This window comes from Enterococcus sp. E4-223 (assembly GCF_035727065.1).
Lineage (GTDB): Bacteria > Bacillota > Bacilli > Lactobacillales > Enterococcaceae > Enterococcus_B > Enterococcus_B faecium.
Genome location: NZ_JAPMLH010000001.1, coordinates 1 through 230,686, shown reverse-complemented (window position 1 = coordinate 230,686; position 230,686 = coordinate 1). Strand labels below are relative to the sequence as shown.

Genomic DNA, 230,686 nt, shown 5'->3' with positions numbered 1-230,686 from the left:
GGAGCGTATTTCAAAGGTGGACTAAAACCAACGAATTTTATTGTATCTGATTACGATCGTGCTGCTCCTAAGGGGACTGGTGCAGCAAAAGTCGGCGGAAATTACGCAGCGAGTTTACTTCCAGGAACAGAAGCAAAAGAACTGGATTACTCAGATTGTGTTTATCTTGATCCAGCCACACATACGAAAATCGAAGAAGTAGGTGCAGCAAATTTCTTTGGAATTACAAAAGACGGAAAATTCATCACTCCGCAATCGCCCTCTATCTTACCAAGTATCACGAAATATTCCTTGTTGCAGTTAGCTGAAGAACGACTAGGACTGCAAGCAATTGAAGGAGATATTTTCATTGATGATCTAGATCAATTTGCAGAAGCTGGTGCATGTGGTACAGCGGCTGTTATTTCTCCAATCGGTGGGATTTATCACAATAACAATCTTCATGTATTTTATAGTGAAACGGAAGTAGGACCAGTAACAAAACGGTTGTATGATGAATTGACAGGTATTCAATTTGGAGACATAGAAGCACCAGAAGGCTGGATTGAAGTCGTGGAATAATTTCAAAGTAATGAGTTGAAAAAAACGTAAAAAGAAAAAATCAGGAAGAAACTTTAAAAAGTTTTTTCCTGATTTTTATATGTTTTACTTTAAAGAATGCAACAAAAGTTTATGAAAGATGGACACCTTTGTCAACGTAGATAATATCACCGATGATTCCGCTGGAAAGTGGGCTGATTAAGAAAGCACAAGCATTACCGACTTCTTCGATCGTCACACCTTGCTGATCAGGCGTACGAGATTCAGATAACTGGATCAGTTTTTGATAGTCTTTAACACCTGTGACAGCTAATGTTTTGATTGCCCCAGCTGAGATTCCATTGACCCGAATTCCTTTAGGCGAGAACTCAGCTGCCAAATAACGGATAGCAGCTTCAAGAGAAGCTTTCGCAATACCCATCATGTTATAATTCGGGATTGCGCGTTCTGAACCTAGATAAGTCATGCTAACGATCCCGCTGTTTGGTGCAAGAAACGGTTGTGCGTATTTTGATACAGCAATTAAAGAGTAGCTGCTGATATCTTGAGCTAATTGATAGCCGTCTCTGGAAATATCAGACACATTTCCGGACAATTCTTCTTTGTTGGCGTAAGCAACTGCATGGACAAGGCCGTGGATCTCCCCAGCATATTCACCGATGGCATTCATTGCTTTTTCGATGCTTTCGTCGCTAGAAACATCACATTCTACAGTGAATGCTTCTTCGCCGACCAATTTGACTAATGATTTTTTCATTCGTTCATTTTGGTAAGTATAGATAATTTCTGCCCCTTGTTTCAACATTGCTTCAGCACAACCCCAAGCAATGCTTTTTTTGTTAGCGACGCCCATAATGACGATTTTTTTTCCTTCTAGAAATGACATAATGACTCTCCTTTGTTTCTGATAAAAATTTGATAGTCGTAAAAAAATAGAGAATAATAGCTAAAATAACTTCTTGATTTCTTAATTATTAGTCAAAATGTTTTGATTGTCAAACTATTTTTTCTTAAATTAAAAAAAGATTGCTAAATATTTAGGAATATGATACTTTGATAGTCAAAGTAATGAAAATGGCAATTGCCTGAAAGAAGGAGTTTAATTATGTCTTACGTATTATCTGCTACTGAAGTAATGGAATTGATTCCTAATCGTTATCCTATTTGTTATATTGATTATGTAGATACTTTAGAACCAGGAAAAAAGATCGTTGCGACAAAAAATGTAACAATCAATGAAGATTTTTTCCAAGGTCACTTTTCTGACAATCCAGTGATGCCGGGTGCGTTGATTCTAGAAACACTGGCACAAGCAGGTTCGATACTTATCCTAAAATCAGAAGAGTTTCTAGGAAAAAGAGCTTATATCGGTGGGATCAATAAGGCCAAATTCCGTCAAAAAGTTGTTCCAGGAGATGTGCTGAAATGTCATTTTGAAATCACCAAAATGAAGGGATCAGTCGGTACAGCGTTATCTGCAGCATATGTAGATGATAAAAAAGTCTGTGAGTGCGAGTTCACGTTCATCGTCAACCAAAATGCTTGACTATAAAACCTGATATAGCAAAACAAAAGGAAGCTTACTTGCTTTTTATGTAAAAAGAAGACGCCTGAATCTTAGCATACGTTGTCATCTATGCAGGATTCAGACGTTATTTTTTTATTTTTGTTTTGCTTCTTGCAGTATATTGATTTTATCGATTTTTACTTCTTCTTTTGGTTTGTCTGAACTATCTGTTTCGATATTTGCAATAGCATCCACGACATCCATTCCTTCAATCACTTGGCCGAAGACAGTATAATGGCCATCTAGTGAAGGATAACCGCCGTTTTTATAAGCGTCGATGATTGCTTGAGGATAGTCGTCTTTTAAAAGACCATCATGCATATCATCTGTATTTTGAACGATAAAGAACTGGCTGCCGTTACTGTTAGGATCTTGTGAGCGAGCCATAGATAACGCACCTCTTATATTATAAAGGTGGTTGTTGATCTCTGTTTCAAATCCTTCTCCCCAAATGCTTTCCCCTCCAGTGCCATCGCCTTTAGGATCGCCACCTTGGATCATGAAATCTTTGATGACGCGATGGAAAGTCAGTCCGTTGTAGTAACCGTCTTTTGCATGTGTCATAAAGTTTTCAACCGCTTTTGGTGCATATTCGGGAAATAATTTGATTTTGATTGTGCCTTTATTCGTCACCATTTCGACCAGATCTTCATTTTCGGCGACATCTTTCGTCAATTGTGGTAATTCCAATGCGTTCAAATCGACGCTACTGGCAGTCGTGCTTTCCGCAGTAGATGTACTTTTTGAACTTTCTGTAGACGAACTAGAAGAAGTCGTGTTGTTTGCAGAACAACCAGCAGCAAACAGCAATGCTGCTGCTAAACTAATACTTAAAATAACTTTATTTTTCTTCATAACTGTTCCTTTCCAATTTACTATTTTGTTATCTTTAATGATAACAAAATAGAGGGAAAATACCTACTTAAATTATTGGAATTTATCATTTATTTTAAAAGAAAAAGAAAAGGTGTAGACCATTTACTTTGTGTTTGCTATAATGTAAGTGGATACAAAAACGAAAAGATGCAGGAGGAAATGGTAATATGGGAAAATTAGGAATCTCGATTTATCCAGAACGGTCAACATTTGAAAAGGACAAAGCGTACTTGGATTTAGCTCATAAGTATGGGTATAAACGGGTTTTTACCAGTTTGCTGCAGATCAATGATGATAAAGAAAAAGTTCTTTCAGAATTTAAAGAAGTAGTTGATTACGCGAATAGCCTAGGCATGGAAGTAATGGTTGATATCAATCCAGCGTTATTTGAACAGTTGGAGATTTCTTACGATGACTTATCTTTTTTCCATAAGATGGGTGCTTACGGGGTCCGCTTAGATATCGGATTCACAGGAGCAGAAGAAGCAAAAATGACGCGCAATCCTTTTGGTATCAAAATCGAGATCAATATGAGTTCGGGCACGAATTACGTTGACAACATCATGAGTTATTCGCCAAACACGGATAATTTATTAGGTTCTCATAATTTTTATCCTCATCGATACTCTGGTTTAGGATACGAACACTTTGTTTTTTGTTCAGAAAAATTCAGAAAATATAATTTGAATACGATGGCATTCGTCAATTCGCAATCTGCTGAGTTTGGCCCTTGGCCTACGCAAGATGGCTTGTGCACGCTGGAAGACCACCGAGATCTTGAAATTGCGACACAAGTGAAGCATTTAATCCTTACGGGATTGATTGATGATATTTCTATTGGAAATGCGTACGCAAGTGAAGAAGAATTGAAAGAAATGGCAGAAGCATTTAACGCGGATTATCCAACATTGAAAGTAGATACGGAAGAAGGTATTACAGAAAACGAACGAATCTGCTTGTTTGATAACCTTCATAGTTATCGAGGGGATCGCTCAGAATATATCCTTCGTTCAACGATGACTCGTGTATACTACAAAGATAAAGATTTCCCGCCTCATAATACGCGAGATATGCATCATGGGGATGTACTGATTGACAATGAAGGGTACGGTCAATACAAAGGAGAAACACAAATCGCCTTGAAGGATATGAAAAACGACGGACGTGTCAATGTTGTAGGAAGAATCTCCGATGACGAATTATTCCTCCTTGACTTTTTGAAACCATGGTCAAGCTTTAAATTAATTGAAAATAAAAAATAGATAATTAGTTATTGCAGAAATAATCCGCTAGAAATAGCCAGTTATTTCTGCTTTTTTATTTTGTTTTTTTATAGGTTATAAAAATGAACATTGCATAGTAGAGATTCTTTGATTATACTAATTCAAGGTTATATGAAAAAAGAGAAATGAGATGGATGATTTATGAAACTTTGGATGAAAATCCTTTTAGGCGTCGCTTTAGCTCTGATTGTTGCGTTAGTGTTTGCAGGGAATTATTTTTATAATTATGCTGTTGTGCCTTCTGAGAAAGACTTTTTAGACGAAGATACACCTGGTACAACACAGACATCCAAAGAAACGGATGCACATAAATGGTTTAGTTCAAAAGAAAACCGAAGCGATTGGACCATCACTTCAAAAGACGGTCTGAAATTATCAGCGATTTATCTTCCTGCTGAAACGAAAAGTGAAAAAACAGCTCTTGTGGCTCATGGCTATATGGGAAACGCTGAAACGATGACCAATTACGCAAAGATGTTTCATGATATGGGTTACAATGTCCTTGTTCCTGATGCAAGAGGACATGGAAAAAGCGAAGGGGATTACATTGGATTTGGATGGCCAGAGCGTAAAGACTATGTACAGTGGATAAACAAAGTGCTAGAAAACAATGGAAAATCGCAAGAAATCGTTCTATACGGTGTCAGCATGGGAGCAGCAACAGTTATGATGACTAGCGGAGAAAAACTACCAGATAATGTGAAAGCAATCATTGAAGATTGCGGTTATTCTTCCGTCCATGATGAGCTTGCCTATCAGCTAGACGATATGTTTAGTCTTCCAGCATTTCCGCTTATGCAAGTAACAAGTCTAGTGACAAAAGTCCGTGCTGGCTACTTTTTCGGTGAAGCAAATGCAGTGGAACAATTGAAGAAAAACCAGCGCCCAATGCTCTTTATACATGGAGACGAAGATACATTTGTACCATTTGAAATGTTAGATAAGGTCTATCGTGCAACGAAGGGACCAAAAGAAAAGTATGTTGTAAAAGGAGCCGAGCATGCGGAAGCATACAAGACAGATCCTGAAAAATATCAGCAAGTAGTCCAACAATTTTTAAGCCAATATGTTCATTGAACGAGTTTAAAAGTAGGGGATGAAAAGAAAGAAGCCTTTGACTGGATCCAGTCAAAGGCTTCTTTTATCGATTGATCTATCAAATTACAAGTTAGCGAATTTTTCTAGTAAGCGAATCATTTGGCAAGTAAATCCATACTCATTGTCATACCATGCAACAGTTTTAACAAGTTGGAAATCACCAGCAGTTGTTACTTCTGTTTGCGTTGGGTCAAAGATCGAACCTTGAGTTGTTCCAATGACATCGCTAGAAACGATTTGACGGTCATCATACCCGAATGAAGGATTGTCAACTGTGTGTTTTTTGATTGCTTCGTTTACTTGATCAGCAGTTACTTTTGTTTTCAATACTGAAACCAATTCAGTTAATGAACCATCAACGACTGGAACACGTTGTGCGTGTCCTTGTAATTTTCCTTGTAGCTCAGGGATAACTAAGCCGATTGCTTTCGCAGCACCAGTAGAATGTGGGATAGTATTGTCAGCAGCTGAACGAGCAGCACGCAAATTACCGCCTTTTACAGGTCCATCTAAGAGCATTTGTGTGGAAGTGTAGGCATGAACTGTTGTCATTGTACCAACTTCGATCCCAAATTCATTATTTAAGAAATAAGCCATAGGTGCTAAACAGTTTGTTGTACATGAACCTGCTGAGATGATTTTGTCGTTTTCATCTAATGTATCATCATTGACGTTATAGACGATGGTTTTCATAGCACCAGCTGGGGCAGAAATAACTACTCGTTTGACACCAGCATCTAAATGCGCTTTTGCTTTTTCTTCAGATGTATAAAAACCAGTACATTCTAGTACGATATCTACACCGTTTTCTTTTGCCCAAGGGATTTTGCTTGCGTCGGGTTCTGCATAAACACGAGTTGCTTCGCCATCCACTACGATTGAGTCTTCTGTTGCAGTAACTGTGCCAGGATAAGTACCATGAGTAGAGTCAAATTGCAATAATTGTGCTAACATAGTTGGACTTGTTAAGTCGTTGATTGCTACTACTTCAATATCATCTGAGACTTCTTTGATGCGGCGGAAAGCCAGACGGCCAATACGCCCAAATCCGTTAATACCTACTTTTACTGTCATATCAAAAGTTCCTCCTTTATTAGGTGTGCTGTGAAACGGCATCCTCAATTAATACAATTAATACACTGTTATTCTGCTACGCAAAGAATATTTTGTCAAAAAATTATACTTGGTAGCAGAAAAAAGGTTGGAAACCTTACCAAATGATAAAAAAAGAAGAAGGTAAACAATCTTTTTGCTGAAATGATAGACAAAATCAGATTTCACCGATAAAATAAGTAAGACTTTTGTTTATTGTGGAAATTCAGGCAGTCAAATAAATAAATGAATAATAGGAGGACTTAATTATGTCCATGTTTTTAGATCAAGTAACGATCGATGTGAAAGCTGGCAAGGGCGGAGACGGAATGGTTGCATTTCGTCGCGAAAAATACGTTCCTGACGGCGGACCGGCTGGCGGAGACGGTGGTCGTGGCGGCGATGTCATCTTGATCGTCGATGAAGGGTTACGTACATTGATGGATTTTCGGTTCAATCGCCATTTCAAAGCGCAGCCAGGTGAAAATGGGATGAGTAAAGGGATGCACGGTCGTGGTTCAGAAGATACCTATGTTAAAGTACCACAAGGAACCACTGTCCGAGATGCGGAGACTGGTGCTCTTTTAGGAGATTTAATTGAAAATGGTCAAACACTAGTTGTGGCAAAAGGTGGACGCGGTGGACGAGGGAATATCCGTTTTGCCTCTCCTCGGAATCCTGCACCGGAAATTGCTGAAAACGGTGAACCAGGACAAGAGCGAAAAATCGAACTAGAATTGAAAGTATTGGCAGACGTTGGACTTGTAGGTTTTCCATCTGTCGGGAAATCGACTTTACTATCCGTTATTTCATCTGCTCGTCCAAAAATCGGCGCTTATCATTTCACGACGCTCGTCCCTAATCTAGGAATGGTTACTACAAGTGATGGCAGAAGTTTTGCCGCAGCAGACTTGCCAGGCTTGATTGAAGGAGCTTCGCAAGGTGTTGGGCTGGGTACACAATTCCTTCGTCATATCGAAAGAACACGAGTAATTTTACATGTGATCGATATGAGTGGGATGGAAGGACGAGATCCTTATGAAGACTATCTTGCCATCAACAAAGAATTATCTACTTATAACTTACGCTTGCTAGAGCGTCCGCAAATCATCGTGGCAAACAAAATGGATATGCCGGATGCACAGGAAAATCTAGTGAAATTCAAAGAACAGCTGAACAAGGAAAAAGAAGATGAATTTGCTGATGACATCCCAGTATTTCCAATTTCTGGAGTGACTCGACAAGGATTGGACGCGTTATTGAATGCTACAGCAGATTTGTTAGAAGTAACGCCAGAATTCCCATTGTACGAAGAAGAACTGGAAGAAGAAACTGTACACTATGGATTCAATCCAGAAGGTCCTGAGTTCCAAATCGATCGTGATTCAGATGCAACGTGGATCTTATCTGGTGAGAAGATCGAAAAATTATTCCAAATGACAAATTTCGATCATGATGAAACAGTGATGCGTTTTGCTCGTCAATTACGTGGTATGGGTGTGGATGAAGCTCTTCGGGCACGCGGTGCGAAAGATGGCGACCTTGTACGTATCGGTGAGTTTGAATTTGAATTTGTCGAATAGGCAAGCAAATAAAAACAAATACCAAAAAATATAGATTCAGATTTAAGGGAGGTTGTGACAGAAGTGGTCAGCTTCAAGAACGTCGTTTATTCGGAAAAAGGAGCTGTGATACGACTTTTGTCACAGCCCTATTTTATTGGAAAAAAAGAGTGCTTTTCTTTTCTTATTTTACAATTAAAGGTAAAATAAATAACAAGAAGGTATGAAAGGGGCGTTTTTAATGAGCAAACGAGTAATCATTTTAAATTTTCAAGTAGAAAGCCAGGCATATCAGGCATTTTCAGAAATCAAAAAGTTACATGCTGTTCGTTCGATTAAAGGAGAACAGATGGCAGTTGTCAGCCATGATCCTAATGGGACACATCAATTCAAAATAGAAGATTTTATCGACTTTACCGGTAATAACAAATCTTCTACGGGTGGATTAATCGGAATGTTGGTTGGTGTATTAGGTGGTCCGCTAGGGATTTTATTAGGATGGTTTGCCGGAGGAATGATCGGTGCGACACAAGATGCCAAAGAAATAAAAGATGCCCAGACCGTGTTCGACTTTGTAGGAAATAAAATCGGTGAAGGAGCTACAGGACTGATCTTGATTGCTGATGAAGAGGACAATCGCCCACTGAATCAATTGGTAATGATGGAATTAGGCGGAGAAATTACCCGCTTGGATTATGAAGATGTCGAAAAAGATGTGCATGATGCGAAAGAAGCTGAAAATCATGCGAAAGAAGCTGCACAAAAGACTTGGAAGGACAAACATCCGCAAACTTCCAACGACAATGAAAGTTCTGGATCTTCAAATTAATAAAAAACAGCAGAGGATCTCAAACGGGTTCGCTGCTGTTTTTATAGTAATTTTCAAAGAAAACGCTATCGCTTTAGAACGTTATTTTTAATTTGAACCCATTCTCGACTTACGGTTGATTATCCCTTCTTTTTACCCTAAAATTAAAGAGGAACTTAAAGAAAGTCAGGTAGATTATGGAATTACAATTTTTAGGAACAGGTGCAGGTGTTCCTGCAAAACATAGAAATGTGACAAGTATAGCATTGAAACTTTTAGACGAGCGCAATGAAGTTTGGTTGTTCGACTGTGGCGAAGGCACGCAAATGCAGATTTTGCGAACGACTATTCGTCCGAGAAAAATCGGTAAAATTTTCATTACACATTTACACGGCGATCATATTTTTGGACTTCCCGGGCTCATCAGTAGCCGGTCATTTCAAGGTGGGGATACGCCATTAGAGATTTACGGGCCAAAAGGGATAGAGGAATACATAAAAGTCTCTTTAGGTATTTCGCAAACGCGTTTAAGTTATCCGCTAAAATTCATTGAGCTAAATGAAACAGCCCCGATTTTTACTGATCAGCAATTTTCTGTTTATACAAAAAAACTAAATCATGGGATCGACAGTTTTGGTTATCGTGTGGTTGAACATGATCATAAAGGAGAATTGCAGGTGGATCGTCTAAAAGAATTAGGTATTCCAGCTGGACCACTGTACGGCAAACTGAAGCAAGGTGAAACGATCCAACTAGAAGATGGGCGAACGATCAATGGAAAAGATTTCGTAGGTCCAGATAAAAAAGGACGAATCGTGACTATTTTAGGCGATACGAGAAAAACACATAATTCCGTTGTGCTTGCGGAAAATAGCGATATTCTGGTACATGAAAGCACATTTAATAAAGATGAAGCAAGAATGGCGCACAACTATTTCCATTCCACGACTCATCAAGCTGCTGAAGTTGCAAAAGAAGCGCAGGCAAAACGGCTGCTACTTACTCATATTAGTGCGAGATATTTAGGAAAAGCAGCTTTAGAGCTTGAAAAAGAAGCACAAGAAGTGTTTGAAAACACGACGATCATGAAAGATTTTGATAGCATTGAGATTCCATTTCGCGAGGAGGAAGAGGCATGAATTTAGAAGATAAAGTTGTTTTAGTAACAGGTAGTTCAGGCGGTCTGGGCGCACAAATCTGTTATGAAGCAGCAAAGCAAGGAGCAATCGTTATAAGTTGCGCACGAAGAATGGCATTTGTAGAAGGTGTCAGAGACGAGTGCAGACGCTTGAGCGGCAAAGAGGCTTATGCTTTCAAGGTAGACGTCAGCAATCCTGAAAGCGTGGACGAATTATATGAAAAGGTGATGGAAGAAGTCGGGCGCGTCGATATTCTGGTAAACAATGCGGGTTTTGGGATTTTCGAAGACTTCCTTACATTCGACCTTGGAAAAGCATACGATATGTTTGAAGTCAACATCTTAGGAATGATGGTTTTGACACAAAAATTTGCGATCGATATGGCAGAAAGAAGACAAGGTCATATCATTAATATCGCCTCTATGGCTGGAAAAATGGCAACTGCAAAATCAACGGTTTATTCTGCCACGAAATTTGCAGTCCTTGGCTTCTCCAACGCTTTGCGATTAGAATTGAAACCACTTGGCGTAGCTGTTACGACAGTGAATCCAGGTCCAATCGAGACAGATTTCTTCGATAAGGCTGATCCAAGCGGAAGCTATTTGGAAAAAGTCGGACAAATCGTTTTAGAACCTGCCAAGTTGGCAAAAATGATCGTCCGCAATATGAGACATCCAAAACGGGAAATCAATCAACCGTTTATTTTAGAAGTTGCATCAAAATTTTATACGCTGTTTCCAACGATTGGTGATTATTTAGCCAGCGGAATTTTTAACAAAAAGTAGGTGAAGGAATTGAAAAAGCAAAGCAATGTGATTCTTGGATTTGTTTTAGTTTTGATTATTGTTCTTTTTGCTGTATTGAACAATAAAAATGTTCCTGTAAGTTTTGGCTTCACTTCCTTTTCTGCGCCATTGATCTTAGTGATCATCGGTTCTGCGCTGATTGGTGCACTGATTGTATTTTTGACTGCTTCGGCAACACTATGGCAGCAAAAAAAGCAAATCAAACAGCTGACTCAGGAAATGTCAGAATATCAAACAGAACTTCAAAAGAAAATTGAAGAAGCAAAAGAAGAACAGCAACGCGAGTTTAGAAACGAACGTGCGGAGTTGGAAGCTGCTTATCAGGCGGAGTTACAAGCGAAAACCGCACAAATCAGTCAATTGAAAGCGCCGGAAGAACAAAAAACTCAATCGCCCAAACAAAGCTTCAATTATTTTGACTAATAGGGATATTTCATAAATGGTCGTACAAAAGATCAGGTCCTGCTGAACATCTGTCTAGCGGATCTGATCTGTTTTTATTCTTTCTTTCTGCTTTTTTTTGCTGATTTCCTTTGCTATAATAACTAAGTTAGGAGTGAGAAAGTGAGACAAGCAAATTTTGATTGGAAGTTAAGCGAGACAGAGCCTTCTGAATCCTTTCTCCAAATGATCCGTGAACTGAAATTATCTCCATTTGTCGGTAAGTTACTGTGGCAAAGAGGTTACCATGAGGAAAAGGATATCAACCGATTTTTACATCCAAAGGAACAAGAATTACATGATCCGTATCTGATGCACGATATGGATAAAGCAATCAGCCGAATCCAAGAAGCTGTAATCAGTGGAGAAAAAATCCTCGTTTACGGTGATTATGACGCAGATGGGATCACCAGTGCAACGGTAATGAAAGAAACACTGGAATTACTTGGTGCAGAAGTAGAAGTATTCCTGCCAAATCGATTTGAGCATGGGTATGGACCAAACCAATCGGTATACCAAGAAAAGATCGAAGAAGGAATCCAGTTGATCATCACTGTTGATAACGGGGTAGCAGGAAATGATGCGGTAGCATACGCTCAGCAAGCTGGTGTAGACGTGATCATTACAGATCATCACGAACTACCTGAGAATTTACCAGACGCTTATGCGATTGTTCACCCTCGTCATCCAGCGGGGCACTATCCATTTCCAGATTTGGCAGGAGTCGGAGTAGCATTCAAAGTAGCTTCTGCATTATTGGAAGAACCGCCTGCAGAATTTTTGGATTTAGTAGCGATAGGAACGATCGCCGATTTAGTTTCATTGACTGATGAGAATCGAATCCTTGTTTCATTAGGAATCGATGCCATTCATCATTCAGAACGGATAGGACTTCAGGCGCTATTTGAAGAAAGCGGCATAAAAATGAGGGATGCAGACGAAACAACGATCGGTTTTTCGATTGCTCCCAGACTAAATGCAATCGGTCGGATGGGCGATCCACGTCCTGCCGTCTCGTTACTTGCGACGTTTGATGAAGAGGAAGCATCCGTTCAAGCAAAAAAATTGAATGAGATCAATGAAGAAAGAAAAGCAATCGTAGAGCAGATAACACAAGAAGCATTAGCGATGGTCAATAAGGAGAATCATATCCATCTATTGGTAAACCGAGGATGGCATGAAGGCGTTTTGGGCATTGTTGCTGGGAAAATAATGAATGAAACGGGTAAACCAACGCTTGTCCTTACTTTAAAAGAAGATGGATCAGCTAAAGGATCTGGACGTAGTATTGAAGCCTTGAATCTTTTTGAAATGCTTGACCAGATGCGAGATTTATTTACTTACTTCGGAGGACATCATGCAGCAGTCGGTTTAACGATGCCAAGTGAAAATGTCACTATACTACAGGAGAAGATGAACCAATATATAGTCGATCATCAAATTGACTTGATGAGAGGGCCTGAGTTGAGAATTGATGAAGTATTGCTGCCAAATGAAGTAACAGTAGAGCGAATTGATGAGCTGAAACTATTGGCGCCATTTGGTACGGATAATCCTTTGCCTCAGTTTTTATTTCGACAAGTCCAAGCAGAAAATATCAAAAAAATCGGAGCAAACCAACAGCATCTGAAATTTGTCCTTTCCGATGCATCGAGTCAGCTTGATGCGGTCGCTTTTGGTTTTGGTACTCAAGAAGAAGAACTGCTGAATAATCAGGTAGATGTGGTAGGAAAGCTTTCGATCAATGAATGGAACGGGCGTAAGAAACCGCAGCTGATGGTATCTGATTTTTCTGTGGGTGGTCTGCAAGTATTTGATTGGCGGGCAAAACGTTTCCGTGAACAGAGCCGAACGTCGGAAGGTAGCCTTTATTTAGCATTTGATTCTTCGACGTTGAAATTCGTGCCTGAGATTATCCAGGAAGCTGCGATTGTTTTCGAAGGACTAGATTCTGTAAAGGCAATAATTGAAAAAAGAAAACCGAACTCTCTAGTTGTTATGGATTGTCCAGATGATTTAGCGGATCTGAAAGAAGTTTTTCGGTCTTATTCATTCAATCGTGTTTATCTGATGGGGATTTCGCCTGATGAGGCCTATTTGAATGGGGTAGGCACAAGAGAACAGTACGCAAAATTGTTTAAACTGATCCATTCTCAAGAACGAATTGATATACGTCATAAAATAAAAGCAATAGCTCAATATTTGCGTATCCCTGAAAAATTATTAATTTTTATGATACAGGTGTTTTTTGAATTGAAATTTGTTACAATAGAGAACGGTGTTTTACAAAAAGTCGCTAGCCCAGAAAGTCATCCTTTGACTGAGAGCAGATTATACCAGCGGCGGCTCAATAAAATCAAAGTTGAGGAATTTTTGCTTTTGAGCGATATTCCTACCATAAAGAAATGGTTAACAACCTAGGAGGAAACAAAGAGTGGATTTAAAAGATTATATTGCCAGTATTCCCGACTATCCGTCAAAAGGAATTGTGTTTCGAGATATTTCCCCACTGATGGCAGATGGTGACGCTTATCGGGAAGCTACGAAGCAAATCGTAAATTATGCAAAAGAAAAACGAATTGATATGGTAGTTGGGCCAGAAGCCCGTGGATTCATCGTAGGATGTCCTGTTGCTTATGAGTTAGGAGTCGGTTTTGCCCCAGTCCGCAAAAAAGGGAAGTTACCTCGAGAAACCATCGAAGTGACTTATGGATTAGAATATGGAACAGATACATTGACATTGCATAAGGATGCCATTAAACCAGGTCAACGTGTGCTAATTTGTGACGATTTACTAGCTACTGGAGGAACAATCAAAGCGACGATCGAACTGATCGAACAATTAGGCGGTGTAGTCGTAGGCTGCGCATTTTTGATCGAATTGATGGATCTTCATGGACGCGACAAAATCAAAGGATATGACATCATTACATTAATGGAATATTAAGCAGAAAAAAGAAGCTATTCTTGATGTTATTCTTAAAGAAGCGATTTTAAAGCGACCCTCAAAAGTCAGATTCTCTATCTGACTTTTGAGGGTCGCTATTTTTTTATAAATGGAAACAAGCAAAGACCAGTAGAAGTTTAAAAAATCACTTTTTCCGCAATTTGACTTAATACCGAAAAACTGGCTTTAGAACACCGTTTATTCGAAAAAAGGATGTGACCGATTTTTGTCACACCTCCGTAAAAGTTTAACTTCTTGTCTTTTGAATAATTAGCAGTCAATCCTTATTATGATTGCCTGGATCTGTAGTAGGGCTCATGATAGAAATGATCTTCATGAATTCTGCGCCGCTCAGATTGACGGTACTTCTTTTCATCCCACAACATGAACCACAAAGTAAATAACGGAACAAACACAAGTAAAGCTGGACGTATGCCGAAATTACCAATAATAATACCTAAAAACAAAACAGTTAATACTAAGCCAAGACGTCTCATTGATTTCATGAATTCTCACCTCGTTAATTTATGCGAACAATTGTTCGTATATTTAGTATACGAATATTTGTTCGGTTTGTAAAGAGGGAAGTGATAAAAATTTGAAAGAAGAAGAACCTGGGCGAAAAAAGAGTTTGAGACCATCGTCTCAAACTCTTTTAAAAAAGTTTTCTTTTATTAGTAGCAATTAATAGATATGACTACGATAAAGTCCTACTACTCGTCCTAATATAGATACTTGATCTAAGATGATTGGTTCGAGCAAGTCGTTTTCAGGCTGCAGACGGAAAAAGTTCTTTTCTTTATAGAATCGTTTGCAAGTCGCTTCGTCCTCGGCAGTCATTGCAATGACAATATCGCCATTTTGAGCAGTTTCTTGCTTCCGAACGATCACGTTGTCACCATCCAAGATCCCAGCATTGATCATACTATCTCCACGAATTGTCAGCATAAAGAGACTGCCTTCTTCGGAAGAAAGATTAGGAGGGATTGGAAAGAAGTCTGAAGCATCCTCTACTGCTAAAATGGGTTCTCCAGCTGTTACGACGCCAAGTACTGGAATAGTTGTTGGACGAATCCCAATCTTTTCTAAACCTTGTTTTGTCAACTCGATTGCACGAGGTTTCGTCGGATCTCTTTGGATAAACCCTTTTTTTTCAAGCCGTGCAAGATGACCGTGAACAGTAGAAGTAGAAGAAAGCTGAACAGCTTCCCCGATTTCACGGACAGTCGGCGGGTATCCTTTTTGGGTTACTTGTTCATGGATATATCGTAAGACTTCGATTTGTCTTGATTCAGTTTGTCGGGCCACAAGGTACACCTTCTTTCACTTGATAAATAAATAGTACCATATAAAAAGCGCTAAATCAAACGAATGTTCGTATTTTATTTAGTTTATCTAGTTGTTTTTTTTTCAGTTTTTATATAATATGAAGGAGAGTAAAAGGAGGGCTGAGCATGCTGTCACCTGAAAAAATAGAGCGGATCAATGAACTTGCACGTAAAAAGAAGGAAAATGGTCTCTCAAAAGCCGAAGAACAAGAACAAATCAACTTACGCAAAGAGTATTTGGAAGCTTTTCGTTCCGGTATGCGTCATCATATCGAAGGAATGAAAGTCGTCGATCCTGAGGGCAATGACGTGACCCCGGAAAAATTAAAAGAAATCCAAAAGAAAAAAGGCTTACACAACCGAAATGACAACTTTTAGTAAAAAATACTGAAAAAGATTGCTTTTTCGTGTGACATCTTATAGAATGAAAGTGTAAGAAATAAAGGTAAAAAAAACCTAAATTAATAGGAGGGGTTATTTTGTTTGACAAAATTGACCAACTTGGCGTTAACACAATTCGTACACTAAGTATTGAAGCAGTCCAAAAAGCAAACTCAGGACATCCTGGATTGCCGATGGGCGCAGCACCTATGGCATATGCGTTATGGACAAAACACCTGAAAGTAAATCCAACGACATCAAAAAACTGGGCTGACCGCGACCGTTTCGTTCTTTCGGCAGGACATGGGTCAGCAATGTTGTATAGCTTGCTTCATTTAGCTGGCTATCAAGTGACAATCGATGATTTGAAACAATTCCGTCAATGGGATTCTAAAACACCAGGACATCCTGAAGTACATCATACAGATGGTGTAGAAGCCACTACAGGGCCATTAGGACAAGGGATTGCAATGGCTGTCGGTATGGCAATGGCAGAAGCGCACCTTGCAGCAACGTATAACAAAGAAAACTTTAATGTGATGGATCACTATACGTATGCAATATGCGGTGACGGAGACTTGATGGAAGGGGTATCTCAAGAAGCAAGTTCGATGGCAGGTCATATGAAACTAGGGAAATTGATCGTTTTATACGATTCAAACGATATTTCACTAGACGGTCCAACTTCAAAAGCTTTCACAGAAAACGTTGGTGCTCGCTATGAAGCATATGGCTGGCAACATATCTTAGTGAAAGACGGAAATGACCTAGAAGCAATCTCTAAAGCGATTGAAGAAGCAAAAGCTGAAACAGACAAACCAACATTGATCGAAGTAAAAACAGTCATCGGCTATGGTGCTCCTAAAGAAGGAACATCTGCTGTTCATGGTGCTCCTATTGGTGAAGATGGCATCAAGATGGCTAAAGAAGTTTATGGTTGGGAGTATCCAGATTTCACTGTTCCAGAAGAAGTAGCTGCCCGCTTCCATCAAACGATGATAGAAGAAGGACAAAAAGCTGAAGATGCATGGAATGAAATGTTTGCCAATTATAAAAAAGCTTATCCTGAATTAGCACAACAATTTGAAGATGCTTTTGATGGCAAACTACCAGAAAACTGGGATGCAGAATTGCCAACTTATGAAGTTGGAAGCAGTCAAGCAAGCCGTGTTTCAAGTAAAGAAGTCATCCAAGAATTATCGAAAGCTATACCAAGCTTCTGGGGTGGTTCAGCGGACTTGTCAGGTTCCAATAATACAATGGTGGCTGCAGATAAAGATTTCACTCCTGAACATTATGAAGGACGCAACATCTGGTTCGGTGTCCGCGAATTTGCAATGGCTTCGGCTATGAATGGTATCCAACTTCATGGCGGAACTCGTATCTACGGTGGAACATTCTTTGTCTTTGTCGATTATCTAAGACCAGCAGTTCGTTTAGCAGCAATCCAACATACTCCTGTTGTTTACGTCTTAACACATGACTCGGTTGCTGTCGGAGAAGACGGACCAACGCACGAACCGATTGAACAACTAGCATCTGTTCGCTGCATGCCTGGTGTTCAAGTGATTCGTCCGGCAGACGGAAATGAAACACGTGCTGCTTGGAAAGTAGCGATGGAGACAACAGATGCGCCTACTATCCTTGTATTGAGTCGTCAAAACCTTCCAGTATTGCCTTCTACAAAAGAAGTAGCAGATGAAATGGTGAAAAAAGGCGCGTATGTTCTTTCTCCATCACAAGGAGAAACACCAGAAGGTATTTTGATTGCAACAGGTTCTGAAGTTGATTTGGCTGTGAAAGCTCAAAAAGAATTGGCTGAAAAAGGCAAAGATGTTTCTGTTGTTTCTATGCCAAGCTTTGACCTCTTTGAAAAACAATCTTCTGAATATAAAGAAAGTGTACTGCCTAAATCAGTGAAGAAACGTGTGGCTATCGAAGCTGCTGCATCATTTGGATGGGAACGCTACGTAGGAACAGAGGGCGCAACGATTACAATCGATCATTTCGGTGCATCTGCCCCTGGCACTAAAATTTTAGAAGAATTTGGATTTACAGTAGAAAATGTCGTGAATACGTACAATCAACTAACATAGATCCAAGCAATTGTTTGACTGATAAGAACAGCTGTCTGCAAGTTGGAGACAGCTGTTCTTTATGTGTTAGAAGAATAAATCAATATTACTTTTCGTTTTCGGCTATGTTACATTTAAATGACAAAACAAAGAATTCTTCGGATTAGTTTGTGTTTCTTGAGAATTAAAAGTATAATTTAATTAATTAAGTTTGTTTTAAGAAGAGAACTTTTTATTAAGTTTTTTTATTTTGAGGAGGAATTTGAATGCAAGAGCTGAAGACCCGCAGTGCCCGGCACCATAGACCTAAAAGAAAAATGGTGATCAATAAAAAAGCGATTGCTCCTTTAATTGGAACGAGTCTTTTAGTTGGGCCGATGATGGTTACAGCGGTACCGCAACATGTTTATGCAGATGAACAAGGATCTCAAACAGTCGCTGATCCTCAAGCGTTTATCGATCAAATCGGCTGGTCTGCGTCAGAAGTTGCTGCAAGTAATGACTTGTATGCTTCAGTCATGATCGCTCAAGCGTTGTTGGAAAGTGCATATGGCACTTCCGGATTAGCTAGTGCGCCAAATTATAATCTATTCGGTGTGAAAGGAAGCTATAACGGACAGGTCGTTTATATGGCAACCAAAGAATATGTAAACGGACAATGGGTAACGATGAATGAACCATTCCGAAAATATTCTTCTTATTGGGAATCCTTCCAAGACCATGCGAATGTTCTTCGTTCAACCAGTTTTTCCACGGGCGATTATCATTATGCTGGCGTGTGGAAAAGCAATACAACAAGTTTTTATGATGCAACAGCGTACTTGACAGGTCGTTATGCTACCGATCCAAATTATGGGGCCAAATTGAACTCATTGATTAATACTTATAATTTAACCCGTTTTGATACGCCATCAACAGGTTCGGCTACAACAACCACAATTACAACAACAACGACTACTACGACGACTTCAACGTCATCATCTTCAACAACAGATGTAAATACAAATAATGGTCAGACATATACAGTCGTGTCAGGTGATACGCTATGGGATATTGCACAAAAATTTGGCATGTCTGTTGATGATCTAATGGCGAAAAATGGCATGTCTATGTCCAGTTATTCTTTATTAGTTGGTCAAGAACTAAACGTTTGATTTAGATAAAAAGGCAAAGAAACTACCATATATGGTATATCTTTGTCTTTTTTTTGCTAGTTAAAGACGAATCACTCGCCATAAATGAACAGATTGTATTATGATAAGTAAGAAGAGCAAAGACAAGGAGGAATTGAAGATGACAGCTATCTATAACTCAGTCACCGAATTGATTGGCAAAACGCCAATCGTCAAATTAAATAAAATCGTACCAGAAGATTCAGCAGATGTTTTTGTAAAGCTTGAGTTTTTTAATCCAGGAGGAAGTGTAAAAGATCGTATTGCTTTAAGTATGATAGAAAAAGCAGAACACGATGGTCTACTGAAACCAGGTGATACTATCATTGAACCTACTTCTGGAAATACAGGAATCGGATTGTCGATGGTAGGAGTTGCAAAAGGATATAAAGTAATCATCGTGATGCCTGAGACGATGAGTATCGAAAGACGTTTATTGATGAAAGGGTACGGCGCAGAGTTGATTTTGACTCCTGGTGCGGATGGTATTTCTGGATCAATCAGAGAAGCAGAACGTTTGGCAAAAGAAAACGGCTACTTTTTACCATTACAATTTGAAAATGAAGCAAATCCTCTTGTGCATGAGAAGACGACTGGTCCTGAGATACATCAAGCATTTGGAGTAAATGGCTTGGACGCGTTTGTTGCAGGTATCGGTACAGGAGGAACGATCACTGGCGCTGGCCGAGAATTAAAACGTGTGTATCCGAAAATCGAATTAATCGGGGTAGAACCAGCAGAATCTGCTATTTTAGAAGGGAAAGAAGCGGGACCTCACAAAATCCAAGGAATCGGTACAGGTTTTGTTCCTAAAACACTGGATACTTCTGTGTATGATAAAGTCCTTTCTATTAGTGGAGACGAAGCGATGGAAACAGCTAGAGAAGTTGGGCGAAAAGAAGGGATTTTAGTAGGCATCTCATCTGGCGCTGCAATTGCTGCCGCGCTAAAAGTCGCAAAAGAATTAGGAAAAGGCAAGAAGGTATTAGCTGTGGTTCCCGACAATGGTGAACGTTATTTATCTACAGCCCTTTACCAAGAGATATAAGGCACTTGGTTTTTCTCCAGATAGGTTTATGTAAAAAACTTTTAAAGATGAAAAGAACACACAAAAATTTATGATGAGAAAAATTATTTGAATAGAGACGTAGAATAGTGAACGCGACTGTTTTACGTCTTTTTTCATTAAAATACAATAAAATTGAATTTTCTTTTCATGTTAAGTGGATTTTAAAATGTAAAAATAGTATGATAAGACGAGAATAACAACGTGGGGTGTTTACATGGAAAATAAGTTAGTCGAAGAGGTTATCGAAAAGTTAAAAAAAGAGAACGTTCGAATCACACCTCAACGGTACGCGGTTTTAGAATATTTGATTGAACATCATTCCCATCCAACGGCTGATGAGATTTATAAAGCACTTGAACATCAGTTTCCAAATATGAGTGTTGCGACTGTTTACAATAACCTTCGCTTATTTACTTCGATTGGATTTGTTCAAGAAATGAAGTACGGCGATGCTTCTAGCCGATTTGATTTCAGTTCAAAGCGTCATTATCATGTAATTTGTGAAAACTGCGGTAAGATTGTTGATTTTCATTACCCAGGGCTTGAAGATATAGAAATGGCTGCGAGCAGACTGACTGATTTTGAGATTAATGAACATCGGTTGGAATTGTATGGACTCTGTCCGGATTGTAAAGAGTCAGCAAAAAAGGTGCAAATGTAAAAACAGTTTCTATAAGTGTTATACCTAAAAAAAGCTAGCTGTGTAAAAAAAACGCTAGCTTTTTTATTTTTTTGTCTTTTATTCACAATCTTAGATATCAAAGTGAATATTATCACAATAAGAATCTTGTAGATATTGGGTTCTTATGCTTGAAAAGGAATGAAACTACAAACAAACCTTTGTGAATTCACAAGCATTAAACTGTTGTATCCGTTTTATTTCTGTTATAGTAGTTTTGTCGAAGGACAAAATGTTAATCGGAGGGACCATAAATGAAAGTAGTAGTAATTGGCTGTACTCATGCAGGTACTGCAGCTGTAAAAAGTATTTTAAAAAATCATCCAGAAGCAGAAGTGACAGTATATGAAAGAAATGACAATATTTCTTTCTTATCTTGCGGTATCGCACTTTATGTCGGAGGAGTAGTAAAGGACCCAGCAGGCTTGTTCTACTCAAATCCTGAAGAATTATCTTCATTAGGAGCAACAGTTAAAATGGAACACGATGTAACAGACGTCGATACAGAAAATAAAACAGTAACGGCAAAAGATCTGAAAACAGGAGAAACAGAAACGGTTTCTTATGATAAATTAGTGATGACAACTGGTTCATGGCCTATTATCCCACCGATTAGTGGAATCGATGCGAAAAATGTACTCCTATGCAAAAACTACAATCAAGCAAATGAAATTATTGCACAAGCAAAAGAAGCAAAACGTGTAGTAATTGTTGGTGGTGGATATATCGGTATTGAATTAGTAGAAGCTTTTGTCGAATCTGGAAAACAAGTGACATTGATTGATGGATTAGATCGCATCTTGAATAAATATCTAGATAAACCATTCACAGATATCTTAGAAAAAGAATTGACAGACCGCGGTGTTACTCTTGCGCTAGGCGAAAATGTTACTGAATTTATCACAGATGAAGAAGGAAAAGTGAAACAAGTAGCTACACCAACAGATACATTTGATACAGATATGGTCATTTTATGTGTGGGCTTCCGTCCAAATACAAAACTGATCGAAGGAAAAGTAGATACACTGCCAAACGGGGCAATCAAAGTGAATGAATACATGCAGACAAGTAATCCAGACATTTTTGCAGCTGGAGACTCTGCAGTAGTCAACTACAATCCAAGTGGCACGCAAAACTATATTCCTTTGGCAACAAATGCCGTTCGTCAAGGTTTGCTTGTGGGAAATAACTTGACAGATCATAAAATGGCGTATCGTGGTACTCAAGGAACTTCAGGACTTTACCTATTTGGCTGGACGATCGGTTCGACAGGTGTGACCAAAGAAAGCGCAACTTTGAACGATCTAGAAGTCCAAGCGACTGTATTTGAAGATAATTATCGTCCAGAGTTCATGCCAACTACTGAAAAAGTAATGATGGAGCTAGTCTATGAAAAAGGAACGAATCGTATCGTAGGTGCTCAGTTCATGTCCAAATACGACATTACACAATCAGCAAATACTATGTCTTTAGCTGTTCAAAATAAAATGACTGTAGAAGATCTCGCACTTTCAGATTTCTTCTTCCAACCACATTTTGACCGCCCATGGAATTACTTGAATCTACTTGCACAAGCAGCGCTAGGCGAAATCGAAACTGCACAATAAAGAAAAAGGGTTGTGACACAATTTTGTCACGACCCTCTGTCTTTTTTGTGAAAAGTACAATTAGTTGTCTTTCTTCGAATTTTTTGTCACAATAAGCAGCAAAGATAAAGCTGTTACATAAAAGAACAAGCAGCTTTATTTGATTTTGAAAAGAAAGGTGAGAAAGAAGATGAATAAAGAATATTTTGTCCAACAAGATGCATTTTTAGAAGATTATAAAAGTGCTTCGAAGAAATCAACGATCAATATTGATGAGTTGGCAGATCAAGTACTCTCTCAGTTGAATGAAACGCAAGAGGAATATTACACGATGCCAGCAAAAGACGCCAAAGATAATGTTTCTCATCGTTTTCCTTTCAGTAGACGCATCTACTCAGATGAAAATGACGGCACATTGAATACAGAGTACACATATGAAGGTCAGCCGTATGTGCTAGAAACTGATGGTGATCTTTAAAGACAGTTTTTGAAAAGGCCGCTCATCCTTAAGTGATGACAAAAAATCATCACAATTACCGATGACTGTCTCTTTACTATCTTTTAATCAGAAAAAGGGGTTATGACAAGCTTTGTCAACCCCTTTTTTTCTTGGTTTCAGATTGGGTTTTTCTGCAAAATATTTTTATCTTTGTTGAATAGGAAACAAAAAAACAATATAATGAAAGAAAAAGAAGGTGTAGAAATGGATAAAAGACAACTGCTAATAGAAGAATATCTGGATTTAGCTAATGAGATTATTCATCGTAATAAACCAGAAATGGAAAAAGAATTTGCAGGATTTACTCTAAATGAACTAGAAGTGATTGAACATATCGGGAAAATCCCTGATCCTAACGTGACAAAATTAGCGAATGCTAGTTATATGACTAGAGGAGCCATCAGTAAGCTAACAAAAAAACTGATAGCTAGAGGGATCATAAACACTTATCAAAGCGAAGAGAATAAAAAAGAAATCTATTTTCAATTGACGCCAATCGGACAAAAAATAAGGAATAGACACGAGCAACTCCATCAAAAATGGGTACAGCGAGATGCTACTGTATTTGAAAATATGTCAAAAGAAGAATTTGACACAGTATTTCGTTTTATCGGTCAATACAGAGAATTTATACGAAGTAGCAAATGAAGCTACTATTTTTTATTGTAGTGATAATAGGCAAAAATCATAAGCAAAAATCCGAATACCGTCGGAAGAAATGGTGCTGCAGCATAAAGCTGTCCTGCGATTAGCGGGCCGATGACGCGCGATAGAGATTGTATACTTTGGGTACCGCCCATTACAAGACCTTGCTGGTTATCTGAGACAGAATTGGATAGTTGGCCATTGAATACAGGAGTAAAAATAGAATCACCGAAACCATAACAGATAATCCCAAATAAAAACAAAATCGGCAGCAGAAGAATTCCAGATAATGTGATGAATAGATAGGCGAGGATTTCACTGAACATCCCTATTCTTGTGATCTGCTGTTCTGAAAATTTTTTGAGCAATCGAGGCATAATGAACAATTGCGAGACAGTATCCAAGATTCCAATCAAAGAGAAGCTTAAACCAACCAACCCAGCCTTCCACTGAAAGGCGTCAATCGAAAATTGAGAAAAGATAGATTGAAGAGAGCCAGCTGCCAACCAAACAGCAAAACCTGCTGTCAATAAAGGAATAACGGATGAAATCTTGAATAATTGTTGTAATTGGTGAAAAGGTCTTACATGGGAGAAACTTAAATCTACTGAACGTTTTTTTATTGGAAGGCTTTCTAGCATAAATGTGTAGCCATAAACGGCATTTAAGAAAGTAAAGAGTGCTCCAATAAATATAGGAACAGAATTCCCCAACTCAGCTAATAGACCCCCTATAATAGGACCCAGCGTTGTTCCTATACCGACTAAAGCACCCATCCATCCAAAAACTTTGGTTCTTTCATTAGGTTCCGTGATGTCGGCAAAGTAAGCATATAAGGTGGAGATTTCTCCTGCCGTCAATCCTTCAATGATACGACCAAGGAACAACATCCATATCGAATTTCCTAAACCAAAAAGCAAATATCCGATACTTGATCCTAATAAACTGATAATAAGGATCGGACGACGCCCAAAATGATCACTTAAGCTACCGAGAATGGGGGCAGATAAGAAGGCAGCTAGAGCATAAACAGACATGAGCAAAGTGATATAGAAAGCTTGCTGATGTATGGAGTGAGAATAAGGCAGCGTTAAAAACGGAAGTACAGGACTGACGATAGTAAATCCTAATCCAGTGAATAAGACAGAGACGTATCCAAAAACTTTAGAATGTTTATTTGTGAAACTGTACATGTAAAAACTCCTTTATGCAATAATGTTAACTTGGAAACAAAAATAGTGTATAGTAATTTTGTTTCCTTGTCAACATTCTAAGGAACAGCGAAATCTACTTAATTTATTTATTCCGAAAAGTGAAGATGCGCATCAAAAACATGAACAAACAAAAATCAAGTAGACGACATTGTAAATCTGACCGATCAGTGAAGTAAATAGAAAAGAAACCTGTTCTTGCTTCCCATGTTTTTTTTACGTATACTGTGATTGAGCGGAGGAGAAATCATGTTGAATTTAGAAAATTACTTAAGCGCTGGACAAACAGTTATATCTAATCTTTTACTTAAAAATTACCATAGGATCGGTCTACAATCTGAAGAATTTTTATTTGTTCTACAGTTGCATATGGCACAGCTTGAAGGAGATACTTTCCCTGATTTGCAGATGATTGCTATGGATATGGGAATCAAGCAAGATCAGATTTTTCAAATACTGGATCGTCTCGTAACAAATGGATTTATCAAGATAGAAACGACGATTGTCAACGGTAAAAAAGCAGATCGATATAATCTTTACCCCATCTATGATCTATTAGGTGAGTATTTAAAAACACAAGAAAAAAAATACGAAGAAAAAACACAAGAAAAAGAAATCCAGTCAGTGTATCAATTATTTGAACAAGAATTTGGACGCCCGCTTTCTTCGATCGAGTTCCAGCGAATCGGTCAATGGCTAGAAGAAGACCATTATCAGCCGGAAATTTTGAAGCTAGCACTGCGGGAAGCCGTATTAAATCAGGCTTATAGTTTTAATTACGTTGACCGCATTTTGCTATCGTGGGAAAGAAAAAATCTACGTACAAAACAACAAGTGGAAGAAGACCAAAAACGAAGAAAACAGCAGATTCTTCAAAGAGAAGTAGAACAGTCAGCTCAACAAGAAGAATTGCCGAAAGTCTCACTGAAAAATTGGTTGGAGGAGTAGCGGAATATGTTAAGCAAACAAAAAACAATGGAAGCTCTAGAAACGATGTATGGAATGTTTCCCGAAGCACATGGAGAACTCAAGCACAATAATCCATTTGAGTTATTGATTGCAGTGATCTTAAGTGCCCAGGCGACAGATGTATCAGTGAATAAAGCAACGCCAGATTTGTTTGCCTCTTTTCCGACACCCGATGCGTTAGCAGAAGCTTCAATCGATGAAATCATTCTTAAAATAAAAACGATTGGTTTGTATCGAAATAAAGCAAAAAACATCAAAGCGTGTGCACAGCAGCTGATTGAACGTTTCGATGGGCAAGTGCCAACGTCAAGAGAAGAATTGATGTCTCTTCCTGGTGTAGGCAGAAAGACAGCAAATGTCGTATTGGGGGATGCATTCGGGATACCAGCAATCGCAGTAGATACCCACGTGGAACGTGTCTCAAAACGCCTGAGGATCTGCAAACTAGATGCTACGGTCATGGAAGTAGAAGAAACACTGATGCGGAAAGTACCACAAGAATTATGGGTAAAGACACATCATACACTGATTTTTTTTGGTAGATATCATTGCACGGCAAGAAATCCCAAGTGCGAGGTATGTCCTTTGCTATCAATATGTCAAGATGGGAAAAATCGGATGCGTCTAAAAGAAAAGACGCTAAAAAAGAAACCACGCCTGTAGACGTGGTTTCTTTAATTGCAAATAAATGTATGAATTATCTTGTTATTATGGAGAAAAGCTGTTTCGTTTATCTTTTTTGCATGAAAAAGTAAATGTACATACTCAGTAGCTAGGATGGTAACTTATTACAATTTATTGCGATAAAAATAAATATTGTTATTTTTTCTTGGGGAAATACCCGATGTAGAAAATAATGCCTTCCAATATACCTATAAAATAAGTCCAGTATTCCAAAGGATTATATAAATAAGTGACGTATCTATCTAAAGGTGTAATAAAAATGATAAGTGATAATAAAAAAATACCATTTATAACTAAACATAAACTAATGGATTTGGGCGGTTTCAGGCTCATCAGAAAAATATAGATTCTGGTGAACAACAACCATAAAAAAGTGAGAATCATTGCATGAGAGCTTCTTTCCATAAATTTTCCTTTAAGGGTAGTGCTTAAAAGTACAGAAAAAATAATAAATGCAAGGATAGGAGCAACTAAAGTAAATTTATTTAATAATAAACTAAATTTTTCAGCTTTTTTATTCTTGGAATAACGAGGTATTGTTTTCGATAAAAAAAGATGGTGCAGACAAATTATGATAATTAAGCATACTATCAGATAACTCAAAATGAAGCCTTCTTTCAAAAAATTATTCAAAACCATATATTGTATTTTTTATTTGATAATAACAATGGGATTATTAAGAAGTGGCGCTAAATAAAAGACTAGTGTGTATTTAGCCGATTTAATTATAAACAAGTAAATGGATAAAGTATATGTAATGATAAAAGAAAAATGGATTTTCTAATTTTTAAGCTAAATGTTAGATCACACATGTATATGCTGGATAGTCTTATAAAAAATCATGTAATATAGCTTGGTACATGATTTTTATTTGTAGCTGTTTTTTACATAGACACAAAAAAGAAACCACGCTTGTAGACGTGGTTTCTTTTTTACTATCTGTTTCCAGAAGCTGAGGAGCTGCTGGATGGTGTATGGTCATTTGCAGCATCCGCTCCGCTAGTTGCTGGCTCACTGGAAGAAGCAGGAGGAGCGGATGAAGACGGTGTCGAGCTTTCTTCGGATGAAGAAGAAGGAACCGTTGTTGAAGACGCTGGCTCGCTTGTTTCTGCTGTCGTGCTTTCTTTTGAGGACTCAGCTGTTGATTCGCTTTGACTAGTAGAGCTAGAGCTTTGAGTCGTTGTCTCTGTTGTTGAGCTTCCAGGAGTCTGGATATAGCTGGAAGATGGAATAGTTGTTGATGGTGTAATTGCATTCGATCTAGCTGTATATTGATCTTTGTAGTACAGTTCACCGCCCACACGAATTAATCCGCTTGGCATCTCCCAGTCTGTATTTGTCACGTTAGCTGAAACATACTGCATAAGCTCGCGATAAACATCAGAGGCTACGTGTGACGATTCTGAAGTGACAGGTGTCATTTTTTTATTGTAACCTGTCCACACGGAAATCGAATAATTTGGCGTATAGCCCGCAAATAAGATATCTGGATACACCCCAGAAGAAATACCAAGTTTTGCATACTCGTCATCTGTGTAATTGGATGTTCCGGTCTTACCGGCTTGATATAACCCAGCGATTTGCGCATTCGTACCAGTACCTTCAGTGATCGTATCTTTTAAAATGTCTGTGATCATATAAGCTGTTTCTGGAGACATGGCTGTTTTTCCATCTGGCTCATAAGTTTCTTCTGTTCCGTCTTGGAAGACGATTTTATTAACATATTGAGGTTTGTAATAAGTCCCTCCATTGGCGAAAGCCGCATAGGCTGCTGCCATTTTTAAGGAAGAAGCTCCGTATTTTGTCCCATCTTGTTCTTCCGTATTACTAGAGATCGCATTCGATTGATGGATCGTACTGTATTCGATCCCAAGATTTTTTAAGAAAGAAGCCACTTTATCTGAACCGACTTCATTGAATAATTTGACTGCTGGAACATTACGGGATAAGTAAAGTGCTTGGCGTAAAGTAATGGTGCCCATATATTGATTATCCCAGTTTCCTACAGGAGTCGAAGTCCCTTCATAGTTATACGGTGCGTCAGTAATAGTTTTTCCAGTAGAATATTTCAAATATTCAAAAGCTGGTCCGTAATCTGTGACAGGTTTCATCGTAGAACCAAAATCACGGGAAGTATTCACTGCTAAGTTGTTGCCTAAAGTTACATCTTCTGCGATGTGACGTCCGCCAATCTGGGCTTTTACTTTCCCGGTATTGGTGTCGATAAGGGTGGAGGCAACTTGCATCTCGTCGTCTGGGTAAGAGACATACTGATCCGTGTTGACGATATCATATAGTTTCTTTTGGGCGTCCAGATCCAAATTCGTATAAATCTCTAAACCGTCTGTGTAGACATTCTTATCTGTTTTTTCTTGTACTTCATTGATGACTTCTTTGACATAATTATCGACGATCTTAGTATTGTCATCGGATTGAGTTAGTTCTTGCAGACCATCCGTTACCGGTACATTAACAGCTTGATCATATTCTGTTTGAGAGATTTTTTCGTTTTGAAGCATCGTATACAAAACAGTATCTCGTCTTTTCTTCGCCTGATCTGGATAAACATAAGGATCATAGGCAGAAGGGGCTTGAGGCATCCCAGCAAGCAATGCTGTTTGCGGTAAAGAAAGTTCTGATAATTTCTTGCCAAAGTACATCTCAGAAGCTGTCTCCATCCCGTACAAGCCGTTTGACATATACACTTTATTTACGTAGTAGGTCAAGATCTCTTGTTTCGATTTTTTTTGTTCCAATCTTACAGCCATCCACGCTTCTTGGGCCTTGCGTTTCAGGGTCTGATCCTCGGCACTGGTGGAGAAAAAGGACAGTTTGATCAATTGCTGTGTCAAAGTACTTCCGCCTTGCAGTCCGCCAGAGGTAAAGTTAGAGAGGGCAGAACCGATGATCCGAATAGGGTCAACCCCGATGTGTTTATAAAAACGGCGATCTTCTACCGACACGATCGCATCTTCTAATGTTTTCGGTAATTCATTCGCAGAAATTTTTTCACGCTTTTCTGCGCCTAAATCTTCGAATAGTTCGCCATCTTGTGTATATAGTTTGGAAGATACGGTAGCGTCTAATTTTTTATCCGTCAATTCGGGCGCATCTTTTGCGTAATACCAGAAAAGTCCTATACCTGCTAAAAAGAGGATACAGAAAAATGAGAGTATTCCTAAAAGGATCTTGATAAATAATCCTTTTTTATGTGTTCCAGAGGACTTTCCAGAACCTTTGCCAGAATTCTTCTTCACACTCTTTTTAGGAGTAGGCTGTTTCTGTCGTCTAGAGCTTCTAGTTTGTTCATTTGCCATTCTTGCTTTCTCCTTCAATAGATAATGTTGATAAATAGAAGTCAACCGCGTCCAAATAAGGAATCCGCGGAGAAATACCAGTTTTGATCTCTATTCCTAGTTCTTCGATCAAAGATAAAGGTAGTGATTTGCGTCCTTTTTCCTTTTGGGCGTCCCAGTAAGCAATCAAATGAACACTATTCAAATAAAAACAGCGCTTCAAAGACGAAAACCATAACAAGACAAAGCAGACCCCATTTTGTTCGAGGCATGCTTTCATATGTTCGATTTGATGGGCATGGAAGTTTTTAAAGGGAAAAGATGTTTTGTTCTTGGTTTCTTTTGCTTCAAAGTCCAAGTAAAAGCCTCGATAGACGCCATTATAGTCTGTAGTTGAGGCTTGGGTAAAGTAGGCTTCCTTGATCACAGCAGCACTTCTCTTAGGATAGTCTACTTTCACGATTTGGATAGGGGTAGGCTTTTTATGGATAACCGCCAACCCGCGGGAAAGATAATATTTATTACTTTCATTGATTGCTTCTTCAAAGCGCATCCCCCGATTGCCGAATTCAGTGATCTGATTTCTTTTTTCTTGAATTTTTTCGACGGGAGAGGCATTCTTATAATAAGGTTGGCCATTTGGATAGCGCAATACCATCTTTAATCACACTCCTAGGCCACATTATAGCAAAAAAGCGGATAGAAAGAAAAGGAATCTGAGATGGATAAGTCAAAAGTAATCTATGTGTCTGGGTATCGAAGTTTCGAACTCGGTGTTTTTAAAGAAAATGATCCTAAAATCCAAGTTGTTAAAAATGTTTTAAAAAAAGAACTCCATCAGTTAGCAGAAGAAGGGCTGGAATGGGTACTCGTTAGTGGAAATCTAGGCGTCGAACTATGGGCTGTGCAAATAGTAGCGGAATTGAAAGAAGAATATCCGGAACTATCCCTTGGTATTTTGTATCCTTTTGCTGATTTTGGTAATAACTGGAATGAAGGGAACCAAGAAAAAAAACAATTAGCAGAACAATTAGCAGATTATGTCGAAGCTGTTAGCCATCAACCCTATCAATCACCTAGTCAGTTAAAGAATCACACTCGTTTTATACTTGAACATACAGTGGGCTGTTTGCTGATCTATGATGAAGAATTCCCTGGAAAAACGAAGTATTTTTTTGAAGATGCACAGAATTACCAAGCAGATCATCCCTACGAAATTCGGCTGATCAGTATGGACGATCTTCAAAATTTTAGTGAATAATCGATATTGTGTTTGATTTATCAACTTTTTTCCTATACAATGAAAAAGGTAGAAATGTTATTACGTAAATGAAAACTAGAGGTGTAAATATGGCGAATTTGGTTTATAGTCCTAAAGACATTTTACAACAAGAATTCAAAACAAAAATGCGCGGCTATGATCCCGTTGAAGTTGATGAATTCTTAGACAATATCATCAAAGATTATGAAACTTACAGCAAAGAACTCCTTGCTTTACAAGAAGAAAACGATCGATTGAGTGCAAAAGTAGCTCAATTATCTAAAACTCAAGGAGCAGCTCAAACACGCGTGCAACAAACAGAGGCACCAAAGAGCGCAGCAGTGACCAATTTTGATATCTTAAAACGCTTGTCAAATCTTGAACGTGAAGTATTTGGTAAAAAGCTTGATCAACAAGCAAGTGCAGTCAAACCAGCACAACCTAATCCAAATAACTACACAAATGCAGACACAAGCTTAGATGACAATGAAAAAACACGTCAATTTTAATTTTTGATTAATGAATTTGCGGTTTTCGGGTAATCGCGGTCTGACTTGATCAGGCTGAGGAAAGTCCATGCTCGCACAGGCTGTGATGCCTGTAGTGTTCGTGCTTAGCGAAACCATAAGCTAAGGTACTCTTTGGAGTAACGGCAGGAAAACAAGCTAAGGCTTCGGCTATGCTTAAGTATCCTTGAAAGTGCCACAGTGACGAAGCGGCTGGGGAAACCCATCCGGTGGAACGCGGTAAACCCCTCGAGCGAGCAACCCAAACAATGGTAGGGGCGCTTTTTGTCTGGAAGAAGAACAGGACAAAAAGGCAGTATAACTGCAGATAGATGGTTACCGCTTTGTTTTTTCTCCCTGGAAAAGCAAAGTACAGAACATGGCTTATAGAAAACCGCAAACATCAGGGAATTAGGTCGTGACAAAAGTAATGCGTTATAAGAAACAAGAAAAACATTTGAAAGCTATTTTTCAATACTTCAGATGAGTCGTTCTTATTACAAAACAAACTTTTGTATCACCGGTTATTCGGAATTTGAGTAAAAGTGTGGGGTAGGACTGATGTCCCACCTCCTTTTTTTATAAATAAGGAGATTGTGTATGGAAAAAAACAGGAAGTTCAACCTCGTCGCAACTGCGGCAAGCGGGCTAGAAGCACTGGTTGGTAAAGAATTAAGAGATCTTGGAATCGAATGCCAAGTTGAGAACGGACGTGCACGTTTTGAAGGAACAATGGAAACGATCGCTACAGCTAATTTATGGTTACGTACAGCAGATCGAGTAAAAATCGTGGTTGGGGAATTCGATGCGTATACGTTTGATGAATTGTTTGAAAACGTAAAAGCATTGCCTTGGGAAGATTTTCTTCCACTAGATGCAGCTTTTCCTGTAGCTGGAAAATCGATCAAGTCGAAACTATATAGCACACCTGATTGCCAAGCGATCACAAAAAAAGCAATCGTTGAACGTCTCCGTACCTATTATCACCGTCCAGCTTCTGTACCACTGACGGAAACTGGCGCACATTTTCAGTTGGAAGTAGCTTTGCTGAAAGACCATGTGATGGTAACTCTGGATACGACAGGACCAAGTTTATTCAAACGTGGTTATCGCTTAGAAAAAGGTGGAGCACCATTGAAAGAAAACATGGCAGCAGCACTTGTTATGTTGACAAATTGGCGAAAAGACCGTCCATTTTATGATCCTGTATGTGGTTCAGGTACGCTTTGTATTGAAGCAGCCTTAATAGGCCATAATATCGCACCAGGATTCAATCGTGAGTTTGCTTGCGAATCTTGGGATTGGTTCAGTCAAGAAATCATGGAAAATGTTCGATCAGCAGCCGAAGAAAAAGCAGATTATGATATTGAATTAGATATTACTGGTTCAGATATCAATGGACGGATGATTGAAATTGCCAAAGCCAATGCAGAAGAAATCGGATTAGGCTCTTCGATTACCTTTAAGCAACAAGCAGTCAAAGACTTCAAAACGGATAAAGAATACGGGGTCATCGTGGCTAACCCGCCTTACGGGGAACGTCTAGGAGAAGAAGAAACCGTTCGAAAATTATATAAAGAAATGGGCGATGTGTTCCGTCCATTAAAAACATGGAGTAAATATATCTTGACTAGCGACTTAGCGTTTGAGGAATTTTACGGACAAAAAGCAACCAAAAAAAGAAAATTGTACAATGGTGCATTGCGTACGGATCTATTCCAGTATTGGGGAACTCGTCCGCCTAGAAAAAAAGAGAAAGACGAATAATCTTACTAATTGATTCATTCAATTGGATGTTTGGAGGAATAGGGAATGAAAGAAAAAGAGTTTTTACAAGAAGTAAAAGAAATCAATCTTCTACAACAAGCTTTAGGAATCCTCGATTGGGATACACAAACAGGTATGCCTGAAAAAGCTAGTGCATACCGAAGTGAAGTAGACAGCTATCTTTACAGCATTTATTTTTCAAAAAAAATCGGTCCAAAAATCAAAGAAGCCATTCGCTATTTTTCTGAACATCCGGAAGAATTGTCGGAAGTTGGAACTGCCGTTTTTGCCAAAGTAAAAGAAGAGTATGATTTGGAACATCGCGTACCGGAAGATCTTATGAGAAAATATACAGCTGCCGTTTCTTCAGCACACGGACAATGGCAAAAAGCTAGAGAAACACAACAATTTTCTGATTTTCAACACGCATTGAATCAAAATATTGAATTAACAAAACAGTTGATACCTTACTGGAGAAAAGATGAAAAGACGAATTATGATGTTTTGCTGAATCAATACGAACCCGGGATGACTGTCGAAATCCTTGATAAGGTATTTGATCAGCTTAAAGAAGGAATTCTTTCGATCCGCCGTACGCTCCAAGAAAAAGGGACTGAACCTGAAACAGACTTTTTAAATCGGAGAATGACGAAAAAACAACAGAAGAGATTTGTAGTGAAAGTAATTGAACAACTTGGTTATGATTTTAGTCGTGGTCGTTTAGATGACACTGTCCACCCATTTATGACTGGAATTAATCCGAATGATGCACGAATCACGACACGATGGAACGAAACAGATTTCAAAATGGCTGTTTTTGGAGTGATCCACGAGGCTGGTCATGGTATGTATGAACAAGACATCGATGATAAATATGCGTATACACCGGTTTATGAAGGTACATCAATGGGTATCCATGAATCACAATCGTTGTTTAACGAGATCATTATTGGAAGTAGTCGCAGCTTCTGGAAAAAGCAATATCCTTTCTTTCAAGAATGTGCAGAAGGAACATTCGATGATATTCCTTTTGACAAATTTTATCGTTCATTGAACCATACAAAATCAAGTTTGGTTCGTATCGAGGCAGACAGTTTGACTTACCCTCTCCATATCATTATTCGTTATGAAATCGAAAAAATGATTTTCAATGAAGGGGTAGATGTTGCTGAACTACCTGAAATATGGAATCAAAAATATGAAGAGTATCTGGGAATACGACCAACAAATGATGTGGAAGGCATCCTACAAGACGTTCATTGGTCAGGTGCAAGCTTTGGTTATTTTCCCTCTTATGCATTAGGGTACATGTATGCGGCACAATTACTTCATTCTTTGCAGCAAGAAATAGATGTGGAAAATGTTCTAGCGTTAGACGATTATTCTCCAATCAAAAACTGGATGTCAGAGCATATCCATCAATATGGTGCATCTAGAAAACCAAATCAATTAATCATGGATGCAACACATGAACCGCTTAATCCGCAATACCTGATCGACTATATGAAAGACCTGTATTTTAATTTATATCAGGTAAAATAAAATACAATTTACAAAGATAGCTGAAATTCATCTAATCTATAGATGTTTTCAGCTATTTACTTAAGAAAGAAGTGGAACGAATGGATAAATTACAAGTGATCGCTGATTATAGTATGGACCAATTAGCGCATGATCAAACAGGACATGGGAGCGATCATACCAAAAGAGTTGTCAAGTTAGCTGAAAAAATTTTGGAGACGGAACCGCAGGCAGACCGCTTTGTGACGCTTGCAGCAGCTTACCTACATGATACGATTGATGATAAAGTCGTTAAAAATGAGAACGAGGCAAAGCAACAGCTTCGTGTATTCCTTCGCTCTTTGCCAATAGTAGAGGAACAGATCTCGATGATTTTTTCCATTATCGAAAATATGTCCTTTTCTAAAAATCTCTCTGAAGCGGCCGAACTATCTCTGGAAGGTAAGATCGTTCAAGACGCTGATCGTATCGAAGCATTAGGAGCAATCGGCATTTTGCGTACTGCTTATTTCGGCGGTGGACATGGGCACCCGATTTTTGATCCTGAACTGTATCCGCAAACATTCAAGGACAAAGAAAATTACCGAAAAGGCACGACAGTGATCAATCATTTTTATGAAAAACTGTTCTTGCTGTCTGATAAAATGAATACTGATTACGGATATGAAGAAGCCAAACGAAGAGAAACCTTCATGCGTGAATTCTTAGAAGAATTTTTTCTGGAATGGTCTATTGACGATGAAAATTTTACTCCAGACAATTGGATCAAAAATAACAAAAAATGATGGAGGTTGTGACAGAAGTGGTCAGCTCCAAGATATTTCGGATCATTTTCCGTAAAAGTTACTTCTGGAACACTGTTTACCAAGAGGTCGTGAGCCTGCCGTTCAGCTCCGAGTCACAAGGAACAATTTCAAAAAATAGCTTCTCGTGTTTGATGAATATTGTAACTTGTGATTCGGAATTGGCAGGAGAACACCGTTTATTCGGAAGAATAGGACTGTGACAAGACTTTTGTCACAGTCCTTTTTTCGAATTCAACAAGTAAAACTTTTAAGAAATATTCAGAGAGTAAAATTAAAAATTGCTGATAAACGAAGATGGAAATTTTATGTATTTTTATTGGTCTATGCAATAAATAAATTAAATATTCAGAATACAATTGATTTTAACGAAAGGGCTTCTATCAATGGTTGTGTTGTATTTATCTGCCCAGGTAGAGTAAAATAGATCATTATCTAAAAGGTAATTGTTCATACTATATAAGTCATTTGAAAGTAAAAAGATACTGTAAATAAAAAATGTGGTTAAATAATTCTCATAATCAGTGTAAGCGTTATCAAAAATATGGCATACTTGCTTTGTAGATGAATGACACGATATATGTTTGGTATGTTCTGCAAGACAGATGAATATGGAGGTGGAGACAATGTCTTCCAAAGAACTAACAATGTATTTAGAGAAAGAATTGGATCAACTGAAAGAAAAGGGGTTATACAATACGATCGACATACTAGAAAGTGAAAATGGTGCTTGTATCATCGTAGACGGAAAAAAGATGATCAATCTAGCATCCAACAATTATCTTGGATTTGCCAATCGCGAAGAATTGAAAAAAGCATGTATTGAAGCAACCGAAACTTATGGTGTAGGAGCAGGAGCAGTCCGAACGATCAATGGTTCGCTGAAAATCCATCAGCAATTAGAAGAAAAAATCGCAGAATTCAAAGGGACAGAAGCAGCAATCGCCTTTCAATCTGGATTCAACTGCAATATGGGCGCTATCTCTGCAGTAATGACAAAAGAAGATGCTATCTTATCGGATGAATTAAACCATGCATCTATTATTGACGGTTGCCGCTTATCCGGAGCAAAAATCATCCGAATTAAACATCAAGATATGAAAGACCTTGAGAAAAAAGCAAAGGAAGCGATAGAAAGTAAGAAATATAAAAAAATCATGTATATCACAGATGGTGTTTTCTCCATGGATGGAGACATTGCACGATTGCCGGAAATTATTCCGATTGTTGAAAAATATGGACTGATCACCTGCGTTGATGATGCGCACGGCTCAGGCGTAACTGGAAAAGGTGCAGGAACCGTCAAGCATTTTGGATTAAGCGACAAAATCGATATGCAAATGGGCACGTTATCGAAAGCTATAGGTGTTGTTGGGGGTTATGTAGCTGGATCGAAAACACTAATCGACTGGTTGAAAGCTAGAAGTCGGCCATTCCTATTTTCTACTTCGCTAACTCCAGGTGCAGCTGCAGCTGCATTGGCTTCGATTACTTTGATGCAAGAACATCCGGAACTTGTCGAAAAAGTTTGGGAAAATGCTAATTATTTTAAAGAAGAATTGAAAAAAGTAGGCTATAACATCGGTATGTCTGAAACACCTATTACTCCAGTCATTTTGGGAGACGAAAAAGTGACTCAGACTTTCTCTAAGAAGCTGATCGAACATGGGATTTATGCTAAACCAATCGTTTATCCAACTGTGCCTCTTGGGACAGGCAGGATCAGAAATATGCCGACTGCGGAACATACGAGGGAAATGCTTGATGAAGCAGTAGCAGTTTATCAAAAAATAGGAAAAGAAATGGAAATTATTTAACTAAGTTTAGTTTTTTCGTCTATTTAAAATTAGAGAACATGTTCACGCATATATTGTTAATCATCTGAAGATAGTAGTAAAAAAGATCAGGGAGGATCATCATGAAAAAAGTATTGGTGACAGGATGTTTAGGACAAATTGGTTCAGAGTTGATCACACGACTACGTCAAGAACTAGGCAGTGAAAATGTCATTGCGACAGATATACGCATGCCTGAAGTCATTGAGAAAAACGATATCTTTGAGATCCTAGATGTAATGGATTACGAAAAAATGCGCAGCATAGCAGAACAATATCAAGTGGACACATTGATTCATTTGGCTGCTCTTTTGTCAGCTGTTGCAGAAGCAAAACCACAATTAGCCTGGGATTTGAACGTGACTGGGCTGGTCAATGCATTGGAAGTCGCTAGAGAATTCCAGCTGAAACTTTTTACGCCAAGTTCAATCGGCGCGTTTGGTCCAAATACTCCAAAAGATCATACCCCACAAGATACTCTTCAGCGTCCTACAACCATGTATGGGGTAACGAAGGTAGCTGGAGAACTACTATGTGATTATTATTATGTGAAATATGGCGTAGATACTCGTGGTGTCCGTTTCCCTGGATTGATTTCTTATGCAACCTTGCCAGGAGGCGGTACGACAGACTACGCAGTCGATATTTATTATTCAGCAATCAAAGAAGGAAAGTACACTAGTTTCATTGATCAAGGTACATCAATGGATATGATGTATATGCCAGATGCGATCGATGCCATTATAAAACTCATGAATGCAGATCCTGATCGATTGGTTCATCGAAATGCCTTCAATATATCGGCGATGACTTTTGACCCGGAAGAGATCAAAGCATCTATTCAAAAAATCATACCAGATTTTGAAATGGATTATGATGTGGATCCTGTACGTCAGTCAATAGCAGAATCTTGGCCAAATTCACTAGATGTTTCTTGTGCGCAAGAGGAATGGGGCTTTTCGCCGAAATACGACTTAGATGCGATGACAAAGGATATGTTGGAAAAACTGAAAGAAAAATTGGTAGAGACGGTATAAAACAAGAACCACATCCAAAAAGTTTTTTATACTTTTGGGATTGGCTATGGTATGAAAGGGGACAAGGGATGGAAGAATATCAAGCCACGCCAGTAAAAGAAGTAAAAATAGAAAATGAATTAAAACGTACGATGGGATTTTTTACTGCTTTATCGACTGTTATGGGCACAGTGATCGGTGCAGGGGTATTTTTTAAAGCCGCAAGCGTAGCAGAAGTTACAGGATCCGCCAGTTTGCATATGTTTTCTTGGTTTCTCGGTGGTATGATTTCTGTCTGTGCAGGACTAACAGGAGCTGAACTGGCAGCTGCTATTCCAGAAACAGGAGGGATGATTAAATATATCGAACGGATTTACGGAAATACAGCAGCATTTTTTATTGGGCTGGGCGCAAGTCGTGATTTATTTTCCAGTAAATGTAGCAGCCTTGTCGATCATTTTCGGTACACAGTTCGTCAATCTATTTGGTCTTTCCCAGTCAATGATTGTTCCCGTAGCTGTTACAGCTGCTGTATCGATCCTGCTGATCAATTTTTTAGGTTCTAAAGCTGGAGGGGCTTTTCAGTCGATTACGCTTGTCTGCAAGCTTATCCCTTTGTTTGTGATCGTCATTTTCGGTTTGTTCCGACAAGAAGGAGTAGACTTCCAACTGTTTCCGATCCAAGCAGGAGAAAATCTTTCATTTTTCTCAGCCTTGGGAGCGGGCTTGCTAGCAACGATGTTCGCATACGACGGTTGGATACACGTAGGAAATATTTCGGGAGAATTGAAAAAGCCGGCGAAAGATTTGCCAAAAGCAATTTCTTTAGGAATCATCGGAATCATGATCGTTTATTTATTAGTAAATGCGGTGTTCTTAAGAACCGCATCTATCGACGGAGTCGCAGGAAACAGCAATGCGGCAAGTGACGTTGCAAAAATGATTTTTGGCGGCTTCGGTGGAAGACTGGTCACAGTTGGTATCTTGATTTCTGTTTATGGAACCATCAATGGCTATACCCTTACTGGAATGCGTCTCCCTTATGTTATGGCAAAAGAAAACAACCTGCCTTTTAACAAGCTCTTTGCTAAACTTCATGATAAAACTAAAGTTCCTGTAGCCGCAGGTATCTTAGAGCTAGTCATCGCTATTGGCATGATGATGATCGGTGGTTTTGATACACTAACGGATATGCTGATCTTTGTCATTTGGATTTTTTATACGATGGTCTTTGTTGGTGTCATTCTTCTTCGTAAAAAAGAACCTGATTTGTTTCGACCATACAAAGTTCCAATGTATCCGTTTATTCCACTAGTAGCAATCATTGGAGGGACTTTTATCGTATCAAGCACGCTTATCACTCAGACCTTTTTAGCTTCGATGGGGATAGTATTGACACTTGCCGGTATCCCGATTTATCTCTATTTAAAACGTAGATAGCTAAAACATTCGAATTTTATTAGAACTGCACTCTCTGCCAAATAAAATATTTTATTTAAATGAGGAGTACGTGGAAGAAATGTCAAAAGTACTCGTTAATTTTGATCACGTAAATGTCGTTTTGTCTACAATGAAATAGCAAAGTAAAAGACAGAAATCGGGCTCAACCGATTTCTGCCTTTTACTTTGATTTGCGTAACTGAACTATTCGGCGTACGCCGCGATAAATATTTAATAAAACCAAGCAACCAGAAATGAAAATGGGAAGCCAAATCAGATAGACAGGGTAGCCAAGCACTTTAGACAAAGCTTGTGGAGAAATTTTATCCATTTCAAGAAGTGCTTGCTGCCAAGTCTGAAGATTGAAGACTAGCATGAAACCCGAAATAATCAGGAGAATAAATCCTAAATAATGAATTGTAGTTCTTTTTCTTACATAAGCGATCGTAGCATAAAGGAACAGTAAAAAAATAGGTACGCCAAAAACAAAGTACATATTCAGCATCTCGACACCCCCTTTGTGTTTATCTTACTTTACTTTGAAAGAAATGAGAAATAATAGCCTCGTTACTTGCTTGAAACAGCAAAGGACTGCTAAGATAAGAGAGATACAAAGAATCAAGGAGGAGTCATATGGCAAGTTATATCGAACCGATTCGTTTTGCGCTGATTGTTTTTCCATTTTTAGCCTTAGCGATCTCATCTGTTTTTTTTATTTATGAATATCGAAAGTATGGAACATTTCTAGTAACAAGGGCAGTTATTTTGTATTCTTTCGTTTTTTATTTATTGTGTGCGTATTTTTTGGTGATCTTACCACTTCCGGCAAAGGAGACGGTTGCCCAAATGACAGGGCCAAAGATGGAGCTGCATTTATTTGCTTCATGGCAACATTTCAGAGACAACACGGTATTGGTCTTGTCTGAACCTAGTACCTACCTGCCGGCAATGAAGCAGAGTGTATTTTTGGAACCAGCTTTTAATGTTTTATTACTCATACCATTTGGCATTTATTTAAGATATTATTTCCGGCTTTCTTTTATGAAAACGATGATTGCTAGTTTCTGCCTTTCTCTATTTTTTGAATTGACGCAGCTAAGTGGACTTTATTTTATCTACCCAAGACCATACCGCTTATTTGATGTGAATGATTTAGTGACAAATACATTGGGTGGAATCATTGGTTTTGTCGTTATGCCGTTATTTACATTTATGCTTCCTACAAGAAGACGAATGGATGAACTTTCTTATGAAAAAGGAAAGACTGTCTCATTGACTCGACGCTTGGTCGCTTATTTGATCGACTGGACATTTTTATCTCTTATTAATTTGGTAGCGGCGATTTTCTTTAAACTTGCGTTCGATTCAGGGACAGTTACTTCTCATATCTGGTGGCTTTTATTAGAAGTAGGGGTATACTTTATGATTGTACCGTTTATAACCAATGGATGGACACTTGGCAAAAAAATTGTGCGTATCCGTTTGGTGGAAGAAGACCGCGAACGAATTTCTTTAAAAGCATTGATGATCCGCTACGGGTATCTGTACTTTCTTTTTTATGGTTTAAGCTGGTTGGGGCAGTTGCTTCAGCAAATCATGAATTCGACAACGAATACGGTGTTGCAGATGAGTGCAGTATTCATTTCTCTCGGTGTCTTGTTACTGCAAGGTATTTTTATTTTAAATATCTTGCTATCATTTTTGAGAAAAAAACGGATTCTGTTTTATGAAAAAGCTAGTCACACATATACTGTTAGCACGATTGGCCAAACAAAGGATGATGATTCTCGAAATTAGCTGAGCAAAAACGCTTTGTCTGTGTTATAATGCCAAAGTCGTGATAATTTAAAGAGAAGAGGTGCACGAATGAATAATTTTGATATATTCCGCTTCAAACCGTTTATCAATGAAGCGTTAACCGCAAAGGGCTTCAAACAGCCCACAGAGGTCCAGGAACGTTTGATTCCTTTAATTGCAAAAGGAAAAAATATCATTGGGCAATCTCAAACTGGTACAGGAAAAACACATACGTTTTTGTTGCCTTTGTTTGAAAAAATCAATGCAGAAAAAGAGGAAGTACAAGTTGTTATTACAGCTCCAAGTAGGGAACTAGCTGCACAGATCTATGAAGCAGCTACACAAATCGCTAAATTTTCTACACCGGAGATCCGTGTCTCGAATTTTGTCGGCGGTACAGACAAACAGCGTCAATTAAATCGTCTGCATCACCAACAGCCACAGGTTGTAGTAGGCACGCCTGGTAGAATATTAGACATGATGAATGAACAAGCGCTGAAGATTCACACCGCATTTGCATTTGTTGTCGATGAAGCGGATATGACATTGGATATGGGTTTTTTAAATGAAGTAGACCAAATTGCAAGTCGATTACCAGAAAAGCTGCAGTTTTTAGTTTTTTCTGCCACTATTCCAGAAAAACTTCGTCCATTCTTACGAAAATACATGGAAAATCCAATCATTGAAGAAATCAAACCAAAAGCAGTTATTTCTGAAGACATTGAAAATTGGCTGATTTCAACAAAAGGTAAAGATGAAAATCAAATGATTTATCAACTGCTGACAATTGGTCATCCTTATTTAGCAATCGTATTTGCCAATACAAAACAGCATGTGGATGAAATTGCCGATTACTTGAAAAACCAAGGCTTGAAAGTAGCAAAGATTCATGGAGACATCACCCCAAGAGAGAGAAAACGAGTGATGCGACAAGTACAGAATCTGGAGTATCAATATGTTGTAGCGACTGATTTAGCTGCTAGAGGGATCGATATCGAAGGTGTTTCTCATGTTATCAATGCAGAAATTCCAGAAGATCTAGACTTCTTTATCCATCGTGTCGGACGTACTGGACGTAATGGCTTAAAAGGAACGGCCATTACGTTATATTCGCCAAATGATGAGCAAGCCATTGATGCGATAGAAAAATTGGGCGTCTCATTTGAACCAAAAGAAATCAAAAACGGGGAAATCGTCAAAACATACGATCGTAATAGACGTGCCAAACGAGAAAAATCAAAAGATGTATTAGATCCCACGCTGATTGGTCTTGTGAAGAAGAAAAAGAAAAAGATCAAGCCTGGTTATAAGAAAAAAATCGATTGGGCAATTGCAGAAAAAAACAAAAAAGAACGCAAAATCGAACGCAGACAGCAAAGCCGTACTGCTCGTAAAAATAAGAAAAATTCACATAAATAAAAAACAAGAGGTTGTGACAAAAGGCGTGTCACAATCTCTTGTTTTTAAGCTAGACTTTTTTCCATTCCGATACAAAGTACTTCATCTTCAATAAAAGGTTCTGTGCAAGTATGATACCCTTGTTTTTCATAAAAATCTACAGCCGTCATTTCAGCTACTACATAACTAGTCTGACAACCTTCTGAAACCGCCCGTTTTTCAGCAGCTTCAAGCAACTGACCGCCTAACCCTTTTCCTCGGTATTCTTTTGCTACGCAAAATCGTTCCGGCTTGAAGCAAGTAGGTGTTTTCTTTTCATAACGCAAAGTAGCTACTGGTCTTTTTTGATCAAGAAATAGATAATAGGTTTGTTGCGGGATATCTTTTCCGTCGAATTCTAGTTCTGCAGGAATCCCTTGTTCTAATACAAAAACTTGATATCTCAAAAAGCAGCTAGCTGCGCGTATCCATTCATCCGCTCCAACTATTTTTTTCATCATATTCCTCCTTGTCATGAATAGCAGAGATGTATTGATTCCTTTATTCTTATCGTACCAAAAATCGTGGAATATGACCAAAAGGAAATGAAAATAAAAATTGAGATATTGACAGTGATCAATAGAATGCGTATACTAATTAAGTACGAAAAGGATATGATTTGTTTTTTAAGACTCACAGAAAATTCTTTCTTGGCTGAAAAAAGAATAGTCACTAATCAAATTGCTCCCTTTTTCTATTTTGGTAGAAATACCGACGCAGCTCAGCGTTATCGAGTTTAAGAGGTAATGATTACACATCATTGCAATCAAGGTGGTACCGCGAGTTTTCGTCCTTGGCTGTGATGGTGTTTTTTTGTATTTAATTTATAGAAAGCAGGTAATGATATGAAACAATTAAGTAGTGCACAAGTTCGACAAATGTTTCTTGATTTCTTCCAATCTAAAGGACATACGATTGAACCTAGTGCGTCTTTGATCCCCGTGAACGATCCAACCTTATTGTGGATCAACTCTGGTGTTGCAACATTGAAAAAATATTTTGATGGTTCAGTTGTGCCAGAAAATCCAAGAATCACAAATGCCCAAAAATCTATTCGAACAAATGATATCGAAAATGTCGGTAAAACAGCACGTCACCATACGATGTTTGAGATGCTGGGTAATTTTTCGATTGGTGACTATTTCAAAAATGAAGCCATCCACTGGGCATGGGAATTTTTGACTGATCCAAAATGGATGGCATTCGATCCAGAAAAACTTTATATAACAGTTTATCCAAAAGATACAGAAGCAAAACGCATCTGGCATGAAGAAGTTGGCCTGCCACTAGATCACATTATTGATGTAGAAGACAACTTCTGGGATATCGGTGCAGGCCCATGTGGTCCGGATACGGAAATTTTCTATGACCGTGGAGAAGCTTATAACGATTTAGCAGAAGATGATCCTGAAAACTATCCAGGAGGAGAAAATGAACGTTATTTAGAAATCTGGAACTTAGTATTTTCAGAATTCAACCATAAGCCTGATAACACATTTGAACCACTTCCTCATAAAAACATTGATACGGGGATGGGATTGGAACGCATGGTCTCAATCGTTCAAGATGCGCCAACGAACTTTGAGACAGACTTGTTTATGCCTATTATCCACGCCGTAGAAAAGCTAAGCAAACAAGTAAAATATGGTGAAAACCCAGTAACAGATATTTCTTACAAAGTAATCGCAGATCATATTCGCGCCCTTTCATTTGCTATTGGCGACGGTGCATTGCCATCGAATGAAGGGAGAGGGTATGTCTTACGCCGTTTGCTTCGTCGTGCTGTCATGCATGGGAAAAAATTAGGTATTGAACAAGCATTCTTATATCGTTTAGTCCCTGTTGTTGGGGAAATCATGGTAAGTTATTATCCTGAAGTACTTCAACAAAAAGAATTTATTGAAAAAGTTATCCGTACAGAAGAAGAACGTTTCAATGAAACAATCAATGAAGGTTTGGAAATCTTAAATCAAGTGATCCAAGAAGTAAAAAACGAAAACGGGACGACTCTAGCAGGAAAAGACATCTTCAAACTATACGACACATATGGCTTCCCAGTAGAATTAACGGAAGAGGTGGCAGAAGATGAAGGACTGAAAGTTGATCATGCTGGTTTTGAAAAAGAAATGGATGCACAACGCGAACGTGCTCGCTCTGCCCGCAGTACTGAAAAATCAATGGGGGTACAATCTGCTTTATTGACAGATATCAAAGTAGAAAGTAAATTCATTGGATACACAGAACAAGAATCAGATAGTCAATTATTGGTCATCGTTAAAGGTGAGTCTCTTTTGAATGAAGTCGCAGAAGGTGAAGCTCAAATGATCTTTGATCAAACACCTTTCTATGCAGAAATGGGTGGGCAAGTAGCGGATCAAGGATGGATCATGAATGAAGTAGGCGAAATCGTAGCAGTTGTTACAGATGTTCAAAAAGCGCCTAATGGTCAATTTATGCATACCGTAGAAGTAAAAGCACCAATGAGCGAAGGACAAACCTATCATCTATTGATTGATCAATCGATGCGCAATCGGATCATCAAAAACCATACAGCAACCCATCTACTGCACAAGGCATTGAAAGAAGTACTTGGCGAGCATGCAAATCAAGCTGGTTCTTTAGTCGCTCCTGGACATTTACGATTCGACTTTACCCACTTTGGTCAAATCACTTCAGATGAATTAGCTGAAATGGAAAGAATCGTCAACGAAAAAATCTGGGAAGCTATCCCAGTTGAAACAATTGAAACAGATATCGATACAGCCAAAAACATGGGTGCGATGGCTTTGTTTGGTGAAAAATACGGACATGACGTTCGAGTAGTAAATATCGGCGGCTGGTCAATCGAACTGTGCGGAGGCACACATGTAGCAAATACAGAAAACATCGGAATCTTCAAAATCGTTTCTGAATCAGGAATTGGTGCAGGCGTGCGACGAATCGAGGCTGTAACAAGTAAAGAAGCGTACGAACTACTTGAAGAAGAAGAAAAACAACTAAAACAAGTAGCAACAATTGTTAAATCACCTCAATTGAAGGAAGTTGTTTCAAAAGCGGAACAATTGCAACAGCAAGTAAGAGAGCTACAAAAGGAAAATGAACAATTAGCTAGCAAGTTAGCGAATCAACAAGCTGGTGATGTATTCAAAGATCCAGAAACGATCAATGGAAAAACAATCATTGCAGCACAAGTAAAAGTGAAAGATATGAATCAGCTGCGTCAATTAGCTGACCAATGGAAACAAAAAAATATTTCAGATATTCTTGTTTTAGCAAACGAACAAGAAGGAAAAGTCAGTCTGCTAGCAGCAATGACGAAAGAATCAAATGAAGCTGGACTAAAAGCTGGCGACTTGATTAAAGCAATCGCACCGAAAGTAGGCGGTGGCGGTGGTGGACGTCCAGACATGGCACAAGCTGGCGGGAAAAATCCTGCTGGTATTCCAGATGCACTTAAAGCTGCGAAAGAATGGGTTGCGCAACAATAGGGCGTTTACGTTTGACAGAAAAACAAAAGTTCAAACATTGAACGAAACATGATTATGGGGGCGAAGACAAACAAGTCTTGCCCTCATACTTTTTTCAATTGGCTGGCGCATCTAATCAAATGGTCGGATTCGGATGGTCTTTAGTTGACGAAAGTGACAGAAATTTTTACGATTAGTATAAATAAAAAGGGGTGAAAAAATGAATAGTAGAAATAAGACCTTTCGACTAGTCTTACGTGCGATCTTGTTAGCAATCATCATCGTACAAGCGATGGTTCCTTGGCTGGGGTTTATTCCATTAGGATTCATTAGTTTAACAATTATCCATATCACAGTAATTATTGCTGCAGTAGTATTAGGCCCAAAAGATGGCATGGTGATTGGCTTGTTTTGGGGAATCGCTACAATTGTTCGTGCCTATGCCATGCCAACAACGCCATTTGATACATTAGTGTTCACGAATCCGATTATCTCGGTAGTTCCCAGAGTACTTGTTGGCTTAGTAGCAGGCTTGGTTTTCCACTGGATTTATCAAAAAAATAAATCAATAACGATCAGCTCAGCCTTTGCAGGGATACTGGGTTCATTGGTCAATACAGTCTTAGTGTTAGGATTCATGGGATTATTTTATACAGGTGCAACGGCAGATGCCTATGGTGTAGATTCTGCTCTTTTATTTAAAACCTTAGCAGGGGTTGCAGCAATCAATGGGATACCAGAAGCAATAGGTGCGGGAATCATAACACCATTACTAGCAAAAGCGTTATTTGCAGCAACACCGTTGAAACCAGAATAATGACCATCTTTTAATAGTAATAGGACGCACGATAGATAGAAAAAGGAAGAGAGGAGAGGAAAACAATCGTCCTCTCCATCTTTTTACCTGAGCAACAAGCAAACTAGAAGGGGTAAAAAACTTGGCTAAGAAACAAGAAGAAAAAAAGAAACAAATACCGCAACAGCGGACAAAAAAAGGAGTACTAGCGGGTATCTTAGGATTGGTTACGAATCTGATCTTGTTTGTCTCTAAGCTAATGATCGGGCTTTTTTCAGGAAGTGTCTCCATTATGGCTGATGCAGTGAACAGTCTATCAGATACTGCTTCATCCATATTGACTTTGATCGGATTTAAAATTGCTGCAAAGCCAGCAGATCAGGAACATCCTTATGGACACGAACGCTTCGAATATATCAGTGGGTTATTTGTTTCGATCATCATTACTTATGTAGGATTTCAATTTTTAGAGTCTTCTGCTGAAAAAATCATCCATCCAGAAAATGTCTCTTTAACACCCATCGTCTTTTTTGTCCTAATCATTTCCATCTTTTTGAAATTTGCACAAGGCAAAATGTATCAGGTTATTGCGCAATCCATTGATTCTGAAACATTGAGAGCTACAGCAACAGATAGTTATAATGATGTCTTTACTACACTGGCTGTATTGCTTTCAGCAGCAATCGAATGGGTAACTGGATGGCGTATCGATGGATATATAGGTTTTGCTTTAGCATTATATATCCTTTATAGTGGATTGACGATGCTTCGAAATTTTGTATACGAACTATTAGGAAGTCGCCCAACGCCAGCAGAGATTGAAGAAATGGAAGAGCATTTAAATGCTTGCGATGATATACTTGGCTATCATGATTTATTGGTGCATAACTATGGACCCAATAAACGCTTTGCATCAGTCCACATCGAAGTAGATGAATCAATGAATTTGAATGTGGCTCATAAGATTATTGATCTGATAGAAAAAGACTTTAAAAAGTCTTTGGATGTGGAACTTGTCTGTCACTTGGATCCAATGCCTGTTGATAACGAAAAATACTATAATATCTTGCGGCAGTTAAAGCAAATTCTTCTTGAAACAGGTACAGGGCTTAATATTCATGATTTTAGAGTAATTCATCAAGGAAAAACGCTGCAATTTGATGTAGTGGTCCCTGAGAAATTCCAGTTTGATGATACAGAACTAGAAAGAATCTTACGTAGTCAAATAGAAGAAAAAATTGGAGATTACCAATTGGAAATTACGTTTGATCACAATTATCTTTTATATTAAATGAGAAACTATAAAAAGACTCCTTAAAGTTTTTGATTTAAAGAGTCTTTTTTTCTTTTAATTGTTTATAGAGAGCCTGACGTGCAAGATTATCTGCTCCTTTATTTTTGTTTTCGGGCAACCATTGCAGGATCAATAAAGAAAATTCGGATAGAAGTTCTTGGATTCTTTGAAGGTAGGGAAGGAAGAGCTCGTTCTTCGTTGCGTTTTTGTCGACCGTAGAAACTAGTGTTTTGCTGTCTGAAAAACAGAAAATCGTTTCATTCTGTAAGTCGTTTTTCTTTAGAAATTCTAAAGTTTTTAAAAAGACTTCGAACTCTGCTTGATGGTTTGTCCCTATAGAAAGCGGGATAGATAGCTGTTCTTGTTTACCTTGATAGACAATCAAGATTCCGCCTCCACTAGGACCAGGGTTGCCTTTTGTAGAGGCATCAATGTATACTTTTAACATAAAAAGAGATTCTCCTTTTTGTTCAAACTAATGTTATGGTAAGATTATATCATTACTGAATCGGTGAGAGGTTAGAGAATGAAAAAAAATATTCGATGGCAGCCTGAACTGGCACATACGATCATCTATTGGTCATTGACCTTGATCATTCTGTTTTTTAGTCTGATTCTTTCTTTAGAAAACACAGGTCCTTATTGGAAAAGCAATTTTGTTTTAGGTATTTTTCTTGTTTTTCTATTTCTAGGTTTGCGGCGTTCTTTTATTTTAAAATCAAACTCTGTGATCATACGTTATGCTGCTTTTTGGAAAGACCGAGAAATATCTGTCGGACAGATTCGATCTTTGACGCCAACTAATACTGGGGTGCAAATGATATTGCAAGATGAGAAAGCCCCATCTGTTTTCATGATGCGAAAAAAAGATCAAGTAGTCCTTTTTGATCATTTTGAAAAAAACGGACCCAAATCAGAATCAATTCCTTATCCTTATACGAAAAAAAGAAAAAGCTAATTTTAAAAATCAGAACCTAAAAAAACGAATTTTTACAGGGAAAGAAAAGAGTGAGACGTACGGTTCATCCCGTTTAGCGTCTCACTCTATTTGTTTATCTATTCATGCATACTAGTATCGGTAGTCTGAACGTTGCCTTTCTTGACATGGGCAGCTTGTGTTCCTCGATTCCCTTCGATGATCTCAAATTCGACCACTTGATTTTCTTCCAAAGTTTTGAATCCCTCTTCTTCAATCGCAGTAAAATGTACAAAAATTTCTTCTGTGTCATCATAACTGATAAAGCCGTATCCTTTTTTGTTGTCAAACCATTTTACAATTCCTGTGGTCAAAGCACTCACGACCTTTCTAAAGTCTGATCATAGCCTTCATTATAAAGAGTATTTATAAGTACGTCAAATAAATTAAAAACCTGTAATTTTATGTTTTTTTTCTGAATAAAAAAAGGTATAATTGGCATATCTTAACAAAGAAGATATTTTGTTGAATAAAGTTCGTGAAAAGGGGTAATCAAATGAAGAATGATCTGCAAATTTCACAAGAAACAGAGCTAGAACCGATTGTTGAAGTGGCTAGTAAATTAGATCTTAAGGAAGACGATTTGGAACTGTATGGGAAATATAAGGCGAAAATCAATTTTTCTGGAATCAATCGATCAAAGGATAACGCTGAGGGGCATTTGATCTTAGTTACTTCCATCAATCCAACACCAGCTGGCGAAGGAAAGTCAACGATCACTGTAGGGTTAGGAGACGCGCTCAATAAAATCAATAAAAAATCTGTTATTGCATTGCGAGAACCCTCACTTGGTCCTGTGATGGGAATCAAAGGCGGTGCTGCAGGCGGAGGATATGCACAGGTATTGCCTATGGAAGATATCAACTTGCATTTTACTGGTGACATGCATGCTATCACAACAGCTAATAATGCATTATCTGCTCTTTTAGATAATCATATTCATCAAGGAAATGAATTGAACATCGATGCCCGCCGAGTGATTTGGAAACGGGTAGTCGATCTCAATGATCGTGAACTGCGTAAAGTAATTGTTGGCTTGGGTGGGCCAATCCAAGGTGTCCCAAGAGAAGATGGATTTGATATCACAGTTGCCAGCGAAATCATGGCTATCTTGTGTCTTGCGGCAGACCTTGAAGATTTAAAGGCTCGTCTTGCAAGGATCGTTGTCGGCTATACATTTGACCGTCAGCCTGTGACTGCTGGAGACTTGAAAGCAGAAGGCGCTCTGGCATTACTGCTGAAAGATGCAATCAAGCCGAATCTTGTACAAACAATTTACGGAACACCAGCTTTTGTCCACGGGGGACCGTTTGCCAATATCGCTCATGGCTGCAATAGTATTTTAGCTACCAAGACAGCATTGAGATTAGCAGATTACGTTGTCACAGAGGCAGGATTTGGTGCAGATCTTGGCGGAGAGAAATTTTTAGATATCAAAGTACCTAACTTGAAAAAAGCGCCGGATGCTGTGGTGATTGTCGCCACTGTCCGTGCATTGAAAATGCATGGCGGAATGAAAAAAGATGAACTTAAAAATGAGAATCTTGATGCTTTGAAAGTAGGTTTTGCAAATTTAAAGCGCCATATACGTAATATGGAACAATATCAGCTACCTGTGATCGTCGCAATCAATGAATTCGTAACAGATACAGACAATGAACTCACACTGTTGGAGCACTTGTGTGAAAATCAGGGGATTCTTGCCAAGAGAGCGAGTGTATGGGCAGATGGAGCAGAAGGCGGCGTTGATTTAGCAAAAGCTGTAGTACGATTGATTGATAGAAAAGAAGCTAATTACAAGCCATTATACCGCCTAGAAGAAACGATACAAGAAAAGACAGAAACAATCGTCAAGAAAATTTACGGAGGAAATGGTGTTGTTTTCAGCAAAAAAGCGCAAAAACAAATAGAAGAGTTTACGAAGAATGGATGGGACAAACTGCCGATTTGTATGGCGAAAACACAATATTCATTCTCTGATGATCCTTCATTGCTAGGCGCACCTGAAGATTTCACTATCACCATACGTGAGATCATCCCAAAATTAGGGGCAGGATTTTTAGTAGCCTTAACTGGGGATGTTATGACGATGCCTGGTTTGCCTAAAAAACCTGCTGCATTGAATATGGACGTGACAAACGACGGAGAAGTGTTGGGATTGTTTTAAGCTTGATTATTCTACCGTATACTAAATAACTTTCATTAAACATAAGAGGAGCTGTATTTTGACTACAGCTTCTTTTTTTAGACGATAGGGAATTAATTTTGTTTACACTAGGATCATTCTTTTTCTTTATTGTATTTTGAGCTATACTAAAGCATAATAGGAGGGTATGATGAAAACGACATTTATAAGAAAAACCGGTTTTTACGGTATGGGTAGCTCGATTCAGATAAGAATCAACAATGAAAAACGCAGTGTTCTCAGTCATGAACAAAAGATAACGCTTGATCTGGAAGTGCCCTTTACGATGCAGGTCACCTTTTATTGGCTAAAAAGCCCCGTTTATACAGTGAAAGAAGCAAAGCCTGCTTATGTGATCACAATGAATTACTTGATTCTTCAAATCTATCCGTTTTTATTTTTAGCAACTGGATTGGGAGCCGTTTTCCTACAAAATTTATTTTTCAGTTTTTTTGCAGTTATTGTGTTGATTGCGTTCTTTTTCTATATAAAAAACCGGGCATATTTGATCAAGGAGGAAAATTATGGCAAACTCTGATCTTTTTTTAATCAGTTTCAATCGAATCGAAAAATGGATGAGAGACGAGATGGGAAATGCACGAAATATGGGATTTACCGAACTTGTCAGACGCCTAGCTCAAAGAAAACAATTAATGATCAGAAAATACGAAGATGATCTTTTACAGCTTGCTCAGTTAAGGAATGCGATCGTCCATGATCGGATCGCAGTCGATTTTGTCATTGCAGAGCCAAATGATTGGACAGTCAAGCGAATCCAGCTGATCGAACAAGAACTGATTCAGCCTGAAACCGTGCTGCCTCGATTTGCAAAACGTGTAACAGGTTTTGAACAAGATCTTCCGTTACTTGAACTGTTAAAGATAGTAGCAGAAAAAAGGTATTCACAATTTCCGTTATACAATAAAGGAAAATTTGTAGCATTGATTACTTTACGTAATATCGGGTTTTGGCTAGCAAAAGAAAGCCAAAAAGGTCCGGTTGATTTAACAAATAAACGAGCGTTGGATTTGATTATCCAAAACGGAAAGTACACAAATTATCATTTTGTTCCAGCTAAAACACATATTTACGAGGTTGAAGCGATGTTTCGTGAGCAAGGGACTTTGGAAGCCGTACTTATCACTAAAGATGGGAATCCCGATGGTAATCTGCTCGGGATCGTACGACCTCGTGATATTTATAAACAAATAGAAAAGGATTGATTTTTTGTTAATTATTTATTGGATATTCAGCGCTTTGCTAGTAGGAGTGGATCAGTTGGTCAAATGGTGGATCACTGATAATCTAGCGCTTGGAGAGACGAAAAATCTTATACCAGCTATTTTGTCACTGAATCATATTCGAAACACTGGAGCCGCATGGAGTATGCTAGAAGGGAAGATGTGGTTCTTTACTATAGTGACACTCATTGCAGTCGTTGTGATTCTCACATTGATGATTAAAAATCGTGAAAAAGGTAATCGCTGGTTCATGATTGGATTGAGTTTGATTCTAGCTGGTGCGATTGGCAATTTTATCGACCGTATTCGTCTTGGCTATGTAGTAGATATGTTCCAGACAGATTTTATGAGCTTTCCGATTTTTAACGTAGCAGATGTGACACTTGTATGTGGAGTGATTTGTATATTAATTTATATTATTTTAGATGAAAAGGATCAAAGAAAAAAATGACAGAACTTAAAACGACGATTCACCATGAATCTGGTAGGATCGATAAAGTATTGACTAATTTATTCACCGATTACAGTCGTTCGCAAATTCAGCTGTGGCTGAAAAATGGAGCGGTTTCTGTCAATGGACAGCCAGTCAAAGCAAATTACAAAGTAAAACAAGGAGACGAGATTACTGTCTTGATCCCCGAACCAGAAACATTAGATGTGGGCCCAGAAAATATCCCGTTGACGATCGTTTACGAAGATGAAGATGTAGCGGTGATAAACAAACCTCAAGGAATGGTCGTTCATCCTTCAGCAGGTCATACGCATGGCACAATGGTCAATGCGCTGATGTACCATATCAAGGATCTTTCTACGATCAACGGCGTTATTCGTCCAGGTATTGTTCACCGAATCGACAAAGATACTTCCGGACTGCTAATGGTTGCCAAAAATGACCAGGCACACGAATCATTAGCTCAGCAATTAAAAGATAAGACCTCTTTGCGCAAATACGTTGCTTTAGTCCATGGAGAGATTCCTCACGAAAAAGGAACCATCAATGCGCCAATCGGCCGTTCGAAGGAAAACCGGAAAATGCAGGCGATAAGAGAAGATGGGAAGCCGGCTGTCACACATTTTACTGTATTGGAACGTTTCGAAGGATTTACTCTGGTTGAATTAAAACTAGAAACCGGAAGAACACACCAGATCCGTGTGCATATGAAGTATATCGGTTATCCGTTAGCTGGAGATCCAGTATACGGACCGAAGAAAACTTTGAAAGGCAATGGTCAGTTTCTCCATGCGCAAATGTTAGGTTTTACGCACCCGACTACAAACGAAAAGATGATCTTTGAAGCACCTCTTCCAGAAGTTTTTGAAAAAACTTTAGAAAAATTAAGAAAAAACATTGCATTTTAATTTAGATAACGGTATAGTAATTAACAACGAAAGCATAAAACTTAATAGAATTCCTTTAAGTTTAGTCCCGTGAGGCTAAGAAGGGTGGGAGCAAGGATACGTATGGTGCGCCATAAGTAGATTGCTCATTGACATAGTATAGCTATCAGTGTATCAGTATACGCTCAGTCTAAACATTCCTCCTGTCCTCTTAGGGCAGGAGTTTTTTTATGCAAAAAAGTAGGGGGAATGAAAATGCAAGCAAAAGAAGTAGTAGATCAGGTAACCATGAAGCGAGCATTGACTCGAATTACTTATGAGATTATCGAGAGAAACCATAGTATCCAAGATATCGTATTGGTAGGTATCAAAACACGAGGAATCTACATTGCATCAAGAATTGCCGAACGCCTGAAGCAGCTAGAAGATATCGATATTCCTGTAGGAGAACTGGATATCACTTTATACCGAGATGACAAAAAAGAAAATCCAGAAGAACCGGAACTTCATTCTTCTGACATCCCAGTTTCCTTAGAAGGAAAAGAAGTTATTTTGATTGATGATGTTTTGTATACAGGACGAACGATTCGAGCAGCAATGGACGCAGTAATGGATTTTGGTAGACCAAGAAAAATTTCATTAGCAGTCCTGGTCGATCGTGGGCATCGAGAATTGCCAATCCGTGCAGATTATGTTGGGAAGAACATTCCAACATCTCGGGCGGAAGAGATTTTAGTAGAGATGCAAGAGCTTGATGGACAAGATCGCATCATGATTTTGAAAGAGGAAGATTAGAGGAGAGAGAAACATGTCGGAGAAAAAAGGATTTCATAATGATGACGTGGTGTTAGATATCCACGATCGCCCAACCCCAGGACATTGGGTAGGATTAAGTTTACAACACTTGTTCACGATGTTCGGAGCAACCGTGTTAGTCCCCATCTTAGTAGGTATCGATCCAGGTATCGCGCTAGTCAGTTCAGGACTAGGTACATTGGTGTACTTATTTACTACTAAAGGAAAGATACCTGCGTACTTAGGAAGCAGCTTCGCTTTCATTGCAGCGATGCAGCTTTTGATGAAAACAGATGGTTATCCAGCGATTGCACAAGGAGCAGTCACAACTGGATTAGTCTACTTGATTGTTGCGCTGATCATCAAAAAGATCGGTTCAGCATGGCTGGATAAAATCTTGCCTCCAATCGTCGTCGGTCCAGTCATCATGGTTATCGGGTTGGGACTTGCGGCAAATGCAGCAACAAATGCTATGTATAATCAGGGCACGTATGATTTCAAGTATATTGCTGTAGCACTGATCACATTAGGATTGACCATTTTCTTCAACATGTGGCTAAGAGGTTTTCTCGGATTGATTCCGATTTTACTAGGTATCATTAGCGGATACATCGTAGCCTTGCTGTTTGGAATCGTGGATACTAAGCCAATCGTAGACGCTGCCTGGTTTGCTGTTCCTAACTTTGAGATTCCCTTTGTACAATATGAACCAAAACTATATCTTGGAGCAATCACAACAATGGCACCCATCGCTTTTGTGACGATGACAGAGCATATCGGCCATCTTATGGTATTGAATAAACTAACTAAACGTAATTTCTTTGAAGAACCGGGTCTTCATAAGACGTTGACAGGTGATGGGTTAGCACAAATCGTGGCAGCCTTTGTCGGAGGTCCTCCTGTAACAAGTTACGGTGAAAACATTGGTGTTCTGGCTATCACACGTGTCCATAGCGTGTTTGTGATCGGTGGAGCTGCAGTATTTGCAGTCATTTTAGGATTCGTAGGAAAATTAAGCGCTTTGATTTTAAGTATCCCTGGACCAGTCATCTCAGGAATCAGTTTTATCTTATTTGGAGTAATTGCGGCAAGTGGAATGAAGATTTTAATCGAGAACAAAATCGATTTTGATAAAAAGAAAAATCTGTTGATTGCTTCAGTTATCTTAGTAGTAGGAATTGGCGGACTCGTCTTTGAAGTAGGCACATTTACATTGTCGGCAATGGCATTAGCAACTGTACTTGGCATCATTTTAAATCTTATCTTACCAGAAACTTCACGAAGCGAAGAAAACTAAGGAGGAAACATTATGATCATCAAATCAGAACGTATCAGCTTAAAGCATTTATTGACCGTTGAGGCACTTACTGATCAAGAAGTTATGGGCTTGATCCGCAGAGGGCAGGAATTCAAGCAAGGTGCTAATTGGACTCCGCAAAAGCGCCAGTACTTTGCTACAAACCTCTTTTTCGAAAATAGTACTCGCACACATAAAAGCTTCGATGTAGCGGAGAAAAAACTAGGGCTAGAAGTGATTGAATTTGAAGCAAGCACAAGCTCTGTCCAAAAAGGGGAAACACTATACGATACAGTACTGACGATGTCAGCATTAGGCGTAGACGTAGCGGTTATCCGTCATGGTGATGAGAACTATTATGATGAACTGATACAAAGTAAAACAATCCAGTGTTCGATTATCAATGGAGGAGACGGAAGCGGACAGCATCCAACCCAATGCTTGCTTGATTTGATGACCATTTACGAAGAATTTGGTCATTTTGAAGGTCTGAAAGTTGCCATCGTAGGTGATATCACTCACTCTCGCGTAGCTAAATCCAATATGCAGATGTTAAAACGTCTAGGCGCACAAGTATTTTTCTCAGGTCCTAGAGAATGGTACGACGATGAATTCGAAGTGTACGGACATTATATGCCATTGGATGAACTACTAGATCAAGTTGATGTCATGATGATGCTTCGGGTGCAACACGAACGCCATGATGGAAAAGAAAGTTTCTCAAAAGAAGGCTACCATCAGGAACATGGGTTAACAGTTGAGCGTGCGAAGAAGTTGCAAAAACATGCAATCATTATGCACCCAGCACCAGTTAACCGCGATGTAGAATTAGCTGATTCATTAGTGGAAGGATTACAGTCGCGGATCGTTCAGCAAATGAGCAATGGAGTATTCGTCAGAATGGCAATCTTAGAAGCAGTGCTAAATGGAAAAGCGTAATTATAGGAGGATGAAAAAATGAAAACACTCATTAAAAACGGTCAGATCAATACACGAAAAAATATGACGACACCAGCAGAAATTTGGATAGAAGATGGGCGAATCAAAGCAATCGGTACAGGATTCTCAGAAGCCGAATTTGATGAAGTGTTTGATGCAAAGGGACAATTGATCACACCTGGTTTAGTGGACGTCCATGTTCATTTGAGAGAGCCAGGATTTACATACAAGGAGACGATCGAAGCTGGGACTCGCTCAGCTGCTCGTGGTGGTTTCACTACTGTATGCGCGATGCCGAATTTAAATCCTGTACCTGATACGGCAGAAAAGCTGAGACAAGTATATGACATCATTAGAAAAGATGCAGTTGTGAAGGTATTGCAGTATGCGCCAATCACAGAAAATCTGCGAAGTGAGAAATTAGTTGATCAAGAAGCACTGATTGAAGAAGGTGCTTTTGCTTTCACAAATGACGGTGTAGGTGTCCAAACAGCTGGGACGATGTATCTGGCTATGAAAGAAGCTGCAAAAAACAATAAAGCCCTAGTAGCCCATACAGAAGATGAATCTTTATTATTTGGCGGCGTTATGCACGCTGGCAAGAAGGCAGAAGAACTTGGTCTTCCCGGGATCTTAAGCGTAACCGAGTCTTCTCAAATTGCTAGAGATCTGTTGCTAGCTGAAGCAACTGGTGTTCATTACCATGTTTGCCATGTTTCTACTAAAGAAAGTGTCCGTGTAATCAGAGACGCAAAAAAAGCAGGAATCCACGTAACAGCAGAAGTTTCACCCCATCATCTTATTTTGATCGACGAAGATATTCCCGAAGATTTCGGCTTTTGGAAAATGAACCCGCCGCTAAGAGGACGGGAGGATAGAGAAGCTTTGATCGAAGGCTTGCTTGACGGTACGATCGATTGCATCGCTACAGATCATGCCCCCCATGGATTAGAAGAAAAAAGCCAAAGTTTCATGAAATCACCATTTGGTATCGTAGGAAGCGAAACAGCGTTTCAACTGATCTATACTCATTTTGTAGAAACTGGTCGATTCACGTTGGAACAAGTGATCAATTGGTTGGCAGTTAAACCGGCTGAGATTTTTGGTTTGAATGCAGGAACGCTAACGGTTGGTGCCCCCGCTGATGTAGCAGTTTTTGATATTACACAAACTTGCACGATCGATAAAGCAGACTTTTTATCAAAAGGGGAGAATACACCTTTTATCGGCTGGAAAGTAAAAGGCGAAACACAAATGACTTTTGTCAACGGAAAACTTGTGTGGCAGAAGGGAGAATAAAAGTATGGAACGTTTGCTTATATTAGAAGATGGAACAGTTTTCGAAGGAAAGGCTTTTGGTGCAGATGCTAGTGTCTTCGGAGAAATCGTTTTTACAACAAGTATGACTGGTTATCAAGAAACCATCACTGATCAAAGTTTTAACGGTCAAATCATTACATTTACCTATCCTATGGTGGGTAATTATGGGGTAAATAGAGATGATTATGAATCGATTTCTCCAACATGCAAAGGAGTAGTAGTAAAAGAACATGCACGTGTAGCTTCAAACTGGCGAAACCAAATGACGCTAGATTCATTTTTGAAACAAAAAGGAATTCCTGGAATATCAGGTATCGATACGCGCGCCCTTACTCGCAAAATCCGTGAAGTCGGAACGATGAAAGCTAGTATCGTTGATGCTGGAGATTCCTTCGAACATGCATTTGATCAGCTGAAAGCAACCGTTCTAGCAACCAATCAAGTGCAGCAAGTCTCAACTAACAAACCTTATCCAAGTCCAGGAACAGGTCGGAAAGTCATTGTCATTGACTTCGGCTTGAAACATAGTATTTTACGAGAATTGAGTAAAAGAAACTGTAACCTCACAGTACTTCCCTATAACACAGATGCCGAGACGATTTTAGCGCTATCACCAGACGGAGTCATGCTGACGAATGGACCTGGTGATCCAAAAGATGTGCCAGAAGCAATCGAAATGATCAAAAAAATCCAAGGAAAAGTACCGATTTTTGGTATTTGTCTCGGTCACCAGTTATTTGCTTTAGCCAACGGTGCAGATACCTATAAAATGAAATTCGGACATCGAGGATTAAATCACCCGGTACGAGAAGTAGCGACCGGAAGAATTGATTTTACTTCTCAAAATCATGGCTATGCAGTCGATGAAGCCACGATTGATCCAGAAAAACTCATCGTAACTCATGTAGAAGTAAATGACGGAACAGTAGAAGGAGTCAAACACAGAGATTATCCCGCTTTCAGTGTGCAGTTTCATCCAGATGCTGCCCCTGGTCCGCATGATGCACTACATTTATTTGATGAATTTATGGAAATGATGGACGCAGGAAAGGAGCAGTAAACAGATGCCGAAACGTACAGATATCAAGAAAATTATGGTGATTGGATCTGGTCCGATCATCATTGGTCAAGCCGCAGAATTTGACTACGCAGGAACACAAGCCTGCCTTGCCTTAAAAGAAGAAGGATATGAAGTGGTTTTAGTAAATTCTAATCCTGCGACGATCATGACGGATAAAGAAGTGGCAGATCAAGTATATATCGAACCGATCACACTTGAATTTGTATCAAGGATTCTTCGAAAAGAGCGTCCAGATGCTCTCCTTCCAACTTTAGGCGGACAGACAGGCCTCAATATGGCAATGGAGCTGGCAGCATCAGGTATTTTAGAAGAATTGAACATAGAACTTCTAGGAACAAAGCTTTCTGCGATCGATCAAGCAGAAGATCGTGATCTATTCAAACAGTTGATGAAAGAATTGAATCAGCCAATCCCCGAGTCTGAAATCGTCAATACAGTAGAAGAAGCTGTAGATTTTGCAAATAAAATCGGCTATCCTGTCATCGTTCGTCCAGCCTTTACTTTAGGCGGAACTGGTGGAGGTATGTGTGAAAATGAAGAAGAATTACGTATCGTATCAGAAAATGGATTAAGTCTTTCCCCCGCTACCCAATGTTTGATTGAACGAAGTATTGCAGGTTTTAAAGAAATTGAATATGAAGTGATGAGAGATTCGGCTGATAATGCAATCGTTGTCTGCAATATGGAAAATTTTGACCCAGTGGGTATCCATACAGGTGATTCTATCGTATTTGCCCCTAGTCAAACATTGTCTGACCATGAATATCAAATGCTTCGTGATGCTTCTCTTTCGATTATTCGAGCACTTAAGATCGAGGGAGGCTGTAACGTCCAACTCGCTCTTGATCCACATAGTTTTAATTATTATGTGATTGAAGTCAATCCGCGTGTTTCTCGTTCATCTGCGTTAGCAAGTAAGGCGACTGGCTATCCGATCGCTAAGCTAGCTGCTAAAATAGCACTTGGATTAACATTAGACGAAATGAAAAATCCTGTTACAGGAACGACTTTTGCAGAATTTGAACCTGCATTAGATTATGTTGTAGCTAAAATTCCTCGCTGGCCGTTTGATAAGTTCGAAAACGGAGAACGGCTTTTAGGCACGCAGATGAAAGCAACTGGTGAAGTGATGGCTATCGGTCGGAATATCGAAGAGTCTTTATTGAAAGCTGTGCGTTCTTTAGAAATCGGTACACACCATATCGAACTTCCTGAGTTGGCAGACATCACGGACGATGACCTAATCCAAAAAGTGGTTCGAGCACAAGATGATCGCCTGTTTTATGTAGCTGAAGCTATTAGAAGAGGGTACACCATAGAAGAATTAGCGGATTTGACAAAAATCGATTTATTCTTTTTAGATAAACTGTTGCATATCGTAGAAATCGAACAGCAGTTGAAACAGCAGCCGTTGGATGACAAGATATTGAAAACAGCGAAACAAAACGGTTTTACAGACAAAAAAGTGGCGGAGCTGTGGGAAATAAACGAAGAAGCCGTTCGCCAGATGAGAAAAGAAAATGATTTGATTCCTGTATATAAGATGGTTGACACTTGTGCAGCGGAATTCGAATCAAAAACACCTTATTTTTATAGTTCCTATGAATATGAAAATGAAAGTTCACGATCAGAAAAGCACTCAGTTCTAGTACTGGGATCTGGTCCTATCCGTATCGGACAAGGGGTTGAATTTGACTATGCGACTGTGCATTCTGTCAGGGCAATCCAGCAGGCAGGATACGAAGCAATCATCATGAACAGCAATCCTGAAACAGTTTCGACTGACTTTTCTATTTCGGATAAATTATATTTTGAGCCATTGACCTTCGAAGATGTGATGAATGTGATCGAGCTAGAACAGCCGATAGGAGTAATCGTTCAATTTGGTGGTCAGACAGCAATCAACTTAGCCGAACCTTTGACTGCTGCTGGTGTAAAAATCTTAGGGACAACGATCGAAGACTTGGATCGTGCGGAAAATCGTGATTTATTCGAGCAAGCGCTGAAAGAGTTGGATATTCCTCAACCTTTAGGGGATACTGCTACAAGTAAAGAAGAAGCCGTGGTTATCGCTTCGAGAATTGGTTATCCAGTTCTTGTTCGTCCAAGCTATGTATTAGGCGGACGTGCGATGGAAATCGTTGAAAACCAGCGAGATTTAGAAGATTACATGGAACATGCCGTGAAAGCATCTCCAGAACATCCAGTACTAGTGGACCGTTACTTGCTTGGCGGTGAATGCGAAGTGGATGCGATTTGTGACGGTGAAACAGTACTCATCCCAGGGATCATGGAGCATATTGAGCGTGCTGGTGTCCATTCAGGGGATTCAATGGCTGTGTATCCACCTCAAACATTATCTGAATCGATCAAGAAAACGATCGAAGATTACACGATCCGCTTAGCATTAGGTTTGAATTGTGTCGGGATGATGAATATCCAGTTTGTCATCCATGAAAATGAGGTTTATGTGATCGAAGTCAATCCTCGAGCAAGTCGGACTGTTCCATTCTTAAGTAAGGTGACAGGAATTCCAATGGCACAAATTGCGACGAAAGCTATTTTGGGAGAGAAACTAAAGACACTTGGTTATGAAAACGGACTTTATCCAGAAACAAAAGAAGTTCATGTTAAAGCACCTGTCTTTTCTTTTACGAAATTGCAGAAAGTTGATACTTACTTAGGGCCTGAAATGAAATCGACTGGAGAAGTAATGGGATCTGACAGACAATTAGACAAAGCTTTGTACAAGGCATTCGAAGCTTCTGGATTACACTTGCCTGAATATGGAGCCGTATTATTTACGATTGCGGACGAAACAAAAGAAGAAGCACTAGAATTAGCTAAACGTTTTACAGAAATTGGCTATAGTCTGATAGGAACGAAACATACAGCTGCTTATTTCGAAAAAAATGGTCTGGTCGTTGAAACAGTAGCGAAAATTTCTGAGGAAGCAGCAGAAAAAAATGTAGTCGACTTAATAAGAGATGGTAAAACACAAGTGGTTGTCAATACGATTGATAAAGATCGGGGAAATGCTTCTAAAGACGGTTTCATCATCCGAAGAGAAGCAGTTGAACATGGTATTCCATTGTTTACTTCTTTAGACACAGCAGATGCGATCGTTCGAGTGATGGAATCCCGTGCTTTTTCAACTAACCCTATTTAACGGCGAGCACATGTTAAGACAAAAAGACGAAAAACCGTTGCAGGAGGGGACAGATGAAACAAGAAATGATGGAAATCGTTCAGCAAAAACAGCTGGCACCAAAGATTTTTGAAATGACATTGAAAGGTGATCTAGTAAAAGAAATGCAGCAACCAGGACAGTTCTTGCATATTCTCGTGCCGCGTGCAGACTTGCTATTACGCCGACCGATTAGCTTGAATCATATCGACCACGAAACAAATACTTGCCGTATCATTTATCGGGTGGAAGGTGAGGGGACTAGAGTCTTCTCTACTCTTTCTGCCGGAGACCATTTAGATGTCATGGGTCCTTTAGGCAATGGTTTTGATTTGTCCAATCTTCATACAGGAGACGAAGTATTTATAATCGGTGGAGGAATCGGTGTCCCTCCTCTATATGAGTTATCAAAACAGTTAGTCGAAAAAGGAATTAAGCCAACGCATTTTTTAGGTTTTGCCACACATGAAGTCGTTTATTATGAAAAAGAATTTAATCGTCTAGGAGAAACAAGAATCGCTACTGACGATGGAACATACGGTATGCACGGAAATGTCGGTAATTTATTGTTAGGAACGAAGACGGAACCTACAGCTGTTTTTGCATGTGGTTCAAACGGGTTATTGAAGACAGTGGAACAGCTGTTTTCTTCGCATCAAAATGTCCAGTTATCATTAGAATCCCGCATGGCATGTGGGATAGGGGCTTGCTATGCTTGCGTTTGTCATACGCCGGAAGATGAAACAGGAACAAAAAGTGTGAAAGTTTGTGACGAAGGACCGATTTTTAAAATAGGAGAGGTAATTATATGAATGAGAATCCTTTAGCAGTCAAGCTCCCCGGTCTAGAATTAAAAAATCCTATCATGCCGGCAAGCGGCTGTTTCGGTTTTGGCAAAGAATACGGAAAATACTATGATTTGAATCAGCTTGGATCGATCATGGTCAAGGCAACGACTCCAAATGCCCGCTTTGGCAATCCCACACCAAGAGTGGCGGAAACACCATCTGGCATGTTGAATGCAATTGGTTTGCAAAATCCTGGTCTAGACGTTGTTATGCATAAACTTCTTCCAGAATTAGAGGAGTACAATGAGTTACCCATCATCGCAAATGTTGCTGGTGCTTGTGAAGAAGACTATGTAGAAGTTTGTAGCAAAATTAGCGAAGCGCCAAATGTGAAAGCAATCGAGCTGAATATTTCTTGCCCAAATGTCAAACATGGCGGAATTGCTTTTGGAACAGATCCTGAAGTTGCTTTTCAATTAACACAAGCAGTAAAGAAAGTTTCTTCTGTTCCTGTCTATGTCAAATTGTCCCCAAATGTAACAGACATCGTTCCAATCGCTCAGGCAATCGAAGCTGGAGGGGCAGATGGGTTTACGATGATCAATACTCTTCTTGGTATGCGGATTGACCTTAAGACAAGAAAACCGATTTTAGCCAATCAAACAGGTGGACTCTCCGGACCAGCAATCAAGCCTGTCGCTATTCGTTTGATTCACCAAGTAGCAAGTATATCCAGCCTTCCAATCATTGGGATGGGCGGCGTGCAGACAGTGGATGATGTTCTTGAGATGTTTATGGCTGGAGCAAGTGCTGTAGCTATAGGGACCGCGAATTTCACCGATCCGTATATCTGTCCTAAACTAATTAAAGAGCTCCCTGTGCGAATGAGCGAACTAGGCATCGAATCGCTGGAAAGATTAATCAAAGAAGTGAGAGAGGAACGTGAACGATGAATCAACTAGACCAACGACCAATTATTGCATTAGATTTTTCAACTAGGCAAGAGGTAGAAGACTTTCTTCGATTTTTCCCGAAAGAAGAAAAATTGTTTGTGAAAATCGGAATGGAATTGTTCTACCAAGAAGGACCTGAAATCGTACGTTATCTAAAAGAGGCTGGTCATAATGTATTTTTAGATCTGAAACTTCACGATATTCCGAATACGGTCGAAAAAGCAATGCGGGGATTGGCAAAGCTTGGTGTTGATCTCACCTGTGTTCATGCCGCTGGCGGTATTCGTATGATGGAGGCGGCAATGCGAGGATTAGAAGAGGGGACTCCAGAAGGTGGAAAACGTCCGCTACTTCTAGCTATCACTCAGCTTACTTCTACAAGTGAAGAAGAAATGCATGCCGATCAACTAATCGAAGTTTCTTTAGAAAAAAGTGTGATCCATTATGCTAGCTGTGCCAAAAAAGCAGGATTAGATGGTGTGGTTTCTTCTGCTTGGGAAGTAGAAGCGATCAAAGAAATGGCAGGAGACGAATTTGTTTGCTTAACTCCGGGTATAAGACCAGAAGGAACAGTCGCAGGAGATCAGACAAGAGTAGTCACACCTTCTCAGGCAAAAGAGATCGGCTCAACTTTTATCGTTATAGGTCGACCAATCACTCAGTCAACTAATCCTTATAAAGCATATCAAACGATTCAAACAGAATGGAGCTAACCTAAAATGAATGTTGAACAAAGTATCGCAAAAGACTTATTAGAAATTGAAGCAGTATTTTTAAATCCAAGTAATCCTTTTACATGGGCAAGTGGAATCAAAAGCCCAATTTACTGTGATAACCGAATCACAATGAGCTATCCAAAAGTCCGAAAAGAGATCGCAAAAGGATTAGCAAGCAAAATCAAAGAAGCTTACCCTGAAGTACAAGTGATTGCTGGAACTGCAACAGCAGGAATCCCTCATGCCGCATGGGTAGCGGAAATACTGGATTTGCCAATGGTCTATATTCGAAGTAAGGCGAAAGATCATGGGAAAGGTAACCAAATCGAAGGACGTATATTTGAAGGTCAGAAGATGGTTGTGATCGAGGATTTGATTTCTACAGGCGGAAGTGTCTTGGAAGCAGCTGAAGCAGCAAAAAGAGAAGGTGCGGATATCCTTGGTGTTGCGGCTATCTTTACGTATGAGTTGCCAAAAGGAAAAGCAAATTTCGAAAAAGCCGAAATCCCTCTTATGACGTTGACCAATTATTCTGTATTGATTGAAGCAGCTTTAGAAGATCGTTATATCGATGAGCAAGAATTAACTCTGCTAAAAGAATGGAAAAAAGATCCTGAAAATTGGCAGATTTAAGCGCGCTTGATGAAGATAGAGAAATCCGATTTGTGTCTCCAGAATCATCAATTGGAATAGCAAAAATCCAAAAACTGATTGCGAGAAGCATCTTTTCATCAGGTATGAAAAGAAACTTCTATCGTGATCAGTTTTTGATTTTTTTAAAATTCATTTTTCTAAGACTGGTTAGCAGAAAGAAGAGAATAATCTCTTCTCTTTTTTCTATTATATATAGATTTTCTCTATTTTTTGGTAAGGGAGCTGTTTCAAAAATGGTAAAGAGCGGAAATGTTGCGAATATCAGTTATTTAATGATATGATATTCGGAAAAAGAAATCTCAAAGGGAGGTAACTTTTATGGGATTGAATGAATTTATTTTAGGATTGAACAATTTAGAGACGATCACAAGGGCACCTGGATTTTTTAAATATACAGAGCATACAGTTGCAGCACATTCGTATCGTGTAGCATCTATTGCGCAAGTTCTAGGAGACATTGAAGAAGCGAATGGACAACCGATCGATTGGAAACTGCTCTATGAAAAATCATTGAATCATGACTACACAGAGCGTTTTATTGGTGATATCAAAACGCCGGTGAAATACGCAAGCAAAGAGTTAAGAGGGATGCTGCAAACAGTTGAAGAAAAGATGACGGACGAATTCATCAACCAAGAGATTCCAGCTGAGTTCCAAGAAGTTTATCGCCGTCGGTTGTTCGAAGGAAAAGATGAAACCGTAGAAGGAGAACTATTAGCCATTTCAGATAAGGTTGACCTTCTTTATGAATCTTTTGATGAAATCATCAAAAATAACCCGGAAAAAGTTTATAAGGAGATGTTCATTGAGGCAGTGACTACGATTAAAAGCTTTGAACATCGGCCTTCTGTTCAATATTTCTTTAAAGAGATATTTCCGGAACTATTGAACCAGGAATTTTATGGAAAAGAGGCGTTTTTAGAAACCGTCTCAACGATTGTAAAGAAAGAAGAAAAATAAAAATGATATGAGATGCAGGGGGAAGTATAGTTGAAAAAGAATATGGATGTCGAATGGGGCTATTCTGGAGACAAAGGTCCGGAAAATTGGGCGAGTTTATGTGATTGGTTTGCGAGAGGTGCGGAATTTCCATTGCAGTCGCCTATTCATTTGACCAAGGGGGAAGAAACCAAAATAGAAGGAGACACGCTTTCCTTTCATTATCAAAAGCAACGGTTTACTGACAAGGAATTCAAAAACACGATTCATTTAGTACCTTTTGACCAACTCAGTTATGTAGAGTTCAAGAAAGAACGCTATTATTTGACAGATATTCATTTCCACTTACCTTCTGAACATATCATCAACGGAAAACAGGAAGATATTGAATTTCATTTTGTTCATATGAACAGCAAAAAAGAGAATCTAGTCGTGGGTGTCATGTACCAGCTAATGGAACAGGAAGGTTGGATGTATAATCAAGAAAATGGGGAAAGTTGGAACTTAGAAAAACATGAGCATTGGGTAAATCCGGATGTGTTCTTTCCGGAGCAAAAAAGCCATTTCCATTATATTGGCTCATTGACAACTCCGCCTACCAGCGGGCCAATCCAATGGTTTGTAATGGATCATGTAGGAAAACTGAACCAAGAGTTTCTTCTCCCCTTCGATGGTCAGTATGCTCGACCGAACAACCGACCAATCCAGCCCTTGAATGGAAGAGAAATTTATTATTTCGAGGAGTTTGAGCAATGAATATTCAGCAGATGAAATACGTGGTCGCTGTAGCAAACAATGGTAGTTTCAGAGAAGCGGCAAAGAAAATGTTTGTCTCCCAGCCAAGTCTTTCAGCTGGTATCAAAGAATTAGAAACCGAGTTAGGGATCACGCTGTTTACTCGAACGAATCGAGGGGCATATTTAACAGAAGAAGGGCAAGACTTCTTAAATCGTGCCGAGAAAATATTGGTCCAGCTTGATACATTAGAAACTCACTATCTAACGAGTGAAAAGAGAGACAATTTTTCGATTGCTGCCCAGCATTATGATTTCTTAGGTCCTTTGACCGCACAGCTACTCGAGGAATTTAAAGACGAGATCAAACAATTCCGGATCATGGAGACGACAACAGCGAGAGTGATCGAAGAAGTCAAAGAGCAGCACAGTGAGATCGGCATTATTTATATGAATGAGCATAATCAAGCTGGTATCAGAAGATATTTACAACAAGGAGAACTAAGTGGCCGCAGCATTGGAAAATTCAAAACGCATATTTTTTTAAGGCAAGGACATCCATTAGCTGAACACGCAGAGATCACCAAAGAAGAATTGTTATCTTATCCTCAAGTTCGTTTTACACAGGATGGAAATAATTTCCCGTATTTTTATGAAGACCTTATCGAGATCCCTGATCAAGAAACAGTGATTTATACGAGTGATCGAGGTACTTTGATGAATATCGTTCTTGAAACTGATGCTTACGCTTCAGGATCTGGTATTGTGATTGGAGGGATTCGCGAGCATTTGCGGTTAATCCCTTTGGCAGAAGGCGAACTAAATGAATTTTATATCATTTATTCGGCGAAACGTCCGCTCAGTGAAATCGCTCAAAGATTTATCAAAGAGCTTACTCGGTTACTGGACCAGCAGAGCTAAGAAAAGCAGATGAGAACGCTGTTTGTTGAACACCGTTAATCAAAAAAGAGGGGTTGTGACAGAATTTTGTCACAACTCCTCTTTTTGTAGCAAACAATTTATAACTAATTGCTGTTGTGGGGAAGTACGCAAATATGATTCTAGAAACACTCATTGATTATCGGTTTTGTTTCATAGCTGTAATTTTTTCTTCTTCTGGTGTCACGATAATCGTCTTTTGGTTTTCATAAATAACATAACCAGGCTTGGCGCCATTTGGTTTTCGGATATGCTTTACCTGTACAAGATCAACCGGCACTTGGGCAGAATATCGGTATTTTGAAAAATAGGCAGCTAACTCGGCAGCTTCTGTAATTGTTTCATCTGAAGGTTTGTCACTTTTAATGATGACGTGCGAACCGGGTATATTTTTTGCATGAAGCCAATAATCGGTTTTTTTAGCTGTCTTCATTGTCAGCTGGTCATTTTGAAGATTGTTTTTACCAACAAGAATGAGCGTTCCATCAGAAGAAAAGTATTGATCAGGCTGAGATGGTTTCTTACGTTTTTGTTTTTTTAAGTTCTTCTTTTTCAGGTATCCTTCTGAAGTCAATTCTTCTTTGATTGCTTCGATATCCATTGGACCGGAAATTTCAAGTTGAGATAAGACAGATTCAAGATATTGGATTTCATCTTTGGCTTCTTGGATTTGTTCGCCAATCAGCTTAACAGCGTTCTTCAGCTTTTGGTAACGATGGAAATATTTCTGTGCATTTTGATTTGGTGTCAATGCCGGATCTAGTGCTATTTTGATTGGCCGATCTTCTTCATAATAATTAGGTAAAACAACTTCTTTTGCGCCGCGTGGTACTTGTGTCAGAAAAGTAGTAAGTAGTTCGCCATCTCTACGGTAATTCTCAGCGTTTTCGGATTCTTTGAGTGTTTGTTCACGTTTTTTCAATTTATTTTTATTTCGTTTTAGTTCATTTTCGATTTTTCGAATCAGTTCTCCGCCTTGTTGTTTTGCCCGATCTTTCTCTGCTTTTTCGTGATAATAGCTATCTAATAATTGACTGAGTGTTGGATAAGCTGTTACAGCAGATGCCTGTTCGGACAATACCTGATAAGCAATCGGTGTGAAAAAATCTTTATTTTCCGTTTCGTAAAAAGTAGGAATAGGCTGATGGCTGATGGCTGAGAAAAATTCGTCCCATACAACCATCTTTTCATTAGGACGTTCCAGTAATCTTTTGGTCAGCTCTTGAGCGGTATCGAAACCGATTCCCTGAAACTGACGTTGGATTGCTTTTGGCTCTAGTTCAGTTTGGGAAAGCCGCTGAAAGATTTTTTCTTTCTCGGAGCTAAATGGGTTCAAGACCTCTTGTTTTGGCGGAGCAACATATTCTACACCAGGAAGCAAAGAACGATAAGTGTTTTGAGAGCTTCCAATGTGTTTGATCGCATCCAGTATTTTTCCAGTTTCTCGATTAACTAAGACGATCGTACTATGACGTCCCATTAATTCAGCGATCAATATGATATTTTGTAGATCACCCAACTCGTTTCGTTTAGCAAAGTGGAAATGGATCACTCGATCATTTTCGATTTGTTCGATGTCTTCTAAAATAGCGCCATCCAAATATTTTCGAAGCATCATCACGAAGTTAGGCGGATTATCAGGATTCTGATAATCGATTTGGGTAATCTGTACACGAGCATAACTTGGGTGCGCAGATAATAATAATCGATGGTTTTTGCCGCGTGAACGAATCACCAGCACGATTTCATTTTCATAAGGCTGATGGATTTTCGAGATCCGGCCAGATAGTAACGTTTCACGCAATTCGTTGACCATCGCGTGGGTAAATACACCATCAAAGGACATGGTTCATTCCTCATTTCTTTTCATAAGTATATTCATTATAACGAAAAAAAGAAGAAAAACCAATTTGGCCGAATAGTAAAGCAAAAGTCTAGAAAAATCTTGGACTAATTACATAAAAAAAGTGTTTCTATCGTTGAAATCCAAATTTTTAGGTATAATAAAAAATAGGAGAAAAAGTAGAAAAGAAGGTGTTTGTTATTTGGAAAGTAGTTAAATCGAGAGTACAAGAAATGAATGAACATTTCTCAGTGTCATTCGCAGAAAATCCAAGTAAGTATTTTCGACGTCTTGTTTTTCTGCTCATCTTATCATTGCTGTTAACAGTTGCAATGTTTTTATTGCCGGAAAAAATCCGAGAAGAGCAAGTAAATAGTCTCGTTTATTCGTCCATACCAACCAGCAAATTGAAACCTTTTGATTACAGCAAAGCTGATCAGAAAATCAGACAAAGCCGGGCGATATCGGTGATGTTCAGCAAACCGAACGGGAAAACCTATCAGGACATGCTTGATGTTTTTAATGATCCTGAGCTTATGGAAGAATTGAATCGACCGATCTTTTATTATCCGATCGTTTATGATGTACATGAACTGGAACAAAAATATAACATACGAACGGATGAAGTGACATTTATTTTCTTTGATGGAGGAAAAGAAGCAAATCGGATAACTGCGGGTAAGGGAGGAATAACTGATTTTGATAAGGAGTTGATCCCTGAACTGAATCGACTTCCGTTAGCCAATATCAAACAATTAGAAGAAGAATTGGATAGAACGGGAGTAACTTCCCAAAATTCCGAGATTGCTAATTGAGACATTGGCGCGATGAAAAGGTGGGTCTATATAGCGCTATTTTTAATTATCAGAACAAGTGATGTTTGATCTTCAAAATAACAAATAAAAAATTAAAAAATATAGTTGACGAAATTAAAAAATTCGATTAGACTTAAATCAATTCTTAAGGAAAGGGTGACCCGTAATGAACTTATCAAAACGTATTTCAGCAGAAAACAAAAAAAATTGGCGCAGCTGGCGTAGATAAGTTGTATTAATGGTGAGACTTTCCCATAGATACAACTTTTTAGAGTGCATTTCTAAAGCTTGTATCTATGCTAGACATGAACATTGACTGCCGCATAGATTAGAATCTATGCGGTTTTTTGTGTAAAGACAATGACCGCTTTGGCCATTGTCTTTTTTTGTAGACTGGATACTTGCCTGATTATAATAAATAAAAAGATTGACTTTGCAGGAGGAAAAAAATGAAAAACAAACGATTAATAACAGTTGTAGTAATTATTTTAGTTTATTTAGCAGGTGCATTTATTTATGGAAAAGCCTCAGGCGAAAAAGAAAGTACTTCGACGAACCAGACAAAAAAAACAACAGTTGTTGGGGTATTGCAATACGTGAGCCATCCGGCATTAGATGAGATTTATCGAGGAATCAAAGATGGTCTGAAAGAAGAAGGATTAAAAGAAGGAGAAAATCTTGAGATCAAATTTCAAAATGGACAAGCCGATCAGAGCAAGCTAGCCACAATGAGTCAACAGCTAGTACAATCTGATCCAGATGTCTTGATTGGAATCGCAACACCTGCCGCTCAATCATTGGCAAACACGACTTCATCGATCCCAGTTGTGTTAGGTGCTGTAACGGATCCTGTGGGGGCTGGATTAGTCGCTTCTTTAGAGAAACCTGGTGGTAATGTAACAGGTGTTTCTGATCAGCCGCCTGTTGCTTCACAAATCAAGCTTGCTTCTGATTTGTTGCCAAATGCAAAAAAAGTCGGAATCTTGTATGCTTCTTCAGAGGATAATTCAAAATACCAAGTAGCACAAGCAGAAGAAGCTGCAAAAAAAGAAGGGTTAGAATCAGTAAAATATGCGGTGCCTTCCACTAATGAGATTGCACAAACGGTTCAAGTGATGAGCCGACAAGTCGATTTTATCTATGTTCCATTAGATAATACCATTGCCAATGCGATGCAAACAGTGGTAAAAGAAGCAAACAAAGCAAATATCCCCGTCATTCCATCTGTGGATACAATGGTGGAACAAGGTGGACTAGCAACAATCGGGATCAATCAATATCAATTAGGACTTCAAAGCGGTAAGATGGCAGCAGAACTTGCGAGTGGAAAAGAAAAACCGGAAACGACGCCTGTTTATACATTTGATCAAGGGGATACAGTGATCAATCAATCTCAAGCTGATCGCTTAGGAATCATTGTTCCCGAATCGATGAAGGAAAAAGCCAAAATCATTACAGATGACTCGCAGCAAGAAACATCTAAGGAGGATGACAAATGATCGTATCAGCTATTTCACAAGGCATGCTTTGGGCAATATTAGGATTAGGGATTTTCATGACTTATCGGATCTTAGACTTTCCTGATATGACGACAGAAGGGTCCTTCCCATTAGGTGCTGCTGTCTGTGTGACAGCTATTACTCATGGGGTAGCGCCGATTGTAGCTACATTATTAGGCGTAGGTGCTGGCATGATAGCAGGACTCGTTACGGGGTTACTTTATACAAAAGGAAAGATACCGGTTATTTTAGCAGGGATTTTAGTGATGTCAGGATTGAACTCAGTTATTTTGTTTGTGATGCGAACACCAAATCTTTCTTTATTGAATCATCCGATTCTACAAGACAGCTTCCATCGCTTTGGGTTACCTGATTACTTTGACACAGTCCTTCTTGGCTTCATCTCTTTGGGCATCTTGATTGCTGTACTGCTATTCTTCTTCAATACAGATTTGGGTCAAGGCTATATTGCGACAGGAGACAACGAAACGATGGCTCGGTCGTTAGGGATAAAAACCGATCGTATGAAAATTTTAGGTTTAACTTTGTCGAACGGTGTCATTGCATTATCCGGTGCGCTGATTGCCCAGAACGACGGATATGCAGATGTAAATAAAGGGATTGGCGTAATCGTCATCGGTCTTGCTTCCATCATCATCGGTGAAGTGATCTTCCAAGAATTGACGCTAGCAGAAAGATTGATTGCTATTGTTGTCGGCAGTATCATTTATCAGCTATTGATTTTAGTAGTAATCAAACTAGGGTTTGACACGACTTATCTGAAGTTGTTCTCCGCTATCATCTTAGCTATTTGTCTGATGATCCCGCAATTGAAGAAAGCACTGAACTTAAAAACGGGTTTTGAGAAGGAGGCATAGTAATGACTGATATATTGACAATCAAAAATGGCAGAAAAGTCGTAAACAATGGAATGAATGAAGAGAAAGTACTATTGGATGAAATTAACCTTACAATCAGAGAAGGGGACTTCATCACTGTCCTTGGCGGGAATGGTGCTGGAAAAAGCACACTGTTCAATACGATCGCTGGTACGCTTCAACTCAGTCAAGGATCGATCTCTTTTAAAGATCAGCTGATCACAAAAGATTCAGAAGAAAAAAGAGCACGATTCCTTTCTCGAGTTTTCCAAGACCCCAAGATGGGAACGGCTCCTCGGATGACAGTAGCAGAAAATTTGCTACTTGCACAAAAAAGAGGTCAAAAACGGAAATTCCGTTTACGTAACTTGAAAAATCAAAAAGAAGATTTTTTCAGACTATGTCAAGAAGTCGGTAATGGCCTAGAGCAACACTTGGATACTCCAGCGGGTGAATTATCTGGTGGTCAACGCCAAGCATTAAGCTTGCTGATGGCGACGATCACAGCTCCTGAGTTACTATTATTAGATGAACATACTGCAGCTTTAGATCCTAAAACAGCTAAAGCATTAATGCGATTAACAAATCAGCGGATCAATGAACAAAAATTGACTTGTCTCATGATCACGCATCGAATGGAAGACGCCTTGAAATACGGAAATCGTCTGATCGTACTCCAAAAAGGGAAAATCGTTCAAGATATTTCTGAAAAAGAAAAGCAACATTTGACAATGGGCGACCTTTTGCAGTTCTTTGAAGAAGTAGTGGATTGATTTCGACAGAAAAATTCCTTTCAGTAGAAGGACTTGAAAACTCATTGACATCTTCCTTTGATTCATCCTATACTTAAAACAATAAACAATTAAACATATTTGGGTGTTTTGTAGGATCACGTAGTCAATGATTTTAACAATTAAATAGAATATTCTTTGCTCTGACAAGTAAACGATGAGAAAAGAATTTGCTACTTTGCCACCTAGACGTTTCGTACTTTTTCGTATCAAACGCTAAGTGGCTTTTTTTATTGAAGTAAGAACAAAGGAGGAATAAGATGATTTCTGGACAAACCAAATTAGCTGGGCTCTTTGCTGATCCGGCTTCTCACAGTTTATCCCCATTGATGCACAATACTGCTTTTGAAGCAAACAACATCGATGCGGTGTATTTAGCTTTTAAAGTAAATCCAATGAATTTGAAGCAAGCAGTCGAAAGTATTCGAACTTTTGATATGTTAGGTGTAAATCTTTCGATGCCGAATAAAACAGCGGTTATTCCTTATCTGGATGAGGTAAGCCAGGAAGCGCAATTGATCGGAGCAGTGAATACGATCGTGCACGAAAAGGGTCGTTTGATTGGCTATAATACCGATGGTGCGGGCTTCATGCAATCCGTGCAAGAAGCTGGGATTTCGATCAAAAAGAAAAAAATGACTCTACTGGGAGCTGGAGGTGCAGCAAAGGCAGTCACTGTTCAAGCAGCGTTAGACGGCGCTGAGGAAATCGTAGTTTATAAACGAAACAACCAAACATTCGCTCAAGTAAAAGAAACATTCGAACAACTCAGCTATCGAACTTCTTGTAAGATAAAAGTTCGTGACTTTGCCGATACGCATCAATTAAGAAAAGACTTGAAAGAAAGCTGTCTTCTAGTCAATGCAACAGATATCGGGATGGGAAAGAAAATTAATCAGTCACCGCTCTTAGATATAAGCATGATGCATGAGAATCTAGCGGTTTTTGATTTGATTTATGCACCTAGAGAAACATGTTTATTAAAAGAAGCAAAAAAAGTAGGAGCAAAAGGATACAATGGACTTGGCATGTTGATCTACCAAGGAGCAATCGCGTTTGAATTATGGACAAAGGAAAAGATGCCGATCCATGTGATTGAAAAGCTGTTTGATTAAAAAAGGATAATAGATAAAGATCTTTTATTCTCGCATAAACGGTCTCAAGAAAAGTAATCCTTTATGTATCGAAGCATTTATTTCGTTATTTTTTATTAAATTATCAAAAAATGATAGGCTTTTGTCGATTGGTTATCGTATCCTTTATTTATCAGTAAGAAACGAGGAGGAACCACAATGAGTCGGATGGATCGCTATAAGGACATCCATAAGAAGGCGAAACCTCTGAAGCGGGATACGGGGAGTATTTTTGCTAGAAGAGAACGAAAACGAACGCGTATGGAAAATGAGGAAGATGCTACCCGTATTTATGAAAGAGAGCAGCATTCATTTGAACATTTGAACCAATACGAGCAACAGATATACAGAGATGCACCAAGAGCAGAAGAACAACAAAAAAATAAAAAATTTTTCAATCGGCAAAAGAAGAACAAACCGTTAAAACCTCGAAGAAAGCGATCGTGGAAAAAAATCATTCTATCGATTTTGCTTGTTTTGATCCTTTATTCAGGTATCTCATTTTTTATTGGTAAATATGTAGCTGAACATGACACAAGCTTAGAGGCAGCGACTTCAGAAACCTTTCATGGGCAAAAAGCGACGAATGGTGCGCATAATATTTTGATCCTTGGAAGTGATACACGCGGAGAAGATGCCGGGCGAGCCGATACGATCATGGTCTTACAGTTGGATGGTCCTTCCCATAAGCCGAAACTGATTTCTTTTATGCGTGACAGCTTCGTTACGATCCCAGGGGTAGGACAAAATAAGATCAATTCAGCTTATGCATACGGAGGAGCCGATCTAGTGCGTCAAACTTTAGTAGAAAATTTTGGAATCGATTGTCAATACTATGCGAAAGTCGATTTCAAATCGTTTGAAAAAGTGATCGATGCCTTATTCATGAACGGAGTGAAGATCGATGCAGAAAAAGATCTGAATCTGGATGGTGTAGATATTAAAAAAGGGGTCCAGAAGATGGATGGACATGTTCTTTTGCAGTACGCACGTTTCCGAATGGATGAACAAGGAGACTTTGGCCGTGTCAGACGCCAACAGCAAGTAATGAACGCTATTTTCAGCCAATTGAAGAATCCATTGAATCTGATCCGTGCACCTTATGCAGCTGGTAAAGCTTTAGGGTATACATCCACAGATGTCACTGCTTGGTTCTTGACGAAAAACCTCTTTTCGATTGCACGAGGAGCTGGTGGTATTGATCGAATAAGTGTGCCAGTAGACGGTTCGTGGAATTATGGGCAAAGTGATTATGCTGGCAGTATTCTTGAAATTGATAATCAAATGAATCAATCTGCTATTACAGATTTTTTGAATAAATGATCATAAAAAAGATCAAGAAGAAGCTGCGCAAGGCTTTTGTCATGAATCAATCAAACGATTCACTCGTAAAAAACGCTTTCTTATGGTAGATTTAACCAAGAGAGGAGCTGTTTACATTGGATATCTATCTGAACTTCAAAAATGAGTCGCGTGAAGCCATCGCTTTTTATGAAAAAGTTTTTGAGACTGAAGCATCAGGTATCACCACATACGGTGAAATGCCTGGAATAGAACAAATGAACTTGCCAGAAGAAGCAAAAAATCTAATCACGAATGCACGGCTGAACATTTATGATACATTAGTTATGTTTGCAGATACGCCAGAAGGAATTGGTCCTGAATTAGTTGTGGGAAATAATGTTTCTTTAGTCATCCAGACAAGAAATGAAGAAGAAACGAAGCGCCTATTTGAAAGCTTAGCTGAGGGTGGTAAGATTGAGATGCCACTGGATGCTGTTCCGTGGGCTCAATTGTATGGGATGGTAACTGATCGATTTGGCATCAACTGGCAGATCAACCAAGAGTGACAGCTAAAGATGAATATTTTTTGGAAACATCATGCAGCAAACGGAACATCGTTTGTTTGCTTGATGTTTTTTGTGCCTATTTCGACTATACGGTATCTTTTTTTTATTGCCAGATGCGAAAATATGTTCCATAATAGAGAAGTCCGCAAAAATCAAGTAACGGAGGTCAGAAGATGAAGACGGTGATACTAGCTGAAAAACCTTCACAAGCAAAAGCCTATGCCGAAACCTTCCAACAGCGAAAGCGATATGAAGGGTATTATGAAATCAGCGATCCATTGTTTGCTGGTGAAGTAACCATCACTTATGGTTTTGGACATTTGGTAGATATGGTTGCTCCAGGAGCTTATGAAGAGCGTTGGGCAAAATGGTCGTTAGAAAATTTGCCTATTTTCCCAGAAACCTTCCGTTACGAAGTTCCAAGGGACAAACGTACACAGTTTTCGATCGTAAAACGAGAGTTACAGTCAGCTGATACCATCATTATTGCAACAGATGGTGATCGAGAAGGTGAAGCCATCGCGTGGTCGATTATTCGACAAGCAAACACATTTTCTAAGGAAAAGAACTATTTACGTTTATGGATCAATTCTCTTGAAAAAAGAAGCAATCTATGATGGTTTTAAGAATCTTCAACCTGGGAAGAACTATTTTCCAAAATATAAAGAAGCGCAAGCAAGGCATAACGCTGATTGGCTGATTGGCTGATTGGCTGATTGGAATGAATGGAAGTCCATTATATAGCTTGCTACTTCAACGAAAAGGGATTGATGGCAGTTTTTCTCTTGGTCGTGTACAAACACCGACACTCTATATGATTTATCAGCTGCAAGAAGAAATCAAACACTTCAAAAAAGAAACGTATTTTGAAGGAGAAGGTTTAATTACGACAAACAAAGGGCAGTTTTCTGGAAAAATCGTACCAAAAAAAGCATTTAAAACCCAAGAAGAGTTAACGAAGGAAATAGAAAAACTTGGAGCGCATTTAGGTAAGCAAAACGGACGGATTCTTGAAGTTACGAAAAAGGAAAAGAGGTTGCATAGTCCACGTTTATTTTCGCTATCTAGTTTGCAGACAAAGATGAATCAGCTAATGAAAGCAAGTGCCAAAGCTACACTTGATGCTGCTCAAGAATTGTACGAAAGCAAGTTTCTAAGCTATCCAAGAACGGATTTCTTTTACATTACAGAAAATGAGCATCAGTATCTGGTTAAACATCTGCAAAATTATAAAAAATTTTTAGGAATAGAAGAAGTACAGACAACTGAGATCAAAGCAAAGAAACGATATGTCGATGCGAAAAAAGTTCAAGAACATCATGCAATTATTCCGACAAAGACGATTCCGACTTCTGCACGCTTTGCGAAGCTTTCCAAATTACAGCAAGCAATCTATTTGCAAGTTTTGCGCACTACTGTGGCTATGTTTGCTGCAGATTATATCTACGAAGAGACGACCGTAATGACGGGCGTACAGCAATTAAAGCTAAAAAGCATCGGAAAGATCCCATTACAGCAAGGTTGGCAGGAAATCTTACGCATCAAGTCAAAAAAGAAAGAAGCTCAGACTCTTCCTCCTATCGTAGAAAATGAAGAAGCAGAAGTAGAACTGAAAAGTATGGAGAAAGAAACACAACCTCCAAAACCTTATACCGAAGGAACGTTGATCACAGCAATGAAAACTGCGGGAAAAACGCTGGATAATGATGAAGCGCAAGAAATTCTCAAAGAAGTAGAAGGAATAGGGACAGAAGCTACACGAGCCAATATCATTGAAAATCTTAAGCAGAAGCATTACATCGAAGTCAATAAAAACGAAATAACTGTTACGCCAAAAGGAATCACTCTTTGTAAGGCAGTAGCCAATGAACCATTACTGACGAGCGCAGAAATGACTGCGCGCTGGGAAGGGTACTTGAGAAAAATTGGTAAACAAGAGGGGACACCATCTGTTTTTTTAGAGAATATCAAAAAATTCATCCTACATTTATTGGCAGAAGTTCCTAATCAAATCGACAAGGTAGACTTTTCAGATGAGATTAGCGGGACACGTCAGATAAAAGCGATGGAGAAGAAAAACGATCAATTAGGAAGATGTCCAAAATGTAAAAAGGGAATAGTCATGCTTTATCCTAAAATCGCTACATGCTTGAATCCGGAATGCGACTTCAAATTGTGGCCAACAGTAGCTAAAAAGAAGCTGACTAAAACGAATCTCAGAGATTTGCTTTCAAAAGGAAAGACAAGTAAAGTTGTCAAAGGTTTTACTGGTAAAAAAGGGAAATTCGATGCAGTTTTAGTATTAAAAGAAGATATGACAATCGGTTTTTCTTTTCCATGGATCGAAAACAGTGGAACAAAAGCAGTTGATGGAAACAAAGAAACATCAAGAAAAAATAATGAAAACGAAGTAGAGTAAATGAAACAGTGAAATAGCGGAATATTTATTCCGAAAAGTGAGAATATAAACACCAATAAAACTAAAAAATATCAGTGAATCAAGCAAAAATGTTGGGGTAGGCTGATTTTATATAGATAGCAAGGAGTTTTTTTATTTGAAAAAAGTGCATTCATTTTTAAATTATCTTATGGGAGCAATCACGATTGTGGCTGTATACCAAGCATTTCTAAAGTATCCTGATTACGGGACGAAGTTGTTGTCATTGACGCACAATCAAACAGCATATTCACCAACGTTGATTTTATCGACTTTGACTGCAGGAGCTAAAAGCGCTACTTATTTTTTTCATAAAACGACAAGCATGCTAAAGCGAAAGAAACAGCGAAAACAATTGTTGATGGTGGTAGCGGCTATGGTCATTATTTATTTTCTACCAGTTATTACACAAGTATTTCATCAATATTTTGGTTAAGAATACGAGAGTTTGTGACAAAAGTCATGTCACAAACTTTTTTTCTTTGTCATTTTTTCGTAAGAAAAAGCAAAATAAAAGTATATACATTGATTAAAAGTATATACTTGGATATAATGTACTTACTATAGAATGAGAATGGTATAGAGGGTGGCGAAATATGAAAAAAATGAAAAAGTATAAAATTAGAAAATCTGGCAATAGCGATGTAACAACTATCCCACCAGAAGTAAAAGAATTCATGGGTGTGCAGACAGGTGACGCAATCAGTTATGTTTTTCAATCTGATGGTTCTGTACGAATGATCAAAGCACAAGAAGAACCTGATATTGATTCATTAGTTGATTCGATCATGAATCAATATGAAGACGCGTTAAAAGATTTGGTTGATTTATGAGGTATCTTTCGACTAAAGAAATTATCAAAATCAACGCGAAAGTTATTTTACGTCACTCGCCAGGCGAAATGATCGGTGTAAAAGATGCAAATGCATTAGATATGGCCGTCAAACAGCCTTCACAAGCAGTATTCAATCAAGAACTCTATCCCGAAGTCTATGAAAAAGCGGCAATTTTAGCAATTAATTTAGCTAAAAAACATCCTTTTCATAATGGCAATAAACGAACTGCTCTTGTTGCCATGTTGTTGTTTCTTCAATTGAATAATTGTCCAGTTGCTTTTTCTCGTCAAGAAGCTGTTGATTTTATCATAATGATTACCACTAGTTCATTGGATTTCGATTCACTAAAGCCCAAGATAACCAATTATTTACGACAAACCGCAATAAAATGAACGAATTAAAAACTTTATTTCTCAATTAGATCAGTATGTCATTAAGGAATATGCTGATTTTTTTGTATGGTTAATCATACAAAAAAGTTTTTTCATAAAAATATGGATTAATTTTGAAATAATTGATTTAAAAGGAATACAAAAGAGTGGATAGTAGGAAATAGTGGTTTAGAACTAGTGGACTGGTTTTTTATATATTTTAGTTTACATAATATATATTATACAAAGTAGATTCGAAAAATGATAAACCTCTCTCGAACGGTTTTTTATCAAAAATCGTCATTTTTCCATCAAAATCTGCTTATGCAAAATTATAAAAAAATTTTGCAGTTTTTCTTACTTTTTTTGTCGTTTAATTGAATGATAAAAACCAGTTTCTTTATTCAGTTAATCAAATATGAACGAATTAGATATGAATCATTGTATTTGCCGTTGCGGAAGGATTTTTTAATTAACCACAGATAAACATTGATAACGATTCGCTTATTGTAATCAACAGATTAAATTTCATATGTTGATATGTACGGATACATTTTTGGACCGATTAATTTTAACCATTCTGTTTATTTGCTTACCTATTAGATATCAATAAAAAACTGCTTAACAGCTATTTCAGCTGTTAAGCAGTTTTAGGATTTTTAGTTCATATTCATTCTTTCTTATAATACAGTGTTCAATACTTCTCTTAAAGCACTTGTTGATTTGCTGAACATTGCTTTTTCTTCTTCGTTGATTGATAATTCAACAACTTCACGAACACCATTTTCGTCAACGATTGATGGCACACCTGTAAAGATATCTTTTTCGTCGTATTCACCAGTTAAATAAGCAGATACAGGCAATACAGCTTGTTCGTTATTCAAGATAGCTTTTACGATACGTGCAGTACTCATACCAATACCATAGTAAGTTGCTTTTTTACGATCAATGATCTCATAAGCAGCATTACGGACTTTATCAGCAATCACATCTAATTCATCTTGGGCAATACGATGGTCTTTTTCTACAATTTCAAACACTGGTTTACCACCGACAGTTGTATGTGACCATGCAGCAACTTCTGAATCACCATGTTCACCTAAGATATAGCCGTGGACGCTGCGTGGGTCAACTTTTAATTTCAATGCGATTTCTTTACGGAAACGAGTTGTATCCAATGTTGTTCCAGTACCGATAACACGTGATGTTGGCAGACCAGATTCGTTCCAAGCGATATATGTCAAAATATCTACTGGGTTTGAAGCAACAACGATAATACCGTCGAATCCTGATCCCATGATTTCTTTTACGATTTGGCGCATGATTGACGCATTTGTTTTAACTAAATCTAAACGAGATTGACCAGGTTTTTGGTTGATACCAGCTGTGATAACAACGATATCAGCATCTTTACATTCTTCATAGCCACCTGACCATACAGCCACATTTTCATCGCCCCAAGCCATACCATCTAAAAGGTCCAATGCTTCCCCTTCTGCTTTTTCTTGATTCACATCGATCAATACTAATTCATTAGAGATTCCTTGGTTGATCATTGCATAAGCGATACTTGTTCCAACAAAACCTGTACCGACGATTACTACTTTACGACTTGTTTTTTTCATGAATAAACAGCTCCTTTTCATAACTATTTGTTACTTTCATGAAAAGTATAGTCTTGTTTATTCATTTTATCAACATGTTAATTATAATAGTTGTTATTATAATTTTTGATGGAAACGAATTCCTGAATACGCATAACAGATAAATGACAAATGTTTACACCTATATCCCCTGATAATACAACCAAAAGTTTAGAACTGAAAATAAATCCAAAAAAATTCGCTGCAACGATATAATAAGACAGCAATCGCACCTAAAACAATTTTCCATCATATGCTTTAGTGAAAGATTTTCTTCTTAATGTTTGTTTCTCCATTCATTGGGAGTACATGTTGAATACTTTTTGAATAATTTGAATAAAGAAGTCGTTTGTTTATATCCGATACGATTAGCGATCTCTTCCAACGAAAAACTCGTTTCTTGAATCAGTTCCAACGCAAAGTCGAATTTTTTCTTTAGAACCAGTTCTTGAAAGGAAGCATCAAAATACATTTTCAATTTATTACTAAGATAGACCGGATTGTAGCCAAAATGAGCTGCTGTTTCTTTTAACGTACAAGAAGTAAAATGCTTATCGATATAATCTAATACTCTAAGCATCTCATTTTCTGCGCATCCATCTGCTGATGAAAAGCTTTGTTGTTCTAATAAATGAGTCAATTCGATCAGTAATAGTGATGTATAGAGATTTAACGAACGGATCTTATGACTGTATGTATCAAAATAAATCAACAGCATATTTTCAATCAAATGCGTCAAACGACTTGTTTTTCCGCCGCGAAAATGAATGAATTGTGTATGTTCCCCTTTTTCTTTTGATGCATTGATCAAAAAAGAAGAAAGTAGATTATTTGTGCTTGCCAAATGATTCAATATCTCTGTAGATAAGGTTTCTTCTTTTAATAAGATGTTGATTAAAATATCCTCTTGCCCTGTGTATTCGATTCTTTGAGTAGCTTCTTTATCAATGATCACCACGTCACTTTCTTCCATCTCTATCCTTTCTCCATTGATAATTTGTAAACATGTACCGCTATACATATAATTGATTTCAACAAAATCATGTGTATGCTCGGGAACTTCCGCATATCGACGGTGTTTACTGATATGAATATTTCCCTGTTGAAATAGATCCCCTCGGTGGATTTTTGGCGGTGTCTGAAGATGGTAAGCTAAGTTTAAATCATTGATATTCATTCCTTGTTCACGCTGCAGAGTTTCGATTGATTCTTCGTTACGCAAAAAAATGTCTAATTCAGCTAGTTCCAATTGACTCCCTCCTTTTTGTAAGTGGTTTCTTTCGCTTATTAGTTTACGCTGTACTGCTATTATACGCAAAGCTATTTTTGGTTTCATAAAGACTTTCTATGGTTGGGACATGAACTTCCTGTGATTCCGCTATTGAGAGAATAACCACTTCATACTATATTTTTGATAAGCGCTTACAAAAATGAAAGGAACATGCTTATGAATAAAAAGATGATGAAATTTTCTCTGCTGTCAGTCTCTCTTATTCTGACTTCTGCTGGTGCGGTCACGTCTGCAATTCCCAGTATGTCAGCTACTTATGCCACGCGTTCTTTATCTGCTGTTGAATTATTAACGACTGCTCCCTCCTTTATGGTCACTATTTTTGTTTTGATTAGTAGTTTTATTGCTAGGAAAATCGGACAAAAACAAACTGTGATCATCGGATTAGTGATTGCATCGATTTGTGGTATCCTCCCCCTCTTCTCACAAAGTTACAGTATTGTCTTAGCTTCAAGAGCTGGACTAGGTATTGGCTTTGGATTGTGGCAGTCAGCATGATTGCTGCCTTTTATCACGGAGATGAACGAGCCTCTATGATTGGTTTTCAAAGTGCATTTCAAGGATTTGGTGCAGCTTTAATGACATTTGTTGCAGGACAGCTAGTACAGTTCGGTTGGCAATATACCTTTTTAGTCTACGCCATCAGCTTACCTATTCTTGTCTTGTTTGTTTTGTTTGTTCCTACACCTGAAACAACTGAACTTCAATCACATGGCACAGCCCCAACAAGACAAGTAATCAAAACGAATCCTAAAATGATTAGTTATGGTATTTTTCTCTTGCTGGTCATCGTGGTATATAATGCTGTATCGATTAAATTAACCACAGTCCTGACGACTTATTATCTAGGAAACGAAACTAATGCAGCGAATATCTTAACAATCATGCAATTGGCAAGTATGGCTGCCGGAGTTTGTTTTGGCTGGCTTCAGACAAAAGCACATCGCTATATGCTTACACTTTCTTTACTACTGATGGGAATCGGCTTTGTATTGATTGCCACTGTGATAAACCTGTATGTGATTGGGTTTGGTGCGATCCTAACAGGAATTTCTTTTTCGTTATTCATTCCTTACTTATTCAACCAAGTAAGTATCCAAGCGCCCAAGCACGCGGAGAGTTTCAATACTTCAATCTTATTGGTTGGCGCTAATTTAGGTACTTTCATTGCACCATATGGTTTGCTCTTTCTCTCTTTTGCTTCTCTTGGGAGTAAAACACTTGCTGTTTTCGTCAATGGCAGTATCTTGCTGTTGATTAGCGCGCTTATTAGCCTTCTAGTAGTACACAGGACGAATAGAAAGACAGTGATAAGAGTAGATGAAGAAATAAAAGAACAATTGACAACAAAATAAATTTGATGGAGGTCGTGTAAAATGACAAATGAAAAACATAAAGATAGATGGCTTTGGTATCCTGGAGACTTTGAGATCCGTCATGGACTGCTACAAAATTTCCAACGGGAAGAACGAGGTTTTGACTGGCCAGCGTACTGGTACATGGATGATTGCCATCGGAACGTCAAGTTTAAGAGATATTACTTTCTTGATCAACCTTCCATGTTTAAAGTGACGATCCAAGGAGTTGGGTATGTAGAAATTAATGGACAAAAACATCCATGTGGAAAATGGCTGACTTGTCCAGCTGGTAAAGCAAAAATTCGTATCTTTGTAGGACATACATCAGGGCTACCAGCGATGTTTATCGAGGGAGACGAAGTAAAATCAGATATTGGCTGGACAGCAAGTAATTTTATTGAAGAATATCCAGCTGGCTGGAGTCCGCTTTATGTCGATATCGCAAAAGACCCAAATCAAATCTATTATCAAAAAGAATACGTCCATCCAGTCACTGAAACGGAGATTGGCGGAGGAATCTTATTCGATTTTGGGCGAGCAGTGAATGGCTGTGTAGAACTAATATCTCTGGATGACCACATCGAATCTATCACTCTATGTTATGGAGAGTCCGATGTAGAAGCTATGGATATCGATTATTGCTACTATAAGCAAATAGGAATGACAAGAAAAATGAAAGCTCGTAAACGCGCTTTTCGCTATTTGTTTATACCAGAGGTTTCTACTGGAATGGTTCAACTTCAAGTTTTTCATGAATTTTTATCTCTTTCGAAACAAGCTGCTTTTTCAAGCGATTCTTCTTTACTGAATCAGATCTGGTCAGTATCAGAAGAAACCTTCAAGTTATGTAGTGATTTGTTTTTTATCGACGGTATCAAACGAGATCGCTGGATTTGGTCTGGAGATGCGTATCAATCATTCATGATCAATCAATATCTTTTTTTTGACGAGGAAATCAATAAACGAACGATATTAGCATTAAGAGGACAAAATGAAATCAAGCAGCATATGAATACTATCGTTGACTATTCGATCTTGTGGTTGATTGGTATCGAAAACCACTATATGATGACGAAAGACTATGAATTTTTACGCATCGTCTACCCTAAGATGCAATCATTAATGAGATACTTGATGGAGCAAACGAATGAATTAGGGTTTATTTATGGGAGAGCAAAAGATTGGATATTTATTGATTGGTCTGAAATGGATAAAGAAGGAACGCTTGCTGCAGAACAAGTCTTATTACTGAAAGCCTATCATTCCATGATCACTTGCGGAGATATCTTAGCTGAAACATATGGAGAGAACGAAAATTATCATACTCATCTCTATCAAGAAAAATATCAACTATTGAAACAAAACCTATTTGACTACTTTTGGGATGAAGAACTTGGCGCTTTTATCGATTGCTATGAATCTGGGAGAAGAAATGTGACGCGTCATGCGAATATTTTCGCTGTTTTATTCGATTTTGCTAACAAAGACCAACAGCAATCGATCTTAAAGAATGTCTTATTGAATGACACTATCACACAGATTACTACTCCATATTTCAAATTCTATGAACAAGATGCTTTATGCAAACTCGGACAGACGAATATCGTCTACCAAACGATTCTTGATTATTGGGGAGGGATGTTATCTCATGATGCGGTAACTTTCTGGGAAGAATACGACCCTACTCAAACAGGAAATGAAAAGTACAGTATGTATGGAGATCCTTATGGAAAAAGCTTATGCCATGCATGGGGAGCAAGCCCAATCTATCTTTTAGGACGCTATTTTATCGGTTTGTATCCAACAAAGCCAGGTTATGAAGAATTTATGATACAACCTAATCTAGATTCATTTGAAACACTGAATTGTACGCTACCTATCAAAGATGGAAAGATTTCGCTTGAAAAAACAAAAGATAAGATCGTGATTACTTCTGATAGAACAGGCGGAACAGTGAAAATGAATGGTAAAAGTTATCCTCTTCTAGCAAAACAGCCACTTGTCTTAACAAGCTATTCAAAAATAAATGCATAAAACAAAAACCTGCTTGCGACATATCAGAAGACTTTAAATCTTCTTCTGATATTGTCCAAGCAATTTTTATTTTGAAGTTTGCTTAATTCTGTTCTTTAGAAACAATGTTTGTTCTTTTTCCGGCAAAAAGAAAGCTAGATAATACGACAAGTAAAAAGAAAGCGATGATTCCAACTGTCAAGGCCATTTGACCGTATTCTCCTAGTTTCCCAAGTACAAGTCCTGGTACTAGATAATCAGTATCGGCAAATGTAGAAGAAGCGATTTTAAGATCTCCTAATACTGGAAGGATAAATAATGGCAGCCAACTAATCAATAAGCTATTGAAAGCAGAACCTAATACCGCCCCTCTTCTACCGCCAGTCGAGTTGCCGAAGACACCAGAAGCAGCTCCGCAGAAGAAATGTCCTACTACCCCAGGAATGATAACTGTAGTTTGCAAGCCTATCATAGCAAACATGGATAGTGTTCCTACAAAGAAGCTAACAAAAAAGCCAATTAATACAGCATTAGGTGCATATGGAAAAACGATAGGAACATCTAATGCTGGTTTAGAATCGGGTACGAGTTTTTTAGCAATCCCTTGGAATGCTGGAACGATTTCTGCCAACACCATTCGAACCCCTTGAAGGACGATAACAAACCCAGCTGTGAATGTTCCAGCTTGGATCAGTGCAAAGATTACAGCGTTGTCTCCATTGCTTAGTTCTCTTTCAACAAATCCAGGACCAGCTAACAAAGCAAGTGCGACATATACGATCGACATCAAGAGCATGATCGATACAGTAGAATCTCGCAAAAAGCTGAAACTTTTAGGAATCTTTATGTCCTCTGTAGAACGGTCTTTGTTTCCAAAAAACTTTCCGATCCATCCACTAGAAGCATAACCGATATTTCCGGTATGCCCTAACGCAACTTGATTGTTTCCAGTGATGTTCTTCATAAACGGTTGACAAAGAGCAGGCGTAATAGTTAATAGTGTTCCTTCGAAGACCCCGCCTAATAAGATCATCCACAAATTTGCAGTAAACCCCGCGCTTACTAAAATGACTGCTGTTAGACAAGAAACATAAAGCATTGCTTGACCTGTAAGAAAAATGAATTTATATCTTGTGAACCTAGCAAGTAAAATATTCACGATCATCCCTACTAACATGATCAAAGCAGTAGGTGTACCGTATTGTTGCAAAGCAATCGCCACTACTGCTTCATTGCTAGGAACTACTCCTTGAGTATGAAGAGCTGTTTGGAACATCGAAGCAAAAGGGGTTAGTGAATTACTGATTAAACCAGCACCGCCGATCAGTACTAGGAATCCGACAAATGTTTTGATAGTTCCTTGGATCACTTCTGAAAATTTCTTCTTCTGAAGAACGAGACCAAGCAGTGCAATCAAAGAAACGAGGATGGAGGGCTGACTGACGATTGACACAAACAAATTCAACAATTTATCCATTGATAGTTCCTCCCTTGAATCATTTTTATTCTTTTGACAAGATCTTCGTTACTTTTTCTTTTACTTCTTCGCTGTCAATGATCGATTGCAAAGGTACGAGCTTTTCATCAGGTATAGAAGTTAGCGTATCTTTCAAAGAATGCTCAATGAAGAAATAATCAGCCATATCGCTAGATACACTTCCAACATCCGTATGACTTACTTCAAACTCGTCCACATCTGCTCCAAGATCTGCAAGTGCTTGTTTGATGTTCATCTCTACCATAAAACTTGTTCCTAATCCACTTTGACATACTGCAAAAATTTTCATATCATTCGTCTCCTTTTCTTATGATCGCTAATATTTCTTCTTTTGTTGATGCGTGTAATAAATCTTGAAGATTTTGTTTATTAGAAAGTAGCTTTGTTAAATTAGCCAACGCCCGAAGATGCGCCTCATTATCGATAGCAGCTAAACAGATGAACAAACTAATGGGATGGGCTGGATCATCAAGCAGATCCACAGGTTGTTGAAGTTTTAGCAAAGACATCCCTACTTCATTTACGCCATCTTCTGGACGAGCATGAGGTAATGCAATGTGGTCGCCAATATGGATAAACGCACCATACTGCTCCACGCGCTCGATCATAGCTTTGATATAACTTTCTTCTATTTTATTTTCTGATAATAGCGGCTGTGCGGCAAATGTGATTGCTTCTTGCCAGTTTTTTGGTTGATCCGATAATTGGATCATTTCTTCTGTTAATAATTCAGATAGCATAGGACGTTGATCCTCCTTCTTTTCTAAAAGTTTGTTCATTTTACGATTTAATACCTGATAGAGCTTTTCTTCGTCTACGCCTTCTTTTAATTCGATATAAGGCAGTAGCGCCGACAACAATTCTTGGGCAGAAGGCATTGAAAATCCTGGTATCAGCCAATCTCTTTGTACTTGATTGATCAGCTGATTTTTTTCCAAGTCAGTCATGATTGGATGCAGAACATAGAGAGACTTTTTCTTATCAGTAAGTGTGAGAGGTACAGTAGAAAAAATAATATCGTAAGAAGTTTCGTCAACCTCGTGTAAGCGGTCAGCTGAATTAGTCTCTGTAAAAAAGATCATCGGGAATAATTGCTGAAGTTCACTTTTTAAGATCAATGAAGAGCTAATGCCACTTGGACAGACGATCACGGCTCTTATTTTTCTATTTCTTTCTTCTGCGTCCGCTTTTCTGATCTCTCCGCCAAATAGTATAGTGAAAAAACCAATCTCTTCTTCAGGGATGCTCTTCCCTATTCGTCTTTCTAACGGAAGTAATGCTTTTCTTGTCATTTCGTAGATGGAAGCATATTGATGCTTAATTTGATCGATCATCACATTAGGTAAATAAAAAGAATAGGAAATACGAAAATAGGCAGGGACCAAGTGATAAAAGACATTCATCAATAATTCACGAAACGAAGCAAATTCTACGGCCATCAGGAATTCCATGCGATGGATGACTTCTGAAGAACATTCCAGCAAAAAATCAAGTGCAGGCTCCTGGACATCTCCTTCAACGATCGATGCTAAGCAAAGAGAGAAAAATATAATCTCCGAATTTTGATGTTCGGAATAGCCAAGGCCAGTCAATACTTGTCGACTAATGTCAGTGACTGCAAGAGAAGCCAACAGTTCAGCATCTTTTACCAGTTCCATGGATGTTTTTCCAATTCGAATGGTTGTCAAACTCAAATAATAAGCTAATTCATCCATTCGATTTGGTGCGAATCGAAGATCTGATGGTGAAATCGTTTTATCTAGCAAATCTCTAACTTTGGCGTAATAATCAATGGAAAGGGTTGCGGTTAAATACGTGAGCCCAAATCTTCCAGCAAGTGACTGCATCAAACGAGCAGTGCGATTTTTTGCTTCTCTTCTTAATATTGCTTCTGACCCTAGCAGCCTAAAACCAGTTTTCCTAGTATACGACAGCTGACAATCTTCCACTTCTAATTCATTTCTTATCTTTTTGATATCTGACAGGACTGTCCCTTTAGAAACCTGAAGAAAATCTTGAAAATGAAAAACAGAAACAGACGTTGCAGTCGAATAAACCATCAAATAAAGAAGATCTCTTCGCTCTTGTTCGGTATACACAGCTTCAAATCGAGTAATATCCAAAAATTTTTCTGCCCAGTCGATTGCTCGGAATTTCTTTATACGGATATGGGTATCATCCACATATTCGGCAAAAGGAGTTAATTGTTTGACCGCCTCGTTTGTATTTACTTCGATGATCTCTGCTGCTTTTTCTAGACTGATTTCTCTTGGTGTTTTCAGGAGATAACTAATTTTGTAGTTCACAGCGCTGTTCACCTCCTACTTATATTCTAGTATGGTAGCGCTTTTAAATCGAGGGGTGTTTGGTACAACTTACAGTTGGATTTTTTTTACGACTGTACCGAACGATTTCTATCGAATGGATACAGAAAAAAAGCAGGTGAACAAATGTCTCCTGCTTTTATGAATTGATTTCGTCCGATCAATGATGATCATGTTTATTTTTTGAGGTCAGTTCTTCAAATTTTTCTTTGACATCTTCAACCGCTTTTTCGATATCTTTTTCAAAGTGATTGGGCTCATTAGGCTTTGTTTCCTCTTCTACAGAATTTGAACCAGATAAAGCTGTTTCTTTATTTTCTGTTTCACCAGAGTTTGTGCCAGCTAATGATTCTTCTTTGTCTTCTGTTTCACCAGAATTAGTTCCTGCTAAAGCCACTTCTTCTTCTGTTTTAGGGGCCATTGAACCTCTTAATCGTTTGTGTTTTTCACCGTCATAATTTGTCATGTTGGTTCCTCCTAGTAGTTCTATACTTTTTCATCGTACAATAAGACAGTTTATGCGTCAAAAAACAAACCCGATTCTTACAAATATGTCATATTTTTCCTTCTGATTCTTGAATGCTTTTGATTCCTTCTTCCAAAATTTTCATTTGTAAGATTGTTTCTTCATCTTTGATGACTTTTTCTGCGCCATTAACTAATGTCTCGTAAATCCCTTCGTAGACACGGCTGTAATCACCAACCTCGGAAATTACTTTTTCTTCATGATAACTCCCTTGTTCATCTATATAGGTCAATACACCATAATGTTCGGGCAAATCGATACCAAAGTCTTCATGATCAGGCATGTAAAACATTTTCAGATGTTCTTCTTGTCGATCTTTTGTTTGTTTCACGAACATCCCTTTTTTTCCGTAAATGACGAAACTTGGACGTTCTTTGATGCGGAAATAACTGGATTTTATCGAAATTTTCATATTTCCATAGAAAAAATCCAGATCGAAGTAATCATTCATTCGTCCTTTCCCTAAAAGTTGACGTACATCATAGCTGATATCATCTGGTTCGCCGAAATAAGAAAGAACTTGATCTACTGTATGACAAGCATGTCCATATAAATAGCTGTTCGCAGTAGAAAATTCATGCGTATTTTCTGGTACTTCCGGTCTGAAATAATCATAATGCATTTCTACTTCTAAAATATCTCCTAATTTTCCGCTTTCGATTACTTTTTGGACTGTCAAGAAGTCAGAATCGAACCGTCTGTTTTGGTAACATTGGATAAATAGCCCTTTTTCTTTTGCTAATGCAAATAACTCTTCTGCTTCCTTTGACGTTTCTGCAAAAGGTTTCTCTACTAGTACATTCTTACCATGTTCGAGTGCCATTTTTCCATATTCATAATGAAATTGACTAGGTGTAGTGATGACAACTAATTGGATCTCAGGATCATCCCAAAGATCAGACAGCTGATCAGTATATTCGATGTCTTCGAATGTTTTCCACACTGGTTCAGATGGGGAAAAAATTTTTTTGATATTGATTTTGTTCGTAAGTTTTCTTGAAAAAGGCAAATGATAGCGATTTGTACTCTTTCCATTGCCAAGATAAGCGATTGTAAGCATGAGTGGTGCCTCCTTTTATTGATGTTTTCAGTATATCCTAGAAAAGCGCAGAAAGTATTTATAATAGCTATTCTGGTAAAAAAGTTCAGAAGAACACTTGTTATCATTCGGTTTGGTGAAATTAATGTTCAAAGTAAGGATAAAAATCAAAAAGATAGTAGCGGAACCAAGTGTTTATCAGTAAGATAGAATTTGGAGGTCAGATCATGCTTATTGAAGAAAAACTAACAAAACAAGAGTTGTTTACCACGACAGAGAAACGGATTGCCGATTACATCCGTAGGAATATCGAAGCTGCAGTCTACATGACGATTGAAGAATTAGCAAAAGCTACGTATACTTCCCATTCAGCTATCATTCGTTTATGCAAAAAAATGGGATTCAGCGGATTTAAAGAATTCCGTTTCGAGCTGGGGCGGGAAGTTCATCAATTGATTGCTCAGTTCAATCAAACGATTGATCCTAATTTTCCTTTTTCAAGTGAAGATAGCACTCAGCAAATTACAAAGAAAATGGCGGATTTATCGATCCAGTCAATAAAAAAAGCACAATTGCAGATTGAACATGAAGATTTAGATCAAATCGGTAAAGTATTGAACAAGGCACAGCGAATCTTTCTTTTTGCAAAAGGTGATTCTCAAATCACGGCAAGGAAATTCCAGAATAAAATGGTCAAGTTGAATAAGTTTTTGATCATGGCCGAAGAATACAGTGATTCTTCTTGGAATGCAGCCAATTTGACTAGCGAGGATTGCGCCATTTTTATTAGCTACAGCGGTCGCATCCATCATTATGAACGAATAATGACCTATTTGAAGCATGTAGAGGCCCCTACCTTGCTGATTACCGGAAATCAGCATTCAGAAATGGCCAAACAGGCTGATATGTGTCTTGTTATATCGCAGGAGGAATATGATTTTGCTAAAGTAGCGACTTTCTCCTCTCAAATTGCCTTCGATTACGTATTAAATACGTTATTCTCAGTGATATATTCTCAAAATTTTGAAGAGAATATCCGCAACTTGAAAAATAAACAAGAATTGATGCAAAAAGGCCTTCTTAAAGAATATCGGAAAACTTAAGAAAAGATCCTCATTTAGTAATAAGAAAGATAGTGTTTGATAGGCTCTCTTTGATATCATCATAAAAACAGGCTGAAGTTTTCTTTTTCAAACTTCAGCCTGTTTGTTTACGGAACGATTCGAATAGATATATTATAGAAATGAGGAATAGCTAACTTCTGTTTCTTATTTTGAACGATTGACGAAAAAGATATATAAGAAGGAGGAAAATCAGTATACATGCAGCTAACAATCCATACAGGAAAAATCGTTTGTTCTCGGATACTTTCTGTACTTCTTTTTGAACTTCTTTTGCATGATAAGGAACCCGGTGCCCTCTGACAAGTAAGCGATGACTGTTGACCATATAAGGTGTACAAGTTAGGAGTGTCACGAAATCCTGCCCTTTTTCGATTCTCAGATCTTTTGTATCAGTCGGTTCTACCGTCTTGATCTGATCGACTTGATAAGCGAGTGTCCGTCCATTGATTTCGATATAGAAAGAATCACCTAAAGTCAGTTTCGGTAAGTCTGTGAACAACTTTGCTTGAGGCAGTCCTCGATGGCTGGAAATAACGGCATGTGTATTTTCTCCCCCCGTAGGATAAGACGTTCCTTCCAATAATGAGGCACCTTTTTCTAGCAGCACAGTATTCGTTTCATCAAAAATTGGCAAATGGACATTGATCTCAGGGATCGTCAAAATACCGATCGTATGTTTCTCAAAATAGGTTCTATCCTTTTTCGCAGGTTCTTTTTTCTTAGTAAAGGGATCTGCACCTGGATTTCCACCTTCTTTTGCTAATTGCTGGTTTTTCTTTGTCATGTTTTCTTGGATTTTAGCCATGACTTCTTCATTTTCTTTGACCGCTTGTTGCTGATAATGAGAGATGATCTGCTGATCCAGATAATTATTCAGCGCGTCGCTAACAAATGGATAAGCTAGTATCCCTATTCCTGAGAGAAGCAAGAAAAGCATCAGCAGATCTAGAAGTTTCCTTTTCTTTGGTTTCATTTGTGTTCTCCTTGTGATGACTGTTTGATAATAAAAGAAAAAGGAGCATTTGCGTAATCCGCTGCTCCTTTTTCCAATTCTTGCAAAAAGACTAAATCTGACTGTGCTTGCGTCTAGCAAAGTACAGTCCAGCAATCAGTAGAAGGACTACTCCTGCACCGATATACACATAGATTCCCTTACCGCCTGTTGAAGGAAGTGTACCTTTGTGTTTATTTGGTATTTTTTCAGGAGAAATCAACTGTCCTGCTGTTACATAAGATTGTTCATCGATAGTAAATGCTACACGGTTTGTTAATGGAACATATTTTTCTGGCGCTTTCGTTTCTTCCAGATAGTACGTGCCATATTTTAGACCTGTCACATCGATTAAACCGTTACTTGTGGTTGTAAAAACCGTTGCTGATTCTTTCGCCGATACCCAGCTGACGGCTTTTGTGGATGGGTCGATCGATAAATATTTCGCTGTGTCACTATCTTGATCACGAACGACGAATTCTGCTCCAGCAAGTGTTTGATCTGATGTAACGTCACCATCTACTTTAACAAATCGTTTGCCCCCAGTAACGACATCGACTGACGGTGGTGTTTGATCATTTGTATGCCCGTTATCGACATTTGCTTGGTTAGAAAATCCTTTGGTTGGATCTGCTTTTTCGTTCAAATGCATATAGTAAACGAATTTCAATGTACCGCCAGGAGTTAATGAAGGAATATAATTCGGATCAACTGAAACCGTGAATCCGTTTGTTTGCTCAGTGACAGAATAATTTACTGGGTCGATTTCTTTATTTCCATCATATAAGGCATAAACATACGTTCCTGAAGAATCATTATCAAATGTCAAAGCAGCGTCATGAGTATCGATAAGTTTGAATGTTGTGTACTTGTTTTGCGTTCCTTCTTTATCAGCGATACCTAATGGGATATTGACAGAAATCTCATATTGAATTTTTTCACCGATTGCGACATCTTTTCCATTCAATTGAGGTGTTGTTTTATCAACTTTAGACGTATCATTTTTGATGGTCTTTTCTACTGGTGTTTGGCTATTTGCCAGGATCTCAAAAGGCGTGATTGTTTGCTTTTCAATCATTTCCGCATTATCAGGAGCTTTTACTTCTTCTAAATTATATTTTCCAACTTCTAAATGATTAACGATCAACTGGCCTTTTTCAATAGATGCCTCGGCAAAGTCATTGTTGCCGATGTCATAAGAATGACCAGTAATGAAATGTTTGGCTTTGGTTTGATCAGTTGTCCAAGTGTACAATCCATCTGTGACACTTTGGATGTATTTTTTGACGCTTGGTGTTCCTTCTTCTTTAGAAATAATAAATTCTGCTCCATTTAGTGCTTCGTTTTCGGCAGTACCGATTTTTGTAACTTTCAACGTTCCATCATTACCGACTGTATTTTTAGGGTAGAGATGGATAGTATCTAGTTCTTCTGTCCCGTATTTATAAGAGCCATCTGCTTGTTTGATCATCTCATATACAGGGAAAGCTAAAACCATGTTTGCGGCAGCTGACACTCCGTCTTTTGGTTCTTCTTTGATCGTGTAGACTGCATCTTTCCCATTTTGTTTTTTAGGTAAAGATAAAGTGACATTTCCATCAGCATCTGTCGTTCCTGAAGCAACTGGTGTACCAGGAGTCAAAGACTGGACTGCTTGTTTTGCTGCATCCACGGACGCTCCTTTATCTCGTTGCGCATAAAATTCTTGAGTGACGTTATAAACTGAAAATGAAATATCGGCTAATCCTTGGTATTGATCGAATTCGCTCATTTCTTTCCCGCTGTTTTGGATTAAAGGATCGGGTAAATCAGTCATTTTCTTTTTATGAAGGATGACTTGAGCTGCTGTCTCCTCTGCAAACACTTTTTTTGCGCCGAAGCTGTTTGTGAGTAATGGTAAAATAAGGAAAAGGACTCCTAACATAACGTTTATTTTTTTATGATTTTTCATTTTTTCACTCCTGTTCTTTTTTTGATAAACAACCAGATTGCAAAGCTTGCGAATACCATACCAACAACGCCTAAAAGTGTATTTTTCGTTTCGTTTGTTTTTGGAAGAAATGGACGGCTATTTTCTTTTTTATTGACTACTTTCAATATACTGTCCGCCTCTTTATCCTCAGAAAGAAAAGTTGAAATGGTAAACGGAATTTCTGTTTCACTTAAAATATAACCAGAAGGTGCTTCGATCTCTTTTAATCGATAACTTCCTGTTTTCAACCCGGAAATTGAAAAAGCGCCATTTTTATCGGAAATCAGGTGAAGCGCATCTGATTCGTTCTTTGTCCACTTGTATCCGTTGGCTGTTTGCTGGAGGTAATTTCCTGCTTTGTTTTTAATAAGGAATACTGCGCCAGCTAATCGTTTATCTGGTTTATTTGTCTCGATTTTGACAAATTGCTTACTCCCTGTATATACAGAAACTTTCTTTGTACTGATACCAAAACCAAAATCCAGTGTTCCGTTGTTGTTGATTTCCTTGTTCGCCTGTGCTGTACTGCTTAGCTGCATCTGATAAGAAATGGTCAGTTTTTTTCCAGCATATTTTTCCAACGAAGGGATCGAAAATAAAACATCAAATCCGTGAGGTTTCTTGTGTATGACAAAGCCTTCTGTCAGCTTTTCTCCATTCGATGAAATCGTTAAACTATTAGGTAAAAACGTTAATGCTTCATCCGCACTATCTGACAATTCGAACTTTTGATAGTCAAGGATATTTACAGGAATTGTCGTATGCAAGGAATAAGTGATTTTTTCACCAATCGTAAAATCATTTCTAGGCTCTTCTAATACCTTCTCAAAAGGTGGATCAGGGTAGTCGTTTTCTTCATTTTTAGGATACAAATGGATAGTTGAAAGTTTTTGATTGTTTTGTCCATGTACAGGAAGAACAACTACCATATTCTCTGCCTTTTCTTTGACGACTTCTGGTACTTTGGATTCAATGAAAAGATACGCTTTATCTCTTTTTTCTTGATCTTTAGCGGCCAGAGAAAAAGAAGCGATACCATCTTCGTTGTTAAGAGTTGTAGTTGTTGCTTCTGCGGTAAACATACCGGAAGACGCACCGTTTTTTGCGATCTCTGCTTGTGCTTCTTCTACCGTTTTGCCCTTTTCCCGTAGATGGTAAAAAGAATCTGTGACATCATAAACTTGGAATGTGACACCATTTAATCCTCGATACGTTTGTAATAAAGCTTTTTCTTGTCCGTCATTTGGATGATTTTTCGGCAGTTGCCCGTTTGGGAAAAGCAATTTGTGTAAAGTAATCTGAACCATTTCTGTTTCTGTTTCTGTTGCTGCCTGAGTAAAAGCTGGTTTAAATAGTAACAAGAAGAGACACACACTAAGCCAACCAAGTTTTTTCATATTTAGCTGCCCCCTCTTTCTTTTTTCAAAAAAAGATACCAAATAGAAAACGCACAACCAATCATCCCTACTAGATAGATTCCTAAACGGCCAATTCCTCCCGTTTCAGGTAATGGTACTTTTGCCTGATTCGTGATGTCTAAAGAAATGTGGTTGTTTTTGGCTCCTGGTGACAGAACAGATTCATGATCTTGTCCATCCACTTGAATTGACCCATCTTCGTGTATAACTATAGTAACTGGCTCTTTTAGACCTTGGTATCCTTCTGGTGTAAAAGTTTCGGTCAGCGTATAAGTTCCAGGTTTTAAATTTTCGAATAGAAAGGTATCTGTTTCTTGTCCATCTTTTGGCAATTCTAAGTCCATTTCTGGTCCTTGCAGTCTGAATTTGGCTCCTTTTAATGTCTGTCCGTTGTCTTCTTTTTTGTGTACCGTTAGATCAAACGATTTTAGTCGATTTTGATGAGTGAGCGTCCATACATTATTTGTCATCTCGGTATTTTTTCCCGTGTAAATGATTTTTCCATATTTATCGATTTGGAATTCATAATTTCCCGGCGAAGTATCATATCCGGCAGGACCAGCTGTTTCAACGACTCGGTATTCTCCAGGTGTGAGTGAATCAAAAATGGCAAGGCCTTTTTCATTCGTTGTTTGGCTGTCCATTGGCTGATAAGCACCGTTTGCTTCTTTTTTCTGTAGGGAAAATGCTGCTCCTTTAAGATTTATCTCTTTGTCCGTCCCTTGCATCGTATACTTACGTACTGCTATAGGAATTTCAACAAAAGGATTTTCAATGGTCAACTGGATCGTATCATCGGAAGTAGTGACTGTTTTTCCATCAATGGTTACCGTACCATCAGAAGCAATCTTGATTTCCCAAGTAGTCTTTTTGCTTAATTCATGACCTTCTGGAGCTTTTGTTTCTGTCAGCGTATAGGTCATTTCTTTTTGCAATTTGACATTTTCTGGAAGAGAATAGGTTCCGTCGCCATGATCTGTTAGTAAAGTATCAATAGAATCTCCTGTTAATTTGAAGACAGCACCGATGAGATTCTTTTCACCTGTAGAGGAATTTTTCGTTATTTTCAAGTTTAACGGTGTGAATTGTTTAGTATTTTTCCATGTCATTGCATCTATTTGTTGAGAATCGTATCCTGGTACAGGTAATTCTTTGATTGTTTGGTAACTGAATGCTTGACCTTGATTATTGTATTGAGGTAGTGATAATATCTCTTGATAACTTTCTCCGCTATTTGCAGATAATTTGTCAATGTCTGCACGTTCCCACGTATTTGTTGTATCTTTAGCTGGTTTAATGATTCGAATATATCCGTTTTTCCAAGCTGCAGCATTTGTCGTATGTTCCCGTTGAATCTCAAAAGTAACTTGATCTGGACGATCAGCTAGATTGTTGTCAAATTCTTCCCATAACTTTTTGATGTGAAGACTGACTCCGGGAGCTTTAGCAGATGGTATACCGAATTCAGCTAATTCATTGGTATCAATGTTTGGCTGGAAAGTTGTCCTGCCGTTCATTTGATACCAGAAATTTGGATGGAAGTCCTCATTTTCTGTTTGGATTCTCACTTGGTAATGGATTTGGATTTCTTGGTCTTTTCCTAAATAGATCTGATTGCTCTTGATGGTATTTCCTTCTATGGAAATAGATGGAGTGACCGTTGTAGGACTTGTCCCCACACTCTTGACTGAAAGTGTACCAGGCTGATAAATGAATGGTTCTGCGATTGGATCATTTATTTGTCCATTGCTTACAGTTGCTGAGATCTGTACAGCTTTTTTGGCTAGGTATTCAGAGATATCTGTTGCATGATCAGCTGATTCATAGTAAAGATCGCCTTTTTCATCTGATGAAACCATTTGTCGCATACGAGACTCTACTTCTGCTTTTGAGAGACCAGCTGCCGGATCGCTTTGAAGTTGGATGCCAAGACCATGTATTTCGATTCCTCGTTCTTTGAGTGCCATCGCTTCTCCGATGGTTGCGATAAACGTACTGTCGATTCTTCTGGATAGATTGTTTTGGTCAGGTGCATAATAGCTATTTGAGATTCGAGAAGTATTTCCCGGCTGATCTTGCGTATTAGAAAACTGAGTTCCGTAATAATTGCTGCTTGATTGTGCGTGTACCCGCTGTACTTTATAGGAAAATGTTGGTACACCATCCGTCAGCAAAACGATCACTTTTTTATGTCCATTTGGAACGGATAGCATGTTTCCTGCATCTCTTAGTGCTTTTTGTGTAAAAGTACCACCATTTGTCCGTGAAGGTGTAATGGATTTTACTTGATTTTTCACTGAATCAAATGAACCCATCTGTACTGCACCGTTACTGTAGCTATATCCTTCGCTTGAGTAGCCGACATATCCCATATTGATTTTGTCTGTGATACCGCTATCTGCTAAAGTATCGACAAAACGATCGACACCAATCTTTACTTCACCGATCCGATTATTGTCGTTCATACTTCCTGACCAGTCTACGACCAATACGAGATCAAGAGGCGTGATATCTTTTTGTACATTTCCACGAGCATTCAAATAAACATCAAACAATCCGGGTGTACTTGTTTCCTTTGCATACTTTCGTATCGCATAGTCTGCTTGATTACCCGTTCCTCCATATTCGATATACGAATGGGTCCGATCATTAGGATCTCCATTCCAAGAATTTATACCATCCCATTGATTTGTTCCGTTTTTATTGCCTTGATGATCAAGAACATTTGTATTTCCTGTAGGTTGCCAACTGGCTTTAGGATAAGTGCCCTGATCATCTGTTGTATATTCTGTAGGAATCGTTTGATTAGATGGCACACTCACAGCTGGCAAGGATAATGTAGGCAATGTAAATGGGCTGACAGAATTTTCGTTTTCTTTTGATGATTCTTCTTCTATTTCGTCTACCTTTGGTACTGACACATCTGTATCTTTCTTATTTTCTGTCTCATCAATAATGTCATATTCTTTATTATCGAGGATCAGCTTGTTTGCCTGGCTGTGGTAAAGTGCTGGATCGATTGGAAAACTCAGATCGATAGTTTGTTTAGTGTTTGATGAGATTTCCAACGTAATTTTCCCGCTATTTACCTGATAAGCATAGCCATCTCCTTCTTTTCTTTCCACATCACTTAAGTAATTTTCGACTAGATCAATTTCTTTTTCTATCTTTTCAGCACTGGTGTTATTCGCATTTAGCTTGATGTTCAGTGCTTTTTTTCCAGACTGATCTGAAATGACTTCAGCTGAAATTGTTTCTAAAACTGTTGGATCATCTGTAGTGTCTGCTATTGCAGATAATGGCACAAAGTTTGATAAACTCAATATTATCAGCATGAAAATAACTTTCAGTTTCTTCCCTGTGGTCGTCATTTTTCCCCTCCTTTTTCTTTTTTTCTGTTTTGACGTGAATAGTGAAAATTATTAAAATAAACAGGCGTTACATAATTTTATTTATTTTAATATGATAATTATTATACGAAGGGCGCTAAAGGGAATCACACCAATTTTCATACCAATTGGTTTCATTTATGAAGTTGATTCCTTCGATTAATGAGCGTTTCATTGAAAGAAAAGGGTTGAGGGAGAAAAACATATGATCAGGTTGTTGGAAGGAAACTATAGAAAGATGGAAAAAATCATTCGAATTCTGTCCATTTCTGACAAGTGGATGACTAAAAAAGAACTTGCCAAACGAATTGGTAGTTCAGAATCTACATTTGTAAGGTATATCGAAGAGATCAAAATCCGCTGGGGAACGGATGTAACGATTCAATCTTCACAAAAATTGGGGTATCGTCTTGAACGTTTGAATGTACCAGCTTATTTAAATGTTCTGATGGAAATGTCGCAAAGTTCTACAAACAGTCGTTTATTAAATGAGATTATTGTCAATCCGGGTAAAACAATCGAGTATTATTGTGAAAAAATTTCCATCAGCCGGTCTTCTTTTACACGTAAGTTGAAACAATGCAATCAAATTTTAGAAAGCTATTTATTAAAAGTGATCGTTGACCAAGGTTTTCAGTTAACTAGCCTTAAAAGTGAGCTCCAGTTGCGTATCTTTGTCACCTTTTTCTTTTTAAGTTACTACGGAAGACGCACGTTGCCATTTCCAATCGAAAAAAAGAAGATCAAAGAAATTATGGTCAAGAATAATTGTCAGTTGAATTTGTTTCAGGAAGAAAGCCCATATGAGCAATCTTTCTTTATTATGTATTTTGTTGTGCATCTCATGAGAGAATCCCAAGGAACTCCATTTGAATGGAAAGCTGGAGACTCTTATGTACAGTTGATAAATATCGATAAAAAAGACTTCTTAATCTTGAAAAATCTCTTAGGAAAATTGAAGTACAGCAGCTATATAAAAGTAGTGAACTATTTTGTCAATACGATTTTTTCAGAATTTTCGGAGAAAGAAAAAAATGAAATCAGTGAGCAGATACGAAAAAATATGTCCTACTGTTCGTTTTCATCCTCTGATTGCAAAGAAAAAAACGAAGAATATGTTGTTCAATTATTAACGCAAATTTATTTTTTCTCCCGTATTTTCCCATACAATACGACTCATTTGACAATCCGTGCAACTTACTTTGCACAGCAGATGCAACACCGCCAGATACGTCTATATGCTGGATTTCGTGCAGAACTTCAATTTTATTCCACTCTACTGAATCAGAATCTGATTTATTATTTATCTAGCTATATCTTTTGGATGCTTATCGGTAATCCTGAAATTCACCATTATACTTCTGATAAAAAAATACTGATCATCAGTGACTTAAGTCTTCGACATAGTCAATATATTGAAGAATATATCAGTGATATTCTTGCTGTGCATAAAATTCACTCTGAGACAACTGCTATTACTGAAGATCAGCTGTCGAAATACAATCTTCTCGAGTATGATCTGATTGTTACGAATCAACCCATTTTGAATGCCCATGTTCCTCATATATTGATTGATGATAGTCTGTCATTCGCAAATGAAGAAGAACTCATCCGCTTATTCGAGTTATGAATAATCAAAAAACAGCTATGTATAAACCACCCTGATAAAAATTTCAGGACAAATACACATAGCTGTTTCTTTTTATTGTATTCCTTCAGCAATCCAACGAGATTTATAGCGAAAGTCTTTTAACAACTCTTCTTTTGTCCAATTATTTGCAATGAGATCCGTCAATGTGTTCATTACGAGGGACATGGAAAAATATAGGAAACTAACTGCTTCTTCCGACAATTGAATGGAGAAATGATTGATTCTTAATAATTCCAGCCATTTTTTGTTCATTGGAGAATCAGCCGATAGTTCTCTACGTTTGGTTGTCTGCTGATCATTTCGCTGGGTTAACAAGTATAACCTTTGCCAATAGATACTTTCGTGATCTAAGTCGCAGCACCACTCTAAATATTTTTCGATCCCCAAAAAGAAATGTTGTTTGTTTTCGCTAATGAATTTTAAGATATCTTGATGGACTATGTGAGAACTGCTTTTGATCGTATACAAATAAGCATCTTCCAAATCTTGAAAATATTTATAAAAAGCACCGCGCGACATCCCCATCTTGTCAACAATCTCTGAGACTTTGACTTGGCTGATGTGCTGTGAGCAAAATATCTCCAGTAATAGGTCATCGATTCTCTGTTTCTTTGCTTTCGATAAATTGAAAAAAGTTTCTTTTGGCATCCACATCTCTCCTTTATCTCTGATTATACGTGGATAGCCCTTCATTGTCATGAAGGATTCATTCCTTCTTTTTCTCTTCTTCTGTCAAGTACCCATCTTCCATTCGATAAACGCGATCACTCCATTGAATCATACGGACATCATGAGTAACCATAATAGTCGCTTTTTGTTTCTCATGAGCTTCTTTAACTAGTAATTTGACGACTTCATATGCATGATCGGTATCCAAACTAGCTGTTGGTTCGTCTGCTAAGATCAAGCTTGGCTCATTATATAAAGCGCGAGCAATTGCCACTCTCTGTCTTTCTCCACCAGAAAGGTCTTTAGGATAACTATTTTTAAGTGACTGGATATCTAAAGATTGCAGCAAGGAATCGATTTTTGTTGAATCTTCTTTTTTTGAAGTAACTTGGTCAACTAGTTCAAATTGTTCCTTTACCGTTAAAAAAGGAATCAAATTAGAGCTTTGGAGAATAAATCCTATTTCTTTAAAGCGTAAATCTGCTCGTTTTTTTTCTGGAAGCTCAGTTAGTGAGTGACCGTTGATCACTATTTCTCCGGAAGTCGGTGTTTGCAATCCTCCTGAAATGGTAAGGAAAGTACTTTTACCTGAACCAGAAGGACCAATGATGCTGACGAATTCTCCTTCCTTTACATAAAAATCAATTGCTTTCAAAGCTGAGACCTTTGTATGACCAGAACCAAATGTTTTGGTAACTTTTTTCATCGTTAATATTTTTTTCATTTTTATTAACCTCCTATTGCTGTAATTGGGTCTACTTTGGTTATCGTACGTATCGAAAACAATCCGCCTAGCATTGCGACAATGATCAAAATCCCACTATATAGCAACCATTGTGACCAAAAAACAGCAAAAGGCATCGCGCTTGGTAAAATCAGACTAGTCAAATAAGCAAACAAAAGAGCAAGCAGAACGCCTACCACCCCAACAATAAAGGACTGTGCTACTAAAGATTTAGCGATGAAGAAATTTTTGATCCCTTGTGCTTTCATTACTCCAAAAATAGCAGTCTTCTGAAGTGTCATCACGTACATGAAAATACCGACCACGGCAGCAACCACTAAGAACAAAAAGTATATCATCGCATTTAAGGTCATATTTTGGGCAGAATAGCCAGGAATACTTTCAATGAATGTCCCAATAGTTAATAACTGTAGACCCTTCGATGCTTTTTCTTTCGAAATTTTAGCTGAATCCTTTATTACGATCCCATTGATCGGCTGTTCTTCTTCAGAAGCAAACGGCTGTTGTCCATACTTCAAAGCAGTCCACGTATCTAGGGACGCATAGATGACGGGAGAAACTGTGTAATAAGTTTCAGGAAAGATACCGACAATCGTCAAAGGATCGTCGTAACTGCCAATTTTGATCGTATCTCCAATTTTATAGCCTGAATCAGCTAGATTTTGAGAGATGATGATTTCATTCTTTGTTTTAAATTCATGCCCTTTCGTGAGTTTTGGTAATAAAAATGCTTCTTTCGTTGTGCCGAAAACTGTAACATTTTCTTTGTTTTTTCCTTTGATTGCTCCGCTGTACAATCCGATTGGTGCTTTCTCTCCTCCTTCAATGTATTTCAGATCTCCTCTTGTTAATTGTGAAGCTGCAAATACTTGATTTGCATCCTCCGACAAAACAATCTCTTGTGCGTCCCAATCATCGATTGCTTTTTTAAACTCTTCTGAAAGTCCATTCGCTAGTCCTGACAACATGAATACGACATACGCAATCAAGAACATAATACCGACGATCAAGCCATATCGTAATTTAGAATAGCGAATTTCTTTGATAGCTAGAAACATTTGTTTTTCCTCCCTATGATAGATTGATAGTGACAAAATGTCACTTGTTGAATAGTGTAACTCCAAAGTGACAATTTGTCACTTGTGTTGTTTTTTTCTTATCAATAAATTGTCTAAGACATCTTTCGATAAAACCTTAACATGAGTCATAAAAAATTTATTTAAGCCTTATTTATGCTTTCCATGATAAACTAAAGTGACCAAATCAATGAGGTGGGAAAATGATTAAACTATTAGTAGTAGAAGACGATAAAGTATTATCCAATAATATAAAAGAAATACTCGCTGCAATCGGCGAGATAACACAAGTTTATGATGGTAGTGAAGGACTGTTCGAGTTGGAAAGTGGAGTTTATGATCTTGCAATCTTGGATTTGATGATGCCGGAAATGAATGGATATGAAGTGTTAGCAAAAATACGGAAAGAAAAAATACAGACTCCAGTATTGATTTTGACTGCAAAAGATAGTTTGGAAGATAAGATTGAAGGATTTGAACGAGGTGCAGATGATTATCTAACAAAACCTTTCTATCGAGAAGAACTGATCATGCGCGTGAAAGCATTATTGAAACGCTCGCTAGGTCTCTTTGATGAAAATGTTCTGAAGTATAAGGATATCAGTTGTGATTTAAAAAGCAATGAAGTCTTGTATAAAGAACAAGTTTTGCCCATACAAGGAAAAGAGTTTGAATTGCTCGTTTATTTTTTACAAAATAAGGGAATCATTTTGACAAAAGAGCAGATATTTGACCGGATCTGGGGATTTGATTCTGATACGACGATTACAGTTATTGAAGTTTATATGAGCAACTTACGAAAACATCTGCGAAGTACTGGATTGGATAAAGAAATCAAAACCTTACGTAATGTCGGTTATATACTGCAAAGGGTGTGATACAATGAATGGAGATATTACACGAAAGCAACGTAGTCGCTTTTTTGCGACAAATGTAGCAGCATTTGCTTTTATCTTTTTTCTTTTGGGATTCATTACTTTACAGATATTAAACCAATCTGCATACAGAGAAACAGATCTGTCATTAGAGAAAATAAATTTTGATTCTCGAACAGTACAATTAGAGATACAAAGATATCAGCAAGGCGATCCCTTTTTAAACCCGACTCAAACGGAACAAAACAGAACAAACATGGAACAGCCATTAATGGAACCATCAAATGACCGTTTTAACACTCAAGTGATCTTGTGGTCTAAAAATGGTGAGATATTGAATAAAGCAGCTATTGGTGGGCGTTTCAACCAAATCAAAGAATTAAAAATGGATACGAAAAATCTGAATACCATCCAAAATATTGAATTAAATGAAGACAGTGGCTCATCTGCCCTCTCTTTCCGTTCGATTACGAAAAAAGCGGAGACGAATCAAGATGGCGTTGCCTACATCCAAATTTTAGAAAATACAAATCAAATCAAGAATTCATTAGCGACTTTTCGCACGATTATGATTTTGTGTATGATTGTTTTTTGGATTCTCTCTATTGGTATCAGTTATTACTTGTCTAGTCTAAGCATGCGCCCTATTATTCTTTCTTGGAGAAGACAAAAAGAATTTGTTGAGAATGCTTCTCATGAATTGCGCACACCGTTAACGATTATTCAAAATAGTTTGGAACATCTTTTTACCAAGCCTAATCATACTATTATTGAAGAATCCGAAAGCATCGCTCAAGCATTGTCAGAGACGAGGCGCCTCACTGGATTGACTTCGGATTTGCTGACAATCGCTCGGAATGATTCTGATCAGCAGCTGCTTTCAAAGCAAATGATCAATACACAAGAATATATCGAACAACTTGTTAAACCATTTCAAGAGATGGCCACCATAGATGGAAAAGAGTTTATTCTCCATAACGATGCAACATTAGAAGTGCCAATTGACGAAAAAAAAATCCATCAAGTTTTGGTTATTTTGCTGGATAATGCATTAAAATATACGAATCCAGAAGATAAGATCATTTTGGATTCATCTGTTAACCATAAAGAATGGCTGATTCACGTAAAGAATACTGGCCCTTCTATCAGTGAAGAAGATCAAGCAAGGATTTTTGATCGATTTTATCGGGAAGATCAATCTCGGGCGAAAGAGACTGGCGGATACGGGCTTGGCTTGGCAATTGCAAAACAGGTAATCGAACAGCATCATGGACAAATTTCTGTATCCAATTATCTTCCACAAGGAGTCGATTTTAAAGTCCAATTGCCGTTGAAGCCTAAAAAATAATGCTTATCCCTAAAAAAGAGCTGTGACAAAAATCTTGTCACAGCCCTTTTTTGTTGCGAATAAACGGTGTTCCAGAAGTAGCTTCTTCGGAAATAAGCCGAAATTTCTTTAAGCTGACCACTTCTGTCACAACCTCTTTAGCTTACGTTTACGATTTTTTATTGCGGTCTTCAATGTGTACATCACCGCTTGTGTCAATATCCAATTCTTCTCGGCTAACATCTTCTGTCACTTTTTCAACATCTTCATGTTCTTCTTTATGAATCCCAACTTCTTCGCGAACAACTGTATGTTTGCTTACATCTACTTGCTCTTCTTTGATTGGGATAGTAATCGTGTCATCTTCCAAGTTTTCGTCTGTTCCCTGTGAAGATTGATCTGTTACTGGTTTGCGTTCGATGACGATTTCTTCACGTTTGACCGGTACTTCTACCGTTTCAGTATCGTTGACCACATGTTTGTGGATGTCGACTTCTCCAGTTGTCACATCATGTGTATTTACATCTAATTTTTCTTCTTTTAGTTGAATTGTATCATCATCTAGATTTGGTTTGCGATCGATGTCTTCAGTCTTGCTTGTACCCATTGTATCAGTCTCGCCAGGTACGTCCATCGGATCAGTTCCTGGTGTCATATTAAATGGATCCGTTGTATTTTGAAAGCCTGTCGTGACACCTACGTCCATTGGATCTGTTCCAGTGCCAGTTTCTAATCCAGTCCCCATTGTGCTTGCTGGGCTAACAGTATCTTGTGTATCCATTGTATCTTCTGTTGTTTCTGGCTGACGATAGCCTTTTACTGTGATGACAAATTTTCCATCAGAAATATCTCCTCTATATTGATATAAAGGATCATTTTCTGGTGTAGCCGTCTCAGAATCATAGGTATCAAAAGAAAAAGTATCTTTTATTTTTTCCCATAAAGAACGGTCTTCTTCACCATCCATCCGATTTTCATCTGTTTCAACATCTATACCAGACAATCCGTCAAATCCTAGTCTAGATGCTGCTTCATCAGTAGTATAAATAACGATATCATCTCGTTCATACCCTTCGTTACGCAACCGTTCAATTACTGATAATGCTTCTTCCCTCGTACTATAGCTTCCGATGACCGTTAAATTTTTCTCTTCCATGTAAATTCCTCCTAGCAAATAGATTTATGATTGGTATATTGTTACTTATAAATTTATTCTATAGGAGACGATTGTTTTCTACAAATATTTAGATTGGAATTTGATTAAAACAATTTAATTGAAATTTGAAAACATTTATGTTAATGAAAGTCATATTCTAATAAAATGTCATTTGTTTCTATATGAATTTTTATGAAAAATTTCATATAATTTCCACTCGTTGTGATGGTTTAATTTATCCAATCCATCAATAAGCAAATAACTTATATAAAAAAGGATTAATTCTCAATATAATTGCTCCTACCATAGAATAAATCTTTATGTAAAGTAATGAAGTACCAACTGTTTCTAATACTTCTTTAAGAATTATCCCAACAATATCGTTAGACAAACCATTATTGAATAAATGGAGAGCCAATCGATTCTGAAAAAATGTTTTCTAATTTTTCGGAAATAAAAGAAAGAGCCTCCTGCCATTAGAACGAACCAAATCCATTTCATTGCTCATGAAGTAACCACATAGCTAAAAAGAGGATAAATCAATTAAAAGATCAAAAGAATGACTGCACTAATAAAATAACTAAAAATGTATCTTCTTACTTCATATCTTTTAGCTAGTACTTTTAAAAGACAGTTAAAAATTTGCTTCCTAAGATCAAGACAAACTGTCTATCTTCATTTGATGAAATGCGGTAAAATATAGAAAATGAACACTATTGGAGGGAATTTGTAATGGACAGCAAAACTAGAAAACAACTGCAAGAAAAGTTAAAGCAACGTACACACTTGCTCCCTTCCGTCTTTCAACAGTTTTTAGAAGAAAATCGTTCTTCCCTTTCATTAGGCAGTCGCTATGAATACGCAAAAGATTTTCATCTGTTTACTGATTATTTGAGAAAAGTATTTTCTGAAGAAGTGGATGATCAGCTGATTATCCATTTAGAAAAACAAGATTATCAGAATTTCTTAGCTAAAATCTATCGACATACTCGTTCGTTCCAAACTACAGCGAACCAAGAAACGGAGCAATTGTTTGAAAATAGCTATTACGGGATTTCAAGGAAGCAATATTCATTAAATCATTTTTTACGATTTTTGTATCAAAAAGGACTGATTGAAGAAGAGATTTCTCTTTTGGGTACAAGTTTACCGGAAACAACCAAAGCAGCTCCGCGATATATCGATGCAGAACTTTTCAAAGATTTTGAGCATTTGTTTATCCCGATTGAAGGCTTTCGAACAAGCAGAGAAGCTAGCTTTGAAGAAAAGAATCGACCGAGGAACCTTGCAATTACTGCCATTCTTCTGTATTGCGGATTAAAGATCCATGAAGTAGTAGAACTTAAACGTAAAGATGTATCTTTGACCAAGCAGATTCTTAATCTGAATAGAAAAGAAAACAGACTGAATAAAGTACCAATACCAAAAGAAGCGATGCCGTTTCTGGAGAACTATTTTAAGTTAACAGCACAAAATACGGACGAAAATTCTTTTGTTTTTCGTTCCTCACATGATCAGCAAATTTCTCCTCGGACTATTCGCCAAATTTTGAGCAAAATTACAGTATATAAAAACGTATCGCCAGAACTATGCAGAAAAACATATCGTTATTATGCAGAACTATATTTAGATGATGCTGACGCGGTAAATTATTTATGTGGTAATCGATACCTCTCATCCCATTCTTTTCAAGATATCTGGGAAAAGATGGTTGATTTTTCTTATCACGAATTAGCGGCATTCGTTCAGGTTTCTTCCATATAAAACAAATGTATGATCTTTTTTTCACAATAAACTATGTTATTATATAAAGGATTATGTTACGATTATCTTGAATTTGTATATTACTTAACAAAAGATAATGGAGTGTGAATGATGGAGACCATAACGTATTCCCCTTTGAACTTATTTACGAATTTTCAAGAAGCTGCAGCTAACTTTTCCGAGACCCCGATTATCTTTGATGAGCCACTTTCAGCTTTCCCAGAATTAGGACTTGAAACAACTTACAAAAAATGCTGCGAAAGTGTGTTGAAACGGGCTTATCAATTGGCTCATCTTGGAGTGAAATCCGGAGACAAAGTTATTATTTATAAGAGTTCCGCTTTTGACACATACCTTCTAGCTGTTTCTGTGTCTTACCTTGGTGCAGTGCCTGTCATGACTTCTTATCATCTACCAACAACAACAATGGAAGTATTTATCGATCGTTTAGAAGACCCTTTCATTTTATTTGATGATGAGACAAAAAAGCGAGTGAGAGAAATTTCAAATGGAACAAAATCAAAACAGATTCCTATTCTTTATTTAATGGAACAACCTGCTTTGTCTGTTTCTCAATCATTTTTAGACAAAAATGAAATTTCTTATATGACTCATACTTCTGGTACAACTGGTATCCCTAAACTTATTTGTCATTCTGCTCATTCTATGGGATGGCGGACGAAATGGCAAAAAACAGTTTTCACAAAAATTTCGGAAAAGAAATTAATCGCTTTTCACATCTCTCCAGTGCATTCCAGATTCAATATTGGTATCTCTTCTTTGATGTCCATGGGATTTCCTATGATGCCTTTAGCAAACGCACAAAGTTCAAAAGTTGTTCATATGTTGGAAGCTCACCGGCCAATTGCACTAGAGACCCATCCGAATAACTTTGTTCAGTGGCGTTTTACTGCTAAGGAGCATCCAGAAGCTTTTTCGGGTATCCGATACTATCACTCCACTTTTGATGCTATAAACAACCAGACAATGAAGACATTTTTGCGAACGTCGATGGCACAGGATGCGGTATTTCTTCAAGTATATGGCCAAAGTGAATGCGGACCAATGATTCTTAAGGCTCATACACTAGAGAGTTTGAAAACAAGTGATGCAAGAGATATGGGCGTTGGACTGGAAGACATGACAAGCGCTCGGATTACAGATTCAGTTGGGAATGTCCTACCTGAAAACACAGATGGTCATATACAATTACTGTCTAAAGGACGAGCTTTGACTTATTACAAGGAAGATGCACGGTTCCAGGAAAATGTTTATGGCGATTGGTGGGATAGCGGAGATTACGGTTTTATGGATAAGCATGGCCACCTATTTTTGAAAGATCGGCAAGTGGATTTGATCGAAACGATCAATAGTACATTAGCTATTGAAGACTTTTTATTAGATTCGTTAGATTTTTTGGCAGAAGTAGTGATTGTAAGGGATAAAAATCATTCTCCACAACCGATTATTGCTTTAGCTCCTGATAAAGAAATGGATTGGAATCGATGGTGGGAGCAAGTCCATGAACTTCCTCGCTTGAACGTCCCTATCATCCGTAATTTTGATGCAATCCCGCGAACAGCTACAATGAAAGTGCAACGGCTTCAAATCGAGAAAGAATTAAAATCACAAAAGTCCTAACTATTTAAGGAAAGAAAGATCCATTTTGGTCTTTCTTTTCTTTTTGTTTTTTTAAATTGGATGAGATAAAAATATGCCAATTGGCTGTTTTTATTTTTTGAAAATTTCGTTATACTCTTATTCATGGAGGAAAATGTTATGAAAAGAATCTTGACAATTGGCGGTTCTGATCCATTTGCTGGTGGAGGAATCCAAACAGATTTAAAAACTTTTGAGAATTTTGGTCTATTCGGACTAAGCGCCTTGACTTCTATAGGGGCACTAGATATTAATGAGCGATTTATGCTGGAATCTATATCTTTGGAATTGCTTAAACGACAGTTAGTTTCGATTGATAAAATGACTTCATTAGATGGTATCAAAATTGGGTTATTGAACTCAAGTGAAGCAATCATGGTTGTTCGAGACTTCATAAAAACAAAACAAAATATCCCAATCATTTTAGACCCTGTTTTGGCATTCAAAGAAACTGAAGCTGTGATCAATCAATTGTATATTTCGCAGCTCATCGAAGAACTTTTTCCACTTGTTACGATGATTACGCCTAATTTGGCAGAAGCTGCTTTACTTTCTGGTCAATCTCTTCCCTCTTCGTTAACAGAAATGATCCATCTCGCTAAAGAACTCACTGCTTCAGGAACAAAAAACATTGTGATCAAAGGCGGCACAAGGATGGCTGGAGATGAAGCTGTGGATCTTCTCTATTCAATTGATCATTATGAGATATTTTCTCATAAAAAAATCGACACTACAACAGTAAACGGGGCCGGTTGTGCCTTTTCTTCTGCAATAACAGCGAATCTTGTGTTAGGGGCAGATTTTACCAAAGCAGTAGCAGAAAGTAAAAAATTTGTTGCCCATTGTATTTCTAATGGCGTGCTGATGAACGATCATACCGGAAGCGTCTGGTCTGGCGGTATTGAAAAAGGAGGAATGAGAAATGAAAACTAAGCAATTAACGATCTATGCTATGCTGATTGCGTTGACAGTTGCCCTTTCATTAACAATTTTGATCCCTGTACCGGCTACGAATGGATTTGTGACATTATGCGAGGCCGGGATCTATACCGCTGCTTTTCTTTATGGTCCAACGGGTGGATTAGTTGTTGGTGCTTCCAGTGGTCTATTGATCGATTTGATTTCAGGATATCCGCAGTGGGCAGTTTTTTCATTAGTGATCCACGGGTTACAAGGATATGTTGCTGGTTCTTTCAGCAAATCTTCTACTCGTATGTGGGGATTAGGGCTTTTATTAGGAAGCTTAGTTATGATCATCGGCTATGGTATCGCCGGTTGGATTTTGTATGATTGGCCGGCTGGAGTGGCTTCTATACCAGGAAACATCTTCCAAAATCTGATTGGAATGGGACTTGCCTTTCCTATAACTGCAAGTCTTCAACGTATTCAAGCACGGAAGCAATATTAATTGAAAAAGAAGGTTTTAGAAAATGAAGTTGTCAGAAAAAGAATTAAAAGACCAATTGACTGAAATAGTTAATGACATATTGGCTGAGGCACACTTGAAAAAAGGTGATCTTTTTGTTTTAGGATGCAGCACAAGCGAAGTCGTTGGAGGACATATTGGAAAAAATTCCAGTGCGGAAGTTGGTCAATGGATCATCCGTACGTTAAAAGAGTTGTTGGATCCTAAAGAAATTGCGCTAGCTGTCCAAGGTTGTGAACATTTGAACCGAGCATTAGTAGTAGAACGAACAGTGGCAGAAGCAAAAAATTTCGAAATTGTCTCTGTTGTTCCTGCACTACATGCTGGAGGTGCTTGTTCTGTTGCTGCTTTTGACCAGTTCAATGATCCTGTCGAAGTGGAACACGTAGTTGGACAAGCCGGTATCGATATCGGTGACACATCAATCGGTATGCATATCAAACATGTCCAAGTACCTGTCAGACCTTGTTTGAAAACCCTTGGACAAGCTCACGTGACAGCTCTTCGCTCTCGTCCTAAATATATCGGTGGTCCTAGAGCGAATTATTGAAGTGAGTAATTGACAGAGCAATCTGAAAAACTTCCTCGCAAAGTCCAACTAATGAACTTTAACGAGGAAGTTTTACTTGTTTGTTTTATATAACCGAGCTTCATAAGGTGCTAGTATACCTTTAGCTTCAAATTCTCCGCTAGAGGTATTTGACAAGAGTAATGTCCAGGACTGATCTGCTTCTTTTGGAAGTTCATAGTCAGCAAGTGATTCTGTTAAGTTTACCATAATAAGATATTGTTCATCTTCTAAATATCTTTCATAGACATAAAGTTGTGGATGTTCATGAAGATATTCTTTATAAGAACCGTATATCAGACCTTTATTGGTTTGTCTAATGCGGATCATGTTCTTATAGAATTGCAGGACCGACTCTGGTTCATATTCTTGTTGTTCTACATTGATCGTTTTGGTATTTGGATTAGTGATCAGCCAAGGTTCATGTGTAGAAAAACCAGCATATTGTTCCGAAGTCCATTGCATGGGTGTCCTGCTGTTGTCTCTCGTTGTTTCACGAATGATATCCAATGCTTCTTCTCTTGTCTTACCTTCCGCAAGCAGCCTTTTATAAAGTCTTTTCGAATCTACTGCATCAACTTGATCGATCGATTCAAAGGGCATATTCGTCATTCCGATTTCCTGTCCTTGATAAATAAATGGCGTACCTTGCAAAAAGAAATACATCATAGCGATTGCTTTTGCAGACATAGCCCAAAACTCGGGACGAGTATCTCCAAACACTGAAACGGCACGAGGAACATCATGGTTTTCCATATATAAAGCGTTCCATCCGATACCATCCAATGAAGTTTGCCAAGCGCTTAATGCATGTTTCAATTTAAGGACATCTAATTGCCCTTCTTTTTCTTGCTGCCAGATATGGATATGATCAAATTCGAATATCATATCGAAATAACCGTCTTTCCCTACCCATTGTGGTCCTTCTTCTGCAGTGACACCACTTGCTTCTCCGACAGTCATGATATCGTACTCTTCAAAAACATGTTTCAAATCGGTCAAATGTTCTTCGATTCCTGAGACATTTTGAAAGGGTGAGAAAGGGTTCTCTGTGGCTTTTACTGAATATTCATCTTTTTTTACATGAGAAATCGCATCTAAACGAAATCCATCTATCCCTTTATCCAACCACCATCGGATCATATTGAATAGTTCTTCTTTCAATTTCTCGCTTTCCCAATTTAAGTCTGGTTGTTCTTTTGCAAAAACATGCAGATAATACTGTCCAGTTTCATGAGAATACTCCCAAGCAGAACCGCCGAAAATCGATGTCCAATTATTCGGTTCTTTGCCATCCACCCCGTCGACCCAAATGTAATAATCGCGATACGGGCTTTCTTTAGATTTTTTCGATTCTTCAAACCATTGATGCTGATCCGAACTATGGTTGATGACAAGATCCATAATCACTTTGATCCCTAATTCATGTGCTTCTTTTAGCAATAAATCAAAATCTTCCATCGTTCCGAATCTCTCTTCTATATCTTGATAGTCACTTACGTCATAACCATTATCGACAAATGGAGATTGATAGATCGGATTGATCCAGATAAAGCCGATACCAAGATCTTTCAAATAATTAAGTTTTTCACGGATCCCATTGATGTCTCCTTGACCATCGCCGTTGCTATCTTTGAAACTAGCAGGATAGATTTGATAGCCTACTGCTTCTTTCCACCATTTTTGTTCTTGTATCATATCGTTTCACTCCTTTAACGGTCCCTCTTGATTATAACCGATTCTATTTTAGAAGTATCCTTGTTACCGGTAACTAGAAACGAAAAGCTCAACGAATCTGCTAAGTGCGTTCGTTGAGCTTTATTTTATCATAGATAGCGGGCAATCAGTTGAATCATTTGCTTGGGAAATTCATTCAAGTCAGTAATATCTACAAAACGACTTTCACCGTAGATTGACTTGATTTCTTCTTTGTCTTGGCCAATAGCTGCGGAGACAAAGAAGATTCCTTGACGCTCATATTCTTTCAAAACAGACTGGATATCTTCTTTTGCTTTTTTGCCTGTATAATCCGGCAACGCTTTTGGCTGACCGTCACTAATATTAAGCAACAGTTTGGTTGTTGCGGATTGTCTGTTTAATTTTTCTGCTGCTAAACGAAGTGCCGCACCATCACGATTGTTTTGCCTTGGTTTCATAGTGACTAATTTTTCATTTAACCATTGAAATCCGTCTTCAAATTCTTTATAAGAAAACAAAGAAGTCTTTTCTCTTGACGAACGGTCTGCTGTATCTCCGTAAATCAACAATGGGATATCGACTTTCTTAGAAAATTCGGCAATGGCAATCGCTGCTTTTTTTGCCGCTTCGATCCGATCATCCCGTATCATTGACCCAGATTCATCGATCCGTACAGCTACCGCTAAAGAAGGTTGCTCATGTGGCGGGTTCTTTTTGTCAAAATTTCTCAAATCACCATATGCTACTTTGCTTGCATTGAACCGCTGACCTTCGTATTTTCCTTTTTGGTACGTCTCTGTTTGTTCATTATCCAGTAACTCTAAAATTTGCCGGCTAAGTGATTCTACTATTGGCATTACTTGCATGTGTAGCTCACGTGCTTCCGGCGTTTTTCCTTGGAAAGCTGGTCGGTGAACGATGAGACCTTCTTTTTCATGAATCGTTTCCTTCATGATTTGTCGCGCTTCTTTATTCAGTTGCTTCTTGATTTCCTTATCATGTGCTTCCATGTCAGAAGCAGACATTTCTTGAAAATCATCTCCTGTTTGTTGTTCTTTTTGATTTTTTCCTTCGATATCGCTACTGCGTTCTTTTTGCATTTGAGGAGGAATCTCGTTTTTTTCTATTGTTTCTTCTTGTTTCTCTTCTCCTTCATTTGGTTCTTCAGCAGACAACGATTTCTTTTCATCTAAGCGCAGAATTTCTTCAGCATTTTCAGTGATGTTTCGTTCATTTGCTTCTTCGGCGCTAATGGTTCTTCCTTTTGTATGCTCAGATTGAGGATGACCCCATTTTTCTTTTCTCAATATGTCCTGAAGTTCCAGTAGCAATCCACTGTCAGACAAAGCTTGTTCAAGAATTGCCAATTCATCTGGATCAGTGGATAATTTATACAAAACTTTTGGATAAATCGACTGGAGTAAATCTTGTCCTTGCTTATAGGTATTTGCCCAATAAAAATAAGAACGCATTCCTGCTACACCTTTGATGGCGTTAGCTCTTGCAGTTTCATCCAACAAACGGATAATCTCTGCCATCTTTAAGAGAAGTTCTTGTTTTTGGATCATAGTTTTCGCCATCGCACGTTCTGCCATGACTTCTAAGGCAGGAAGATCCATTTTTTCCGCATGTTGCATCCGATCTCTTAAAGATTCATTTAATGGGCGATTTCCTTGGTAATTTCGATTTGTAGTGATCACAATGACGCAATCTGGATGGCGACGAATGATTCCTGTCGGTAAATTCAACATCCCATTTGGTTCGAGCGCTGAGTTAAGTGCCACAAGAACAGAGGCATCTCGGATGACAGTCGGCTCTTGAATCTCTAATAAATATCCTTTTTCAATCGCTCGAACGATTTCAGAAGGGTAATAGCTGTAATGGATTGCATCTGGATAATCAGCTTCGATCCTTTGAACTAGCTCTACTAATTTTTCTTTAGCAGAAAAAGGATCAATGCCGTAATGGTTCTGGATCAGTGTCAGTACAGCTTCAAGTGTATCTGTTTGGTAAATAGCTTCTAGTAATTCTTGGTCTTGTTCCTTATTAGAATCTACTACAGGTAATAAGGCTCCGAAAACATCTGATTTGTCCATATCTGCAAAACAGGTCACTTTTGTATAGGGAAGTTGCAGATCAGCAGATAGTGCTTTGGCTAATTGTGTCTTCCCCGACCCGGCATCTCCTTCCAAAAGTACGTTACTGATTTTCATTTCAGGATCTTGCCAATTCCCTTTGATTTCGGAGGCGATCCGCCATTCTTCTGCACTTGTCCGATGGCTTTTCGGTTTCTTCCAGATCATTTGCTTTTCTAGCCGTGAAAAGGTTCGGTTTTCTGTTAGTGAGAAATTCTCCATGCTTCTCTTCCCCTTTTGATCATCTCTGTCTATTAATATCCTAGCTCATCTAAAAGACGTTTTAAAATACGGAATCGTTCCCCAATCAGTTCTCCGTCTTTTTGTAGTGTATCGTAATACAAAATGATGTCTTCATCGATCTTTGGATTTTTGGTATCTACTTCTACCGTCATTCGGTTCCCTTGCAATCCAATGATGTCTACGACTGGATTTTCTGGATCATAAAATTTTTCATAACGATAAGCATCTTGGAAGTATAAACTTCCTTGCGCAGCTAAGATCGCTAAGTCTAAAATACGTGTGATTGGTAATTCTTCCGACTGTCGTGACCATTTTTCTCCAGTATGTCGCCATACCTTGCCTGAGATATCGACTTTTCCACGATCATTCCACTGAGCAAGGCCCAGAGAAAGCCCTTTTGCGTCCGTATTTAATGCATTTCTTCCATCAACTTTATCATAGTCTTCTACAACGATTACTGGTTTATGTTTTAAATTTGTTGGTATTTCCATTATTTTAACTCCTCATCCTTTTATTTTTAGTAAATAAGTAAATTAGTAGTTTACTCATTTACTAAACTATATGCGACATTATAGAGGATTGAAGTGAGGATTGCAAAGAAAAAGAGCTTCGTTGATAGAAATAAAAACACCATCTCGTTCTTTTACACGCTCATTAGTAACATGTAGAAAGTCCAAGATGATGTTGGAATATTTTTGGTATGTTTTTTGAATAAAAGGAATTATTGCGCTGAAATGGCAATGCCGATGGCTTTTTCACCTAAATGTGTACCAATGACTGGTCCGAAATGACCAATTTCGATTTCTGCATTTGGATATTTTTTCTGCAATTTCTCTTTCTCCGCAATCGCTACTTCTAAATTATTTGCATGTATCACGTAAAGTTTGACTGGCGGTTGTATTTCGTTATTTCTTCTACCAATAATTTCTTCAGCTCGAGCAAATGCTTTTTTACTTGAACGGATTTTTTCGAATAAAACAATTTTCCCTTCAGAAAATGTCAGGATCGGTTTGATTTTTAATAAGCTGCCAATCAGCGCTGCACCATTTGTCAAACGTCCTCCTCGTACTAAATTGTTCAAATCATCTACAATCAGATAAGCGTAGGTATTATCTCGGATTCGATCGACATGTGCAAGTATTTCATCAAGGGACTGACCTTCATCATTTAAGTCTAAGGCAGCTTCTACCATGTGTCCCATCGGCATACTAGTGATCTTAGAGTCATAAGGAATGACCGTTACTCCGCTGATGTCATCTTTCATCGCAAATAATGTGTTGACAAAGCCAGAAATACCTGAAGAAAGATGGATACTTAAAATCGTGTCATACCCTTTCTCTTTCAATTCCTCATATAAACCCAAAACTTCCCCTACGACAGGTTGTGAAGTAGTAGGAAAATCTTTACTGTTTTTTAAAAGTCCATAATATTCATCCGCTTCGATATCGATTCCTTCGTTATAAATTTTCCCATCCATAATCAAAGGGATTGGAATAACGAATAAGTCGGGATGGTTCTTGATACGTTCCGGCAGATATGCCGAACTATCTGTAACTACTGCAAGTTTCATGTGTTTAATTTCCTCGTTTCAAAGAATTTTTCCAGACCTTATAACTATATCATAAGTAAGATTAGATATGAAACTAAAATTGGAAAATAGAAAAACGACAAGCGTAATCATACGAGTTGCCGTTTTTCAAGTGACAGCAAAAAACGATTAGTTAACCTATTCTTTGCTTCTGCTATGATGTTTAACATTTTTCAACATTCGAAACCCATTTTTTCCGAATTGAGAAAATAAAAATACTAAGCCGCCAATACTTCCTACAGCCACACAATAAATCATTGCATAGCTTTTTGGTTCCATTGACAATCGCTGATTCAGCAAAAAGAAAACGGCAAAACATACTGCAAGCATAATCAGGGTGGAGCGGAAAGTTTTTAAGAAAAAATTGCTGATCTTTGCTAAAGGTGCTATTCGGTATTCTTTGCACATAAAGTGATAGCCGCGAACAAAGACAATACCGAATGCTAAGCCATTTGATAAGCTCATCCCGTATCCGCCAACTAATCCTAATCCGATTACTTGGAAGATGACTTTCAGGATAATTGCTTCTACAGTTAATCGGATCGCAAAACGATGGTGATTCAAAGATTGAAGCATCGTAGATAGGATCGTGAATAAAGAGAAAAACAAAGAAGCTAGCAAAGCCATTTGGAAATATCCGACACTTTCAGGATCATAGCCAAAAAACAATGTGTATAGTGGTCCAGCTAATAAAGACATTCCAGTCAATGAAGGAAGAAGAATCAATAACGCAATCGAAAAACTATCTCCTACTGTTTTTTCGATTTGTATCCGATCTTTTTTCTTCATCGTGCTTAATATTGGCAAGCTGCTTATAGCTACTGTTCCTACCATGGAGATCAGGATCAATGTCAATTTATTTGGATTGACAGAAGCACGGCTGAATAAGAATTCCAGTTGCTGATCTGCGATCTCTGGACGGAAAAAGTGAAGCAGTGGTTTCATCGTTACTTGGTCGATCATTTGAACGATAGTAATGACTGAGCCGACAAAAATAAACGGTAGTGTTTCCCGAATGATAGAGACAGAGGCAGATCGGTTTTCTCTTTCGAAATAACGGCTGGAAATCAAAAAATCTTTAAGTTCGAAGAAGTCTTTTCTGCGTCCGACGATATACATATGGATAATCGCAGCTAACCCACCGAAGAAAGAAGCGACTGTACTGATCAATACAGCTTCTAATATGGTTCCGTCAGTCAATACGCGCAAGTAATAAGTACCAGCCAAGATAACGATCACTCGCACAGCCTGTTCGATAATCAAAGAAGTTCCATAAGGCCGCAGATCATTTTTTCCTTGGAAATATCCTCTCATTGCACTAAGAATTGGGATAGCAATCAAAGATGGGCATAAACTTCGGATAGCTAGTATCCCATTATTAACGTTAGCAATCGGACTGATTCCGGCTAGTAAAGGAGCAAATAAATACATCAGTGCAGCAGAAGCAATACCGATGACAAACATGATATTGATCGTACTTCTAAAAATCAGCCGACAAGCAGCGTTATCTCCTTCTTTTGTGGCTACAGCTACTTTTTTTGCAATCGCATTTGGAAATCCGACTGTACCAAGCATCAGGAACAATCCATAAGGAAGATAGCCAACATTATACAATGTCGTAGCAAGCATACCATCTTGATTGTTCCCCATCATACTTAGCCAGGGAATCAAATAGACTACCCCTAAAACTTTACATAGAAGATTAGCAAAGGTTAGCCAAAATGTTCCTTGCATCAATTTTTTATTCATTTAAATTCCCTCAACTATTCTTTCATAAAATAAACATCTTCCCTATTATAGCAAAAAATCATAGAAGGACAAATCCCTCTCTAATTCCTAAAATAAAAAAGAGCTTGCATCATAAGCCAACACTAATCTTTTTTATCCCTACGAATAAACTTGCATCCAGAATTGACTGTTGCAAATGCAGTTCGGATAGATCAGTTTGAACAACTTATGTCGCAATCTCTGTTTTTAATAAAATAAAACAGTTTAAAGCATAGACAGCAAAAAGACAGACGCAAGTCCTGTCAAAACTGACAACGCCATCGAACGTGTTTTGTAAGCCACGCCTGCTACTAGAATCATTGCAGCTATTTTGATATTCCAAGCAATATCCAGATGTTCGTGAGTAATGAAAACATCTTTAAAAGCTAACGCCGCAAATAATGCCACCGGTACATATTTCATCCAGTCACTGAACCAGGATGGCACTTTTCGATGAGTAAAATAAAGCATCGGGAACAAGCGCGGGATATATGCCACGATGAACAGACAAGCAACTAAAAGTAGCAAATATAGTTTAGTCATGGTGATTGGCCTCCTGTTCCGGGAAGTTGAAGAGCGGCTCATTGACATCTTTACCGCGGTCTCTTAGTTTCTTAGCTTTTTCTTTTTTGAATGCCTTCTCCAGCATAAATCCGGCAAATGAAGCAATGACTGTTGCTGCAATCAATCCGAAAGTATTTTGGAATAATACCATGAATACGACCCCTAATACGCCTGAGAATAAACCTGTAAAGATCAGTAGTGCGCTTTTCATCTGCATGATAAACATGAAAATGAACATGGCCGTCAAAGCAAAATGGACAAGGTCAGCATCTACTCGAATCACCGAGCCGAAAAAATTACCGATCATATTGCTACCGGCCCATGCAGTCATTGAGAACCAATTGACATATAAAGCCTTTCTTTTATTCCAGGAAGGGTCAGTTGAAAACTTTAAGTAGTTCACCGCATAGTTTTCATCATTCAGTGATTGAGAAAAGACAGCCAAAAACGTCCGCTTTTCTTTTTTCATAAAACCGGCAAGACTTGCTCCTAATAATGTATAGCGTAATTCTAAAAAGAAAACCATCAATAATGTCGTTGCAAATGATGCTTGCGTCGTAAGCATAGATGCAACTAAAAACTGCGCGCCACCGGAAAAGACCAGAATCGATAACAGTCCTGATAAGAGAGGATCAAATCCAACTTTTTGCAACAATACTCCGCAAGCTAATCCTACTGGTATATAGCTTATACAAAGTGGCATCACTGCATGCAAAGCTTGAAGCCATGGCGCACTTTTCTTTTTGTTCATTAAAATATCTCCTTTAATTACAACAAATAAACAGCGGACTCATTGTAACATAAATTCGCTAAATTGTAGCCGTTTTATTTAAAAACAAGATTATATTTTTCTCATTTTTGCTTCAATTCATGAATAAACGTTTTATTTACGAGAATAATTTGGGTCATATTTATCTGTTTCAATGTATATATACATCTTCTTGTCAGGAAGAGACTGACGCATATTTTTTTCAATATCATTGATGACCGAGTAAGCTTCATTCTCTTTGTTACCAACGATATCTGCTTTTGCTGCAACTAAAATCTCCGTTGGACTTAAATGAACTGTTTTGATATCAATTAGCCGACTGATTTCAGGTCGTTCAAAGGCTAACTTGATTTTTGACAAATCGCTTGCTGTCACGCTTTCACCGATGATCAGACTATAAAATTCTTTTGCTAGGAAAATGGCGGCTCCCATCAGCAAGAAACCGATCAGCAATCCGCTGATCGCATCAAATGCAGCAATCCCGGTTGCATAAGTCAATATTGTTCCTGCTAAAGCCAAGACCAAACCGATTACAGCACACAAGTCTTCCGTAAAAATAATCAGTATTTCACTGTGTCGACTTTCGCGCAAAAAGCGCATCGTGGAAAGTTTTTCAGTATTCAATTCTTTGATTTCTTTCATTGCCACGCGTAACGAACTTCCTTCGATTACCAAACCAAATAACAGTATTGCTATAACAATGATCGGATTACCCACTTCATGGGATGGATGCGTCAATTTTTCAAAAGCTTCCATCACCCCAAGTGCCCCACCGCCGAAGAAAAGCATCATTGCGACGATTGTACTGAAAAAGTATTTTGCTCGTCCTTCACCAAATTGATGCAACTCGCTCTGTCCTTTATTGGCTTGTTTATCACCGAATAACAGCAAAATCTGATTGCTGCAATCAACGATACTGTGGATGCTTTCGTTTAGCATGGCGGCACTGCCACTGATCGCATAGCCGACAAATTTGCTGATAGCAACTAGAATATTAGCCCCTAGAGCAGCAATTACGGAAAACATTCCGCTTTTTTTAAAATTTTCCATGTTATTTTCCTTCTTTCATCAACTGAACTCACTGAATTATGGCAATATTCGCCCTTTAACAGTTTTTTATGAAACTTATAGTTTAGACAAATTGAAAATGACCGATTGTCCATCATTCAATTTGATCTCTTTGGCACCAGTAGTAGCACTTTTCCCGTCCACAGTAAACATCCAATAGAGTTGATTTTTCTCATCCTGTGAGTGCCCTTCAAGCGAAGTGATGAAGCCGTTATCTTCTTCGACTTCAAAATTTCGTTTCAAAATACTCAGTAAATCATCGCCTTTTTTGAAGACCACTTCTTTTTCCGAAAAGTTTTGACCATTTTCTTGTAACGTGATTGTTGCTTTTTGCGATGTTTTTACTTCCTCCTTTTGGTTGGAAGCCAATTGTGTATAGGTTGTACTGCAACTTGTCAAAATGAGTATACTGACACTCATTGCAAGCAAACTATAAATTATTTTTTTCATTTTTTCCTCCTGAATGATTGTAAAAACGTTTGACGACTGGCAGAAAAACAAGAAAGAACACAACATTGCCTATACTGTGCATCAAATCAAACGACACCCCTTGAAGGTAATAGATCCAAGGTTGAGGTAAACGATATAACAGCGTATCAAAAACGGTCATACCTATTCCGTAAACCATGCCCGCCAGAAAAAAACAGACTCCCTTTAACCATAGATTCCTTTGCACTGTTTTTCTCAAGCAGGCGATTGAAAACAAACTCAGAACAACAGTATAGCTGATCCATTGGCCGATGACCCATGGTCCAACACCAAAATAAAAACTGCTGATTGCAATAGAAAGACTCATGACAATTAACGCATCTTTTAAGCTTAAGTAAAGTACTATAAATAAAAAAATAGCAGTCATTGGCTGGAAATTCGGGATAAATTGAAAAGCGATCCTACCTGCTACACAAGCAGCAGACAATAAGCTAAGCTGTGCTATTTTATTTGTGGACATTCCTAATGAAATCCCTCCTTCATCAGCAAGTTATTCACGTCCATTTAGTACATACAGAAAAGACTTGTGACAATTATTCTGGATAACTGCCGCAAGTCCTTTGGAACAGAATTATCTGAATGACATCTGGTAATCCAACTTATCCAATCAGGACTTTCTCACCATTAATGGGACCAAGAATTCGTAATTGATAAAGAAATCAATGACAGATCGTGGGTAGTCTCCAGATGAGATCGACAAGACTGTTTGATCTTTTTCGTTTGTTGTTATCGTTAAAGACTGTCCTTTATCTAATCGTACTTGATAAGTAGTTTCGTTGATCTTTTCCATATCGTAGGATGGATTTTTCATTGCCACGATAAAAATATCATCCAATACTTCATTCGTCAATTCAAATTCGCTCTGAAGATTCAAACGAAGTGGCTTCGTATTGTCTAGTAATGTCTGATTAACGGTAAAACCAAGTGTTCTTGCATGGGCTAATAATTGATTCAATTTGTGATTGAATATCGTGATCTGCCCTGCAGAGAATACTCGATCCACTGACCAGTGTCGGATCAAAGAAAGCACCCGGTCATCTTGGACATTGATTTCCATTGTCTCTGGTGATACGTTTAGGAGACTCATCGATTCCACTTGGTATCGTTGATCGATGGTCGGTAATACAAAGGAAAAGACTAATTCGTTTTGTCCATTCAACGTATAATTGGTCGAAAAATGTCTTGTTTTCCATGTGTCATAAGCTGAATTTGACCGTTCCAGACCAATATCATTCAACGGTTTCAGTAATTCATACGTGAAGTATTCGATCAGGCTTGTCTTTCCGATCGTGGAGATTGGTTCTTCATTCAATATAAAACGATCATATGATTCTAATAATTGTGGAAAATCTGATTCGATCAAATCTTTTCTCATACGTAAATCCGCTAATTCTGCTTCCGCTGTTTCGATCAAACTGACGATATCTTGATGATCTTGCTCTTTTCCTTCTAAATACCCGGGATTTTCAGTTATTTCGTAAGCATGGGTGTTTTCTGCAGTATTCGTATTCGTCGGAGTTACTTTTTCTTTTTCGTGTATTTTTGTTTCCTCTAGCATAGGGATTTCTTCTGTGTCATCCAGAGGATTACTTGTTTGTTCTTCCAATGAAGTGTTCGTTTCTTCATGATCTTCTGTTTGTTCTTCATTTTTTGTCCATTCTGCTTCATCGTGTTCATTCATACTCGGAACCTCCTTCATTAGATTGATTATTAGGATTCTCATTGCCAAGATAATTCATCAAGAATTCATGGATTGCTTGACCGAATCCCTCTTTGCTACCGAAATAGCGTCTGATTTGCCTTTGTTCTTTTTCTACGATGGCTGCACGAAGCTGGTCCGCTCTTGCTTCTTGCTTCAATGCTTCTTTTTGCTGCTGGATTGTTTCAGGCGTCTCAATATAAGGAAGCCAGCCTAATTTTTCATTAGATAGTACTTGCTTCTTCTTCTCTAATTCTTGAATTTCTTCCTCGATTTTTTTACGATTCAAGAATCCTTTATTGTCGTTCAAATCAGTCATTTGTCGATTGATTTCTTTTATTTGTTCATCTAAACGTTCAATTTCTGTCTGAGCAGTGATCACCTTTGCGTCTAGCTCATTGATTTTTTTGTCATAGTCCGTTGACTCCGGTTGGGAATATTTCTCCCACTCTTCATCGATCTTAGGCAAAACAAAAATTTCTGGCAGACTTGCATCAATACCGACCGTGGGCCGATCATGGTAATAAGTGCCGATTTTGTAATAGCTCATCGTTGGCGAGATGCTTTCTACTTGTTCCATAAAAGGAAATTCCTGTAAAAAACGATCATGGATCTTACGCATCAGCAATTGATCGATCTCGTGATTTTCATTTGAGCTTCTTTTTAATTCTTCATTCAATCGGCCATTGTATAAACGGTAGATCTCAGGGATATCTTCTTCGCGGACAGCTTTTTCAAAAGCCTGTAAGTCTTCTACTAATTGGGAAAGATTCATGCTTGCTTTTTCTTTGATATCGTAAAAAGAAGACGATTCTTGTCCTGTATCCTGATCCGCGTTCGTCTCCTCTAGTTCGTCTGGCTCATAATTTGCATTTGTATCTGGCTCTTTCATACTACTTGCCTCCTCTTACTCATCTGTTTTTCACTTATTAATACTTCAATAGTACCATTTTCTGTAAAAAATTGTTATAAAAAAGAGCGGGCAATGCTCCATAAAACAGGCTGCACCAAAATTTGGTACAGCCTTTTTTTCGATCAACTAGTCTTTCCATCTGATAGGACAGAATCGAATCCAATGACCTTTATCTTATTTTTTATTTACTAGGCAGATCTCTTGTTGTGAAATGAATGCGCTGATGCTCATCACGAGTTAGCTGCGTTTCTTCGTTTAGATAAGTAAACGTCAATTGTTCCAATTCGGGATCTTCAAGCATTCTTTCATAACCGGTAAAAATCGAACGGATATAGTGTTTATATGCGTTTTTCTTTTTCTGTCTTTTTTTCATGTAGCACCTTCCTTATCAAAAACTATCATACCAATGAATAACTATCTAGACAAGTTGGATTAAACCATTTTCTTTGTTTTTTTGAGGAATTTCGCTCTTCCAGTTGACGAATCCTCAAAAAAATGAAAAAATGCTTTAGTACTTAAGGAGGGAACCTAGTGAAAAAAATTGGTTTTGATTCAGAAAAATATATTGAAGAGCAGTCAGCGTATATTTTGGAACGAGTGAACCACTATGACAAATTATATTTAGAATTTGGTGGGAAGCTAGTTGACGACAAGCATGCGAAACGTGTACTTCCAGGATTTGAAGAAGATGCGAAAATCAAATTGCTGCAAAAATTGAAAGATCAAGCTGAAATACTGATTTGCGTCTATGCTGGAGATATTGAACGTAATAAGATCCGTGGTGATTATGGGATTACTTATGATATGGATATCTTGCGGTTAATCGATGAATTACGTGGTTATGGCTTATTAATCAACAGTGTCGTTATCACTCGCTACAGTGGACAGCCTGCCACGAAAGTCTTTATCAATAAACTAGAAAGACGAAACATCAAGGTCTATAAACACTCAGAAATCGAAGACTATCCAGTCAACGTAGAAAAAATCGTCTCAGAAGATGGTTTTGGAAAAAATGAGTATATTGAAACAACTAAACCAATCGTTGTAGTGACAGCTCCTGGCCCAGGAAGTGGAAAGCTCGCTACTTGCTTGAACCAACTGTATCATGAAAGCCAAAAAGGGCATGCAGCTGGTTACTCCAAGTTCGAAACTTTCCCAGTATGGAATGTTCCGTTGAAACATCCGCTGAACATTGCTTATGAAGCAGCCACAGTCGATCTAAAAGATGTCAATATGATCGATTCCTTCCACTTTGATGCCTACAATAAAGTAGCTGTGAACTATAATCGGGATGTTGAGACATTCCCTGTAATCAAACGTATTATTGAAAAAATTACTGGTAAAGAATCTGTTTATCAATCTCCTACTGACATGGGTGTGAATCGTGTAGGATTTGGGATCGTGGATGATACCGTTGTCCAAGAAGCTTCTAAACAAGAAATCATCCGTCGCTATTTCCAAACAGAATGCGACTTCAAAAAAGGATTGATCGACGAAGAAGCAGTTAATCGAATCAAACTGATTATGGAAGAAGTCGGTTTACGTCCTGAAGACCGAAACGTGGTAGTCCCTGCCCATGACTATGCAGATAAGATTCAAGCGCAAAGTCCTACAAAAGATCCTTCTGCTGTGATTGCAATCGAATTACCAGATGAAGTCATCATTACCGGGCGTACAAGTTCATTGATGGATGCGTCAGCGGCAGTTATCTTAAATGCAGTAAAACATTTAGCCCATATCGCAGATGACATTCCTTTATTGTCACCATTAGTTCTTGAAACAATACAAGGATTGAAATCAAAGACACTTCATTCCTCTTTGGATGCACTAAGCATCAATGAAGTCTTGATCGCTTTATCAATCAGTGCAGTAACGAATCCAATCGCTCAAGTTGCTTATGATAAACTAGCTGAACTTGAGGGAGCACAAGCCCACTCTACTGTGATGGTCAATAAAAATGATGAACAAACATTGAAAAAACTAGGAATCGATATTACCTGCGCACCTGTCTACCCTTCCGAAAATCTATATTACCAATAGAAAAAGTTTACTTATAAATGTTGAAAACGAAACTATTAGCTTAATCAATAGTTTCGTTTTTTATAGACTTTACTAAGACGTTACACTTTTTAAACCTTTTATTTTGTTCGCTTTATTTTCTAATGGAAAATGAATGCGTTTCACTCTAAAAAAGTAATGAAAATTTCACTAAAGATTAGTATTTTATTTGCAAAACAGGTAAAATAAAACGGAATTTGGAATAGGAGTGATTATTTGAGTTATTTATTAGGTATTATTGGTTTATTTGTCACATTAGGGCTTGCTTTTTTGATCAGTAGTAACAAAAAAGCAATCAAATTGAAACCACTAATTGTGATGTTCGTTTTGCAGCTTGTTCTTGGTTTCGTATTATTACGTACAACTTTTGGTACAGCGGTTGTTTCTGTATTGGCAAAAATGTTTGATCATCTTCTTGCTTTTGCTGGGCAAGGTGTTGACTTTGTTTTTGCCGGTGTAGCAAATAAAGGAAGTGCACCTTTCTTTCTTTCCGTATTGATGCCAATCGTATTTATTTCTGCTATTATCGGTATTCTACGCTATATCAAGATTCTTCCATTATTTATGAAAGCTGTTGGTCTAGGATTAAGTAAAATCAACGGGATGGGCAAATTGGAATCTTATAATGGAGTAGCTTCTGCTATTTTAGGACAATCGGAAGTTTTTATTTCCATAAAAAAGGAATTACCCTTCCTATCTGAGAAACGTTTGTTCACCATGAGTGTATCGGCTATGTCTACAGTTTCTATGTCGATCGTCGGATCTTATATGGCACTGATCGATTCTAAATATGTGATCACTGCCCTTGTTTTGAACTTATTTGGCGGTTATATTCTGGCTTCAATTGTAAATCCCTATGTATTAGAAGAAAAAGAAGATGAGCTGATCATTGAAGAAAACAAAGAACAGACATTTTTCCAAATGTTGGGAGAATACATTCTTGATGGTTTCCATGTGGCGATCACGGTTGCTGCTATGCTTATCGGTTTTGTTGCTTTGATTGCCATGATCAATGCTATCTTCCACGGGATATTCGGCATCACTTTCCAAGAGATCCTAGGTTACATCTTTGCCCCTCTTGCCTTCATCAGCGGAATCCCATGGAAAGAAGCAGTGGATGCCGGTAGTATCATGGCGACTAAACTGGTTACAAATGAATTTGTTGCTATGACAGAATTAGCAAATGGTAATTTCCATTTTACTGAGCGTACAACAGCAATTATATCTGTCTTCCTCGTTTCATTTGCCAACTTCTCTTCTATCGGGATCATTTCTGGTGCGATGAAGGGATTAAATGAAGAAAAAGGAAATCTTGTCGCAAAACACGGATTGAAAATTTTGCTAACAGCGACTTTAGTCAGCTTTTTAAGTGCTATTGTGACTGGCTTGCTGGTATAATATACAAAAAAGCAAAGTTGCTTTTAAAAGCTTTGGAAATATTTTCCAAAGCTTTTTCACTTGTTCAATCATCAAAGGAGAAATGACAATGAATTATTGCTATGTATTTATCGGTCCTTCTGGTTCTGGAAAAACTTCACTCGCAGAAGCTATTTTTCAGCCGGAACAAAAGATCATTACTTACACGAATCGATCACCAAGACCTGGGGAAAAAGATCAAGAGGATTATTATTTTGTTTCTGACAATACATTCAATCAGATGATCAAGGGAAATGAGTTTGCAGAGTGGGACCAATATGCTCAACATAAATATGGTTCCAGTAAAGCAGAAATTAAAAAGAAACTGACAGTAGGAAATTGTTACGCCGTTTTGACAGCAAATGGTTTTTGGCATTTATATGAGTATTTCGGGACGGTAGTCCGTCCTATCTTTATTACGATCTCTAAAGAAACATTGCAATCGCGCCTGAAAAAACGTGGAGATTCATCTGAACAGATTTCAGCCAGACTGGCGGTTTATGTAGAAGATTTAGCACAGTTGAAACGTTTGAAAGCTATCCCCTCACTTTTAGTCGTGTCAAACGATGGAGCGTTCCAAGAAGCTGCAGATAAAATAAAAAAAGGATTATTGATATAAATGTATCGAATAATACTCGTAGGATAAGCCGAGAGGTCGTGACAAAAGCTATGTCACGACCTCTCGATGAAGGGAGTTTCAGAAAGCAGCTTTTTCGTAAAATACGCTAAAATTCCACAAAAATTTGAGAAGCATTTTCGGAAATTCTTTCTTGTTTTTTGAAGCTGGCCACTTCTGTTACAACCTCTTGGCTATCATATGATTGTTTTTTTCAGTAGTGTTAATGTCTTTATCTTTGCTCAGATGATTTTATAGTCAATTGATGATTATTTGATATGCTTTTCTTTCGCCGTGTTCAAAAGGAAATTCAATCATCCCTTGATAAGTGAATCCAGCAGAATAGATGGTCTTTTCCATCGGTTTATTAGCTGGATAAGTATCGATACGGATATCTTGGATATTTTTGCTGGCTGCAATCGTCAACAAATGTTCTAAGAACGGTTTTGCTAGTTTTTTTCCTCGAGTACTTTCTGCTAAAGCGACACGATGAATCGATAAATAAGGACCAGTTGATTCTTTCCAACTACCATCTATTTTTGTGTAAACGGGATCCACGCCTGAGACTAATGCAGCTGTTCCAGCAATTTGATCTTCCACTATTAATACATAACTTTCTTTTCTTTCAATATCGTTCAAAATCGTTTCTTTTGTTGGTTTCTGCCCGTTTTGCCATTGAGGAGAGCCTTGCGAAGCAATGAAATCCGCTGCGGCATTAATGATTTCTACCACTTCTTCTACTTCTTCTTTCCTTGTTTGCCGAATATACATCCAGTTTCCTCTTTTCTATTCCTTTTTCATTTACATTATCTAATCATTGGATCACTTCATATAGTTCCTGAACTTTTGAATAATATTTAAGCCAATCTTTTGGATGATCTAGCAGGTGACTAATAAGTTCTAAATGATGCATAAGTGACCACTTTTTCAACACTCCCAGTCCAGGGAATTTTTGTTGCTGGTAAAGAGCCAATAATTCAATCATTCCTGAAGTAATCAAGAGTTGATGATGGTGACGCATGATCCATTTTTTCATTTTATCTCCTGCTTCAAGAAACTTCAATGCTTGGTCTTTAGCAGAGTCGTTACTGTCAGAGACAAAATGTTTCACGCGTATATTGCCGTAAGCATCAATATACGTTAGATGGATAGCAAGCGCTCGGCTAGGGAACCCTTTATCGAAATAACGGCTACCTTCGATCGTGAAATCAGAAAATCCAATATATCCGTCTGCGTGGAAAAAAAGATAGTCATCACTAAAAAAGTCATCTGTTTTATCTGCATAACTTTCAACATGCTTTCTCGTTTGAAAAGAGTCACGGATCACAATTTTGTTTTCGGGCAGCCAGATGCGAAAGCGACTAGTATCTGGTATCAAAAATTTCGAATCAACTCCTGCCAACTGTTTCCACACCTCTGTATCTTTTGGGTAGTGCTGTCCATCGAAAACAAGAAACGCTGGAGGTGAATCCAGTACTTCACTGAGATTTTCTGGCGTTAAGATCTGTGCAGGGACGACAGAGCTATTTTCTTTGACTGTCCAACTGTGCACATGCTGATCGAATAATTTGAATTGTCCTACTTGGGGATTTTGGATCACAGCGATTGGATGGTGCTTTTTTTGAAATAATTCGATCACATTTTTAAGCGTAGCGGAATCACGTACTGGTTCGATCACTGGTTGGATTTTATTGGAGAGCAATCCTCGCGACAGTGCTTCTTTTAATGCTAATAGATCAAATTGTTTTCCTCTTAAATAAGGATAGTACATATTTTTCACTCCAATGGCTCTGTAGGCAACCGACGGATCTGCTGTTGTTGCCTCAAATATTCATAATCATGCTGAAGCGCGATAACTTCTTCTTGCAACTCATTGATTGCCTGACTAGCTATTTCCTCTAAAAACCGTTCATAATATCGTTCGTTAGAAAATGGATCTTGATTTTCTGAACGTCTTTTCAATTCTTTGTACAATTGATCTGTTGGAAAATATTTTACGCCTCGCTCCATTTGCTTTGCTTTTCTTACTTCCCTGAATAAAGAAGCCATGAAGCGGTTTGTCAAAGCTTCTTCCGGTACAGCAAGCTCTTTCTTTGCTGCTTTTTTCGCAATCAGAAATGTACCAGAGGCAGGCATCTCCTCTTCAACCGTGTACGGACGATACACTAAAACACCTATTCCTGTAGGGATTTCAGTTTTTACTTCTTCATATAGTTTACTTGGTAAAACAAAATAATTATAATGTCCAACAAATGACAGTTTGGCTGTAGAGCGAAAATCTGCTTTTGTCACTTTCAGCTCATAGCATCGCCATTCTCGGCTTCCATCAAATTTTGTCAAGCAGCTAAGCGTATCTACAATTCCTTGGTCATCAGGCATCGTGACTTCTTCTACAACCAAGCCGCCTTGCTCGATGCAATATTGGTATAACGAGGATTCTATTTCGATGGTTAGCGGGGTCTTCATGTTTTCTACCTCCGAACATATTTTCGATTTACATTTTACATGAAATGGTTTTAAAATACTAGGCAGAATATACAAGAAACAAAAAATAGAAATGGTGCCAGCCACGCTAGCACCATTTCTATTTTTCAGATTGACTGATGGATAGAACGTTTTTCTAAATACTGTTGCACTTTTTCGATCCCGATACAAATGACCCAATAAATCAGTGCAACTAAAATATAGAGAGAAAAATAATCGAATGTCCGACCGCCTATGATCTTTGCTTTTTGAAATATTTCTGGCACTGTGATTGTTGCTGCTAACGAAGTACCTTTCACTAGATCCATAGCTACGTTACTGAGTGCCGGTACCGAGATTCGAAAAGCTTGCGGCAAAACGATATATTTCAATACCCCAAAGAAAGAAAAACCAGAAGCTAAACCAGCGTCCCACTGACCTGAAGAAACGCCTGCTAGTGATCCTCGATAGATTTCACCAATAAATGCACTGCTGGTAATCGTAAAGCAGATGACTGAAGCCGTTAAGGCACTTAATTGATAAGGTAACCCGAAATATAACAGAAACAGCAGGACTAGTGCGGGAATGCCTCTAAAGAACGATAAATAAAGACGAATAAATACATTCAGAGGCAGCCAATCCAAAAGACCTAAAACTGTCAAAAGCAACCCTACCAAATTTCCTAAAAGAAACGACACGAAGCCAATCCCTAATGTGTATACCAAGCCTTGCAGTACGAAAGGAAGCGAAGTCCACATGAGGGAAAAATCAATTAGAGGAAAGTACATCACTCACTCACCGACTCAGCCATCGTTTCTTTCGGTTTGACTGAAACATCAGTTTGAAAATATTTTTCAGATATTTTCTTTGTCGTCCCATCTTCTTTCATCTCTTTTAATACGCCATCGATTTTCTTTTTCAGAGCATCATTTCCTTCTTTCAATAAAAAACCACTTTCGTTTTCATTGAAATAAACGTTCTCCAGTATTTTTACAGGGATATCTGGTAAAGCAGATACGGCCATTTTCTGCAGATAATAATCATTTAGAATAACGTCTGTTCGACCATTTGCTACATCGCTTAAATACTGATCATTCGTGGCATTGTCATATGTGACTAATTTAGCTCCGTGTTTTTCCGCTAAACGCATATAGCTAGTATTGGGTTCGCCAGCTGCTTTTTTCCCTTTAAGATCTTCAAGTGAGTGGATTCCTGAATCATCTTTTTTTCGTACGATCATACTGTCAAATGAATATTTGAAAGGCTCTGAAAGGGAGAATTTTTTTTCTCTTTCTTTTGTGATACCAAAATCGTTCGCAGCAAAATCTGATTCTCCTTTTGAAACAGAAGTGATTTGTCCATCCACGTTGTATTCTTTAAAGGAGATTTTGACATTTAACCGTTTAGCCACCTCTTTTGCCAAATCTACGTCATAACCAACTAATTCATTTTGATCATTATAATAAGATGCGGGAAACAGTGTGCCAGAAGTCGCTACTACTAATTCTTTCTTTTTTTCTACATTACTCCAGCTGTTATCTTCCTGATTAGCGGCAGCTGTACCGCAAGCGCTTAAAATAAAAAAGGCACTAGTTATTAGAGCAAACAATCTTTTTTTCTTCATTCTTCTTCTCCTTGTTTCTGCTATTTCCATGGATTTGGTAAATGGAACTGATGATTTGCTTCAAATAGATAGCCGATTTGAAATAGCAAATCTTCTCTTCCTCTGGCAGCCATAAATTGGATTCCTAGAGGCATGTTTTCTTTTGTCAAATGAGTAGGCAAGCTGATTGCTGGTTGTCCAGTCAGATTAGCCAACTGTGTATAAGGTGTGATCTTCAAGCTCTCCTCAAACATGGAAGAAACAACGTCTAAAGCTTCTACTTCAGAACAATCACTGATGTGTTCCATCTGTGCTCTTATCGCATCACTTTGCAAATCTTCGCTGATTTTAGGGGCGGTAAATGCAGTCGTTGGTGAAAGGAATAGATCGTATTCTTGATGTAGGTTTTCCATGACAATTGCTGCTTCATCCCATACATGCAGAGAATCGATGTAAGTAGCGGCAGAGAGCTTCTGACCATATTGGAACAAAGTCCAAGAAATGGGTTCAAGTTCTTCTTTTCTGACAGCTCGCTGGATGCCTGTTTCAATCGAGCGGATCATTGCTGCTGTTTCTGCGCCATTCATCTGATAATAAGACGTGATCAGTTTACGACCATCTAGTGGGTAAGGAATCTCTGTCAAATCATGCCCTTCTTTTCCAAGGAAATCTACAGCTTTTTTTACAGCAAGTACTGCCTCTTCACTAATCTGTGAGTGGATCGGTGAATCAACACAAAAAGCTATCTTCAACCGTTTTTTTCTTGGATGTGTTTGCCACTCAACTGGCGATACTTGATATGGCGCACCGGAATGGATACTTCTCATCCCATAAAATAAAGCCTCCGTGTCTCTCATAGAAACTGTCAAGCCGAAATCAATAGCAGCTCCTTGCCATCCTCTCCAAGCATATGGACCAACTGGCATCGTCCCTCGCGAAGGTTTCAGCCCAATCAATCCGCAAAACGAAGCGGGTATTCTAATAGAACCACCGCCATCACTAGCACCAGCTAAAGGAACGATTCCTGATGAAACTGCAGCAGCAGCTCCTCCACTTGATCCGCCCGGTGTACATTCAAGGTTCCAAGGGTTTCTTGCTGGGCCATAGATGACTGGGTCTGTAATATTTTTGAAACCAAACTCTGGCGCATTGGTTTGTCCAAAAGGAACTAGACCTATCGCTTCTGCTTGCCGCACATAATTAGATGTATGAGAAGCTCGGTGTGTTTCAAATAAACGAGATCCTGAAGTAGCTAGCCATCCCTTTTTTTCTTGACCGAGCATTTTTAAAGGAAATGGGATACCAGCCAATGGCCCTTTTTCTGACTGGGGAATCAATAGCTCGTGGGAATTACTCTCGAATGGTTCAAGCGCGACAAACGCATTCAATTCATGATTTTGCTTCTTTATTTTTTTCTGTATATCCGTAACTAGTTCTTGAAAACTAAATTCTTTTTCTTTAAGCTCTTTTGCTAATTCTGTTGCATCATTCATATTATCCTCCTTTTTGCCTCTGTTATTTTCCCACAAGTTCGTCTAACATACAATGAGTACGCTTGCACAGGAATGAACAGACGAGTGTTTTTTATAAAAAAAGACGAAGATCAATCATGACCTTCGTCTCTTTGCTATGAAATGGTGCGTAATTTGCCTTTAAATTCGTCAATTGACGTATATCCTTTTTCTGACATAATCTGCGTTAATTCTTTTATGATTCTAGAAAAAATTTCCGGCCCTTCTTTATGAAGCTCGGTACCAATCTGTAACATGCTTGCGCCACATAGCAGATGTTCAAATGCATCTTGTCCTGTCCGAATCCCACCTGTACCAATGATTTGGATTTCTGGTTTCAAACGTGTATAAAAAGCGCGAACATTTGCCAAAGCAGTCGGCTTGATATACTCTCCACCAATGCCGCCGAACCCTTCTTTTGGTTTGATGACTACTGCTTCTTGTTCTGTATCGATATACAAACCATTGCCCACACTGTTGATAGCATTGACATAGGTCAATGGAAACTGATTCAAGATATCAGCCATCTGATCAAAATGAGCAAAATCAAAATAAGGAGGCAATTTGATTCCTAGCGGCTTAGAAAAGATGCTGAATACTTCTTTCAGTGTTTCATAAGTGGCCTCAAAATCGTAAGCTAGTTGTGGTTTTCCAGGCACATTGGGACAAGATAAATTTAATTCAGTGATCCCATTAAACCCACTTTTTTCTATTTTCTCAAGCATTTCCAAGTTTTCCTGGACACTCATCCCGGCAATGGAAAAAAATAACGGTTGATTTTGGTTTTCCTGCACTTTTTCATACGCAAGAGCATACTCTAGATAATAAGAAAAACCTAGGTTTGGAAGTCCCATAGAATTGATACTGCCTAAAGGAACATCAAAATAGCGTGGTTCGGGATTTCCTTTTCGTTCATTGATCGTACAGCTCTTAGTGATAAATGCTCCTGCTTCTGAATGAGCCAGTTCATCTAATTCTTGGGTAGTCATGCAGTGGACACCAGATGCATTCATCAAAGGATTGGCAAAGATATGATTGGCAAAGGTCGTTTCTAAACTCAAGTAAATCGCTCCTTCAAACAAGTTATTTTATCTAGTGTATCATGACTAAAAGAAAAATCAACTCTTGTTTTCCGAAGAAATTCTTAATCATCTTGTTCAGTTGACAGTACTTCGCCTGTTTGGCTATTGATCTTGACTGATGTACTTTGATTGCCGTCTTTTACTTTGACTTCCCAATAAGTAGTACCTAAATCTTTATCCAAATCCCAATCTGTTGCCGTACCGCTTCCTACTTTGTCGACGGCGATTTTTGCTGCTTCCTCAATCGTGATCAATTTATCAACATCCAGACCATCTTCTTTTTTCTTTTGACCATTTTGTTCATCTCGATCTAGAGTTCCTGGATTCTCTGTCTCCATTTTTTCATTTTGAGCATCAATTCTTGCTTCGTATTCTTTTTGATCATCGACACCTTCTATCTTGTAGAAGTAAGATCCCCAATCACTATCTAATTCCAAACTAGTAATTGCAGTATCTGGGTATTTATCTTGGAACAATTCGATCGCACGAGCTGCAGACACTTTGATATCTGACTGAGTACTTGCTTCACTAGAACTTTTTGTCTGGCTAGACGAAGATGTGCTTGCTTTTGTTGAGGAGTCCGATACCTGTGAAGAGCGCTGTTCGCTACTGGAAGACGTATTCCCAGATGTGCCTTGATTGGTATTTGATTGACAAGCAGCTAAAAACAAAGCTGCAAATAAACTAGTATAAATAACAGTTTTTTTCATTGATTCGATCCCCTTTGTTATAAAATAGTATTCTATTACAAGTATAACGAAGAAAAAATTTTCTGTCATGTTTAAAAATTAAAGAACCAAACTTTTATTATGAAAATATAAAGAAAAAGAAACTAAGCTTTAGAGACAATCCTAGAAGTTAGACAAAAAAGTTCACTTCTGGAGCATCATAAAACTTAGCTTCTTTTTAAATAGTCTTTAAACAGTACTTTTGCCTCAATTATGCCCGATGCATTGGGATGTCATTGTTTCCAGGTTGAACAAGCAAATATTGAATCACATCGATATTACTTGATTCAAATGAAGCTGCACAAGCTTGTAAGTATAGATCCCACATTCGATAGAAGGAATCTCCCATTTCTTTCGTGACTTGATCTTGGACTTGATGAAAATTCTTTGTCCAATGTTCTAATGTCAATTGGTAGTCACGACGTAAGCTTTCCAAATCAATCAGTTGCAAATCGTTTTTTGTAATGTTATCAACTAATTCAGTAACGCCAGGGACATAACCGCCAGGGAAAATATATTTATTGATCCAAGCATTTGTCGCACCACCTTGTTGTCGGCTGATTCCATGGATCAAAGCTGTTCCTTTTGGTTTCAATAAATCTTTTACCACTTTGAAATAACCTTCAAGATTTTCAGAACCTACATGTTCGAACATACCTACACTTGTGATATGATCAAACGTTTCGCCTTTTAGTTCGCGGTAATCCATTAATAATACACGGCATTTATCTTCTAAATGTTCTTCTTTTATTCTTTTGGTAATCAAATCGTATTGTTCTTCACTTAGTGTGATCCCAGTTGCCTTGACATTATACTCTTTGGCAGCAGTGAACATCAATGTTCCCCAGCCACAACCGATATCAAGCAACGTTTCGCCTTCTTTGATAAAGAGTTTGTCTAAGATATGATGGACTTTATTGATTTGTGCTTGTTCCAACGTATCTTCAGGTGTGTTGAAATAGGCACAAGAATAAGTCAAAGTTGGATCTAGCCAAAGTTTATAAAAGTCGTTACCTAAGTCATAATGCGCATGGATATCTTCTTTGTTTTTTTGTTTCGTATGTTTTTCTTTCTTTGGCAGCCATTTTAGATAATCTTTTCCTCGTAAAAAGCTGTTTGCTTGCTGATAAGCATCGTTGATCAATGCTTGGATACTTCCCTCGATCTCGATTCGATGATCCATATAGGCTTCTCCTAGTGCCAAAGAAGCGTTACTTGTAATCTCTTTCATTGGGATTTCTTCATGGATATTGATTTTGATTTGGGGAGGAGTGTCCGTATCTCCGTATTGTTTCGTTGTACCGTCCCAATAATTTACTTCGACAGGGAGCGAGAAAGAACGTGAAAATAATTGATTGTATAAAGTTTTCTCTAACATGATTTTCCTCCTTAAAAAAACTACCCTATTACGTTAATACTAAAAAAGAAAAGAATCAACTAAGAAGTTTAATTTTTTCAGAAATTTTTCAAAAACTACTTTATTTTTCATTTTTTTCACATTCATTGTCGCATAAATCGCTTAAACTTGTCATTCGACACGCTTATCTTTGAATCTTGTTTTGACAAAAACCCATAAAAGCAGCAAGACAGTTATCGTTGTTTGGACACTTAGCATCAAGATAAAGTCAAAGTGGATAAACCCTACAACTGCTGCTACCATGGATCCTATCCCCATAACATTCAGCATCAAATTTGCACTCTCTTTGAATGTATGAATGGATGAAAGTTGGCTTTTTCTTGTCATCCACAAGAAAAAGGAAGCCCCGAATAAAATGAGACTCGTCATGACAAGTAGGACAAGACCAAGACTTAAACTATAAGATAAAATGATTGTTGGACGATTACTGGCATAAAATTCTTTTTCTAAAAATCGTTGGAAATCTTCGGGCGTACGTACAGAATCTGGTTGGAAAGATGGGCTATAATTCATCGTATAGCGGCGTATACCAGATTTATCCTTTTGTTGGATCACCCATTGTTCCTTCTCAAAATCAATAAAAGTTCCATGATCGGATTGTTGTTTCTCAGATAAAGACACACCTACCAAAATTTCAGGGGTCACAGCTATCGTTTGTTGCGATGATTGTAACCCAGTTTCAGATAATTCAAGTTCAGAAAATTTTTTGGTTCCTTGTTCATCGATCAGCGAATGAACGGATAGAAATTGTTCTAATGGAATCGCTTGGATCTGATTGGCATAAAAAAGAGTCACAGGCATGACCATCAAGGAAACTAAAAATACAAATATCAGGAAAAATTTTGGCCATGATAATAGTTTGCGTCCCGCAAACACTTGAGTTGGCGTACGTAAAGTGGAAAAATAATTTAACGGAAATGTTTGCATGATCCTCTGCTCCTATCCTTTTGTTCCGCCAGATGTCAGGCCGGTAACAAAGTTCTTTTGTAAAAAGAAGAATAATAGACAAATCGGTAGTGCAATCAAAATTGCCCCAGCAGCAAAAAGAGAGACTCTTTGGTTTGTCACATCAGAAATAAATGTTTGTAAGCCGACAGCAACAGTCTGATTTTCAGGTGTTCGAAGCAGGAACTTAGCTAACATGAAATCCCCAAAAGGTCCCATAAAAGCCCATAATGCTTGAACGGCGAGCATTGGTTTGACAAGCGGTAATACAATCTGGAAAAAAATCCTGAAATGCCCTGCCCCATCAAGTTTAGCAGATTCATCTAAATCTATTGGTACAGTGTCAAAGTATCCTTTCATCAGCCAAGTATTCATTGGAATTCCACCGCCTATATAGATCATTGTCAAGAACCAGTACTTATCTAGCGCCTCTAATAGGAAAGCCATGACATAAAAGGCAGTCAATGCTGCCATAGTCGGTACCATCTGAATCACTAAAAAGAACATCAAACTTGATTTGCGGCCGATAAAACGATAACGGCTATACGTATAGCCGGCTAAAGTTACTACAGTTACTTGTACGATCATCGTTAGGACAGAGATGATTAACGTATTTTTATACCAAGTCCCGTAAAGTGTTTCACTGAACAGCCGCGTGAAATTCCATAAAGTCCAGTCGCTTGAAAAATCCAAACTGAAAGCCGCAATGTTTCCTGACTTGAAGGCAGTACTTGCTGTGATCAAAAGCGGATAGATGATAATGACTGACAGTATTAAAAGAAAAAAGTAAGTAAAAAAGTGAGAAAGTCGTTTTTGGAATCGAGCACTCGAATGAAATTTTTTCATTGTTAATCCCCCATATTGAACGCATTTGTCTTTTTAAATACCAGCAATGACACACAGATAACGATGATGGAGATAATCAACGTGATGGCTGAAGCCATAGAATATTGCGGAGAAGTTCCAGTCGTAAGTTTATAGATCCAGGAAATAAGAATATCAGTAGAACCAGCTCCTCCGCCTACGCTTCCGGGCCCTCCATTGTTAAATAGGTAGATCATGGAGAAATTATTGAAATTCCCCGTATACTGTGTAATAAATGTTGGTGCTGCCACTAGAAATACAGCTGGAAGTGTGATATTTGAGAAACGTTGCCATGCATTTGCTCCATCGATTTTTGCTGCTTCATACAAATCTTCAGAAATCGACTGTAAAATCCCTGTAACCATTACATAGATATAGGGAAATCCTAACCATCCTTGAACCAAGATGATTGCCACTTTCGTCCAGTTCGGGTCCGTTTTCCAAGAGATTGCACTGATATCTACAAAAGGAAGCTGGTTTATGAAAGGAATCACTTGAGTATTGATGGCTCCTACGCTGTCGTTGAATATATTCGAAAAACTCATGATAGTAATAAAAGCTGGGACCGCCCATGGTAATAAGAAAATGATACCGAAAATACGTTTGAATTTAATAAATTTCTGGTGAGCAACAACCGCTGTGAGAATACCAAGGGTGATTTGCAAAGTTGTTGCACATAAAGTCCAAATCACGGTCCACGAAAAGACTGCAAAAAAAGTATTACGATATGAGCTTAAAAAGAAGATACTAAAAAAGTTTTTAGCCCCTACCCAATCAATCAAACTGGCTGGTGGAATATGATTGAAGTCATAATTAGTAAATGCAGTGAACAATGTAACTAGGACTGGGAAAATGATCGTAAAAATCATGAGAAGATAAGCGGGAAGTGTCAATAGATAAGGAAAACCTTCATCACCTATATTATGTATGACTTCCTTCATCGTCCGATTGATTTTTTTGCCCTCTTGACGCATCTTCGCTACTCGATAAGCGTCTAAAAGATTCAAACCGTAAAAAATCAAGAAAATGATTGTAATGATGAATTGCAAAGTGCCTTCAATCAAAATAAATAATGAATGATCTTCCATTGGTATACTTCCCAAAGTAACCAATCCTACCAATGCATGAAATCCGCCCAGAAGCATCTGACCAATGAATAGGACGAATATGGCGAAAAAAACGATACCTTTAAAAGCTTGGCCATTTACAAACTGCCCCATCCCTGGAATAAGTGAACAAAGCGTGATTTTTTTTTCGTTGATATTACTTGTTTTATCTTGCTGCATCTGAATACCCCCTCTAAACTTGCTAAACCGCAAACTGCTTTTAAGATAATGGCAAGAGCAAGATAATTTTCCATCTCGCTCTTGCCACTTTTATCTGAAGCACCTGTTCCATTTTTTATAAAAATGGACGGTTATCATTTTAATCAGTATTTTTGTTCTATGGCTTCACTGATTGTTTTTACTGCTTCATCTGCGGATTCTTTTGGTGTTTTTGAACCTGATGCTGCATCGAACATCAAGTTTTCTGCACCTGTCCAAACTTCGCCCATTTCTGGGATGTTTGGCATCGCTTGAGCTGTTTCATATTGTTCAATCACAGCTGTTGTTAATTCATCGTTTTTAGCCTTTGCTGTTTCCCTAGCTTGTTGGTTTGCAGGGATTTCATTTACCATTTCAAAGAATTTTTCTTGATTTTCCTGATTCGTTACATAATCAAGCCATTTTTGAGAGAGGTCTTTGTTTTTAGCATAATTGCTGACTACCCATCCTTTTCCTCCGCCAAACGGTTGATAAGGCTGTCCATTATTTAGAGTAGGAATTTTGGCTACACCATAATTGATATTGTTTTCTTTGTATGTTTGCGCTTGCCATGGACCGTCAATGATTGCTGCAGTTTTATTGGACATGAATTGCTGGCTGGCGAAGTCTCCTGCACTTTTTATGTCTTGCATTCCCTTTGGCCAAACATTTTTGAACCAATCTGTTGCATAAGAGATTCCTTCTACAGCACCTGCATTATTCAAACCGATATCTGAAGGATTTGTGCCATCATCACCAAATACATAGCCACCGTAACCTGCAATTAAACCATAGGAATAATAAAAGTCAGTCCATTTAGCTAAAAATCCTGTATTTTTTCCTGCTTCTGACTCAAAAGCAAAACGACTGTCTTTGGATAGATTCTCCAAATCTTTAAACGTTGATGGTGCTGTATCGACTAAATCTTTGTTATAGTACAAAACAAGGGTCTCGATTACTGCAGGTTCTCCGTAGATTTTTCCATCATAAGTCACTTGGGCTTTGTCTGTTTCATCGTAAGCTGCTTCATTTCCCAGTTTTACTTCCGCCAGATGTCCTTGCTGTCCTAACGCACCGATCCGGTCATATGCTGCCATCATAACGTCAGGTCCCTTTCCAGAAGGCCCATCTAACGCTAATGATTCCAACTGATCGAACATGTCCTTTTCTACTAGCTTGATTTTCACATCGTTTTCTTTTTCGAAAGTGTTTTTTATTTCGTTTATATAATCTTTATATCCAGAATCAACGGAAACTGTTAACGTTTTTCCTTCATCGGCTTCCCCTTCTGCTGAAGAGTTACCATTGCCACAAGCCGCTAATCCGCCTAAGATTCCTAAAGAGATTAACCCTAAACCCAACTGTTTCACACTTCTTTTTTTCATCTTCATTTCCTCCTGTGTATTCAACGTACTGTTACACCCTTATTATAATGGGCACAAATCTTCATTTGCAAACGCTTTCTTGTTGTTACCGGTAACAGTTTTCAACACATGATCAAAAATCCGTATTGTCGTATCTCTGCTTTCCCGTCTTCTAACAACTGACAATTTTGACTAAGAATCACCTCATTTTCCTGTTCTACTACCCAAGGTTCTTTTGACTGATTAAAGTAAACATAGATGATCTGTCCCTCTAGTTCCCGTGTAAAATAGAGCTTATCTTCACGATCATTTACTATTAGCCACTGAGTAGAACCTTCAGAAATAATCTTAGACAACTGTTTCCTTAGAGAAACAAGTTCTTTTATAAAACCGAATAGCTCTAGATCTTGTTCCTCCTTCTCCCATATCATACATTTGCGGCAATCCGGGTCATCTTCACCAGTCATCCCTATTTCTGTCCCGTAATAGATACAAGGAGCCCCTTTTTGAAGAAACATAAAGGCCATCACAGACTTCATCAATTCTTTGTTACCTTGGCAAAGGGTCAAGATCCTGGCAGTATCATGAGAATCTAATAAGTTGAATGTTCCTTCGTTCACCTGATCTCTGTAAAGCATTTGCTGATGATTCATTCCACTGACCATTTGTGAAGCTGTGATTTTCTTTTTTGCAAAATAATCTTTAATCGAATCTGTAAATGCATAATTCATCACTGCATGGAATTCATCCCCTTGCAGCCAAGCTTGAGAGGAATGCCAAATCTCTCCAAGGATATAGATGTCTGGTTTGATTTCTGTAACTGCTTCTCTGAATTTTTTCCAAAAATGATGATCGACTTCATTAGCAACATCAAGACGCCATCCATCAATATCGAATTCTTTTATCCAATAAGTTGCGATATCCAGCAAATATTTTTGCACTTCTGGATTTGCTGTATTTAGTTTCGGCATGAATGGAGTAAAAGCAAAAGTATCATATGGGATATTTTCAGCAGTTTCTGGTAAGTCAGTCATCTGATAAGAATCTACTGGGAAAAAACGGATGTGGAACCAGTCTTTATAGATCGATTTTTCTCCGTTTTTGAGAACGTCTTGCCACTGTGGTGAATGGACACCCATATGATTGAATACAGCATCGAACATGATACGTATCCCTCTTTTATGTGCTTCATCAATCAAGTTTTTTAAAAGTTTTTTATCGCCAAAAGCGGGATCCACCTCATAATAATCAATCGTATCGTATTTATGATTGGATGTGGCTTTAAATATGGGACAAAAATAGATGCCATTGACGCCAAGGTCCGTCAAGTAATCCAAATGATCCCTCACACCTTGCAAATCTCCCCCGAAGAAGTCTTCTCGGTCTGGATCTTTACTTCCCCAAGGTAAAGTGTGTTCGGGGTCATTTGCTTTGTCCCCGTTTGCAAATCTTTCGGGAAAAATTTGATACCATACTGTTTCTTTTACCCATTCTGGAATAGTGAATCGATCGATTTGATGAAAATAAGGTATTCGAAAATAAAAATTTGGTTCAGTAATCACATTTTCTCGATAAGGAAAAATTCCTTGATCACCGTAAAAACAGTCCGTGTTATCTTCCCCAACAACATGGAACGCATACTGTAAGCGCCTTGTTTCGCTCGTCACTTCAATTTCCCAATAATCATGAACATTGGTACTTAGACATTTTTTCATTGGTCGTTGTTTTTGATACCATTTTTCAGTTGTTATGGTATATGGATCTCCACAAAGCACATATACTTTTTTGATATCATTTTTCCTAGTACGAAGCCGAATACGAAATCTTGTATTCGTATATAGAAATGCATATTCACTTTCCGGTCGATGATAAATTGCAGCTGTATCCATTGATTTCCTCCTTGTGTTTTAATATGACGTCATCACTATAAGTGATAGAGAAACAAAAGACAACGCTTTCAAAAATGTTATCGGTAACAGTTTTTTGATACCGAATTTTTATTTTTTAAACTTGCCAAATAGATAGACTTAAAACTTTTAAAAGTTTTAATCTACTTCTTGTACTATTTAGTGTCCTGAATTTATCTTAAGCGATCAATTTCTCCAATTTTCTAAAGTAAAAGTTTTTTAACAGTTTTTACCGTAGAAGTATATTCTAGAAGAATGAAACATAATAATTTAGACTAGCCTAATTTTTTTATTAATTAAAGTTAACTTAAGGTGAAAAGTAAGTTATAATAAGATAAGAGCATTATTAATGAATTAAGGAAGTGGATAAATGAAAGAAACGAGACAATTTATATGGACATACATTAAGATTATTTTTGCCCTCTTCATATTAGGAGTCGCTATCAATATGTTTTTAGGGCCTCATCATATTGCTGCTGGAGGTGTCAGCGGTCTAGGAATATTACTGGAAGCTGCTTTAGGATTTGACCGAGCTATAGTTATTTTAGTGTTGAATATCGTTATGTTGGTACTAGCTCTTCTATTTTTAGGTAAAAAACCCTTTTTTAAAGTACTTTTCGGAAGCTTGGTTTTTCCTTTAATCATTGCAATAGTTCCAGAAACAATGATTACTTCAGATCGGTTGTTGTCTGTCATTTTTGGAAGTGCGATTTTTGCTTTAGGAGTTGCGATTTTATATAAAAACAACTCTTCTAGCGGCGGTACGACGATCCCTCCCCTCATTTTTAAAAAATATTTCCACTTGAATACTTCGATTGGCTTATTTTTTACAGACGCATTCGTTGTTTCTCTTAATCTGTTTGTTTTTGGAATAGAAGAGTTTCTTTATGCTATTTTATCTATTGCAATCACTTCAATTGTCATGACTTATATCGAAACAGGTATCAATCGAAAGAAATCTGTTATGGTCATGAGTGAACATTATTTGGAAGACATCCGCCTTCGCTTAAGTGCTGAGATTGGACGTGGCCTTACCCTGCTAGAGGCAAAAGGCGGGTATAATCGAAAGTCAAAAGAGGTTTTATTGATCGTTGTGACTGATCATGAATTTTCCCGAATGAAACCATTGATAGAAGAAATCGATCCAAGTGCCTTTGTCATTGTCAGCAGCGTAGCAGAAGTAATGGGACGCGGATTTACTTATCATCCAATCGAATGAGTTGGTAAGTAAATTCGCTATTTTTTTGAATGCGTTTTCTTTAACTGGTATAATAAAAGAATCTAGTAACTGTTCGACTGAAAAGGAGAGGAGATCTTTATGCATAAAGGAACGGAAATCGATTTTGTATTAAATGATAGTTTGAAAGCACTAGAACTGTATCAAACAATCTTTGATGAAATACAACTGATTGAGGCAACAGATTACCCTAGAGGCAATAATGAAGTCATTTTTACCTTGTATGGCACGAGATTCCATATGCTGGATGAAAACACGTCTCTTGGTTTGACTGCTCCTACTGCTGAACATCCAAATACGATCTGGTTCAATATCATCGTCTCTGATATCGAGGACACACATAATAAAGCATTACGAAATGGCTGTGTAGAGATTCAAGAAATGACAGAAATGATGGACTTTGGTGTGACTAACTCAATGTTCAGAGATCCTTTTGGTTATTTATGGATGCTTCATCAGATCCATCGTGAAGTAAGTTTTGAAGAAAGAAAACAACTTTTTGAGAAATATATGTAATGTTTATGATGAGATTAGTTTTTGTCTCTGATATTTTTTGTATATGTTTGCTATTCGAGAAAGCGCGTCTGTTTCATGTGCTTTCTCTTATTTATCTTATGCCAATCCATTTCTTTGCTTTTCACAATTATATTGTGTAAAATTCAATTGTACAAAATATAATTAAAGGTGGTAATTTTATGAAAAAAATGTATTCTACGAAAATGATCAACACAGGCGGACGCTCTGGAGAAGTTCATAATCCCGATCGTACATTCGAATTGAATATTGCAGCTCCTGGTAAACGCGTCGAAAATGCAACCAACCCTGAACAATTGTTTGCAGCTGGTTTCAGTGCATGTTTTAACAGTGCATTAGAATTGATCAAACAGCAAAAAAATATCTCTGGGGCTTCTACTGTCAGTGCACAAGTTTCCCTTTATTCAGAAAGTGAAACGAGCTTTGTCTTAGGTGTAGAGATTGAAGGATCTATCGAAGGTCTTTCTCTGGAAGAAACGCAAGAATTATTAGAGGCAGCGCATAAAGTGTGTCCGTATTCAAAAGCTACAGCTGGAAATATAGAAGTTACTCTGAAAGCAGTTAGTGAATAGACTTTTTTGTGTAAATCCGCTATGATACACTATAGTAAAACAGCGGAGGTGGAAAAATGGAAGATCTATATTTAGTTAATCAAGTATGTTTTCCTTTATATGCCGCCTCTAAGGAAATCATTAGACACTACACTCCCCTCCTCAAGCCGCTGAATCTTACCTATACCCAGTATCTTGTGATGTTAGTTTTATGGGAAAAGAAAAAGACTTCAGTGAAAGAGCTAGGAAATGATTTGTGTCTGGATTCTGGTACGCTGACTCCCTTACTAAAAAAGTTAGCAGAAAAAAATTATATTAATCGTCAGCGTGAAACGGGTGATGAAAGAATCGTAAATGTTACGCTGACTCCTCAAGGTGCTGCGTTGCAAAAACAAGCAGAAGGTATTCCACAAAAGATCAAGTCTTATCTTCCACTTGAACAGGAAGAATTGGATACACTGCAACATCTGACCCGAAAAATGCTAGATAATTTTCATCAAGACCAGAAAAAGGGCTGAAACTGCTAGATGAACGATTTTATGAGGAAAACCAACTCATAAGATAACGTCATTTAGCGGTTTTTCTTTTTGCTCTTTCTCTTTCTTATTTTCATATTCCATCATATAATGAATAACGTGTTTATTTTTTGTTATTTGGAGGTTGTCGATTTGACCGTTTATCAGCGTTTTTTGGCGAATGAAAAAATACGCCGTCTCACTGTTTTATTATTTGTCGTTTTTGTTCTTTTCTTAGTTAGAAGTATGATTACAACCATTTTGCTCACATTTATCTTTACTTATTTGATGATTCATCTTGTTCAAATCATTCAGCGATTTGTCCGAATCCCTACAGGTGTTTTAGCTATCATGATTTATACACTGATCGTTTACCTTATCTATCTGGCATTCACAAAGTATATCCCGATGCTTATTCATCAAACATTTGACATGATCCAGTCCGTTATTGATTTTTACGAGCATCAGCCAAAAGATGCAGATCCTGTTTTACAATATATCCATACTTATATTGAGCGAAACGATTTTTTTGAACAGCTTCAAAATGGCGCTTCGATTGCGCTTGGCTATTTACAGGATATAGGAAAAATGGCAGTGGCGTTTGCTATGTCATTCATCTTAAGTTTCTTTTTTATGATTGAAAAGAAAAAAACAATTGTATTCTCAAGATTGTTTTTAAAAAGTGAATTTTCTTGGTTCTTTCAAGATATTTACTATTTTGCCGATAAGTTTGTCAATACATTTGGTTTGGTATTAGAAGCTCAATTTGTTATTGCTCTTTTAAACACGTTGCTCACTACAATCGCCTTGGCTGTATTTGGCTTTCATCAGCTGCTGAGTTTAGCGATCATGATTTTCATTTTAAGTCTGATCCCAGTAGCAGGTGTTATCATTTCTTGTATTCCTCTATCTTTCATAGCTTATTCCCAAGGAGGCATCCGAGATGTTGTTTATATCCTGATTACGATTTTGATTGTCCATCTAATTGAGTCTTATGTGCTGAATCCGAAGTTGATGTCCAGCAAAACAGAACTGCCGATTTTTTATACATTTGTGGTCTTACTTGTTAGCGAACGGTTCTTTGGCGTTTGGGGCTTGATTGTCGGCATTCCGATCTTTACCTTCTTTTTAGATGTATTGAAAGTGAAAAAGATCCCGAACCATCTTCCAAAAGAAACAGATATCCCTTAAAATAAATATGAAGAAAGATAAAGTATGAACGACCCCAAATATCAGATTTCAATCTGGTATTTTGGGGTCGTTTTCTGGATATTTCTTTTTATTTGAAAAATGCGTTCACAGACATTATTCAAATGTTAGAGAGATCTGTTTTTTTTAAATCTTTTTGCAGAAAGCATTGTTGCTATACTTAATAGAATGATTCCGCTCCACAGTATAACTTTGTTTTGTGACTCTCCGGATTTTGGTAGCTGTTTATTTTTCGTTTCAGGACTAGCAAAGGTTGTATCCTTGCTACTTTTTAAGGTTTCAGCTGATTGGGCGCTATCAAATATTCGTGATTTTTTATTCAGCTGCTCTTCATTTATTTTTAGAATTGCTAGATTTGATTTTTTACTCTCTTTTTTTCCATCCTCTTGAATTGTTTTTTTGTTTATTTTTTCTGGTATTCCTTGGTCTCTTGCGTCCGTATCTGGTTCTGGAGTCACATCTGGTTTTTCTTCTGGGTCTACATCTGGTTCTTCTCCAGGTTCTATTTCCGGTTTCTGTTCTCCGTCTGGATTTTCTGTAGGCGGTACTTCTGGCTTATTTTCATTTTCTGGTTTATCTGTTGGTTCTTCAACAAGATCTCCTCCTGAGTCGATAGCTGAATCTTGCTCAATTGTCTGCCGCTGACTATACGGCGTTAAATGATGATGATCGTTCGGTAGTCCATCTGATACCTTGACAGTAAAAAGCGCTGGTTTTAACAAGTCCTGATTTAATGTAACGGTGAAGGTAAATATCGCTTGCTTGTGTTGGATAGTCAAAGTGTTCTCGTCATAGCCAATCGACAAAGCGGGATCAACATTCTCAAATGTAACAGCTGATTGTAGTATAGGTGCTAGGTCTCCTGAATAGTCAATTTTTGCTTTGATGGTCGCTGTTTGTCCTTTTCTTAATTTTGCGACTCCTGAAAGGTAATTCGATTGACGTTGGCCCACTTGGTTTCTGTCCATTTGGCTGTTTCTATCTCCTCTGTGTGGACTGTCTGATTTATAGTAAGCGATAAGCTTAAGGCTGCAAATGTTGATATTAAGATGGTTGAATATCTCATAACTCTCTCACTCCTTGATTTTTTTGTATGCAAGAAATAAGATAGTAGAGATTCTACCTATATGTTTACTGTTTTTTTGTCTAAATTTATGAAAAAAACAGTAATATTTTCAAGTTTTAACAATTTAAGTAAAAAGGAGCCTCTTTCATGTAAACTCAAGAAGCGATTAAAACGTTTCTCTTGAAGAAAAAAAGCAATACAAAATTAGATATTTTTCTTTTCCTATCTGAACATCGTTTCTTTATTACTACACAATATTTAGCAGATCATTTCCATATGTCTGAATCAAATTTTTTACTATACATCAAAGAATTAGAACAAGACTTTGAGCGTCTCAATCTAACAAAACTGCATATTGATAAGCAAAAACCTTTCTTAAAGTTGAATTTTGAAGGAATTGATCCGGCTTACTGCTACTATCGTCTATTTGGAAGGTACTGCAACGAATCAGTCAGTTATCAGATCTTGACTTCTTTGTTCAGCTGTCAGACAAATTCGATTATCAGTTTAAGTCAGCAAACAAACTATAGTGCCTCTTATTTGTATACGAAAATGAAAAAGATTAATGCATTTTTAGCATTGTACGGTTTGTCTATCTCCTTTTCTAATAATGGCAGAAAGTCTTTTTCTGGAAAAGAGGTACAAATTCAATATGCAGCATTAGATATTTATTGGAACATCTTTTCAAGTACTGCTACAGAATTTTATGATGAAGATCCGCAAGTAGTGGCTTTTATGATGAATACTTTTTTTAAAAAAGAAGTACTTGACCGACTAAATAGCGGTATGATAGATAAATTATATTTTCTATTAAAAATATGTAAAGAGAATTTTCCTGCAACTTCTGTGAAAGACGTACAAAAAGAATTCACAGAGTATGAATATATTGACTTTTTTATTGATCCCTCTGTAGATATTTTGCGACCTAATCTGCCAATTTGTCGCGAACAACGCATCTTAGTGAATATTTTAGCTCGACTTTCTATCACGAAAATCGAATCGGAAGAAACAAGCTTGGAGCAATACAAACTTTTAAAAAAAGCAAACGTTCCTCATGTTCTTTATTCAAGAGAAATGGTGGAGTCCTTTTGTACTGTATTTGATTTGTTTATACCTGAAAAAGAAAAGATTCTTTACTCATTGGCATTCGCACGAAATAAACTTTATAATGGATTTCTTAACTTCAATCAACCAAATACGCCCCTTCCTACTTTCATGCTTTATCAAGAACATAGCGTGTTGAAAGAAGTCCAAACCGCCATTGAACAATTTTATATGGATTTCAGAGAACAAAATCAACACTTGTTACCAGTTATTTTAGAAAAGGAAAATGTGCAATGGATGGTTGAAGACCTAGTACATTTGTATGATCGCTACAAAAAACAGCCGCGAATTGTGATTGGTGTGAACTATACGCGTGATTTTTATATCAGTAAAGATCTGATCGTTAAGATAGAACAAATTTTTTCAAATGAATCGATCAAAATACAAAATGATTTTATGGAGAACTGCAACATCGTTATCAGCGACTGCCCTTTGAAACAATTGCCTTCTCATATCAAAAAAATCTATATTTTAAAAGGAATCATCACACCAGAAGACTGGAAAAAAGTGATTATGAGGATCTCAGAATATATCTTTGAATTAAAAGAAGAAGCACTCATGGATCAATCGAAAAAAGAAAATCAAGTTACTTCCTAGACCAAATAAGATACATAAATCCGAATGCTTATTAACAACCTCCGGATTTATGTATCAAGAATTTGAACATCCTTCTTATTTACATAATAAAATTATAGTTTTTTTCACTAATTATCTTTACTATTGTTTCCTTTTTCGATTGCTTCCCATAATCCATTTAGATAAACAGCACCTAATGCTCGATCATATAAGCCGTATCCTGGTCTTCCTGTCTCATTCCAGATCATTCTTCCATGATCAGGACGGATGTATCCGTTAAATCCGTTGTCATACATTGTTTTTAGTATGCGGTACATGTCTAATGAACCGTATTCGGATTTATGCGATGCCTCATAGAAATCTCGATTAGCTAAAAATTTAATATTTCGAACATGTGCAAATGGGATTCGATCTCTTTGGCAAAATTCTGCTAAAATCCCATATACATCATTTTCTGGATCTTCTGCAATACTCCCTGTACAAAGAGTGATTCCGTTATAAGGGCTGTCTACTATGCGGCACAACCAATCTAAATCTTCTCGATTCTTTACGATTCGAGGTAATCCAAAAATCGAGTATGGCGGATCATCTGGATGTACAGCCATTTTGACCCCTACCTCTTCACATGTTGGGATGATTGATTGGAGAAAATAGGCAAAATTTTCTCGAAGTTTTTCTTCGTCTACTGATGCATAGGCTTCAAGCAAGGATTTGATATGAGCTAAGCGCTCAGGTTCCCATCCCGGCAATTCAAATTCATTGCTGGAATGTTCGATGCGCGCGACGATTTCTCTTGGATCATCTGGAATATCATCAGATATAAAAGCTAACGTGGATGAGCCGTCTTCTAAGCGGTAGTCAAGGTCAGATTTCACCCAGTCAAATACAGGCATAAAATTATAGCAGATGACTTCTATTCCATATTCTGCCAAGTTTCGGATTGTCTGCTTATAGTTTTCGATATACTGCTCACGGGAAGGTAATCCAATTTTAATGGCATCATGCACATTGACGCTTTCAATTACTTTTAGTGTTAACCCACGAGACTCAATTTCTTCTTTTAGTTCTTTGATCCTCTCCCTAGGCCATACCTCTCCTACTGGTATATCCATCAATGTGCCTACAATCCCTTGGACCGCAGGAATCTGTCTGATTTCATCTAAGGTAATCTTTTCTTCTTGTGATCCGTACCATCTAAAAGTCATTTCCATGATAAATTTCCTCCATGTTCTTGTAAGTAATCCTGTAATGTATTTCGTACGGCATTTGGTCCTGCTACCATCTTGATGAACATTTCTTCTATTTTTCTGCCAAGCTCTGCTTGGTAAAGATCTACACCAAAAATTTCTTTATTTGACAAAATAGGAGCCATTTTCTCATGAATATGTGATGTATCTTGCGTACCCAGTTGAATATCGGAAAGCTTATGCTGAAGGTCTGTCAATAGTGGGTCTGGACTCGGGATGAATGGTTTTCCTTGATCATCAATGCCAATAAGGTATCGAAGCCAAGCAGCGAGAGTCAATGGTATGAATACAAGTGTCTGCGGGTCTTTAACTTCTATTTCCATATATTTTTTAATCGTCTCACCATAACGAATCGCCACCTTTTGAGAGGTATCCGTGGCGATTCGCTGAGGCATATCAGGAATATTTGGATTAGAAAAGCGCACAGTAATTACTTCTTCCAGAAAGATCTTTGGATCAATGATACCTGGAGACTCCACAACTGGGAGGCCTTCATTGTACCCGATTTCAGAAACTAGCAGCGATAAATCTGGATCTTTCATCTCCTCAGCTATGCTCCTATACCCCAGTAAACAACCCATAATAGCTAAAGACGTATGCAAAGGATTAAGGCAAGTCGTCACCTTCATCGTATCTGCTTTATCTACCGTTGCACGATCAGTCAAGAATACCCCAGCTTTTTCGAATTTCGGACGTCCATTGGGAAAATGATCTTCCATGATTAAATAATGGATGTCCTCTGTATTGACAAATGGAGCAATATTATTTCCTTTTGCGGTTTGGAAAATCGACATATTTGAAAAGCCCTCTTTTGCCAACATTTTGCTAACTGACAAGGAAGGATTCGGGGTGATACGATCAATCATCGTCCATGGAAACGCAACAATTTCTTCATTCGATAAGTATTGGATAAATGTATTTTGTACATGACCTTCCTTTTGCCATTCTTTTGCGATCGTTAGCAAAGAAGTACGTAATTGACTACCGTTTTGTGAAAAATTATCTGTAGAGACAAGTGCAATCGGCCAAGCTCCAGATAAAAAACGTTTATAAAGTAGCGCAGCAAGAATACTCATTGTATGTGATGGCTTCTTTGGACCATTTTTTATATCGACTGCAATCGGTCCTATATATTTATTATTTGTATCTTTCAATCGATAACCTTTTTCAGTAATAGCAAAAGTAACTAATTGTAAACTAGGATTTTCAAAGTGTCGAATCATCTTATCAAAGTGTTCAGAACAATCTGGATGACAATACAGACTGTCAGCTGTCGCAGCTAATATACGTTTGACGAACTCTCCACTGCTTGGCATGACCACTTCAAGAATCAAATCATCAAAATCTTGGTAAGCCCTTTCAATTATTTCTTCATCGAATGTTTCACAAACAATGACACCAGTGGACAATTCGCCTAGATCCGCTAAACGTTGAGCGATTTCTGCATGAAATCCTCGATAAAGATTTCCGCCACCGAAATGGATCCAGACAGGATTTTTTTGTCCATTTTCTCTTAATGATGCACGGTCAAAATGAGGTATTTCTACTTCTTTTTGAGATAATTCAGGAATAAAGTTCCTCCAGTTGTTTAAATCAATCATTTTTCCCCTCCTAAACTAACATATTAGTTTTTGTATTCAAGTGAATTTTATGCAATAAAAATCGCTATGTCAACCAAAATTTTACTATTTATACAAATTTCCTAGTTAATGTGACATATCAGATTATTTTTCAGACCTCTTCTGTTATACTACGTTCATAGAAATGATTTTGGAGGTATAAAAATGAAAAGCAGCTTGCAATCTCAAGCTTATCAAGCGATTCGTAAACAAATTATCTATGCTGACTTAGAACCTGGAAGGAAAATATCTGAAAAGGCACTGGAGGAACATCTTGCTATCGGCCGGACTCCCATTCGCGAAGCATTGATTCAACTACGTCAGCAAGAACTCGTGTATACGATACCTCAAAGTGGTACGTATGTTTCAAAAATTAATCTTGTTTCTGCAGAAAATGCTCGCTTTGTCCGAGAACAGTTGGAAGAGCAAATCATGATTGAATGTTGTTCCAAATTGGACACACAAACACGAATAGTGCTAGAAACGATTTTAGAAGAACAAGAAAAAGCAGTCAAAATAAATGACGAACGCGCTTTTTTCCGTGCAGATAATTTATTTCATGAAGCTTGTTTCGAAATTGCAGGAAGAAAAGAAGTTTGGAACTGGTTAGATGACCATAATACCCATTTAGAACGTTTCCGCTGGTTACGAGTGACCATTCAGGGGCTTCCATGGGAAACGATCATGGAACAACATTATGATTTACTCAAGGCTTTAGTTGATAAAAAACCAGAAGAAGCTCGATTTCAAACGGGATTGCACTTACACATGATGCTGAAAGAACAGGAAACTGTTACTCAACGTTATCCCGAGTATTTCCAGCAGTAGCATTTTCTTGCGACCTCTTCTATTTTTATAATTAACCTTCGTTTTTGAGTAATCTTTATTAAATAACAAAATATCCATTGACTTTGCAACTCCAACTAAATTACAATAATTATAAATAAATAATTATTATTGGAGGTTTTACTATGTCATTGATTGGGAAAAAAATCGAAGAATTTAATGCACATGCTTATCATCAAGGAGAATTTTTAGAAGTCAGTGAAAAAGATCTTATGGGGAACTGGAGTATTCTTTGCTTCTATCCAGCTGATTTTACTTTTGTTTGTCCTACTGAATTAGAAAACTTACAAGAACAATACAGTACATTGAAATCTTTAGGTGTTGAAGTCTTTTCTTGCTCTACCGATACCCACTTTACTCACAAAGCATGGCATGATACATCAGATGCTATCGGTAAAATCGAATACGTGATGATCGGTGATCCGTCTCATCAGATTTCTCGTATTTTTGATGTTTTGGATGAAGAGCAAGGATTAGCTCAGCGAGGAACATTTATTATTGATCCAGACGGAATCGTTCAAGCTATGGAAATCAATGCAGATGGAATCGGTCGTGACGCTAGTGCACTGATTGATAAGATTCGCGCTGCTCAATATGTACGTACCCACCCAGGTGAAGTTTGTCCGGCAAAATGGAAAGAAAGTGGCGAAACATTGAAACCAAGTTTTGATCTTGTTGGAAAGATTTAGGTGGTGGATATGTTAGACAAAGAAACTAAACAAAATCTCGAACAATATTTAGCACTGATTGAATCTCCTATTGTTTTTTCTGTTAGTTTGGATACTAGTGAAAATAGTCAAAAACTAGCTGAATTTACGAAGGAAATAGCCGAAATGTCTCCTAAAATCTCTTGGGAAAAAAGAGATTCGATGCGAACACCTAGTTTTTCTATCAATCCAGTTGGCAAAGAAAGTGGAATCGTTTTTGCTGGTATCCCCCTCGGTCATGAATTTTCCTCTTTTTTACTAGCTATGTTACAAATTAGTGGACGGGCACCGAAAATCAGTGAATCTTTGAGTCTTAAAATCAAAAAAATAACACAAACATTGCATTTTGACAGTTATGTTAGCTTGACTTGTCATAATTGCCCCGACGTTGTACAGGCATTGAATATATTAGCTGTATTAAATCCAAATATTACTCATACGATGATTGAAGGTGGGATGTTCCAAAAAGAAATCGATGATAAAAAAATCATGGCAGTGCCAACTGTGTTTTTAAATGGAGAAGAATTTAGTAGCGGACGCATGACGATCGAACAAATTGTTGAAAAAATCACTGGCCCTTTGATTGAAGAAGAGTTGTTTGAAAAAGAACCTTATGATGTATTAGTGATTGGCGGTGGACCAGCAGCTAGTAGTGCAGCTATCTATGCAGCACGTAAAGGAATCCGTACAGGACTTGTCGCTGATTCTTTCGGCGGACAAGTCGTTGAAACACTCGGGATTGAAAATATGATTGGTACCCCTTACACAGAAGGTCCAAAATTGATGCAGCAAGTAGAAAGTCATGTGCGTAGTTACCCTATCGACATTATGATGAATCAACAGGCCGTTTCCTTAAATAAAGAGCAACATTTTATTAATATTGGCTTAGCTAACGGTATATCACTTAAAGCAAAAACCGCCATCATCGCGACAGGTGCGCACTGGCGTTCTATCAATGTACCAGGCGAAAAAGAGTTTAAAAATAAAGGAATTGCTTATTGCCCACACTGTGACGGCCCTTTATTTAAAGGAAAAGAGATTGCTGTAATCGGTGGTGGTAATTCTGGTGTTGAAGCAGCGATTGATCTAGCTGGGTTAGCAAAACATGTTTATGTTCTAGAATTCTTACCCGAATTAAAAGCAGATCAAGTTTTACAGGATAAACTAGTTTCTCTTGCGAATGTCACTGTTATCAAAAATGCAGCGACGAAAGAAATCAGCGGGTCGAATCAGGTCGAATCTCTCTCCTATATCGATCAACATACGAAAGAGTTGCATACTCTAGCTGTTTCAGGTGTATTCATTTTAGTCGGTTTACTTCCTAACACGGATTGGCTAGATGGAACAATCGAAATGAACCCAAGAAATGAAATAGTGACTGAGAAAAATGGCGCGACGAATATCCCCGGTGTTTTCGCAGCTGGTGATTGTACAGATAGTCCATACAAACAAATCATTGTTTCAATGGGTTCAGGAGCTACTGCAGCTTTAGGAGCCTTCGATTATTTGATGCGCACTTGAGCGATGAAGATTATACAAAAGACAGATAGAGGTTGTAAGCCTGCCGTTTCACTCCGAGTCACAAGGAACAATTTAATAAACAGTTTCCAGTTTCTCATGTTTGTTGAATATTTTGACTTGTGACCGAGGAGTTGACAGGACAACACCGTTCACTCGGAAAAAAGGATTGTGACAAGAATTTTGTCACAATCCTTTTTGTTTTTTTGAATAATCGCTTTTTCTTCTCTTTTTCTTATATACTATAAGTAGTAAATAGTTTAAAAAAAAGAAAGGTGACTGATTATGGCGCAAAATCGTATTTTTAAGACAAGTTTTGCAAGCGTTTATCCTATGTATGTAGCAAAAGCAGAGAGAAAAGATCGTACAAAAGAGGAAGTAGATGAAATCATTTGTTGGCTGACGGGTTATTCCCAAACAGAACTAGAATATCAACTACAAAAACAAGTGACTTTCGAACAGTTTTTTGCGGAAGCCCCTGCCCCCAATCCTTCTCGTTCTTTGATTACAGGTGTTGTTTGTGGTGTGCGAGTATAAGACATCGAGGATAACTTGATGAAAGAAATTCGTTATTTAGATAAAATGATCGATGAGCTAGCAAAAGGCAAAAAAATGGAAAAGATCCTCAGAAAATGATCTTCCTTAAGAAGCTCTTCTCCTTCACTCATTTTGTAACGTTTGATTTGGTAAAATGACTAGTTCACGTTAAAATAAGTCAAAGGAGGTTTTCTTATATGTTTGAGACGATTAAACAAAATATTCAAAAATACGCCTTATTAAGAGCTGCTGTTTATATTATTTCTGGGATTGCGATTGTGCTAAACCCTTCTGCTGTTTTTCATTTTATCGGTTATCTGATCACTGCCTATCTTGTTTTGCTTGGGTTGTTGAATCTTTTTGAGGCTTACCGTTTTAAAAGGAAAACAGGTTCTTGGAGTATCGGTCTGTTTAGTGGTCTTTTTTTCCTGATCTGCGCGCTGATCGTTTATGCTTTTGCACCTGCAATCGTTTCTATCCTGCCGATTCTTCTTGGATTAGCTGTTATCATCAACAGCTTGTTCCAGTTGTTCTTCAGCATGAATACAAAAGCTAAAAGTTGGAGTGTTTATAGTATTCTGTTGTTGATTGGCGGATTCATCTTATTGTTCAATCCATTCAAAAGCTTGATGGTTCTATTTCAAATATTCGGTTTCATCTTGATTTTCATGGGCATCCAGGAGATTATCAATTTCATCAGAATAAGAAAAATGACTATACGTTAATCATTTTTAGTTATTAAAATAGACCGTATAAAAACCAACAATCCAAAAAGATCTTTTTGATTGTTGGTTTTTTTGTGAGTATATTTTCCTATTTTTTCAATAATGTATGTTATGCTAAGTTCGGGCTATATTTTATACAAAGGAATGATGAGAATGGAATTTATTGGTATTTTATGCCTGATATTGATTTCAACAACGATTGGCTCACATATCTCGCGGAGATTAGGTATCCCAGCAGTGATTGGACAATTACTTGTTGGTGTTTTGCTAGGCCAAGCTGGATTGAATTGGGTCAAACCTGATATTCTAGTCCATGACTTTTCGGAGATTGGTGTGATCTTATTAATGTTTTTAGCTGGTCTGGAAAGTGATTTATCTCTTTTGAAAAAATATTTCCGACCTGGTATGTTCGTTGCTTTGCTTGGGATCATCTTCCCGGTTGTTTTTGGCTGGTTGACAGGCGAAGCATTCCAAGTTTCGGGAAATGAAGCGATTTTCTTTGGGATTATTCTTGCGGCAACTTCTGTCAGTATTTCAGTAGAAGTATTAAAAGAACTAAACGTAGTGAATACAAAAGAAGGATCAACAATTTTGGGTGCTTCTGTGGTAGATGACATTTTAGTCGTTTTAGTTCTAAGTTTCAGCCTATCTTTTCTAACGGGGGAAGCTTCTAGCAATGCTTCTTTACCGCTTGTTTTGATTGAACAGCTAATTTATTTTGTTTTTATTTTCTTATTAGTCAAATGGATTGCGCCTTTCCTACTTTCATTTGCAGAAAAAGTGTACGCAAATTCTTCTATTATCATCGTATCACTAGTTATTTGTTTAGGAATGTCTTACGTAGCGGATCTTGTTGGGCTTAGCTCTGTCATTGGTGCTTTTTTTGCTGGGATAGCTGTCAGTCAGACAAAGGTTAAAGAAGAAGTATACCACAATGTAGAGGCTTTAGGATATGCAGTATTTATACCAGTATTTTTTGTCAGTGTAGGATTAGAAGTTGATTTTTCTGACTTTAGTGAACAACTACTCTTTATTTCTATATTGACGCTTGTAGCGATTTTGACCAAATTGCTTGGAGGTTATTTTGGTGCTCAGATTGCCGGTTTTTCTCAACATAGTTCATTGATGGTCGGTGCTGGTATGATTTCGCGTGGAGAAATGGCTTTGATCATTTTACAAATTGGACAGCAAAGTCAATTGATCGAACCACAGTACTATTCACCTTTAGTTATCGTGATTTTATTAAGTACACTTATTTCTCCACTTGTTCTCAAATATTTTACAAAAAAAGTTTATGAAGTGTGAGTAAATCAAAAAGAAGTTGTGAAAGAGACATCGGGAAAACCGTTTATTTGAAAAAAGGACTGTGACGATAACGCCACAGTCCTTTTACTGTACTTAAAAAGCAATTTTTTATTGATAATTTTGGTTGAGGTATTGCAATAGTTCCGGTGCTCGTTTGGTTGCTGAATCATCATCTTCTTTATTTTCCAACATGCTGACCATCATATAACCTTGGTTATCAGGATTGAAAGCAAACAAGAAACTGTTCTCTTTCCCCTTTTCATCCTGTTTTTCTTTGATTTCCGCTGTACCAGTTTTCGCTGCCAACGGAATCCCTAAAGCAGAAAGAGAATGTGCTGTACCATTTACATCTTGCACAACTTCTCTCAGATCTGGCACGATCGTTTGTACTGCTGTTTCGCCGATGACATTCTTCTTATCTTTTGTCTCTTTATCTGCAATCAATTTAGGATAGACAAGTGTGCCATTGTTGGCAAAAACAGAATACATTGCTGCTTGCTGGATAGGATTAATTAGAAGTTCGCCCTGTCCATATCCAGTATCAGCTAGCAAGATATCTGAGTTAAAGCTATCTTCATTAGAAATTTGTGCTGGATTCATACTAATTGGCAAATCAAGGTCTTCACCAAAAATGAATTTATCTAAGCCTGTACGAAATTTTTTCTCACCCATTTTCAACGTTTCTTGTGCCATATATATATTATCGGAATAGATCAAAGCAGTTTTTAAGTCTACTTGTGATACATCACTGACACGCGTTACTTGATAAGATCCCCAAGAACTGTCTTTTTGCCATTTAAGCCCGTTGATCGTCAACACTTCATTTGGATCGATAGTGCCGTTTTCGAGACCGATTGCTGCTGTAATCATTTTAAACGTAGATCCAGGAGCATAACCTGTCGCAAATCGGCTGATGAATGGCTGTTCAGGATTTTCTTCATAAGCTTTGTAATCTTCTTGTGAGATCCCGTTTGTCATTTTGTTTGGATCATAGCTTGGAGAGCTAGCAAGCGCAAGAAGATCACCGGTTTTTGGCGTTGTCGCAACAGTTGATCCAGCTTTTCCTCCTAGACTGTCAAAAGCTGTTTTTTGTGCCTTCGCATCGATTGTCAATTTGATATCTTTGCCATTTTGAACTTCATGTTCGATCAGAACTTTTTTCTCTACACCGTCTGCATCTGTAATGCTTAATTTCCCACCTGTTGTCCCACGAAGATCCTTATCAAAAGCCATCTCCAAACCTGAGCGACCGATTTTTCCATTACTGCTTAATTCTGGATTCTTATCAATATCTTCTGCTGTGATATCTCCCACGTAACCAATCAGCTGAGCAGCTGCTTCACCCAAAGGATAATATCTGCCGTCTACTTCTTGAATGGTAGCTCCAGCTGGAAGTTCTGGCGTTGCTCCATCAATGATTTTCAATGGGACAAAGTAATCGGGTTGTACCCAGCTTTGTGAAATCGCCTGATTGATAGCATCTTCTGTTAAGTCGAAGGAGGAAGCAATCGCTTTGATATTGGCTGTTTTTTCGTCTCCATCTCCAAGTTTACTTGGAACGACTCCTAATTGTTTTAGTTTGCCTGTTGTTGCTAATGGTTCACCATTTCGATCTATAATATTCCCTCTTGCTGCTTCTTGTGTGGTCAGGCTTACTTTGTCATTTCCTTCCATTTCTGGAAAAACCAAGTTGGGTTGCCAGTTGATCGTGGTTTGACCATCATTTCTGTCTAATGTTCCTTTATAAGAAAGATCTTTCAATTCACCTAATGAGGTATTCATCTTTGCTTTATATGAAAAACTGTAAGTAGAATCGTCTTTTTTATCTACTTTTAGATTCGATATCTGAAGTCCTTTGACATCAGCAGCACCGTATATATTCTGGTATTTCTCTAAGATCTCTTTTTCAGATAATGCACTTTTATTTGCCGCCTTTTTTGATGCCATTTCTGCAGCTTTGTTATAATCTCCTTTGTTCAAAGCTTGGACAAATTGCTCAACCGTCTTTTCTCCAGCTTCTACTGCTTGGTTTTCTTGATAGTGCTGGTAGTAAAAATAACCGCTACCCGCAGCTGCTATTAAGATCACTGCGCCGGCAATATAAGCGCCTGTTCGATTTTTGCCGTGCTTGTCACTTCTTTTCATTTTTTCCTCCTTCTCTTGCTTGTCATTCCTTTATTTTCACTATTTATCCCTGTTTATTCTAACATAATAAAAGAAGTCAGAACATAACATAGATTGTTATTTCTAACTTCTTTTATTTTCTTTACTTAATTATTCAGAAATTTTTTGATTGCTTCTTGGTTTTTGGTCAAATCTAATTCCAGAACACTTCCGGAAGGCGTATTGTCGTTGAAGTCCCAACTGCCGTCTACTGGTACGGATAATGTATCGATCTTTTTATTATTGTCTTTGAGGAAATCCATACCACAATCCAGAAGCACACTTTCTGGAAGGTTCGTTTGGATACTACCAAGTAATTTCCCAACCGCTTTGGGTAGCTTGAATATTGAAGTTACGTCTTTCAGCTGCTGAGAGATAGCTTTGATCACTTGCTGCTGCCTTCTGATCCTCCCGAAGTCTCCTTCTTTGTCTTCCCGAAATCGAGCATACTGGAGTAAAGTATTACCATCCATCACTTGCTCACCTTTGTTTATATATACGCCATCTAAATCTAGAGATTTTTCTGCATCGATCTTGACTCCACCAGGAAACAGTTCATTAACGCAATCGATAAAATCTTGAAATGTGATACTTGCATAATAGGGAGCTTCAAATTTGAAATTTTCCTTTAATGTTTGATTTAATAAATCAACTCCCCCATAAGAGTAAGCTGCATTTATCTTATTCATTCCGTAACCTGGAATATCGACATATGAATCTCTCATGATAGAGATCAGTTTTGCTTGTTGTGTTTTCTGGTTGTATTGTGCAACCAGAAGTGAATCCGAGCGACCGTTTTCGTCTTTCGAACGAGCATCTGAACCAATCAAAGCCACATTTAGTGTGGTAGGGACACTTTTCGGCTCTACCTTTTTCACAGTTGAACTCTGTTTTGCAGACGAAAATCCATGGATAAACTCAATCGAAAAATAGCCAACTACTAATGTAAGCAGTAACAAAATAGATAATATGATTTTTTGAGATACTTTCATTGCGAATTCCTCTTTCTAAAAGAACCTCTCGCTTGAAAAATAAAAGATTGTACTTTATGATAATTCAAACTGAGAGTTTCTCAGTTTCTCTTTATTGTTTTTCAGGTCGATAGAGCGGCAACTCTTCGGCCTGTATCTTTGAAGAAATATTCAACGTGATTCCGATTCCTAAAGAAAGGATCAGATAACTTGTTCCTCCGTAGCTAATAAATGGCAATGGCACACCAGTCATTGGCATCAGCCCCGCGATACTTCCCACGTTCATTATCGTCTGAACGAATAGCAAAGTTCCGAATCCTAAAAGAAACAATCCAGCTTGCTGATTTTTACAGCGACTGCTTAAACAAAAGATTCTCATGCATAATGAGAACAATAAGAAAAGCACACACAATGCACCGATTAGCCCAAGCTCTTCTGTAATAATCGAAAAAATAAAATCTGTTTCTGTCTCTGGAAGATACCCTTTTTTTGTGATACTATTTCCTAATCCCCGCCCAAATATGCCACCATTATATAGTGCATAAAACGAATGGGTCATTTGATAGCCCGCACCATGACTATCGATAAAAGGATCTCTTAAAGTCGCGATCCTTTCATAAGCATGATTAAACATCTGTGGAAGCCAACCTTTATTTCCTAAATATAATACCCCGCCTGCTGCTCCAATCAGCAATGCAGAAAAAGTAACGATTAGATAGATCCCTTTTTTAAATGGAACCGCCGCTGCCCAAAATATGACCCACGCAATCGAAAGGATCATCAATGCTCCAGCAATCTTTGGCTGGAATAAAATCAGAAAAGTTATACCTACTGTAATCAGGAATGGTTTTTTTAGATCTTTTGGGCTACTATTTCCGTCACGAAAAAACCAGCTTAAATAAAAAATCAAAAAAAGATTTGCCAGTTCAGAAGGCTGGAATTGAATGCCAAACAGAGAGATCCAACGTTGTGCGCCGTTGACAGTGACACCGAATATCCCTATTCTTACTAATACTAAAAAGAAAATCGATAAGGCTAAACCGTATCCTGCTATTTTAGGGTGAAGTAAATAGTGTAGTTTGACTGAACGAGCTAAGAAGATCACGCTCCAACTCAAAAATATGAAAATTAGTTGACGTAATAATAGACTTTTTGTATTTTCATCGGCTTGCAATAAACGATAAGAACTGGCACTGTATACTTCTAAAAGACCGATCATGGACAAAGTCAAATAAGGACCCAAAATCCACCAATCGATCTTTTTTCTTTTTTTCACCGCATCTCCTCCTCACACAGCAATCCACTTGTCAGGTGAGGAGCGAGTTTGTCTCATCAAATAAGTCAGTCACAAAAATATAAAGAAAAGGTCAGAAACCTTTTCGAACAAGAATTCTGACCTAGCATCATCTCATCGTCCGAGTTTTAGCACTATACAACGTAAAGAAAACATTCTTAGCTATTGGAAAAAGCCTTAATCCGACAGTTTCTGTTTTACCCATTGGCGACTTTCGACGTTTCTGGGCAACAGCCTATGTTTGTATAGGAGCCTCACCTAACAAGGTTATTACTATATTCTATTTACGAGTTCATGATAGACTTTTCCTAATGATTAGGCAATGGAATTTGAAATGAAATAGTGAAATTTAACAATCTTTAATATTTTTTAGAAAAAAATAACAAATAAGTTGAAAGAATCCCGTTGCAAATTCTTTCAGTTGCACCAGGATTCTTTGATAATTTTTTAGTTTTATGTGTTTTTTTATATGTTTTTTCACTTTTCGGAATAAATGTTTATTTGTTAAAGTAATTAAACAATCCGCTAATCGTTTGATCTGGCATTTCTATTTCCTTACCATCTAAAGTAACAGTAGTAACGACAAAATGGTCTTGCAATGGCGGAACTTCTAAGTACTGCCCTTGCAGAAAATCATTCACTGTTTCATATTCTTTTTTCATTTCTTTTGAATCTGTCGATGGTTTATAGCTTATTTTTAACATAACTAGTGCTCCTTTTTATTTGGGACGTGCAATCGTGAAAATTTCTCCTATTGCTGCATAATCATTTCCTGCCAAACGGCTTGCAGCATTCAATTTTCTTGGATCGATCCTTCCTGTCTTATCATCATAGACTGTTTCATTTAAATGATATTTCTGTACTTCTAGCAAAAATAAATCAGCTGTTACTTTATTTTTATTCCGTATCTCGACATGTTCATATAAGGATGTTTCAAAACGAACTTTTGCTTCTGTCAATGCTGGTACTGAAATGATTACTGAATCAGTTAAAGTCAAGTCAGTCAGGTACAGTTCGCTTTCCTCATTAGGCAGATTGGCTGCTGTTTTATTTACTTCTTCTACGTTGTCCTCATCAAGGATATGGATAACAGCTTCTCTTGTCTCAAGAATATTCTTTGCTGTGTCTTTTACTGCATCTTGTTTTCTCTGGATCGCCAAGGATAAGATGGGTGGATTCGAACTGACGATATTGAAGTAACTGAAGGGTGCGATATTCACTATATCTTTTGCTGATTTAGTCGTTACTACTGCTACTGGTCTAGGGATGACTGAACCAATCAGCAACTTGTAATTTTCACGTTCTGTCAATTCTGAAGGACTCCGTTCAAACATGGTTTCGCCTTCTTTCTATAAAATTCGTTAAAAAGCAGATCTTGAAGACAAAATGAAAAGTAATGCTTTTTTCATCTTCTTAGAATCTGCTTTAAACTATCTATCAATTTTTCTTTTTTGTCAAGAATCTGTGCCGTGCGTGTTTTTTAGTTATTTGCTTTACTTGCGGCTTCGACATATCTTTTAGTGATCAATTGCGGACGGGTGATAATAGATCCAACTACGACTGAAAAAGCACCTAATTCATATGCTTTCTCTACTTGTTCAGGAGAGTCAGTATGTCCTTCCATAATTACTGGGATATCGACTTGTTCTATGATTTGATTCAATAAATCAAAATCAGGTGTCTGCGTCTTTCGTGAATATTCTGTATAGCCTGCTAAAGTCGTAGACAAAAGATCAAAACCATCTTCTTGCGCTTGAAGCGCTTCCTCAAAAGTCGAAATATCTGCCATAGCTAACCGACCGTGTTCGTGAATCATTTGGACAAGTTCAGCAGTTGTTTTTTCTGTCGGACGTTTACGAGAAGTTGCATCCAGTGCAATGATTTCTGCTTGCGTCTCCAAAAGTTCTTCCACTTCTTTTTCTGTCGCAGTAATAAACACTTCTGACCCATCGTAATCTCTTTTGATAATCCCTATTACCGGTAAATCAACGATTCGCTTGATTTCATTGATATCTTCTGTCGTATTTGCTCGAATACCAACTGCTCCGCCTTCTTTTGCAGCCAAAGCCATTCTCCCCATAATAAAAGAACTGTGTAGCGGCTCGTTTTCCAAAGCTTGACAAGAAACGACGACTCCGCCTTTGATTTGTTCCAGTGTATCCACAATATCTCCTCCAGTAATGTTATATAAAAATACAGCTTCATATAAAAATGTAACCCTTTTCTATTCAGGAGTCAATAATGAGCTATTTCTTTCAGCAGACCTTTCTTACTAAAAGAAAATTACTTCAAATTCTTCGTATACGACCAGCTTCTCTTCTGTAAATTCTATGTTCAACGCTTCTTTATAAGCATGTTTAAAAAACTCAGCATGGACTTTCCGCCAATAAGCTAATGTCCGATCCCCTTCTCCTTCTTTCCAAGCATGCTCTTTCGTGACTTCACTAAAAGGCAAGATGGTCACATTTATATTTTTGATGATACAAACTGGTTCATTTTTTCCATTCAGGACCACGTCTAATTGACCAACTTTTGGTAAAGGCTCATTCTCTTGTTTATACAGATCGTAACCACTTGATGTACCAGTCTTTATCTTTTTTACAACTAGTTCGCTCAACTCGTCTGCCATTTTTTCTGTATCCCCAAATGAAAAAAAACCTAATTTTTCTGATTGATAACTAGGATATTTTTCTTGGAACTTTTTGACATATTCTTCTACTTGCTGATACATAACATCCACCCCTTTGCTTTTTATAATGAAAAAACCATCCAGATACTAGCATAAACAATTATCTGGATGGTGAGCATAATGAATTATTGAATATTCAAGACACGCAGACTATCTTCAACGATTTGTTTTGGTGTTAAATGATAACGTTCATAAAGCTGCCCTACAGGAACGCTATCCGTGAATTCTTTCTCTGCACCAAAATTTAATACGTTCATTGAAGAATCACCATAATAACGACTGATATTTTCGCCAAATCCTCCTGACAAACTACCATCTTCTAATGTGATGACTAATTCGTGTGTTTCTTTTAATTTATCTAATGTTTCTACGTCATTTTCTGTGATCGTTCCTGGATTGATCAACGTTGCTTCGATTCCTTTTTTTCTAAAAGCTTTTACTGTTTCTTTTCCTAATTCAAGAAAACCGCCTAAAGCTAAAATTGCTACTTTTCCTCCATTATTTACTGTTTGATAGGCTGGAATACTATAATCATTTGCGATAGCTGTACCATGTTCTACACCATGTGTAGGAATTCGGATTGCTACAGGCTGCGCTGTTTGTTCGAACGCCCAATCTAGCATAGAGATCATATCCTCTTTTGTTGCTGGAGCAAGATATTTGATGTTCGGGATACTTGATAAGTAAGGAATGTCAAATGTTCCTTGGTGTGTTCGGTCACTAGCTGAGATCGTTCCGCCACCGACTAAAATAATCACTGGATTCTCGTTGATCGCTAAATCATGTGATAATTGATCATATGCCCGTTGCAAGAAAGTACTTGATTGGAAGACGACTGGACGTACTCCCTGAGAAGCCAAAGCAGAAGCAAACGTGATGGAATGCTGCTCAGCGATCCCCACATCAAAATAATGATCTGGATGTTTTTCTTGGAATGTTTTCAGTCCAAAGGCGCCTGGTATTGCTGCATTGACTGCGGCAATAGGAGCTGTACTTGTTTGCATTTTCTTATCCAAATAATCCATGATGATCATATTAAATGTTTCTCCAGAAGTTACCTGCTTTGCCTCCCCGGTGGACAGATCAAATGGTACATGCCAATGATATTTCATTTTATTATCGATTGCCGGCTGATAACCGCGACCTTTTTCCGTATGGACGTGAAGTACAATCGGATGATCAATATCTTTTACTTCTTCAAATAAACGGATCACCGTTTCCAGATCGTTTCCATTATCCACGTAACGATAATCAAATCCCATTGCTTTAAATAGGTTATTGCTGCTTTTACCGTTGGTTTGACGAAGCTCAGCTAAGTTTTTATATAAACTGCCATGATTCTCATCAATAGACATCTCATTATCGTTTACTAATACGATTAGATTGGATTGTAAAACACCACCATTGTTCAATCCTTCAAAAGCTAAGCCACCACTTAGGGAGCCGTCACCGATAAATGCTACCACATTTCCTGATTCTTTCTTCAGATCTCTCGCTTTAGCTAAACCTGTTGCTAAGCTGATAGATGTAGATGTGTGCCCCACTGTAAAATAGTCATGTTTACTTTCATGTTGGTTGGAATATCCGCTCACTTCACGGTAATGTCCTTTTTCAAAACCATTTTTTCGACCAGTTAAAAGCTTATGACCATAAGACTGATGGGAAACGTCCCAAACGATTTTATCCTTTGGTGAATCAAATACATAATGAAACGCAATCGTTAATTCTACTACACCTAGATTCGGACCAACGTGCCCACCTACATCGCTGTCCTTTTGCAAGATTTTTTGGCGCATCTCTTCTGCCAACTGCTTCATTTCCTCAACAGATAATTTTTTGACATCTGCGGGGCTATTGATTGCATCCAATACATGTAATACTGTACTCATAATACATTCTCTCCTCCGTACTATCTTCTTTTAATGAAAATAGATTTGTTACACTTTATCTATTCTACTACTTAGAGTTGACTCTAAGTCAATAGCATTTTAAAAAAATTTCAGAGAAAACTTGTTATATAAGTAGATCTTCGCACGAATCAGGACTCAAATAAAAACCTTCTGCAGACAATTAAAAAGATTTGTAGAAGGTCTCCTAATTAAGGTCTCATCAAGAAATATGTTTTTTTAATAGGTGAAGTTCCTGAGCAATATGATACAAATGGATGTTTGCACCTTTTAATGAGATTGGATAGATCTTTGTCTTTTCAGTTTCTAATCCATTTTGATAGCTAGCAGCATCGCATAAAACCACTCGTTTTTTTGAACACAAACATTCATCAGGTAATTCTTCTAAAGAACGAAATAGAATGGGGTTTATTTCAGCCATATCTTCTTCAGCATACAAATGAAATTGGGTTCGATAAAAAAATTGTTTGACTGAACTTTCTGAAACAACAAATATTTCTATCTCTTGCTGTATCATCTGTTCTCTGGTAATCAAAGAAAGACTCTTAACAAATTTTCGGATGAAATTTTCATTCCATCTTAGTTGGATTTGATTTTTCTTTTTCCACTCTTCCAATATTTCTACAATTTTTCCGTACAGAAGTTGTTCTTTTTCTGATAGAAGATAGATCCTTTCCGGTAAAAATACTTGTCCATCTGCCCACAACGTACGGACAAATTGTAAAAAGGATTGCTTGAAAATAAAATTTTCTGCATCGTCGATTTCAGCGATACTAATAATCTGTAAAATCAATTCATTCAGTGATAGGTCATTGAGAACAAAATTTTTATAAACAACTTCGAAATCTTTTCTTAACAGCTCCATGTTCTCATTGGTATAATTTCTACTGTTGAACAAAGAAAAAATATAATAGACATCTTCTTCTTGTAAGTCTAGAATTCCTTTTTGCTCTTCCAATCCTTGACAGACTAATTGAAATAACGGCTTCGTTTCTGCACTTTTCTTATCTTCTTCTTTCAGTCCAAGGGGAAATGCCTTTCTTCCGATTGCGATCTCTATTCCTCGTAAGATAAAGGACTTTTCATCTTCCGAATATCTTCTTTTAAAAAAATGAGTCTCTACATAATCAATCAACTCGTTACAAGCTTCTTCTACATACGGATTTTTATTTTCATAGCCTTCCCAATTGACATAGCGTACTAAAGCTAGCAAGATGTTCCGCGAGTCAAATTCTGGGATAATGATTTCTTTATTTTTCAAATAATCATTTTCTTTAAAAAAATCCAATACGATTTTTTTTATTGTATATACTTTGCTCAAAGAAATAAATTCAAGATCAGCCAGTTCTGTACTCGTGAATATACCATTAAAATAATAACTTAAAAACTTTAAAAAATAAGATTGACCGTACAGAAACTGTGTGAGCTCAGAAAGAGCAATACCATGTTTGAATACGAGTTTATACTTATGCTTCTCTCTTACTTGTTCTTTTATGCAATATTCTAGACACTCGGCTAGACTTTCTAGATCGTGAAGGATCGTTGGTGTAGTCACCCTTAGTGAAATAGCTGTTTGTTCGATATCTATTTCTTGGAATTCAAATAATTGTTCACACAGATACACTTTTCTAAATATATTTCGCTCGATGTAATTTTCCAGCATTCCTGATACACGCCTCCAGTTTTTCTTATGATTTTATTTAATCATATCTGTAAATCGTATTTTTGTTTCCTTTTTATTTAGAAAAGCCCTTTCAAAAACCAATAAAAAAAGAAACTGGGACAAAAGTCAAACAAGCTCACAATTTCAGCCTCATTGTAGGTAGCTTTGAGCCGTTTGGACTTTTACCCCAGCCTCTTTCAAGAATGGTTATTCAAAGATGTCAGCGTCTAGTTCTTTGACTACATCTTTCAACAATTGGATACCAGCTGCGCTGTTACCAAATGGATCTAGTGCCGGGCTGAAGACACCTATGCCGTAACGATTTGGCACAGCTGCCATCAACCCGCCGCCTACACCGCTTTTTGCAGGTACACCAACATGGACGGAAAACTCTCCTGATTCATCATACAAACCAGCAGTTGTCATAATTGATTTGACGATTGTAGCACTTTCTTCAGTAATGATTTGTTTGCCATTCCAAGGAGCAATTCCTTTATTTGCCAGCACAGCAGCTAATTTTGCTATGCCTGTAGCGGTGACATTGAGGGAGCATTGTCTGAAATAAGCATCGAGTATCTCCGGTACGTCTCCTTCGATCATTTGATTACCTTTCATATAGTAAGCAAGAGAGCGATTGATATCACCTGTTCTTGATTCAGAATGATAGATTTCTTCATTCAATGTGATATTAGGATCATCACAGATCTCTTTCATAAATGACAAGATTCGCTCAAATTTTTCATCTGCATCTTTACCGGCAATCAACGAGGTTGTTGCAATCGCTCCTGCATTAACAAAAGGATTCATTGGATGTTTGCGATGATTGATTTCCATATTCATGATAGAATTGAAGGCAAAACCGGTTGGTTCCGTGTTGATTGTTTGAAAGACTTTTTCTATTCCGTTGTCTTTGATTGCTAATAACAATACGGGAACTTTTGACATGCTTTCGATGGCAAAGCGCACATCAGCATCTCCTCCCTCAATCAGTTGTTTTGTATCCAAATCATAAATCGCCATACCTAATTGTTTAGGATCCACTTCAGCTAATGCTGGAATGTAATCCGCCACTTGTCCTGTTTGATAATAGTGGAAATTTTTTCCAATCAATTGTTCTAATTCTTTTACTTCCATTTGAATAACCAGCTTTCATTTTTTATTTTTCTGCATGCTGGAATTTATGACGGCATGCGTAGATCGTAAATGGAATAACTAAGACGATAAGATAAGAAACAATCAGAATCGTTTCATAAATCCCATGCTGTCCAGCTGCGATACTAGCAGGTGGAACAAATGAGATACAAAAAGCAAAAAGTGAAGTCAAAAGACCTAAACAAGCAACGATTACTTTTACAACTTTTCCGCCTGGAACCTGATAGGCTCTTTCAAGACTGTCATCTTTAAAAACCAGCTTCAAATAGCCCGCGAAAAACATAAAGTACAACATCAGGTAGATTACAACAGTCAATGACATCGCTGCAAGAAATGAAAGATTATTCCCCCCGCCGCTTAATGTAAAGACGGCTGCCCAGATTGTTGCAACGATCCCATTTGCGATCATCAAATGAGCAGGAACACCGTGTGTGTTTTCTTTTGCAAAATATTCAGGAAGTAATCCTTCTTCTGCTGCTACGTGAAGTGCTTTTGAAGGAGAGGTTACCCAAGAAGCAATTTCTCCGATGACACCTAAACAAACAAGAATCGCAAGAATTTTCGCAATCCATGCAAGATTTGGATCAATGTGTCTTAATAGGAATTCTAACGATTGAATCACCCCTGTATTAAGAGACAAACCATGTTGAGGTACTGTAGTAGCGACGGTCAATCCGCCAAAAGTATCTAAAATGATTGCCAGAATAACCAATACAAACATTGCTAATGGATAATCCTTTTTAGGGTTTTCCATTTCATTTGCATGACTGGCAGATGTTTCTACGCCCATATATGCTAAAATAAAGGAAACAAAAACAACCAGCGTAGGCAATTTCGAAAAATCAGGAATCAATGTTTTCATAGACAGTGTCGTTTGTAGTGGAGCGCCTGAAGCGACATAATGGATCCCTAAGCCAAACAAGACTAATGCTGGCAACAAGATACCAGCTACAAAACCGATCCGAGCAATCAATGAAGTGTATTTGGTTCCTTTTAACTGTGAGAGTAAAATAGCCCAGAAAATAATCAATAGGATTGCCAATTTCAGATATTTATTGTTTTGTATAGCACCAATACCCGTTGCATAGGATAATGCACCAGTTAAGAAATACAGCATGGTCAAGTAGCCAACTGTTATCTCAAACCATTGGAAAAAGATTGCGGCAAAACCGAATCGTTTTCCCAATGTGCGACTGACCCAAGTATAGACACCGCCTTTTTCCCATCCTTTCACCGTTGCCATCTCTGCTGCGCACAATGCCACAGGGATAAACCATAGCAAACCGCCTAATAACAAGAAAAATACTAAGCTGAAGCCTGAGGTCGCGAATGTGGGATATTCATATAATGAAACGACCATTGAGATGGTCATAGCCAAAAAGCCAAAGAACGTTAATTTTTTTGCAGGAATTTTCGTTTTGCTTTGTTGCATGAATCTTCCTCTTTTCTATTTGAATTTGTTTCAATTGAGTTTGTTGCCAAAGAAGAAAAAGTCCAATCCTTCTTCTTGTTCTTCTTTTGTAGTAGTGATCGTTGTAAAGTGCATCGCCGATTTTAAAATCACTGTTGTCAGCACATAGGCATACACGGCAGTAATGATGACACCAATCACTTGAATCCCTAAGAAGTACCAGCTGCTTGGATTCGTTAGTAAATGGCTGTTAGATGCAAAGATCCCTATCAGAATCGTACCTGTGAATCCGCCCATGCCATGAACACCCCACACATCAAGTGCATCATCCCATTGTTTCTTTTTACGAAAATCAACAGCAGCATGACAGACGATACCCGCAATGATCCCAATCAGCATGGCACTTTTTGCTTCTACATAACCGGCACAAGGCGTAATGGCTGCCAATCCAGCAACGGATCCTGTTAGTACGTCGACAAAATCAAAGCCATTTCCTTTTACTTTTGCAATGATCAGCCAAGTAATCATCGCAAATGCAAGAGCGATGAATGTTGAACCAAATGCATTGACTGCTTGTTCATCTGCTCGAAGTGCACCACCGGAATTAAAACCGAACCAGCCAAACCAAAGCAGTCCTGTACCGATAGCAGCTGCCATAAGACTGCTATGCTGACTTCTTTCTCCTAAAGGAATCTTTCTTTGACCAAGTGTGAGGATACATGCTAAAGAGCCGAATCCAGCTGTCGTGTGGATGACTGCTCCACCAGCGAAATCTCTAAATCCCATCTGATCCAAAAATCCGCCGCCCCATATCCAGTGGCAAACAGGGAAATAAATCAGCAGATTCCAAAAAATAACAAGTATAATATAGCCTTTTAAATTCAATCTCCCGGCAAAAGCTCCTGTCATCAAAGGAACGGTAATCACGATAAACATCAGTTGGTAAAGAAAGAACATTAAAAATGGAATCGTTGCACCATGAAACATGTTGGGGAAGCTTGTAACATGTCTCATCAAAAAGAAATCTGCCGGGTTTCCAATAACACCGCCGATATCTCGTCCAAATGCCAATCCGAATCCACCGAATACCCACATGATCGTTGTTATCCCAACTGAGAGAAAAGATTGAGTCATGATCGTCAGTATATTATTCTTCCGTGCCAGTCCGCCGTAAAAAAATGCTAAACCAGGAGTCATCAAGCAAACCATCGCTGTACATAAAATCATGAATGCTGCATCTCCTGTATTGATAGGTAATGTATTCATTTTTTCGCCTCCTTTCTACGTTTACGAGTATAAAAGAAAATCTACTTGTATTTTTCTTCTGTTTTTTTGAATACATTCTTGTATTTATAAAAGACAGACAATCAATAAAAGCTTGGTGTGCTGTGCTTTTTTATCGTTTTGACCAAATAAAGACAAAAAATAAACGATCTTCTTTTATAGAAAACCGTTTATTTTCGTCTTTTTTTATTTTTCAAGCTATTTTTTCATAAGGAATAAAGAATACTTCATATAAAAAAGAACCGCAGCAAGTTTCGCTGCGGTTCTCAAATTTGTTCTTCATTTCAACATAAGTTTTTCTTCAATTTGCTTATAATTTACGTGCAAAGAATGAAACGACTAATACTAAAATGATTGCACCGATCAATGATGGAATGATAGCCATTCCTGCAATTGTTGGTCCCCAAGTTCCTAATAAAGCTTGTCCAATGGCTGACCCTACTAAACCAGCAATGATGTTTGCGATGATTCCCATTGATGATCCTTTATTCGTGATTGCTCCTGCAATTGCTCCGATGATACCTCCGACGATTAATGCCCAAATAAATCCCATTTTAAATTCCTCCTAACTGACTTTTTACTTCTTATTGTACACGTGGTTCGTTATTTTCTTTGACTTTTTGTGCACCTTTGCCTACAGCAGCTTTTGCTTTATCTGTTTGGCGTGAAGCAAATTGTCCTGTTGATTTTGCTGCTTCTGTTACTTTGTCTTGTACTGTTTCTTGATCTTTTTGGTATTCTTCTTGTGTTTTGATGTCTGCAACATTCACATTTACTTCGATAACATCTAAATGTGTCATATTGTTGACTTCAGTACTGATCAATTCTTTGATTTGGTTGTAGATGTCTTCAATGTCTTTACCGTATTCTACAATCACATCTAAATCCACAGCTACTTGTTTCTTTCCTACTTCTGTATTGATACCTGCTGTTACATTATCTGTGTTGACTAATTTTTCAGCCATATTTGAGAAGAATCCGCCATCTAATGTCAATAGACCGTCTACATCTTTCAATGCATAACCGATGATTTTTTGGATAACTTTGTCTTCATAAGTCAATTCACCATTCATCATGCGGTTTTCTCCTTTTTCATTTGCCAAAACTGATCCATTTGTTGTGTTCATGTTTTTGTTTTCCATCTTTGTTTCCTCCTATGATTTAAAAAATTGATCAACTATTCCTGTCTGTTTCAAATAAAATCCGATTCCTGCGCCAATTGCTGTCATGATGATGATCAACAATGTTTTGAAAAATCCAATCGTTAACCATAAAACAGCTAGCAGTAGTCCAAGACCCCCAAAGATAATAGGGAGCTTGTATGCTGAAAATAGTTCTTTCATTATTTGGCCCTCCTATTCCACTCGAGAGTGCTTGTAGTCTCTTGTATCTTCTTGTTCTTCATAACCGCTGTATGTGACTGCCACTTTGACCGTTTCTTTTGTTCCGAGTACTTTAGTTACTTCTTCTTCGATATCTTGCATCAATACACCTGTTTTCCCTACTAATGAAGAAGTTCGTTTCAAGTCTCCGTTGACATGGATATGGATTCGATTTTTCGTTGAACGTATCCGTACTTTAGGTGAATGAATGAACTCTTCTTCGTGTAAATGGGAACGTACCAACCCTTCGATCGCTTTTTTGTCGATTGTTAGTTTGCCATCTTCCCGTTTCATAACGAAAGTTCCTCTTGACTTTGGATAGAAAAGAACGACTAGCAAGATGATAATAGCAAGAACGGCAAATACTACAGCTGCCCAGAAAATATATTGTTGCATGTAGTAATTCGTTAAAGTAAAGAAGCGAAATCGTTCCAATTGTTCAGGCATAATATACGGCGCATTGATCAACGCAATCGCTAGAAATACTGAAAGTAGCAATAAACTCATGATAACACCGATTATTTTTAACCCCTTATTCATTTTCCACCTCCTATAAACTTATTTTTACCCTGTAAATAACTCTACCGACAATCACAGTATAGATAGCGAACAGTTAGCATAGCACCAGTAAATAAAGCGCTACCAAACATTGTTGGATCATAACGGCGTTTTATTGTCATGCTGATACTGAAATAACAATTGCTTACTTATTCTCTATTTACTTTTGATTGCTGGCTATACTTAAAGGATATTATTCAAGATTAAAAATTGCAAAGATTATGCTCAGTTATTATTACAAAATTCTATTTATTTGTTAAAATTTTTCAGTGAAGAAAAAAACGCAATAAAATAACTTAAGTTACTTTATTGCGTTTTTACTTTATTTTTCTATTATCATTTTTCTTATTTTCTTCTTTGGTTTATACTATTCTTATAAATAAAAACGAGGTATGTCCTATGATGAAAAGATTGTATTATTCATTGATCATAACGATTGGCTATTTGATTGTATCGAATCTTGGAAATATGGTATTTGGTATCAGTAAAGAATTCAGCTGGACTACTACACTATGGGAATCTTTATTCTTTTTCATCTTTGTATTTTTGTTACAAAATTATCGAAAAAAATAAACATGTGCCATCTATCTGTTGGCACATGTTTTAGGATTTATGGTACTTTTTATTCGGCAATCCATTTTATTTTTCTACTTCTTCTTAATACCTCTAACACTTTGGATTTATAAACTAATCCAATGCATCTACTTGCGCTTATTAAGCTATTTCAGCTAGATAGTACCACCCCATGCGTCAATGCTTGATTTTCCTTTTGTATAACATTGTATAAGCAATAAAGGACAAATAAGTGGTGATTACACCAAACCATTGAATAAGAAAAATTCTAATACGTAAATAAACATGAACTTGAAAAAATTAATGAATCGGTTAGCTACTACATAGTTGTCTTTTTTCTCATACAGTTCTGTTAACTTACACTTCTCTTCGCTAGATAATAAAAAATCCTCCAACTGTATTGTCCAATATAATCCCAGGCATCTAAACTAGCATTATAGAAGAGACACACATAGAATCTAAAATAACTGGTTTTAAATGTTTCTTACAATCAAAAAAAGCTGTTAAATGCACTCCACACCTTCATACTCTATCATTTTTTATAAACGATATATTTTTATTGTTTTTCGATAAAAAATAGTTGTTTTACAATAATTATTCTGCTATATTTTAGCTATCAAAGATAAAAGAGGGATAAAAATGAAATTTAAAACATTGCTATTAAAATTTGTCGTTTTAGGTATAAGTGCCGTATTTATTTTGTTCGGCGTACTTTTTTACACTCAGATCGCTACAAGCGAAAAAGGATTCAATTTTGATTGGCAGACCACATTATTTGTTTCTGTCATTTACTTTGCCCTTTTCCTAGGGATCGTTATTGCTTATTTCTTATTGAAACTATTGAAAAAAATCGAAGATAACCAAGCTTTTTCCACTCAAAGCTTAAACATACTAAAAAAAATCGAACGAACCATTTTGTTTATTGGTTTCGCTTTTTTTGGCTTACTTCCTAAATTTATGAAAGTAGCGGATTTAGACGATGCTCCAGGTTTGATGTTGGTAGGAATCGCTGTCGTATTCATTCCTTTTGCAGTATACACATTAACAAGCGTGCTGGAAAAACTGCTTGAACATGCGATTTTACTTAAGACAGATCATGATTTGACAGTGTGAGGTGCGACATGGCAATTATCGTTAATTTAGATGTAGTATTAGCTCAAAAAAAAATGAGTGTGACTGAATTGAGTGAGAAAGTGGGCATTACGATGGCAAACATCTCTATTCTAAAAAATGGAAAAGCAAAAGCCATCCGTTTTTCCACTCTCGAAAAAATCTGCCAAGTTTTGGAGTGTCAACCGGGTGATTTGTTGACCTATAAAAATGACTCGAATACTATACCAGAAGAATAAAATAAAGTAGAACAAACAGTAAATAAAAAATAATCTGAATGATAGATGTGTGAGACTTTTAGAAGTTATTTACGTCTATTATTCAGATTTTTTATTTCGATTGAATACCGTTTTATCTATAAATAAGATATGTACTGACTCATACAAAGGGGGCCTTTTATTCTCCATGTACTATCACTTTTCCTGATACAACTGGTTTCCTGTTACGTTGTAGTTGGATCTTCTTTTAGTATAATACTTTATTCATTCCACCAGACTGATAGCAGTTTGAGCAGTCTAAATAATCATGTAGTATTACAGGCCATTCTGTTTCATACCTTGAAGTGCTTAAAACTTCAGCTAATGGCCCATTGTGTTAACTCTTACTCCATTCTTTTTTAGTAAACTCCCATATATACTGTAAAGCCTTCTATATATTATGTCATGTTGCTTTTTACCATTTACTATGTAGTTTTGATAAAATGATTTGAATAACAGTGATGGACTGTTCTTTTTTATTTTTAACATTATTTTGATAATAATGATTATTTATTTAAAAACACATTAGATAACATTTGTTACGACACGAAAAAGCTTCACAAACAAATATCGTTATTTTAAAATGAGGGCGAACTCACATAATTAGGAGGAATAGTATGCCATTTATTGTTTACTTTTTTCTTTCTTTACTCGTGATCTATATTCCATTACCAACATTTTTCCTGCTCGTCAATCGTCTAGCAGAGCAACATGATACGATTACTGCTCTTACGAAACTTTGTTTACTTCTATTTGTTTGTCTAGATTACTTTACGAGCTATTATTGGCTAAAATAGACAAGAGTAAAAAAGAGATATTATTTCTTCCTTGTCTTTTTCAATCTCTTTGAGTTTCTGATCCATTGCTTTTTACTTCATCAGTATCATACGATCCATTTGTGGATCATCTGGGTCTTTCAAGTGGTCGTACTATTTTGTATGTTCACCTTTCCTATCTCAAGAAAATTTAGGGAGACATTATTTTATTAAAGAAGCTTCTCTGTATCAATAAAGACACATTTAAGGAAAAACTGGTTAACATACTGGGTTTCCCTTAAAAAACTTTTAAAAATCTAATTGGGAATTTACCTACACAAATAAGGGGCTGTGACAAAAATCTTGTCACAGCCCCTTATTCCGTATAAACAGTGTTCTCCTGCCAGCTTCTCGGTCACAAGCCACAATATTCATCAAACATGAGCAGCTGTTTTTGAAATTGTTCTTTGTGACTCGTAGCTGAACGGCAGGCTCACGACCTCTTTTTCTTAAACGGTGTTCAAAAGCTTGCATCTTCGATAATAAGCCCAACCAAATGAAAAATATGAGAAGCTATTTTTGTTTGGCTGTTCTTATTACTTGATGAAGAACAGCTTTTTCACGACCTCTTTTTAAAAGTCTTTTTACAGTTTTCGAGCAAAGAATGATACGATTAGTACTAAAATGATGGCACCAATCAATGATGGCACGATTGCCATTCCTGCAATACTTGGTCCCCAAGAACCTAATAATGCTTGACCAAGTGCTGATCCAACTAAACCTGCTACGACATTTGCAATAATCCCCATCGAAGAACCTTTATTCGTGATTGCTCCTGCAATTGCTCCGATAATTCCTCCGACGATAAGTGACCAAATAAATCCCATGTTTCGTTCCTCCTAATGTTTTACTTCCTTATTACTGAACCCGTGGTTCTGTATTTTCTTTTACTTTTTGTGCGCCGCTTCCAGCTGCTGATTTTACTTTATCTGTTTGATTCGAAGCAAATTCACCGGTTTTTTTCGCTGCGTCAGTTACTTTGTCTTGCACCGTTTCTTGATCTTTTTCAAATTCTTCTTTTGTTTTGATGTCCACTACGTTAGCGTTGACTTCGATCACTTCTAAGTGTGTCATATTTTTTACTTCTTTGCCGATTACTTCTTGCATTTCTTCAAATATTTTTTCGATATCTTTGCCATATTCCACAATGACATCCATATCAACTGCTACTTGTTTTTTACCGACTTCTGTTTCGATCCCAGCCGTTACATTATCTGTATTCACAAGTTTTCCTGCCACATTAGAGAAGAAACCACCGTTTGCAGATAATAAACCGTCTACTTGTTCAATTGCGATTCCGATGATTTTTTGCACAACTTTATCTTCATAATTCAGCTCACCGCGCATTGAATCTTCCTGTTCAGAATCATGCTTTCCTTGGTTATTTGTATGATCAGAACCAAGTTTTCCTTGTCCGTTTGTGTGGTCAGAACTAAGTTTTTCTTGTGCTTTCGCATGGTCAGAAGGATGTTTTTGCTCTTCCACAGGTTTAGAAGGATCGATTGCATCATGTTGTTCTGGAACTTTAGATTCTGGAGTTCCTGGATGATGAGGTGCATGCTTTTCTGCATCATGTTTCTTCTCTTCTACTCCTTGTTGAACGTTAGGGACTACTGGATCTGGATGTGCAGATACTGGTGCTGTTTTGTTCTTTTCATCGTTCACACCATTTGATTGGTTTGGTGTCGTTGGGTCTGGATGTGCAGACACTGGTTTTTGGTTGTTCATTTTATTGTTATTATTTTTGTTATTGTTATTCATGGATGTTTCCTCCTAAGATTTAAAATAGTGATCTAAGATTTTCGTTTGTTTCAGATAAAAACCGATAGCGACGCCGATCGCTGCCGTGATCAAGATTAATAAGGTCTTGAAAAAGCCCACGGTGATCCATAAAACGGCTAATATCAATCCAAGTACCCCAAAGATGATAGGGAGCTTGTATGTCGAAAATAGTTCTTTCATTTTTGGTCCCCCCTATTCTACTCGTTTGCGGTCATTGCTTCGTTTAGCTGGTTCTTCAAAGCCTGTGTATTTCACCGATACTTTCACTGGCTCTTTTGTTCCCAATATGTGTTGTACTTCATTTTCGATTTCTTTCATCAATGTTCCTGTTTTACCAATGAGTGCTGAAGTTCGTTTCAACTCCCCTTTTACATTGACGGCGATCTTGTTTTTCGTTGCTTTGACATTTACTTTTGGTGAATGAATGAATTCATCTTCATGCAAGTGAGAACGAACCATTCCTTCAATTGCTTTTTTATCCAACGTCAACTCCCCATCACCATGTTTCAGTAGAAAGTTTCCGATTGTTTTTGGATAAAACAGGAAAACAAGTAACGTGATAATTGTCAAAATAGCAAATGCAACGGCAAGCCAAAATACATATTGTTGCACGTATGAATTAGTGATGGAAAAGAATCGAAACTTCTCTAGCTGAAAAGGCAATGGATAGGTTGCACTTAATAGTATCGCAAACAAAAGCACAGATAGCAAAAGTAACGTTCCGATCACTCCGATCGTTTTTACACCTTTATTCATTTTCGCACCTCCTCATAGGGGTGAAACGATCAACTTCTTATAAGTTGATCGCTTCTCCACCAGTTACTCCGTAAATTTGGGCTGTAACATAACTTGCTTTATTCGATGCTAAGAAAACATAAACTGGTGCTAATTCTCCTGGCTGACCTGCACGTTCTAGTAAACTTTGCTGACCAAATTCAGGGATCGAATCAGAAGGTTGTCCTTCGTCTAGTTGTAATGGTGTCCAGATTGGACCAGGTGCTACACCATTTACACGGATTCCTTTAGGTGCAAGCTGTTTTGCTAAACCGATCGTAAAGTTAGCGATTGAAGCTTTTGTTGCTGCGTAATCTAATAAATGTTCGCTTGGATTGAATGCTTGAACAGAAGTTGTTGTTACGATTGCTCCTCCTGCTGGGATATGCGGAACAGCTTCTTTCACTAAAGCAAACATAGCGATGATGTTTATCATAAATGTGTCTTTGACTTGCTCAAGTGGTAACTCAGCAATAGACTGACAAGAAATTTGCTGTCCTGCGTTTAGTACCATCGTATCTAGCCCGCCAAGTTCACTCACGGTTTTATCTATGATTTCTTTAGGTGCTTGTTCGTCACGAAGATCAAAAGGTAGTAAGACAATCTTACGTCCTGCATCTTTCACGTATTTTGCTACTTCCTCTGCATCTTTTTCTTCTCCTGGGAAGAATTGAAGAGCGATATCTGCTCCTTCTCTAGCAAATGCAATCGCTGCTGCACGACCGATCCCTGAATCTCCACCAGTGATTAGTACACGGCGGTTTTCTAGTTGATTATTGCCTTCATAGGATTCTTCTCCGCAATCAGGAACAGGAATCATATTCTGCTGTAAAGCTGGTGTATCCTGATCTTGTTTAGGAAATTTCTCCGTATGGTACAAGTTTCGTGGGTCGATTAATTTTGGTTCTGTCATTGCTGTATTCCTCCTAGTTTTTAAATTGTATTGCCAAAACAAATTTCTTTGTTTGATACCTGTTTTAAATAGATTCTTTAATTTGTATAATCTTTCCGGTATAAATGGTAACCTAAAACTACTGCTGCTATCAAAGAGCCAAAGACTACGAGTATAAAGCCTAGAGCAGAACTTTTACCCGGTAATCCTCCTGTATTCATTCCCCAAATCCCTGCGAACAACGCCGGAACGGAAATGATTAATGCAGCTGAATCTAGATATTTCATGATATGATTTAGATTATTGTCCATCATCCCGTTGAATAGATCACCAATACTCTCTAATAAATCTCGATAGATCTCGATCATTTTTTCTGTTTGTCGCTGTCTCAAATGGACATCATAGAGTAGCTGTTCATCATCTAAACGTTTGATGAAAGTTTCAGAATTCCATAATTGATCCATTGTTTCCCGTTGATCTCTTAAGGTATGATCGATATATACGATGTCTCTTTCAAGATCTGCCTGTTTATACAGTTCTTCATTTTCCGTTGTTTTACGAGCTGCTTTATCCAAAGCGTCAATTCGCTTTTTCATCTCTCTTAGTTCTTTCACGTAATGGGTGTAAATATCTAATAATGTATACGTGATGATCTTTTCAAACGAGTTTAAATGATTTCCATGCTTTGTCAGCAGCCGATCCACAAATTCGGTTTTTCTATCGATACAAGTAATCAAGAGATTATCGGAAAGTACAAAAGATATTGGCGTTAATTTTTTTTCGATACGATTATCTGACTGATCTAGATTAATCACTACCAAAGAAAATGGATGCTCTAGTTTCGTCTCATAAAGGCGCTCCATCCGAGAAACTTCTTCCGGATATTCGGTTCCTACGAAAATATCATCAGGAAGCTCGAATTCTTCGATTGCTTGCTCAATCTCTTCGGGCTTTGCACTATCAAGTACGAGCCAATTATATTTTTTTTCATCTGTTTCTGTTACATTCTTTTCTTCATCCACAAAGTAGTATCTCAATGTATACCTCCTTTTTGGACTTTCTCGAAACTATTAGCTGAAGAAGCAGTTCTTTAATTTGATATTATAATCGAGTACTGCGATTTCATTTTCTAATGAAAAGCTGTCAAGCTGTTTGTTGAAGTCCATGTTCAATCGTTTACCGAAATAATTTTGCTCTAATTTAGATGTATAGATGTCCAATAATGGATGCTCGATTTTAGTCGCATATTCTCCAAATTCCGAAACAAAAGGAATGATTTGAAAAAAGCTGCCTTTTGCAAAAGCACCTTTGTCCCTTAAAAATGGATCGGAAACATTGATGAGCGCGAGTGCGATTTTTGTATTTTCCCCAACCTTTTCAATTAACGTCTCTACTGCATTTTTAGACATTGTAATTTCCATTCCTACTCCCCCTCTTCAGTTGTTGTCTTCTATTATTTAACAACTACATCTGTTTTTGGTTGAACTTTTGCGTATTTTGGATATTTAGGGAATTTAGCTACACAGCGGAAAGCCGTCATCCCTGCATATTTTTCGTAATATTTCTTCGTTGGCCCTTCAAAATCCTTGCTCCACGGTTTCACATGTCCTGAAAAATGGATAATGTAAGGATTGTTGCGAGTTTCTTCGTATTCACGTTCGCCTGCTGCTGTTGGATGTTTTTTTGCTTTTGCCATGATATAGCCTTGTGCATTCCAACGCGGATGAAGTGGTAACCAACGGTCATGTAAGATAGCATTTAATGCATCTTGGTCATGGAATCGTAATTTTTCTGGATTATGTTCGATGAAATCTAATACTTTTTGCGTAATATTTTCATCTAACCATTTTTTCACATTGATCAGCATCAAACCTGAGTTGAAATAACGCATTGATTTAGCTGAAATTTCCATTTTTTCCAGACGTTGATGGAACCCAGCGTCTTCAACAGCTGCTACGATTGAATCACCGAAGTCAAGACGCCATAATTTAGAGATATCTTGTAAAGCGATCATGTCGCAATCCATATATAAGATACGTTCAACTTCTGTGCCGCGGAACAATTCCGGAATCGCAATACGATAATAAGCTGTTTCTGGAATACGATCGCTGATTACCACATTTGTAAAGAATTCTTTATTGATTTTCAAGAATTCCACATCTGAGTTCATTCGTGCGTTTTTCACTGAGAAGCGTAAAAGCTGTTTACTTTCAAAATCGATATCATCGTCAATCACATAGAACCGAACAAATTTAGACGGGTTGCAATTATCTAATACTGAGACAAATAATGCAGCTAAATGTGGTACGAATTTTGTGTTACAACTTGCGACTACTGCTATTTCTTTTTTATTCATTGATCTCGCCTACTTTCGTTAGAGTACTGTGTGCTAATTTTTTTAAGTATAAATTGGTATACGGATGATCTTTCAACGTATTCCAAGGTTTATCATGTCCTGTAAAGTGAACGATCGAAGGTTTTTCATTTCCTTCTTTATACTGACGTTCATATTTTTCATTTGGTGCTGGATGACGTTCAAAAATCAGCGAAGTCTGCATGTTCCATTTTGGATGAAGTTGTTCCCAATCTTCATAAAGTACAGCATTCAAAGCATCTTGGTCGTGATAGATGATTCGATCGCCATTTTCACTGAGGTAATGGATAGTTTTTTCTGTAATTTCTTTTTTATTCCATTGATCAATGTCAATCACCATCACTCCTGAATTGAAGTACAAGTCATCGGAATCGATTCCTAATCTTTCCAAAGCTTTCACTTGGCCTGGATCGATAATAGCGCCGATTGTTTTTCCATTTAACGGCTCATCATATAGTTTTACGATATCGTCTAGTACTAACACATCTGAATCTAAGTAAAGGACTTTCTTATAATCCTCTTTAGCTAATAAGTTTGGTAAAGAAATTCTTAAGTAAGCGGTAGTTGTGATATGGTCACTGACTAGGAAGTCTTCGTAGATATCTTTTTCCACTGTCAGGAATTGGATACTTGCATTACTTGAATATTTATTTACCGTTTCTTCCAATCCTTCTTTACTATATTCTGATAGACCATCGTCAATCACATAAAATTTTATGCGTCTTGTTTTATTGCAATTTTCTAATGCAGTTGCGATCATCACGCTCAAGTAAGGAGCATAATTTTCGTCTGAAGCAGTTACCACAGGAACTACGCCGTATCTCTTCTCCATCAAAATCACTCCTTTTTCTAATCTTTTTCTAACCTGTTCTACATCTAGAATATTCCTCATTTGGTTTTAAAGCAAAATATATGCTTTGTTTTCATTGAATATTTTAAAATTTTTTTATCACAAAACGCATTAGTAAGCGCTAACTATTCGTTTTTCATGGCTTTTTATTCAAAGATATTGACCAAAAACTACTATATATAGCCACCTTTTTCTTAAGAATGTTTTTTGAAAAAATTCATAATGACAAAGCAAGTTAGTTTCATTTTTTTAAATTCTCATTTAATCTTAAGGTAACAGGAAAATAGATATGTAAAAAGAAAGTAGGAAGATAAAATGAAACTAGCAGCGATTGATTTAGACGGTACCTTGCTTGATCGAAATGGAAAGATACCAGAAGAAAATATCCAAGCACTTCGGAAATTTGATGAAAATGGCGGAATCGTAACCGTCGCTACCGGAAGGAACAGCATTTCTGCTAAAGATATTTTTTCCGAATTAGGAATCGGTGGCTATTTGATTTCTTCCAATGGTTCACTGATTGCTGAAATGAAGGATGGAAAAATGGCGAAAGTTCTCAGACGTTCAAAAATAGATAGCGATACACTGAGAAAAGCCTTCTTCTATGCTCAAGAAGCGAAAATATCCATCATTGCTAGCCGAGAAACCCAAGATGATCAGCTGACATTCGATGAATCAAGTCTAGTCAAAGATGACCCTTATTATGAACATTTCAATTTGCAGAACCATTCTTTTGATCAAATTTTAAATATGTTGGAAGATCCTTCTCTTAGCTATCTTAAATTAGCATTAACAGATAAGAGTGAAGAAAAACTACAGAAGCTACAAAGAGATCTGCAAGCAGATGGTATCCAATCAGTATTCTCTGATCCGCATTTCTTAGAAATCACGCCTACAGGTATCACTAAAGCTCATTCACTTGTTTTTCTGGCGGATTACCTTGGAATCGAATCGAGTGACATCATGGCTTTTGGCGATCAAGAAAACGACATTGCTATGTTGAATTACAGCGGTTTGAGTATTGCGATGGGGAATGCACAGCGACAAGTAAAAGAAATTGCAAACCAAGTAACGCTGACGAATGAAGAAGCTGGTGTTGCTTATATTTTAAAAAACTTTTATTAAAAAGAATAAAATGACGATATGAATGTAGGAGGAAAGAAAATGTTAGTTATTATTGATATGCAAAATCATATTCTTGATCCAAACAGCGAATTTTATATTCCAGAGTCAGATCAATTGGCAGAACGTATTGCTCAAAGATTAGCTAAAGCACGCCAAAATAATGAATATATTCTCTTCACACGGGATATTCCAGTTGAACTGAAGGACAAAGAAGAAGAACGAGAAGATTTGCAATTGATCCCTCTTCTTTCTCCACAAGAAAATGAACGAGTGATTAAAAAGTATTACTTTACGATTCCACCTGAAACTTTAGCTGAAATCCAGGAAACTTTATTTGAAAGCAAAGAAGAACAAAAAGAGATCGAAGTAGTCGGGATTGAAACAAACTTGTGTGTACTCTCTAATCTGATAGGCCTGCAGAGTGCTTTTCCTGAAGCAGACTTTTTTGTTGATCCAATGTTAGTCTCCAGTAGAAAACACGGAGAATCCGCTTTAGAGCTGTTGAAAGATTTCAACGTCTCTATCGTCGAATCATAAAAATATCTATCTTCATTTACGATATTTAACACACAATAAAAAAAGCACGCAGAACTGTTTTAGTCCTACGTGCTTTTTCTATCAAAGTAGATTGGCTTTTTTATGACACAGAGTGAAACGGCAGGCTCACGACCTCTTCCTTAAACGGTATTCAAAAGCTTGCATCTGCAGTAATAAGTCCAGCCAAGTAAAAAACATAAGAAGCTGTTTTTACTTGGCTGTTCTTATTACTTGATGCAGGGCAGCTTTTTCACAACCTCTTATGTACCTTGTAGGACTCGAACCTACGACCGGACGGTTATGAGCCGTCTGCTCTAACCAACTGAGCTAAAGGTACATCATAAATAAAATTTATTTTTGTTACTTTTCAACTATAGCACGGATGATAAACTCTCGCAAGTTTCAAAATATAAGTAAAATAATATTGTTATTCTTATTTCTTTTACTTGTGTCATAACTATTTTGTTACTTTAATTTTTATTTGCTTATTTTAGAAAAAATGTTATTCTTTTATTTATTCTCAATGTTAGGAGTGATTATTTTGCCATTTATTGCGATTTTATTCGATTTAGTTGCGGCAGCAGCTTATTTTCTCCAATTAAATTATCAAACCTCAGGAATTCTGTTTATTGGAATGATTTTTCAAGGTGTGATTACCCTTTTGCTTCTTGTCATGATGCTCAGCTATAAAGGAAAAAGATATGCCCGTATTCAAACAAAAGTATTTGTTAAATATGTTTCCATTCGCTATGGGATCATCATTCTTTCCTTTTTAGTGAATGCGATCGTCCTCTTTTTATATGTATTGAATTACTTAGATATCAATCCATTGATTTTTTCTCGATAGATAAGACACATTCAGCGGAACAGTTCCTGCTTATCAGCAGAAAACTGTTCTGCTTTTTCATTTTTCATTGATCTATTCTTCTTTTATTTTCCTAGCATTTCATTTGTGATGTATGCAATAACATGTTATCTTTTATTATATGAATCGTTGAGGAGTCCGTTACATGATTACGTTGGTGAGAGTTTTGTTTTGGGTGCCTGCGGTCGCACTGGTCGCAAGTATTGTTTATCTTATGAATTGGAACAAAGAACGGTTTTATTTAGCTATTTTGACTCTTCCGGCTATCTACTTTATGTGGAAAGTTTTTAATTACAACTACTTTGAACCCGATAGTGTTTTTATAGAAGAATTATCAGGACTGGTTTTGTCTTTATTGATCGTCATTCTTTATTTGATACGTTTAAATAAAAAACATTGAGTACTATTGATTGCATGTGTAGCTTTCTATAGTCATTATAACTATTCTACTATAATGAAAGGTGATTAAATGAGTATCGAAGAAGCTATTTTACTGGATACTTTACGTTGTCGTCTGAATTTCTTAAGAACTGGCCGATCTTTATCTCAAGTAGCTGTTTCTAGCGCGTTAAGTATTCCTTTATTCAAATATCGTAAGTACGAAGAAGGAGAAGAAATTCCAAGCATCATTGAATTAATCTATATCGCTGACTTTTACGATATTTCCGTTGATTACCTAATTGGTCGCTCAGAAACAGCAAGCAAACTGAAGTGATTTTTTCCAGCCTTGGTGCTGGTTTTTTCATTTAACGTCTAAGGTTAACAATCTATATATAAAGGAGACATTTCTATGCGATTATGGCATGAAAAATTGATTTCAAAGCTTCCTCGTCAACAGCTTTTAGGACAACATCGGGAATGCTGTGCATTAAGAGGAAATGGCTGGGGAAAGAAACATGCTACTGTGGATTATGTTTTTCACTATTCTCCTTATAGATTATTCCAATATCATCAGCTTGTCATGGATGAAATGGAAAAACGTGGTTACAGCCCAGCACCAGAGTGGAAAAATCCTATGTATCGTGGCAAATCATGCGAAGCATTTTTTGATTTACCTACTGTAGAGCGCAACGTGCCGATTTATCCGGAACACGATGAAGTTTATCTAGCAGAATGTTTAGCAAATTTGGAGCAAAAAGGAATTTATCTTACCTAATATAACTAGAAAAGCCTTCTATCTCCTCTTACTTCATTAAAAAGCTTTAACCATCTTAGATCAAGCTAAAATGTCGTAAGTTTTAGGGTTATCTTCATCCTCACGTGCAAAACTAAAAGCGTACTCTAGTTTTGGTTCATCGCCAACTTCCCTAGACATAAATGAACATCTCCTGACGTGGTTTAAAAGTACCGCATCTTCGACGTCTGTATACGATGCACAGCACAGATTGCTTCTTTTGATCTTTCTTTTGATCTTTCTTTTGATTTTTCTGTTGCTTCTTCTACACCTTCTTCGATTACTACATCGATGCTTACAATTGCTTCTGCCTAATATTCCCATGCATCGTCGATTTAAGCCTCTGTAGTCACTGTGATCGTTTCCACATTTTAACTCCTCTGTCGTGGCTTCAGTTAATTTTGTGATCAGTTCAGTTGCTAAGCCAGAGTCAGAACAACCTGCCATTGCTAGCGTTAATATTGATAGTAAAAATAGTTTTTTTATCATAAGGTTACCCCCCTGAAAATAGACTAAAATAATAACGCTTTCTTTTTTTGTTTTCAGACGAAAATTAATAATTTCTAAATATTCTTTAAAAAAGCTTATAACTATTATGCCTTTTTTAATATATAACACAGTTATTTTTAAAAATAAGAATGCTAAATCACTCTACAATAACGGCGTAAGCACAAAAAATAAAAAAATTATTACGTTATTTAAAAAACAGATGAAAGATCAGGTTTTATTAGATCTCATTCTTTCATCACTTGAAGGGATTTAATGAACTACTTTTTCCTCTTTGTCGTTTTTATATATTCGTATTCCTTCAAACAGTAGGATAGCCTCTTTCAATGCTTGATATTTGAACTGTCCGTTACTTAAAAATTTAGATGTGCCGCCCTCTTCCTAGAACATATTCTTTTTTACTTTTTCATTAATTGACAGACCAATCGAACGAAACTGTAAATTTCGATAGGATAATGATTGGTCAAACTCATTCATTTTCAAGACATCTCGATTCATATTCAAGATAGGAATCTTTTTATCAACATCACTTTATTCGTATTTTCCTCTACCATAAAAGCCTCACGCTCCACAAAATTGTTTTATACACTACTATTCAGCCTATTCAACGACCAATGAATTTTTTCGTACAAAAAAACCGTCTTTTCGAAAGAAAAGACGGTTAAAAGTCAATTTTTATTAAGCTTTAACAATGTTTGTTGCTTGAGGGCCACGTTGACCATCTTCAACATCGTAAGACACTGCTTGGCCTTCTTCTAAAGTTTTGAAGCCGTCACCTTGGATAGCTGAAAAATGTGCAAATACATCATTTCCATCTTCACCAGTGATAAAGCCAAAACCTTTGTCTGCGTTGAACCATTTTACTGTACCGTTATTCATAAATAAATTCCTCCTGATACGTATCAATGTACGTTTTTTCGTTGCAATAAATATTTGATAGGCAAAAGGAGTTTTATCTATGTAGATATATCGCTCAAATTACGTTTCAAAATAGATTACTCATTTAATATATCATGCTTTTTCTAATAACACAAGGATAATGCAATGAAATATAAAATTCATTGTCTTCTATTGTCTTCGAATCGAAGAAAAAGTTGAATAACCGCGATTGATTCACTTTTTGTTTTCTTGTTTATTTGCTTTTATCTGCAACTTTTGACTTTAAAATTTCTTAACTATGAAAACCTTTCAATTGGTGGTATACTTATAAACGGAATTTCGTTATCAACGCGTTCGTTGCCTTTCAGCAAGTATTTAAAGAAAGGAGAATGGCTATGACATTCTATAACAAAGATATACAATATCGAGTAACCTTGGATACAGATTTGAATCTATTTGTCGTTTTTGACAAAGAAAATACCAATCATGTAGCGACAGGTGTTACGATCGAACAAGCAATGCAAGAATTAAAAAAATCTGCATAAGGAGTGGAAACCCTCATATGGACGATTCTCGTTCTTCTCTTTAAACGCATCTACTGATAGATAACAGTAGATGCGTTTTGTGTTTGTTCTAAATTGTTCACTACAAATAAGGTAGATACTTCAAAATAAAAAATTACTTCTTTTTCATCTGTTCCCTCAGTCGTGCAGGACAATAAATAAAGAGGACTAGAAAATAGTCCTCTTTATTAGAGATACAACCCTTTACTTTCTAAAAACCGTTTTGCTTGATGCATGTCATAAAATTCATAGTCTGCTTTATTGGATTCATATAAACTTACATCTACTTTCAACTTATGCTTCCCATTATGATCGGGCAACCCTATCAAATGATCTTTGATGAGAAAAGACAAAATGCCCGCTCGCCTTGCTGCTTCGATCCCTGCAATCGAGTCTTCAAATACAAGTGCTTCACTTGGAGGAATATTCATTTTTGAACAAGCTTTCAAAAAGATCTCTGGTTCCGGTTTTCCTTTTTTTACATCATCCCCTGAAATGATTTGATCAAACAAGGCATATAGATTTTCCATTTTTAAATACATTTCTATTTTCTCGCGTGTATTAGACGAGGCCACGATTGTATGGATTCCTCTTTCTTTTGCAAAAGATAAAATTTCTTCTGCTCCTTTTTTCGTATATACTCTCTTATCTTCTTTCACGATTTTTTCTTTATATTGATTGATTGCTTCTCGCCATTTGATATATGGAACATCTTCTCCGTACAAAATGCCCATTTGTTCTCTTATCGCCATTTCTGTTTGGCCAGTTAGTAAATAATAGACTTCCTTACGCATTTCATAATCATACTTTTGTGCTGATTTTACATAAGCACGATAAGCTAAACGTCCAGTTTCTAATAAAAGGCCATCCATATCAAAGATGAAGAGCTTGATTTTATTCATAATGCTCTCCCAGTGGTTTTTCCTTACTTATCGCCTCATATAGACCTTGCATGTAAGTGAGTCCCATTGCACGATCATACAGGCCATATCCAGGCATAGCCACTTCACCCCACACGGTTCTACCATGATCAGGGCGTATAGGACCGTCGAACCCTTCTTGCACCAGCGCTTTCATAATATGATACATATCAAGGGAGCCTTCTGTAGAGGGATGTGCCGTTTCTTTGAACTTTCTTTCTCCTAAAAACTCCACGTTTCTGAAGTGGACAAAATGGATGCGCGAACCTACCTCATGGATGATTTCAACTAAATCGTTTTCCGGATTTGCCCCTAAAGATCCTGTGCACAGCGTTAGTCCATTATATGGAGAATCTACTGCATTTAGAATTTTCTTCAAGTCGCCAAGATTTTTCGTCACTCTAGGAAAACCAAAAAGTTCCCATGGCGGATCATCTGGATGGATAGCCATTTTTACATCTGCTTTTTCGCACACTGGAATCACTTTTTCTAAAAAATAAGTCAGATTTTCAAATAATTCTTCTTCGGTCATTCCTTCATACAGTTTTTCCAGCTGAGCGAATTTTTTCAACCGTTCTTCTTCCCAACCCGGCAATTTGAATCCCTTTGACTGGCTGTGTATCAATTGATACATTTCTCCTGGCTCCATCTGATCGACGATTTTCTGATCGTATAAAAGAGAATAGCTTCCATCGTTGTTTTCATTAAACAAATCAGTTTTCGCCCATCCAAAAATTGGTTTGAAGCTATAACAAATCAATCGAACCCCACATCGAGACAAGTTTTTGATTGTTCGTATATAGTTATCAATATAGTAATCTCGTTCATCTGTCCCTGCCTTGATTGCATCGTGGATCGCTACACTTTCAATTCCAAGCAGTTCCAGTCCTTGGCTCTCAACAGATGCTTTCAACTCCTCAATTTCTGAAATCTCCCAAACATCTCCAGGCATTTTAGTCAGCAAAGTTCCAATTATCCCATTTATTCCCGGTATTTGGCGAACATATTTTAATGGGATCGAATCCCCTTTTTCACCATACCATCTAAATCCCCACTTCATCTTTTCAGCCTTCCTTCTAAAAATCGTCCTCATCTAATTTTTTTTCTTCCGCTGAAGCATGCCAAACAGTTAAATTATCTTTTCCTTGTTTGACAATTTGTTCCACCGCTTCTTCTATCGGTGTGTGAAGCATCTGATGATTGATTGCTTCTAACAACATTGGCAGATTCACGCCCCCTATGACATAAGTGGCTGCTTTCTTTTCTTCAGTCAGTTCATTGACTGCCAAGAGCGCTTGATTGTACGGACTTGCGCTAATTAGATCAACAAATACTAGCATGGGTTCTGCTGTGTTGATCATAGTTAATTTTTCTTTGACCTTCTCTCCGAATGTTTGGATGTCCTCCCCAGACTCTAAGCACATTGTTTCAATATGGCTCGATGTCCCGACAATTACTTCCGCCGCATCTTTCAGTCCTTCGCTCAACTTACCATGTGTAACGATCATGATTTCCAACATTAGTCTTCTCACTCCTTGTTTTGCACTTTTTACTTATCGAAAAAGAGCAATAATCTGATTGGCATTTTGCCAATTAAATGTTTTCCCTCGTAAATCTGTTTTGGTCAAATAGAAGAACTGCGCTTGCTTTTTTCTTGCACTAAAAATATAATTGACGTTTTTTTCTTTCAACTTATCAACTTGTTTCAGCCACTGTTCTTTATTTGAAAAATATTTTCCCGAAAACTGTAGCGGTGTATCTGCCCCAACAGAGTCTAGATAAAAAAGAATAGCCTCTTTTTTCATACCCGATCTCACGCTGTCTAAGCCCTTTTCTCCATAACAGCCTTCATCAACAAACGCATACGCTACACTCGGATCATCAATCGTACGGATCATTTCTAGCATCGTTAATATGGATGAAGTATTTCGAATAAAAGTTTGTCTGCTAGGCCATCCGCGAGCTGCTTTTCCCAATAAGACAAAGTAGCTCCCAAATGCTAGTACAGTGATACCTGTTTGTACGGATAGCAGATCGAATACGTGATGAGGATTTTTGTTATATATCATCATTCCCCACCAACCTAAACTGAACAACAAAATGAAGGACAATAATATAGAGTAGATTGTTTTTTTCCTTTGGTCTTTCCAATCAAACATGAAATAACTTCCTAATGCATGAACGGGTGTATCGTAATAAGTACAGATAACTTTCTCTGCTTTTTCGATATCTCCAACATAAATATTTTTTGATCGGTAGGCTAGCGTATCGTAAGCAATGACTGTCACATCTGTTCTCATACTGTAAATATCTGATACTAATGCTGAAAGAAAACGCTGTTTACTCTTTTTTGTACGGCGCTTACGGTAAATATAGCGATAACGAAATTCCCAATCACGAAACATCTCGTTCTTCTTCATTTTTTCGCCCTCTTTATCTTTTTTCTAAGCATTTGTTTATGACAAATCAAACTTGTTCAATACATCTTTTAATCCTGTTTTAGGTGCAGATGGAGTGGCTTGGAAATAAATATTCTTTACGCCATATTGTTCATTCATTTCTTTCAATTTTTCAGCATCTGATTTATTTAAATAAACAGATTTCGTCACTAAAAGATCTGTATCAGGATTTTTTTGAGCAATCCCTCCAATATTCAATTCTTCCATGGGGATTCCGTGTTTTACTAAGTCGTAAATCGTTTGGACTGTTTTTGCGATCAAAATACAATTGTATTCTTTAAATTGATATTCATCCCAATAGAATTTAGCTTTCTCTGGTGTAATGACAATTGTTTTTTGTCCTGTACGGCTTCCTGCATTTTTGTAAAGATCTCTCATAAATTTATCTTTTGCTACAACTTCGTCTACAACAAAAATGGAATTCACTCCACTTTTTTGAGATAACGTTACCATTACTTGCCCATGGATCAAACGCTCATCCACACGCGCTAAATTGACTACACCCATCTTATTCACGTTCCCTTCTTTTTATAAAATACCGATTCCTGCTAGCACAATTAATATTCCAGTCAGCCATAATAATGCTTGTGTGACTTTCAATCCTTTTTTCGTATAGAACAAGTACACACCCATTACGACAGCTAAAGGTAATATCCCTGGCACGATTTGATCAAGAATTTCCTGGATAACAAACTCACGTCCGGATATCGCAAATTTCAATGAAGATTCTACTTTTACATAGTTTCCCGCAAGCACCCCCATCATAAACAACCCTAAAACTGATAGCATTTCAATCGCTGTCTGAACACCAGTGTTTTGCATTAGGCCTGTAGCATTACGGCCCATAGTGAAAGCTTGTCTTGCGAAAAATACCCCTAGTAAAACCTGATACAACCCAAAGCAGATAAAAGGAAAAAGTGCGCCTAAAGGACTTCCCTGTTGTGCCCAAGGTACCGCGATTGCGATAAAAATATATTGGACGGTTCCTGAATCGATTGCATCTCCGATTCCTGCTAGTGCCCCCATCAATCCCGCTTTCGTGTTATACATCAAGTCATCCTGCATCAAGATCTCTTTTTCTTCATACTCTTCTTCTGCTCTTTGCTGTTCCATAGAAGACATTAGGCCAGTAATCACACCGCCACCCCAGCTTAATTGAGTGTTGAAGAACAGTAACTGCCGTTTATATGCTGCTTTTAAAGAGTCTTCATCTTTATAAAGTTTTTTCAAGATTGGCATCATGCCGTATAGTAGTGATGGCGCCAAGTAACGTTCAAAAGAGTGAGGAATTTCGTTTGCAAAATGCCATCTCAGATAGGCTTTTGTTACATCTTTTTTCGTGATTTCTTCAGGAGCACCTGTTTGATTATCCATTATTTCAGCCATTTCCCATTCCTCCTAAATTAAAATCCGTCATCATAGTCATCTTCGTCATCAAAAGATGCTGAATTGTTATTGCTTGTGGCAGGCTGTACTTGTTTCCCTTTTTGCGACTGGACAAAGATCAAAGCGATAATAATCCCAAAAATGGCATAAGTAACCATCGTAATATCTAAAGATTTCAAAACAACACTCATAAAATAAGCAAGGAAGAAAAAGACCAGATAATCTTTTCGACCGATAACGTATACAGTTGTCGCGATACCGATTGCCGCTAACCCTCCACCTACTACTTCAAGAATGTGGATAACGACTGTTCCCTCTAAAGCTTTGATTACATCAGCGATCAATGGCGCCCCTAAATATAAAGCAATGAAAACAAGCGGAACGAATAATAAAAATGAGGCAACCGTTGGATAAAGAATAATTGATCGGGCCATAGCTTTTGTATTCAAATCTTCTACAGCTTTGTCTGTATATTTACCTAAAAAAGTATTGATGAAAAAACGAAACTGATACAAGTAACTTCCGAGCAATCCGACTGGCACCGCAACGGCAATCGCTGCTTCTGGCGACAGATCCCCTAATAATGCGACTGGTACTGCGATAGCTGCTGCAATAGATGGTTCAGCTGGCATTGATCCTCCTGGAGAAAAAACCCCCATATAAATCATTTGCAAAGCGGCTGTAACAATCATCGCTTGTGCAACTTCCCCCATGATCAACCCGACGACTAATCCAGTCATCAAAGGAGAAAAACGTAAGGTCAACGTGGCTCCTCCACCTAACCAGCGGGACATAACCGCGGCTACCCATAAAGCAATCAACAAACTTTGTACTACACTTAATGTTTCCATGTGTCCTCCTCCTTCAGATCTTTCTGATATAACCTTCCAGTTCCATCATTGACTGTATCAGTGATTTCTGTGTTACCTCTATAGGAATCAAATGCACTTTCTCTTTCGAATCAATAAATTCAGCCATTTTATCTATTATCTGTTTATCTTTCGGAAATAATCCCATTTGTTCTAGAGAAACCGGCAGTTCTAATTCCCGATACAAAGGATATAACTCGTCTATTTTTTCCCAGCGACCTTCTAGTGCCAGTTGATAGAAAATCCCATACGCTACTTTTTCTCCATGTAGAAAACGATGGCTTTCCGGAATATATTTACTGATAGCGTCATGCATAGCATGTGCTGCCGCATTTCTTGCGTATTTATCTCCTAATCCTCCAACTAAACCAGCAACAGCAAAGATAACCTCTGAAAGCTGTTTGAACTCCGATGTCAGTTTTCTTTGTGCCATATCTTGGATTGCTTTAGCAGAATGATTCAAAATCTCTTCTTTGCAGATCTTCGCAGTATCTTGTGCTAGCTTCAAAAATGATTCATCTTGCAAAAAATCTTGTTCTAAGATGAGCTCAGATTCATACCATTTTGCTAGTGTATCTGCTAACCCGGCAATGAAATATGGAACAGGGGAATCAATCACTAATTGGGGATCTGTTATAAAAAAAGCAGCTTGTCTGTAAAAGTGTTCTGTTTTCCCTTCTGCTTGTCCATTCTCCTTATACATGACAGCAAGAGGTGTCCATGGAGCACAATTACTAGCTAAAGTAGGGATGACGCCGAAATCGATTCTTGCAAGATTGGCACTATAACCCACTAGATCGGTCAGTTTTCCTCCGCCAACGCCAACTACGAAATCGATTTCATTTTTTTTGATGATTGTAGCTATTCGTCTGGCTTCAGCATAACTACATTCTCCAGAATAACGATGATAAAAAAATTGAATCGTTTCGTCATTCAAAAATACTAATTTAGGTAGCGCCTTTTCCCATGATACCGTTCCGTGGGTGACCAGTACTCTTTTCGCGCCGTATGATTTCAAGAGATCAGAAACTTTTGAAATACCACCTTCTTCATATAAATAAAATTGAGGGCCTGTTTTCACTTTTAAACCGTTCACCATTTTCTTCATCATCCTTTTATATAGTTGCTCTTTGTCTGGACAGAACGTTCAGGAAGAAGGTGCTGACTGATCTGTTCGACATCTCTGACACATTTTTCACCCATTGCTTCTAAACATTCCCTTGTGTAGGCCGATATATGTGGCGTAATCACTACTTGTTCAAACGCTAAATACGGATGATCTTGACGTCCCGGTTCTTCTTCTAAAACATCTGTGGCATATCCTGCGATCTTTCCGCTTTTCAGACCATTAATCATCGCTTCTTCATCAACTAGAGCGCCTCTTGCACTATTAGATAGATAAACATTTTCTTTCATCTGATCGACTTCTTTAGCAGAAATCATGTGATAGTTCTCTTCTGTCAAATTCGCACATAAACAAATGATATCTGAATGTTCCAGTAATTCTTGAAGTTCTACTTTTTTTGCACCAAAGCTTTCGATGTATAAATCTGATTTGTAAGGATCATAAGCTAGAACATCACAGCGAAAACCGTTACGCAAAATTTCGATTACTCCGCTTCCGGTATTTCCTGCACCAATCACACCAACTGTTTTGTTAAACAGCGTCCTACCGACGAACTCCGCCCGATCTTCCCATCTATCGTCCTTGACTCTTGCTTGTGCTTGTGTCGTGCGTCGAAGCATGGACAACAAATTAGTTATATTATTTTCTGCTACAGCATTTCGTTCAACTAAAGCAGGTATGATAGATACGATTGTCTGGTGTTCTTTTGCTGCTTTTAAATCAATATTGTTGTAACCAATACCATGTCGGGAAATCAATAGCAGTTCATCTTTGTTTTCAAAAAAATCTCGTCGAAAAAATGGCGTAACACTTGCAATAATGATATTGAATCCTTTAAGTAACTCCGCTAGTTCTTTTCCTGGAATCTCTTGATCAACAGTAAAGAAATGAACGTCTCCAACTGACTTTAATCTTTCCAAGTGGTGTGGAAAAACTCTTCCGAAACTGCTGGAATTAACGATTGCTATATGATAATCTGGCATTTTACTCACCCTTTTCAACTATTTCATGTCCGCCAAACCCATTTCTTAGTGCTGAAACTACTTTTGCTGAAAAACTATCTTCTTCCTGTGAAAGATTCCTCATGAACAAACTAGTTGCAATTACTGGAACTGGAACAGCCATTTCTAGCGCTGTTTCAACCGTCCATTTTGCTTCACCTGATGCAGAAACGATCCCCCGATAATTACTTAAATTGGGATGTTCGTTTAACTGATCTTCCATGATTTCCATCAGCCAGCCGCGAATCACCGAACCATGATTCCAAACACGTGCGACTTGCTCCAAGTCAAAAGCATACTCACTTTTTTGTACAAGTTGGAATCCTTCACCGATTGCTTGCATCATTCCATATTCGATTCCATTATGGATCATTTTCAAGAAGTGTCCGCTTCCGGATGCACCAGCATACAGATATCCTCTTTCAATTGCTACATCTTTGAATAATTGTTCCACGGATAGAAAAGTTTCTTTATCTCCTCCAATCATTAAGCAGGCTTGATGTCGTGCTCCTTCGATTCCCCCAGAAGTCCCACAATCCAAGTAACCGATTTCATTTTTCTGAAACTCTTCTGCTCGACGGATTGAATCTTTATAATAAGAGTTTCCGCCTTCAATAACAATGTCTCCTGGTCCGAGTTTTGGAAAAAGTTTTCTTAACATGTTTTCGGTTATCTCTCCAGCAGGAAGCATTAACCAGATGATTTTTTTCTGCTCAAAAGTAGCTAGAAATTCAGAGATCTCTTGATAAGCAGGAATGTCATTTTCTCTTGCCTGACTAACAGCTGTACTTGAAATGTCGAGTCCTTGTACTTTGTGATGGTGCTCTTTTAAGTTTAAAGCTAAATTCAATCCCATTTTTCCCAAACCAATTACACCAATTTCCATGATAGCGCCTCCATTTCTTATACCCTCATTATACAAAAAAATATTTTTTTGTAAATAGATTTTACAAAAATATTTTTTGTTTGATTTTTTCCTACTCTCCTTGTATCTTTAACATTAATGATAACGGAAAAAATGATAATCTTATTATGAAAAGGAGGAATTCTCATGAGCGTCTCCATAAGACTACAAATCAAAACAATGTACAACGACTTCAGCCCAAAAGAACAGGCTATCGCCGATTATATTTTAGAAAATCCAAGCAAAGTAAGTCATAGTCCGATTAGCAATTTAGCAAGTGAACTGGGCATTGCTGACTCTACTTTTTTTCAATTTACAAAAAAACTTGGTTATAATGGATTTAAAGATTTCAAAATGGCGATGTTGATCCAAGAAAATGATCTATCTGCTATTTCTATCCACGAAAATATTCAGAAAACAGATACTGAGCTCACTATGGCGCAAAAGGTGTTCGAGTCCAGTATTTCAACTTTAAATGACACAAAAAAGTTGTTACAACAAAAGGATCTAAAAAAAGCGGCTACTATTATCAATGAATCTAAACGTGTCTATTTTTTCGGTGTTGGCGGTTCAGAGATTGTAGCAACTGACGCTTATCATAAATTTTTGCGTTCCCCTATCGCAACTTCTCACAGCACGGATTACCATATTCAATTGATGGAAGCTTCTTTATTGACGGAAAAAGACTGTGCTGTTTTGATTTCTCACACAGGGCAATCAAAAGAAACAATCCATATTGCTGAAACCGTAAGAAAAACTGGAGCAAAAACAATCGTTATTACTAGCCAAGCTAATTCTTCCCTTGCTAAACTTGGCGATGTCGTTTTTATTTCTATTTCTGAAGAAACAGAATTCCGATCTGAAGCTTTAGCTTCCCGTATTTCTCAACTAAGCATTTTGGACTCTCTATATGTGATTTTGATGTTTTACAACGAAAAAGAATCACGTCGTTCTATCGCTAAAGTTCGACATACTATTTCTGAAATCAAAGAATAGCACCATAACAGAAAAAGCGAAAAATCCATAAAACAAAAAAAGCCACTACCAAGTATTTGGTAGTGGCTTTTTTGGTTCTGCAAGGGTGGTACAGAACATCAATAGTCGGTGGGTTAGAACGTATGTCATCGCATCTTTGGAGAAGGTTGTATTGGTATTATTCGAGTTACTTGTTAGATGCGATAACAAAGTTAGTATACAGTAGTAAAAAATTTATCTTTTCTTTTTTTTATTATTTTTGTTTCTTATTTTCTAAAAAATTAAAAAAAATTTTGGTAAATTAAGTATTTCCTTGATAACACTGGCTTTTGGCCTCATTTTAGGTTATCATTTGTAATTTTATTTCACAGTTGATATGATTGTGATGTAAAATAAAAAAGTTTAGGATACATCGAATTTTTGGGGAAATTCTTTTGGGGGTATCCTAAATCTTTTCTATTATATTCCCATATTTTCTATTATTGGTCTAGACGTATGATGGTAAACTTTGTAACTATCTGATTGCTGAATCATCAATTACTTATCGTTAGCCATCTTTGTTTCAAGTTCGCTGGATGATCATTTTATTCACATCCTAACAAACTTGTCACATTTATAGATTCTTAATCTATTTATCATACAATTATAAAAAAGGAGGTGCTGCTTATGAAAGCTATCCATATTTCTCTGCTTTTTTTCGCTAGTGCATTGATTTTATTTGCTATTCATCTTTGTTCCCAGCCTTATATTAATAACAACGGAATATTAGTGGAACCAGCATTCTTTTGCTTACCACTCGGCTTTTTGTCCCTTCTTGCCTCCGCAGGCTTCGGATTTGTTGCTTTTTTTAAACGATCAAAACAACAAATCTGACTTATAAAATTTACGTAAAAGAGATCGTGACAATAATCGTGTGATATTCCCAAATTTCGAATAAAAGGTGCCCCTTGCCATCTCTAACTCCTCAGTCACAAGTTACAATATTCATAAACCATGAAAAGCTTGTTTATTGAAATTGCTCCTTGTGACTTGGAGCTAAGTGACAGATTACAACCTCTTTTGCATCATAAGACTTTACTCCTTGAAAAACATTACTAACTTTTGATATGTTTCTTGCGCTTGTTTATTGCTGAAATCAAACTGATATTCATGGTTCAAAACAGCATTTTTCTCCGCATAATCTACTTTTGTGACTTTCACCTCCGCTTTCTCAAATACATAAGTTACTTCTTCCATTTGTTTCGTAAACGTATTTGTATTTCCATCCGTTAAGAATGTGTTTTGCGTCCAACGATCCGCATGTCTGACCAAGGCTAAACTTTTGACCTTCTCTGATTGTTCAAAGTCCTTATTATCAAAGTAAGCCCATCCACATTTTTCATAAAGAAAGCTAGAGATTTTATCACTTACTTGAGTAAATGCAGAAGGATCCAACAGACCAGACAAAGAAATAAACTTCGTAATCTGCTTGTTCTCCAAAGTCGGATCAAGATGATCAGCTTTTTTAATTTCTTCATTTTGAAGTGCTAATAAATATTCTCCACTAATTTGTGCACCTGCCGAATCTCCACCAATCGAAATATTCGACCAATCTGCTTGATCTTTTATCTCTTTTTTAGCTGCTTGAATGGCTTCGTTCAATTGGATAACTGGTGTAGGATGTTTTGCTTCCGGTGATCGTTCATAATCTATATTTACGATGATTTGCTGCGTGTCTGAACATAGATATTCCAAATAATCACGACAATCATTTTTATCCCCTCCTACATATGCGCCTCCATGCATCCAGAAAAGAATCGGTAATTTTTTCTTTTCCACTTTCGGTGCGTAGATATCCATATTATTATTTTTGTATTTTGAAGGATAGGATATTTCTTTTTTTATATCGATTTGTTCGATTTTTTGCTGGAAATCATCTGGTCGGGCATATACTTGTTCTTTTTCACTTGTGTCAAATTGTTTTCTAACAAGCAAGCTAATCGGCTTTGGTGTGATTTGATTAATCAAAAATACAGTGACTAAAATAACTACGATGATAACTGGTACTGCAATCACTATTCGCTTGAACCATTTCATTCATTTACCCTCTCTTTCTTCGCCAAATCCATGTGATAATCGTGCTAACAGATAAAAATCCACCTGAATAAATGAGAAGCGAATGTTTCTTTTCTCCAGTTTTCGGCAACATTCTTTTTTTTGCATCTGTCTTTTTTTGTACTTTCACTGTCATCTGAATCGGTTGCGTATCATCACTTGATTGATCCTCTCGAGGTTCATTCTTTCCCTTATTGTCTGCATTCTCTGTCGGATCTTGCTTTTTTGGTGGAGCTACTGGGATTTTTTTGTAATGGTAAATAATAGTTGGTATCGTCTCATTAAAAACCCCTTCAGTCGGTCCTTCAACATTTACTAATTCGTATCCTTCGAATGTCTTTTGCTCTGTCATATAATTCTCTCCATAAGCTCCGTAAAGCTGGATTTCGTCCTGGTCTTTGAGTAGACTTTTATTTTTTTCATCCACATACTTTACGTTTATCTGATCATGGAACACTACTTTCAAAAAGTCCGTTACATGTTTCGTGTAGGCAGCATGGTCAACTTCCTGTGCCTTTCCATGCCCTGCTCCTTCTACTAATAAAAGATCTTTATACCCTCCTGATAACTCATATAATTTTTGCGCGTTAGACACAGGTACTACATCATCTGCTGTTCCATGGATAATCAATTTAGGCAATGAATCTGACATTCCAATCGTAGGTAGAGCAGCTTTTGTATCCAAATGCATCTCCTGATCAAAATAGTATTGTTTCAAAAGGCCCATAAATAAATCTTCATGCTCTTGATCCCCAATGATGTCTAACTGATTTTTTATGGCATCCGGTAGTGCGGGGACTACTGTCTGGCTGTACGTAAAACGTAGTTGTTCATCAATTGATGCAAATCCGCAATTTTCAATAATTCCTTTGACATTGACAGGAATATCTTTCGCTAATACATACATCATCGTAGCTGCTCCCATCGAACCACCATAAAGTAAAATCTTTTGAGATGGCCGCTCTCGAACTTCTTGATTTATCCAGTAAAGGACGTCATCTGACTCATATTGTCCATAGGTCACATAATCGCCTCCGCTATTACCAGTCGCTCTGGAATCAACAAATAATAAATTATACCCGGCCTTATAAAAATCATTGTATTCTTCTGTAACGATCCCGTTATTCCAATTCCCTCGAAATCCGCCATGGATCATGACTGTTTTATCTGAACCTTGATCGACATAATATGCATATACATCCATCATTTTGCCATCTTGTTTGTTTAGTACAGTTTGATGAAGTTGTTTTGTATTTGGATAGAAGCCTGTGTTTTCTGTAGGCGTTGTCTCATCATCTGTACCTCCAAGCATCGACATCAACACACTGTTTTTTGCAAAAGCGATATCGTACAATAGATAAGTAGCAATCAGATGTTTGATAATCTCTTTATCTACACCATAATCATTAACAGCAAGCTCAGTGACTAATAACTCTATTAATTTTGACTTGATGTCTTCTGTTGGTCCATTAAGTATTTCTGTCATCTGTTTACCGAAGTAATTCAAATATTCTTTACCATTGAAATTTTCACCTTTACCGATATCATCATTTTCTGTCCCATTCTCTTTGTCACTTACTTTAGCAGAAGAGGATTCGTCGTTTGACATTTTTGTAGCTGTTGCTTCTTCTGTTTGTTGGTTATCTGTGGTAGCGGTCGTTTCTTGATCTGTGCTAGTAACAGATGTCTCAGCCGTTGTTTCAGTATTTGTTTCTGTTTGTGAAGTACTCGATTTCGTTTCATTTCCAGCATCAGTAGTTTCTGTGGTTTCTACCTCCCGAGATTCCGATTCGGAAGAAATGCTCTCTCCATATACTGTCCATTGCGGGACGCTTGTACTTACAGCAAATAAGATGACCAACGCTCCCTTTAATACTTGTTTTGTTCTCAAGCTATTCACTCCTTTTTATGTTTCTAGGAGAATTATATGTAAACGCAAACATTTTTTATACAAAAAATAAATGGTTTATCCCATAAAAATAGAACAGGATTATTTTCTCATTTTACGTAATAAAGCAGAATGGATAAACCAGTATCCATTCTGCTTTTTTTAAACGAAGAAACAACTTATTGCTCCAAAAATGTCAGAAATCGTTTATCCCAAATTTTCTCGTAAAAAGCGATTGTTTCCTTTGCTTTCATAAAAGGATTATCATAAGTTGTCGTTGCTCCTCTACACATCATAAGCTGGTATCCTAATCCATGAGCAAACTTCACAGTCGTATCTATACAATACTCTGCTTGTGCCCCACATAATTCGATCGAATGACAGTCCAATTCAGTTAATAACATACTCAGATTAGTCTTATAAAATGAATTCGCATGGGTTTTTCTCACAAAATAACTGTGTTCAGGAATAGATAATTCCGACAATAGCTCCCATGGTTTTGTTTCTGGTACTAATTGATCATCTTCGTGTTGAACGAAAATAACTGGCTTTCCAATCGTTTCGTATGTTTTGATTCTTTCATTCACTAATGCTGTCACTGTTTCTAATTCGTGTATCGACGAAGAATCAAAACATACCCCTTTTTGTAAATCGATCACTACTATTGCGTCGGCTGTGTTTGACATACTTGTGCCTTCTTTCTTTTTTCTTGATTTAATAGTATTTCTTATCTAGCTAGTTCCATTATACGTGACAACATTTTCTTATTTTACACCTCTAAATGGCACTTTTCGACTATTTCTTCATGTTATTATTTCATAAATACTTAGCTATTGGAGGAATGTATGATGATTAAATTGTATACAGGTTCTGGCTGCTCGTCTTCAAGACGCGCAAAACGTTGGCTTATCGTCCATGATATACCGTTTGTCGAACAGAACTTAATTCGTCAACCACTAACCAAAAATGAATTTATCCACTTACTAAAATTGACAAACAACGGCGTGACCGAAATGCTCTCTACTCATTCTATTAGTTATAAAAATCTTGTTCACAGAATAGACGAGCTCAGTTTGAGTGAACTATACCTTGAGATTCGTACATCCCCTTCTTTATTGAAAAAACCGATTATCTACGACCAGCCTGCAAAACTTTTGACTGGATTTAGCGAAGATAAAATCAGGATGTTCCTTCCTAAAACTAAAAGAAAGCAAGAGCTCAATGAACTCTTACTTTCTGGTCATCTTGTCGATTTTAAAGAAAATAATCTTTTTGCAATGTCTTAATTTTGGCATAAACAATCTGCCGTTCTTAATTAACGAAATCCAATTTTTCCAATATGGATCTATTTTTCTCATTCCTGATTTTTATGATTTCAGCTTTCAGACGCGCCCAATCATTTTTTGTAGGTTGTCCATTCCAGTAAAATATCTGTGTATTCGTTTGATCATATGCCTTTTTGTCGATAGGATAATCGCTAATGACAATATCAGGTAACTGATCAGCGGATGCACTATATTTTATTGGGCGTTCAGTCATAGATAATATCCTTTTCTTTGCCCATAATTCCTGAGTTTTACCGTACTTCGATTGAATATAGAATATGACAGGTTGTTCGTGTTTTATAAAAGTGTCCCTGACTAGCATACAGTATTGAAAAATCAACCGACTGTTCTTTTCATAATAAGTATTAAGCTCTGGAATTCTGCGAGCTACCCCACTAAAAAACTGTTGCATGATTGGATACATCACTGGAAATATATGCTGAAAATCTCTGTCTTCTGCTGATTTTCCGAAAGCATCCACCTTCTTTTTTGTCCCAAAAACCCTTGAATACAAATGGATCATTGCCAAATTGACATATAGATAATTTTTTTCTGAAGTTATAAAACAAATCTTGAAGTTTTTTTCAAAATTTTCTACAATAGACGATTCAATCCAGCCCCAACTTTCTTGTACTTTATCTGGAGCATCCAACAAGTCTTCTTCCAAATAGGTATTCATTACACCAAACATAAAATAAAGGTAAGCTTGCTCTGTTGGAGTGATGTGGTTCATCGACCAGAAGTTTGCTTCAAAAAAAGGCTCTAGTATGTAATGCGTAAACTCTTCTTTTGTTATCAATGGATGCACAAATTTGTTCATCTCTTCTGGGACATACGTAATCGGGTGGCCTTGTTTCATTCGTTGCAACGAAATTCTTAGTAGGCTGATCCATTTCTTTCTATCTATACTACGCGTATATGGCGCATGTTTCGCAAATTTTTCTAATAGTTGACGTTTATTTTTTATACTTGATAATATATCAGAATGATTTTCGTCGAATGACTGCCAATACATCAAGTGAAAAAAGTATCGGATACGGTATTCTTCTCCTTCTATCGGATTACCTTTTTTCAAGCTGCAAGATAAATGATAGTTTTTCAAAATAGTATTAAGTTCTCTTAATTTTCTTTGAATCGTACGCAAACTTATATAATTTTTTTGACTAAGATTTTCTAAGGATTGATAAGTACCTTTGTAAAGTGAATCCAGTAAAATATAACCAATCGTTCCCTCTAACAGTATAGAATAAACTTTACTCAGTAAAAACTGAGAAGAAAACTCGACTTTTATCATCTTGTTTTCTGAAAGAAAAGATAATTTATATTCTGGATACCTTTCGCAAAACGATTCTGCTTGTTGAATCACCGAATTCATCTTAGCCAGGGTGTAGTTTAGATCTAAAGCGATATCCTTCACCACATATAATTTCTCGTCTCTTTCATAACAATAGTTCAAAAATTGATATACTTGCCTTTCATTGATATCAATAAATTCTTCAAACAAAGTACATACTCCTTTTTATCTATTATTTAGACTTATTCCGACAGCTACATGAATAACGTACAAATAGATTCGTTACTGATTTTTCAGAGATACTACCATGCGCAGTGTGCATTGTCAATTATTCTTGCTCTTATTTTCCATTTGTGTTCCTGTTATTTCCTGTTTCTCAAATATGTTAGTAAACAAAAATAGACCTGGCAAAGCTACAACTTCGCCAGGCAATACAGCACTCTCGAATGAAATATTCACTCAAAAATCTATCGTTTTTTATTCAATTTTAGATCTGTTGCTTTTATTCTTTATTTCACTCGATGGAAGAGAGAACGAAAATAGCTTGCTCCTACAATCAAAATGAGTAACACACCCATCCATGTAATTAGCTTGTTCAAGGTTCTACTACCAGTTTCTGGTAAATCGCTTTTTCTATTATCTGTTTCTTTCGCTTTTTCTTGATGAACAATTCCACGAGAAACAAAATCAGGCTGTTTTAGCACACTTTTTAGGTTGCTCCCTGCATTTCTCTTTTGTTCCTTAGTTGGTATGATAGGTACCAAATCAAGTTCATTATTTACTTTTCCTGTGCTGCTTTCACTACTTGTGCTATCCGTACTGCTTTCACTACTTGTTCTATCCGTACTGCTTTCGCTGCTCGTGCTTCCTGTGCTACTTTCACTACTCGTACTCTCCGTACTGCTCTCACTGCTCGTGTTTTCTGTACTGCTTTCACTACTTGTGCTATCTGTACTGCTTTCGCTGCTCGTGCTTCCTGTGCTACTCTCACTACTCGTGTTTTCTGTGCTACTTTCACTGCTCGTACTTTCTGTGCTGCTTTCACTGCTTGTGCTATCCGTACTGCTTTCGCTGCTCGTGTTTTCTGTGCTACTTTCACTGCTCGTACTTTCTGTACTGCTTTCACTACTTGTGCTCTCCGTACTGCTTTCGCTGCTCGTGCTTCCTGTGCTACTTTCACTGCTTGTGCTATCCGTACTGCTTTCGCTGCTCGTGCTTCCTGTGCTACTCTCACTACTCGTGTTTTCTGTGCTACTTTCACTGCTCGTACTTTCTGTGCTGCTTTCACTACTTGTGCTATCTGTACTGCTTTCGCTGCTCGTGCTTCCTGTGCTACTCTCACTGCTCGTGTTTTCTGTGCTACTTTCACTGCTCGTACTTTCTGTGCTGCTTTCACCGCTCGTGTTTTCTGTACTGCTTTCACTACTTGTGCTATCCGTACTGCTTGGCGGTCCAACAACTGTCCAACTGCTTGGTTTCAAATTCTCCGTAATCGTCATCTGTCCATCATAAAAAACAATCAAATCAACTTTATCTTTACTCTTGATCTCATCAATCGATAGTTCTGCAGAAATCATTATTGCATACTCAATACCAGCGGTCCATTGTACGTCTTTTAAATAAACTTCCCCAATAACCTTTTCTGAACTTCCATTACCATCCCAACCATATGTTAGAACAGCATGTACATCACTAGCATTCACGTTTTTGTTTGGTTTGACTGGAATAGTAATGACTTGTTGTGTCATGTCATAAACAATCCGATCAGTTTTCACAGTAAATGAAAGATTCTCATTTGCTCGTTCATTTGCAGAAGTACTGATTCCAATCATTGCTGCAATTATACTCAGCCCAAGAATAACAAATAATACGGTCGCTGTTTTCTTCATTTCTATCACTCTCCATATAATTACCTTCTATTTGATAAAGGAATTATATAAAATGAAAATGATGAGAACACGACAGTCAGTTGTGAAAATCTAACAAAAGATGTCGTGTATTCGCTTGAATTTGTTTACTTTTTCGTTTAATCAATGACAGACTTAAAAAAGCAAGACCGATATCAGCCTTGCTTTCTTCATCTTTTATTGATAAACAGCAGTGTATTTCTTCATCCGCTTTGTTTTATATGCATAGAGTAACAAACCAACAATCAAGACTAACAAGAATAATGTAGTCGATATAGATGCTTCAGCCCCAAAGTTTCCCCCAGTAATTATTGTATTTTGCGATTGGATCAGAGTGGAGAAAAAACCTTGTTCTTGCGTCCCGCTGACTGGTATACCCAAAATAGCTCCTTGTGTCCAATTCCAAGTAATATGAGCACCAATAGCCGTAAATAAACTTCCTGTACTGTAGATAAGTGCGCTGAAAAAGCAACCTGCTAAAAAGATATTGAAAACTGCCAGAAATGTCATGTTAGGATTCAATCCGTGCAAAAGAGCAAATAATGCAGCAGATCCAATCATTGCTATTAACGGACCAAATCTAAGCATCTGATGCTGAAAAAAGCCACGGAATAAAAGCTCTTCTGATGCCCCCACTGCAATAAATAAAATAAAACTCGTTATCAGCGGCACAATGTTTGCGTTTCCTGAATCTAACCGATACGCCCCCGTCAAATATAATGGACTAGTAATAAGCAGAAACACTCCAATTCCAACAACGAGACCTCCCGCTAAATACCCCCAGTCTTTTCCTCGAACAGAAACACCATAATCTTCTATTCTTTTTCCTTCGACCTTACTAGCAAGAAATAAAGCTAGTAAAAAAACAGCTAAATGTCCGACCGTACCGGCAATTGCTCCAATCCATTCACTATTTCCAATAAACATATCCGCAAGTGCATTATTGACAAGAATTCCTAAAACAAAACCAACTAAGACTATTAAAACAGATCCAATCAACCGAATAATCCTGATCATCTTTCATCCCTCCTTTATATTAAGTTTAACAACCCTTTTCTTTCTTGTCTCGTAAAAACTATGTAAATGTTCTCCATCATAGAGAGAATAGATTTTTACGAACTAAGAATATCTACAGCAACCTTACGAAAATGAAAGACTGTCTGCCTGGTTCTTCTGTTAGACTGTCTTTAATATGGAAAGGATGGGAAATTTTTTGAAAAAACAACTACTGATTATGTGCCTTTCAGCATTTGCTATTTTGCTATTCTCAGGTTGTCGCAAGTCCAATGAAACAATTGCAACGTTTAAAGGTGGAACACTTACAGTTCAGGATTTTTATGATAACCCAAAAGTTAAATCAAACAATCAAACACTATTAAAAAAAATGATCGTCTTCAAAGCATTTGATGATGTATACGGAAAAGAGATTTCTTCAAAGGAAGTTACAAAAGAATATAATGAACAAATCAAAAAACTCGGTCCAAACTACAAGGAACAATTAAAAGCAATTGGCCAAACGGAAGAGACATATAAGAAACTTTTGAAACAGATGCTGGCTTTCCAGTACGGTTTGAAAGCCAATGTAAAATTAACAGATAAAGAGCTAGACACTGCTTGGAAAGAATTCTATCCAGAAGTTAGTACACAGATCATTCTATTTTCGACTAAAGAAGAAGCAGATAAAGCAAAAAAAGAAGCAAATGAAGGGGAAAATTTCTCCAAGCTTGTTCAAGCTTATGGAAAAAATAGAACATTAAAGGAAACTGATGGAAAAATGAATTTTGATTCAACCAATCCAGAAATTCCTACTGAAGTAAAAAAAGCAGCATTTAAACTAAAAAACGGGGAAGTTTCTGATATCATTCCTGTAACAGATCCAACGACTTATCAGCAAAGCTATTATCTAGTAAAAATGGTAAAAAAACAGGATAAAGGTTCCAATAAAGATAAATACAAATCAGAGCTAGAAAAAATCGCCACGGAAACAAAAACTCTTGATACGGAATTCATGGACAAAACAATCCGTAAAGTGATGAAAAAAGACAATGTAACTATTAAAGATCCTTATGTAAAAAATATATTCAAATAAACAAGTTTGACCCAATTGGGGATGTGGCAAAATTTGAGAAGTGATTTTTGGAAATTCCTTCTTATTTTTGAGGCAAACCACTTTTGCCACAACTTCATTGGGGTCTTTTTTTATTTGTTACAATCATGAGGATATAAATTTAAAAAAGTTTTTTATTTCTATCACATGAATCAATGCGCCATTAAGTTTTTTCACTTGCCGTATCGCTTCAAAAACAACTATCATAAACTCAAACTCGACTGAAAAGTTATTTAAAAAAGACTAAAAATATCCCTTCTGGACTTGTTCTTCTTATTCTGTTATACTAGAGAAACACGAAAGATATTTTTATGCGACACTTTTCATTTGTTTTTATGAAATTTATTCAAAACTGGCGTAACTTCAGAGTTACAAGGATGTATTAGAGGTTAGGGAATACATCGTTTAAATGAGAAATAAGTAATAGTTAGTAATAGTCATTGAAACTTTAAATTAATGAATATTGAATCGTCAGATAGCCTTCTCGAGTTTTCGAGAAGGCTATCGTTTATTTTATGGAGAAATTGATTCAGAAGTAATCAGCGACCTTTTTTAGTTCACCAATCGTTTCTGCTTGGAAAGTTTGCACCCAATCTTCTTGGAAGCCCCTCACTGCTTTATCAATCGAGGGCATCTCTAATACTTGATCTAGTAGCTCTTTACCTAACGTTATCGCATGAGCTCCAGATCGAATGGCTGTAGTGACTTGTTCACAATTTTTGAAACTAGCTGCTAATATTTTTGTTGGACTTTGCGTACGTTCGATCTCAGTCCGCAACGAATCAATCACTTTCATAGCATCAATGCCTTGATTTTGCATCCTGTTATAATAAGGTGCAATATAATCTGCTCCATTATTAATAGCTAAATACCCTTGTAATTCTGTGTAAATAGCTGTACCGGTAATCAAATAACCTTCTTTTTTCAACTTTTTGATCGCTTGAAGGCCTGCTTGATTCACCGGCACCTTGATAAACGTATCTTTTCCCAGTTCTTCTATGATAACTCGAGAATCCTCTATCATTTCTTCTTCCGTTCTTCCTATTGTCTGAATATGGATAGGAATCTGTCCGATTATTTTTTTGATTTCTTTCATATGCGAGAAGAAGTTTGACGCTCCTTCTTTTTTCAGAATAGTAGGATTTGTTGTTACGCCTGTTAAATTCAAAAACTGTTGACAAGAATAAATACTTTTTGTATTTGCTGTATCAAGCATGATTTCCATATAGCTTTCCCCCATTCTGATCCTCTTGATCGATTTTAATGATTGTCCCCTTTCTTAAATGCGGCATTTCCTTATCTTCTACATACATTGTTCCTGGAAGTTCCGGCTCATGAGATCCATCAAATTTTATCGTGATATGTCCTAATTCATTCAAATTAGTTTGGACAACATCTCCTACTGCTGTGATTACATACATTTGTTTATCAAAACAGAGCTTCATATCACAAGTTATTTCTTTTCTTACCTGATTCAATTCAATCTTATAACAATAATCTGTTAATGTTTCCGGTGCTTCATCTCCAAATAAAATCATTATTTTTTCTTTCCTGAATACTTCTGCTTCTATACCAACATCTGTTACAACCGTTTCAAAGATCGTCATCTCTGTTCCTCCTAAACTCAGCTATATAATCCAAAACTTGCTACCCAAGCAATGATAACTCGTGGGATGCCGTTAAGAAATCTTGAATAAAGAACTGATGGTACACCTACTTCTACTGTCTCAGCTTTTGCTTCTTCCAAACCTAGACCGACTGGAATAAAATCACATGCATTTTGAGTATTGATAGCAAATAGTGCCGGTAATGCTAATTGGGGAGGAATATTTCCTTTCCCAATCTCTACACCGATCAATGTTCCAATCACTTGGCTAATAACTGCCCCTGGACCAAGCAAAGGAGATAAAAATGGCAGTGAACAAATAAATCCAATGATTGTTAATCCAACTGCATTTCCTGCTAAAGGTGCCATAATGTTAGCAAATACATTACCGATCCCAGAACCTTGTATCACACCAATTAAAAGGGAAACGAAAGCCATAAAAGGGATCACTGTCCGGATCATCGTATCTACTGCTTCTCTTGCTGATTGATTGAATGTAGCAACTACTTTTCCCGCGCCCATTCCAATTTTTGCTATCCAGTTTTGCTGCTCTGCTTTTTGCTCGGTTATCTTTTTAGAAGTATCATATTTGTACTTTTTATCTGGAGATGCAGTATTTACTGTTTCTTTGTTATCATCAGTTTCCATTAGTGGCTGTATTTGTTCTAACCCTACTGCTGAAACATAAATATCTTCAGTGATATATTGTGCTAATGGGCCACTTTTTCCTGTGGGAACGATATTGATGGTTGGTATCCCTTTTTTAGGATAAATTCCACATCTAAGAGTCCCTCCACAGTCAACGATTGCAAGCGCGATTTCACTATCAGGTATTGATGTTTTGAATCCATTGATAGACTCCATACCTGTCAGTTCTTCTATTTTATCTACGATCATTGGCCTCTCACCTCCACCTGTGACATAGATGAACTTGTGTTTATCTTTTGTCGGCCTAATAATCAAAGGACCTCCATACCCGCCGTTTCCTTTTACGATCTTGATATCACTATACATTTAAAACTCTCCTTTCTCTAATCAACTGAAAGCTCTACTTTTTTGCTAAGAACGATTCCTTGCTGTCTGCATACAAATCCAGTAGTAAAATCAGTTATCCAACCACCAATAAAGTTCATCAGCAGTCCCACAAGCAAGTATCGGATAGCCAGCTCCATCGAATTTAGCCCTAAGGTTTCGATCCCTTGAGCAATCCCCATCCATACAAACAATTCTCCAGGATTAATATGGGGGAATACACCATTGCTCGTATGACAAAATTGAGCTTGAGCAGCATAATAGCTTGGTTTGTAGTATTCTGGAAGGAAACGAGCCATTGTAAATGACATAGGATTTCCCAACATAAAAGCAGATAAGAATGGTAACACAAGGTAACGAGTAAGCGGATTTTTCGCTGATAATTTGGCTACTTTCGTTACTCGGTCTTCACCTAAAAAAGCAATCAGCGTATTCATTGCAACCATCAGCATCAAGACAACTGGTACGATTCCTGTCATCCAGCTTATGAATGTTTCTGCACCTGTTTGGAACAGCCTCATAAATCCCTCAGCAAATTTTGTTATGATATCCATCGTTTGTCACTCCTTTTTTCTTTGATCGTACTTTTCCATATCCGAAAATTATTGAGCATAGCAATAAAAGGCAATGAAGGTTGTTCACTTTTTTCATTTCCTGCCTCTATTCGTAAGTATACTTCTCTGGCATTTTCTAAAGCTGCTTGTGTCAAACGATCTTCCGCTCGAACTGAGGGATGGTAACGATCGATGTAATGGATATCTTCACCCGCATAGACAGGTAATGAATGAAATTTTGCCAAAGATGTAACCCCTTGCATTTTTCTGACTTCTAAAACTTGATCATGATCGTCTATAGCTAGCATAACAATCGTGCCTGAACGGATTTTCCCAGGTCGTTTACCAATCGCTACTTTTCCTTTTCTTCGCAGTTCGCTATATGTTTGATTGAAATGCTTTAGTTGCTTCCAACCGATAACTGCTTGCAGCACATAAGCTGAAGCTGCGAAAACTATGAATAGATACATATCATTCATGAAGTCTCTCTCCTTTACTTTTGATTAGTTTTAAAAATGATTCTTGTGTCGGTGCTAATTCAATAAACTCATCTATTCCCATTTTTATGAGTTCAAATAGGATATCGTATAGCTCAAATAATTCATTCTCAACTTCAGCCGTCATTTCTTCAGGTATGGCAAATAAAAAAATAAATCCATTTCCTCCTGTTTCTGCTAAACCTTGATCAGTTATTAGCCCTACTGATAAAACAATGTGTTGAGATAGCTGGTTGGTTGTGTGAGGAAAAGCAAATTCTTTGTTAACAAATGTGCTTTGCTGAGATTCTCTTTTCAAGATCCTTTTTTCAAATTCTTCATCCACATAATAGCCTCTGATCAAAGGAGCGACTAATTTGTTTAAATATTCTTGATACGTCTTTTTTTCTTTCCATATTTGATAGAAAAAAACAGTAGAATGAAACCCGACTAATCGCTTTTTTTTTGCTTTTTGCCATTGTGCCCTTAACCAAGAGTCATCGAAAAGATTAGTCAAATGGATCACCGGTGTCTCTTCATTTACATTTTTTAACGGAATCGTTGTAAAAACAGCGAAATATTTGTTTAGATCTACTTTTTCATATTGTTCTTCTGAAACATGTGTTATTTGTATATCCCTCCCCAATATCCTTTTGATTTGTCTTTGGATCATTAATGCTGTTCCTTTTCCTGTCGTATGAACAATGGCTACTTTTTTAGAGGAAAAATGCTCTTTTTGATATCGAAATGCTAACTCCAAATACAACGTTAGGTAGCTGATCTCTACTTTAGAGATCTTATGTTGCAAGATAGCTTCTAATGCTTGTATGCATTCGCTAGCTATTTGGTAAGAAAAAGGATACTTTTTTTCTATCTCACCATAAAATAAATCAGTCAATCGATAACGAAAAATTACCCGATTTATCAATAAAGAGAGGTGCTGTTTCATCTCTTGATATAAGAAGGACTCATCCAGATCAATGAGATCTAATCGTCGAATACGCATCATCATAGGGTCGAAATATAAGCGCAAATCAGAGTTAGCTTTCCTTATCATCGTTATACTTGTGTTGATGATGTTCAAAGGAAAACTGATAAAATCTTTTTCATATTGGCTCAAAGTTAGTTCATAGATTTCTTCCAACTGATTGATCAGTTCATTAAATTCTTGGATATATTCAAAACACCCACTGTAACGATTGATGGGCTTCTTCAACAGATAGTTACTAGAGATTCTATTCAAAGAAATACCGATAACTTTCGTCAAAAGGGTGATTTCTTGTTTACTAGCATTCGTCTTCTTCTGAAAATGTTTGATTGCTTGTTTTTCTTCTAGAAACTGTTCTGTTTTCGTCTCTGAAAAGTAGGGAGAAACAAAATAAAACAAAAGTAGTCGTAATTCTAGCTCATCTCCTATTATTCTTAGTCCTTTATTTGGTGTGCCTGTAATCTTTACATCAAAATCATTGATCATCTCTTTTAATGTCTTTAGATCCTTGACCACTGTTCCTCTGCTGACACCGACTTCTTCAGACAAATCATCCATACGTAAGAAATCCTCTGTTTCGATCAGCCTATTTAGTAAATAAGCGATTCTTTTGGATGCCGAATTGAAATCACTGGCTGTTTTCAATTTTCCTTGCATGATCTCATCAAAAAAATCAAAATCATAAATTTCAAGTTCAAAATGTTTGTTTTTTTGGATGATTTTTGCAATACCGGCAATTTCTTCATTCAACTCCCCAATATCTTTTTTTATGGTTTGATTACTGGTTTTGATTTCTTTTTGCACTTCCTGGATTGAAACTTTCTTCTGAGTGACTAGTAATTTCAATAATTGGTACCATCTGTTTACTAGCGTCACGTGCGTCCCCCCTATCCTTTATCCTCTTGTTTTACCTCCTGAAATATTAGTCGTGACTCCAGTGATATAACTTGATCTTTCTGAAAGATAATAGCAGACTAGATCCGCCACTTCTTGCAGCTTACCACTCCTTCCTAGAGGGATCGTACTTGTTCGACTGTAACCGTTTCTCAGCTGTTCGACGCTTATACCTCTCGTATAAGAAAGAGCTTCTTCATATTCTTGTGTTCTCAAACCGGTTTCTTCCAGTATCCCTGGTGCAACACCTACCACACGAACATTCCTCTTTCCTAACTCTTTTGCCCAAGAACGAGTAAAACTGTTCATCGCTGCTTTTGTAGCAGCATAACAGCTCTGTCCTTCTGATCCTTCCAATCCTGATTCAGAAGAAAGATTCACGATCACTCCTGATCCCTTTTGCACCAAGATTCTTCCAACTGCTTGGCTCATCAAATATACACTTTTTTGATTGACAGCGATCATCTTATCAAAAACTTGTTCTGATAATTCATACTTGCTTTTTGGATGATTTCTATCTATTAGAAGAGAAGGAATATTTATTCCTGCATTATTGACTAGACCATCGATCGTCTTGAAATGTTTCATTACTTTATATATCCCTTCTTCTATGTCCGTTTTAGAAGACACATCGACTTTTAAAGATAGTAGGTTTTCATGCTGTATACGGCATTCAGTTACATCAAAATTCGCTACTTGTGCATTCTGCTTCAACAAATTTTCGACGATACTTCTTCCAATTCCTGAGGAACCTCCAGTTACAATTACTACTTTTCCTGCAATATCCAACCAATCCGACATATGTGATCCTCTCCTTCTTTTTTCTTACAAATCCAGTATAAAAGCTCACTAAAAAAAATTAAGACATGAAATTTACAGCTTCAGCTAAAAAATATGTACTAATGGAAGAGCAAAAAAAATTTTCATCTTTTTGCATAGATTGCTAAAATTCCTGAGCGTTATATAAGCAATGTTTCTCTTTTTGATATATAATTGTTTTATCATTTAAGAAAGGAGAATTCTAATGAAAACTTTAGATGCTATTGCATTAACTTTATTGATTGTGGGAGGGTTGAACTGGCTGTTGGTAGGCTTGTTCGAACTTGATTTAGTAGCTATGATTGCTGGTGGTTCAACAACTATTTTTGCGAAGATCATTTATATCGTCGTAGGTATTTGTGCGATCTACTGCTTGAAATTTTTCCCAATGATTACTAGAAAAGTTGATGAAAGATATTAGAAAGCTATAATTATTAAAAAAGTTATTATCTTCATGAACCTTCCCTTTATTGGGAAGGTTTTTTCATTTTAAACCATCTGCTTTTCTTTGTTTAAGTGATATACTGAATAAAGATAATCTATTTTAGGAGGAGCTATCATGCATAAAGGGATTTACGCAGGCTTGTTGGGAACTGTAATACTTTTTTCTGCCTGTGGATATAAAACAAAGAATTCTGTTAAAGAATCTTCAGCAGCCATTTCAACAACTGAGGTTGGTTCAACTAAAAGTACTTCTACTACTTCCATTACTAATACTTCTACTGGTAATGAAGATTCGCAACATAGCCAATCAAGTATTCAGTCGTCTAGCATTTCTTCAACATCTGAAATGCAAGAAAGCACTGTACCTTCTCTTCCATTAGAAAACTCTGACAAAGCACTTCTATTTCTTATTGCCCACCGTTCCGAATTACAAAGTGACGATATTGTTATTAGCTTTTATCAAAAAATTGATCGAGATTATTTGTTCACAGCTTCCAGCAAACAAATCCGTTCCCAAGGAGGATCTGGAAGCGTTGGTTTTTATCGAGTGTCACCCGAAGCATCGATTACGATGACAGATGCAAATGGAACACCATTTTGATTAGATGATATTATACGGATTTACAGTACTAGCAAGTCATTATTGGTATCATTTTTTCTGAGAAAGTTATACGGAGTATAAATAAGCATTTGCATTAACCTAATAATTCGTTACAGCTATTTCTCTTATGAATATACTCACTTCTCTACTTGCTCTCTTGATAAATTTTTGGTATCTACTTCATTTTCGGTCAACTGAGTTAATGAAATTTATTGTCGGGCGGTTTTCTAGATTCAATTTTTCTATATTTGGATAGAAGAATTTACTTTTTTACCTTTTGACATATTTTCTTCTTATTATTTTAATGATCCCTTTTTCAAATTAGAAAGATAGCCTTTGTATCGTATTAGATGAAATATTCACAAAGCTAACCATTATACTTGCATTTTTTTCAAAATAGAGTTATTACGTAAATAGGGATAAATAAAAAATACTTATTGAAAGGATGATCAAAAATGGCAAATGTACCTAGCATTCGCGACATGTTCCCTGATTTCAATGACGTGTTTAGTCCAGCATTCAATGATTTTTTAGGTGTTTCAAGTTATCCAAAAGTAGATTTAGTCGAAAATGAAAAAGAATACAAACTAACTGCTGATATGCCTGGCTGTGACAAAGAAGACACGACAGTTGAATATTCAGATAATACTTTGACGATCTCCGCCAATCATGAGTCCCATACAGAAGATAAAGAAGATGGCAACTATGTACGGAAAGAAAGACATTCGGTCTCTTACAAACGTTCATTCTATCTTCCTAATGTTGATGAAGAAAAAATCACTGGAACCTTTAAAAACGGTGTGCTGAAATTGGTATTACCTAAAACAGCTCATCAGCCAAAAGAAACAAAAAAAATTGAGTTAAATTAGAACTTATCGCCTCTCGATGAATGAGGGGCGATTTTTATATATTTGGATAAGAACGAGTATGTTTAAATTTTCAAAATGAGCAAAAAAATATTTTGTTTTTACGATAAAGATGTTATGATCTCTCTTGGTAAAAAATATGGGAGTTGATCATTTGATTGTCTTAAGTAAACTTTTGTTTTGGATACCATTTATCATAATGACCAGTGCTTTCTTTTACTTATTCAAAAGGCCTAACAAATACTTACTCTTATCTGCTTGTCCGATGATCTATTTTATCCATAAGATTAGAGGATTTTATTATTACGACTCTGGTATCTCATTGTTTTGCTACGAAATCGGCTTATTAGCTTCGGCCATCTTTTTCATATTTGTGTTAGAATATTTCAGAAAAAAATAAACTTCCAGTCAGTTTTGGCTGGAAGTTTTTTATTTGGTGCAGATCTTTTCAGCTGTTATTCATACAAGTTGATCCATTTTTCTATTATTAAGTACATACCATTGTTACTCTTTGAATGTGGGGGAGAAAAAAATAAAAGGAGTTGGTATTTTGTTAGTTATGAGTAAAGCTTTGTTTTTACTTCCCTGCACGTTCATGTTTATTGTTTTATGTTATTTCAAAAGAAGAAAAAAATGGTGCTGGATCGATGTTCTACTATTCCTTCCCTTTTTCCCGCTTATTTATTTTCTTGAAGAAATATGGGATGATATGGCATGTGATTCTGCTTTTCTTTTTAGTCATTCATTGGGGCTTATGATCTCTCTTATGATCTTTGCCATTGTGCTATTTTTTTTGAATAAAAAATAATGTATTAAAATGTATTAACTCGTTTGTCCCAACTTCCAAAACATATTTTTGAAAGTTGGGTGTTATCTTTTTTGAAGTATAAAAAGATCTCAAATCAATCCACTTTACTTTCTTATTATGTTATTCATAGTAACAAAATCCCACCTACTTTATCTTATAACTTGATTTTTTGCATAAAAACTAAATAAAGAGTGCGGCATTTCGCACTTTTTTATTATAGATAAACGTTTAGACAAATTGGAGTACTTCTAGTGTCGTGATACATTGGCATAGAAATTACTTGCAGTTTGTAGGTTTACATAATTTAATTATAGTTACGCTCTATTTTATCTCCCATTCACTAATATTTCAAAGATGATTTCTCCATCTCGTTAATTATTATAGAAAATCATATGACAAAAGTGTTAGCTTTTTCGATTGGATTCTTGCTCAACTTTATTAATAATACAACTGTCACTTGTTTCATTTATTTAATTAGGAGGGAAAAATTTGAATACTGTTAGCTTGAAAAAAGGATTTTCTACCTTTGATCTAAAAATTTTAGGGATTACGTTGATGTTTATCGATCACATTCATCAAATGTTTTATCCGTTTGGTGCTCCCGATTGGCTGGATTGGTTTGGTAGGCCAGTTGCTACTTTGTTCTTTTTTATAAGCGTTGTAGGCTTCTCACATACACATGATAAAAAGAAATATATGAAGCGACTTTATTTCTCAATGGTTCTTATGGCTTTCTTCACTTATTTTCTTGGTAATATCGTTCATTATGATGAAGTGGTATTGATAAATAATATTTTTAGAGATTTGTTTATTGGTACGGTCATGATGTATGCAATTGATCTTTTCACTGATGGAAAAAATACTGGAAGTTGGAAAAAGATTCTTACAGGTATTTTCTTGTTCATTTTACCAATCTTACTCTCACTATTTATTCCCTTGTTATTTTCCAGTCCAGTAATCGTTCAAAATAAAATTGTTTTTATGCTGATTACGTCATTTTTACCTGCACTGCTTTTAGCAGAAAATAATTTTATGGTTCTTTTGATTCCTTTACTTTATTTAGCAAGAAATCACCGTAGCATTCAATGTATTATTATCTCAATCGTTGCCGGCATATACTTCTTCTTGGGTACGACCCAGTGGATAATGATCTTTTCAGTCATCCCGATATTGTTATATAACGGACAAAAAGGAAAAGGAATGAAATATTTCTTCTATATCTTTTATCCGGCACATATTGCCCTATTATATTTGCTATCCGCGTTTTTATATAAATACTAGACTGATTATTAATGAAAGAAAAACTTGTCATAAACACTTAAAGAATCCCATGAAACTTATGCAGGAGAATTCACCATTTCGATTTAGTTCCTTTCCTTAGTCTTTTTTACCCATTCCATGTTACAATCGCTTTGCAATCGATCTCACAAAAAGGAATCTGGAGGGAAAAAGATGAAGCAAATATTGCCGTTTTTGACGTATAATGGTCAAGCAGAAGAAGCAATCAATTGGTATCACAAAGCTTTTCCTAACTCCGAAATCACTAAGTTGAATCGGTATGGAGATACCAGTAAAGAGGAACCGGATCTTATACTTGAAGGCGAACTGAAATTAGGCAATCAAGTAATTGGATTTTTGGATATGTCAAAAGATTTCCCTGCACCTGCCTCCACCTGGGCATCTACCATTTTGATTGAAGTAGATGATCAGGCAGAATTCGATCAGGCGTTTAATACATTAAAAGATAGCGGAACTGTAATGATGCATGAAAAAAACTATGAGAAGTATACGGAAGTTTGCTGGGTGACTGACAAGTTTGGCTTTACTTGGCAATTGTTATTCTAAGCATGAGATAAAACGTAAAAAACGATAGTTGACATCCATTAAATATGGAAAGTCAACTATCGTTTTTTCTCTCGAGTAATATTACTTTTCTAACTTGAATAAATCGTCTAATGCATTTGAGAATGTTGTTATTTCAAAATCTGGAAATTTCTTTTTAAATTTATCAGAATTAAACTTGTTGTCATAATGATATCTAGGTAATAACTCTTTTAGCTCTTGCATATTTTTATTGAATATAGAGCCAAGATCAAACATCCATTGTTTGATCACTTTATATTTTACCGGTTTGTGCAATTTTTCTTCCATCAACTTTATCATCTCTTCATATGTTCGACTTACATCACAAGGTAGATGCCAGGTTTGGTTATAAGTGTCAGGCTGATTTGCTAAAAGCGCCATGGCTTTACTAGCATCAGGTGTCCATATTAAGGTCCTTAATGTTTGATCAGAAATTGGCAACAAAGCAGTCTTATCATTTTTCACTCGGTTAAACAATAAACTGTTTGTAATACTTTGCGTCTTATTAGGTCCATAAAATTCAGGAGCGCGACAAATCATCACATCGATGTCAGGATTCTCCATTTCAGTCACTAGCCGGTCTGCCATTTTAGCTCGAACAGTGGATTTGATACCATCATAAATAAATTTGCTATCCTCAAATTGTTCCGTGTCATTTTTTTCGTACATATAAGTGTTATCGAAAAAAACTAATTTCGCCTTTGTTTCTTTACAAGCCTGTATGACATTTTCTAACATGATTTCAAATTTTGTTTTCCACTGTTCGGAGTCCATCGGTAATCCTGCAGCAAAATAAACAATCTCACTTCCTGCTACAGCACGAATAGTTGCCTCACGATCTAAAATATCCGCTGAGATTAGTTCGTCTGTATCGTTGATTGATTTCGGATTTCGACTAACTAAGCGCAACTGTTTCCCGTACGTTTGATTGAGTTCTTTTGCTAATTCGTATCCAATTTGGCCATTACTGCCAATAACTGTTTGCATTTAGATAACCTCCTTGATGAATGTTCGTGCTAGTTCTCTTGTTGAATACGGGTTTTGTCCAGTAATCAGATGACCATCCTTTACCACATGACTCTTAAAGAAACGCTTCTTGATAAAATATCCTTTTCTCCTTACAGTCATCTCTTCATTATCAAAAGGAACTACTTTGCTTTTCATCGCCAATAATTCCTCCGTTTTAGTAAAACCAGTCAATTTTTTATTTGCTATTAAATAGTCATTATTAGCAAGTCTGATATTCAATAAACCTGCTATACCGTGGCACACAGATAATACATATCCATTTGATTCATAAATATCACTAGCTATTTTTTGTAATGCACTATTCTCGGGAAAATCCCACATGACACCATGTCCTCCGGTAAAGTAAATAGCAATATAATCTTCACTCTTTACGTTTGCAGGAGACAACGTATTCCTCAAACCTTTTTCAATAAATGTTTCATTAGAATAAATGTCCATAACATCAGGATCTAGATTTTTCATACTTCTAGGGTCAATCGGTACATAACCACCTAACGGACTGACAAAATCAGCTTCAAATTGATATTTATAGATTTCTGCTAAAAATTCTACTGTTTCTCCTAGCCAAAGCCCAGTAGCTTTATTTGTTCCTTTGTATTGATTGACATTTGTTTCAACTATCAGAATTTTCTTCACTGTTTTTTAGCTCCTCTATTTCATCTATTACGTCAGACAAAAAATCTCTTAGTTTATATATATTTTTATTTTCGTGTTTTAAATAGTAAAAATTTTTAGTTCCCTCTTCTCTGACCTCTAATAAATCGGCGTCTTTTAAAATTTTCAAGTGGTGCGATACTGCTGGTCTTGATAAACCTGTATCGTCAGTTAGTTCTCCTACTTGCAAACCATGACAGCTTTTTTCATTTAATAATCTAATCAAAATCAATTGTCTTTTTCTGTCACCTAAAGCTGTTAAAAAATCACTTAATGATTCTAGTTCTGTTTTTAAGCGATCGTGTCCATTCATTGTGATCTACCTCTTTCGTTTATTAGTTTAAACCATTAAACCATTTTTAATAAAATATGTAAATTCCTTTGCTCAAAAAAGTAGCTTCTTTACGATTCGACAATTTCAGATAAAGCAGGTAAAAACTGGCTGTCAGAAAATAGCCAAACTGAAGCAAAAAATAATGTTAAAATTAATTAATGAACGAAAAAAATCCCTCACCTAATATTACGGTGAGGAATTTTTTCTACCGACATAAACAAAAAAACCACCTCATATGAGGCGGTTAACGTTCAACATTATTTTACGATATTTACTGCTTGAGGACCACGTTGTCCTTCTTCAATATCATAAGTAACTGCTTGGCCTTCATCTAAAGACTTAAAGCCTTCTCCTTGGATTGCTGAAAAATGAGCGAATACGTCATTTCCATCTTCACCAGTGATGAAACCAAAACCTTTATCTGAGTTAAACCATTTTACTATACCGTTATTCATATATATTTCCTCCTGATACGTATATAATACGTGTTTTATTGCAATTAATATTACTTGGTAAAAGGAGTTTTTATAGTGTGAATATATCGCTCAGATTACGTTTCAAATTAGATTACTTATTTACTATAACACGGATGTAATGCTAACACAAGGATAATCACTCGATATACGGCTTAAATATAAATAAAAGATGTGAAATTTCAGAAAATCACAATAATTGATTAACCAACGAGAAAGACCTTCAATGAATGATCTCTCTATCAATTAATCGAGTAATATCTAGTTTCTTTTTGTTCTTCGTTAACTACTTCCGTTTTTAAACAAAATGTTTGCAGTGTGGTTATATTAGCAATACAATTTTTCGCAACTTTATATGTTTCCTCTTCAGAAACTCCATATTCTTTTTTTAATTTTGCTTTCGCTGCAGTTAGTTCGTGTTTTCTTAATTTTGTTAATTTGAGGTATCTGTGATTCATTCGAAACTATTCTTCTTATTATTTGGTTATTAGTTGGCTATTAGTTGATAAAATGCTATTATCCTAATTGATATAAGACTATATGGGAGATGATACTGTGGTCACATTTAGTATGCTTTTATTTTGGATTCCAGTCTGTATTGGTGTCATCTCTTTCTTTTACTTCACTAAACGTTCTAGAAAAGCGATTATATTAGTGCTTTCTTTTTTACCATCTGCGTTTTTTATAATAAAAATAATAAAACATACATTTTATCAATCGCTTTCAGCATTAAATTTTTACGTAGTAGGGTTGTTTTTATCTCTTATTCTTTTTATCGTTGTTTTGCGATATCTTTATAAGAATTATTAATTTTTCTGCTTTTATAACTATCAATTGACATCCAACTGTTTCTCCTTAATTCTTGTTTCTGTCGACTTATTATTAAGGTATTGACTATAAAATAAATAAGAGATACTCTTATCTAAAAGTGATAGGAGGAAGAAAAATGACGCTTATCAACAAACTTAATGCTAATATATTTTTATACACCGGAATGATTCTTGTTATACTTAATGCTATTTTTTTAGATTTCAATTTTTTCATAAATATTTTAGGTCTTGCTCTTGTCTCATTTTCTAGTAATATCACAAAAATAATTGGAAATTTTCTAAAAGACGATCACTAGTTGATTGTCTTTTTTTCTGAATGTCTATGTAACTAAAAAATAAGAAAAGAATCTGTTTATCTTTTCCCCTAACGGTAGTCGCTAGACTTTAAGTGCCTTATTTTCTCTTTTTTTACTCATTTAAATAAAATTCTGATTTATCTTGTTGTGGATCAATTCATAATACTCCTTGTTAGAAACTGCTGTGCTGATCTTAGCTTTATTATTTTACAAATCTTACACGATCACACTGCAAAAACGACATTTATTGTAGTCTGTGTTTGATTTGTTTTATCAAATTTTTCATTTGACTAATTAGCTGCCTCTTCATTCTTCTCCTGCATAATGACCTCAATCTTCTCTTCAGCAAAAAAATGGCTAGAAACAGAAGTATCATGTATAATTAAATTAAAATTAAAATAATTAGAGAAGGTGAAGTTATGGATGAATTTCAAATGATAAAAAGCACTCTTGCATCTATAAAAGAATATGTATCAATGAAAAGTAGCTTTCCTAATGAAAGTGATAGAAACAACGTTATAAGGAATTTTAATATTCAGTTTATAGGAAAAGAACGTAAAAAAGTTATTTCTATAGAGATTGCTAATTATTTAAAATTAGAAAATAGGATATTTAACAAATATATTGAAGAAGTTGCCAATGAACTCCACATCAAATTAGAAGGACTCCATAAGGTAAATTCTGTTACTTCGGAAGCTGATGCGTATTATATTTATCTTTGACAATAAGCAATTGATATATTTTAAGTAAACATAACTTTGATGTTTATAAATTGATAGACAGCAACGGAAATAGTAAAAACAAGGATGTGAATTTCAACTCTTCCTAATTGTTCTTACTATTTTTCAACCGTTGCTGTCTATCGCATTTCATCATTCTTTCAATCCGAATTAATTAGGGCACTTTATCGGCATATCTAGTATTTAACCATCAATACCATGACTACTATCGTAAAATCCGTCTTTTATTTTTATTCCGTTCCCTCCCATTGACGATCATTATCTAATATAGAAATCCAAACTTACGAATAGCCTCACTCGCATTAACAATACGTCGATTTGCCATTTTATATACTTCTTCTTCAGAAACTTTGTTGTGACTTCTCCCCTTAGTCTCATTTCTTTCTCATAATAAATAAATAGTGATAAAATAAATATATTGGGAAAGAGAAAAAATAAAGGGGATATAACTTTGTTATTTATTAGTAAAATCATATTCTGGGTTACTTGTGCATATAAAATTATTGTTCTAAGTTGTTTGAAAATATGGCGTAAAAAAGATTGTTTATTGATCGTCTCATTCCTCCCATTTATCTATTTCATGATCAAGATTTGGGATGATTCAGATTCTGATCCCCTTTTTTTATCCAATTATTTAGTTGGGTTAGTGTTTTCGATAGTATTTTTTATTTGTATACCCGTGGTGCTAGTTAATTTTTTCCTAGAGGAAAATGTCTAAACATGTTGGTAAATCAACAAAAAAACGCATATAGTAGTCTCAAAACTCCCAAGAAATGAGGACTACATATGCGTTCATCAAAATATACTGAACATTATACAGATACTTTTATAACATTCAAGGAAATTATGAGAACTGTTTCTAACATATACCACAATTGTGTACCAGATAAGATTAAAAACCGAAGAAATACTGATAAACTGAAGCAACGCGATACAGTGATTATTGCTTGTGTTATATGGGGCATAATTAATGGCTATACTAGCCAAAGAGCCACGTATAGAGCGGTTTGTTCCGTCTTATTTCCTAATGGTGACTTTCCTAGTAGGAGTCGATTCACTCGCTTAAGTTCAAACTTAGCTTACACTATCAAGATTATTCGATACTTTTTCATCAAGAAGCTCACCAAAGGTGAACTAGTCGGAATTATAGATAGTTTTCCTAGTCCATTATGTAAACCAGTTAGAAATAGACAAGCAAAACTATTGAATCAAATAGCCAAAGTTGGCTATAACTCAACAAAAAAATCTTATTTTTATGGTCTTAAAATTCATATGATCGTTACTAAGACTGGCTTTCCGATTACTTACTCAATCACGAATCCAGGTGTCCATGACG

Annotated in this window: 224 protein-coding genes, 1 tRNA gene, 1 other RNA gene, 10 pseudogenes and 1 riboswitch (1 of these 237 cut by a window edge); of the genes and pseudogenes, 119 read left to right on the top strand and 117 right to left on the bottom strand. The window is 37.3% G+C overall.

From position 1 onward, the window contains the following. Nucleotides 1-561: the 3' portion of a branched-chain amino acid aminotransferase gene (locus tag OS139_RS01180; protein ID WP_002321517.1), read on the top strand. The gene continues 492 nt to the left of window position 1, outside the view; only the last 561 of its 1,053 coding nucleotides appear in the window; its start codon lies off the left edge, out of view; it ends in the stop codon at nucleotides 559-561. Nucleotides 562-670: 109 nt separating this feature from the next. On the opposite strand, the gene fabI is transcribed toward OS139_RS01180, so the two are convergent. After that, nucleotides 671-1,426: an enoyl-ACP reductase FabI gene (fabI, locus tag OS139_RS01175; protein WP_002295795.1), complete on the bottom strand. Its 756-nt coding sequence runs from the start codon at nucleotides 1,424-1,426 to the stop codon at nucleotides 671-673. A gap of 219 nt (nucleotides 1,427-1,645) precedes the next feature. Here fabI and fabZ point away from each other — a divergent pair, with 219 nt between their 5' ends. Next, nucleotides 1,646-2,086 (top strand): 3-hydroxyacyl-ACP dehydratase FabZ, encoded by a 441-nt coding sequence (fabZ, locus tag OS139_RS01170; RefSeq protein WP_002331803.1) that lies wholly within the window; start codon nucleotides 1,646-1,648, stop codon nucleotides 2,084-2,086. 114 nt (nucleotides 2,087-2,200) lie between these two features. Here fabZ and OS139_RS01165 read toward each other — a convergent pair whose 3' ends face one another. Continuing rightward, nucleotides 2,201-2,962 carry a peptidylprolyl isomerase gene (locus tag OS139_RS01165; RefSeq protein WP_002295798.1) on the bottom strand — a complete coding sequence of 254 codons (762 nt, stop codon included), beginning with the start codon at nucleotides 2,960-2,962 and terminating at the stop codon, nucleotides 2,201-2,203. A gap of 188 nt (nucleotides 2,963-3,150) precedes the next feature. Here OS139_RS01165 and OS139_RS01160 point away from each other — a divergent pair, with 188 nt between their 5' ends. Then, nucleotides 3,151-4,245: a DUF871 domain-containing protein gene (locus OS139_RS01160; RefSeq protein ID WP_002295800.1), complete on the top strand. Its 1,095-nt coding sequence runs from the start codon at nucleotides 3,151-3,153 to the stop codon at nucleotides 4,243-4,245. A 162-nt stretch (nucleotides 4,246-4,407) separates the two neighbouring features. Beyond that, nucleotides 4,408-5,343: an alpha/beta hydrolase gene (locus OS139_RS01155; protein WP_002289735.1), complete on the top strand. Its 936-nt coding sequence runs from the start codon at nucleotides 4,408-4,410 to the stop codon at nucleotides 5,341-5,343. An 84-nt stretch (nucleotides 5,344-5,427) separates the two neighbouring features. On the opposite strand, the gene gap is transcribed toward OS139_RS01155, so the two are convergent. Then, nucleotides 5,428-6,438, bottom strand: a complete 1,011-nt coding sequence (gene gap, locus OS139_RS01150) for a type I glyceraldehyde-3-phosphate dehydrogenase (RefSeq protein WP_002289734.1) — start codon at nucleotides 6,436-6,438, stop codon at nucleotides 5,428-5,430. A 287-nt stretch (nucleotides 6,439-6,725) separates the two neighbouring features. Here gap and obgE point away from each other — a divergent pair, with 287 nt between their 5' ends. The 7 genes from obgE (at nucleotide 6,726) to OS139_RS01115 (ending at nucleotide 14,159) form a co-directional block, all read left to right on the top strand. Then, nucleotides 6,726-8,039 carry a GTPase ObgE gene (obgE, locus tag OS139_RS01145; RefSeq protein ID WP_002295805.1) on the top strand — a complete coding sequence of 438 codons (1,314 nt, stop codon included), beginning with the start codon at nucleotides 6,726-6,728 and terminating at the stop codon, nucleotides 8,037-8,039. A 220-nt stretch (nucleotides 8,040-8,259) separates the two neighbouring features. After that, nucleotides 8,260-8,847, top strand: coding sequence for a hypothetical protein (locus OS139_RS01140; protein WP_002295807.1), 588 nt, complete (start codon nucleotides 8,260-8,262; stop codon nucleotides 8,845-8,847). Nucleotides 8,848-9,023: 176 nt separating this feature from the next. Then, a complete protein-coding gene (gene rnz / locus OS139_RS01135; protein ID WP_002295809.1) occupies nucleotides 9,024-9,965 on the top strand; it encodes a ribonuclease Z in 942 nt (313 codons plus the stop codon). Beyond that, entirely contained in the window at nucleotides 9,962-10,750 is a 789-nt protein-coding gene (locus OS139_RS01130) for an SDR family NAD(P)-dependent oxidoreductase (protein WP_002295810.1), read from the top strand. Before rnz ends, OS139_RS01130 begins: the two co-directional genes overlap by 4 nt. After that, a complete protein-coding gene (locus tag OS139_RS01125) occupies nucleotides 10,751-11,194 on the top strand; it encodes a LapA family protein (RefSeq protein WP_002303793.1) in 444 nt (147 codons plus the stop codon). A 141-nt stretch (nucleotides 11,195-11,335) separates the two neighbouring features. Next, on the top strand, nucleotides 11,336-13,633 hold the full coding sequence (recJ, locus tag OS139_RS01120; RefSeq protein ID WP_002331801.1) for a single-stranded-DNA-specific exonuclease RecJ: 2,298 nt from the start codon (nucleotides 11,336-11,338) through the stop codon (nucleotides 13,631-13,633). 13 nt (nucleotides 13,634-13,646) lie between these two features. Then, nucleotides 13,647-14,159, top strand: a complete 513-nt coding sequence (locus OS139_RS01115; protein WP_002295813.1) for an adenine phosphoribosyltransferase — start codon at nucleotides 13,647-13,649, stop codon at nucleotides 14,157-14,159. A 287-nt stretch (nucleotides 14,160-14,446) separates the two neighbouring features. Here OS139_RS01115 and OS139_RS01110 read toward each other — a convergent pair whose 3' ends face one another. Continuing rightward, nucleotides 14,447-14,665, bottom strand: coding sequence for a hypothetical protein (locus tag OS139_RS01110; protein WP_002297436.1), 219 nt, complete (start codon nucleotides 14,663-14,665; stop codon nucleotides 14,447-14,449). A 178-nt stretch (nucleotides 14,666-14,843) separates the two neighbouring features. After that, complete coding sequence (gene lexA / locus OS139_RS01105; protein ID WP_002296572.1) at nucleotides 14,844-15,467, bottom strand: transcriptional repressor LexA; 624 nt, start codon at nucleotides 15,465-15,467, stop codon at nucleotides 14,844-14,846. A gap of 146 nt (nucleotides 15,468-15,613) precedes the next feature. Here lexA and OS139_RS01100 point away from each other — a divergent pair, with 146 nt between their 5' ends. The 8 genes from OS139_RS01100 to OS139_RS01065 all read left to right on the top strand — a co-directional run bounded on the left by OS139_RS01100 (nucleotide 15,614) and on the right by OS139_RS01065 (nucleotide 23,596). Continuing rightward, nucleotides 15,614-15,865: a DUF896 family protein gene (locus OS139_RS01100; RefSeq protein WP_002295816.1), complete on the top strand. Its 252-nt coding sequence runs from the start codon at nucleotides 15,614-15,616 to the stop codon at nucleotides 15,863-15,865. 101 nt (nucleotides 15,866-15,966) lie between these two features. Then, nucleotides 15,967-17,964, top strand: coding sequence for a transketolase (gene tkt / locus OS139_RS01095; RefSeq protein ID WP_002331800.1), 1,998 nt, complete (start codon nucleotides 15,967-15,969; stop codon nucleotides 17,962-17,964). Nucleotides 17,965-18,209: 245 nt separating this feature from the next. Next, nucleotides 18,210-19,097, top strand: a complete 888-nt coding sequence (locus tag OS139_RS01090; RefSeq protein WP_002331799.1) for a glucosaminidase domain-containing protein — start codon at nucleotides 18,210-18,212, stop codon at nucleotides 19,095-19,097. Nucleotides 19,098-19,236: 139 nt separating this feature from the next. Beyond that, nucleotides 19,237-20,163 carry a cysteine synthase A gene (gene cysK / locus OS139_RS01085; RefSeq protein WP_002296093.1) on the top strand — a complete coding sequence of 309 codons (927 nt, stop codon included), beginning with the start codon at nucleotides 19,237-19,239 and terminating at the stop codon, nucleotides 20,161-20,163. A gap of 235 nt (nucleotides 20,164-20,398) precedes the next feature. Then, nucleotides 20,399-20,845, top strand: coding sequence for a Fur family transcriptional regulator (locus OS139_RS01080; RefSeq protein ID WP_325066768.1), 447 nt, complete (start codon nucleotides 20,399-20,401; stop codon nucleotides 20,843-20,845). A gap of 272 nt (nucleotides 20,846-21,117) precedes the next feature. After that, complete coding sequence (locus tag OS139_RS01075) at nucleotides 21,118-22,470, top strand: NADH oxidase (RefSeq protein WP_002289543.1); 1,353 nt, start codon at nucleotides 21,118-21,120, stop codon at nucleotides 22,468-22,470. Between the two features lie 169 nt (nucleotides 22,471-22,639). Beyond that, a complete protein-coding gene (locus tag OS139_RS01070) occupies nucleotides 22,640-22,927 on the top strand; it encodes a DUF5960 family protein (RefSeq protein ID WP_002331797.1) in 288 nt (95 codons plus the stop codon). Nucleotides 22,928-23,152: 225 nt separating this feature from the next. Next, nucleotides 23,153-23,596 (top strand): MarR family winged helix-turn-helix transcriptional regulator, encoded by a 444-nt coding sequence (locus OS139_RS01065; RefSeq protein ID WP_002331796.1) that lies wholly within the window; start codon nucleotides 23,153-23,155, stop codon nucleotides 23,594-23,596. A gap of 5 nt (nucleotides 23,597-23,601) precedes the next feature. Here OS139_RS01065 and OS139_RS01060 read toward each other — a convergent pair whose 3' ends face one another. Beyond that, complete coding sequence (locus tag OS139_RS01060; protein ID WP_002297435.1) at nucleotides 23,602-24,786, bottom strand: tetracycline resistance MFS efflux pump; 1,185 nt, start codon at nucleotides 24,784-24,786, stop codon at nucleotides 23,602-23,604. Nucleotides 24,787-25,053: 267 nt separating this feature from the next. On the opposite strand from OS139_RS01060, the gene OS139_RS01055 reads away from it, so the two are divergent. Together OS139_RS01055 and nth are read left to right on the top strand one after the other, a co-directional pair. After that, on the top strand, nucleotides 25,054-25,752 hold the full coding sequence (locus tag OS139_RS01055; protein ID WP_002331795.1) for a DnaD domain-containing protein: 699 nt from the start codon (nucleotides 25,054-25,056) through the stop codon (nucleotides 25,750-25,752). A gap of 6 nt (nucleotides 25,753-25,758) precedes the next feature. Beyond that, nucleotides 25,759-26,436 (top strand): endonuclease III, encoded by a 678-nt coding sequence (gene nth / locus OS139_RS01050; protein ID WP_002295825.1) that lies wholly within the window; start codon nucleotides 25,759-25,761, stop codon nucleotides 26,434-26,436. 125 nt (nucleotides 26,437-26,561) lie between these two features. Here the strand turns inward: nth and OS139_RS01045 are convergent. The 3 genes and pseudogenes from OS139_RS01045 to recU form a co-directional block, all read right to left on the bottom strand. Continuing rightward, nucleotides 26,562-27,096, bottom strand: a pseudogene (locus tag OS139_RS01045) (hypothetical protein). A gap of 296 nt (nucleotides 27,097-27,392) precedes the next feature. Further along, on the bottom strand, nucleotides 27,393-29,774 hold the full coding sequence (locus OS139_RS01040) for a PBP1A family penicillin-binding protein (protein WP_002331793.1): 2,382 nt from the start codon (nucleotides 29,772-29,774) through the stop codon (nucleotides 27,393-27,395). After that, on the bottom strand, nucleotides 29,764-30,411 hold the full coding sequence (gene recU, locus OS139_RS01035) for a Holliday junction resolvase RecU (protein WP_002289604.1): 648 nt from the start codon (nucleotides 30,409-30,411) through the stop codon (nucleotides 29,764-29,766). Before recU ends, OS139_RS01040 begins: the two co-directional genes overlap by 11 nt. A gap of 63 nt (nucleotides 30,412-30,474) precedes the next feature. On the opposite strand from recU, the gene OS139_RS01030 reads away from it, so the two are divergent. The 10 genes from OS139_RS01030 to OS139_RS00985 all read left to right on the top strand — a co-directional run bounded on the left by OS139_RS01030 (nucleotide 30,475) and on the right by OS139_RS00985 (nucleotide 39,902). Beyond that, nucleotides 30,475-31,014 (top strand): DUF1273 domain-containing protein, encoded by a 540-nt coding sequence (locus OS139_RS01030; RefSeq protein WP_002318743.1) that lies wholly within the window; start codon nucleotides 30,475-30,477, stop codon nucleotides 31,012-31,014. 89 nt (nucleotides 31,015-31,103) lie between these two features. Next, the gene (gpsB, locus tag OS139_RS01025; RefSeq protein WP_002295835.1) at nucleotides 31,104-31,523 is read left to right on the top strand and encodes a cell division regulator GpsB; all 420 of its coding nucleotides are present in this window, start codon (nucleotides 31,104-31,106) and stop codon (nucleotides 31,521-31,523) included. 21 nt (nucleotides 31,524-31,544) lie between these two features. After that, nucleotides 31,545-31,912, top strand: an RNA gene (gene rnpB / locus OS139_RS01020) — RNase P RNA component class B. A 208-nt stretch (nucleotides 31,913-32,120) separates the two neighbouring features. Next, entirely contained in the window at nucleotides 32,121-33,287 is a 1,167-nt protein-coding gene (locus OS139_RS01015) for a THUMP domain-containing class I SAM-dependent RNA methyltransferase (RefSeq protein ID WP_002295837.1), read from the top strand. Between the two features lie 45 nt (nucleotides 33,288-33,332). Continuing rightward, nucleotides 33,333-34,829, top strand: a complete 1,497-nt coding sequence (locus tag OS139_RS01010; RefSeq protein ID WP_002331792.1) for a carboxypeptidase M32 — start codon at nucleotides 33,333-33,335, stop codon at nucleotides 34,827-34,829. A gap of 80 nt (nucleotides 34,830-34,909) precedes the next feature. Continuing rightward, nucleotides 34,910-35,593 (top strand): HD domain-containing protein, encoded by a 684-nt coding sequence (locus OS139_RS01005; protein WP_002289185.1) that lies wholly within the window; start codon nucleotides 34,910-34,912, stop codon nucleotides 35,591-35,593. A 644-nt stretch (nucleotides 35,594-36,237) separates the two neighbouring features. Continuing rightward, nucleotides 36,238-37,428, top strand: coding sequence for a glycine C-acetyltransferase (locus OS139_RS01000; RefSeq protein ID WP_325066767.1), 1,191 nt, complete (start codon nucleotides 36,238-36,240; stop codon nucleotides 37,426-37,428). Nucleotides 37,429-37,529: 101 nt separating this feature from the next. Then, nucleotides 37,530-38,483 carry an L-threonine 3-dehydrogenase gene (locus OS139_RS00995; protein WP_002306778.1) on the top strand — a complete coding sequence of 318 codons (954 nt, stop codon included), beginning with the start codon at nucleotides 37,530-37,532 and terminating at the stop codon, nucleotides 38,481-38,483. 68 nt (nucleotides 38,484-38,551) lie between these two features. Then, nucleotides 38,552-39,028 (top strand): amino acid permease, encoded by a 477-nt coding sequence (locus tag OS139_RS00990; protein WP_016627959.1) that lies wholly within the window; start codon nucleotides 38,552-38,554, stop codon nucleotides 39,026-39,028. Next, on the top strand, nucleotides 38,910-39,902 hold the full coding sequence (locus tag OS139_RS00985; RefSeq protein ID WP_325066786.1) for an APC family permease: 993 nt from the start codon (nucleotides 38,910-38,912) through the stop codon (nucleotides 39,900-39,902). The genes OS139_RS00990 and OS139_RS00985 overlap by 119 nt, the downstream gene beginning before the upstream one ends. 181 nt (nucleotides 39,903-40,083) lie before the next feature. On the opposite strand, the gene OS139_RS00980 is transcribed toward OS139_RS00985, so the two are convergent. Next, nucleotides 40,084-40,407, bottom strand: coding sequence for a hypothetical protein (locus OS139_RS00980; RefSeq protein WP_002318749.1), 324 nt, complete (start codon nucleotides 40,405-40,407; stop codon nucleotides 40,084-40,086). A gap of 128 nt (nucleotides 40,408-40,535) precedes the next feature. Between OS139_RS00980 and OS139_RS00975 the strand changes: the two genes are divergently transcribed. Both OS139_RS00975 and OS139_RS00970 read left to right on the top strand, forming a co-directional pair. Beyond that, nucleotides 40,536-41,699 (top strand): VanZ family protein, encoded by a 1,164-nt coding sequence (locus OS139_RS00975; RefSeq protein ID WP_002331790.1) that lies wholly within the window; start codon nucleotides 40,536-40,538, stop codon nucleotides 41,697-41,699. Nucleotides 41,700-41,768: 69 nt separating this feature from the next. Next, on the top strand, nucleotides 41,769-43,118 hold the full coding sequence (locus tag OS139_RS00970; protein ID WP_002289190.1) for a DEAD/DEAH box helicase: 1,350 nt from the start codon (nucleotides 41,769-41,771) through the stop codon (nucleotides 43,116-43,118). A gap of 44 nt (nucleotides 43,119-43,162) precedes the next feature. On the opposite strand, the gene OS139_RS00965 is transcribed toward OS139_RS00970, so the two are convergent. After that, a complete protein-coding gene (locus tag OS139_RS00965) occupies nucleotides 43,163-43,594 on the bottom strand; it encodes a GNAT family N-acetyltransferase (RefSeq protein ID WP_002295842.1) in 432 nt (143 codons plus the stop codon). Between the two features lie 387 nt (nucleotides 43,595-43,981). Here OS139_RS00965 and alaS point away from each other — a divergent pair, with 387 nt between their 5' ends. From alaS to OS139_RS00950, 3 genes are all read left to right on the top strand, one after another. Next, nucleotides 43,982-46,624, top strand: coding sequence for an alanine--tRNA ligase (gene alaS / locus OS139_RS00960; RefSeq protein WP_002331789.1), 2,643 nt, complete (start codon nucleotides 43,982-43,984; stop codon nucleotides 46,622-46,624). 199 nt (nucleotides 46,625-46,823) lie between these two features. Continuing rightward, nucleotides 46,824-47,420, top strand: a complete 597-nt coding sequence (locus OS139_RS00955) for an ECF transporter S component (RefSeq protein ID WP_002306770.1) — start codon at nucleotides 46,824-46,826, stop codon at nucleotides 47,418-47,420. Between the two features lie 121 nt (nucleotides 47,421-47,541). Beyond that, nucleotides 47,542-48,690, top strand: coding sequence for a cation diffusion facilitator family transporter (locus OS139_RS00950; protein WP_002299705.1), 1,149 nt, complete (start codon nucleotides 47,542-47,544; stop codon nucleotides 48,688-48,690). A 37-nt stretch (nucleotides 48,691-48,727) separates the two neighbouring features. Here OS139_RS00950 and OS139_RS00945 read toward each other — a convergent pair whose 3' ends face one another. Further along, nucleotides 48,728-49,141, bottom strand: coding sequence for a ribonuclease HI family protein (locus OS139_RS00945; RefSeq protein WP_002306768.1), 414 nt, complete (start codon nucleotides 49,139-49,141; stop codon nucleotides 48,728-48,730). A gap of 78 nt (nucleotides 49,142-49,219) precedes the next feature. Here OS139_RS00945 and OS139_RS00940 point away from each other — a divergent pair, with 78 nt between their 5' ends. Next, the gene (locus OS139_RS00940) at nucleotides 49,220-49,651 is read left to right on the top strand and encodes an EbsA family protein (RefSeq protein ID WP_002306766.1); all 432 of its coding nucleotides are present in this window, start codon (nucleotides 49,220-49,222) and stop codon (nucleotides 49,649-49,651) included. Nucleotides 49,652-49,749: 98 nt separating this feature from the next. On the opposite strand, the gene OS139_RS00935 is transcribed toward OS139_RS00940, so the two are convergent. Next, on the bottom strand, nucleotides 49,750-49,983 hold the full coding sequence (locus tag OS139_RS00935) for a cold-shock protein (protein ID WP_002303804.1): 234 nt from the start codon (nucleotides 49,981-49,983) through the stop codon (nucleotides 49,750-49,752). 182 nt (nucleotides 49,984-50,165) lie between these two features. Between OS139_RS00935 and OS139_RS00930 the strand changes: the two genes are divergently transcribed. From OS139_RS00930 to OS139_RS00840, 19 genes are all read left to right on the top strand, one after another. After that, complete coding sequence (locus OS139_RS00930) at nucleotides 50,166-51,836, top strand: formate--tetrahydrofolate ligase (RefSeq protein ID WP_002295854.1); 1,671 nt, start codon at nucleotides 50,166-50,168, stop codon at nucleotides 51,834-51,836. 169 nt (nucleotides 51,837-52,005) lie between these two features. After that, nucleotides 52,006-52,392, top strand: coding sequence for a hypothetical protein (locus OS139_RS00925; RefSeq protein ID WP_002331787.1), 387 nt, complete (start codon nucleotides 52,006-52,008; stop codon nucleotides 52,390-52,392). Next, on the top strand, nucleotides 52,379-53,077 hold the full coding sequence (locus OS139_RS00920) for a CBS domain-containing protein (RefSeq protein ID WP_002295857.1): 699 nt from the start codon (nucleotides 52,379-52,381) through the stop codon (nucleotides 53,075-53,077). The genes OS139_RS00925 and OS139_RS00920 overlap by 14 nt, the downstream gene beginning before the upstream one ends. Nucleotides 53,078-53,081: 4 nt before the next feature. Further along, nucleotides 53,082-53,546 (top strand): signal peptidase II, encoded by a 465-nt coding sequence (gene lspA, locus OS139_RS00915; RefSeq protein WP_325066766.1) that lies wholly within the window; start codon nucleotides 53,082-53,084, stop codon nucleotides 53,544-53,546. Then, nucleotides 53,543-54,454, top strand: a complete 912-nt coding sequence (locus OS139_RS00910; protein ID WP_002331786.1) for an RluA family pseudouridine synthase — start codon at nucleotides 53,543-53,545, stop codon at nucleotides 54,452-54,454. Before lspA ends, OS139_RS00910 begins: the two co-directional genes overlap by 4 nt. 234 nt (nucleotides 54,455-54,688) lie before the next feature. Further along, a complete protein-coding gene (gene pyrR, locus OS139_RS00905) occupies nucleotides 54,689-55,228 on the top strand; it encodes a bifunctional pyr operon transcriptional regulator/uracil phosphoribosyltransferase PyrR (protein WP_002295862.1) in 540 nt (179 codons plus the stop codon). A gap of 13 nt (nucleotides 55,229-55,241) precedes the next feature. Then, entirely contained in the window at nucleotides 55,242-56,525 is a 1,284-nt protein-coding gene (locus tag OS139_RS00900; RefSeq protein ID WP_002288870.1) for a solute carrier family 23 protein, read from the top strand. 12 nt (nucleotides 56,526-56,537) lie between these two features. Next, nucleotides 56,538-57,464 (top strand): aspartate carbamoyltransferase catalytic subunit, encoded by a 927-nt coding sequence (locus OS139_RS00895; RefSeq protein ID WP_002288872.1) that lies wholly within the window; start codon nucleotides 56,538-56,540, stop codon nucleotides 57,462-57,464. 18 nt (nucleotides 57,465-57,482) lie between these two features. After that, the gene (locus OS139_RS00890) at nucleotides 57,483-58,763 is read left to right on the top strand and encodes a dihydroorotase (protein WP_002306761.1); all 1,281 of its coding nucleotides are present in this window, start codon (nucleotides 57,483-57,485) and stop codon (nucleotides 58,761-58,763) included. A 4-nt stretch (nucleotides 58,764-58,767) separates the two neighbouring features. Further along, on the top strand, nucleotides 58,768-59,844 hold the full coding sequence (locus tag OS139_RS00885; RefSeq protein ID WP_002288877.1) for a carbamoyl phosphate synthase small subunit: 1,077 nt from the start codon (nucleotides 58,768-58,770) through the stop codon (nucleotides 59,842-59,844). A gap of 4 nt (nucleotides 59,845-59,848) precedes the next feature. Continuing rightward, nucleotides 59,849-63,034 carry a carbamoyl-phosphate synthase large subunit gene (gene carB, locus OS139_RS00880; RefSeq protein WP_002331785.1) on the top strand — a complete coding sequence of 1,062 codons (3,186 nt, stop codon included), beginning with the start codon at nucleotides 59,849-59,851 and terminating at the stop codon, nucleotides 63,032-63,034. A gap of 53 nt (nucleotides 63,035-63,087) precedes the next feature. Continuing rightward, nucleotides 63,088-63,864, top strand: a complete 777-nt coding sequence (locus OS139_RS00875; RefSeq protein WP_002288879.1) for a dihydroorotate dehydrogenase electron transfer subunit — start codon at nucleotides 63,088-63,090, stop codon at nucleotides 63,862-63,864. Beyond that, entirely contained in the window at nucleotides 63,861-64,793 is a 933-nt protein-coding gene (locus tag OS139_RS00870) for a dihydroorotate dehydrogenase (protein ID WP_002306755.1), read from the top strand. The genes OS139_RS00875 and OS139_RS00870 overlap by 4 nt, the downstream gene beginning before the upstream one ends. Beyond that, nucleotides 64,790-65,506 (top strand): orotidine-5'-phosphate decarboxylase, encoded by a 717-nt coding sequence (gene pyrF, locus OS139_RS00865; protein ID WP_002299720.1) that lies wholly within the window; start codon nucleotides 64,790-64,792, stop codon nucleotides 65,504-65,506. Before OS139_RS00870 ends, pyrF begins: the two co-directional genes overlap by 4 nt. Nucleotides 65,507-65,512: 6 nt before the next feature. Next, entirely contained in the window at nucleotides 65,513-66,142 is a 630-nt protein-coding gene (pyrE, locus tag OS139_RS00860) for an orotate phosphoribosyltransferase (RefSeq protein WP_002288884.1), read from the top strand. Further along, nucleotides 66,130-66,444 (top strand): hypothetical protein, encoded by a 315-nt coding sequence (locus tag OS139_RS00855; RefSeq protein WP_002288892.1) that lies wholly within the window; start codon nucleotides 66,130-66,132, stop codon nucleotides 66,442-66,444. The genes pyrE and OS139_RS00855 overlap by 13 nt, the downstream gene beginning before the upstream one ends. Before the next feature lie 37 nt (nucleotides 66,445-66,481). Continuing rightward, nucleotides 66,482-67,123, top strand: coding sequence for a YfbR-like 5'-deoxynucleotidase (locus tag OS139_RS00850; protein ID WP_002288886.1), 642 nt, complete (start codon nucleotides 66,482-66,484; stop codon nucleotides 67,121-67,123). A gap of 42 nt (nucleotides 67,124-67,165) precedes the next feature. Further along, nucleotides 67,166-67,858: a carbonic anhydrase family protein gene (locus tag OS139_RS00845; protein WP_016627963.1), complete on the top strand. Its 693-nt coding sequence runs from the start codon at nucleotides 67,166-67,168 to the stop codon at nucleotides 67,856-67,858. Continuing rightward, complete coding sequence (locus OS139_RS00840; RefSeq protein ID WP_002288888.1) at nucleotides 67,855-68,757, top strand: LysR family transcriptional regulator; 903 nt, start codon at nucleotides 67,855-67,857, stop codon at nucleotides 68,755-68,757. The genes OS139_RS00845 and OS139_RS00840 overlap by 4 nt, the downstream gene beginning before the upstream one ends. Before the next feature lie 157 nt (nucleotides 68,758-68,914). On the opposite strand, the gene efbA is transcribed toward OS139_RS00840, so the two are convergent. Next, nucleotides 68,915-70,621: a fibronectin-binding protein EfbA gene (gene efbA, locus OS139_RS00835; protein ID WP_002331784.1), complete on the bottom strand. Its 1,707-nt coding sequence runs from the start codon at nucleotides 70,619-70,621 to the stop codon at nucleotides 68,915-68,917. Between the two features lie 188 nt (nucleotides 70,622-70,809). On the opposite strand from efbA, the gene OS139_RS00830 reads away from it, so the two are divergent. The 11 genes and pseudogenes from OS139_RS00830 (at nucleotide 70,810) to OS139_RS00780 (ending at nucleotide 81,249) form a co-directional block, all read left to right on the top strand. Then, nucleotides 70,810-71,433 carry a hypothetical protein gene (locus OS139_RS00830; protein ID WP_002331783.1) on the top strand — a complete coding sequence of 208 codons (624 nt, stop codon included), beginning with the start codon at nucleotides 70,810-70,812 and terminating at the stop codon, nucleotides 71,431-71,433. Nucleotides 71,434-71,882: 449 nt separating this feature from the next. Then, nucleotides 71,883-72,932 carry a tryptophan ABC transporter substrate-binding protein gene (gene trpX / locus OS139_RS00825; protein ID WP_002306750.1) on the top strand — a complete coding sequence of 350 codons (1,050 nt, stop codon included), beginning with the start codon at nucleotides 71,883-71,885 and terminating at the stop codon, nucleotides 72,930-72,932. Then, nucleotides 72,929-73,810, top strand: a complete 882-nt coding sequence (locus tag OS139_RS00820) for an ABC transporter permease (protein ID WP_002289631.1) — start codon at nucleotides 72,929-72,931, stop codon at nucleotides 73,808-73,810. The genes trpX and OS139_RS00820 overlap by 4 nt, the downstream gene beginning before the upstream one ends. A gap of 2 nt (nucleotides 73,811-73,812) precedes the next feature. Continuing rightward, nucleotides 73,813-74,583 carry an ABC transporter ATP-binding protein gene (locus tag OS139_RS00815; protein WP_002289629.1) on the top strand — a complete coding sequence of 257 codons (771 nt, stop codon included), beginning with the start codon at nucleotides 73,813-73,815 and terminating at the stop codon, nucleotides 74,581-74,583. A 278-nt stretch (nucleotides 74,584-74,861) separates the two neighbouring features. Further along, entirely contained in the window at nucleotides 74,862-75,716 is an 855-nt protein-coding gene (gene aroE, locus OS139_RS00810; RefSeq protein WP_002331782.1) for a shikimate dehydrogenase, read from the top strand. Nucleotides 75,717-75,893: 177 nt separating this feature from the next. Further along, on the top strand, nucleotides 75,894-77,057 hold the full coding sequence (locus OS139_RS00805) for an LCP family protein (RefSeq protein ID WP_002295866.1): 1,164 nt from the start codon (nucleotides 75,894-75,896) through the stop codon (nucleotides 77,055-77,057). A gap of 116 nt (nucleotides 77,058-77,173) precedes the next feature. After that, nucleotides 77,174-77,584 carry a VOC family protein gene (locus OS139_RS00800; RefSeq protein ID WP_002299733.1) on the top strand — a complete coding sequence of 137 codons (411 nt, stop codon included), beginning with the start codon at nucleotides 77,174-77,176 and terminating at the stop codon, nucleotides 77,582-77,584. Between the two features lie 173 nt (nucleotides 77,585-77,757). After that, nucleotides 77,758-80,003 (top strand): annotated as a pseudogene (gene topB, locus OS139_RS00795) (DNA topoisomerase III). A gap of 169 nt (nucleotides 80,004-80,172) precedes the next feature. Further along, the gene (locus tag OS139_RS00790) at nucleotides 80,173-80,457 is read left to right on the top strand and encodes a hypothetical protein (RefSeq protein ID WP_181387696.1); all 285 of its coding nucleotides are present in this window, start codon (nucleotides 80,173-80,175) and stop codon (nucleotides 80,455-80,457) included. Between the two features lie 160 nt (nucleotides 80,458-80,617). Further along, complete coding sequence (locus tag OS139_RS00785) at nucleotides 80,618-80,854, top strand: AbrB/MazE/SpoVT family DNA-binding domain-containing protein (protein ID WP_002289715.1); 237 nt, start codon at nucleotides 80,618-80,620, stop codon at nucleotides 80,852-80,854. Beyond that, complete coding sequence (locus tag OS139_RS00780) at nucleotides 80,851-81,249, top strand: type II toxin-antitoxin system death-on-curing family toxin (protein ID WP_002331779.1); 399 nt, start codon at nucleotides 80,851-80,853, stop codon at nucleotides 81,247-81,249. The genes OS139_RS00785 and OS139_RS00780 overlap by 4 nt, the downstream gene beginning before the upstream one ends. Nucleotides 81,250-81,908: 659 nt before the next feature. Here the strand turns inward: OS139_RS00780 and OS139_RS00775 are convergent. Both OS139_RS00775 and OS139_RS00770 read right to left on the bottom strand, forming a co-directional pair. After that, nucleotides 81,909-82,853 carry an L-lactate dehydrogenase gene (locus tag OS139_RS00775; protein ID WP_002289717.1) on the bottom strand — a complete coding sequence of 315 codons (945 nt, stop codon included), beginning with the start codon at nucleotides 82,851-82,853 and terminating at the stop codon, nucleotides 81,909-81,911. A gap of 295 nt (nucleotides 82,854-83,148) precedes the next feature. Then, nucleotides 83,149-84,093, bottom strand: coding sequence for an AraC family transcriptional regulator (locus OS139_RS00770; RefSeq protein ID WP_002296705.1), 945 nt, complete (start codon nucleotides 84,091-84,093; stop codon nucleotides 83,149-83,151). Nucleotides 84,094-84,312: 219 nt separating this feature from the next. Here OS139_RS00770 and OS139_RS00765 point away from each other — a divergent pair. After that, nucleotides 84,313-85,517 (top strand): annotated as a pseudogene (locus tag OS139_RS00765) (MFS transporter). Nucleotides 85,518-85,538: 21 nt separating this feature from the next. Continuing rightward, nucleotides 85,539-87,554, top strand: a complete 2,016-nt coding sequence (locus OS139_RS00760) for an alpha-L-rhamnosidase-related protein (RefSeq protein WP_002306741.1) — start codon at nucleotides 85,539-85,541, stop codon at nucleotides 87,552-87,554. Between the two features lie 82 nt (nucleotides 87,555-87,636). On the opposite strand, the gene OS139_RS00755 is transcribed toward OS139_RS00760, so the two are convergent. From OS139_RS00755 to OS139_RS00735, 5 genes are all read right to left on the bottom strand, one after another. Beyond that, entirely contained in the window at nucleotides 87,637-89,010 is a 1,374-nt protein-coding gene (locus tag OS139_RS00755; protein WP_002306740.1) for a PTS ascorbate transporter subunit IIC, read from the bottom strand. 25 nt (nucleotides 89,011-89,035) lie between these two features. Beyond that, on the bottom strand, nucleotides 89,036-89,320 hold the full coding sequence (locus OS139_RS00750; RefSeq protein ID WP_002286047.1) for a PTS sugar transporter subunit IIB: 285 nt from the start codon (nucleotides 89,318-89,320) through the stop codon (nucleotides 89,036-89,038). A 1-nt stretch (nucleotide 89,321) separates the two neighbouring features. Beyond that, entirely contained in the window at nucleotides 89,322-91,337 is a 2,016-nt protein-coding gene (locus tag OS139_RS00745; protein ID WP_002306739.1) for a BglG family transcription antiterminator, read from the bottom strand. 178 nt (nucleotides 91,338-91,515) lie between these two features. Continuing rightward, nucleotides 91,516-91,821 carry a hypothetical protein gene (locus OS139_RS00740; protein WP_002286049.1) on the bottom strand — a complete coding sequence of 102 codons (306 nt, stop codon included), beginning with the start codon at nucleotides 91,819-91,821 and terminating at the stop codon, nucleotides 91,516-91,518. Nucleotides 91,822-91,909: 88 nt separating this feature from the next. Continuing rightward, nucleotides 91,910-92,941: a Gfo/Idh/MocA family oxidoreductase gene (locus tag OS139_RS00735; protein WP_002306737.1), complete on the bottom strand. Its 1,032-nt coding sequence runs from the start codon at nucleotides 92,939-92,941 to the stop codon at nucleotides 91,910-91,912. Nucleotides 92,942-93,147: 206 nt separating this feature from the next. Between OS139_RS00735 and OS139_RS00730 the strand changes: the two genes are divergently transcribed. Beyond that, nucleotides 93,148-94,023 carry a MurR/RpiR family transcriptional regulator gene (locus OS139_RS00730; RefSeq protein ID WP_002306736.1) on the top strand — a complete coding sequence of 292 codons (876 nt, stop codon included), beginning with the start codon at nucleotides 93,148-93,150 and terminating at the stop codon, nucleotides 94,021-94,023. Nucleotides 94,024-94,174: 151 nt separating this feature from the next. Here the strand turns inward: OS139_RS00730 and OS139_RS00725 are convergent, their stop codons facing one another. The 4 genes from OS139_RS00725 to OS139_RS00710 all read right to left on the bottom strand — a co-directional run bounded on the left by OS139_RS00725 (nucleotide 94,175) and on the right by OS139_RS00710 (nucleotide 101,796). Continuing rightward, on the bottom strand, nucleotides 94,175-95,017 hold the full coding sequence (locus OS139_RS00725; RefSeq protein WP_002286052.1) for a class C sortase: 843 nt from the start codon (nucleotides 95,015-95,017) through the stop codon (nucleotides 94,175-94,177). Nucleotides 95,018-95,108: 91 nt separating this feature from the next. Continuing rightward, nucleotides 95,109-96,986, bottom strand: coding sequence for a SpaH/EbpB family LPXTG-anchored major pilin (locus OS139_RS00720; protein WP_002306734.1), 1,878 nt, complete (start codon nucleotides 96,984-96,986; stop codon nucleotides 95,109-95,111). Further along, nucleotides 96,983-98,404: a SpaH/EbpB family LPXTG-anchored major pilin gene (locus tag OS139_RS00715; protein ID WP_002331774.1), complete on the bottom strand. Its 1,422-nt coding sequence runs from the start codon at nucleotides 98,402-98,404 to the stop codon at nucleotides 96,983-96,985. The genes OS139_RS00720 and OS139_RS00715 overlap by 4 nt, the downstream gene beginning before the upstream one ends. 2 nt (nucleotides 98,405-98,406) lie before the next feature. Next, nucleotides 98,407-101,796, bottom strand: coding sequence for a vWA domain-containing protein (locus tag OS139_RS00710; RefSeq protein WP_016627972.1), 3,390 nt, complete (start codon nucleotides 101,794-101,796; stop codon nucleotides 98,407-98,409). Nucleotides 101,797-102,052: 256 nt separating this feature from the next. Here OS139_RS00710 and OS139_RS00705 point away from each other — a divergent pair, with 256 nt between their 5' ends. Continuing rightward, on the top strand, nucleotides 102,053-103,444 hold the full coding sequence (locus tag OS139_RS00705) for a helix-turn-helix domain-containing protein (RefSeq protein ID WP_025476751.1): 1,392 nt from the start codon (nucleotides 102,053-102,055) through the stop codon (nucleotides 103,442-103,444). Nucleotides 103,445-103,516: 72 nt separating this feature from the next. On the opposite strand, the gene OS139_RS00700 is transcribed toward OS139_RS00705, so the two are convergent. Genes OS139_RS00700 through OS139_RS00690 form a run of 3 tightly spaced genes read right to left on the bottom strand, consistent with a single transcriptional unit; the run spans nucleotide 103,517 to nucleotide 105,937 of the window. Then, entirely contained in the window at nucleotides 103,517-104,164 is a 648-nt protein-coding gene (locus OS139_RS00700; protein WP_002306728.1) for a TetR/AcrR family transcriptional regulator, read from the bottom strand. 7 nt (nucleotides 104,165-104,171) lie between these two features. Continuing rightward, entirely contained in the window at nucleotides 104,172-104,858 is a 687-nt protein-coding gene (locus OS139_RS00695; RefSeq protein WP_002286060.1) for an ABC transporter ATP-binding protein, read from the bottom strand. Between the two features lie 5 nt (nucleotides 104,859-104,863). Next, nucleotides 104,864-105,937, bottom strand: a complete 1,074-nt coding sequence (locus OS139_RS00690) for an ABC transporter permease (RefSeq protein WP_002286061.1) — start codon at nucleotides 105,935-105,937, stop codon at nucleotides 104,864-104,866. Between the two features lie 221 nt (nucleotides 105,938-106,158). Between OS139_RS00690 and OS139_RS00685 the strand changes: the two genes are divergently transcribed. Together OS139_RS00685 and OS139_RS00680 are read left to right on the top strand one after the other, a co-directional pair. Continuing rightward, entirely contained in the window at nucleotides 106,159-106,833 is a 675-nt protein-coding gene (locus OS139_RS00685) for a response regulator transcription factor (protein WP_002286063.1), read from the top strand. A 4-nt stretch (nucleotides 106,834-106,837) separates the two neighbouring features. After that, a complete protein-coding gene (locus tag OS139_RS00680) occupies nucleotides 106,838-108,178 on the top strand; it encodes a sensor histidine kinase (protein WP_002297809.1) in 1,341 nt (446 codons plus the stop codon). 148 nt (nucleotides 108,179-108,326) lie between these two features. Here the strand turns inward: OS139_RS00680 and OS139_RS00675 are convergent, their stop codons facing one another. Continuing rightward, the gene (locus tag OS139_RS00675) at nucleotides 108,327-109,313 is read right to left on the bottom strand and encodes a DUF2382 domain-containing protein (RefSeq protein ID WP_002331772.1); all 987 of its coding nucleotides are present in this window, start codon (nucleotides 109,311-109,313) and stop codon (nucleotides 108,327-108,329) included. 732 nt (nucleotides 109,314-110,045) lie between these two features. On the opposite strand from OS139_RS00675, the gene OS139_RS00670 reads away from it, so the two are divergent. From OS139_RS00670 to OS139_RS00650, 5 genes are all read left to right on the top strand, one after another. Then, complete coding sequence (locus OS139_RS00670) at nucleotides 110,046-111,077, top strand: tyrosine-type recombinase/integrase (RefSeq protein ID WP_002306726.1); 1,032 nt, start codon at nucleotides 110,046-110,048, stop codon at nucleotides 111,075-111,077. Nucleotides 111,078-111,185: 108 nt separating this feature from the next. Next, nucleotides 111,186-112,718, top strand: coding sequence for an AMP-binding protein (locus OS139_RS00665; protein ID WP_002331771.1), 1,533 nt, complete (start codon nucleotides 111,186-111,188; stop codon nucleotides 112,716-112,718). A gap of 138 nt (nucleotides 112,719-112,856) precedes the next feature. After that, a complete protein-coding gene (locus OS139_RS00660) occupies nucleotides 112,857-113,669 on the top strand; it encodes a hydroxymethylpyrimidine/phosphomethylpyrimidine kinase (protein ID WP_002331770.1) in 813 nt (270 codons plus the stop codon). After that, on the top strand, nucleotides 113,659-114,144 hold the full coding sequence (locus tag OS139_RS00655) for an ECF transporter S component (RefSeq protein ID WP_002286069.1): 486 nt from the start codon (nucleotides 113,659-113,661) through the stop codon (nucleotides 114,142-114,144). Before OS139_RS00660 ends, OS139_RS00655 begins: the two co-directional genes overlap by 11 nt. A 22-nt stretch (nucleotides 114,145-114,166) precedes the next feature. Continuing rightward, complete coding sequence (locus OS139_RS00650) at nucleotides 114,167-114,712, top strand: TIGR01440 family protein (RefSeq protein ID WP_325066765.1); 546 nt, start codon at nucleotides 114,167-114,169, stop codon at nucleotides 114,710-114,712. A 72-nt stretch (nucleotides 114,713-114,784) separates the two neighbouring features. Here OS139_RS00650 and OS139_RS00645 read toward each other — a convergent pair whose 3' ends face one another. The 13 genes from OS139_RS00645 to OS139_RS00585 form a co-directional block, all read right to left on the bottom strand. Continuing rightward, on the bottom strand, nucleotides 114,785-116,428 hold the full coding sequence (locus OS139_RS00645; RefSeq protein ID WP_002331768.1) for a glycoside hydrolase family 13 protein: 1,644 nt from the start codon (nucleotides 116,426-116,428) through the stop codon (nucleotides 114,785-114,787). 128 nt (nucleotides 116,429-116,556) lie between these two features. After that, nucleotides 116,557-118,785: an AAA family ATPase gene (locus OS139_RS00640; RefSeq protein WP_325066764.1), complete on the bottom strand. Its 2,229-nt coding sequence runs from the start codon at nucleotides 118,783-118,785 to the stop codon at nucleotides 116,557-116,559. Nucleotides 118,786-118,817: 32 nt separating this feature from the next. Beyond that, a complete protein-coding gene (locus OS139_RS00635; RefSeq protein WP_002286073.1) occupies nucleotides 118,818-119,297 on the bottom strand; it encodes a DUF6530 family protein in 480 nt (159 codons plus the stop codon). A gap of 230 nt (nucleotides 119,298-119,527) precedes the next feature. Further along, nucleotides 119,528-120,376, bottom strand: coding sequence for a DegV family protein (locus OS139_RS00630; RefSeq protein ID WP_002298432.1), 849 nt, complete (start codon nucleotides 120,374-120,376; stop codon nucleotides 119,528-119,530). Between the two features lie 156 nt (nucleotides 120,377-120,532). Next, nucleotides 120,533-122,143, bottom strand: a complete 1,611-nt coding sequence (locus OS139_RS00625; protein WP_002331766.1) for a polysaccharide biosynthesis protein — start codon at nucleotides 122,141-122,143, stop codon at nucleotides 120,533-120,535. Nucleotides 122,144-122,386: 243 nt separating this feature from the next. Further along, entirely contained in the window at nucleotides 122,387-122,704 is a 318-nt protein-coding gene (locus tag OS139_RS00620) for an AzlD domain-containing protein (protein ID WP_002295896.1), read from the bottom strand. After that, on the bottom strand, nucleotides 122,697-123,476 hold the full coding sequence (locus tag OS139_RS00615; protein WP_002295898.1) for an AzlC family ABC transporter permease: 780 nt from the start codon (nucleotides 123,474-123,476) through the stop codon (nucleotides 122,697-122,699). Before OS139_RS00615 ends, OS139_RS00620 begins: the two co-directional genes overlap by 8 nt. A gap of 132 nt (nucleotides 123,477-123,608) precedes the next feature. Further along, nucleotides 123,609-124,544, bottom strand: a complete 936-nt coding sequence (locus OS139_RS00610) for a cation diffusion facilitator family transporter (protein ID WP_002295900.1) — start codon at nucleotides 124,542-124,544, stop codon at nucleotides 123,609-123,611. Between the two features lie 75 nt (nucleotides 124,545-124,619). After that, on the bottom strand, nucleotides 124,620-125,012 hold the full coding sequence (locus OS139_RS00605) for a DUF4430 domain-containing protein (protein ID WP_002302017.1): 393 nt from the start codon (nucleotides 125,010-125,012) through the stop codon (nucleotides 124,620-124,622). After that, on the bottom strand, nucleotides 124,993-125,511 hold the full coding sequence (locus OS139_RS00600; protein ID WP_002331765.1) for a hypothetical protein: 519 nt from the start codon (nucleotides 125,509-125,511) through the stop codon (nucleotides 124,993-124,995). Before OS139_RS00600 ends, OS139_RS00605 begins: the two co-directional genes overlap by 20 nt. Nucleotides 125,512-125,658: 147 nt before the next feature. Continuing rightward, nucleotides 125,659-126,732: a hypothetical protein gene (locus tag OS139_RS00595; protein WP_002331764.1), complete on the bottom strand. Its 1,074-nt coding sequence runs from the start codon at nucleotides 126,730-126,732 to the stop codon at nucleotides 125,659-125,661. After that, entirely contained in the window at nucleotides 126,725-127,642 is a 918-nt protein-coding gene (locus OS139_RS00590) for a coiled-coil domain-containing protein (RefSeq protein ID WP_002331763.1), read from the bottom strand. Before OS139_RS00590 ends, OS139_RS00595 begins: the two co-directional genes overlap by 8 nt. A gap of 202 nt (nucleotides 127,643-127,844) precedes the next feature. After that, a complete protein-coding gene (locus OS139_RS00585; protein ID WP_002295907.1) occupies nucleotides 127,845-128,036 on the bottom strand; it encodes a hypothetical protein in 192 nt (63 codons plus the stop codon). Between the two features lie 158 nt (nucleotides 128,037-128,194). Between OS139_RS00585 and OS139_RS00580 the strand changes: the two genes are divergently transcribed. The 3 genes from OS139_RS00580 to OS139_RS00570 all read left to right on the top strand — a co-directional run bounded on the left by OS139_RS00580 (nucleotide 128,195) and on the right by OS139_RS00570 (nucleotide 131,756). Next, entirely contained in the window at nucleotides 128,195-129,703 is a 1,509-nt protein-coding gene (locus tag OS139_RS00580; RefSeq protein ID WP_002295908.1) for a DUF1846 domain-containing protein, read from the top strand. 234 nt (nucleotides 129,704-129,937) lie between these two features. Continuing rightward, a complete protein-coding gene (locus tag OS139_RS00575; protein ID WP_002295909.1) occupies nucleotides 129,938-131,119 on the top strand; it encodes a NupC/NupG family nucleoside CNT transporter in 1,182 nt (393 codons plus the stop codon). Nucleotides 131,120-131,207: 88 nt separating this feature from the next. Further along, nucleotides 131,208-131,756 (top strand): guanylate kinase, encoded by a 549-nt coding sequence (locus OS139_RS00570; RefSeq protein ID WP_002295911.1) that lies wholly within the window; start codon nucleotides 131,208-131,210, stop codon nucleotides 131,754-131,756. Nucleotides 131,757-132,011: 255 nt separating this feature from the next. Here the strand turns inward: OS139_RS00570 and OS139_RS00565 are convergent, their stop codons facing one another. From OS139_RS00565 to OS139_RS00500, 14 genes are all read right to left on the bottom strand, one after another. Further along, entirely contained in the window at nucleotides 132,012-132,524 is a 513-nt protein-coding gene (locus tag OS139_RS00565) for a GNAT family N-acetyltransferase (RefSeq protein ID WP_002331762.1), read from the bottom strand. A gap of 43 nt (nucleotides 132,525-132,567) precedes the next feature. Further along, complete coding sequence (locus OS139_RS00560) at nucleotides 132,568-133,524, bottom strand: sce7725 family protein (RefSeq protein WP_002295913.1); 957 nt, start codon at nucleotides 133,522-133,524, stop codon at nucleotides 132,568-132,570. Between the two features lie 5 nt (nucleotides 133,525-133,529). Then, on the bottom strand, nucleotides 133,530-134,219 hold the full coding sequence (locus OS139_RS00555) for a hypothetical protein (RefSeq protein WP_002298443.1): 690 nt from the start codon (nucleotides 134,217-134,219) through the stop codon (nucleotides 133,530-133,532). Nucleotides 134,220-134,344: 125 nt separating this feature from the next. Beyond that, on the bottom strand, nucleotides 134,345-135,004 hold the full coding sequence (locus OS139_RS00550) for an amino acid ABC transporter permease (RefSeq protein WP_002331760.1): 660 nt from the start codon (nucleotides 135,002-135,004) through the stop codon (nucleotides 134,345-134,347). Further along, nucleotides 135,004-135,840, bottom strand: a complete 837-nt coding sequence (locus OS139_RS00545; protein WP_002298445.1) for a transporter substrate-binding domain-containing protein — start codon at nucleotides 135,838-135,840, stop codon at nucleotides 135,004-135,006. The genes OS139_RS00550 and OS139_RS00545 overlap by 1 nt, the downstream gene beginning before the upstream one ends. A gap of 20 nt (nucleotides 135,841-135,860) precedes the next feature. Beyond that, on the bottom strand, nucleotides 135,861-137,312 hold the full coding sequence (locus tag OS139_RS00540; protein ID WP_002324849.1) for an amidase: 1,452 nt from the start codon (nucleotides 137,310-137,312) through the stop codon (nucleotides 135,861-135,863). 134 nt (nucleotides 137,313-137,446) lie between these two features. Then, entirely contained in the window at nucleotides 137,447-138,391 is a 945-nt protein-coding gene (locus tag OS139_RS00535) for a dihydroorotate oxidase (RefSeq protein ID WP_002295918.1), read from the bottom strand. Between the two features lie 83 nt (nucleotides 138,392-138,474). Beyond that, a complete protein-coding gene (locus OS139_RS00530) occupies nucleotides 138,475-139,122 on the bottom strand; it encodes a PepSY domain-containing protein (RefSeq protein WP_002298449.1) in 648 nt (215 codons plus the stop codon). Between the two features lie 229 nt (nucleotides 139,123-139,351). After that, nucleotides 139,352-140,518 carry an SAM-dependent methyltransferase gene (locus OS139_RS00525; protein WP_002324076.1) on the bottom strand — a complete coding sequence of 389 codons (1,167 nt, stop codon included), beginning with the start codon at nucleotides 140,516-140,518 and terminating at the stop codon, nucleotides 139,352-139,354. 150 nt (nucleotides 140,519-140,668) lie between these two features. Further along, a complete protein-coding gene (locus OS139_RS00520) occupies nucleotides 140,669-141,484 on the bottom strand; it encodes a hypothetical protein (protein ID WP_002331759.1) in 816 nt (271 codons plus the stop codon). A gap of 12 nt (nucleotides 141,485-141,496) precedes the next feature. After that, nucleotides 141,497-142,348 (bottom strand): sugar ABC transporter permease, encoded by an 852-nt coding sequence (locus tag OS139_RS00515; RefSeq protein ID WP_325066763.1) that lies wholly within the window; start codon nucleotides 142,346-142,348, stop codon nucleotides 141,497-141,499. A 2-nt stretch (nucleotides 142,349-142,350) separates the two neighbouring features. After that, nucleotides 142,351-143,652, bottom strand: coding sequence for a carbohydrate ABC transporter permease (locus tag OS139_RS00510; RefSeq protein ID WP_002331757.1), 1,302 nt, complete (start codon nucleotides 143,650-143,652; stop codon nucleotides 142,351-142,353). Between the two features lie 143 nt (nucleotides 143,653-143,795). Beyond that, nucleotides 143,796-145,055, bottom strand: a complete 1,260-nt coding sequence (locus tag OS139_RS00505) for an extracellular solute-binding protein (protein WP_002331756.1) — start codon at nucleotides 145,053-145,055, stop codon at nucleotides 143,796-143,798. Nucleotides 145,056-145,156: 101 nt separating this feature from the next. Beyond that, nucleotides 145,157-146,923 (bottom strand): glycoside hydrolase family 13 protein, encoded by a 1,767-nt coding sequence (locus OS139_RS00500; RefSeq protein WP_002331755.1) that lies wholly within the window; start codon nucleotides 146,921-146,923, stop codon nucleotides 145,157-145,159. Nucleotides 146,924-147,311: 388 nt separating this feature from the next. Here OS139_RS00500 and OS139_RS00495 point away from each other — a divergent pair, with 388 nt between their 5' ends. The 5 genes from OS139_RS00495 (at nucleotide 147,312) to OS139_RS00475 (ending at nucleotide 150,969) form a co-directional block, all read left to right on the top strand. Next, nucleotides 147,312-148,160: a YitT family protein gene (locus tag OS139_RS00495; RefSeq protein WP_002288161.1), complete on the top strand. Its 849-nt coding sequence runs from the start codon at nucleotides 147,312-147,314 to the stop codon at nucleotides 148,158-148,160. A 99-nt stretch (nucleotides 148,161-148,259) separates the two neighbouring features. Next, the gene (locus tag OS139_RS00490; RefSeq protein WP_002331754.1) at nucleotides 148,260-148,694 is read left to right on the top strand and encodes a VOC family protein; all 435 of its coding nucleotides are present in this window, start codon (nucleotides 148,260-148,262) and stop codon (nucleotides 148,692-148,694) included. A gap of 179 nt (nucleotides 148,695-148,873) precedes the next feature. Next, nucleotides 148,874-149,284, top strand: a complete 411-nt coding sequence (locus OS139_RS00485) for an organic hydroperoxide resistance protein (protein ID WP_002288163.1) — start codon at nucleotides 148,874-148,876, stop codon at nucleotides 149,282-149,284. Between the two features lie 56 nt (nucleotides 149,285-149,340). Next, nucleotides 149,341-149,781: a MarR family winged helix-turn-helix transcriptional regulator gene (locus OS139_RS00480; protein ID WP_002311986.1), complete on the top strand. Its 441-nt coding sequence runs from the start codon at nucleotides 149,341-149,343 to the stop codon at nucleotides 149,779-149,781. Nucleotides 149,782-149,889: 108 nt separating this feature from the next. Then, a complete protein-coding gene (locus OS139_RS00475) occupies nucleotides 149,890-150,969 on the top strand; it encodes an AI-2E family transporter (protein ID WP_002288167.1) in 1,080 nt (359 codons plus the stop codon). Between the two features lie 125 nt (nucleotides 150,970-151,094). On the opposite strand, the pseudogene OS139_RS00470 reads toward OS139_RS00475, so the two are convergent. Beyond that, nucleotides 151,095-152,053, bottom strand: a pseudogene (locus tag OS139_RS00470) (LPXTG cell wall anchor domain-containing protein). Nucleotides 152,054-152,233: 180 nt separating this feature from the next. Between OS139_RS00470 and OS139_RS00465 the strand changes: the two are divergent. Continuing rightward, nucleotides 152,234-153,754: a helix-turn-helix domain-containing protein gene (locus tag OS139_RS00465; protein WP_002331751.1), complete on the top strand. Its 1,521-nt coding sequence runs from the start codon at nucleotides 152,234-152,236 to the stop codon at nucleotides 153,752-153,754. Between the two features lie 107 nt (nucleotides 153,755-153,861). On the opposite strand, the gene uxuA (OS139_RS00460) is transcribed toward OS139_RS00465, so the two are convergent. After that, nucleotides 153,862-154,944: a mannonate dehydratase gene (gene uxuA / locus OS139_RS00460; RefSeq protein ID WP_325066762.1), complete on the bottom strand. Its 1,083-nt coding sequence runs from the start codon at nucleotides 154,942-154,944 to the stop codon at nucleotides 153,862-153,864. Beyond that, nucleotides 154,935-156,581 carry a mannitol dehydrogenase family protein gene (locus OS139_RS00455; protein WP_002331749.1) on the bottom strand — a complete coding sequence of 549 codons (1,647 nt, stop codon included), beginning with the start codon at nucleotides 156,579-156,581 and terminating at the stop codon, nucleotides 154,935-154,937. Before OS139_RS00455 ends, uxuA (OS139_RS00460) begins: the two co-directional genes overlap by 10 nt. A 183-nt stretch (nucleotides 156,582-156,764) precedes the next feature. Here OS139_RS00455 and OS139_RS00450 point away from each other — a divergent pair, with 183 nt between their 5' ends. The 6 genes and pseudogenes from OS139_RS00450 to OS139_RS00425 all read left to right on the top strand — a co-directional run bounded on the left by OS139_RS00450 (nucleotide 156,765) and on the right by OS139_RS00425 (nucleotide 162,237). Continuing rightward, entirely contained in the window at nucleotides 156,765-157,427 is a 663-nt protein-coding gene (locus OS139_RS00450; RefSeq protein WP_002288176.1) for a GntR family transcriptional regulator, read from the top strand. A 143-nt stretch (nucleotides 157,428-157,570) separates the two neighbouring features. Continuing rightward, complete coding sequence (gene ahpC / locus OS139_RS00445) at nucleotides 157,571-158,134, top strand: alkyl hydroperoxide reductase subunit C (RefSeq protein ID WP_002331748.1); 564 nt, start codon at nucleotides 157,571-157,573, stop codon at nucleotides 158,132-158,134. A 9-nt stretch (nucleotides 158,135-158,143) separates the two neighbouring features. Next, on the top strand, nucleotides 158,144-159,673 hold the full coding sequence (ahpF, locus tag OS139_RS00440) for an alkyl hydroperoxide reductase subunit F (protein ID WP_025481624.1): 1,530 nt from the start codon (nucleotides 158,144-158,146) through the stop codon (nucleotides 159,671-159,673). Between the two features lie 282 nt (nucleotides 159,674-159,955). Next, a pseudogene (locus OS139_RS00435) lies at nucleotides 159,956-160,306 on the top strand (DUF2200 domain-containing protein). Nucleotides 160,307-160,404: 98 nt separating this feature from the next. Next, the gene (locus tag OS139_RS00430) at nucleotides 160,405-160,932 is read left to right on the top strand and encodes a DUF308 domain-containing protein (protein WP_002331745.1); all 528 of its coding nucleotides are present in this window, start codon (nucleotides 160,405-160,407) and stop codon (nucleotides 160,930-160,932) included. A 153-nt stretch (nucleotides 160,933-161,085) separates the two neighbouring features. Next, nucleotides 161,086-162,237, top strand: coding sequence for a cation:proton antiporter (locus OS139_RS00425; protein ID WP_002298469.1), 1,152 nt, complete (start codon nucleotides 161,086-161,088; stop codon nucleotides 162,235-162,237). A gap of 108 nt (nucleotides 162,238-162,345) precedes the next feature. On the opposite strand, the gene pbp4 is transcribed toward OS139_RS00425, so the two are convergent. The 16 genes from pbp4 to amaP (OS139_RS00345) all read right to left on the bottom strand — a co-directional run bounded on the left by pbp4 (nucleotide 162,346) and on the right by amaP (OS139_RS00345) (nucleotide 178,693). Next, the gene (gene pbp4, locus OS139_RS00420; protein ID WP_002331744.1) at nucleotides 162,346-164,382 is read right to left on the bottom strand and encodes a penicillin-binding protein PBP4(5); all 2,037 of its coding nucleotides are present in this window, start codon (nucleotides 164,380-164,382) and stop codon (nucleotides 162,346-162,348) included. Between the two features lie 125 nt (nucleotides 164,383-164,507). Continuing rightward, on the bottom strand, nucleotides 164,508-165,392 hold the full coding sequence (locus tag OS139_RS00415) for an LCP family protein (protein WP_002325723.1): 885 nt from the start codon (nucleotides 165,390-165,392) through the stop codon (nucleotides 164,508-164,510). Between the two features lie 91 nt (nucleotides 165,393-165,483). Continuing rightward, a complete protein-coding gene (locus tag OS139_RS00410; protein WP_325066761.1) occupies nucleotides 165,484-166,647 on the bottom strand; it encodes an FtsW/RodA/SpoVE family cell cycle protein in 1,164 nt (387 codons plus the stop codon). A gap of 124 nt (nucleotides 166,648-166,771) precedes the next feature. Continuing rightward, nucleotides 166,772-166,938: riboswitch (M-box (ykoK) riboswitch) on the bottom strand. A gap of 224 nt (nucleotides 166,939-167,162) precedes the next feature. After that, nucleotides 167,163-167,369, bottom strand: coding sequence for a hypothetical protein (locus tag OS139_RS00405; protein ID WP_002287763.1), 207 nt, complete (start codon nucleotides 167,367-167,369; stop codon nucleotides 167,163-167,165). Nucleotides 167,370-167,384: 15 nt separating this feature from the next. After that, nucleotides 167,385-167,999, bottom strand: a complete 615-nt coding sequence (locus OS139_RS00400) for a flavin reductase family protein (protein ID WP_016627982.1) — start codon at nucleotides 167,997-167,999, stop codon at nucleotides 167,385-167,387. Between the two features lie 146 nt (nucleotides 168,000-168,145). Then, nucleotides 168,146-168,829: an N-acetylmannosamine-6-phosphate 2-epimerase gene (locus OS139_RS00395; RefSeq protein ID WP_002287767.1), complete on the bottom strand. Its 684-nt coding sequence runs from the start codon at nucleotides 168,827-168,829 to the stop codon at nucleotides 168,146-168,148. 108 nt (nucleotides 168,830-168,937) lie between these two features. Then, nucleotides 168,938-169,396 (bottom strand): ASCH domain-containing protein, encoded by a 459-nt coding sequence (locus OS139_RS00390; protein ID WP_002295936.1) that lies wholly within the window; start codon nucleotides 169,394-169,396, stop codon nucleotides 168,938-168,940. Between the two features lie 83 nt (nucleotides 169,397-169,479). Beyond that, nucleotides 169,480-171,243 carry a 1-deoxy-D-xylulose-5-phosphate synthase gene (locus OS139_RS00385; RefSeq protein ID WP_002287770.1) on the bottom strand — a complete coding sequence of 588 codons (1,764 nt, stop codon included), beginning with the start codon at nucleotides 171,241-171,243 and terminating at the stop codon, nucleotides 169,480-169,482. 220 nt (nucleotides 171,244-171,463) lie between these two features. Then, on the bottom strand, nucleotides 171,464-172,924 hold the full coding sequence (locus OS139_RS00380; RefSeq protein WP_002331741.1) for a hypothetical protein: 1,461 nt from the start codon (nucleotides 172,922-172,924) through the stop codon (nucleotides 171,464-171,466). 207 nt (nucleotides 172,925-173,131) lie between these two features. Beyond that, on the bottom strand, nucleotides 173,132-174,058 hold the full coding sequence (gene glsA, locus OS139_RS00375; RefSeq protein ID WP_002295938.1) for a glutaminase A: 927 nt from the start codon (nucleotides 174,056-174,058) through the stop codon (nucleotides 173,132-173,134). Nucleotides 174,059-174,080: 22 nt separating this feature from the next. After that, complete coding sequence (locus OS139_RS00370; RefSeq protein WP_002297463.1) at nucleotides 174,081-175,508, bottom strand: amino acid permease; 1,428 nt, start codon at nucleotides 175,506-175,508, stop codon at nucleotides 174,081-174,083. Between the two features lie 30 nt (nucleotides 175,509-175,538). After that, entirely contained in the window at nucleotides 175,539-176,753 is a 1,215-nt protein-coding gene (locus OS139_RS00365) for an ammonium transporter (RefSeq protein ID WP_002331740.1), read from the bottom strand. Nucleotides 176,754-177,081: 328 nt separating this feature from the next. Beyond that, a complete protein-coding gene (locus OS139_RS00360; protein WP_002290686.1) occupies nucleotides 177,082-177,324 on the bottom strand; it encodes a GlsB/YeaQ/YmgE family stress response membrane protein in 243 nt (80 codons plus the stop codon). Between the two features lie 31 nt (nucleotides 177,325-177,355). Further along, the gene (locus OS139_RS00355; RefSeq protein WP_002290684.1) at nucleotides 177,356-177,913 is read right to left on the bottom strand and encodes an Asp23/Gls24 family envelope stress response protein; all 558 of its coding nucleotides are present in this window, start codon (nucleotides 177,911-177,913) and stop codon (nucleotides 177,356-177,358) included. 12 nt (nucleotides 177,914-177,925) lie between these two features. Then, nucleotides 177,926-178,114 carry a DUF2273 domain-containing protein gene (locus OS139_RS00350; protein WP_002290682.1) on the bottom strand — a complete coding sequence of 63 codons (189 nt, stop codon included), beginning with the start codon at nucleotides 178,112-178,114 and terminating at the stop codon, nucleotides 177,926-177,928. Nucleotides 178,115-178,126: 12 nt separating this feature from the next. Then, complete coding sequence (gene amaP / locus OS139_RS00345) at nucleotides 178,127-178,693, bottom strand: alkaline shock response membrane anchor protein AmaP (protein ID WP_002295947.1); 567 nt, start codon at nucleotides 178,691-178,693, stop codon at nucleotides 178,127-178,129. A 417-nt stretch (nucleotides 178,694-179,110) separates the two neighbouring features. Between amaP (OS139_RS00345) and OS139_RS00340 the strand changes: the two genes are divergently transcribed. From OS139_RS00340 to OS139_RS00325, 4 genes and pseudogenes are all read left to right on the top strand, one after another. Then, complete coding sequence (locus OS139_RS00340) at nucleotides 179,111-179,284, top strand: hypothetical protein (RefSeq protein ID WP_002291299.1); 174 nt, start codon at nucleotides 179,111-179,113, stop codon at nucleotides 179,282-179,284. A gap of 639 nt (nucleotides 179,285-179,923) precedes the next feature. Continuing rightward, on the top strand, nucleotides 179,924-180,397 hold the full coding sequence (locus OS139_RS00335) for a DUF2975 domain-containing protein (RefSeq protein ID WP_002331739.1): 474 nt from the start codon (nucleotides 179,924-179,926) through the stop codon (nucleotides 180,395-180,397). Nucleotides 180,398-180,405: 8 nt separating this feature from the next. Beyond that, nucleotides 180,406-180,633 (top strand): helix-turn-helix domain-containing protein, encoded by a 228-nt coding sequence (locus OS139_RS00330; RefSeq protein WP_002295139.1) that lies wholly within the window; start codon nucleotides 180,406-180,408, stop codon nucleotides 180,631-180,633. A 635-nt stretch (nucleotides 180,634-181,268) separates the two neighbouring features. Continuing rightward, nucleotides 181,269-181,640 (top strand): annotated as a pseudogene (locus OS139_RS00325) (hypothetical protein). Nucleotides 181,641-182,050: 410 nt separating this feature from the next. Here the strand turns inward: OS139_RS00325 and OS139_RS00320 are convergent. The 9 genes from OS139_RS00320 to OS139_RS00280 all read right to left on the bottom strand — a co-directional run bounded on the left by OS139_RS00320 (nucleotide 182,051) and on the right by OS139_RS00280 (nucleotide 188,120). Then, nucleotides 182,051-182,293 carry a GlsB/YeaQ/YmgE family stress response membrane protein gene (locus OS139_RS00320; protein WP_002291278.1) on the bottom strand — a complete coding sequence of 81 codons (243 nt, stop codon included), beginning with the start codon at nucleotides 182,291-182,293 and terminating at the stop codon, nucleotides 182,051-182,053. A 31-nt stretch (nucleotides 182,294-182,324) separates the two neighbouring features. Continuing rightward, nucleotides 182,325-183,227: an Asp23/Gls24 family envelope stress response protein gene (locus tag OS139_RS00315; protein WP_002296679.1), complete on the bottom strand. Its 903-nt coding sequence runs from the start codon at nucleotides 183,225-183,227 to the stop codon at nucleotides 182,325-182,327. Between the two features lie 12 nt (nucleotides 183,228-183,239). Continuing rightward, a complete protein-coding gene (locus OS139_RS00310; protein ID WP_002331737.1) occupies nucleotides 183,240-183,428 on the bottom strand; it encodes a DUF2273 domain-containing protein in 189 nt (62 codons plus the stop codon). Between the two features lie 12 nt (nucleotides 183,429-183,440). Then, nucleotides 183,441-184,004, bottom strand: coding sequence for an alkaline shock response membrane anchor protein AmaP (gene amaP / locus OS139_RS00305; protein ID WP_002296677.1), 564 nt, complete (start codon nucleotides 184,002-184,004; stop codon nucleotides 183,441-183,443). 37 nt (nucleotides 184,005-184,041) lie between these two features. Beyond that, nucleotides 184,042-184,935, bottom strand: a complete 894-nt coding sequence (locus tag OS139_RS00300) for an SDR family oxidoreductase (RefSeq protein WP_002331736.1) — start codon at nucleotides 184,933-184,935, stop codon at nucleotides 184,042-184,044. A gap of 77 nt (nucleotides 184,936-185,012) precedes the next feature. Continuing rightward, nucleotides 185,013-185,936 carry a magnesium transporter CorA family protein gene (locus tag OS139_RS00295; RefSeq protein WP_002376595.1) on the bottom strand — a complete coding sequence of 308 codons (924 nt, stop codon included), beginning with the start codon at nucleotides 185,934-185,936 and terminating at the stop codon, nucleotides 185,013-185,015. A 48-nt stretch (nucleotides 185,937-185,984) separates the two neighbouring features. Next, on the bottom strand, nucleotides 185,985-186,335 hold the full coding sequence (locus OS139_RS00290; protein WP_325066760.1) for an iron-sulfur cluster biosynthesis family protein: 351 nt from the start codon (nucleotides 186,333-186,335) through the stop codon (nucleotides 185,985-185,987). A gap of 32 nt (nucleotides 186,336-186,367) precedes the next feature. Next, nucleotides 186,368-187,270 carry a glycosyltransferase family 8 protein gene (locus tag OS139_RS00285; RefSeq protein WP_002298674.1) on the bottom strand — a complete coding sequence of 301 codons (903 nt, stop codon included), beginning with the start codon at nucleotides 187,268-187,270 and terminating at the stop codon, nucleotides 186,368-186,370. Next, on the bottom strand, nucleotides 187,263-188,120 hold the full coding sequence (locus tag OS139_RS00280) for a glycosyltransferase family 8 protein (RefSeq protein ID WP_002296670.1): 858 nt from the start codon (nucleotides 188,118-188,120) through the stop codon (nucleotides 187,263-187,265). The genes OS139_RS00285 and OS139_RS00280 overlap by 8 nt, the downstream gene beginning before the upstream one ends. A gap of 333 nt (nucleotides 188,121-188,453) precedes the next feature. On the opposite strand from OS139_RS00280, the gene OS139_RS00275 reads away from it, so the two are divergent. Together OS139_RS00275 and OS139_RS00270 are read left to right on the top strand one after the other, a co-directional pair. Then, nucleotides 188,454-189,263, top strand: coding sequence for a Cof-type HAD-IIB family hydrolase (locus OS139_RS00275; protein ID WP_002331735.1), 810 nt, complete (start codon nucleotides 188,454-188,456; stop codon nucleotides 189,261-189,263). 39 nt (nucleotides 189,264-189,302) lie between these two features. Further along, nucleotides 189,303-189,800 (top strand): isochorismatase family cysteine hydrolase, encoded by a 498-nt coding sequence (locus OS139_RS00270; RefSeq protein WP_002296667.1) that lies wholly within the window; start codon nucleotides 189,303-189,305, stop codon nucleotides 189,798-189,800. A 263-nt stretch (nucleotides 189,801-190,063) separates the two neighbouring features. Here OS139_RS00270 and OS139_RS00265 read toward each other — a convergent pair. After that, nucleotides 190,064-190,137, bottom strand: a tRNA-Ile gene (locus OS139_RS00265). 186 nt (nucleotides 190,138-190,323) lie between these two features. Here OS139_RS00265 and OS139_RS00260 point away from each other — a divergent pair. The 4 genes from OS139_RS00260 to OS139_RS00245 all read left to right on the top strand — a co-directional run bounded on the left by OS139_RS00260 (nucleotide 190,324) and on the right by OS139_RS00245 (nucleotide 191,821). Next, complete coding sequence (locus OS139_RS00260) at nucleotides 190,324-190,647, top strand: hypothetical protein (protein WP_002321681.1); 324 nt, start codon at nucleotides 190,324-190,326, stop codon at nucleotides 190,645-190,647. A 163-nt stretch (nucleotides 190,648-190,810) separates the two neighbouring features. Beyond that, entirely contained in the window at nucleotides 190,811-191,065 is a 255-nt protein-coding gene (locus tag OS139_RS00255) for a hypothetical protein (RefSeq protein WP_002296665.1), read from the top strand. Between the two features lie 69 nt (nucleotides 191,066-191,134). Next, entirely contained in the window at nucleotides 191,135-191,380 is a 246-nt protein-coding gene (locus tag OS139_RS00250; protein ID WP_002296663.1) for a helix-turn-helix domain-containing protein, read from the top strand. A 75-nt stretch (nucleotides 191,381-191,455) separates the two neighbouring features. Further along, on the top strand, nucleotides 191,456-191,821 hold the full coding sequence (locus OS139_RS00245) for a TIGR02328 family protein (RefSeq protein WP_002296662.1): 366 nt from the start codon (nucleotides 191,456-191,458) through the stop codon (nucleotides 191,819-191,821). Nucleotides 191,822-191,881: 60 nt separating this feature from the next. Here OS139_RS00245 and OS139_RS00240 read toward each other — a convergent pair whose 3' ends face one another. Beyond that, on the bottom strand, nucleotides 191,882-192,457 hold the full coding sequence (locus tag OS139_RS00240; protein ID WP_016627990.1) for a hypothetical protein: 576 nt from the start codon (nucleotides 192,455-192,457) through the stop codon (nucleotides 191,882-191,884). A gap of 567 nt (nucleotides 192,458-193,024) precedes the next feature. Next, nucleotides 193,025-193,225, bottom strand: a complete 201-nt coding sequence (locus OS139_RS00235; protein ID WP_002293303.1) for a cold-shock protein — start codon at nucleotides 193,223-193,225, stop codon at nucleotides 193,025-193,027. Nucleotides 193,226-193,620: 395 nt separating this feature from the next. On the opposite strand from OS139_RS00235, the gene OS139_RS00230 reads away from it, so the two are divergent. Beyond that, nucleotides 193,621-193,770 (top strand): hypothetical protein, encoded by a 150-nt coding sequence (locus OS139_RS00230; RefSeq protein WP_002331734.1) that lies wholly within the window; start codon nucleotides 193,621-193,623, stop codon nucleotides 193,768-193,770. 206 nt (nucleotides 193,771-193,976) lie between these two features. Here OS139_RS00230 and OS139_RS00225 read toward each other — a convergent pair whose 3' ends face one another. The 10 genes from OS139_RS00225 to gnd all read right to left on the bottom strand — a co-directional run bounded on the left by OS139_RS00225 (nucleotide 193,977) and on the right by gnd (nucleotide 202,435). Beyond that, nucleotides 193,977-194,690 (bottom strand): HAD family hydrolase, encoded by a 714-nt coding sequence (locus OS139_RS00225; RefSeq protein ID WP_002331733.1) that lies wholly within the window; start codon nucleotides 194,688-194,690, stop codon nucleotides 193,977-193,979. Continuing rightward, a complete protein-coding gene (gene uxuA / locus OS139_RS00220; protein ID WP_002296654.1) occupies nucleotides 194,683-195,768 on the bottom strand; it encodes a mannonate dehydratase in 1,086 nt (361 codons plus the stop codon). The genes OS139_RS00225 and uxuA (OS139_RS00220) overlap by 8 nt, the downstream gene beginning before the upstream one ends. A gap of 16 nt (nucleotides 195,769-195,784) precedes the next feature. Next, on the bottom strand, nucleotides 195,785-196,228 hold the full coding sequence (locus tag OS139_RS00215) for a PTS sugar transporter subunit IIA (RefSeq protein WP_002296653.1): 444 nt from the start codon (nucleotides 196,226-196,228) through the stop codon (nucleotides 195,785-195,787). A gap of 33 nt (nucleotides 196,229-196,261) precedes the next feature. Further along, the gene (locus OS139_RS00210) at nucleotides 196,262-196,615 is read right to left on the bottom strand and encodes a hypothetical protein (RefSeq protein ID WP_025479120.1); all 354 of its coding nucleotides are present in this window, start codon (nucleotides 196,613-196,615) and stop codon (nucleotides 196,262-196,264) included. Between the two features lie 549 nt (nucleotides 196,616-197,164). Then, nucleotides 197,165-197,674, bottom strand: coding sequence for a PTS system mannose/fructose/N-acetylgalactosamine-transporter subunit IIB (locus OS139_RS00205; protein WP_002296648.1), 510 nt, complete (start codon nucleotides 197,672-197,674; stop codon nucleotides 197,165-197,167). A gap of 21 nt (nucleotides 197,675-197,695) precedes the next feature. After that, nucleotides 197,696-198,553: a PTS system mannose/fructose/sorbose family transporter subunit IID gene (locus OS139_RS00200; RefSeq protein ID WP_002296647.1), complete on the bottom strand. Its 858-nt coding sequence runs from the start codon at nucleotides 198,551-198,553 to the stop codon at nucleotides 197,696-197,698. A 17-nt stretch (nucleotides 198,554-198,570) separates the two neighbouring features. Continuing rightward, nucleotides 198,571-199,404, bottom strand: coding sequence for a PTS mannose/fructose/sorbose/N-acetylgalactosamine transporter subunit IIC (locus OS139_RS00195; protein WP_002296646.1), 834 nt, complete (start codon nucleotides 199,402-199,404; stop codon nucleotides 198,571-198,573). Between the two features lie 13 nt (nucleotides 199,405-199,417). Next, the gene (locus OS139_RS00190) at nucleotides 199,418-200,521 is read right to left on the bottom strand and encodes an iron-containing alcohol dehydrogenase family protein (protein ID WP_025481625.1); all 1,104 of its coding nucleotides are present in this window, start codon (nucleotides 200,519-200,521) and stop codon (nucleotides 199,418-199,420) included. Nucleotides 200,522-200,529: 8 nt separating this feature from the next. Then, the gene (locus tag OS139_RS00185) at nucleotides 200,530-201,531 is read right to left on the bottom strand and encodes a D-isomer specific 2-hydroxyacid dehydrogenase family protein (RefSeq protein ID WP_002331729.1); all 1,002 of its coding nucleotides are present in this window, start codon (nucleotides 201,529-201,531) and stop codon (nucleotides 200,530-200,532) included. Between the two features lies 1 nt (nucleotide 201,532). Further along, nucleotides 201,533-202,435, bottom strand: coding sequence for a phosphogluconate dehydrogenase (NAD(+)-dependent, decarboxylating) (gnd, locus tag OS139_RS00180; RefSeq protein WP_002331728.1), 903 nt, complete (start codon nucleotides 202,433-202,435; stop codon nucleotides 201,533-201,535). A gap of 165 nt (nucleotides 202,436-202,600) precedes the next feature. Here gnd and OS139_RS00175 point away from each other — a divergent pair, with 165 nt between their 5' ends. Together OS139_RS00175 and OS139_RS00170 are read left to right on the top strand one after the other, a co-directional pair. Continuing rightward, nucleotides 202,601-203,449: a MurR/RpiR family transcriptional regulator gene (locus OS139_RS00175; RefSeq protein WP_002296639.1), complete on the top strand. Its 849-nt coding sequence runs from the start codon at nucleotides 202,601-202,603 to the stop codon at nucleotides 203,447-203,449. Nucleotides 203,450-204,094: 645 nt separating this feature from the next. After that, entirely contained in the window at nucleotides 204,095-204,301 is a 207-nt protein-coding gene (locus OS139_RS00170; protein ID WP_002296638.1) for a DUF3955 domain-containing protein, read from the top strand. A gap of 201 nt (nucleotides 204,302-204,502) precedes the next feature. Here OS139_RS00170 and OS139_RS00165 read toward each other — a convergent pair whose 3' ends face one another. The 3 genes from OS139_RS00165 to OS139_RS00155 all read right to left on the bottom strand — a co-directional run bounded on the left by OS139_RS00165 (nucleotide 204,503) and on the right by OS139_RS00155 (nucleotide 208,096). Beyond that, nucleotides 204,503-205,504 carry an alpha/beta hydrolase gene (locus OS139_RS00165; RefSeq protein ID WP_002331727.1) on the bottom strand — a complete coding sequence of 334 codons (1,002 nt, stop codon included), beginning with the start codon at nucleotides 205,502-205,504 and terminating at the stop codon, nucleotides 204,503-204,505. 4 nt (nucleotides 205,505-205,508) lie between these two features. Further along, on the bottom strand, nucleotides 205,509-207,422 hold the full coding sequence (locus OS139_RS00160) for an alpha/beta fold hydrolase (protein WP_016627996.1): 1,914 nt from the start codon (nucleotides 207,420-207,422) through the stop codon (nucleotides 205,509-205,511). Between the two features lie 167 nt (nucleotides 207,423-207,589). After that, complete coding sequence (locus OS139_RS00155) at nucleotides 207,590-208,096, bottom strand: cysteine hydrolase family protein (protein ID WP_002331725.1); 507 nt, start codon at nucleotides 208,094-208,096, stop codon at nucleotides 207,590-207,592. Nucleotides 208,097-208,255: 159 nt separating this feature from the next. On the opposite strand from OS139_RS00155, the gene OS139_RS00150 reads away from it, so the two are divergent. Beyond that, on the top strand, nucleotides 208,256-208,696 hold the full coding sequence (locus tag OS139_RS00150; RefSeq protein WP_002331724.1) for a Spx/MgsR family RNA polymerase-binding regulatory protein: 441 nt from the start codon (nucleotides 208,256-208,258) through the stop codon (nucleotides 208,694-208,696). A gap of 25 nt (nucleotides 208,697-208,721) precedes the next feature. Here OS139_RS00150 and OS139_RS00145 read toward each other — a convergent pair whose 3' ends face one another. From OS139_RS00145 to OS139_RS00125, 5 genes and pseudogenes are all read right to left on the bottom strand, one after another. Further along, nucleotides 208,722-209,750 (bottom strand): hypothetical protein, encoded by a 1,029-nt coding sequence (locus OS139_RS00145; RefSeq protein ID WP_061605280.1) that lies wholly within the window; start codon nucleotides 209,748-209,750, stop codon nucleotides 208,722-208,724. 54 nt (nucleotides 209,751-209,804) lie between these two features. Further along, nucleotides 209,805-210,029 (bottom strand): annotated as a pseudogene (locus OS139_RS00140) (helix-turn-helix domain-containing protein); the annotation flags it as partial. A gap of 509 nt (nucleotides 210,030-210,538) precedes the next feature. Next, a pseudogene (gene sgrA / locus OS139_RS00135) lies at nucleotides 210,539-211,072 on the bottom strand (LPXTG-anchored fibrinogen/nidogen-binding adhesin SgrA); the annotation flags it as partial. Between the two features lie 132 nt (nucleotides 211,073-211,204). Next, a pseudogene (sgrA, locus tag OS139_RS00130) lies at nucleotides 211,205-211,918 on the bottom strand (LPXTG-anchored fibrinogen/nidogen-binding adhesin SgrA); the annotation flags it as partial. A gap of 195 nt (nucleotides 211,919-212,113) precedes the next feature. Continuing rightward, the gene (locus OS139_RS00125) at nucleotides 212,114-212,953 is read right to left on the bottom strand and encodes a CPBP family intramembrane glutamic endopeptidase (protein ID WP_002296628.1); all 840 of its coding nucleotides are present in this window, start codon (nucleotides 212,951-212,953) and stop codon (nucleotides 212,114-212,116) included. Nucleotides 212,954-213,137: 184 nt separating this feature from the next. On the opposite strand from OS139_RS00125, the gene OS139_RS00120 reads away from it, so the two are divergent. Continuing rightward, nucleotides 213,138-214,025 carry a peptidyl-prolyl cis-trans isomerase gene (locus OS139_RS00120; protein ID WP_002331720.1) on the top strand — a complete coding sequence of 296 codons (888 nt, stop codon included), beginning with the start codon at nucleotides 213,138-213,140 and terminating at the stop codon, nucleotides 214,023-214,025. A gap of 547 nt (nucleotides 214,026-214,572) precedes the next feature. Here OS139_RS00120 and OS139_RS00115 read toward each other — a convergent pair. Genes OS139_RS00115 through OS139_RS00085 form a run of 7 tightly spaced genes read right to left on the bottom strand, consistent with a single transcriptional unit; the run spans nucleotide 214,573 to nucleotide 220,394 of the window. After that, complete coding sequence (locus OS139_RS00115) at nucleotides 214,573-215,268, bottom strand: fructose-6-phosphate aldolase (RefSeq protein WP_016628000.1); 696 nt, start codon at nucleotides 215,266-215,268, stop codon at nucleotides 214,573-214,575. Then, nucleotides 215,252-215,650 carry a PTS glucitol/sorbitol transporter subunit IIA gene (locus OS139_RS00110; RefSeq protein ID WP_002296624.1) on the bottom strand — a complete coding sequence of 133 codons (399 nt, stop codon included), beginning with the start codon at nucleotides 215,648-215,650 and terminating at the stop codon, nucleotides 215,252-215,254. Before OS139_RS00110 ends, OS139_RS00115 begins: the two co-directional genes overlap by 17 nt. A gap of 17 nt (nucleotides 215,651-215,667) precedes the next feature. Next, nucleotides 215,668-216,663 (bottom strand): PTS glucitol/sorbitol transporter subunit IIB, encoded by a 996-nt coding sequence (gene srlE, locus OS139_RS00105; RefSeq protein ID WP_002331718.1) that lies wholly within the window; start codon nucleotides 216,661-216,663, stop codon nucleotides 215,668-215,670. Between the two features lie 17 nt (nucleotides 216,664-216,680). After that, complete coding sequence (gene srlA, locus OS139_RS00100; protein ID WP_002289423.1) at nucleotides 216,681-217,235, bottom strand: PTS glucitol/sorbitol transporter subunit IIC; 555 nt, start codon at nucleotides 217,233-217,235, stop codon at nucleotides 216,681-216,683. Beyond that, nucleotides 217,223-217,714: a transcriptional regulator GutM gene (locus OS139_RS00095; RefSeq protein ID WP_002331717.1), complete on the bottom strand. Its 492-nt coding sequence runs from the start codon at nucleotides 217,712-217,714 to the stop codon at nucleotides 217,223-217,225. Before OS139_RS00095 ends, srlA begins: the two co-directional genes overlap by 13 nt. Then, complete coding sequence (locus OS139_RS00090) at nucleotides 217,707-219,575, bottom strand: BglG family transcription antiterminator (protein ID WP_325066759.1); 1,869 nt, start codon at nucleotides 219,573-219,575, stop codon at nucleotides 217,707-217,709. The genes OS139_RS00095 and OS139_RS00090 overlap by 8 nt, the downstream gene beginning before the upstream one ends. Before the next feature lie 18 nt (nucleotides 219,576-219,593). Continuing rightward, entirely contained in the window at nucleotides 219,594-220,394 is an 801-nt protein-coding gene (locus OS139_RS00085) for an SDR family oxidoreductase (RefSeq protein WP_002289420.1), read from the bottom strand. A gap of 223 nt (nucleotides 220,395-220,617) precedes the next feature. Here OS139_RS00085 and OS139_RS00080 point away from each other — a divergent pair, with 223 nt between their 5' ends. The 7 genes from OS139_RS00080 to OS139_RS00050 all read left to right on the top strand — a co-directional run bounded on the left by OS139_RS00080 (nucleotide 220,618) and on the right by OS139_RS00050 (nucleotide 224,976). Next, nucleotides 220,618-220,833, top strand: a complete 216-nt coding sequence (locus OS139_RS00080) for a DUF378 domain-containing protein (RefSeq protein ID WP_002289418.1) — start codon at nucleotides 220,618-220,620, stop codon at nucleotides 220,831-220,833. Nucleotides 220,834-220,971: 138 nt separating this feature from the next. Continuing rightward, entirely contained in the window at nucleotides 220,972-221,457 is a 486-nt protein-coding gene (locus OS139_RS00075) for a hypothetical protein (RefSeq protein ID WP_002331715.1), read from the top strand. Between the two features lie 455 nt (nucleotides 221,458-221,912). Next, nucleotides 221,913-222,326, top strand: coding sequence for an Hsp20/alpha crystallin family protein (locus OS139_RS00070; RefSeq protein ID WP_002299276.1), 414 nt, complete (start codon nucleotides 221,913-221,915; stop codon nucleotides 222,324-222,326). Between the two features lie 136 nt (nucleotides 222,327-222,462). After that, nucleotides 222,463-222,723: a hypothetical protein gene (locus OS139_RS00065; protein WP_002322258.1), complete on the top strand. Its 261-nt coding sequence runs from the start codon at nucleotides 222,463-222,465 to the stop codon at nucleotides 222,721-222,723. Nucleotides 222,724-222,840: 117 nt separating this feature from the next. Continuing rightward, nucleotides 222,841-223,131 carry a hypothetical protein gene (locus OS139_RS00060; RefSeq protein ID WP_016628003.1) on the top strand — a complete coding sequence of 97 codons (291 nt, stop codon included), beginning with the start codon at nucleotides 222,841-222,843 and terminating at the stop codon, nucleotides 223,129-223,131. A gap of 489 nt (nucleotides 223,132-223,620) precedes the next feature. After that, nucleotides 223,621-224,412, top strand: a complete 792-nt coding sequence (locus OS139_RS00055; RefSeq protein WP_002331714.1) for a TraX family protein — start codon at nucleotides 223,621-223,623, stop codon at nucleotides 224,410-224,412. 171 nt (nucleotides 224,413-224,583) lie between these two features. Beyond that, nucleotides 224,584-224,976, top strand: a complete 393-nt coding sequence (locus tag OS139_RS00050; RefSeq protein ID WP_002323082.1) for a VOC family protein — start codon at nucleotides 224,584-224,586, stop codon at nucleotides 224,974-224,976. 81 nt (nucleotides 224,977-225,057) lie between these two features. Here OS139_RS00050 and OS139_RS00045 read toward each other — a convergent pair whose 3' ends face one another. The 5 genes from OS139_RS00045 to OS139_RS00025 all read right to left on the bottom strand — a co-directional run bounded on the left by OS139_RS00045 (nucleotide 225,058) and on the right by OS139_RS00025 (nucleotide 227,942). After that, nucleotides 225,058-225,981, bottom strand: coding sequence for an NAD-dependent epimerase/dehydratase family protein (locus tag OS139_RS00045; RefSeq protein WP_002331713.1), 924 nt, complete (start codon nucleotides 225,979-225,981; stop codon nucleotides 225,058-225,060). After that, entirely contained in the window at nucleotides 225,982-226,659 is a 678-nt protein-coding gene (locus OS139_RS00040; protein WP_002331712.1) for a type 1 glutamine amidotransferase domain-containing protein, read from the bottom strand. Further along, a complete protein-coding gene (locus tag OS139_RS00035) occupies nucleotides 226,637-226,990 on the bottom strand; it encodes an ArsR/SmtB family transcription factor (RefSeq protein WP_002331711.1) in 354 nt (117 codons plus the stop codon). Before OS139_RS00035 ends, OS139_RS00040 begins: the two co-directional genes overlap by 23 nt. A 278-nt stretch (nucleotides 226,991-227,268) precedes the next feature. Continuing rightward, a complete protein-coding gene (locus OS139_RS00030; protein WP_002331710.1) occupies nucleotides 227,269-227,466 on the bottom strand; it encodes a cold-shock protein in 198 nt (65 codons plus the stop codon). A gap of 260 nt (nucleotides 227,467-227,726) precedes the next feature. Further along, nucleotides 227,727-227,942, bottom strand: a complete 216-nt coding sequence (locus tag OS139_RS00025; protein WP_002331709.1) for a hypothetical protein — start codon at nucleotides 227,940-227,942, stop codon at nucleotides 227,727-227,729. A 97-nt stretch (nucleotides 227,943-228,039) separates the two neighbouring features. Here OS139_RS00025 and OS139_RS00020 point away from each other — a divergent pair, with 97 nt between their 5' ends. From OS139_RS00020 to OS139_RS00005, 4 genes and pseudogenes are all read left to right on the top strand, one after another. After that, nucleotides 228,040-228,294, top strand: coding sequence for a hypothetical protein (locus OS139_RS00020; protein WP_002298667.1), 255 nt, complete (start codon nucleotides 228,040-228,042; stop codon nucleotides 228,292-228,294). A 136-nt stretch (nucleotides 228,295-228,430) separates the two neighbouring features. Continuing rightward, entirely contained in the window at nucleotides 228,431-228,610 is a 180-nt protein-coding gene (locus OS139_RS00015; protein WP_002324899.1) for a hypothetical protein, read from the top strand. Between the two features lie 419 nt (nucleotides 228,611-229,029). After that, nucleotides 229,030-229,332, top strand: a complete 303-nt coding sequence (locus tag OS139_RS00010; RefSeq protein WP_002331708.1) for a hypothetical protein — start codon at nucleotides 229,030-229,032, stop codon at nucleotides 229,330-229,332. A gap of 804 nt (nucleotides 229,333-230,136) precedes the next feature. Then, a pseudogene (locus OS139_RS00005) lies at nucleotides 230,137-230,686 on the top strand (IS982-like element ISEfm1 family transposase); the annotation flags it as partial.

Excerpts from the sequence above, each read along its gene's own strand:
- fabI (WP_002295795.1), bottom strand. The coding sequence starts at position 1,426 with ATGTCATTTCTAGAAGGAAAAAAAATCGTCATTATGGGCGTCGCTAAC.
- fabZ (WP_002331803.1), top strand. The coding sequence starts at position 1,646 with ATGTCTTACGTATTATCTGCTACTGAAGTAATGGAATTGATTCCTAAT.
- OS139_RS01165 (WP_002295798.1), bottom strand. The coding sequence starts at position 2,962 with ATGAAGAAAAATAAAGTTATTTTAAGTATTAGTTTAGCAGCAGCATTG.
- OS139_RS01160 (WP_002295800.1), top strand. The coding sequence starts at position 3,151 with ATGGGAAAATTAGGAATCTCGATTTATCCAGAACGGTCAACATTTGAA.
- OS139_RS01155 (WP_002289735.1), top strand. The coding sequence starts at position 4,408 with ATGAAACTTTGGATGAAAATCCTTTTAGGCGTCGCTTTAGCTCTGATT.
- gap (WP_002289734.1), bottom strand. The coding sequence starts at position 6,438 with ATGACAGTAAAAGTAGGTATTAACGGATTTGGGCGTATTGGCCGTCTG.
- obgE (WP_002295805.1), top strand. The coding sequence starts at position 6,726 with ATGTCCATGTTTTTAGATCAAGTAACGATCGATGTGAAAGCTGGCAAG.
- OS139_RS01140 (WP_002295807.1), top strand. The coding sequence starts at position 8,260 with ATGAGCAAACGAGTAATCATTTTAAATTTTCAAGTAGAAAGCCAGGCA.
- rnz (WP_002295809.1), top strand. The coding sequence starts at position 9,024 with ATGGAATTACAATTTTTAGGAACAGGTGCAGGTGTTCCTGCAAAACAT.
- OS139_RS01130 (WP_002295810.1), top strand. The coding sequence starts at position 9,962 with ATGAATTTAGAAGATAAAGTTGTTTTAGTAACAGGTAGTTCAGGCGGT.
- OS139_RS01110 (WP_002297436.1), bottom strand. The coding sequence starts at position 14,665 with ATGAAATCAATGAGACGTCTTGGCTTAGTATTAACTGTTTTGTTTTTA.
- OS139_RS01100 (WP_002295816.1), top strand. The coding sequence starts at position 15,614 with ATGCTGTCACCTGAAAAAATAGAGCGGATCAATGAACTTGCACGTAAA.
- OS139_RS01090 (WP_002331799.1), top strand. The coding sequence starts at position 18,210 with ATGCAAGAGCTGAAGACCCGCAGTGCCCGGCACCATAGACCTAAAAGA.
- cysK (WP_002296093.1), top strand. The coding sequence starts at position 19,237 with ATGACAGCTATCTATAACTCAGTCACCGAATTGATTGGCAAAACGCCA.
- OS139_RS01080 (WP_325066768.1), top strand. The coding sequence starts at position 20,399 with ATGGAAAATAAGTTAGTCGAAGAGGTTATCGAAAAGTTAAAAAAAGAG.
- OS139_RS01075 (WP_002289543.1), top strand. The coding sequence starts at position 21,118 with ATGAAAGTAGTAGTAATTGGCTGTACTCATGCAGGTACTGCAGCTGTA.
- OS139_RS01070 (WP_002331797.1), top strand. The coding sequence starts at position 22,640 with ATGAATAAAGAATATTTTGTCCAACAAGATGCATTTTTAGAAGATTAT.
- OS139_RS01065 (WP_002331796.1), top strand. The coding sequence starts at position 23,153 with ATGGATAAAAGACAACTGCTAATAGAAGAATATCTGGATTTAGCTAAT.
- OS139_RS01060 (WP_002297435.1), bottom strand. The coding sequence starts at position 24,786 with ATGTACAGTTTCACAAATAAACATTCTAAAGTTTTTGGATACGTCTCT.
- OS139_RS01055 (WP_002331795.1), top strand. The coding sequence starts at position 25,054 with ATGTTGAATTTAGAAAATTACTTAAGCGCTGGACAAACAGTTATATCT.
- nth (WP_002295825.1), top strand. The coding sequence starts at position 25,759 with ATGTTAAGCAAACAAAAAACAATGGAAGCTCTAGAAACGATGTATGGA.
- OS139_RS01040 (WP_002331793.1), bottom strand. The coding sequence starts at position 29,774 with ATGGCAAATGAACAAACTAGAAGCTCTAGACGACAGAAACAGCCTACT.
- recU (WP_002289604.1), bottom strand. The coding sequence starts at position 30,411 with ATGGTATTGCGCTATCCAAATGGCCAACCTTATTATAAGAATGCCTCT.
- OS139_RS01030 (WP_002318743.1), top strand. The coding sequence starts at position 30,475 with ATGGATAAGTCAAAAGTAATCTATGTGTCTGGGTATCGAAGTTTCGAA.
- gpsB (WP_002295835.1), top strand. The coding sequence starts at position 31,104 with ATGGCGAATTTGGTTTATAGTCCTAAAGACATTTTACAACAAGAATTC.
- OS139_RS01015 (WP_002295837.1), top strand. The coding sequence starts at position 32,121 with ATGGAAAAAAACAGGAAGTTCAACCTCGTCGCAACTGCGGCAAGCGGG.
- OS139_RS01010 (WP_002331792.1), top strand. The coding sequence starts at position 33,333 with ATGAAAGAAAAAGAGTTTTTACAAGAAGTAAAAGAAATCAATCTTCTA.
- OS139_RS01005 (WP_002289185.1), top strand. The coding sequence starts at position 34,910 with ATGGATAAATTACAAGTGATCGCTGATTATAGTATGGACCAATTAGCG.
- OS139_RS01000 (WP_325066767.1), top strand. The coding sequence starts at position 36,238 with ATGTCTTCCAAAGAACTAACAATGTATTTAGAGAAAGAATTGGATCAA.
- OS139_RS00995 (WP_002306778.1), top strand. The coding sequence starts at position 37,530 with ATGAAAAAAGTATTGGTGACAGGATGTTTAGGACAAATTGGTTCAGAG.
- OS139_RS00990 (WP_016627959.1), top strand. The coding sequence starts at position 38,552 with ATGGAAGAATATCAAGCCACGCCAGTAAAAGAAGTAAAAATAGAAAAT.
- OS139_RS00980 (WP_002318749.1), bottom strand. The coding sequence starts at position 40,407 with ATGCTGAATATGTACTTTGTTTTTGGCGTACCTATTTTTTTACTGTTC.
- OS139_RS00975 (WP_002331790.1), top strand. The coding sequence starts at position 40,536 with ATGGCAAGTTATATCGAACCGATTCGTTTTGCGCTGATTGTTTTTCCA.
- OS139_RS00970 (WP_002289190.1), top strand. The coding sequence starts at position 41,769 with ATGAATAATTTTGATATATTCCGCTTCAAACCGTTTATCAATGAAGCG.
- OS139_RS00965 (WP_002295842.1), bottom strand. The coding sequence starts at position 43,594 with ATGAAAAAAATAGTTGGAGCGGATGAATGGATACGCGCAGCTAGCTGC.
- alaS (WP_002331789.1), top strand. The coding sequence starts at position 43,982 with ATGAAACAATTAAGTAGTGCACAAGTTCGACAAATGTTTCTTGATTTC.
- OS139_RS00955 (WP_002306770.1), top strand. The coding sequence starts at position 46,824 with ATGAATAGTAGAAATAAGACCTTTCGACTAGTCTTACGTGCGATCTTG.
- OS139_RS00945 (WP_002306768.1), bottom strand. The coding sequence starts at position 49,141 with ATGTTAAAAGTATACATTGATGCCTCTACAAAAGGCAACCCTGGTCCT.
- OS139_RS00940 (WP_002306766.1), top strand. The coding sequence starts at position 49,220 with ATGAAAAAAAATATTCGATGGCAGCCTGAACTGGCACATACGATCATC.
- OS139_RS00930 (WP_002295854.1), top strand. The coding sequence starts at position 50,166 with ATGAAGAATGATCTGCAAATTTCACAAGAAACAGAGCTAGAACCGATT.
- OS139_RS00925 (WP_002331787.1), top strand. The coding sequence starts at position 52,006 with ATGAAAACGACATTTATAAGAAAAACCGGTTTTTACGGTATGGGTAGC.
- OS139_RS00920 (WP_002295857.1), top strand. The coding sequence starts at position 52,379 with ATGGCAAACTCTGATCTTTTTTTAATCAGTTTCAATCGAATCGAAAAA.
- OS139_RS00910 (WP_002331786.1), top strand. The coding sequence starts at position 53,543 with ATGACAGAACTTAAAACGACGATTCACCATGAATCTGGTAGGATCGAT.
- pyrR (WP_002295862.1), top strand. The coding sequence starts at position 54,689 with ATGCAAGCAAAAGAAGTAGTAGATCAGGTAACCATGAAGCGAGCATTG.
- OS139_RS00900 (WP_002288870.1), top strand. The coding sequence starts at position 55,242 with ATGTCGGAGAAAAAAGGATTTCATAATGATGACGTGGTGTTAGATATC.
- OS139_RS00895 (WP_002288872.1), top strand. The coding sequence starts at position 56,538 with ATGATCATCAAATCAGAACGTATCAGCTTAAAGCATTTATTGACCGTT.
- OS139_RS00890 (WP_002306761.1), top strand. The coding sequence starts at position 57,483 with ATGAAAACACTCATTAAAAACGGTCAGATCAATACACGAAAAAATATG.
- OS139_RS00885 (WP_002288877.1), top strand. The coding sequence starts at position 58,768 with ATGGAACGTTTGCTTATATTAGAAGATGGAACAGTTTTCGAAGGAAAG.
- carB (WP_002331785.1), top strand. The coding sequence starts at position 59,849 with ATGCCGAAACGTACAGATATCAAGAAAATTATGGTGATTGGATCTGGT.
- OS139_RS00875 (WP_002288879.1), top strand. The coding sequence starts at position 63,088 with ATGAAACAAGAAATGATGGAAATCGTTCAGCAAAAACAGCTGGCACCA.
- OS139_RS00870 (WP_002306755.1), top strand. The coding sequence starts at position 63,861 with ATGAATGAGAATCCTTTAGCAGTCAAGCTCCCCGGTCTAGAATTAAAA.
- pyrF (WP_002299720.1), top strand. The coding sequence starts at position 64,790 with ATGAATCAACTAGACCAACGACCAATTATTGCATTAGATTTTTCAACT.
- pyrE (WP_002288884.1), top strand. The coding sequence starts at position 65,513 with ATGAATGTTGAACAAAGTATCGCAAAAGACTTATTAGAAATTGAAGCA.
- OS139_RS00850 (WP_002288886.1), top strand. The coding sequence starts at position 66,482 with ATGGGATTGAATGAATTTATTTTAGGATTGAACAATTTAGAGACGATC.
- OS139_RS00845 (WP_016627963.1), top strand. The coding sequence starts at position 67,166 with ATGGATGTCGAATGGGGCTATTCTGGAGACAAAGGTCCGGAAAATTGG.
- OS139_RS00840 (WP_002288888.1), top strand. The coding sequence starts at position 67,855 with ATGAATATTCAGCAGATGAAATACGTGGTCGCTGTAGCAAACAATGGT.
- efbA (WP_002331784.1), bottom strand. The coding sequence starts at position 70,621 with ATGTCCTTTGATGGTGTATTTACCCACGCGATGGTCAACGAATTGCGT.
- trpX (WP_002306750.1), top strand. The coding sequence starts at position 71,883 with ATGAAAAACAAACGATTAATAACAGTTGTAGTAATTATTTTAGTTTAT.
- OS139_RS00820 (WP_002289631.1), top strand. The coding sequence starts at position 72,929 with ATGATCGTATCAGCTATTTCACAAGGCATGCTTTGGGCAATATTAGGA.
- OS139_RS00815 (WP_002289629.1), top strand. The coding sequence starts at position 73,813 with ATGACTGATATATTGACAATCAAAAATGGCAGAAAAGTCGTAAACAAT.
- aroE (WP_002331782.1), top strand. The coding sequence starts at position 74,862 with ATGATTTCTGGACAAACCAAATTAGCTGGGCTCTTTGCTGATCCGGCT.
- OS139_RS00805 (WP_002295866.1), top strand. The coding sequence starts at position 75,894 with ATGAGTCGGATGGATCGCTATAAGGACATCCATAAGAAGGCGAAACCT.
- OS139_RS00790 (WP_181387696.1), top strand. The coding sequence starts at position 80,173 with ATGGGAGCAATCACGATTGTGGCTGTATACCAAGCATTTCTAAAGTAT.
- OS139_RS00785 (WP_002289715.1), top strand. The coding sequence starts at position 80,618 with ATGAAAAAAATGAAAAAGTATAAAATTAGAAAATCTGGCAATAGCGAT.
- OS139_RS00780 (WP_002331779.1), top strand. The coding sequence starts at position 80,851 with ATGAGGTATCTTTCGACTAAAGAAATTATCAAAATCAACGCGAAAGTT.
- OS139_RS00775 (WP_002289717.1), bottom strand. The coding sequence starts at position 82,853 with ATGAAAAAAACAAGTCGTAAAGTAGTAATCGTCGGTACAGGTTTTGTT.
- OS139_RS00760 (WP_002306741.1), top strand. The coding sequence starts at position 85,539 with ATGACAAATGAAAAACATAAAGATAGATGGCTTTGGTATCCTGGAGAC.
- OS139_RS00755 (WP_002306740.1), bottom strand. The coding sequence starts at position 89,010 with ATGGATAAATTGTTGAATTTGTTTGTGTCAATCGTCAGTCAGCCCTCC.
- OS139_RS00750 (WP_002286047.1), bottom strand. The coding sequence starts at position 89,320 with ATGAAAATTTTTGCAGTATGTCAAAGTGGATTAGGAACAAGTTTTATG.
- OS139_RS00740 (WP_002286049.1), bottom strand. The coding sequence starts at position 91,821 with ATGACAAATTATGACGGTGAAAAACACAAACGATTAAGAGGTTCAATG.
- OS139_RS00735 (WP_002306737.1), bottom strand. The coding sequence starts at position 92,941 with ATGCTTACAATCGCTTATCTTGGCAATGGAAAGAGTACAAATCGCTAT.
- OS139_RS00730 (WP_002306736.1), top strand. The coding sequence starts at position 93,148 with ATGCTTATTGAAGAAAAACTAACAAAACAAGAGTTGTTTACCACGACA.
- OS139_RS00725 (WP_002286052.1), bottom strand. The coding sequence starts at position 95,017 with ATGAAACCAAAGAAAAGGAAACTTCTAGATCTGCTGATGCTTTTCTTG.
- OS139_RS00720 (WP_002306734.1), bottom strand. The coding sequence starts at position 96,986 with ATGAAAAATCATAAAAAAATAAACGTTATGTTAGGAGTCCTTTTCCTT.
- OS139_RS00715 (WP_002331774.1), bottom strand. The coding sequence starts at position 98,404 with ATGAAAAAACTTGGTTGGCTTAGTGTGTGTCTCTTCTTGTTACTATTT.
- OS139_RS00710 (WP_016627972.1), bottom strand. The coding sequence starts at position 101,796 with ATGACGACCACAGGGAAGAAACTGAAAGTTATTTTCATGCTGATAATA.
- OS139_RS00705 (WP_025476751.1), top strand. The coding sequence starts at position 102,053 with ATGGAAAAAATCATTCGAATTCTGTCCATTTCTGACAAGTGGATGACT.
- OS139_RS00700 (WP_002306728.1), bottom strand. The coding sequence starts at position 104,164 with ATGACAATGAAGGGCTATCCACGTATAATCAGAGATAAAGGAGAGATG.
- OS139_RS00695 (WP_002286060.1), bottom strand. The coding sequence starts at position 104,858 with ATGAAAAAAATATTAACGATGAAAAAAGTTACCAAAACATTTGGTTCT.
- OS139_RS00690 (WP_002286061.1), bottom strand. The coding sequence starts at position 105,937 with ATGTTTCTAGCTATCAAAGAAATTCGCTATTCTAAATTACGATATGGC.
- OS139_RS00685 (WP_002286063.1), top strand. The coding sequence starts at position 106,159 with ATGATTAAACTATTAGTAGTAGAAGACGATAAAGTATTATCCAATAAT.
- OS139_RS00680 (WP_002297809.1), top strand. The coding sequence starts at position 106,838 with ATGAATGGAGATATTACACGAAAGCAACGTAGTCGCTTTTTTGCGACA.
- OS139_RS00675 (WP_002331772.1), bottom strand. The coding sequence starts at position 109,313 with ATGGAAGAGAAAAATTTAACGGTCATCGGAAGCTATAGTACGAGGGAA.
- OS139_RS00670 (WP_002306726.1), top strand. The coding sequence starts at position 110,046 with ATGGACAGCAAAACTAGAAAACAACTGCAAGAAAAGTTAAAGCAACGT.
- OS139_RS00665 (WP_002331771.1), top strand. The coding sequence starts at position 111,186 with ATGATGGAGACCATAACGTATTCCCCTTTGAACTTATTTACGAATTTT.
- OS139_RS00660 (WP_002331770.1), top strand. The coding sequence starts at position 112,857 with ATGAAAAGAATCTTGACAATTGGCGGTTCTGATCCATTTGCTGGTGGA.
- OS139_RS00655 (WP_002286069.1), top strand. The coding sequence starts at position 113,659 with ATGAAAACTAAGCAATTAACGATCTATGCTATGCTGATTGCGTTGACA.
- OS139_RS00650 (WP_325066765.1), top strand. The coding sequence starts at position 114,167 with ATGAAGTTGTCAGAAAAAGAATTAAAAGACCAATTGACTGAAATAGTT.
- OS139_RS00645 (WP_002331768.1), bottom strand. The coding sequence starts at position 116,428 with ATGATACAAGAACAAAAATGGTGGAAAGAAGCAGTAGGCTATCAAATC.
- OS139_RS00640 (WP_325066764.1), bottom strand. The coding sequence starts at position 118,785 with ATGGAGAATTTCTCACTAACAGAAAACCGAACCTTTTCACGGCTAGAA.
- OS139_RS00635 (WP_002286073.1), bottom strand. The coding sequence starts at position 119,297 with ATGGAAATACCAACAAATTTAAAACATAAACCAGTAATCGTTGTAGAA.
- OS139_RS00630 (WP_002298432.1), bottom strand. The coding sequence starts at position 120,376 with ATGAAACTTGCAGTAGTTACAGATAGTTCGGCATATCTGCCGGAACGT.
- OS139_RS00625 (WP_002331766.1), bottom strand. The coding sequence starts at position 122,143 with ATGAATAAAAAATTGATGCAAGGAACATTTTGGCTAACCTTTGCTAAT.
- OS139_RS00620 (WP_002295896.1), bottom strand. The coding sequence starts at position 122,704 with ATGACTAAACTATATTTGCTACTTTTAGTTGCTTGTCTGTTCATCGTG.
- OS139_RS00615 (WP_002295898.1), bottom strand. The coding sequence starts at position 123,476 with ATGAACAAAAAGAAAAGTGCGCCATGGCTTCAAGCTTTGCATGCAGTG.
- OS139_RS00610 (WP_002295900.1), bottom strand. The coding sequence starts at position 124,544 with ATGGAAAATTTTAAAAAAAGCGGAATGTTTTCCGTAATTGCTGCTCTA.
- OS139_RS00605 (WP_002302017.1), bottom strand. The coding sequence starts at position 125,012 with ATGAAAAAAATAATTTATAGTTTGCTTGCAATGAGTGTCAGTATACTC.
- OS139_RS00600 (WP_002331765.1), bottom strand. The coding sequence starts at position 125,511 with ATGTCCACAAATAAAATAGCACAGCTTAGCTTATTGTCTGCTGCTTGT.
- OS139_RS00595 (WP_002331764.1), bottom strand. The coding sequence starts at position 126,732 with ATGAATGAACACGATGAAGCAGAATGGACAAAAAATGAAGAACAAACA.
- OS139_RS00590 (WP_002331763.1), bottom strand. The coding sequence starts at position 127,642 with ATGAAAGAGCCAGATACAAATGCAAATTATGAGCCAGACGAACTAGAG.
- OS139_RS00585 (WP_002295907.1), bottom strand. The coding sequence starts at position 128,036 with ATGAAAAAAAGACAGAAAAAGAAAAACGCATATAAACACTATATCCGT.
- OS139_RS00570 (WP_002295911.1), top strand. The coding sequence starts at position 131,208 with ATGAATTATTGCTATGTATTTATCGGTCCTTCTGGTTCTGGAAAAACT.
- OS139_RS00565 (WP_002331762.1), bottom strand. The coding sequence starts at position 132,524 with ATGTATATTCGGCAAACAAGGAAAGAAGAAGTAGAAGAAGTGGTAGAA.
- OS139_RS00560 (WP_002295913.1), bottom strand. The coding sequence starts at position 133,524 with ATGTACTATCCTTATTTAAGAGGAAAACAATTTGATCTATTAGCATTA.
- OS139_RS00555 (WP_002298443.1), bottom strand. The coding sequence starts at position 134,219 with ATGAAGACCCCGCTAACCATCGAAATAGAATCCTCGTTATACCAATAT.
- OS139_RS00550 (WP_002331760.1), bottom strand. The coding sequence starts at position 135,004 with ATGTACTTTCCTCTAATTGATTTTTCCCTCATGTGGACTTCGCTTCCT.
- OS139_RS00545 (WP_002298445.1), bottom strand. The coding sequence starts at position 135,840 with ATGAAGAAAAAAAGATTGTTTGCTCTAATAACTAGTGCCTTTTTTATT.
- OS139_RS00540 (WP_002324849.1), bottom strand. The coding sequence starts at position 137,312 with ATGAATGATGCAACAGAATTAGCAAAAGAGCTTAAAGAAAAAGAATTT.
- OS139_RS00530 (WP_002298449.1), bottom strand. The coding sequence starts at position 139,122 with ATGAAAAAAACTGTTATTTATACTAGTTTATTTGCAGCTTTGTTTTTA.
- OS139_RS00525 (WP_002324076.1), bottom strand. The coding sequence starts at position 140,518 with ATGTTAGAGAAAACTTTATACAATCAATTATTTTCACGTTCTTTCTCG.
- OS139_RS00520 (WP_002331759.1), bottom strand. The coding sequence starts at position 141,484 with ATGCAAACATTTCCGTTAAATTATTTTTCCACTTTACGTACGCCAACT.
- OS139_RS00515 (WP_325066763.1), bottom strand. The coding sequence starts at position 142,348 with ATGAAAAAATTTCATTCGAGTGCTCGATTCCAAAAACGACTTTCTCAC.
- OS139_RS00510 (WP_002331757.1), bottom strand. The coding sequence starts at position 143,652 with ATGCAGCAAGATAAAACAAGTAATATCAACGAAAAAAAAATCACGCTT.
- OS139_RS00505 (WP_002331756.1), bottom strand. The coding sequence starts at position 145,055 with ATGAAAAAAAGAAGTGTGAAACAGTTGGGTTTAGGGTTAATCTCTTTA.
- OS139_RS00500 (WP_002331755.1), bottom strand. The coding sequence starts at position 146,923 with ATGGATACAGCTGCAATTTATCATCGACCGGAAAGTGAATATGCATTT.
- OS139_RS00495 (WP_002288161.1), top strand. The coding sequence starts at position 147,312 with ATGAAAGAAACGAGACAATTTATATGGACATACATTAAGATTATTTTT.
- OS139_RS00490 (WP_002331754.1), top strand. The coding sequence starts at position 148,260 with ATGCATAAAGGAACGGAAATCGATTTTGTATTAAATGATAGTTTGAAA.
- OS139_RS00485 (WP_002288163.1), top strand. The coding sequence starts at position 148,874 with ATGAAAAAAATGTATTCTACGAAAATGATCAACACAGGCGGACGCTCT.
- OS139_RS00480 (WP_002311986.1), top strand. The coding sequence starts at position 149,341 with ATGGAAGATCTATATTTAGTTAATCAAGTATGTTTTCCTTTATATGCC.
- OS139_RS00475 (WP_002288167.1), top strand. The coding sequence starts at position 149,890 with ATGAATAACGTGTTTATTTTTTGTTATTTGGAGGTTGTCGATTTGACC.
- uxuA (WP_325066762.1), bottom strand. The coding sequence starts at position 154,944 with ATGGAAATGACTTTTAGATGGTACGGATCACAAGAAGAAAAGATTACC.
- OS139_RS00455 (WP_002331749.1), bottom strand. The coding sequence starts at position 156,581 with ATGATTGATTTAAACAACTGGAGGAACTTTATTCCTGAATTATCTCAA.
- OS139_RS00450 (WP_002288176.1), top strand. The coding sequence starts at position 156,765 with ATGAAAAGCAGCTTGCAATCTCAAGCTTATCAAGCGATTCGTAAACAA.
- ahpC (WP_002331748.1), top strand. The coding sequence starts at position 157,571 with ATGTCATTGATTGGGAAAAAAATCGAAGAATTTAATGCACATGCTTAT.
- ahpF (WP_025481624.1), top strand. The coding sequence starts at position 158,144 with ATGTTAGACAAAGAAACTAAACAAAATCTCGAACAATATTTAGCACTG.
- OS139_RS00430 (WP_002331745.1), top strand. The coding sequence starts at position 160,405 with ATGTTTGAGACGATTAAACAAAATATTCAAAAATACGCCTTATTAAGA.
- OS139_RS00425 (WP_002298469.1), top strand. The coding sequence starts at position 161,086 with ATGGAATTTATTGGTATTTTATGCCTGATATTGATTTCAACAACGATT.
- pbp4 (WP_002331744.1), bottom strand. The coding sequence starts at position 164,382 with ATGAAAAGAAGTGACAAGCACGGCAAAAATCGAACAGGCGCTTATATT.
- OS139_RS00415 (WP_002325723.1), bottom strand. The coding sequence starts at position 165,392 with ATGAAAGTATCTCAAAAAATCATATTATCTATTTTGTTACTGCTTACA.
- OS139_RS00405 (WP_002287763.1), bottom strand. The coding sequence starts at position 167,369 with ATGTTAAAAATAAGCTATAAACCATCGACAGATTCAAAAGAAATGAAA.
- OS139_RS00400 (WP_016627982.1), bottom strand. The coding sequence starts at position 167,999 with ATGTTTGAACGGAGTCCTTCAGAATTGACAGAACGTGAAAATTACAAG.
- OS139_RS00390 (WP_002295936.1), bottom strand. The coding sequence starts at position 169,396 with ATGTATCAGCAAGTAGAAGAATATGTCAAAAAGTTCCAAGAAAAATAT.
- OS139_RS00385 (WP_002287770.1), bottom strand. The coding sequence starts at position 171,243 with ATGAGTACAGTATTACATGTATTGGATGCAATCAATAGCCCCGCAGAT.
- OS139_RS00380 (WP_002331741.1), bottom strand. The coding sequence starts at position 172,924 with ATGCTGGAAAATTACATCGAGCGAAATATATTTAGAAAAGTGTATCTG.
- glsA (WP_002295938.1), bottom strand. The coding sequence starts at position 174,058 with ATGGAAGTAAAAGAATTAGAACAATTGATTGGAAAAAATTTCCACTAT.
- OS139_RS00370 (WP_002297463.1), bottom strand. The coding sequence starts at position 175,508 with ATGCAACAAAGCAAAACGAAAATTCCTGCAAAAAAATTAACGTTCTTT.
- OS139_RS00365 (WP_002331740.1), bottom strand. The coding sequence starts at position 176,753 with ATGAATACATTACCTATCAATACAGGAGATGCAGCATTCATGATTTTA.
- OS139_RS00360 (WP_002290686.1), bottom strand. The coding sequence starts at position 177,324 with ATGGGATTTATTTGGGCATTAATCGTCGGAGGTATCATCGGAGCAATT.
- OS139_RS00355 (WP_002290684.1), bottom strand. The coding sequence starts at position 177,913 with ATGGAAAACAAAAACATGAACACAACAAATGGATCAGTTTTGGCAAAT.
- OS139_RS00350 (WP_002290682.1), bottom strand. The coding sequence starts at position 178,114 with ATGAAAGAACTATTTTCAGCATACAAGCTCCCTATTATCTTTGGGGGT.
- amaP (WP_002295947.1), bottom strand. The coding sequence starts at position 178,693 with ATGAATAAGGGGTTAAAAATAATCGGTGTTATCATGAGTTTATTGCTA.
- OS139_RS00340 (WP_002291299.1), top strand. The coding sequence starts at position 179,111 with ATGATGAAAAGATTGTATTATTCATTGATCATAACGATTGGCTATTTG.
- OS139_RS00335 (WP_002331739.1), top strand. The coding sequence starts at position 179,924 with ATGAAATTTAAAACATTGCTATTAAAATTTGTCGTTTTAGGTATAAGT.
- OS139_RS00330 (WP_002295139.1), top strand. The coding sequence starts at position 180,406 with ATGGCAATTATCGTTAATTTAGATGTAGTATTAGCTCAAAAAAAAATG.
- OS139_RS00320 (WP_002291278.1), bottom strand. The coding sequence starts at position 182,293 with ATGGGATTTATTTGGTCACTTATCGTCGGAGGAATTATCGGAGCAATT.
- OS139_RS00315 (WP_002296679.1), bottom strand. The coding sequence starts at position 183,227 with ATGAATAACAATAACAAAAATAATAACAATAAAATGAACAACCAAAAA.
- OS139_RS00310 (WP_002331737.1), bottom strand. The coding sequence starts at position 183,428 with ATGAAAGAACTATTTTCGACATACAAGCTCCCTATCATCTTTGGGGTA.
- amaP (WP_002296677.1), bottom strand. The coding sequence starts at position 184,004 with ATGAATAAAGGTGTAAAAACGATCGGAGTGATCGGAACGTTACTTTTG.
- OS139_RS00300 (WP_002331736.1), bottom strand. The coding sequence starts at position 184,935 with ATGACAGAACCAAAATTAATCGACCCACGAAACTTGTACCATACGGAG.
- OS139_RS00290 (WP_325066760.1), bottom strand. The coding sequence starts at position 186,335 with ATGGAAATTACAATGTCTAAAAATGCAGTAGAGACGTTAATTGAAAAG.
- OS139_RS00285 (WP_002298674.1), bottom strand. The coding sequence starts at position 187,270 with ATGAATAAAAAAGAAATAGCAGTAGTCGCAAGTTGTAACACAAAATTC.
- OS139_RS00280 (WP_002296670.1), bottom strand. The coding sequence starts at position 188,120 with ATGGAGAAGAGATACGGCGTAGTTCCTGTGGTAACTGCTTCAGACGAA.
- OS139_RS00275 (WP_002331735.1), top strand. The coding sequence starts at position 188,454 with ATGAAACTAGCAGCGATTGATTTAGACGGTACCTTGCTTGATCGAAAT.
- OS139_RS00270 (WP_002296667.1), top strand. The coding sequence starts at position 189,303 with ATGTTAGTTATTATTGATATGCAAAATCATATTCTTGATCCAAACAGC.
- OS139_RS00260 (WP_002321681.1), top strand. The coding sequence starts at position 190,324 with ATGTTAGGAGTGATTATTTTGCCATTTATTGCGATTTTATTCGATTTA.
- OS139_RS00255 (WP_002296665.1), top strand. The coding sequence starts at position 190,811 with ATGATTACGTTGGTGAGAGTTTTGTTTTGGGTGCCTGCGGTCGCACTG.
- OS139_RS00250 (WP_002296663.1), top strand. The coding sequence starts at position 191,135 with ATGAGTATCGAAGAAGCTATTTTACTGGATACTTTACGTTGTCGTCTG.
- OS139_RS00245 (WP_002296662.1), top strand. The coding sequence starts at position 191,456 with ATGCGATTATGGCATGAAAAATTGATTTCAAAGCTTCCTCGTCAACAG.
- OS139_RS00235 (WP_002293303.1), bottom strand. The coding sequence starts at position 193,225 with ATGAATAACGGTACAGTAAAATGGTTCAACGCAGACAAAGGTTTTGGC.
- OS139_RS00230 (WP_002331734.1), top strand. The coding sequence starts at position 193,621 with ATGACATTCTATAACAAAGATATACAATATCGAGTAACCTTGGATACA.
- OS139_RS00225 (WP_002331733.1), bottom strand. The coding sequence starts at position 194,690 with ATGAATAAAATCAAGCTCTTCATCTTTGATATGGATGGCCTTTTATTA.
- uxuA (WP_002296654.1), bottom strand. The coding sequence starts at position 195,768 with ATGAAGTGGGGATTTAGATGGTATGGTGAAAAAGGGGATTCGATCCCA.
- OS139_RS00215 (WP_002296653.1), bottom strand. The coding sequence starts at position 196,228 with ATGTTGGAAATCATGATCGTTACACATGGTAAGTTGAGCGAAGGACTG.
- OS139_RS00210 (WP_025479120.1), bottom strand. The coding sequence starts at position 196,615 with ATGCTAGAAATGATCCGTACGATTGATGATCCGAGTGTAGCGTATGCG.
- OS139_RS00205 (WP_002296648.1), bottom strand. The coding sequence starts at position 197,674 with ATGGGTGTAGTCAATTTAGCGCGTGTGGATGAGCGTTTGATCCATGGG.
- OS139_RS00200 (WP_002296647.1), bottom strand. The coding sequence starts at position 198,553 with ATGGCTGAAATAATGGATAATCAAACAGGTGCTCCTGAAGAAATCACG.
- OS139_RS00195 (WP_002296646.1), bottom strand. The coding sequence starts at position 199,404 with ATGGAAACATTAAGTGTAGTACAAAGTTTGTTGATTGCTTTATGGGTA.
- OS139_RS00190 (WP_025481625.1), bottom strand. The coding sequence starts at position 200,521 with ATGGTGAACGGTTTAAAAGTGAAAACAGGCCCTCAATTTTATTTATAT.
- OS139_RS00185 (WP_002331729.1), bottom strand. The coding sequence starts at position 201,531 with ATGCCAGATTATCATATAGCAATCGTTAATTCCAGCAGTTTCGGAAGA.
- gnd (WP_002331728.1), bottom strand. The coding sequence starts at position 202,435 with ATGGAAATTGGTGTAATTGGTTTGGGAAAAATGGGATTGAATTTAGCT.
- OS139_RS00175 (WP_002296639.1), top strand. The coding sequence starts at position 202,601 with ATGAGCGTCTCCATAAGACTACAAATCAAAACAATGTACAACGACTTC.
- OS139_RS00170 (WP_002296638.1), top strand. The coding sequence starts at position 204,095 with ATGAAAGCTATCCATATTTCTCTGCTTTTTTTCGCTAGTGCATTGATT.
- OS139_RS00165 (WP_002331727.1), bottom strand. The coding sequence starts at position 205,504 with ATGAAATGGTTCAAGCGAATAGTGATTGCAGTACCAGTTATCATCGTA.
- OS139_RS00155 (WP_002331725.1), bottom strand. The coding sequence starts at position 208,096 with ATGTCAAACACAGCCGACGCAATAGTAGTGATCGATTTACAAAAAGGG.
- OS139_RS00150 (WP_002331724.1), top strand. The coding sequence starts at position 208,256 with ATGATGATTAAATTGTATACAGGTTCTGGCTGCTCGTCTTCAAGACGC.
- OS139_RS00145 (WP_061605280.1), bottom strand. The coding sequence starts at position 209,750 with ATGTATTGGCAGTCATTCGACGAAAATCATTCTGATATATTATCAAGT.
- OS139_RS00125 (WP_002296628.1), bottom strand. The coding sequence starts at position 212,953 with ATGATCAGGATTATTCGGTTGATTGGATCTGTTTTAATAGTCTTAGTT.
- OS139_RS00120 (WP_002331720.1), top strand. The coding sequence starts at position 213,138 with ATGGGAAATTTTTTGAAAAAACAACTACTGATTATGTGCCTTTCAGCA.
- OS139_RS00115 (WP_016628000.1), bottom strand. The coding sequence starts at position 215,268 with ATGGAAATCATGCTTGATACAGCAAATACAAAAAGTATTTATTCTTGT.
- OS139_RS00110 (WP_002296624.1), bottom strand. The coding sequence starts at position 215,650 with ATGACGATCTTTGAAACGGTTGTAACAGATGTTGGTATAGAAGCAGAA.
- srlE (WP_002331718.1), bottom strand. The coding sequence starts at position 216,663 with ATGTATAGTGATATCAAGATCGTAAAAGGAAACGGCGGGTATGGAGGT.
- srlA (WP_002289423.1), bottom strand. The coding sequence starts at position 217,235 with ATGGATATCATAACAAAATTTGCTGAGGGATTTATGAGGCTGTTCCAA.
- OS139_RS00095 (WP_002331717.1), bottom strand. The coding sequence starts at position 217,714 with ATGAATGATATGTATCTATTCATAGTTTTCGCAGCTTCAGCTTATGTG.
- OS139_RS00085 (WP_002289420.1), bottom strand. The coding sequence starts at position 220,394 with ATGTCGGATTGGTTGGATATTGCAGGAAAAGTAGTAATTGTAACTGGA.
- OS139_RS00080 (WP_002289418.1), top strand. The coding sequence starts at position 220,618 with ATGAAAACTTTAGATGCTATTGCATTAACTTTATTGATTGTGGGAGGG.
- OS139_RS00075 (WP_002331715.1), top strand. The coding sequence starts at position 220,972 with ATGCATAAAGGGATTTACGCAGGCTTGTTGGGAACTGTAATACTTTTT.
- OS139_RS00070 (WP_002299276.1), top strand. The coding sequence starts at position 221,913 with ATGGCAAATGTACCTAGCATTCGCGACATGTTCCCTGATTTCAATGAC.
- OS139_RS00065 (WP_002322258.1), top strand. The coding sequence starts at position 222,463 with ATGGGAGTTGATCATTTGATTGTCTTAAGTAAACTTTTGTTTTGGATA.
- OS139_RS00050 (WP_002323082.1), top strand. The coding sequence starts at position 224,584 with ATGAAGCAAATATTGCCGTTTTTGACGTATAATGGTCAAGCAGAAGAA.
- OS139_RS00045 (WP_002331713.1), bottom strand. The coding sequence starts at position 225,981 with ATGCAAACAGTTATTGGCAGTAATGGCCAAATTGGATACGAATTAGCA.
- OS139_RS00035 (WP_002331711.1), bottom strand. The coding sequence starts at position 226,990 with ATGAATGGACACGATCGCTTAAAAACAGAACTAGAATCATTAAGTGAT.
- OS139_RS00030 (WP_002331710.1), bottom strand. The coding sequence starts at position 227,466 with ATGAATAACGGTATAGTAAAATGGTTTAACTCAGATAAAGGTTTTGGT.
- OS139_RS00025 (WP_002331709.1), bottom strand. The coding sequence starts at position 227,942 with ATGAATCACAGATACCTCAAATTAACAAAATTAAGAAAACACGAACTA.
- OS139_RS00015 (WP_002324899.1), top strand. The coding sequence starts at position 228,431 with ATGACGCTTATCAACAAACTTAATGCTAATATATTTTTATACACCGGA.
- OS139_RS00010 (WP_002331708.1), top strand. The coding sequence starts at position 229,030 with ATGGATGAATTTCAAATGATAAAAAGCACTCTTGCATCTATAAAAGAA.